This window comes from Leptobacterium flavescens, from assembly GCF_010671605.1.
Classification (GTDB): Bacteria; Bacteroidota; Bacteroidia; order Flavobacteriales; family Flavobacteriaceae; genus Leptobacterium; species Leptobacterium flavescens.
In genome coordinates, this window is the sequence record NZ_JAABOO010000004.1 from 227,715 (window position 1) to 458,400 (window position 230,686).

213 protein-coding genes, 3 tRNA genes and 1 other RNA gene (2 of these 217 only partly in view) are annotated in these 230,686 nt (G+C 40.6%); 110 read left to right on the forward strand and 107 right to left on the reverse strand.

Annotation, left to right across the window (positions count from 1 at the left end; all coding sequences use genetic code 11):
• The 4 genes from GWK08_RS17355 to GWK08_RS17370 all read left to right on the forward strand — a co-directional run.
• Nucleotides 1-683, forward strand: the 3' portion of a protein-coding gene (locus GWK08_RS17355; protein WP_163608516.1) for a hypothetical protein. It extends 22 nt beyond the left edge of the window; 683 of the gene's 705 nt are visible here — the last part of the coding sequence; the start codon falls outside the window, past its left edge; its stop codon occupies nucleotides 681-683.
• A 30-nt stretch (nucleotides 684-713) separates the two neighbouring features.
• The gene (locus GWK08_RS17360; RefSeq protein WP_163608517.1) at nucleotides 714-1,295 is read left to right on the forward strand and encodes a DUF1287 domain-containing protein; all 582 of its coding nucleotides are present in this window, start codon (nucleotides 714-716) and stop codon (nucleotides 1,293-1,295) included.
• Between the two features lie 66 nt (nucleotides 1,296-1,361).
• Nucleotides 1,362-1,850 (forward strand): GNAT family N-acetyltransferase, encoded by a 489-nt coding sequence (locus GWK08_RS17365; RefSeq protein WP_163608518.1) that lies wholly within the window; start codon nucleotides 1,362-1,364, stop codon nucleotides 1,848-1,850.
• A gap of 31 nt (nucleotides 1,851-1,881) precedes the next feature.
• Entirely contained in the window at nucleotides 1,882-2,091 is a 210-nt protein-coding gene (locus GWK08_RS17370) for an alkylphosphonate utilization protein (protein WP_163608519.1), read from the forward strand.
• On the opposite strand, the gene GWK08_RS17375 is transcribed toward GWK08_RS17370, so the two are convergent.
• From GWK08_RS17375 to GWK08_RS17385, 3 genes are all read right to left on the reverse strand, one after another.
• Nucleotides 2,088-3,581 carry a BCCT family transporter gene (locus GWK08_RS17375; RefSeq protein ID WP_163608520.1) on the reverse strand — a complete coding sequence of 498 codons (1,494 nt, stop codon included), beginning with the start codon at nucleotides 3,579-3,581 and terminating at the stop codon, nucleotides 2,088-2,090. The genes GWK08_RS17370 and GWK08_RS17375 overlap by 4 nt on opposite strands.
• A 72-nt stretch (nucleotides 3,582-3,653) precedes the next feature.
• Nucleotides 3,654-4,082, reverse strand: coding sequence for a hypothetical protein (locus tag GWK08_RS17380; protein WP_163608521.1), 429 nt, complete (start codon nucleotides 4,080-4,082; stop codon nucleotides 3,654-3,656).
• 2 nt (nucleotides 4,083-4,084) lie between these two features.
• A complete protein-coding gene (locus GWK08_RS17385; protein ID WP_262887822.1) occupies nucleotides 4,085-4,501 on the reverse strand; it encodes a bleomycin resistance protein in 417 nt (138 codons plus the stop codon).
• Between the two features lie 58 nt (nucleotides 4,502-4,559).
• Here GWK08_RS17385 and argS point away from each other — a divergent pair, with 58 nt between their 5' ends.
• Nucleotides 4,560-6,338, forward strand: a complete 1,779-nt coding sequence (gene argS, locus GWK08_RS17390) for an arginine--tRNA ligase (protein ID WP_163608523.1) — start codon at nucleotides 4,560-4,562, stop codon at nucleotides 6,336-6,338.
• Between the two features lies 1 nt (nucleotide 6,339).
• Here argS and GWK08_RS17395 read toward each other — a convergent pair whose 3' ends face one another.
• Genes GWK08_RS17395 through GWK08_RS17405 form a run of 3 tightly spaced genes read right to left on the reverse strand, consistent with a single transcriptional unit; the run spans nucleotide 6,340 to nucleotide 10,347 of the window.
• Nucleotides 6,340-8,880, reverse strand: a complete 2,541-nt coding sequence (locus GWK08_RS17395; RefSeq protein WP_163608524.1) for a TonB-dependent receptor — start codon at nucleotides 8,878-8,880, stop codon at nucleotides 6,340-6,342.
• Nucleotides 8,873-9,778 (reverse strand): FecR family protein, encoded by a 906-nt coding sequence (locus GWK08_RS17400; RefSeq protein ID WP_163608525.1) that lies wholly within the window; start codon nucleotides 9,776-9,778, stop codon nucleotides 8,873-8,875. The genes GWK08_RS17395 and GWK08_RS17400 overlap by 8 nt, the downstream gene beginning before the upstream one ends.
• 56 nt (nucleotides 9,779-9,834) lie before the next feature.
• The gene (locus GWK08_RS17405; RefSeq protein WP_163608526.1) at nucleotides 9,835-10,347 is read right to left on the reverse strand and encodes an RNA polymerase sigma factor; all 513 of its coding nucleotides are present in this window, start codon (nucleotides 10,345-10,347) and stop codon (nucleotides 9,835-9,837) included.
• A 121-nt stretch (nucleotides 10,348-10,468) separates the two neighbouring features.
• Here GWK08_RS17405 and GWK08_RS17410 point away from each other — a divergent pair, with 121 nt between their 5' ends.
• The 4 genes from GWK08_RS17410 (at nucleotide 10,469) to GWK08_RS17425 (ending at nucleotide 16,060) form a co-directional block, all read left to right on the forward strand.
• Entirely contained in the window at nucleotides 10,469-12,214 is a 1,746-nt protein-coding gene (locus GWK08_RS17410; protein WP_163608527.1) for a hypothetical protein, read from the forward strand.
• Between the two features lie 280 nt (nucleotides 12,215-12,494).
• Nucleotides 12,495-13,655 carry a hypothetical protein gene (locus GWK08_RS17415; RefSeq protein WP_163608528.1) on the forward strand — a complete coding sequence of 387 codons (1,161 nt, stop codon included), beginning with the start codon at nucleotides 12,495-12,497 and terminating at the stop codon, nucleotides 13,653-13,655.
• A 126-nt stretch (nucleotides 13,656-13,781) separates the two neighbouring features.
• Complete coding sequence (gene ffh, locus GWK08_RS17420) at nucleotides 13,782-15,113, forward strand: signal recognition particle protein (protein WP_163608529.1); 1,332 nt, start codon at nucleotides 13,782-13,784, stop codon at nucleotides 15,111-15,113.
• A 65-nt stretch (nucleotides 15,114-15,178) separates the two neighbouring features.
• Complete coding sequence (locus tag GWK08_RS17425; RefSeq protein WP_163608530.1) at nucleotides 15,179-16,060, forward strand: bifunctional 5,10-methylenetetrahydrofolate dehydrogenase/5,10-methenyltetrahydrofolate cyclohydrolase; 882 nt, start codon at nucleotides 15,179-15,181, stop codon at nucleotides 16,058-16,060.
• A gap of 58 nt (nucleotides 16,061-16,118) precedes the next feature.
• On the opposite strand, the gene GWK08_RS17430 is transcribed toward GWK08_RS17425, so the two are convergent.
• Together GWK08_RS17430 and GWK08_RS17435 are read right to left on the reverse strand one after the other, a co-directional pair.
• A complete protein-coding gene (locus GWK08_RS17430; RefSeq protein ID WP_163608531.1) occupies nucleotides 16,119-17,537 on the reverse strand; it encodes a DNA/RNA non-specific endonuclease in 1,419 nt (472 codons plus the stop codon).
• Nucleotides 17,538-17,666: 129 nt separating this feature from the next.
• Nucleotides 17,667-18,092 carry a VOC family protein gene (locus GWK08_RS17435; protein WP_163608532.1) on the reverse strand — a complete coding sequence of 142 codons (426 nt, stop codon included), beginning with the start codon at nucleotides 18,090-18,092 and terminating at the stop codon, nucleotides 17,667-17,669.
• A gap of 99 nt (nucleotides 18,093-18,191) precedes the next feature.
• Here GWK08_RS17435 and GWK08_RS17440 point away from each other — a divergent pair, with 99 nt between their 5' ends.
• Complete coding sequence (locus tag GWK08_RS17440) at nucleotides 18,192-19,115, forward strand: hypothetical protein (protein ID WP_163608533.1); 924 nt, start codon at nucleotides 18,192-18,194, stop codon at nucleotides 19,113-19,115.
• 4 nt (nucleotides 19,116-19,119) lie between these two features.
• Here GWK08_RS17440 and GWK08_RS17445 read toward each other — a convergent pair whose 3' ends face one another.
• From GWK08_RS17445 to GWK08_RS17475, 7 genes are all read right to left on the reverse strand, one after another.
• Nucleotides 19,120-19,629, reverse strand: coding sequence for a YybH family protein (locus tag GWK08_RS17445; RefSeq protein ID WP_163608534.1), 510 nt, complete (start codon nucleotides 19,627-19,629; stop codon nucleotides 19,120-19,122).
• A 42-nt stretch (nucleotides 19,630-19,671) separates the two neighbouring features.
• Nucleotides 19,672-20,250: a hypothetical protein gene (locus GWK08_RS17450; protein WP_163608535.1), complete on the reverse strand. Its 579-nt coding sequence runs from the start codon at nucleotides 20,248-20,250 to the stop codon at nucleotides 19,672-19,674.
• A 102-nt stretch (nucleotides 20,251-20,352) separates the two neighbouring features.
• Complete coding sequence (locus GWK08_RS17455) at nucleotides 20,353-21,252, reverse strand: LytR/AlgR family response regulator transcription factor (RefSeq protein ID WP_163608536.1); 900 nt, start codon at nucleotides 21,250-21,252, stop codon at nucleotides 20,353-20,355.
• An 84-nt stretch (nucleotides 21,253-21,336) separates the two neighbouring features.
• A complete protein-coding gene (locus GWK08_RS17460) occupies nucleotides 21,337-22,179 on the reverse strand; it encodes an alpha/beta fold hydrolase (RefSeq protein WP_163608537.1) in 843 nt (280 codons plus the stop codon).
• Entirely contained in the window at nucleotides 22,176-22,544 is a 369-nt protein-coding gene (locus GWK08_RS17465; RefSeq protein WP_163608538.1) for a cupin domain-containing protein, read from the reverse strand. Before GWK08_RS17465 ends, GWK08_RS17460 begins: the two co-directional genes overlap by 4 nt.
• Nucleotides 22,545-22,561: 17 nt before the next feature.
• Nucleotides 22,562-23,128, reverse strand: coding sequence for a hypothetical protein (locus tag GWK08_RS17470; RefSeq protein WP_163608539.1), 567 nt, complete (start codon nucleotides 23,126-23,128; stop codon nucleotides 22,562-22,564).
• Nucleotides 23,129-23,156: 28 nt separating this feature from the next.
• On the reverse strand, nucleotides 23,157-24,701 hold the full coding sequence (locus GWK08_RS17475; protein ID WP_163608540.1) for a helicase HerA-like domain-containing protein: 1,545 nt from the start codon (nucleotides 24,699-24,701) through the stop codon (nucleotides 23,157-23,159).
• Nucleotides 24,702-24,742: 41 nt separating this feature from the next.
• Here GWK08_RS17475 and GWK08_RS17480 point away from each other — a divergent pair, with 41 nt between their 5' ends.
• Complete coding sequence (locus tag GWK08_RS17480) at nucleotides 24,743-25,207, forward strand: RidA family protein (RefSeq protein ID WP_163608541.1); 465 nt, start codon at nucleotides 24,743-24,745, stop codon at nucleotides 25,205-25,207.
• A 469-nt stretch (nucleotides 25,208-25,676) separates the two neighbouring features.
• Nucleotides 25,677-26,309: a 7-carboxy-7-deazaguanine synthase QueE gene (locus tag GWK08_RS17485; protein ID WP_163608542.1), complete on the forward strand. Its 633-nt coding sequence runs from the start codon at nucleotides 25,677-25,679 to the stop codon at nucleotides 26,307-26,309.
• A 9-nt stretch (nucleotides 26,310-26,318) separates the two neighbouring features.
• On the opposite strand, the gene GWK08_RS17490 is transcribed toward GWK08_RS17485, so the two are convergent.
• From GWK08_RS17490 to GWK08_RS17500, 3 genes are all read right to left on the reverse strand, one after another.
• Complete coding sequence (locus tag GWK08_RS17490; protein ID WP_163608543.1) at nucleotides 26,319-27,170, reverse strand: hypothetical protein; 852 nt, start codon at nucleotides 27,168-27,170, stop codon at nucleotides 26,319-26,321.
• Between the two features lie 120 nt (nucleotides 27,171-27,290).
• Nucleotides 27,291-28,070, reverse strand: a complete 780-nt coding sequence (locus GWK08_RS17495) for a membrane metalloprotease (protein WP_163608544.1) — start codon at nucleotides 28,068-28,070, stop codon at nucleotides 27,291-27,293.
• Between the two features lie 118 nt (nucleotides 28,071-28,188).
• Nucleotides 28,189-28,902, reverse strand: a complete 714-nt coding sequence (locus tag GWK08_RS17500; RefSeq protein WP_163608545.1) for a class I SAM-dependent methyltransferase — start codon at nucleotides 28,900-28,902, stop codon at nucleotides 28,189-28,191.
• Nucleotides 28,903-28,984: 82 nt separating this feature from the next.
• Here GWK08_RS17500 and GWK08_RS17505 point away from each other — a divergent pair, with 82 nt between their 5' ends.
• Both GWK08_RS17505 and GWK08_RS17510 read left to right on the forward strand, forming a co-directional pair.
• The gene (locus GWK08_RS17505) at nucleotides 28,985-29,479 is read left to right on the forward strand and encodes a YkgJ family cysteine cluster protein (RefSeq protein ID WP_163608546.1); all 495 of its coding nucleotides are present in this window, start codon (nucleotides 28,985-28,987) and stop codon (nucleotides 29,477-29,479) included.
• Nucleotides 29,480-29,801: 322 nt separating this feature from the next.
• The gene (locus GWK08_RS17510) at nucleotides 29,802-29,978 is read left to right on the forward strand and encodes a hypothetical protein (protein WP_163608547.1); all 177 of its coding nucleotides are present in this window, start codon (nucleotides 29,802-29,804) and stop codon (nucleotides 29,976-29,978) included.
• A gap of 23 nt (nucleotides 29,979-30,001) precedes the next feature.
• Here the strand turns inward: GWK08_RS17510 and GWK08_RS17515 are convergent, their stop codons facing one another.
• Nucleotides 30,002-31,267, reverse strand: coding sequence for an exo-beta-N-acetylmuramidase NamZ family protein (locus GWK08_RS17515; RefSeq protein ID WP_204336093.1), 1,266 nt, complete (start codon nucleotides 31,265-31,267; stop codon nucleotides 30,002-30,004).
• Between the two features lie 4 nt (nucleotides 31,268-31,271).
• Here GWK08_RS17515 and GWK08_RS17520 point away from each other — a divergent pair, with 4 nt between their 5' ends.
• From GWK08_RS17520 to GWK08_RS17530, 3 genes are all read left to right on the forward strand, one after another.
• Entirely contained in the window at nucleotides 31,272-32,507 is a 1,236-nt protein-coding gene (locus GWK08_RS17520; RefSeq protein WP_163608548.1) for an ABC transporter permease, read from the forward strand.
• Between the two features lie 76 nt (nucleotides 32,508-32,583).
• Entirely contained in the window at nucleotides 32,584-33,945 is a 1,362-nt protein-coding gene (locus GWK08_RS17525) for a pyridoxal-phosphate dependent enzyme (protein WP_163608549.1), read from the forward strand.
• A gap of 595 nt (nucleotides 33,946-34,540) precedes the next feature.
• Entirely contained in the window at nucleotides 34,541-35,104 is a 564-nt protein-coding gene (locus GWK08_RS17530; protein ID WP_163608550.1) for a hypothetical protein, read from the forward strand.
• Nucleotides 35,105-35,107: 3 nt separating this feature from the next.
• Here the strand turns inward: GWK08_RS17530 and GWK08_RS17535 are convergent, their stop codons facing one another.
• Nucleotides 35,108-35,398: a hypothetical protein gene (locus GWK08_RS17535; protein WP_163608551.1), complete on the reverse strand. Its 291-nt coding sequence runs from the start codon at nucleotides 35,396-35,398 to the stop codon at nucleotides 35,108-35,110.
• A gap of 224 nt (nucleotides 35,399-35,622) precedes the next feature.
• On the opposite strand from GWK08_RS17535, the gene GWK08_RS17540 reads away from it, so the two are divergent.
• Together GWK08_RS17540 and GWK08_RS17545 are read left to right on the forward strand one after the other, a co-directional pair.
• Complete coding sequence (locus tag GWK08_RS17540) at nucleotides 35,623-36,486, forward strand: hypothetical protein (protein ID WP_163608552.1); 864 nt, start codon at nucleotides 35,623-35,625, stop codon at nucleotides 36,484-36,486.
• Between the two features lie 2 nt (nucleotides 36,487-36,488).
• Nucleotides 36,489-36,878: a hypothetical protein gene (locus tag GWK08_RS17545; RefSeq protein ID WP_163608553.1), complete on the forward strand. Its 390-nt coding sequence runs from the start codon at nucleotides 36,489-36,491 to the stop codon at nucleotides 36,876-36,878.
• 61 nt (nucleotides 36,879-36,939) lie between these two features.
• On the opposite strand, the gene GWK08_RS17550 is transcribed toward GWK08_RS17545, so the two are convergent.
• Nucleotides 36,940-37,137 (reverse strand): hypothetical protein, encoded by a 198-nt coding sequence (locus GWK08_RS17550; RefSeq protein ID WP_163608554.1) that lies wholly within the window; start codon nucleotides 37,135-37,137, stop codon nucleotides 36,940-36,942.
• A 182-nt stretch (nucleotides 37,138-37,319) separates the two neighbouring features.
• Between GWK08_RS17550 and GWK08_RS17555 the strand changes: the two genes are divergently transcribed.
• Complete coding sequence (locus GWK08_RS17555) at nucleotides 37,320-38,048, forward strand: CPBP family intramembrane glutamic endopeptidase (RefSeq protein ID WP_163608555.1); 729 nt, start codon at nucleotides 37,320-37,322, stop codon at nucleotides 38,046-38,048.
• Nucleotides 38,049-38,064: 16 nt separating this feature from the next.
• On the opposite strand, the gene GWK08_RS17560 is transcribed toward GWK08_RS17555, so the two are convergent.
• Nucleotides 38,065-38,304, reverse strand: a complete 240-nt coding sequence (locus GWK08_RS17560) for a hypothetical protein (protein WP_163608556.1) — start codon at nucleotides 38,302-38,304, stop codon at nucleotides 38,065-38,067.
• A gap of 284 nt (nucleotides 38,305-38,588) precedes the next feature.
• Between GWK08_RS17560 and GWK08_RS17565 the strand changes: the two genes are divergently transcribed.
• The 6 genes from GWK08_RS17565 to GWK08_RS17590 all read left to right on the forward strand — a co-directional run bounded on the left by GWK08_RS17565 (nucleotide 38,589) and on the right by GWK08_RS17590 (nucleotide 43,930).
• Nucleotides 38,589-39,962, forward strand: a complete 1,374-nt coding sequence (locus GWK08_RS17565; RefSeq protein WP_163608557.1) for a tetratricopeptide repeat protein — start codon at nucleotides 38,589-38,591, stop codon at nucleotides 39,960-39,962.
• Nucleotides 39,963-40,730: 768 nt separating this feature from the next.
• A complete protein-coding gene (locus tag GWK08_RS17570) occupies nucleotides 40,731-40,967 on the forward strand; it encodes a hypothetical protein (RefSeq protein WP_163608558.1) in 237 nt (78 codons plus the stop codon).
• Between the two features lie 235 nt (nucleotides 40,968-41,202).
• Complete coding sequence (locus GWK08_RS17575; RefSeq protein ID WP_163608559.1) at nucleotides 41,203-42,294, forward strand: AraC family transcriptional regulator; 1,092 nt, start codon at nucleotides 41,203-41,205, stop codon at nucleotides 42,292-42,294.
• 121 nt (nucleotides 42,295-42,415) lie between these two features.
• A complete protein-coding gene (locus GWK08_RS17580; RefSeq protein ID WP_163608560.1) occupies nucleotides 42,416-43,087 on the forward strand; it encodes a hypothetical protein in 672 nt (223 codons plus the stop codon).
• A gap of 79 nt (nucleotides 43,088-43,166) precedes the next feature.
• Entirely contained in the window at nucleotides 43,167-43,604 is a 438-nt protein-coding gene (locus GWK08_RS17585) for an SRPBCC family protein (protein WP_163608561.1), read from the forward strand.
• A 2-nt stretch (nucleotides 43,605-43,606) separates the two neighbouring features.
• Nucleotides 43,607-43,930, forward strand: a complete 324-nt coding sequence (locus GWK08_RS17590) for a hypothetical protein (RefSeq protein ID WP_163608562.1) — start codon at nucleotides 43,607-43,609, stop codon at nucleotides 43,928-43,930.
• Between the two features lie 309 nt (nucleotides 43,931-44,239).
• Here GWK08_RS17590 and GWK08_RS17595 read toward each other — a convergent pair whose 3' ends face one another.
• The 3 genes from GWK08_RS17595 to ssrA all read right to left on the reverse strand — a co-directional run bounded on the left by GWK08_RS17595 (nucleotide 44,240) and on the right by ssrA (nucleotide 46,016).
• Nucleotides 44,240-44,752 carry a hypothetical protein gene (locus GWK08_RS17595; RefSeq protein WP_163608563.1) on the reverse strand — a complete coding sequence of 171 codons (513 nt, stop codon included), beginning with the start codon at nucleotides 44,750-44,752 and terminating at the stop codon, nucleotides 44,240-44,242.
• A gap of 281 nt (nucleotides 44,753-45,033) precedes the next feature.
• Complete coding sequence (locus GWK08_RS17600; RefSeq protein WP_163608564.1) at nucleotides 45,034-45,279, reverse strand: GIY-YIG nuclease family protein; 246 nt, start codon at nucleotides 45,277-45,279, stop codon at nucleotides 45,034-45,036.
• Between the two features lie 336 nt (nucleotides 45,280-45,615).
• Nucleotides 45,616-46,016: a transfer-messenger RNA gene (gene ssrA, locus GWK08_RS17605) on the reverse strand.
• 186 nt (nucleotides 46,017-46,202) lie between these two features.
• Between ssrA and GWK08_RS17610 the strand changes: the two genes are divergently transcribed.
• The gene (locus tag GWK08_RS17610) at nucleotides 46,203-47,408 is read left to right on the forward strand and encodes an NAD(P)-dependent oxidoreductase (protein ID WP_163608792.1); all 1,206 of its coding nucleotides are present in this window, start codon (nucleotides 46,203-46,205) and stop codon (nucleotides 47,406-47,408) included.
• 7 nt (nucleotides 47,409-47,415) lie between these two features.
• Here the strand turns inward: GWK08_RS17610 and GWK08_RS17615 are convergent, their stop codons facing one another.
• From GWK08_RS17615 to GWK08_RS17635, 5 genes are read right to left on the reverse strand one after another with little or no spacing between them, the layout of a single operon-like run.
• Nucleotides 47,416-48,096 (reverse strand): DUF1361 domain-containing protein, encoded by a 681-nt coding sequence (locus GWK08_RS17615; RefSeq protein ID WP_163608565.1) that lies wholly within the window; start codon nucleotides 48,094-48,096, stop codon nucleotides 47,416-47,418.
• Between the two features lie 17 nt (nucleotides 48,097-48,113).
• Complete coding sequence (locus GWK08_RS17620; RefSeq protein ID WP_163608566.1) at nucleotides 48,114-48,380, reverse strand: hypothetical protein; 267 nt, start codon at nucleotides 48,378-48,380, stop codon at nucleotides 48,114-48,116.
• The gene (gene creD, locus GWK08_RS17625; protein WP_163608567.1) at nucleotides 48,373-49,734 is read right to left on the reverse strand and encodes a cell envelope integrity protein CreD; all 1,362 of its coding nucleotides are present in this window, start codon (nucleotides 49,732-49,734) and stop codon (nucleotides 48,373-48,375) included. Before creD ends, GWK08_RS17620 begins: the two co-directional genes overlap by 8 nt.
• Before the next feature lie 51 nt (nucleotides 49,735-49,785).
• Complete coding sequence (locus GWK08_RS17630; protein ID WP_163608568.1) at nucleotides 49,786-50,082, reverse strand: winged helix-turn-helix domain-containing protein; 297 nt, start codon at nucleotides 50,080-50,082, stop codon at nucleotides 49,786-49,788.
• A 31-nt stretch (nucleotides 50,083-50,113) separates the two neighbouring features.
• Complete coding sequence (locus tag GWK08_RS17635) at nucleotides 50,114-50,722, reverse strand: hypothetical protein (protein ID WP_163608569.1); 609 nt, start codon at nucleotides 50,720-50,722, stop codon at nucleotides 50,114-50,116.
• Nucleotides 50,723-51,062: 340 nt separating this feature from the next.
• Here GWK08_RS17635 and GWK08_RS17640 point away from each other — a divergent pair, with 340 nt between their 5' ends.
• The 4 genes from GWK08_RS17640 (at nucleotide 51,063) to GWK08_RS17655 (ending at nucleotide 56,685) form a co-directional block, all read left to right on the forward strand.
• Nucleotides 51,063-52,811, forward strand: a complete 1,749-nt coding sequence (locus tag GWK08_RS17640) for a helix-turn-helix domain-containing protein (protein WP_163608570.1) — start codon at nucleotides 51,063-51,065, stop codon at nucleotides 52,809-52,811.
• Between the two features lie 186 nt (nucleotides 52,812-52,997).
• Nucleotides 52,998-54,497: a helix-turn-helix domain-containing protein gene (locus tag GWK08_RS17645; RefSeq protein WP_163608571.1), complete on the forward strand. Its 1,500-nt coding sequence runs from the start codon at nucleotides 52,998-53,000 to the stop codon at nucleotides 54,495-54,497.
• Between the two features lie 112 nt (nucleotides 54,498-54,609).
• The gene (locus tag GWK08_RS17650) at nucleotides 54,610-56,337 is read left to right on the forward strand and encodes an AraC family transcriptional regulator (RefSeq protein WP_163608572.1); all 1,728 of its coding nucleotides are present in this window, start codon (nucleotides 54,610-54,612) and stop codon (nucleotides 56,335-56,337) included.
• Nucleotides 56,338-56,418: 81 nt separating this feature from the next.
• A complete protein-coding gene (locus GWK08_RS17655; protein WP_163608573.1) occupies nucleotides 56,419-56,685 on the forward strand; it encodes a hypothetical protein in 267 nt (88 codons plus the stop codon).
• Nucleotides 56,686-56,803: 118 nt separating this feature from the next.
• Here the strand turns inward: GWK08_RS17655 and kdsA are convergent, their stop codons facing one another.
• Entirely contained in the window at nucleotides 56,804-57,625 is an 822-nt protein-coding gene (kdsA, locus tag GWK08_RS17660; RefSeq protein WP_163608574.1) for a 3-deoxy-8-phosphooctulonate synthase, read from the reverse strand.
• A gap of 274 nt (nucleotides 57,626-57,899) precedes the next feature.
• Between kdsA and typA the strand changes: the two genes are divergently transcribed.
• Nucleotides 57,900-59,705 carry a translational GTPase TypA gene (typA, locus tag GWK08_RS17665; RefSeq protein WP_163608575.1) on the forward strand — a complete coding sequence of 602 codons (1,806 nt, stop codon included), beginning with the start codon at nucleotides 57,900-57,902 and terminating at the stop codon, nucleotides 59,703-59,705.
• A 69-nt stretch (nucleotides 59,706-59,774) separates the two neighbouring features.
• Here typA and GWK08_RS17670 read toward each other — a convergent pair whose 3' ends face one another.
• Nucleotides 59,775-60,959 carry a hypothetical protein gene (locus tag GWK08_RS17670; RefSeq protein WP_163608576.1) on the reverse strand — a complete coding sequence of 395 codons (1,185 nt, stop codon included), beginning with the start codon at nucleotides 60,957-60,959 and terminating at the stop codon, nucleotides 59,775-59,777.
• 160 nt (nucleotides 60,960-61,119) lie between these two features.
• Here GWK08_RS17670 and GWK08_RS17675 point away from each other — a divergent pair, with 160 nt between their 5' ends.
• Nucleotides 61,120-61,359: a PQ-loop repeat-containing protein gene (locus GWK08_RS17675; RefSeq protein ID WP_163608577.1), complete on the forward strand. Its 240-nt coding sequence runs from the start codon at nucleotides 61,120-61,122 to the stop codon at nucleotides 61,357-61,359.
• Here GWK08_RS17675 and GWK08_RS17680 read toward each other — a convergent pair.
• Nucleotides 61,356-62,039, reverse strand: coding sequence for a cell division ATP-binding protein FtsE (locus tag GWK08_RS17680; RefSeq protein ID WP_163608578.1), 684 nt, complete (start codon nucleotides 62,037-62,039; stop codon nucleotides 61,356-61,358). The two genes, GWK08_RS17675 and GWK08_RS17680, sit on opposite strands and share 4 nt — an antisense overlap.
• Nucleotides 62,040-62,198: 159 nt before the next feature.
• Between GWK08_RS17680 and GWK08_RS17685 the strand changes: the two genes are divergently transcribed.
• From GWK08_RS17685 to GWK08_RS17695, 3 genes are all read left to right on the forward strand, one after another.
• On the forward strand, nucleotides 62,199-65,225 hold the full coding sequence (locus GWK08_RS17685; RefSeq protein WP_163608579.1) for a tetratricopeptide repeat protein: 3,027 nt from the start codon (nucleotides 62,199-62,201) through the stop codon (nucleotides 65,223-65,225).
• A 48-nt stretch (nucleotides 65,226-65,273) separates the two neighbouring features.
• Nucleotides 65,274-67,031 (forward strand): porin family protein, encoded by a 1,758-nt coding sequence (locus GWK08_RS17690; protein WP_163608580.1) that lies wholly within the window; start codon nucleotides 65,274-65,276, stop codon nucleotides 67,029-67,031.
• A gap of 189 nt (nucleotides 67,032-67,220) precedes the next feature.
• A complete protein-coding gene (locus tag GWK08_RS17695) occupies nucleotides 67,221-68,837 on the forward strand; it encodes an amidohydrolase (protein WP_163608581.1) in 1,617 nt (538 codons plus the stop codon).
• 81 nt (nucleotides 68,838-68,918) lie between these two features.
• Here the strand turns inward: GWK08_RS17695 and GWK08_RS17700 are convergent, their stop codons facing one another.
• Nucleotides 68,919-69,458 carry a DUF2911 domain-containing protein gene (locus tag GWK08_RS17700; protein ID WP_163608582.1) on the reverse strand — a complete coding sequence of 180 codons (540 nt, stop codon included), beginning with the start codon at nucleotides 69,456-69,458 and terminating at the stop codon, nucleotides 68,919-68,921.
• Nucleotides 69,459-69,714: 256 nt separating this feature from the next.
• Here GWK08_RS17700 and asnB point away from each other — a divergent pair, with 256 nt between their 5' ends.
• From asnB to secDF, 5 genes are all read left to right on the forward strand, one after another.
• Complete coding sequence (gene asnB / locus GWK08_RS17705) at nucleotides 69,715-71,379, forward strand: asparagine synthase B (protein ID WP_163608583.1); 1,665 nt, start codon at nucleotides 69,715-69,717, stop codon at nucleotides 71,377-71,379.
• Nucleotides 71,380-71,645: 266 nt separating this feature from the next.
• Entirely contained in the window at nucleotides 71,646-73,586 is a 1,941-nt protein-coding gene (gene gyrB / locus GWK08_RS17710) for a DNA topoisomerase (ATP-hydrolyzing) subunit B (protein ID WP_163608584.1), read from the forward strand.
• A gap of 237 nt (nucleotides 73,587-73,823) precedes the next feature.
• The gene (locus GWK08_RS17715) at nucleotides 73,824-74,831 is read left to right on the forward strand and encodes a DUF6588 family protein (RefSeq protein WP_163608585.1); all 1,008 of its coding nucleotides are present in this window, start codon (nucleotides 73,824-73,826) and stop codon (nucleotides 74,829-74,831) included.
• An 84-nt stretch (nucleotides 74,832-74,915) separates the two neighbouring features.
• On the forward strand, nucleotides 74,916-75,842 hold the full coding sequence (gene mdh / locus GWK08_RS17720; RefSeq protein ID WP_163608586.1) for a malate dehydrogenase: 927 nt from the start codon (nucleotides 74,916-74,918) through the stop codon (nucleotides 75,840-75,842).
• Between the two features lie 176 nt (nucleotides 75,843-76,018).
• Nucleotides 76,019-78,991 carry a protein translocase subunit SecDF gene (gene secDF / locus GWK08_RS17725; RefSeq protein ID WP_163608587.1) on the forward strand — a complete coding sequence of 991 codons (2,973 nt, stop codon included), beginning with the start codon at nucleotides 76,019-76,021 and terminating at the stop codon, nucleotides 78,989-78,991.
• Nucleotides 78,992-79,278: 287 nt separating this feature from the next.
• Here secDF and GWK08_RS17730 read toward each other — a convergent pair whose 3' ends face one another.
• The 8 genes from GWK08_RS17730 to GWK08_RS17765 form a co-directional block, all read right to left on the reverse strand.
• The gene (locus GWK08_RS17730) at nucleotides 79,279-80,142 is read right to left on the reverse strand and encodes an alpha/beta hydrolase family protein (protein WP_163608588.1); all 864 of its coding nucleotides are present in this window, start codon (nucleotides 80,140-80,142) and stop codon (nucleotides 79,279-79,281) included.
• A 1-nt stretch (nucleotide 80,143) separates the two neighbouring features.
• The gene (locus GWK08_RS17735) at nucleotides 80,144-80,635 is read right to left on the reverse strand and encodes a DUF192 domain-containing protein (RefSeq protein ID WP_163608589.1); all 492 of its coding nucleotides are present in this window, start codon (nucleotides 80,633-80,635) and stop codon (nucleotides 80,144-80,146) included.
• A 2-nt stretch (nucleotides 80,636-80,637) separates the two neighbouring features.
• Entirely contained in the window at nucleotides 80,638-81,570 is a 933-nt protein-coding gene (lgt, locus tag GWK08_RS17740; RefSeq protein ID WP_163608590.1) for a prolipoprotein diacylglyceryl transferase, read from the reverse strand.
• 77 nt (nucleotides 81,571-81,647) lie between these two features.
• Nucleotides 81,648-81,872, reverse strand: a complete 225-nt coding sequence (yidD, locus tag GWK08_RS17745; protein WP_163608591.1) for a membrane protein insertion efficiency factor YidD — start codon at nucleotides 81,870-81,872, stop codon at nucleotides 81,648-81,650.
• A 5-nt stretch (nucleotides 81,873-81,877) separates the two neighbouring features.
• Entirely contained in the window at nucleotides 81,878-83,359 is a 1,482-nt protein-coding gene (gene cysS, locus GWK08_RS17750; protein ID WP_163608592.1) for a cysteine--tRNA ligase, read from the reverse strand.
• 56 nt (nucleotides 83,360-83,415) lie between these two features.
• Entirely contained in the window at nucleotides 83,416-84,096 is a 681-nt protein-coding gene (folE, locus tag GWK08_RS17755) for a GTP cyclohydrolase I FolE (RefSeq protein ID WP_163608593.1), read from the reverse strand.
• A gap of 204 nt (nucleotides 84,097-84,300) precedes the next feature.
• Nucleotides 84,301-85,812 (reverse strand): OmpP1/FadL family transporter, encoded by a 1,512-nt coding sequence (locus GWK08_RS17760; RefSeq protein ID WP_163608594.1) that lies wholly within the window; start codon nucleotides 85,810-85,812, stop codon nucleotides 84,301-84,303.
• Between the two features lie 31 nt (nucleotides 85,813-85,843).
• Complete coding sequence (locus tag GWK08_RS17765; RefSeq protein WP_163608595.1) at nucleotides 85,844-87,076, reverse strand: hypothetical protein; 1,233 nt, start codon at nucleotides 87,074-87,076, stop codon at nucleotides 85,844-85,846.
• Between the two features lie 97 nt (nucleotides 87,077-87,173).
• Here GWK08_RS17765 and proS point away from each other — a divergent pair, with 97 nt between their 5' ends.
• The 5 genes from proS (at nucleotide 87,174) to GWK08_RS17790 (ending at nucleotide 91,123) form a co-directional block, all read left to right on the forward strand.
• Complete coding sequence (gene proS / locus GWK08_RS17770) at nucleotides 87,174-88,652, forward strand: proline--tRNA ligase (RefSeq protein WP_163608596.1); 1,479 nt, start codon at nucleotides 87,174-87,176, stop codon at nucleotides 88,650-88,652.
• A 79-nt stretch (nucleotides 88,653-88,731) separates the two neighbouring features.
• Nucleotides 88,732-88,803: transfer RNA gene (locus GWK08_RS17775), tRNA-Glu, on the forward strand.
• 59 nt (nucleotides 88,804-88,862) lie between these two features.
• Nucleotides 88,863-88,934, forward strand: a tRNA-Glu gene (locus GWK08_RS17780).
• Between the two features lie 66 nt (nucleotides 88,935-89,000).
• Entirely contained in the window at nucleotides 89,001-89,255 is a 255-nt protein-coding gene (gene rpsT / locus GWK08_RS17785; RefSeq protein WP_163608597.1) for a 30S ribosomal protein S20, read from the forward strand.
• A gap of 143 nt (nucleotides 89,256-89,398) precedes the next feature.
• Nucleotides 89,399-91,123, forward strand: a complete 1,725-nt coding sequence (locus tag GWK08_RS17790; protein WP_163608598.1) for an alpha/beta hydrolase-fold protein — start codon at nucleotides 89,399-89,401, stop codon at nucleotides 91,121-91,123.
• A gap of 58 nt (nucleotides 91,124-91,181) precedes the next feature.
• On the opposite strand, the gene rho is transcribed toward GWK08_RS17790, so the two are convergent.
• Entirely contained in the window at nucleotides 91,182-92,840 is a 1,659-nt protein-coding gene (gene rho / locus GWK08_RS17795) for a transcription termination factor Rho (protein ID WP_163608599.1), read from the reverse strand.
• A gap of 197 nt (nucleotides 92,841-93,037) precedes the next feature.
• Here rho and GWK08_RS17800 point away from each other — a divergent pair, with 197 nt between their 5' ends.
• The gene (locus GWK08_RS17800; protein WP_163608600.1) at nucleotides 93,038-93,448 is read left to right on the forward strand and encodes a DUF4293 domain-containing protein; all 411 of its coding nucleotides are present in this window, start codon (nucleotides 93,038-93,040) and stop codon (nucleotides 93,446-93,448) included.
• 422 nt (nucleotides 93,449-93,870) lie between these two features.
• Here the strand turns inward: GWK08_RS17800 and GWK08_RS17805 are convergent, their stop codons facing one another.
• Nucleotides 93,871-94,368 carry a metallophosphoesterase family protein gene (locus GWK08_RS17805; RefSeq protein WP_163608601.1) on the reverse strand — a complete coding sequence of 166 codons (498 nt, stop codon included), beginning with the start codon at nucleotides 94,366-94,368 and terminating at the stop codon, nucleotides 93,871-93,873.
• A gap of 133 nt (nucleotides 94,369-94,501) precedes the next feature.
• Here GWK08_RS17805 and truA point away from each other — a divergent pair, with 133 nt between their 5' ends.
• Both truA and GWK08_RS17815 read left to right on the forward strand, forming a co-directional pair.
• Nucleotides 94,502-95,248, forward strand: a complete 747-nt coding sequence (gene truA / locus GWK08_RS17810) for a tRNA pseudouridine(38-40) synthase TruA (RefSeq protein WP_163608602.1) — start codon at nucleotides 94,502-94,504, stop codon at nucleotides 95,246-95,248.
• Nucleotides 95,249-97,021, forward strand: coding sequence for an ABC transporter ATP-binding protein (locus GWK08_RS17815; RefSeq protein ID WP_163608603.1), 1,773 nt, complete (start codon nucleotides 95,249-95,251; stop codon nucleotides 97,019-97,021).
• Here GWK08_RS17815 and GWK08_RS17820 read toward each other — a convergent pair.
• The 3 genes from GWK08_RS17820 to folP form a co-directional block, all read right to left on the reverse strand.
• Nucleotides 96,996-97,772 (reverse strand): DUF3667 domain-containing protein, encoded by a 777-nt coding sequence (locus GWK08_RS17820; RefSeq protein ID WP_163608604.1) that lies wholly within the window; start codon nucleotides 97,770-97,772, stop codon nucleotides 96,996-96,998. The two genes, GWK08_RS17815 and GWK08_RS17820, sit on opposite strands and share 26 nt — an antisense overlap.
• A 3-nt stretch (nucleotides 97,773-97,775) precedes the next feature.
• Nucleotides 97,776-98,561: a diadenylate cyclase CdaA gene (gene cdaA, locus GWK08_RS17825; RefSeq protein ID WP_163608605.1), complete on the reverse strand. Its 786-nt coding sequence runs from the start codon at nucleotides 98,559-98,561 to the stop codon at nucleotides 97,776-97,778.
• A gap of 78 nt (nucleotides 98,562-98,639) precedes the next feature.
• Nucleotides 98,640-99,464, reverse strand: coding sequence for a dihydropteroate synthase (folP, locus tag GWK08_RS17830; protein ID WP_163608606.1), 825 nt, complete (start codon nucleotides 99,462-99,464; stop codon nucleotides 98,640-98,642).
• Between the two features lie 106 nt (nucleotides 99,465-99,570).
• Between folP and GWK08_RS17835 the strand changes: the two genes are divergently transcribed.
• From GWK08_RS17835 to GWK08_RS17915, 17 genes are all read left to right on the forward strand, one after another.
• A complete protein-coding gene (locus tag GWK08_RS17835) occupies nucleotides 99,571-100,113 on the forward strand; it encodes a DUF1599 domain-containing protein (protein WP_163608607.1) in 543 nt (180 codons plus the stop codon).
• A 12-nt stretch (nucleotides 100,114-100,125) separates the two neighbouring features.
• On the forward strand, nucleotides 100,126-101,823 hold the full coding sequence (locus tag GWK08_RS17840) for a BT_3928 family protein (RefSeq protein ID WP_163608608.1): 1,698 nt from the start codon (nucleotides 100,126-100,128) through the stop codon (nucleotides 101,821-101,823).
• Complete coding sequence (locus GWK08_RS17845; RefSeq protein WP_163608609.1) at nucleotides 101,823-102,893, forward strand: ABC transporter permease; 1,071 nt, start codon at nucleotides 101,823-101,825, stop codon at nucleotides 102,891-102,893. Before GWK08_RS17840 ends, GWK08_RS17845 begins: the two co-directional genes overlap by 1 nt.
• Before the next feature lie 22 nt (nucleotides 102,894-102,915).
• Nucleotides 102,916-103,668 (forward strand): triose-phosphate isomerase, encoded by a 753-nt coding sequence (gene tpiA / locus GWK08_RS17850; RefSeq protein WP_163608610.1) that lies wholly within the window; start codon nucleotides 102,916-102,918, stop codon nucleotides 103,666-103,668.
• On the forward strand, nucleotides 103,668-104,204 hold the full coding sequence (locus GWK08_RS17855; RefSeq protein WP_163608611.1) for a GNAT family N-acetyltransferase: 537 nt from the start codon (nucleotides 103,668-103,670) through the stop codon (nucleotides 104,202-104,204). Before tpiA ends, GWK08_RS17855 begins: the two co-directional genes overlap by 1 nt.
• On the forward strand, nucleotides 104,205-104,990 hold the full coding sequence (speB, locus tag GWK08_RS17860) for an agmatinase (RefSeq protein ID WP_163608612.1): 786 nt from the start codon (nucleotides 104,205-104,207) through the stop codon (nucleotides 104,988-104,990).
• 8 nt (nucleotides 104,991-104,998) lie between these two features.
• Nucleotides 104,999-105,832: a 50S ribosomal protein L11 methyltransferase gene (gene prmA / locus GWK08_RS17865; protein ID WP_163608613.1), complete on the forward strand. Its 834-nt coding sequence runs from the start codon at nucleotides 104,999-105,001 to the stop codon at nucleotides 105,830-105,832.
• Between the two features lie 18 nt (nucleotides 105,833-105,850).
• On the forward strand, nucleotides 105,851-106,126 hold the full coding sequence (locus GWK08_RS17870; RefSeq protein WP_163608614.1) for an ATP-dependent Clp protease adaptor ClpS: 276 nt from the start codon (nucleotides 105,851-105,853) through the stop codon (nucleotides 106,124-106,126).
• Nucleotides 106,127-106,286: 160 nt separating this feature from the next.
• Nucleotides 106,287-107,873 carry a solute:sodium symporter family transporter gene (locus GWK08_RS17875; RefSeq protein WP_163608615.1) on the forward strand — a complete coding sequence of 529 codons (1,587 nt, stop codon included), beginning with the start codon at nucleotides 106,287-106,289 and terminating at the stop codon, nucleotides 107,871-107,873.
• A gap of 39 nt (nucleotides 107,874-107,912) precedes the next feature.
• Nucleotides 107,913-110,678, forward strand: coding sequence for a helix-turn-helix and ligand-binding sensor domain-containing protein (locus GWK08_RS17880; RefSeq protein ID WP_163608616.1), 2,766 nt, complete (start codon nucleotides 107,913-107,915; stop codon nucleotides 110,676-110,678).
• Nucleotides 110,679-110,930: 252 nt separating this feature from the next.
• Entirely contained in the window at nucleotides 110,931-113,930 is a 3,000-nt protein-coding gene (locus GWK08_RS17885) for a SusC/RagA family TonB-linked outer membrane protein (RefSeq protein ID WP_163608617.1), read from the forward strand.
• 10 nt (nucleotides 113,931-113,940) lie between these two features.
• Nucleotides 113,941-115,401 (forward strand): RagB/SusD family nutrient uptake outer membrane protein, encoded by a 1,461-nt coding sequence (locus tag GWK08_RS17890; protein WP_163608618.1) that lies wholly within the window; start codon nucleotides 113,941-113,943, stop codon nucleotides 115,399-115,401.
• Between the two features lie 98 nt (nucleotides 115,402-115,499).
• Entirely contained in the window at nucleotides 115,500-118,022 is a 2,523-nt protein-coding gene (locus tag GWK08_RS17895) for a hypothetical protein (protein WP_163608619.1), read from the forward strand.
• 9 nt (nucleotides 118,023-118,031) lie between these two features.
• On the forward strand, nucleotides 118,032-119,645 hold the full coding sequence (locus GWK08_RS17900) for a glycoside hydrolase family 16 protein (protein WP_163608620.1): 1,614 nt from the start codon (nucleotides 118,032-118,034) through the stop codon (nucleotides 119,643-119,645).
• Nucleotides 119,646-119,793: 148 nt separating this feature from the next.
• Nucleotides 119,794-122,088 carry a beta-glucosidase BglX gene (bglX, locus tag GWK08_RS17905; RefSeq protein ID WP_163608621.1) on the forward strand — a complete coding sequence of 765 codons (2,295 nt, stop codon included), beginning with the start codon at nucleotides 119,794-119,796 and terminating at the stop codon, nucleotides 122,086-122,088.
• A complete protein-coding gene (locus GWK08_RS17910) occupies nucleotides 122,078-122,857 on the forward strand; it encodes a glycoside hydrolase family 16 protein (protein WP_239524951.1) in 780 nt (259 codons plus the stop codon). The genes bglX and GWK08_RS17910 overlap by 11 nt, the downstream gene beginning before the upstream one ends.
• A 366-nt stretch (nucleotides 122,858-123,223) precedes the next feature.
• Nucleotides 123,224-124,057, forward strand: coding sequence for a M57 family metalloprotease (locus tag GWK08_RS17915; RefSeq protein WP_163608622.1), 834 nt, complete (start codon nucleotides 123,224-123,226; stop codon nucleotides 124,055-124,057).
• Nucleotides 124,058-124,163: 106 nt separating this feature from the next.
• Here the strand turns inward: GWK08_RS17915 and GWK08_RS17920 are convergent, their stop codons facing one another.
• From GWK08_RS17920 to GWK08_RS17960, 9 genes are all read right to left on the reverse strand, one after another.
• Nucleotides 124,164-125,561, reverse strand: a complete 1,398-nt coding sequence (locus tag GWK08_RS17920) for an MBL fold metallo-hydrolase (protein WP_163608623.1) — start codon at nucleotides 125,559-125,561, stop codon at nucleotides 124,164-124,166.
• A gap of 79 nt (nucleotides 125,562-125,640) precedes the next feature.
• Entirely contained in the window at nucleotides 125,641-126,441 is an 801-nt protein-coding gene (locus tag GWK08_RS17925) for a sulfite exporter TauE/SafE family protein (RefSeq protein WP_163608794.1), read from the reverse strand.
• A gap of 415 nt (nucleotides 126,442-126,856) precedes the next feature.
• On the reverse strand, nucleotides 126,857-127,483 hold the full coding sequence (locus GWK08_RS17930; RefSeq protein WP_163608624.1) for a DUF4240 domain-containing protein: 627 nt from the start codon (nucleotides 127,481-127,483) through the stop codon (nucleotides 126,857-126,859).
• A 14-nt stretch (nucleotides 127,484-127,497) separates the two neighbouring features.
• The gene (locus tag GWK08_RS17935) at nucleotides 127,498-128,124 is read right to left on the reverse strand and encodes a hypothetical protein (protein ID WP_163608625.1); all 627 of its coding nucleotides are present in this window, start codon (nucleotides 128,122-128,124) and stop codon (nucleotides 127,498-127,500) included.
• A gap of 94 nt (nucleotides 128,125-128,218) precedes the next feature.
• Nucleotides 128,219-129,694: a serine hydrolase domain-containing protein gene (locus tag GWK08_RS17940; protein ID WP_163608626.1), complete on the reverse strand. Its 1,476-nt coding sequence runs from the start codon at nucleotides 129,692-129,694 to the stop codon at nucleotides 128,219-128,221.
• A gap of 79 nt (nucleotides 129,695-129,773) precedes the next feature.
• On the reverse strand, nucleotides 129,774-130,523 hold the full coding sequence (locus GWK08_RS17945) for a hypothetical protein (protein WP_204336094.1): 750 nt from the start codon (nucleotides 130,521-130,523) through the stop codon (nucleotides 129,774-129,776).
• Nucleotides 130,524-130,534: 11 nt separating this feature from the next.
• Nucleotides 130,535-131,107: a YdeI/OmpD-associated family protein gene (locus GWK08_RS17950; protein WP_163608627.1), complete on the reverse strand. Its 573-nt coding sequence runs from the start codon at nucleotides 131,105-131,107 to the stop codon at nucleotides 130,535-130,537.
• Between the two features lie 70 nt (nucleotides 131,108-131,177).
• On the reverse strand, nucleotides 131,178-131,579 hold the full coding sequence (locus tag GWK08_RS17955) for a DUF1801 domain-containing protein (RefSeq protein WP_163608628.1): 402 nt from the start codon (nucleotides 131,577-131,579) through the stop codon (nucleotides 131,178-131,180).
• Nucleotides 131,580-131,663: 84 nt separating this feature from the next.
• Entirely contained in the window at nucleotides 131,664-132,878 is a 1,215-nt protein-coding gene (locus GWK08_RS17960) for an FG-GAP repeat domain-containing protein (RefSeq protein ID WP_163608629.1), read from the reverse strand.
• A 235-nt stretch (nucleotides 132,879-133,113) separates the two neighbouring features.
• Here GWK08_RS17960 and GWK08_RS17965 point away from each other — a divergent pair, with 235 nt between their 5' ends.
• The 7 genes from GWK08_RS17965 (at nucleotide 133,114) to GWK08_RS17995 (ending at nucleotide 141,400) form a co-directional block, all read left to right on the forward strand.
• Nucleotides 133,114-133,788 (forward strand): TetR/AcrR family transcriptional regulator, encoded by a 675-nt coding sequence (locus GWK08_RS17965; protein WP_163608630.1) that lies wholly within the window; start codon nucleotides 133,114-133,116, stop codon nucleotides 133,786-133,788.
• Nucleotides 133,785-134,117, forward strand: coding sequence for a hypothetical protein (locus GWK08_RS17970; protein WP_163608631.1), 333 nt, complete (start codon nucleotides 133,785-133,787; stop codon nucleotides 134,115-134,117). The genes GWK08_RS17965 and GWK08_RS17970 overlap by 4 nt, the downstream gene beginning before the upstream one ends.
• A 155-nt stretch (nucleotides 134,118-134,272) precedes the next feature.
• Entirely contained in the window at nucleotides 134,273-135,868 is a 1,596-nt protein-coding gene (locus GWK08_RS17975) for a SulP family inorganic anion transporter (protein WP_163608632.1), read from the forward strand.
• 23 nt (nucleotides 135,869-135,891) lie between these two features.
• Nucleotides 135,892-136,749 carry a universal stress protein gene (locus GWK08_RS17980; RefSeq protein ID WP_163608633.1) on the forward strand — a complete coding sequence of 286 codons (858 nt, stop codon included), beginning with the start codon at nucleotides 135,892-135,894 and terminating at the stop codon, nucleotides 136,747-136,749.
• A 210-nt stretch (nucleotides 136,750-136,959) separates the two neighbouring features.
• On the forward strand, nucleotides 136,960-138,624 hold the full coding sequence (locus GWK08_RS17985) for a peptidase domain-containing ABC transporter (protein WP_163608796.1): 1,665 nt from the start codon (nucleotides 136,960-136,962) through the stop codon (nucleotides 138,622-138,624).
• Nucleotides 138,625-138,626: 2 nt separating this feature from the next.
• Nucleotides 138,627-139,988: an HlyD family secretion protein gene (locus GWK08_RS17990; protein WP_163608634.1), complete on the forward strand. Its 1,362-nt coding sequence runs from the start codon at nucleotides 138,627-138,629 to the stop codon at nucleotides 139,986-139,988.
• Complete coding sequence (locus GWK08_RS17995; protein ID WP_163608635.1) at nucleotides 139,985-141,400, forward strand: TolC family protein; 1,416 nt, start codon at nucleotides 139,985-139,987, stop codon at nucleotides 141,398-141,400. The genes GWK08_RS17990 and GWK08_RS17995 overlap by 4 nt, the downstream gene beginning before the upstream one ends.
• 37 nt (nucleotides 141,401-141,437) lie before the next feature.
• Here GWK08_RS17995 and GWK08_RS18000 read toward each other — a convergent pair whose 3' ends face one another.
• Nucleotides 141,438-142,697, reverse strand: coding sequence for a M1 family aminopeptidase (locus GWK08_RS18000; RefSeq protein WP_163608636.1), 1,260 nt, complete (start codon nucleotides 142,695-142,697; stop codon nucleotides 141,438-141,440).
• A gap of 80 nt (nucleotides 142,698-142,777) precedes the next feature.
• Nucleotides 142,778-143,782 (reverse strand): NAD(P)-dependent alcohol dehydrogenase, encoded by a 1,005-nt coding sequence (locus GWK08_RS18005; protein WP_204336095.1) that lies wholly within the window; start codon nucleotides 143,780-143,782, stop codon nucleotides 142,778-142,780.
• A gap of 220 nt (nucleotides 143,783-144,002) precedes the next feature.
• Between GWK08_RS18005 and GWK08_RS18010 the strand changes: the two genes are divergently transcribed.
• Both GWK08_RS18010 and GWK08_RS18015 read left to right on the forward strand, forming a co-directional pair.
• Nucleotides 144,003-144,428: a VOC family protein gene (locus GWK08_RS18010; protein ID WP_163608637.1), complete on the forward strand. Its 426-nt coding sequence runs from the start codon at nucleotides 144,003-144,005 to the stop codon at nucleotides 144,426-144,428.
• 90 nt (nucleotides 144,429-144,518) lie between these two features.
• Nucleotides 144,519-144,932, forward strand: a complete 414-nt coding sequence (locus GWK08_RS18015; RefSeq protein WP_163608638.1) for a DUF3052 family protein — start codon at nucleotides 144,519-144,521, stop codon at nucleotides 144,930-144,932.
• Between the two features lie 40 nt (nucleotides 144,933-144,972).
• On the opposite strand, the gene GWK08_RS18020 is transcribed toward GWK08_RS18015, so the two are convergent.
• The 7 genes from GWK08_RS18020 to GWK08_RS18050 form a co-directional block, all read right to left on the reverse strand.
• A complete protein-coding gene (locus GWK08_RS18020; RefSeq protein WP_163608639.1) occupies nucleotides 144,973-146,118 on the reverse strand; it encodes a phosphatidylserine decarboxylase in 1,146 nt (381 codons plus the stop codon).
• A gap of 12 nt (nucleotides 146,119-146,130) precedes the next feature.
• Nucleotides 146,131-146,697, reverse strand: coding sequence for a DinB family protein (locus GWK08_RS18025; RefSeq protein ID WP_163608640.1), 567 nt, complete (start codon nucleotides 146,695-146,697; stop codon nucleotides 146,131-146,133).
• A 6-nt stretch (nucleotides 146,698-146,703) separates the two neighbouring features.
• On the reverse strand, nucleotides 146,704-147,030 hold the full coding sequence (locus GWK08_RS18030) for a winged helix-turn-helix transcriptional regulator (protein WP_163608641.1): 327 nt from the start codon (nucleotides 147,028-147,030) through the stop codon (nucleotides 146,704-146,706).
• A 198-nt stretch (nucleotides 147,031-147,228) separates the two neighbouring features.
• A complete protein-coding gene (locus GWK08_RS18035; RefSeq protein WP_163608642.1) occupies nucleotides 147,229-148,293 on the reverse strand; it encodes a DUF3500 domain-containing protein in 1,065 nt (354 codons plus the stop codon).
• A 10-nt stretch (nucleotides 148,294-148,303) separates the two neighbouring features.
• Complete coding sequence (locus tag GWK08_RS18040) at nucleotides 148,304-148,861, reverse strand: PepSY-associated TM helix domain-containing protein (RefSeq protein ID WP_163608643.1); 558 nt, start codon at nucleotides 148,859-148,861, stop codon at nucleotides 148,304-148,306.
• A 7-nt stretch (nucleotides 148,862-148,868) separates the two neighbouring features.
• Nucleotides 148,869-149,423 (reverse strand): YceI family protein, encoded by a 555-nt coding sequence (locus GWK08_RS18045; RefSeq protein WP_163608644.1) that lies wholly within the window; start codon nucleotides 149,421-149,423, stop codon nucleotides 148,869-148,871.
• A gap of 46 nt (nucleotides 149,424-149,469) precedes the next feature.
• Nucleotides 149,470-151,842: an outer membrane beta-barrel family protein gene (locus GWK08_RS18050; RefSeq protein WP_163608645.1), complete on the reverse strand. Its 2,373-nt coding sequence runs from the start codon at nucleotides 151,840-151,842 to the stop codon at nucleotides 149,470-149,472.
• 216 nt (nucleotides 151,843-152,058) lie between these two features.
• Here GWK08_RS18050 and GWK08_RS18055 point away from each other — a divergent pair, with 216 nt between their 5' ends.
• Entirely contained in the window at nucleotides 152,059-153,066 is a 1,008-nt protein-coding gene (locus GWK08_RS18055) for a sensor histidine kinase (protein WP_163608646.1), read from the forward strand.
• Nucleotides 153,059-153,772: a LytR/AlgR family response regulator transcription factor gene (locus tag GWK08_RS18060; protein ID WP_163608647.1), complete on the forward strand. Its 714-nt coding sequence runs from the start codon at nucleotides 153,059-153,061 to the stop codon at nucleotides 153,770-153,772. The genes GWK08_RS18055 and GWK08_RS18060 overlap by 8 nt, the downstream gene beginning before the upstream one ends.
• A gap of 9 nt (nucleotides 153,773-153,781) precedes the next feature.
• Here the strand turns inward: GWK08_RS18060 and GWK08_RS18065 are convergent, their stop codons facing one another.
• From GWK08_RS18065 to GWK08_RS18075, 3 genes are all read right to left on the reverse strand, one after another.
• Complete coding sequence (locus GWK08_RS18065) at nucleotides 153,782-154,123, reverse strand: DUF1801 domain-containing protein (RefSeq protein WP_163608648.1); 342 nt, start codon at nucleotides 154,121-154,123, stop codon at nucleotides 153,782-153,784.
• Nucleotides 154,124-154,132: 9 nt separating this feature from the next.
• Nucleotides 154,133-154,669 (reverse strand): DUF4199 domain-containing protein, encoded by a 537-nt coding sequence (locus GWK08_RS18070; protein ID WP_163608649.1) that lies wholly within the window; start codon nucleotides 154,667-154,669, stop codon nucleotides 154,133-154,135.
• A gap of 108 nt (nucleotides 154,670-154,777) precedes the next feature.
• Complete coding sequence (locus GWK08_RS18075; protein ID WP_239524952.1) at nucleotides 154,778-155,188, reverse strand: response regulator transcription factor; 411 nt, start codon at nucleotides 155,186-155,188, stop codon at nucleotides 154,778-154,780.
• A gap of 192 nt (nucleotides 155,189-155,380) precedes the next feature.
• Between GWK08_RS18075 and GWK08_RS18080 the strand changes: the two genes are divergently transcribed.
• Together GWK08_RS18080 and GWK08_RS18085 are read left to right on the forward strand one after the other, a co-directional pair.
• Nucleotides 155,381-156,277, forward strand: a complete 897-nt coding sequence (locus tag GWK08_RS18080) for a LytR/AlgR family response regulator transcription factor (RefSeq protein ID WP_163608651.1) — start codon at nucleotides 155,381-155,383, stop codon at nucleotides 156,275-156,277.
• A 164-nt stretch (nucleotides 156,278-156,441) separates the two neighbouring features.
• Nucleotides 156,442-158,769, forward strand: a complete 2,328-nt coding sequence (locus GWK08_RS18085; protein ID WP_163608652.1) for a M20/M25/M40 family metallo-hydrolase — start codon at nucleotides 156,442-156,444, stop codon at nucleotides 158,767-158,769.
• Nucleotides 158,770-158,793: 24 nt separating this feature from the next.
• Here the strand turns inward: GWK08_RS18085 and GWK08_RS19435 are convergent, their stop codons facing one another.
• From GWK08_RS19435 to GWK08_RS18120, 7 genes are all read right to left on the reverse strand, one after another.
• Nucleotides 158,794-158,943 carry an AsnC family transcriptional regulator gene (locus GWK08_RS19435; RefSeq protein WP_163608798.1) on the reverse strand — a complete coding sequence of 50 codons (150 nt, stop codon included), beginning with the start codon at nucleotides 158,941-158,943 and terminating at the stop codon, nucleotides 158,794-158,796.
• Between the two features lie 407 nt (nucleotides 158,944-159,350).
• Entirely contained in the window at nucleotides 159,351-160,532 is a 1,182-nt protein-coding gene (locus GWK08_RS18095; RefSeq protein ID WP_163608653.1) for a trans-sulfuration enzyme family protein, read from the reverse strand.
• A 12-nt stretch (nucleotides 160,533-160,544) separates the two neighbouring features.
• Nucleotides 160,545-161,984 (reverse strand): Na+/H+ antiporter NhaC, encoded by a 1,440-nt coding sequence (gene nhaC, locus GWK08_RS18100; protein ID WP_163608654.1) that lies wholly within the window; start codon nucleotides 161,982-161,984, stop codon nucleotides 160,545-160,547.
• A gap of 270 nt (nucleotides 161,985-162,254) precedes the next feature.
• Nucleotides 162,255-163,505 carry an alpha/beta hydrolase-fold protein gene (locus GWK08_RS18105; RefSeq protein ID WP_163608655.1) on the reverse strand — a complete coding sequence of 417 codons (1,251 nt, stop codon included), beginning with the start codon at nucleotides 163,503-163,505 and terminating at the stop codon, nucleotides 162,255-162,257.
• A 19-nt stretch (nucleotides 163,506-163,524) separates the two neighbouring features.
• Nucleotides 163,525-163,998: a nuclear transport factor 2 family protein gene (locus GWK08_RS18110; protein ID WP_239524953.1), complete on the reverse strand. Its 474-nt coding sequence runs from the start codon at nucleotides 163,996-163,998 to the stop codon at nucleotides 163,525-163,527.
• 101 nt (nucleotides 163,999-164,099) lie between these two features.
• Nucleotides 164,100-164,777 carry a LytR/AlgR family response regulator transcription factor gene (locus GWK08_RS18115; RefSeq protein WP_163608656.1) on the reverse strand — a complete coding sequence of 226 codons (678 nt, stop codon included), beginning with the start codon at nucleotides 164,775-164,777 and terminating at the stop codon, nucleotides 164,100-164,102.
• Nucleotides 164,774-165,802, reverse strand: coding sequence for a sensor histidine kinase (locus tag GWK08_RS18120; RefSeq protein WP_163608657.1), 1,029 nt, complete (start codon nucleotides 165,800-165,802; stop codon nucleotides 164,774-164,776). Before GWK08_RS18120 ends, GWK08_RS18115 begins: the two co-directional genes overlap by 4 nt.
• Nucleotides 165,803-166,147: 345 nt before the next feature.
• Between GWK08_RS18120 and GWK08_RS18125 the strand changes: the two genes are divergently transcribed.
• The 7 genes from GWK08_RS18125 to GWK08_RS18155 all read left to right on the forward strand — a co-directional run bounded on the left by GWK08_RS18125 (nucleotide 166,148) and on the right by GWK08_RS18155 (nucleotide 170,494).
• A complete protein-coding gene (locus GWK08_RS18125) occupies nucleotides 166,148-167,038 on the forward strand; it encodes a helix-turn-helix domain-containing protein (RefSeq protein WP_163608658.1) in 891 nt (296 codons plus the stop codon).
• A gap of 108 nt (nucleotides 167,039-167,146) precedes the next feature.
• Nucleotides 167,147-167,773 carry an MBL fold metallo-hydrolase gene (locus GWK08_RS18130; protein WP_163608659.1) on the forward strand — a complete coding sequence of 209 codons (627 nt, stop codon included), beginning with the start codon at nucleotides 167,147-167,149 and terminating at the stop codon, nucleotides 167,771-167,773.
• A 160-nt stretch (nucleotides 167,774-167,933) separates the two neighbouring features.
• Nucleotides 167,934-168,668, forward strand: a complete 735-nt coding sequence (locus tag GWK08_RS18135; protein ID WP_239524954.1) for a hypothetical protein — start codon at nucleotides 167,934-167,936, stop codon at nucleotides 168,666-168,668.
• 27 nt (nucleotides 168,669-168,695) lie between these two features.
• Nucleotides 168,696-168,929 (forward strand): thioredoxin family protein, encoded by a 234-nt coding sequence (locus GWK08_RS18140; protein WP_163608660.1) that lies wholly within the window; start codon nucleotides 168,696-168,698, stop codon nucleotides 168,927-168,929.
• A 63-nt stretch (nucleotides 168,930-168,992) separates the two neighbouring features.
• Nucleotides 168,993-169,253, forward strand: coding sequence for a DUF2024 family protein (locus GWK08_RS18145; protein WP_163608661.1), 261 nt, complete (start codon nucleotides 168,993-168,995; stop codon nucleotides 169,251-169,253).
• Nucleotides 169,254-169,868, forward strand: coding sequence for a hypothetical protein (locus GWK08_RS18150; RefSeq protein WP_163608662.1), 615 nt, complete (start codon nucleotides 169,254-169,256; stop codon nucleotides 169,866-169,868). It begins immediately after the preceding gene.
• Nucleotides 169,869-169,918: 50 nt separating this feature from the next.
• Nucleotides 169,919-170,494, forward strand: coding sequence for a MarR family winged helix-turn-helix transcriptional regulator (locus GWK08_RS18155; RefSeq protein ID WP_163608663.1), 576 nt, complete (start codon nucleotides 169,919-169,921; stop codon nucleotides 170,492-170,494).
• 117 nt (nucleotides 170,495-170,611) lie between these two features.
• Here the strand turns inward: GWK08_RS18155 and GWK08_RS18160 are convergent, their stop codons facing one another.
• The 4 genes from GWK08_RS18160 to GWK08_RS18175 all read right to left on the reverse strand — a co-directional run bounded on the left by GWK08_RS18160 (nucleotide 170,612) and on the right by GWK08_RS18175 (nucleotide 174,576).
• On the reverse strand, nucleotides 170,612-172,027 hold the full coding sequence (locus GWK08_RS18160) for a serine hydrolase (protein WP_163608664.1): 1,416 nt from the start codon (nucleotides 172,025-172,027) through the stop codon (nucleotides 170,612-170,614).
• Nucleotides 172,028-172,135: 108 nt separating this feature from the next.
• Nucleotides 172,136-173,527, reverse strand: coding sequence for a hypothetical protein (locus GWK08_RS18165; protein ID WP_163608665.1), 1,392 nt, complete (start codon nucleotides 173,525-173,527; stop codon nucleotides 172,136-172,138).
• On the reverse strand, nucleotides 173,514-174,044 hold the full coding sequence (locus GWK08_RS18170) for a hypothetical protein (protein WP_163608666.1): 531 nt from the start codon (nucleotides 174,042-174,044) through the stop codon (nucleotides 173,514-173,516). The genes GWK08_RS18165 and GWK08_RS18170 overlap by 14 nt, the downstream gene beginning before the upstream one ends.
• Nucleotides 174,028-174,576, reverse strand: a complete 549-nt coding sequence (locus GWK08_RS18175; protein ID WP_163608667.1) for an RNA polymerase sigma factor — start codon at nucleotides 174,574-174,576, stop codon at nucleotides 174,028-174,030. Before GWK08_RS18175 ends, GWK08_RS18170 begins: the two co-directional genes overlap by 17 nt.
• A gap of 207 nt (nucleotides 174,577-174,783) precedes the next feature.
• Here GWK08_RS18175 and GWK08_RS18180 point away from each other — a divergent pair, with 207 nt between their 5' ends.
• On the forward strand, nucleotides 174,784-175,494 hold the full coding sequence (locus GWK08_RS18180; RefSeq protein ID WP_163608668.1) for a helix-turn-helix transcriptional regulator: 711 nt from the start codon (nucleotides 174,784-174,786) through the stop codon (nucleotides 175,492-175,494).
• A gap of 58 nt (nucleotides 175,495-175,552) precedes the next feature.
• Complete coding sequence (locus GWK08_RS18185; RefSeq protein ID WP_163608669.1) at nucleotides 175,553-175,942, forward strand: DUF4345 family protein; 390 nt, start codon at nucleotides 175,553-175,555, stop codon at nucleotides 175,940-175,942.
• A gap of 230 nt (nucleotides 175,943-176,172) precedes the next feature.
• Here GWK08_RS18185 and GWK08_RS18190 read toward each other — a convergent pair whose 3' ends face one another.
• From GWK08_RS18190 to GWK08_RS18210, 5 genes are all read right to left on the reverse strand, one after another.
• Nucleotides 176,173-177,081, reverse strand: a complete 909-nt coding sequence (locus GWK08_RS18190) for a helix-turn-helix domain-containing protein (protein ID WP_317168165.1) — start codon at nucleotides 177,079-177,081, stop codon at nucleotides 176,173-176,175.
• Between the two features lie 50 nt (nucleotides 177,082-177,131).
• Nucleotides 177,132-178,040, reverse strand: coding sequence for an oxidoreductase (locus GWK08_RS18195; RefSeq protein WP_163608670.1), 909 nt, complete (start codon nucleotides 178,038-178,040; stop codon nucleotides 177,132-177,134).
• A 20-nt stretch (nucleotides 178,041-178,060) separates the two neighbouring features.
• Nucleotides 178,061-178,552, reverse strand: coding sequence for an SRPBCC domain-containing protein (locus tag GWK08_RS18200; RefSeq protein WP_163608671.1), 492 nt, complete (start codon nucleotides 178,550-178,552; stop codon nucleotides 178,061-178,063).
• A gap of 232 nt (nucleotides 178,553-178,784) precedes the next feature.
• The gene (locus tag GWK08_RS18205) at nucleotides 178,785-179,819 is read right to left on the reverse strand and encodes a bestrophin family protein (protein WP_163608672.1); all 1,035 of its coding nucleotides are present in this window, start codon (nucleotides 179,817-179,819) and stop codon (nucleotides 178,785-178,787) included.
• A 38-nt stretch (nucleotides 179,820-179,857) separates the two neighbouring features.
• Entirely contained in the window at nucleotides 179,858-180,508 is a 651-nt protein-coding gene (locus GWK08_RS18210) for an NAD(P)H-binding protein (RefSeq protein WP_163608673.1), read from the reverse strand.
• 803 nt (nucleotides 180,509-181,311) lie between these two features.
• Here GWK08_RS18210 and GWK08_RS18215 point away from each other — a divergent pair.
• The 3 genes from GWK08_RS18215 to GWK08_RS18225 all read left to right on the forward strand — a co-directional run bounded on the left by GWK08_RS18215 (nucleotide 181,312) and on the right by GWK08_RS18225 (nucleotide 183,536).
• Nucleotides 181,312-182,088: a helix-turn-helix domain-containing protein gene (locus tag GWK08_RS18215; protein ID WP_204336099.1), complete on the forward strand. Its 777-nt coding sequence runs from the start codon at nucleotides 181,312-181,314 to the stop codon at nucleotides 182,086-182,088.
• Nucleotides 182,089-182,173: 85 nt separating this feature from the next.
• On the forward strand, nucleotides 182,174-182,569 hold the full coding sequence (locus GWK08_RS18220) for a DUF4345 domain-containing protein (protein ID WP_163608674.1): 396 nt from the start codon (nucleotides 182,174-182,176) through the stop codon (nucleotides 182,567-182,569).
• Between the two features lie 28 nt (nucleotides 182,570-182,597).
• Nucleotides 182,598-183,536 carry an SDR family NAD(P)-dependent oxidoreductase gene (locus GWK08_RS18225; RefSeq protein WP_163608675.1) on the forward strand — a complete coding sequence of 313 codons (939 nt, stop codon included), beginning with the start codon at nucleotides 182,598-182,600 and terminating at the stop codon, nucleotides 183,534-183,536.
• Nucleotides 183,537-183,631: 95 nt separating this feature from the next.
• Here GWK08_RS18225 and GWK08_RS18230 read toward each other — a convergent pair whose 3' ends face one another.
• From GWK08_RS18230 to GWK08_RS18245, 4 genes are all read right to left on the reverse strand, one after another.
• Nucleotides 183,632-184,852 carry a multidrug effflux MFS transporter gene (locus GWK08_RS18230; RefSeq protein ID WP_163608676.1) on the reverse strand — a complete coding sequence of 407 codons (1,221 nt, stop codon included), beginning with the start codon at nucleotides 184,850-184,852 and terminating at the stop codon, nucleotides 183,632-183,634.
• Between the two features lie 98 nt (nucleotides 184,853-184,950).
• A complete protein-coding gene (locus tag GWK08_RS18235; RefSeq protein ID WP_163608677.1) occupies nucleotides 184,951-185,823 on the reverse strand; it encodes an MBL fold metallo-hydrolase in 873 nt (290 codons plus the stop codon).
• A gap of 12 nt (nucleotides 185,824-185,835) precedes the next feature.
• The gene (locus GWK08_RS18240; RefSeq protein WP_204336100.1) at nucleotides 185,836-186,789 is read right to left on the reverse strand and encodes an MBL fold metallo-hydrolase; all 954 of its coding nucleotides are present in this window, start codon (nucleotides 186,787-186,789) and stop codon (nucleotides 185,836-185,838) included.
• Between the two features lie 11 nt (nucleotides 186,790-186,800).
• Nucleotides 186,801-187,271, reverse strand: coding sequence for a cupin domain-containing protein (locus GWK08_RS18245; RefSeq protein ID WP_163608678.1), 471 nt, complete (start codon nucleotides 187,269-187,271; stop codon nucleotides 186,801-186,803).
• Nucleotides 187,272-187,411: 140 nt separating this feature from the next.
• Here GWK08_RS18245 and GWK08_RS18250 point away from each other — a divergent pair, with 140 nt between their 5' ends.
• Together GWK08_RS18250 and GWK08_RS19305 are read left to right on the forward strand one after the other, a co-directional pair.
• Nucleotides 187,412-188,329 (forward strand): response regulator transcription factor, encoded by a 918-nt coding sequence (locus GWK08_RS18250; protein WP_163608679.1) that lies wholly within the window; start codon nucleotides 187,412-187,414, stop codon nucleotides 188,327-188,329.
• Between the two features lie 408 nt (nucleotides 188,330-188,737).
• A complete protein-coding gene (locus GWK08_RS19305) occupies nucleotides 188,738-189,538 on the forward strand; it encodes a nuclear transport factor 2 family protein (protein WP_239524955.1) in 801 nt (266 codons plus the stop codon).
• Nucleotides 189,539-189,996: 458 nt separating this feature from the next.
• Here the strand turns inward: GWK08_RS19305 and GWK08_RS18260 are convergent, their stop codons facing one another.
• From GWK08_RS18260 to GWK08_RS18270, 3 genes are all read right to left on the reverse strand, one after another.
• Nucleotides 189,997-190,860, reverse strand: a complete 864-nt coding sequence (locus GWK08_RS18260; protein WP_163608680.1) for a CPBP family intramembrane glutamic endopeptidase — start codon at nucleotides 190,858-190,860, stop codon at nucleotides 189,997-189,999.
• A gap of 545 nt (nucleotides 190,861-191,405) precedes the next feature.
• Nucleotides 191,406-191,479 (reverse strand) — tRNA-Arg (locus GWK08_RS18265).
• A 188-nt stretch (nucleotides 191,480-191,667) separates the two neighbouring features.
• Complete coding sequence (locus tag GWK08_RS18270) at nucleotides 191,668-191,910, reverse strand: hypothetical protein (RefSeq protein ID WP_163608681.1); 243 nt, start codon at nucleotides 191,908-191,910, stop codon at nucleotides 191,668-191,670.
• Nucleotides 191,911-192,059: 149 nt separating this feature from the next.
• Between GWK08_RS18270 and GWK08_RS18275 the strand changes: the two genes are divergently transcribed.
• Together GWK08_RS18275 and GWK08_RS18280 are read left to right on the forward strand one after the other, a co-directional pair.
• On the forward strand, nucleotides 192,060-192,422 hold the full coding sequence (locus GWK08_RS18275; protein WP_163608682.1) for a hypothetical protein: 363 nt from the start codon (nucleotides 192,060-192,062) through the stop codon (nucleotides 192,420-192,422).
• A 65-nt stretch (nucleotides 192,423-192,487) separates the two neighbouring features.
• Nucleotides 192,488-193,000: an adenine phosphoribosyltransferase gene (locus tag GWK08_RS18280; RefSeq protein WP_163608683.1), complete on the forward strand. Its 513-nt coding sequence runs from the start codon at nucleotides 192,488-192,490 to the stop codon at nucleotides 192,998-193,000.
• Here the strand turns inward: GWK08_RS18280 and GWK08_RS18285 are convergent.
• From GWK08_RS18285 to GWK08_RS18305, 5 genes are all read right to left on the reverse strand, one after another.
• Nucleotides 192,997-193,149 carry an SsrA-binding protein gene (locus GWK08_RS18285; RefSeq protein ID WP_163608684.1) on the reverse strand — a complete coding sequence of 51 codons (153 nt, stop codon included), beginning with the start codon at nucleotides 193,147-193,149 and terminating at the stop codon, nucleotides 192,997-192,999. The two genes, GWK08_RS18280 and GWK08_RS18285, sit on opposite strands and share 4 nt — an antisense overlap.
• A gap of 346 nt (nucleotides 193,150-193,495) precedes the next feature.
• Nucleotides 193,496-194,617 carry an SPFH domain-containing protein gene (locus GWK08_RS18290; protein ID WP_239524956.1) on the reverse strand — a complete coding sequence of 374 codons (1,122 nt, stop codon included), beginning with the start codon at nucleotides 194,615-194,617 and terminating at the stop codon, nucleotides 193,496-193,498.
• Nucleotides 194,618-195,083: 466 nt separating this feature from the next.
• Complete coding sequence (locus GWK08_RS18295; RefSeq protein ID WP_163608685.1) at nucleotides 195,084-197,354, reverse strand: M56 family metallopeptidase; 2,271 nt, start codon at nucleotides 197,352-197,354, stop codon at nucleotides 195,084-195,086.
• Nucleotides 197,354-197,713 (reverse strand): BlaI/MecI/CopY family transcriptional regulator, encoded by a 360-nt coding sequence (locus tag GWK08_RS18300; RefSeq protein ID WP_163608686.1) that lies wholly within the window; start codon nucleotides 197,711-197,713, stop codon nucleotides 197,354-197,356. Before GWK08_RS18300 ends, GWK08_RS18295 begins: the two co-directional genes overlap by 1 nt.
• A 3-nt stretch (nucleotides 197,714-197,716) precedes the next feature.
• Entirely contained in the window at nucleotides 197,717-198,703 is a 987-nt protein-coding gene (locus GWK08_RS18305) for a hypothetical protein (protein ID WP_163608687.1), read from the reverse strand.
• Nucleotides 198,704-198,886: 183 nt separating this feature from the next.
• On the opposite strand from GWK08_RS18305, the gene GWK08_RS18310 reads away from it, so the two are divergent.
• The 3 genes from GWK08_RS18310 to GWK08_RS18320 all read left to right on the forward strand — a co-directional run bounded on the left by GWK08_RS18310 (nucleotide 198,887) and on the right by GWK08_RS18320 (nucleotide 203,477).
• On the forward strand, nucleotides 198,887-199,822 hold the full coding sequence (locus GWK08_RS18310; RefSeq protein ID WP_163608688.1) for a calcium/sodium antiporter: 936 nt from the start codon (nucleotides 198,887-198,889) through the stop codon (nucleotides 199,820-199,822).
• A gap of 200 nt (nucleotides 199,823-200,022) precedes the next feature.
• A complete protein-coding gene (locus tag GWK08_RS18315) occupies nucleotides 200,023-202,209 on the forward strand; it encodes a glutamine synthetase III family protein (protein WP_163608689.1) in 2,187 nt (728 codons plus the stop codon).
• A gap of 89 nt (nucleotides 202,210-202,298) precedes the next feature.
• Nucleotides 202,299-203,477, forward strand: coding sequence for an AIR synthase related protein (locus tag GWK08_RS18320; RefSeq protein WP_163608690.1), 1,179 nt, complete (start codon nucleotides 202,299-202,301; stop codon nucleotides 203,475-203,477).
• Here the strand turns inward: GWK08_RS18320 and GWK08_RS18325 are convergent.
• Together GWK08_RS18325 and GWK08_RS18330 are read right to left on the reverse strand one after the other, a co-directional pair.
• Nucleotides 203,474-203,989: a peptide-methionine (S)-S-oxide reductase gene (locus tag GWK08_RS18325; RefSeq protein WP_163608691.1), complete on the reverse strand. Its 516-nt coding sequence runs from the start codon at nucleotides 203,987-203,989 to the stop codon at nucleotides 203,474-203,476. The genes GWK08_RS18320 and GWK08_RS18325 overlap by 4 nt on opposite strands.
• A gap of 35 nt (nucleotides 203,990-204,024) precedes the next feature.
• A complete protein-coding gene (locus GWK08_RS18330; protein WP_163608692.1) occupies nucleotides 204,025-204,924 on the reverse strand; it encodes a 3-keto-disaccharide hydrolase in 900 nt (299 codons plus the stop codon).
• A 167-nt stretch (nucleotides 204,925-205,091) separates the two neighbouring features.
• Here GWK08_RS18330 and prfA point away from each other — a divergent pair, with 167 nt between their 5' ends.
• Nucleotides 205,092-206,168: a peptide chain release factor 1 gene (gene prfA, locus GWK08_RS18335; protein WP_163608693.1), complete on the forward strand. Its 1,077-nt coding sequence runs from the start codon at nucleotides 205,092-205,094 to the stop codon at nucleotides 206,166-206,168.
• A gap of 9 nt (nucleotides 206,169-206,177) precedes the next feature.
• Here the strand turns inward: prfA and GWK08_RS18340 are convergent, their stop codons facing one another.
• The gene (locus GWK08_RS18340) at nucleotides 206,178-206,849 is read right to left on the reverse strand and encodes a pirin family protein (RefSeq protein WP_163608694.1); all 672 of its coding nucleotides are present in this window, start codon (nucleotides 206,847-206,849) and stop codon (nucleotides 206,178-206,180) included.
• A 99-nt stretch (nucleotides 206,850-206,948) separates the two neighbouring features.
• On the opposite strand from GWK08_RS18340, the gene pyrF reads away from it, so the two are divergent.
• Together pyrF and GWK08_RS18350 are read left to right on the forward strand one after the other, a co-directional pair.
• Nucleotides 206,949-207,767, forward strand: a complete 819-nt coding sequence (gene pyrF, locus GWK08_RS18345) for an orotidine-5'-phosphate decarboxylase (RefSeq protein ID WP_163608695.1) — start codon at nucleotides 206,949-206,951, stop codon at nucleotides 207,765-207,767.
• Between the two features lie 13 nt (nucleotides 207,768-207,780).
• Nucleotides 207,781-208,575, forward strand: a complete 795-nt coding sequence (locus GWK08_RS18350) for an ABC transporter substrate-binding protein (RefSeq protein WP_163608696.1) — start codon at nucleotides 207,781-207,783, stop codon at nucleotides 208,573-208,575.
• Between the two features lie 276 nt (nucleotides 208,576-208,851).
• On the opposite strand, the gene GWK08_RS18355 is transcribed toward GWK08_RS18350, so the two are convergent.
• The 3 genes from GWK08_RS18355 to GWK08_RS18365 all read right to left on the reverse strand — a co-directional run bounded on the left by GWK08_RS18355 (nucleotide 208,852) and on the right by GWK08_RS18365 (nucleotide 215,074).
• Nucleotides 208,852-210,270 carry a RagB/SusD family nutrient uptake outer membrane protein gene (locus GWK08_RS18355; RefSeq protein ID WP_163608697.1) on the reverse strand — a complete coding sequence of 473 codons (1,419 nt, stop codon included), beginning with the start codon at nucleotides 210,268-210,270 and terminating at the stop codon, nucleotides 208,852-208,854.
• A gap of 18 nt (nucleotides 210,271-210,288) precedes the next feature.
• Nucleotides 210,289-213,303 (reverse strand): SusC/RagA family TonB-linked outer membrane protein, encoded by a 3,015-nt coding sequence (locus tag GWK08_RS18360; protein WP_163608698.1) that lies wholly within the window; start codon nucleotides 213,301-213,303, stop codon nucleotides 210,289-210,291.
• A gap of 229 nt (nucleotides 213,304-213,532) precedes the next feature.
• Nucleotides 213,533-215,074: a helix-turn-helix domain-containing protein gene (locus tag GWK08_RS18365; protein ID WP_163608699.1), complete on the reverse strand. Its 1,542-nt coding sequence runs from the start codon at nucleotides 215,072-215,074 to the stop codon at nucleotides 213,533-213,535.
• A gap of 212 nt (nucleotides 215,075-215,286) precedes the next feature.
• Between GWK08_RS18365 and GWK08_RS18370 the strand changes: the two genes are divergently transcribed.
• Nucleotides 215,287-215,799 carry a hypothetical protein gene (locus GWK08_RS18370; protein ID WP_163608700.1) on the forward strand — a complete coding sequence of 171 codons (513 nt, stop codon included), beginning with the start codon at nucleotides 215,287-215,289 and terminating at the stop codon, nucleotides 215,797-215,799.
• Here the strand turns inward: GWK08_RS18370 and GWK08_RS18375 are convergent.
• Complete coding sequence (locus tag GWK08_RS18375; RefSeq protein ID WP_163608701.1) at nucleotides 215,786-216,760, reverse strand: carbohydrate kinase family protein; 975 nt, start codon at nucleotides 216,758-216,760, stop codon at nucleotides 215,786-215,788. The two genes, GWK08_RS18370 and GWK08_RS18375, sit on opposite strands and share 14 nt — an antisense overlap.
• Nucleotides 216,760-217,470 carry a DUF4197 domain-containing protein gene (locus tag GWK08_RS18380; RefSeq protein ID WP_163608702.1) on the reverse strand — a complete coding sequence of 237 codons (711 nt, stop codon included), beginning with the start codon at nucleotides 217,468-217,470 and terminating at the stop codon, nucleotides 216,760-216,762. The genes GWK08_RS18375 and GWK08_RS18380 overlap by 1 nt, the downstream gene beginning before the upstream one ends.
• Before the next feature lie 41 nt (nucleotides 217,471-217,511).
• Between GWK08_RS18380 and GWK08_RS18385 the strand changes: the two genes are divergently transcribed.
• Nucleotides 217,512-218,468, forward strand: a complete 957-nt coding sequence (locus GWK08_RS18385) for an MBL fold metallo-hydrolase (RefSeq protein WP_239524957.1) — start codon at nucleotides 217,512-217,514, stop codon at nucleotides 218,466-218,468.
• 82 nt (nucleotides 218,469-218,550) lie between these two features.
• Nucleotides 218,551-221,970 carry a methylmalonyl-CoA mutase family protein gene (locus GWK08_RS18390; RefSeq protein ID WP_163608703.1) on the forward strand — a complete coding sequence of 1,140 codons (3,420 nt, stop codon included), beginning with the start codon at nucleotides 218,551-218,553 and terminating at the stop codon, nucleotides 221,968-221,970.
• A gap of 163 nt (nucleotides 221,971-222,133) precedes the next feature.
• On the opposite strand, the gene GWK08_RS18395 is transcribed toward GWK08_RS18390, so the two are convergent.
• Nucleotides 222,134-222,517, reverse strand: a complete 384-nt coding sequence (locus tag GWK08_RS18395; protein WP_163608704.1) for a hypothetical protein — start codon at nucleotides 222,515-222,517, stop codon at nucleotides 222,134-222,136.
• Between the two features lie 156 nt (nucleotides 222,518-222,673).
• Between GWK08_RS18395 and GWK08_RS18400 the strand changes: the two genes are divergently transcribed.
• The 6 genes from GWK08_RS18400 to GWK08_RS18425 all read left to right on the forward strand — a co-directional run bounded on the left by GWK08_RS18400 (nucleotide 222,674) and on the right by GWK08_RS18425 (nucleotide 228,728).
• Entirely contained in the window at nucleotides 222,674-223,114 is a 441-nt protein-coding gene (locus tag GWK08_RS18400; protein WP_163608705.1) for an Lrp/AsnC family transcriptional regulator, read from the forward strand.
• Nucleotides 223,115-223,165: 51 nt separating this feature from the next.
• Nucleotides 223,166-224,308 (forward strand): hypothetical protein, encoded by a 1,143-nt coding sequence (locus GWK08_RS18405; RefSeq protein ID WP_163608706.1) that lies wholly within the window; start codon nucleotides 223,166-223,168, stop codon nucleotides 224,306-224,308.
• Between the two features lie 123 nt (nucleotides 224,309-224,431).
• Nucleotides 224,432-226,018 (forward strand): alanine/glycine:cation symporter family protein, encoded by a 1,587-nt coding sequence (locus GWK08_RS18410; RefSeq protein WP_163608707.1) that lies wholly within the window; start codon nucleotides 224,432-224,434, stop codon nucleotides 226,016-226,018.
• Nucleotides 226,019-226,274: 256 nt separating this feature from the next.
• Nucleotides 226,275-226,820 (forward strand): sigma-70 family RNA polymerase sigma factor, encoded by a 546-nt coding sequence (locus tag GWK08_RS18415; protein WP_163608708.1) that lies wholly within the window; start codon nucleotides 226,275-226,277, stop codon nucleotides 226,818-226,820.
• 23 nt (nucleotides 226,821-226,843) lie between these two features.
• The gene (locus GWK08_RS18420) at nucleotides 226,844-227,239 is read left to right on the forward strand and encodes an NUDIX hydrolase (protein WP_163608709.1); all 396 of its coding nucleotides are present in this window, start codon (nucleotides 226,844-226,846) and stop codon (nucleotides 227,237-227,239) included.
• Nucleotides 227,240-227,354: 115 nt separating this feature from the next.
• Nucleotides 227,355-228,728, forward strand: coding sequence for a hypothetical protein (locus tag GWK08_RS18425; RefSeq protein WP_163608710.1), 1,374 nt, complete (start codon nucleotides 227,355-227,357; stop codon nucleotides 228,726-228,728).
• Here GWK08_RS18425 and GWK08_RS18430 read toward each other — a convergent pair.
• Both GWK08_RS18430 and GWK08_RS18435 read right to left on the reverse strand, forming a co-directional pair.
• Entirely contained in the window at nucleotides 228,725-229,903 is a 1,179-nt protein-coding gene (locus GWK08_RS18430) for a retropepsin-like aspartic protease (RefSeq protein ID WP_163608711.1), read from the reverse strand. The genes GWK08_RS18425 and GWK08_RS18430 overlap by 4 nt on opposite strands.
• Before the next feature lie 8 nt (nucleotides 229,904-229,911).
• On the reverse strand, nucleotides 229,912-230,686 hold the 3' end of the coding sequence (locus GWK08_RS18435; protein ID WP_163608712.1) for an amidohydrolase family protein. Its footprint extends 809 nt past the window's final position; the window shows 775 of its 1,584 coding nt (coding positions 810-1,584); its start codon lies beyond the right edge, outside the window; the stop codon is at nucleotides 229,912-229,914.

Genomic DNA, 230,686 nt, shown 5'->3' on the forward strand with positions numbered 1-230,686 from the left:
TCTTGTTACTCGTACTGATCGGTGTCATTTTATATGTGTACCATTTTGCTCTTAAGAAGACAGGAACAAAAAGGAGAAAGGTGAAAATTGTCAGAGTGCTTTCGGGAATGGCAGGCTGGTTTTTATATCTTTTTCTGATGTCTAAAAGTGGTATTCTGGACAATTTTGAATTACCGCCCAGATTTCCTTTACTTATTATTTTACCCCTGTTCCTCTTTATCGGGATCGTGTTATACAGAAACAGGAATCACCTTTTACTCATGGCTATCCCGGCATCCTGGCCGGTTTATTTTCAGAGTTTCAGAATATGGGTGGAACTTCTTCTTCTAGGCACATACCTAAAAGGGTTTACACCGGTAGAAACTACCTTTGAAGGCTACAATTTTGAGATCGTTTTTGCAATTACAGCTTTGCTGGTCGGCTATCTTGCTTTTAACAGAAAGCTTCTTGGGGGGAAAGTCGTTATTGCCTGGAATTTCCTGGGGCTGGCCATGCTGGCGACCATTGTCTTTATTTTTATGACTGCTATCTTTTTTCCGACCTTCTGGAATAGCGATGTTCCGCTGGTAGGGCCGGAGTTTACCCAATTCCCTTATATTTTTGTGGCAGGGTTTTTTATGCCCCTGGCTGTTTTTGTACATCTTCTTTCCATTATTCAGCTTAACCGAAAGAAAAATATATAAAATAAAGGCAGGCTTCTGCGTTATAGGGATATGAAGAAATTCATTTCCCTTTTTATTATTGTTCTTTTGTATCAGTTCGGAACTGCGCAAAATTCTTTTTCCGAAAAACTATCCGATGCGGGGCTGGAGCTGACAAGACAAAAAGTGGTTTACGATCCGGCCTATTTTAGTATAGCTTACCCCAACGGAGATGTTCCGGCGGGCAAAGGGGTCTGTACCGATGTAGTGATCCGGGCATACCGAAAGTTGGGGATCGACCTTCAGAAAGAAGTTCATGAAGATATGAAAGAGCACTTTGATAAATACCCTAAGATATGGGGCCTTAGCCGGCCGGATACAAATATAGATCACAGAAGGGTACCCAATCTGATGGTGTTTTTTAAGCGTTTTGGACTGGTAAAACCGATTAGCACGAAAGCATCCGATTACCTTCCCGGAGATATTGTTTGCTGGAGCCTCGGAGGCGGACTTACCCATATCGGGCTGGTTGTCAACAAAAGATCTTCAGATGGGAAACGCTACCTGATCGTTCACAATATTGGCGGGGGACAGGTATTGGCCGATTGTCTCTTCGATTATAAGATAATCGGGCATTATTCTTACTCCAAATAAAGCCGGGGTTTAAAAAGCTTCTCCTTTCATTTAAAAACAATACTTTTACCTTCTTTTAGATCAAAGATGGGGATACACATCAGAAAAGCAGATTTTAAAGATTACGATCAGATCTGGGAGATCTTTCGGGAAGTCATCCGTTCGGGAGATACGTATGTATTTGATCCGGATACCCCAGAGGAAGAACTGGAAAAGCACTGGTTTGCTCCTTATATGGAAACTTTTGTTGCTGAAAAAGAAGGGGAAATACTAGGTACTTATGTCATCAAACCTAATCAGATAGGCCTGGGGTCCCATATTGCCAACTGCAGCTATATGGTACATCCGGATGCACACGGACAGGGGATCGGAAAGACACTTTGCGAACATTCGATTGATTTTGCGACAGGTGCAGGTTATAAAGCCATGCAGTTTAATATTGTGGTCAGTACCAATAAGGCGGCACTCAAACTCTGGGAGAAATTCGGCTTCAGGATTATAGGAACCATTCCCGAAGGGTTTAAGCATCGCGAACTGGGCTATGTTGATGCCCATATTTTATACCGTAAATTATAGATAACACAGTTTAACAGAAAAATAAAACACTATGGACGTAAAAGACAGTAACGGGAATATATTGAACGACGGAGATTCCGTACATGTAGTAAAAGACCTTAAAATTAAGGGGATGTCCAAGACCCTGAAGAGAGGAAATATAATAAAGAATATTCGCCTGACCTCCAGTCCGCAGGAAGTGGAATGCAGAGTAGGAAAGAGTCACGTTGTTTTAAAGACTCAATTTTTAAAGAAGGCCTAAACATTTACTCTCGGACGTAAAAAGTCCTTAAGGAATATAATGGTCATCACTACCATAAATAAAGAAAAAGGCAAAGAGGTGATGATCAGCAGCTTCTGAAGGGCAGTAAGCACACTGATCTCCGGTTTTGCATTCCCCAGAATAACAATAGCTACTGCAAAAACAGCTATAAAAACAGACCAGATAAGTCTATGCCGTTTACTCGGAAGTTGTTTTCCCTTATCGGTAAACATACTGAGAACGAATACAGCCGAATCTACCGAGGTAACCAGAAAACTGATCAGCAGAACAATGGTAGTTCCGTTTACCAGAGCCTGGAGCGGATAACTCTGAAAGAAGATAAAAATAGAATTAAAAACATTCCCGAATTCATTGTTATAAGCCCCCCATTGTTCAAGAAGCTGAAAGGCCGATTCCCCGAAAACAGAGAACCAGAAAAAAGTACCCAGAGAAGGGATGATCATAACTCCCAGCAGCATTTCCCTTAATGTCCTTCCTCTGGAGATCCTCGCAATAAAAATACCGGTAAAAGGTGCCCAGGCCAGCCAGAATGCCCAGTAATAATAGGTCCAGTCTGTCAGGAATGCTTCCCCCGGGTCGTAATCTCCGTAGGCAATACTCATAGGAACAAAATCTATTATATATTGATACAAGGCTGTAAAAAAGGAACGGAAGATCTGTAAAATGTCACTTTGAATAAAAATATAAGCCAGCAATATCAGGGTAACGCTTATGTTTAGCTTGGAAATGACCTTTATACCCTTGTTTACCCCTTTCCATACCGAAACAAAAGCTATGAGGGAGATAAGCAGGGTGAGAAGAACGGTAGTGGTAACCCCAAACTCTCCTTCCAGTAAGTGATTTAATCCGCCATTGATCTGTGTGGTTCCCAGGCCTACTGCGCCGATAAGACCAAAAACAGTGGTAATAATTGCCAGAACGTCTATTCCCCAAAGGGCCGGAGTAAACCTGATCGTATCTTCAATACTCACACTTACCAGTACCTTTTTGTTATGTACAAAGAGATAATAGCCGATGATCATTGCAAAGAGTCCGTAAAAAGCCCAGGCGGTAAATCCCCATTGATAGAAAGTATATTCCAGGGCCATGATATCGGGAGAAACCCCTGTTTTAAGCGGAGGGTTTTGTTGCATATAAACAGGCTCCTGTACAGCCCGTAACAGGATCCCGGCTCCCATCCCGGCACTGTAAAGCATGGAGATCCATGCCCAGCGCGAATGTTCCGGCTTTTCATCTTCCTTTCCCAGCCGGCGCCTCCCCAGGGGAGAAAAGGCAACTACAATAAGAAAAAGTACACAAAACAGGCCTAACCAGAGATAAAAGCCTCCGAACCATTCCCGTACCCAGACCGAAGAGCTTTCAATAAACTCATAAAAGCCTCTGGTATAAAAGAAAACAAAAAGTGAGAAAAGGAATAAAACTCCTATCGAACTGTATAAAAGGGTATTTTTTTTAAAGTTGTTTAGCAAAATTCTGTTTTTAGTACGCTTCCTGTTACAATAATACAAAATGATCTGCCCGGTTCAGGGATCAGGATCGTACTATTTCTGAGGGTCATCAAAATTAGCCGGACTGTTATCCGCTTTTAATTCCAGGAGCTTTTTAATAAATACATTTAGCCGGCTTCCTCCCTTGATCTTTACAAAATACCGGTCTCTGTAAATGGTGTATTCGGATGCATTGCTTTTGTAAATAACCAGCTTATACCAGGGAATGATCAGACCATAGGTTTCCAGTAAGGAGCGGAATCTCAGAATAATTCCCCCGGGTCTTAATTCAATAGAGCCGCTGTTAATATTATTGTCCAGTATAAGAAGGTTATTGATCTCCGTACTGGAGTCGGTGATAAAGATCTTTGGAGAGCCGATACCTCCCATCTTAAAACGCTCTTTTATACCAAATGCCTTCCCAACCTCGACCTCGGTTTTTTCTTTGATCTGCTTATCGTTATAAGAAAGGTTTAAAAGCATCTTTAGTGTTGTAAATATTCCCCGAATTTAATGAGGTTCCCGTCCAGGTCCACAATGGCAAATTCCCGTATTCCATATGGCTTATCCTCAATGGCGCCTCTCGGATGTACAACCTCTGCAGCCTGCATTTCTTTGTACAAGGTATCTATATCCTGTACCCTGACATAGCAACTGGTATTTTCCGGATGGATCTTATCGTCGCATTTCCAGAAATGGATCTCTACCTTATCTCTCGCGAGCACCGCATAATTCTCGTCCATGTATCCCTGTTTGTCAAATCCCAGCTTGTTCTTATAAAAAGCAACGGTCTTCGCTATGTTAAGAGAAGCCAGTACGGGGATCCCTCTCTGCAAATGTTTCATAGGCAGTGTGATAGTTTTAATTTTCACTAAAATAGTGTTTTCCGTTTTTTTAGCCATAAAGGGGTTCTAAAACTTTGGTGATAATCTGTATCTTTGCAGCTTCAAAATGAGATTCATGGATATTCAGCACTTGTTAAGCGCAAAAGTAAAGGAAGCTTTTTCGTCAATTTTTAATGCCACTCTGGAAACTGTAGAGTTTCAACCCACACGAAAAGATTTTGAAGGAGATATCACGGTTGTGTTTTTTCCAATGTTGAGGGTAGTTAAAGGAAACCCGCAGCAAATAGGGCAGCAGTTGGGAGAATACCTGGTAGAGCATGTTGATGAAGTTGTGCGTTTTAATGTGGTAAAAGGTTTTCTGAACCTGGTGATTGCCGATGAATTTTATTTGAATTTCTTTAATGACATTAAAGACGATGCGGATTTCGGGTCTGTAAAAGTATCTGACGATTCAGATGTGGTTATGGTAGAATATTCTTCTCCCAATACCAATAAACCCCTTCACCTGGGGCATATCCGGAATAACTTACTCGGGTATTCCGTGTCTGAGATCCTGAAGGCAAGCGGAAAAAAAGTATACAAAACCCAGATCATTAATGACAGGGGAATACATATCTGTAAGTCCATGCTGGCCTGGCAAAGGTTCGGAAATGGCGAAACCCCTGAATCTACAGGTTTAAAAGGGGATAAGCTGGTCGGGAACTATTATGTGGCTTTCGACAAGGCCTATAAAGCCGAGATAGAAGAGCTCGTTGCCGGAGGAATGGATAAGAAACAAGCCGAAAAAGAAGCTCCGATCTTACTGGAAGCTCAGCAAATGCTTAGAAAATGGGAATCCGGAGATGAAGAGACCGTAGCTTTATGGAAAAAGATGAACCAGTGGGTATACAATGGCTTTGAGGTAACTTATAAGAACCTGGGAGTTGATTTCGACTCTTATTATTACGAGAGTAATACCTATCTGCTGGGGAAGGATGTTGTGGCAGACGGACTTGAAAAAGGGGTATTCTTTAAAAAAGAAGACGGGAGTGTATGGATAGACCTTAGTGACGAAGGCCTGGATGAGAAGATCGTTCTCAGGGCAGACGGGACTGCGGTTTATATGACACAGGATATAGGAACTGCAATTCAGCGGGTAAAAGATCATCCCGATATCAACGGAATGGTATATACCGTAGGGAATGAGCAGGATTATCATTTTAAGGTTTTGTTTACCATCCTGAAAAAACTGGGATATGACTGGGCAAAACAACTATATCACCTTAGCTACGGAATGGTGGATCTTCCGTCCGGAAAGATGAAAAGCCGTGAAGGGACTGTGGTAGATGCAGACGACCTGATCGTTGAGATGGCGAATACAGCCGGAGAGATATCGGAAGAACTTGGGAAACTTGAAGGTTACTCGGAAGAGGAAAAGCAGTCACTGTATAGAACCATAGGCCTGGGGGCTTTAAAATATTATATCCTTAAGGTGGATCCAAGGAAACGTATCCTCTTTAATCCGGAAGAATCTGTAGATTTTCAGGGAAATACAGGGCCGTTTATTCAATATACTTACGCAAGGATTCAATCTATTCTAAGAAAAGCCGGATTTGATCATTCTCAGAGGATATCTTCGGTTAAGGTTCATGAAAAGGAAAAAGAACTGCTAAAACAACTGCAGTTATTCCCGGAGATCATTCAACAGGCTGCTGCTAATTACAGCCCCGCGCTGATCTCAAATTACACCTATGACCTGGTAAAGGAGTTTAATTCTTTTTACCAGAATGTCTCTATTCTGGGAGCTGAGGATGAAACCGAAAAAGTATTCAGGGTACAACTGTCCAAAAAAGTAGGGGAGGTTATTCAATCTGCTTTCCGTTTACTGGGAGTGGATGTTCCCGAGAGAATGTAGGTCAGAACCGTATTCTGAAACTGAGATTGGGAGTAATTCCCAGTGACTGGCTGTTTACTCTTTGCACACGTTCGTCGGTATCGGTAAGACGGAAATAGGTGTTTATGGTATTTTCTTTATCCAGGACGTTTAAAACCGATGCACTCAGTGTTGCCTGGACATCTTCACTTAACTGGAAATCATATATTGCCGAGATATCGGTTCTTAAAAAATCATCCAGGTTTTCCGCATTGGGGGCTTCGTAATTAATAACCGATGGCACTACTCCTTCGTTTACAGGATCATCCCTGTCCGGAAGGGTAAACGGCCTACCGCTCCTCCATTTGAATCCGACAGCCAGTTTCAGGTTCCTGATCGTATAGGTCCCGGCAAGACTGAGGGAGTGCCTGATATCGGCATTATTCGGAAAACTCGAAGGTACCAGCGTTTCAAAGGTATAATCGTTTTTACCCAATGTGTAACTGAACCAGGTACTGAAACGATTATTCTGTTTGTTAACGAGAAATTCGATCCCCTTTACCCTGTATTCCCCGACCGCATTCTGAAACTGGTTCTGATCAAGAAAACCCTGGCTCCTGGTCGTTATCCCCTCTACTTGTTTGTAAAAGGCATTAGTGCTGATATACCAACCCTTGTAATTATAATCCAAACCTATAGCTCCCTGCTTACTGGTAATAATAGGGATGAGGTTTTCATCAGCGAGGACCCATCTCCTGGTATCTATCCCTAAAAAATCTTCCTGAAGATCGATGATCTGTGAAGTGAATTGACTTTTAAATTCGCCCTGCAGATTGGCAGACAGGGAATTGTTGAGTTTGTGGTTAATATTCAACCGGGGTTCTACGATAAAACGATTGAACTTTTCTGCGTAATTAAGGCGGACCCCTCCCCTGATATAGGTTCGGTTCCTCTTCCAGCTCAATTCGGTAAAGAAGGCATGATTATCCAGCACATCTTTATCCGTCTCGAAAAAACGAGGAAGGTTGATATCTACGGCATTGGTAATCCCGACTTCATAAAACTGGTATCCGCTGTTCAGGAGCAGGAAATCACCGAGCTTCAGCTCTGCGTGCACCTTAAAACCAGTTTCCAGAACCTCATTGTTCTGTTCCAGCCGCTGACCCGACCTGATATCAAAATTTACCGCATCTATATTGTAACGGGTAAAGTAACCGAATACCGAGGTGGTAAAGTTTTCATTCCACTTGCGGTCCCAATGCCCGCCCAAAGCAATATTTTGCTGTTCCAGGGTACTGGTCCTGGTATCCTCTTCTTCCAGGCCGAATTCTTCATAGGACAATTCATTTCGTACATTGATAAAGCTCAGCCTGAGCTCATCTTTGTCGCTGGCATCGAATAATAATTTAGCCGCATAATCGTGAAAGAAGAAATTCTCGTTCCCGGTAACTTCCCGGTCTACGTTAACTCCCTGTTCGGTGATCTCCGTATCCTGGAAGGAACGCTCGAAATACTGGTTAAAGGTGGGGGTGTTTAAAAAATCGGTTACGGATCTTCTTGCCGAAAGCTGGGCGGACCATTTTTCGGCTATAGGGATCTGTGTATAAAAATCGGCACTGATGAGGTTAAAACCGGCGCCTCCCGAAAAAGAAGAGGTAACCTCGTTCTTTGTCCTTATGTCTATAGTACTGGAAACTCCGTCGTTAAAACGTGCACTGGTACCGTTCTTAATAACATCTATCTTCTCGGTCAGATAAGGATTAAATGCCGAAATAAGCCCGAAAAAATGGCCTGTATGGTACATTTTTATTCCATCCCAGAGGATAAGGTTCTGGTCGTGCGTACCTCCTCTGATATTAATATTGGAGATGGTCTCATCTATACTTTCCACTCCCGGAAGGGCCTGAATGGTCTGAAGGATATCCGGATCTGAAAGCCCGGGGAGAATACCGAAATTCTGAGGATAAACGGCAACGGTCCCGTCTACTTCCTTATTGATACCCTGGGTAAGATAATTTACCAGTACCACTTCATCCAACCGCTGGATCTCCGAGATCATAAAAATAATAGGGCAACCTTCTCTTTCGGCAAACCTTCTTGCAGGGACATTAATGGTCTCATAACCGAGGAACTTAATTCGCAACTGCGCATCCAGCGGAACTTCCTTAAAACTAAAAGACGCATTCTGATCGGAAATGGTCCGAAGGGAAGTACCTATCACTTCTATGGAAGCCCCTTCCAGGCCGCTATTGGTGTTAAAATCCTTTATGGAACCGCAGACCTCCCGCAGAATGGTTACCCTGCTAATGGCAATAAAGCGTTTGTCCAGGATACGGTAATCCAGAGAACTTTCTTTTCGCAGGAAATTAAGGGCTTGCTTTAAGGAGCCGAACTGCTCCCTGTTTGTAACTAGAACATCATTAATATCGGCATCCTGATAGGAGAATTTAACGTCGAACTGCTGTTCAATTTTTTGCAGGACGTCCCTTAAGGCTATCTTTTCCGATTTGGTTTGTGAGAGGATTGAGGAAGAAGTCAGCCAGGTAAAAATGAAAAAAAGAGTTTTTAACCTAAGGCTATTCACTATATAAAGTTACTGATTTTTCCTCAATATTATATTTTATTCTAAGTGGTATACAAATCGATTGTAATGCCAGTTCTAAATTGTTATGGGTAAAGCCTCCGCTAAAAAGAAGGTCTTCGTTAATCCCTTCTTTTACAAGGGAAATATCGTATTGTCTTTCCAGTTCATCCAGCACGAACCTCAGCGGAATGCTTTTAAAAGTACTTTCTTTATTTATCCAGTGAGGGGTCATTTCGGAAAGGTCGTTTTCCTGGAACAGTTCGCCGTCAAACATTTTTACACCATCACCTACCGTTAGGGTATTCTCCATATTCCTGTGTATTACCTTAACAATACCTTCGTAACAGCTTACCTCAAAATAACCTTCCCTGCTTTTTACATTAAACTGGGTGCCAACCACCCTTACGATCCCTGAAGAAGTTACGACATCAAATGTTTGTCCTTTAGCTACCTTAAAATAGGCTTCTCCTTTTAGTTGGACTTCCCGTTTTTTATCCCAGGTACTTTTACTGAAATTCATAACGGATTTGGCGTTCAGAATAACTTCTGAATCATCGGGTAAAAGAAAGGTCTTTTGCTCCGCTACCTTGGTAACTATTTCTGTTTCTCTCTGATTTAAAAAGTAATAAGACCCGATAACAATCACAAAAATGGCGGCAACCCTCATCAGTAATTTAACCGGCCGGAATTTGACGACCTTGGATTCGGATTGAGCGGGGATCTTGTCCTGAAGCTTTTTAAACTCTTCCAGTATATTGTAATCAGGACTACCGAGCTTATCCATATGCTCGACAATTTTTGCATAAGAATGGTACTCTTCAGTCTTTTTAAACTCCTGAAGTTCCTGCTCACTGAGTGAGCCTTCCATCCATCTCGCTAAGAAATTTTCCTGATCCATTTTCTTTGACTTTCAATTGTATAACAGCTTAGTTTTAAAAAACCCTACCCTGAGAATTAAATTTTACCGATTTCTTTTCTCAGTGAGACCAGTGCTCCGTGGATCCTTTTTTCTACTGCCTTTACCGATATATCTAAGAGTTGTGCAATCTCCGAGTACTTTTTTCCATCAATCCTGTTAAGTAAAAATGCTTCTCTCTGACCTTCGGTAAGGCTGTTTATAGCGCGTTGCAACTTCTCATCATACTGTTTTTCCTCCATTAAATATTCAGGATTCTCATCCGTATGTGTTCTTTGCGGGCTGTTTTTATAGTTTAAAACCACTTTCTGATGTGCCACTTCATTTAAAAAGAGGTTATTTGCTACTGTATATAAAAATGATTTGGATTTTTCAAAAGAGACGTCTCTGCACTTCTGCCACAACTTGATAAAAGCCTCCTGAACTATGTCTGCGGCTTTATTCTGATCTCCACATTTGTAATAAATAAAATTACGTATGGTAGTAGCATGTTCCATGAATACAGACTGGAAAACTTTTTCTTCACAAACATGCTCTTTGTTGTCTTGCATAAATGGCGTCTAAATCTACTCCTAACAAATTTATTTAAAAAAAAGTTAATATTTAGGTAGGGTTTTTTAATTGTAAACTGTTTTGTTAACAAAAGCATGTTAAACCAAATTTAAACGTATCATGAAAAATGTCATTAAAAATCTAGTGTTAAGTGCCCTATTAATACTAATTACATTTACTTCTTGTCAAGAAGAAATAGACGTAGTAGGTCCGGATACAACAACAGAAGAAAACATACAGGCCAGCTCTGAGACTGCGCAATTGATCACACAAACAACAGCTAATGACGGTTCTTTCGATAATATTATCGACGGATCCAGTTGTATTAATGTTGTTTTCCCGATTACGGTTACCGTAAACGGATTGGAAATTATAATAGATTCACGTATGGATCTTCATATCATTGAAGAGATCTTTGATGAATTTGAAGACGATGAGGATCTTTTGGAGATCATTTTTCCTATCACGATCGTTAACGGTGAGCACGAAGAGATCACTATTAACAACAGAGAAGAATTAGAAGATGTGATCGAGGAATGTATTGAAGGAGGAGATGATGATGATATTGAGTGTATAGACTTTAAATACCCTCTTACTTTCTTCACTTTTGATACCAATAACCAGCAATCCAACAGAGTGGTGGTTGAGAACGACCGTCAGCTTCACAGGTTTTTCAGATCACTGGAGCCCACAGATGTGGTAAGTATTCAGTACCCTGTGACTCTTATACTGTTTGACGGTTCTGAAATTGTAGTAGACAGTAATCAGGAACTGGCACAGGCACTTCGCGAGGCAAGAGAATTATGTGATGAAGATGATGATAATGACTTTAATGATGACGATTTTACCAAAGAACGTCTGGATGCCCTTCTCGTAGAATGCCCATGGGTAGTGAGAGAAGTGAGAAGAAATGATCAGGACAACACCGATCAGTACAGAGAATTTGTAATGTTCTTTAATGAAAACGGAAGTGTTGTGGTTCGCGACAGGAACGGGAATCAGATAGACGGAGAATGGTCTACAAGAGTTACAGACATGGGTGCTCTGTTAACACTGGAGTTTGATGAATTGGTAGACTTCAACCTTGAATGGTTCGTATACGATATCGGAGAAGGAAGGATCAAACTGTTTACCGAAGGAGGAAACAGGATCGTGATGAAACAAAACTGTGATATTGACAATATATCTGTAGAACGTGCCAAGGCATTTTTACAGGAATGCTTCTGGAGAGTAGCAAGACTGGAGATCGATGGAACTGATATGGAGGATGATTATCTGGGAACTCCGTTGAAGTTTGAAGAAGAAGGTGTTGTGAAACTGAGAGTGAACGGGGAATTTGTTACCGGTGAATGGGATGTGCTTCAAACCAATCTTGGATTTGTACTGCAAATGACCTTCGAAGGCAGACCTGAATTGAATCTGTTCTGGTTGATCATCGTCCTTGAAGAAGACAGGATTGCACTGGTAAACCAAAACAGTCAGTTATTACTCAGAAGATTCTGTCCGGATGACATTGACGGAGATGTTAATGAGATCAATGAGATCCTTAATGACGGAGAATGGGAAGTTGCCCTTTACAGTGAAGGTGATCAGGATATGACCGAGGAATTTAACGGATTTGTTATAGACTTCCTTGAGAACGGTGGAGTGTTTGTAGAGGGAAATGGTCAGATCATAGACGGATCCTGGCTGGTTAGAAGAGATGATGGAAAACTGAAGCTTGAATTGAACTTCGGACTGGAACCACCTTTTGATGAGTTGAACGACGACTGGAAGATCGTTGAGGTGAGTGCCAACAGAATTGAGGTGAGAGATATAAGCGGAGGTGACGGTACCGAGCAGGTATTAGTATTCGAGAAATTGTAAAACTTCATATATAGTGTTTTAGGTTTAGTTAGGTTACATTAAACCCCCAAGCCGAGGCAGCTTTTTCCAGGAAAAGCTGCCTCTCTTCTTTTAGGTTAAATGATTGGTATATTGCGATCTAGGGCCTGAAATCAGTGCTTTTAAAAGTCTTTTTACTCTGAAAAAATTAGATAGTTAATCGATTTTTACTATATTAGTGCAGCTAATTCCATTAATTTAAAGCCCTCCAATTATTATTTTTAGCCCCCCATCAGGATAGTTTAACCTAATGCGATTCGCTATGACTCTTAAAAAAGGCCTCCTGATTTTAGTGTTCGCTATTCCTTTTAATCTGTGTAGTCAGGTGGGTATAGGAACCTCAACTCCCGATCCGTCATCCATATTGGATATTAACTCAACAGACAAGGGACTCTTGATACCAAGAATGTCCGAATCTCAACGAAATTCTATTACCAGCCCCGTTGCCGGTCTGATGATCTACCAAATCGATAACAGCCCCGGATTCTATTATTACAACGGAAGCGGCTGGTTCTCTGTTGCTTCTTCCAGCGGAGATAATCTCGGAAACCATACAGCCACACAAACCTTTGATCTATCCGGACAGCAGATCACCAATGCCTCTTCTATGGAGCTTATGGGAACAAGTACTACCGTTTTTGGCTTTAACCGCTTTGATGCAGGAGATACGGCAAACGACCAATTCCGGCTTACCGCCAACGGTACGACCGTTTTCGGGATACTGGGAGATGGTAGGGTAAATACCAGGGGTAATATCCTTATGGTAAACAATGCTACCGTAGATAATATTGATCTATCTGAAATGATTGGTATAACGGGAGCAAATCTCGGTACCTTTTCAGGAAGCACCCTGGCAGACGGCTTGTCGGTCAAGGAAGCCCTGCAGGTGCTGGAAAATGCGGTAGAAGCTGTTTTGCCATCCCAGATCAATGATGAAAGCAAGACCATCGGTAAAAAAAGTCAGACTGCGGCAGAGGCCGAAATAAATACACCAAAATTCTCTGTATACAGGGAAGTAGACCTGAAACCCGAAGCCACCCGTTCTGATGTGGTGGTGAATTTTGACAAAGTAGAATTCGATACTGCAGGAGCTTATATTTCTTCCAATAATAGCTATAAGATCCCTTTTTCGGGCACTTATTTTATTCAGTTTCAGTGCAGAATGGATTATTCTGAGCTGGAAGGGATAGAAGAAGTAAAAAATACGGCTTATCTGAAGCTTTTCAGTAACGGTCGTGAAATATCAAAATCTCCTATTTTGTTTACGCTTTCCGGAGGGGATGCGGCTATTAACCTGTTCAGATCCTTTGAGGAAGGAGACCTTATACAGGCGGTGATCAACATAGGTAGCAGGAATATCCTTATTACCGGTGGCCCAATGAGAAATCACACAACATCTTTTAGCGGATTTATGGTAAAATAGGAGGCAGATATGTCACTTCTCCTCCCTGTTGAAATCCCTTAAAATAATATTCGTTAATACGCATCAAATCATTAAATTTGCACTTTCCTGCCAGAAAGGCAGGGTATTCAGAAAAAGGCAAAGAATATGTTTGATAATTTAAGTGAAAAGCTGGATAAGGCCCTTCACGTTTTAAAGGGGCACGGGCAGATTACCGAGATCAATGTTGCGGAAACGCTCAAAGAAGTACGTAGGGCATTGTTGGATGCCGATGTTAACTTTAAGATCGCCAAATCTTTTACGAACAGGGTAAAGGAAAAAGCTCTTGGAGAAAATGTACTGACTACGCTTCAGCCTGGCCAGTTAATGGTTAAGATCGTTAAGGACGAACTGACCGAATTAATGGGAGGAGATGCTGCCGGGGTAAATTTATCCGGAAATCCTTCAGTGATCCTGATGTCTGGTCTTCAGGGATCGGGTAAAACCACTTTCTCCGGAAAACTTGCCAATTATCTGAAAAATAAAAAAACAAAGAAACCTCTTTTGGTTGCCTGTGATGTTTACCGTCCGGCGGCGATAAATCAGCTGCATGTTGTCGGGGAGCAGATAGGAGTGGAAGTATATTCCGAAGAAGGTAATCAGGACCCTGTAGCTATCGCCAAGAATGCGGTAGCACACGCCAAAAAGAACGGATGCAATGTCGTGATCGTCGATACTGCGGGACGTCTGGCTGTAGATGAGCAAATGATGACGGAGATAGCCAATATCCATAAAGCGATCTCTCCGGAAGAAACACTGTTTGTAGTAGACTCCATGACAGGTCAGGATGCTGTGAATACGGCCAAGGCCTTTAATGATGTCCTGAACTTTGACGGGGTGATCCTTACCAAACTGGATGGTGATACCCGCGGGGGAGCTGCCATATCTATTAAATCTGTTGTAGATAAGCCGATTAAATTCATAGGTACCGGTGAAAAGATGGAAGCAATTGATGTTTTCTATCCTTCACGTATGGCCGATCGTATCCTCGGAATGGGAGATGTTGTTTCCCTTGTGGAAAGAGCGCAGGAACAATTTGATGAAGAGGAAGCCAGAAAACTGCAGAAAAAGATAGCCAAGAACCAGTTTGGCTTCGACGATTTCCTGAATCAGATCCAGCAGGTGAAGAAGATGGGTAATATAAAGGACCTGATGGGAATGATCCCGGGAGCGTCCAAAGCATTGAAGGGAATGGATGTGGATGATGATGCATTTAAAGGTATTGAAGCCATTATTTACTCTATGACCCCGGATGAAAGAAGTAACCCAACTGTCTTGAATGCAAGCAGAAAGAAACGAATTGCCAAGGGAAGTGGTACCAGCATACAGGAAGTAAATCAGCTGTTAAAGCAATTCAATCAGATGAGTAAGATGATGAAGATGATGCAAGGCGGCGGAGGCAGAAAGATGATGCAGATGATGAACCGAATGGGGAGATAATTAAAAAAAGCTAACGGGGACTGTACAAAATACTGTTTTGTATTGTCTGCAGAAATCAGATTATAATGACCATTTTAGACGGGAAAAAAATATCCAATCAGATCAAGGATGAAATAGCAACCGAAGTTGCCAAAATGAAAGAAAGAGGTGAAAAAGTACCTCACCTGGCAGCTGTGCTCGTTGGTAATGACGGGGCCAGCCTTACCTATGTAGGGAGTAAAGTAAGAGCCTGTGAGCGTGTTGGATTTGAATCGACTCTGGTTAAAATGCCGAATACCACGTCGGAGGTGGAACTGCTGAATAAGATCAAAGAACTAAATGAAGACGATAATATAGACGGCTTTATAGTTCAGTTACCATTACCTCCTCAGATTGATACCCAACAGGTGCTTATGGCTGTCGATCCTGATAAAGATGTTGATGGATTTCACCCTACCAATTTCGGAAAGATGGCTTTGGATATGAGTACTTTTATCCCGGCTACTCCTTTTGGGATCCTGGAACTTCTGGACAGATACGGAGTAGAAACCAAAGGAAAACATACGGTGGTTATCGGAAGGAGTCATATTGTAGGCCGACCGATGAGTATTCTGATGGGAAGAAAAGGATTCCCCGGGAATTCAACGGTAACCCTGACCCATAGCCACACCAAAAATATTACGCAGATCACTTCTCAGGCAGATATCATTATTTCGGCTTTGGGAGTACCTAATTTCCTGAAAGCAGAGATGGTAAAGGATGATGCGGTAATCATAGATGTAGGGATTACCCGTGTAGCGGATGATACCAAAGAAAAGGGATACTGTATCTGCGGGGATGTAGATTTTGAGAATGTAAGCAAAAAAGCAAGCTTTATAACGCCTGTTCCGGGAGGAGTAGGGCCGATGACTATTGCAATGCTTCTGAAGAATACGCTCCTGGCAAGAGAACGCCATCGCAGTAAATAATATTGATAAAAAAAACCGGAATGTGCATTCCGGTTTTTTTATGCGCTGAGGTGACTCCCTAATTGATAGGAACATCATCTACCCTGGATTCCAGTGCAGCCTCCACAGTGTTGGATATATTTTCAAAAAGATCGTAACCGGTCAGATTCTCAATGGCATCAACAGAGGTTCTGAAACTGCTCCAGGAAGTGCTTATTCCCTGATCGTTGGGAATATTAACGGCAATTACCCTGGTGGAAGTACTTACTCTGTTAATATCGTTGGTACCGTTAGGTAGTACAAGAATGACCTTCCAGAAAGAATCGGGAACTGTTATGTTTCCGTTATCTATAGTAGAGCTGAAACCATTTCTACCGGTACCGCCGCTTCCTGCAACTCCCGAAATAATATGTAATTCATTCCCTTCACGAATAAGTTCTCTGCAGTAATTCTCAAGGCTGGCCCAGCTACGCTGGTTGTTATCCGGAGCCTGAGGCGCAATATTGGTCATAAAAAATGTATTGGCATTTGCCGCATCGCTATAGGTTCTGTCTGCAGAAGGACAAATATGCCCTCTGTCGAAACCGGATCCTGTATAATCGCTGGTTGTTGCTCTGAAGAAATTAGAGGGGAGAGAAGTATCCTGTCTGAAACAGTTACATCTCGGGCTGTCGCCTGTCCAAGCTGTGCTGAGATGCCAGCTTACCCAGTTGGGTGTTCCCCTGCTATTGTTATAGGAGAGGGTGTAGTCATCTCTGGATAAAAAGTAATTATTGGAATTGGAAGTTCCCGCATCCGAAGGATTTCCAAAAGTAAGATTACTGTCCTGTGCCGCTGTTCCCGATCCGCCACCCGATGAGGTTGTGATCTCTATGTTATCGATATTGATCCTGTTGGATCCGCCACTGGTTTTGTAGACTCCGTAACGTACCGCACGGGTTTCATTTACTTCAAAAGTTACGGTATTCAGGGTAGTGGAAGTTGTGTTTACAGTTTCGCCCACATAATACCAGGAAGCGCCGTTATCAAAAGAAGCAATCAATCTCCAGGAAGAAGAACCATCGCTCCCGTATTTGGCATGTCGTACACTTACCGAAGTAGCTCCGTTATCCATATTAAATTGCATAATGGCATAACCTGTGTTCCTGATCCTGGAAGAATAGGAACCGAACTTTCTGTCGTTAGACAGAGAACCAATTAAGGCATCGTCCAGATACCAGCTTCCGGAAGAAAGATTTACGGATGCTCCGGCATAGGAAGATTTAGATCCTGTTTCGAAAGTCTCTGTAAAACCTGTCGATCTCTCCGTGCTGTGGTTGTGGTCGTGAGGCCCCTGGTTGTCATAATGCCTGACATCAGAACTGATGCTGCCCTGAATACTGATTGGATTGACTCTTGCTTCCTCTTCTGTAATTAACTCGTTGTTATTACTACAACTGTAGATAAATACCAATGAGAAAACATAAAAAACTACTGTTTTTAGTTTAATAAATTTCATAAGTTGATAATTTGTGTTAGTGATAACACAAAGCAAATGAATTTGATAGAGAAAGAGATTAATTTAAGGTTATGAAAATAAACATAGGAAATAGCGAATTTTCAACTCCCTGATTCAGAGGGAACAAGCTTATTTTGCAAATAATTGATCCATATTTTTGAAGGACTTGAATTCAAGGGCGTTACCTGCCGGATCCAAAAAAAACATAGTAGCCTGCTCTCCGGGCTGACCTTCAAAGCGAATATAAGGTTCAATAACAAAGGAAATTCCTTTAGACCTCAGATCATCTGCAAGCTGATAAAAAGTTTCCCATTCCAGAACCACCCCGTAATGAGGTACGGGAACATTTTTTCCATCTACTGCATTGTGATGTAAGTCTTCGGTTTCGGACTTCGGTTTGTAGTGAATGACCAGCTGATGTCCGAAAAGATTAAAATCTACCCAATGATCACTGCTCCTTCCTTCTTCACAACCCAGAACTTCTCTGTAAAAGCTACGGCATTCATCTAAATTATGTACCGGAATGGCAATATGAAAGGGAGAGACAGTATTCATGATCTATTGGATTTACAGGATAAAAATAGTGAAATCTGCTTAACAAAAACAACCGCTTTTATGTTAAAACAAACAACCGGCCAAACGTAAGGAATGCGTATGAGCAAGGACTATTCTCTTGATATCAGGTTTTTTATGATGAATCGTATAAAAAATATTGTTTTGATCCTTTCACTTATGGGACTCTTGAATTCCTGTAAGCTGGCGGATCTTCGTACTGCTGAACTCAGGAGCGCAGAAAACGAACATATATCCAGAGAGGAAAAGGGAAAAAGTTTGCTGGAAAATGCGGTGATAAAACACGGTTTTGACAAACTGGCCGGAGCGGAGACCTATGAAGTAATAATGAAGGATAGGTGGAAGGGCTTTGCCGGAAAACTGGGAAATGTCTGGCCTGTAAATAATAAACGTATTGCTTTGCGATTTACTCCCTTGAGCTTCGATGGTCAGATAGAGGTGCTGGAAGGAAGGAAAAAAGGAACCATATGGGGGCTTCAGTCCTGGCAGGTATACAAGATTGACAAGGAAGGAAAAGTATTGCTGAAAAATAAAAAGAGGGTGGCTTTCGGTCTGGCTGCATTTCATTACCTGTTTGAAGGACCTAAAAGATTGAGCAATGCACCCCTGATCCGCTATACCGGAAAAGGAAGCTTTAACGGGAAAGATTACGATAAGGTATTTGTATCCTGGAGCGAGGAACCCAGCAAAGAGCATGACCAGTATGTGGTCTGGATTGAGGAAAAAAGCGGCCTTGTAGGCCTGATAGACTATACCGTAAGAGATAATTTTCTTCCGTCTCCCTCCAATATCTATGCTACCCTGGTTTTAGATGATTACCGTAATATAGACGGAATAGTATTCCCTTTTAAACAAACTGCTCAGTTAAACGGCCCTAAAGAAAACCCGAAACGTTTTATACATCAGATGATCGTTGAAAAACTGAGTATAAATACATATCCGAGAAAAAAACTGTATCCGATAGAACACCTGAAGGCATCCGGAGACAGTAAACCCGATCAGTAAAATTTTATTTGAAAATAGCAGGCGGTTTCCTGGCGAAATCTGCTGCTGTGATCTCGTTTCCGTTAATGGTAGTGGTATCCCAGTCCTGGGTTATTTTCCATTGTCCGTCCACTTTTTTCAGAACAATATGGAACTGGCCGTAAACAATGCTTTCCTTTCCATTTGTACGAAACCCGATCCGGTAAAAACCTACTTCATAGGAAGTGTCTTCATTGGTATGCCTGCTGTCAAACCAGAAATCGAGTTTTATCTCAGTTCCGCTCTCCTTATTTTGCCTGAAGCGGGTAAGGTTCTGGCCTTTAAATTCATTACCCGTATCTATTTTCTGAGGAGTAACCCTCAGTACTTCTTCTGCATAGGTGGCGTTGAGTTTTTCGGCATCGGCATTTTCAAAAGCTTCTTTAAAAGGCTTCCACACCTGTCGGTCGATCTCTTTCTGGATGGTTTCAGTATCCTGTGCTCTTAGAGAACACAGGCTTAACATTGCTGTAAAAAGGAGGAAATATCTTTGCATTCCGTATTTGATTTTAGAACTCAAAGATATAACGCAAAAACTTTAATCTTCTTTTCTGGTACAACTAATTTTCCAGGTTGGGTATACAATGGTTTCATCGGTACTTACCCATTCCCCGATCCATTTATAACCTTTGTTACTGATGTCGTAAAATGTCAGGCGGTAAAAACCTTCCATCCCGTTCGGAGCTTTCTGCTCCCGGTAGAGTACGATACTGCCTATATCTGTTTTTCCTCCTTCCCATGAGGGCAGGTTATTGACGGCAGATACAGACGAATAATAGTGTACATACCATTTTAAACTGTCGGTATTGAATTGCCGGATACTGCCCGAATGTCTTCCGTCATCTTTGAGGGTTTCATCCTGAACAGCCATTCCGTTCATAATATATTTGAACCTCCAGGTCATTTTACCAGGTCCATTCCAGTTACCGTCTGCTTTTCGGGTTTCCGAAATACAATCGCATTCTCCGATCAGGGGAGCAAAATCTTTTAATTGCTCCGGAGCTTTCGGGTTCTTCTGCCCAAAAGGAAATGCTTCCGAGGCTTCATAAGAATAGTTTTGAGCACTTATACTGCCAATGATAAGAATGGCAAGGATACATAAGAAATAACGTTTCATAGCTTGTATATAAATGATTGATAAAGGCAAATAAGAGATAAAGTGCAGCTAATCCTAGGGTTTTGCAGGGAAGCTGCCTTTTTTTGCAGTAAATTTTATGGGTTATGCCCGGACAGCCTGATCCTTGTTCGAGGAAAAATAATTTTTGATTTCTTTTATACGGCTTTTGGCAATATCTATTTCATCCTTGTAATTCAGGATCAGCCTTGGCGGCTCCGAAAGCTTTAGTTCGGTAACTTTATGCATATTTACAACCGCCTTGCGGTGCACTCTTAAAAAGCCGTCAGAGCTCAATTGTTTTTCAAGTAATTTGAGGGAACTTCGCATAGAATAGGCATGCTTTTCTGCGGTATGGACCTTTACACAATAATCATCGGCCTCGATCCAGTGGATATCCTCCAGGGGGATGATTTTAAATTTATTCCCCACTTTTACCTTCAACACACTGGTATTATCACTAAAAGCACGGTGCTTTAATTCGTTGTACAGATTCTGATGTTCTTTTTTAAAAGAGCTTAGCTTAAGCACTTTGGTCTCCAGTCGTTGTTTTATTACTACGAGGTGGGCGCAAATGGTAATGGCAACATAGGCCAGTGTAAAAACAGGGGCTTTCTGAAAAATATAGAAAACAATATGTTCTCCGAACAGTTCCCATGAAAATGCCTGCCCGCTCAATAATATCTGTACGAGCGAAATGATCAGGATGTTGAGGATCACTAATCCGAAAATACAGGCCGAATAAAAGAGGAACAACCTTATTTTCAGGTCCTCGCTTCTCAGGGATGTTTTTGCAATATGGGAGAGTAGGGGAATGCTTAGTAAAAGCCAGATGATCCACCGGTATAACTGTCCTCGTAATAGTAACCAGAAAGATACCTCTTCTCCGTCTGAAAGGTCAAAATACGCTATGTAGAAATCCTGTTGGAAAGCCTCAAAGATGATGAGGAAAGCAACAGTACCGAAAAGGATACTCAGAAAATATCTGTTCTTTAAAATTTCCATAGGATCTAAATTGAAGCCATTGAAAGTTAAGGGAATAAAAGCAGATTTTAAAATTCCCTGGCCTAAATGTGAGCTTCTATAACTTTATGCGTGAACCAGAAAATCCATGATATGATCAAAAACTTCCTGATGCTGAAGGGAATGATCGGATTTTTCTGTTTTGATAAAAGTTGAGTTTTCCCAGTTCCGGTGAATAGCTTCCGATTCACTTACCGGAGCAATGGTGTCCGTAGTATCGTGAATGATCAACCCTTTTTGTTTTACCTGGCGGGCAAAAGACGCTACCGAAAAACCTTTAAAGTCAAAACCGAAACGTTCGAAAAACTCACTTTCAAGTTCTTTCATGATCCTGGGCTTGAGATTCAGGATATCCTGATAGTCGTTCATGATCCGTGATAATTCTGAAGGAGCTCCCAGGATTACCAGTTTTTTTACCGAAGGATCAGGAGAACGGTACTGATTGTAAACCGTGGTCATTCCGCCTATGGAATGCCCGATAATGATCTCAGGTTTATACACCTCTATAGCTTCCAGGAGGCACAAATGGTACAGGGGAACGTTGAGGTGCTTTCCTTCCGAGTCCCCGTGGGCAGGAGCATCTATGGAAATAATATTGTAGTCCTCTTTTTTGAGTTCTTTAATGAGTTTTCTCCAGCGAAAACTATTGCTCTCCCATCCGTGAACCAGCAGGATGGTCTTGTTTTTACCATTCCACCGGTAAGTTTGTATCCTGAATTTTTCCTGAGACAGTACCTGGTCTTTAGCTTCTTCCAGAAAAGGGCTCTGATGCGGTAATACATTTCCTTTCCTGGGTGTGCAAAAAATATAAAAAGCCTTGAGTACGGCCTTTTTCGGAGAAACCAGAGAAAGCAGGTTGAGATATTTACCGACAATAACCGGCAGATAACGATTGATCAGCTTTTTCATTCGGCTTCCCGGTTTACGGATTCTATGGAAAAAGCCGGAAGGCATATGGCAATATATTCACATTCCTCATCAAACGGGTTAGAGTATTGTACCCGGGTATCTTTTTCTATTTTGATAGATTCTCCCGCCTGAAGAACCACGGTCTCTCCCTCAATGATGAATTGTTTTTTTCCTCTGATGATCACGGTGTACTCTTCAAATTCAGGCGTCTGAAAAGGTTCACTCCAGCCAGGGGGAGCAACCATATGTGCAATACTGATCTGACTGTTGCCATCGGAAGCCCGCCCGAAATGCTCCTCAATAAGTTTCCCGTCCTGGGTCGGAACTACAAAGGGAGATCTTTGGATGTGAAATTTTTTGCTCAATATTCCTAGTCTTTTTACTATTCGACATTTTCCCAGCCCAGCATAAAATATTTAATCTTGGCATCATCGGGGATTTGAACCGCTTCAATTTTAGCGCTGAGATTAAAGCGAACCTCTCCGGGAAGTTCCTCGCGATCTATAGTGAAATAAGCATCTATCTCATTCACAAAAACAATTACATTGTTTAATGTACCTTCTATCTTGGAGATCTTATAATTGCCCTTTATATCCTTAAAAGTACTGTTCAGGGAAACTCCTTTTGCGGTGGTATACCTCTCATCATGAATAATGATATTCCTGGGGGTTCGAATACTGTCTTTGGAGGAAGAGGGAGTAATGGTCAGCAAGTGTTTGCCTCCCTTTTCGAATAATTGATATTTGTCGCTGTTTGCAAACTGATAATCTCTTCTGCCTTCTTCTTTAACCAGAGAATCTGTGCTGTAGAGTTCTTCCAATGTACTTACGTCTGTCTCAGTTGTTAAAGCCCCGACCTGTCCTTCGGAAATTAAAAAAGGATCCGGTTTACTGGAACAACTACTTAATATTAGGGCTCCCAAAACAAAAGATAATGTATACTTCTTCATGTAATTCTATTAAAATATATAGTTAGGTTTATTTCATTACTTTATTTAAAATACCGAGTACTCCCCGTATAAAGGTAGCACTGGTAAGTACTTTTACCACCGGGTTCATCCTGGTACTCCTGCGCCTGGAAGTACTTCTGGTCCTGGTGCTTCTGCGACTTTCCTTTTCCAGTTTTTCGCGCTCCATCCTGGCTTTTTCCTTAGCCTCTTCGGCTTCGGCTTTTTCTATCTTTTCATTCAGCATTTCGTAGGCACTCTCCCTGTCTATTATCTCATTGTATTTTTTGATAAGGCCCGATTTCCCGATGGTTTCTTTTAATTCTGCATCGGTCAATACGTCCATTCTGCTCATCGGAGCTCTCAGCATGGTGGCTGCCAGCGGTGTTGGCCTCCCTTTTTCATCAAGGGCAGAGATAAGCGCTTCTCCTATTCCCAGAGAAGTAAGGATCTCGGTAGTATTGTAATAGTCGGAGAGCGGATAGTTTTCAGCCGTAAGTTTAATAGCCTTTCTGTCTTTGGCCGTAAACGCACGAAGCGCGTGTTGTACCTTAAGCCCTAACTGAGATAATACGGCATCCGGAACATCAGTAGGGTTCTGGGTTACAAAATAGAGCCCAATGCCCTTAGACCTGATGAGTTTTACAATGCTCTCTATCTGATTGATCAATGCTTTTGATGCTTCCTTAAAAATAAGATGTGCTTCGTCTATAAATAAGATCAACTCCGGCCTGTCACTGTCTCCCTGTTCCGGAAAAGTAGAATATATCTCGGCAAGCAGGCTCAGCATAAAAGTAGAGAATAGTTTGGGCCTGTCCTGAATATCCGTCAGGCGGATAATATTGATATAACCTCTTCCATTCTCGTCAATCCGTACCAGATCGTCAACATCAAACGATTTTTCTCCGAAGAAAAGATCAGCACCTTGCTGTTCCAGCTCGATGATCTTTCTCAGGATAGCTCCGGTAGAAGCTGTCGAAATACGACCATAAGACTCTTCGAATTCCTTTTTCCCTTCGCTGGTGGCGTATTGTAGTATTTTTTTAAAATCCTTCAGATCAAGTAAAGGCATTTTATTGTCATCACAATATTTGAAGATAACCGCCAGAACTCCTTCCTGAGTTTCACTGAGATCCAGGATGCGGGATAGCAGTACCGGGCCGAATTCGGAGATAGTAGCTCTCAGACGAACTCCTTCCTGTTCGGACAGACTCATTATTTCTACAGGAAAGTCTTTAGCTTCGAAAGGAAAACCGATCTTCTCATGCCGCTCATCTATTTTCGGATGCCCGGGGCTCGGTTTTGCAATTCCGCTTAAGTCGCCTTTCAGGTCCATTAACAATACGGGGATCCCCTTATCGGAAAGATTCTCTGCAATAACCTGAAGGGTTTTGGTTTTTCCCGTACCGGTTGCTCCTGCAATAAGTCCGTGCCTGTTAAGGGTTTTAAGAGGAACTTTTACATATGCATCGGTAATGGTCTCCCCCTCCAGCATGGCGGCTCCCATGGTAATAAAATCACCTTTGGTAGCATAGCCTTCGTTAATGTGATCGAAAAAAGCTTCTTTTTGACTCATCTGTATTAAATTTGGATAAAAATAAGTTAATTTTAGTCAACATGAAAAGTCATATTAAGAAATCAAAGTTTAAGTTTTCAGCCTTTTTAGCAGCCCTTTTACTGATATCCTGTAACCCAGCTCCCAAGGAGATCGTATTTCATCCCTCTCATCTGGAACAAAAACAAAACGCACCTTTTAGCGATGCGGTAGATGCTAACGGATTCCTGTTCCTTGCAGGTCAGATCGGATTTGATTACAACAAGAACAGTCTGGCAGAAGGTGGAATTAAAGCAGAGACAAGACAATCCATAGAAAATATAAAAGCCGTCCTGGAACATCATGGCCTGACTCTGGACCATATTGTAAAGTGTACGGTGATCCTGAGTGACATTAATGATTTTTCTGCTTTTAATGAGGTATACACTCAGTATTTTACCAAAAAACCTGCAAGAACGACTTTTGCAGCAAGCGGCCTGGCAAGAAATGCCAAAATAGAGATAGAAGTACTGGCTGTCAGGCAATAAACAGCTTCAATAATATTTTGAGATTTGTTTTTTATTTCGGGAAATCCGTTACGGATTTCCCTTATTTTTAAGAAAAAAAATAAAAGACTGTCAACAAAAAAAGAATAATTATAATTCAGTAAAATGAAGAAATAATTGCATAAAAATCAAAAAACCTTCTCTTTTTAGAGAAGGTTTTCAATAAAATAATATAGGGGGGCCATAATATTTTATTTTTTTTAGTCTATCTAAATTCAGGACAAATCAATTAAACGAGGATTTAATTTCCAAATTTTTTCTAAAAAAATCGATAAAGTGAACATTTTTTAGATAAATAATATTAATCTGTTTAACAATGAAGTAAATAGATTATTTGAAAACATCAACGGTATTGAGGTGACAGATTTTTCTTTTAATAGAGGGTTATTTGTAGTATAAAGCAATATTCAAAAGATGGGGCTAATGAAAAATATCATTGTATCTTTGCCGAATGATTAAAGAGGAAGTACTTGCATTGGTCGATAAGGGAGAAATGCTCCCCCTGATGGAAGAATTTTATACCATTCAGGGAGAAGGATATCACAAGGGAACAGCAGCCTATTTTATAAGAGTAGGTGGCTGCGATGTGGGATGCCATTGGTGTGATGTTAAGGAAAGCTGGAATGCCGATACACATCCGCCTACTTCTATTGAACAGATCTCGAACAATGCAGCTGCTTATTCCGATACCATCGTAATTACGGGAGGAGAGCCGCTAACCTGGAATATGGATCCTCTTACCCAAAGTTTAAGAGATAAAGGTTTAAAAACGCATATAGAGACTTCCGGAGCCTATGAGCTTAGCGGAGTTTGGGACTGGATCTGTCTCTCTCCGAAGAAATTAAAGCTTCCGCTTCCGCGGATCTACCGGGAAGCGAACGAACTGAAAATGATCGTGTATAACAAGAGCGATTTTAAATTCGCTGAAGAACAGGCCGCAAAGGTAAATGAGGATTGTATCCTTTACCTTCAGCCCGAATGGAGCAGGTGCGATAAAATGATCCCTGAAATTGTTGAGTATGTAATGAAGAATCCGAGATGGAAAGTATCATTACAAACGCACAAGTACCTGAATATTCCCTGATCTTTTTTGTTACCTTCCACCGTTACCTCTCAGATCAGCAATACAAAGAGGATCGAGTAAAGGTACCCTGTTACCAGCCATCATTTCCATCATTTGATCAGCCGTACCAAATTCAAGAGAAGCTCTCATTAAACAACCGGGTACATTACAATGACCTCCGTTTTCTTCATCCAAGTGATCGGAAAGTAAAGGAGTACCCACATCAACCAACCCCATAATATGGGCATATTCGTGATGCATCACGGCAGTTTCAACTGTAGTCAGACTGATGCCCAGATTATTGTTAGTCCCTAATCTTCTTATAGTTCTTTCGTAAAAGACCAGTGAAGTATTTCTGTAAGCTGTTCCCAGGGTAACACTTGTATCCGAATCGTTAACGGAAGGAGCATCCGCAAAGAACATAAATACAGCTATTTCATTTCCGTTGTTAAATTGAGTTCTCACCTGGCCTTCTATTTCAGCAATTTCGCGGACAGAGTATTCGTCATCTTCATTATCCGGCGGAGCGATCTCTCTCATAACAACCCTTACTCCATCCGGTTTAAAAGTGCGTTCTTCAATAAAATCAACTAAATTCTCAACCGATTGAGCACTGGGAGCAAAACCTCTTACCGAAACAATTTCCACTACTACTCTGGTAAAATTCTCGTCAGATAACAGATCGCGTGCAGATTCGCCAAGTCCCTGAAGATTGGGTGTCCTGTCTACCCGTTCGTTATTACCCGCATCTTCGTCAGCTACTTCTTCGGAAAGCGGAGTTTCTTCTATTGAGACGGAATCATCATCATTTGAACAGGCAGTTATTAGTATAACCAAAAACAGGCCCCACAGAAGGGCTGAGACATATTTCTTCATTTCCATAATTTCTTTTTTTTATTACCGGGACAGCTTATTCTGTCCTATTAATATTAACGAAATAAGTTTTTGGTCGGTTTTAAAAAAGATGGAAAAATAAGAGGGAATTATGTAATTTCTTTATAATTATTTCCCTCCGTTAGCCTGCAAATCAGCTATGCAAAGTGCATCGAGTACCGGAACTTCATCACCGGTCATCATGGTCATTGCACCTGTTGCAAAATCTATCTGAGCCTCCATCAGGCAATTAGGTACATTGCAGTGATTGCCGTTTTCGGCATCCAGGTGATCCGACTGCAGGGGAGTGCCTAAATCTACAAGACCAAACAAATGGGCCATTTCATGATTAAGGACACCGGTCTCTATAGTTGGAATGGTTACCCCGAGATTGTTATTGGAAAGTTGAAGGATACTGCTCTGATAAATAACTATGGATGTATTTCTGAAAGCAGCACCAAGGACTACCGAATTACCACTGGAATTTTCAGATGGCGCATCTGCAAAGAACATGAACATTGCCAGTTGATTTCCGTCGTTATAGAGGCTTCTGTGTTCTTCTTCGATGGCAGCAATTTCCTGAATGGTAAATTCGTCATCTCCCGTATCAGGTATTTCGGTAAACTGCACCTCAATACCACCGGGTTTGAAGGTACGTTCATCAATAAAATTTATAAGATTGTTAATGGAAGTTTGAGAAGGTCTGAAACCTGTTACAAAAACAATATCGATAACGAGGCTGTTAAAATTTTCCTGGGTAAGGAAATCACGGGCCGAGCTTCCCACAGGTTGAAGATTTGCGGTTCTGTCTACACTTGTGTTTGGTGTGTCGGCCTGATCATCACTTCCTGAACATCCTGCCAGTAGAAAAACAAATAAACAACTTAGTAAGAAAACAATCTTTTTCATAATGCATTTTATTATAGGTTAAAGCTTTAGACGCGTTTTGTTTAATTGTATAACAGCTTAAAAACGAAAAACCCTAAAATAACGTATAATTTATGAGTAAATTAAGAGTAGAAAATAGTTATTCAACGGGTTGTAACCTGGCCAGATAATCGTAGTGCTCTCCTTCCAGGATCAATTCGCAATTAAAACCATTGGCCACAGCTGCATTCTGGAGGGTATTGTAATCTATATATAACCATGGAAAGGGATCGCTTTTTTCTCCTTTATAACTCATTCTGAACTCCAGTTCCCCGTAATATTCCATATCGGCAGGGATCCATTTTCCTCCTTCCTCATCTTCATCATACATATAAATGATATCGGATGAATCTAACAGGATCTGACCTCCCTTGTTTAAGATGGACCTGAGGTGTTGCAGGAAAGAAGTGATATTTTTCAGATATCCGCACATTCCGGCTCCGTTCATTAAGAGAAGAAGTGTATCGAACTTTTCGTTTTGAAGCTGTTGTATATCCGTATGTCTGGCATCTGTTATACCTCTCTTTTTACAGGCTTTTATAGCGCCCTCCGAAATATCGATGGCACTTACTTTTAATTTCCTTTCTTCCTGCAAATACAGGGCATGGCTCCCGGCTCCGCAACCTATATCCAGAACATGGCCTTTACACAATTCAAGGGCTTTCTGCTCGATTTCCGGCATCTGATCATAACCTCTGAAGAGGTATGGAACAGGGAGTACATCTTCTTCGGATATGGAGGTTTCGGTAAGGATATCTTCTGTGTAATTGCCTTGCTGGTAATCTAAAATGGCTTTGCCGAAAATGTCTTTCATTTAGTATAGTGTTTGAAGAATGTTGTTTGGGTCATTGTTTCTGAATAGCTTTGTACTTCCTTTTTGATTTAATGCAATATACATGGAGAAATTCCTGAAACAACTTCCGCAACTGGCTAAAGATAAGTATAACGAGAATAAAAAATATCTCGCAAAACTAAAAAAGAAGCCACCCAAAGATCTCGACTACAGAATGCGGGAACTTCATGAGGAAGAATTCGCCGAAACCGATTGTTTACAATGCGCCAATTGCTGTAAAACAACCGGACCTCTTTTTACCAATGCAGATATTGAACGCATCTCCAGGCATTTTAAATTAAAGCCTCAGCAGTTTATCAATCAGTATTTAAAACTCGATGAAGATAGCGATCATGTTTTACAGGAACTTCCCTGTGTATTTCTGGGCTATGACAATTATTGCTCCATTTATGAAGTGCGACCCAAAGCTTGCAGGGAATATCCGCATACCGACAGGAAAAAATTCTATCAGATCAATAAACTCACCCTGAAAAACACAGCTATTTGCCCTGCTGCATATAATATTGTAGAGAAAATGAAATCCAACATCAAGCTCTGATCCTCTCTATTTATGTGATTCCCGTAGCCGAAGGAGATGAAAATTACAAAAAATCAGGCGCCTGAAAGCTTACTTTTAACACTCTATCATCTGTTTTGTTAAAACCGTTTCGAAAGGAATGGTAATAGATGCCTTATACCGCAAGGGATGGGCAATTTATTTAACATTTGGACCAATGTTAATTTTGAAAGTGTTAGAAATCAATCATATATCTTTAAAACACCTAATGAATAGAGAAACACCACAAAAAAATTCTTGCAGGAATGGACATAAACCCAAGTGTCCTTAAATGTTTGGGAACTAAATTTTTAAAAATTAAACTATGTTACAAGACATTTTAAAATTAAAAGGTGTTACCGAATTAGGTAAAAAACAACAGGGAAAAGTAAACGGCGGCTTCGGATGCGCAATTTTTTGTATAGATGATAGCGATTGCGGGGACTGCGGACCCACATACAGATGTACCCCCGGCGGTGGTATATGTCAGCAAGTTCACTAGATTGACTGTACCTTTGAAAGGGACTAATTATATATCAGATATTTAGCCCTTACTTTTTTGAATTTTTTCAAATCGGCCCTCCAACTTTTTCTAATTTCCTCTTCACTGAGACCTTCTTCTATCTGTTTCTGAAGCTTTTCAGTACCGGCGTGTTTTGTAAAGGAATCTGTGTTGAAGAATTTCTCTCCTTCGGGAGTATTTGCATAAGCACTGATGATCCATTTTAAACTTAATTTGCTTAGATCCTCCTCTTTCCTGAGATCGGTTCCGAAACATTGAACATCCTTATGTTTAGGGTATTTGGCACCTTCATTGGATTGAGGAGTATAAGTATATATATTATGTGTCTTGTCTAAAAAAGGCGCTCCGTATATCTGGAACTGATAATCGGTTCCTCTTCCTGCATTAATGGTAGTACCTTCAAACAAACCCAGACTTGGATAAAGATTTATAGCCTTATCGGTAGGAAGGTTGGGAGAGGGCTTGATAGGAACGCTATAGGGACGCGAATGATCATAGTTTTCCATCGGGATGACCTCCAGCTCACATTGTATACCATTTTCCAGCCATTTTTCTCCATTGATCATTCCGGCGTACTCCCCGATGGTCATTCCGTGAACCAGCGGAATAGTATGCATTCCTAAAAAACTCGTATGCTCTGGCTCCATGCTGGGCCCGTCTATATAGTGCCCGTTCGGGTTGGGGCGATCCATTACCATGACCGGAATATTGTTTTCCGCACAGGCTTCCATTAGCAGGTGAAGTGTTGAGATATAGGTGTAAAAGCGAACCCCGACATCCTGTATATCGAAAATAACGAGATCCAGTCCTTCCAGTTGTTCTGCTGTGGGTTTCCGGTTTTTCCCGTATAAAGACGTAATCGGGAGTCCGGTTTTGGTGTCCACTCCGTCCTTTACCTTTTCTCCGGCATCTGCTTTTCCTCTGAAACCGTGTTCGGGAGAGAATACTTTTTTCAGATTTACTCCCAGCGACAGGAGGGAATCTACCAGGTGAGTGTAGTGCTCCCCGGCTGTAAGCTTTTCACCTTCTTTACGATCTTTTTTATAGATAACGGAAGTCTGATTGGCGACAACCCCTACATTTTTGCCTTTTAACAAAGGGAGATAAACTTCGGTTCTGTTTGCCCCTGTAACTATGGCTTCTGTGGTCTTATTATCTTCTTTCCCGTCATTATTTTCGGCTGTGGTAGCGGCATTTTTATTTCCGCAGGAACTAATTAAAAAAAGAAGTAATAAAAATGTATTTTTGAGGGATATAAAGAAAGCCATTAAATTGAATTTAGAATATTTTATTGCCAAACGTATTATTAAGGGGAAACAGTATAAAAGTAGTGTTTCGGCCCCAATAATAAAAATAGCTATTGCAGCTATTGCAATAAGTATTGTAATGATGATGATAGCTATTGCCACCGGCACGGGACTGCAGCGAAAGATCAGGGAGAAGGTGGCAGCTTTTAACGGGCATATCCAGATATATAAATACGATACCAATAACTCGGATGCTTCTCTGAATCCGGTTTCAAAGAATCAGGAATTTTACCCGGAGTTTACTTCGGTAGACGGGATAAACCACATTCAGGCCATTGCCACAAAAAGCGGGATCATACGTAATGAAAAAACGTTTGAAGGGATCGTTGCCAAGGGAGTGGGTCCCGATTACAAATGGGATTATATGAAGGAATTCCTGAAAGAGGGACGCCTTCCGGATTATACAGGGAAACTTAATGAAGAGGTTCTTATCTCCGACTATCTGGCCAAAAGGCTGGAACTTAATGTAGGCGATACCTTTTATACCTTTTTTCTGAGGGATAGTAAAAGTCAGAAGCCCAATCAGAGGGTTTTTAATATCGTGGGGACCTACGACAGCGGCTTTGAAGAATTTGATCGCCTTTATATCTTTTCGGATATACGGCATATTCAACGCATTAACCGATGGGAGGAAGATGAGGTAGGGAGTTTTGAAGTGTTTATAGACGATTTTTCAAAACTTAGGGAAAAGGGGAATGAAGTGTACGGAAAGACACTTTCTACTCTTGATTCCCAGACCATTGCTGATGAGTATTTTAATATTTTCGACTGGCTCTCCCTCTTCGATTTTAATATAGGGATCATTATCGGGATCATGGTCCTGGTGGGAGGAATAAATATGATCACTGCTCTCCTGGTGCTCATCCTGGAGCGGACTCAGATGATCGGGATCCTTAAGGCAATCGGTAGCAGTAACTGGAGCATCCGTAAAGTATTTCTTTACAATGCAGCCTATCTTATCGGAATTGGTTTGTTCTGGGGAAATCTTATCGGGATAGGGCTTCTCCTGACCCAGAAGTACCTTGGACTTATAAAATTAAACCCGACTACTTACTATGTTTCCGAAGCTCCTGTTCATATTGGCCTGGATTATATCCTGATACTTAATATCGGTACTCTTCTGCTCTGTGTATCCATGCTTCTGATCCCTTCCTATATTATTACCAGGATCTCTCCCGTAAAGGCAATTAAGTTTGAGTAAGCTTGTTAAAGTTGCTTCTTTCTAAATTCGCAATTCAATAAATTAAACTGTACCTTTGCCCCCTCAAAATACGAATATGAAATACGCTGAGAATATATTGGAAACCATAGGGAATACCCCTCTGGTAAAGATCAATAAACTTACGGAAGAGGTTGATGCCCTTGTATTGGCTAAGGTGGAGACCTTTAACCCCGGAAATTCGGTAAAAGACAGGATGGCCCTTAAAATGATAGAAGATGCAGAGACCGACGGAAGATTAAAACCCGGAGGTACCATCATTGAAGGGACATCAGGGAATACCGGAATGGGACTGGCCCTGGCTGCCATTATTAAAGGATATAAGCTTATCTGTGTAATTAGTGACAAGCAGTCTAAGGAAAAAATGGATATTCTGAGAGCGGTAGGAGCAGAGGTTATAGTGTGTCCTACCAATGTAGAGCCTGAGGATCCGCGTTCCTATTATTCCGTATCCAAACGTTTGTCTACGGAGATCCCGAATTCCTGGTATGTAAATCAGTACGATAATCCTTCGAATGCAGCTGCTCATTACGAGCAGACGGGACCTGAAATATGGGAGCAGACCGAAGGTAAAATAACCCATTTTATTGTAGGAGTGGGAACAGGAGGAACCATTTCGGGTGTAGGTAAGTATCTGAAGGAGAAAAATCCGGATATCAAAGTATGGGGGATCGATACCTACGGATCGGTCTTTAAGAAATACCACGAAACCGGTGTTTTCGACGAAAATGAGATCTACCCTTATATCACAGAAGGGATAGGAGAGGATATTCTGCCTGCCAATGTAGATTTTAGTGTGATAGACGGTTTTACCAAAGTAACCGATAAGGACGGTGCCATTTATACCAGAAAACTGGCCAAGGAAGAAGGGATATTTGTCGGGAACTCTGCCGGCTCTGCCATAAAAGGCCTTTTACAGCTTAAAGAACACTTTGGTCCGGACGATGTTGTCGTGGTCTTATTTCACGATTCGGGAAGCCGTTATGTAGGGAAGATGTTTAATGACGACTGGATGCGCGACCGTGGTTTCCTGGATGAAGAAATAACCAAGGCAGAAGATCTTGTAAAAGATCATATAGATAAGCCACTGGTAACCGTTCTTACCGAAGAATTGGTGTCTCACGCCATAGAGCGAATGAAAAAATATAAAATATCTCAGATCCCGGTTAAGGATATTAACGGTTTTGTCGGTTCTGTAGATGAAACTGCTCTCTTCAGGGCATATGTAGAAGATAAAGAACTGGCCAATAAGGCGGTTAGAGAAGTTATGCAGGATGCTTTCCCTATAGTAGAGAAAGATACTTCTATAGATAAAGTTTCCAAGCTGATTAATAAAGACAATCAGGCGGTGCTGGTTCATCTGGGAGATGGAAAGCATCACATTATTACAAAGCACGATATAATCAGTGCTATAAACTAAAACAAAATGGAATAAAGGAGAAAGGCGCAGGTCTTTCTCCTTTATTCATACACTTCACTTCATCGATTAATTCGTTATCCTCGACAAGAAAATCCCTCAAAAACAGGGGTTTCTGGATTATTTTTCGTAATTTTAGGTATCCAAAATTAATTAACTGCCCCTTATTTTTATTTCTATTTGCCCCAAACAGAATAGAGTATTCATATCTTAAATTATATACATATGGGGTCAAACATTGAAAATAGTACAGGCTTCTTGGTTTTTATGAAAGTAGTAGTCTTCCTTTTATTATCTGTAATTGGAGGAGTTGTCTTTATGGCTTTACTTAAATTAGCGGGGCTTATAGGATAAAAAACTACTTTTTTAAACATTCCGGCATTATATAAAGCAATCATTCAGATGATTGCCTGGATATTTATGGCCATTACTGATTATAAATAAAACTGCATCTGCTTTAAGTTTGATGCAGTTTTATTTGTTTGATATCTTCGCATTGCGTTTCTTGTTCTCAACTTATATAATCGAAAAAAAACCAAAACCGGGATCCTGGCAAAATTTTTGACGGGATGAGAATAGGATATTTAAATTCGAACAAATGAGAAAACTATGTATCGTTCTGATCGGTATTTTGTGCCTGGGAAACCTGAGCGCACAGGAAGCTTATAAATTTATTGAAGAGGTATATGCAGATACCGTTGTGGAGAAGGTAAGGCTTAATAAAGACTTTATGAATATCCTGACCGACAGGAGGCAAAAAACTTTGTTTGAAGATGATTTTGTCTTTGGGGAATTCTGGGCCGGTGGAAAGACGGATAGTATTCCTAATCTGGAATTATTCAAGGAGAAGATAGGGATGACAGATTTTCTTTCTTATATAGATACGGATTTTGAAAACCCCGACCTGAAGATCAATTTTGAACAGCTCAGCAGTAAGTTCGAAGAAATAGAGGACCCGCAAGCTTATGTGGAAGACCATCGCGATCAGAGAGTGGTGTATATTTCAAAGCCTTTTTTCAATGCATCGGGAGACTGGGCAATGATCCTGGAAGCGCGAGTGTGGTACGGAGAAGACGGAGATAGTGGGGATACTTTACGAATTTTCAGAAAACTCAACGGTAAGTGGCAGCTCTTTCACAACCTGACCCTTTCCTTTTTATAAGGTTTAAGGGAAAAGATTTTTCTTTTTACAGAGCTTAACGGCCTGCCTTTTACCTTCAATCAGATAGTATGAATTAATAAGCTCTACTTCTTTTACAAGCAGATTGTTATTCTTATTAATCCTGAGACCTGCGTCCAATCGCTTACGTATCTTCAGCATAAATTCATTGATCTCATTCAGGGCAGCATCACCGGAATTATCGGAGGAAGAACCGGAGATCTCTTCTTTAAAGATCAGGTATTCTTCATTAACAACAGAATAAGCCCATTTTTTGTATTCTTCAATTTCTGTCATGCATTAAATATACTATAAAAGATTTGATACACTTAAAAATTATTTCCCGTACGGTTCAATTTATCGTTGAAAGGAAATTGAGTTTTGGAACTCTGCAGGTGAATAATTGTTTTTTTAAGGAGTAAATTGTCGATAATTATGTAAGCTGCTTAACGCTTTTTAGTCGCCAATTTGTAGTATTTTTGTTATAACGACCAGATTTATCCATTTAAATGAAATTAACCATGAAAAGAATCAGATCAGGTAATAGATATTTGCTTTTGATACTGGGGCTTGCACTTGTACTGAACAGTTGTGTCAATCTCAGATCTGTAAACAGTTATTCTCTTAAATCTACGGAAAGCCTGAAAAAATTTGAAGAGATCAGTTACAGTTTTGCCGAACATTGTCTGGACCGGTGTCAGTTTGAATCTGTACAGGATTTTAGTATTAAAAGGACGGCAGAATGCGATTGCAAGCTCTATGAAGATGCAGACAAGGCAGCGACGACCATTTATAAGAGGCTCAGAGGTTATTTTGAAGCACTTAGTGCCCTGACAAATAATGAGCTCACCGATTACAGCCTGGATGCCTTAAAAGAGCCGTTAACCGCAGGAGGATTTGGAAGTATAGAAATAGAAGCAGCAGATGTGAATGCAGCTTCTCATATTGCTACCATTCTTCTCAGGGCAACCACCGACCTGTATCGTAAGAATAAAACAAAGACGTATGTGGCAGAAGCGAATGCCGATATCCAGATCCTCCTGAAAAAGTTCAATGAAATTACCAGGTCGAACCTCTCAGGTCTTTTAGATTTCAAGAAGGAACGACTTTTCAGCTACTATAGAGAGCTTTTGGTAGATACCAGCTTAAGTACCTATGAAAAGGCACAGGCAGGCAGGGAATACTATCAGGAACTATCGGCAATAGATACGCAGCAAAGGCAGATAGAGGCTTTTGCCAGAAGTGTTGACCGTATTGCCAAGGGGCATCAGGAACTTTATGAGAACAGGAATAAGATGACCGCTAAAGAATTTAAGGAACTGATCAGGGGTTATACCGGTGATCTCAGGAATATTATTTCGGAATTTAACGCATTAAAAAGATAAAAGTGGCAAAATTAACATCCAAACAGGCACGTGAACTGGCACATAAATTCCTGGGCCTCGGGCAGGCCATAGGGGATTTCAGATTTGATAACTGGGATGAACTGACAAAATCGGAAAGCCAGAAACTAGCCAGTTTCCAACGATCGATCCTCAATTCCGGTGAGGATATGCTGGCACTGTCAACTACTCTGGTACTGGACGATGTGGAAGCTTCCCTAAACAGAATAGGAACCTTGACCACAAAAGTCAAAGACACGGTTAAAGGCCTGCAGAACATTCAGAAAGGAATTAAACTTGCAGCTTCTATTATGACCCTGGGTGCGGCCATAATCAGTAAAAACCCTTTTTCTATTGTGGAAGCTATCGGTGATCTGGAGAAAGCAGTAAGTTAAAAATAAAACTCTCCGAAGCTTTACGCGAAGGAGAGTTTGTAAATCATGTGATTGCTTTGTCTTACGGACAAGGAGTACAGGTCAGAAAGCAGGTCACAAAACAATTAGTAGCACATGTCCGGTCTGTAGGACATGCCTGCAAATCGGATTGACATTCTATGTTTAGTGACATGTCTCCATCTATTCCTGCCTTGATTTTGTCAAGGCGTGAAATAGCTTCTTTTTTTAACGCTAACTTTTTTAATTCTTTTTTCTTCATGATGTATAGTGTTGATAGTTAGTTAAATATAGGTATTTGTAGGTAAAAATCAAACAGAAGAGCGCTATATCAGGGCCACTTTTAACAGAAAAATCTTAAAAAAACAGGAAAAGATGTAAACTCAACCGTAACTTTTGGAATGTGAAAGCAGTCTAATAAAGCCAACAACCAAAAATATTCAGATGTCTTCAGAAAATAAGCAGGTTTCCGGTGATATAACTAAAGAAACCAATTACAAAGGGTTTTTACTGGACCTGGTCATTTACTTACCGATAATGTTTTTAATCCGGGAAGTATCCATCCCAAACACCAGTTTTATTGTTACCGGCCTGTTTTGGTCGTTCACAACTTTAGCAGTTGCCAGTTGGAGAATGAAAGTCAGGAACATTAGCTGGAAAGAATTAGGTTTAAGGAGGCCTCAAAACTTTAAAAAAACACTTTTAGTTGCCGGTTTAATTCTGGTAACAACCATTATCTGTTTATTGGCCTTTAATATTATAAAAGACCAATTGCCTTTCTTTGCAGATCAGATATCGGAGCCGGAAGCATCAACAAAACCTGAAGGATCTAAATTTGGGAACCTCAAAGGTAATTGGGGGCTTTTCTTTGCAATAATGCCCATGGTTCTGATTGAATCCTGCCTGGAAGAGTTGCTAGACAGGGGGTTCCTGATCAATTGGTTTGAAAAAGTATTTTCAAAAACCTCTTTTGCCACACTCATTGCGGTAGTACTTCAGGCGGCAATTTTTGGCTTCAGGCATTCATATGATTTATCCGAGAGGTCTATAACAGTCGGAATAATCGGGTTGATCATGGGGATAGCATATGTAAAGTCAGGGCGAAATCTATGGCCTTTGATCATTGCTCACTGTGTATTGAATACTATGTCTATGATTGACAGGGTTGTTTGATGCCCTTGGTTTGTTCTTATGCCAAACCGGCTTCCATAGTATCTGAATGCTTCCATGGCATGGCATGCCAAAACCAATAGTTCAGCCTGTAAATACAGATAAGAAGTAAATGATACTTTATATAATGCTGGCCTGTTCTTATATCTACTTCCAGAGAACATTCCGGTAAATGTTCCTCAAAGTCCAGTCCCTGGTCCTTAAATGCAGTTTTTACATTTTCCAGATGATAATGCGGTATTTGTTCTATTAAGATCATAAGACGAAATTATGATCAAAATACCCAAACACATAATTTTCAAGCTGTTATCTACTGCAACTACGGGAATCAGATATTTTATAGTGATACGTCGTCGTCTTAGAAAAACCGTAAGGGATTTAAGGGGGTTTAAAACCGGAAGGATATTAACTTTTTTAAAACATAAAGAAGTTATCTTGTTGGTTTTTAGCATTTTACCTCAAATTTTATGATTTGATTACCTGATAATTGAATTGTTTTTTCTAAATTGCCTTTTATTTTCTATGTAAGAAATATTGACTAAAATGAAAAGCAAAACTTTACTGACACTCTTATTTTTGATCGGTTTTACCGGATCGGTCTATACTCAAACAGAGAATACCGAATGTAAAAAGAACCTATATATTTTCGTGGAACATGCTAAAGTAGGAAATTATGATGCTGCTTATGAGCCTTGGAAAATGGTGAGAGAAAATTGCCCTGAATTACACTCGGCGATCTATAGCCTGGGAGAGAAAATATTAGAAGATAAGATCAAAAAATCTTCAGGAGGAGATAAAACGTCCAATGTGAATTTGTTGATGGAGATCTATGATGAGGAGCACAAATATTTCCCTGACAAATTCAAATTAGCTGTAGTACTTTCTGATAAGGCATTATTGATGTTCGAACAAAAAATTGGTTCCGATCAGGAGATATACGACCTTCTTCATAGAGCATTTACCGGAGACAGAGCTAATTTTAAAAACCCGAGAGCACTATATCTTTATTTCTCAACTTTAGTGAACCTGCATAAATCAGGGAGTAAAGAATTACAGTTGGTCTTCGATACTTATGATGATGTAGAGGAAAGGATTGAGATTGAATCCAAATCTTTATCCGGTACGATCGATAGGTTATTACCAAAAGAAGAAGCCGGTTCTCTTACGTCAAAAGAGACAAAAACTTTAAAAAGGGTAAGAACGAATAATAATTCATATAACACAATCAAAAATAGTATTGACAGTAAGCTTGGGGCATTGGCAGATTGTGCAAACCTGATCCCTCTTTACCAAAAAAACTTCGATGCTAAAAAAGGGGATGCAGTTTGGTTGAACAGAGCGGCAGGAAGAATGGCTAATAAGGATTGTGATGACGATCCGTTATTTGTACAATTGGTGGAAGCATTGCACCAACTGGAGCCATCGGCTAACTCAGCATACTACTTGGGTATCCTTAACGATAAGAAAGGAAATTCTTCGGAAGCTATTAAGTATTACAATGAATCTGTAGACCTGGAGACCGATAACTATAGAAAAGCCAGAATACTTACTAAAATTGCTGGGAAGTATCAGAAAAGAGGACAATTTTCAACTGCGAGGAACTATGCTCAGAGAGCCATAGATATCCAGCCATCCAATGGAAGAGCGTATTTATTGATCGCAAAGATGTATGCAGACAGCGCAAACAAGTGCGGGACAACTCCTTTTGAGAAAAGGGCCATTTACTGGAAAGCTGCAGAACTTGCAAGAAGGGCCAGAAGGGTAGATCCTTCTTTAAAATCCATAGCAAACAGAGCAATTGAGGGATATGAAGGTAGAGCGCCTAGTAAGACCGATATCTTTAATGCGGGAATGGCCGGGAAAACAATTACCTTTAAATGCTGGGTAAGCGGTAGTGTTACTGTACCTAAGCTATAAGAAGGTAAGCCTCTCTAAAAGCGGGAAAGGAAATAAAGAGTAAAAGAAAAGCGAACCGAAGTTCGCTTTAAAGATTTTATGTTAATTGCATAACTCCGGAACCAAAGTATCGCAATTTACTTTACATACATAGGGCGTTACCGAAGTTAGCCCGGGTCCTGTCGAACACGGATAAGTAGCTCCTCCGGTTATACTTAAACTTTTAAAGCTTGAAACAACTTTCCTGTTGAGCGTTAACGATTTTAGATTTCTTTTTTTCATGATTAGTGTTTTTAAGATTAATAATGTTTTTGCATAACAAAACCGATATTAAGTAACTGGTCCTAATTGGTTATTGATTAATGAGTTATATCGGTTTGTGTACTTACTCAAACTTAATCATAAAAGGCTGGAATTTCTGATGGTTCCTACGCAAAATGAATATGGATTCGCCGTAATTTAACTACGTGTATTTTGTTGGAAATGAAGTGATTGAAGAGGCGTTGTTAGTATTGCACCTTTTTTTAAGCCTGTTGTTTAATTGAGTTATTTCTTAGGAGAGTTGTTTATTTGGGGATTCCAACTTTGCTCAATAACCTTGATAAATTAGGTTATTTCCAGTTATTCTTGCAATGTTCTCTAAGTTCATGATCCCGTGTTTTCAGTTTTCAATACTCATAAAGAAAGTAATTTTTACAAGATTTAATTAACTATTTAACATGTTATGTAAGATATTCCTGTTCTTTATTGTTAAATTTGATTTATTATTAACCATCAATTATGTATATTATGTTAAAAGACATTTTAAAATTAGACGGTATTATACAATTGGATCGTAACCAGTTAAATTCAATCAAAGGTCTTGGGGTGGCATCTATAAGTCAGGCATGTCATACGGTTACCTGTACTTTTAGTGATGGACTGGACTGGATGATCAGCACAAATGACAGCTCTGTCGCCAATAGTTTTGAGGATAGATGTGAACAGCAGGGAGGTACCGCCGATCAACAGATTAATTGTGCCTGATCCGACAAAATAATAATATTACTATGTTATTAAGCGGACGAGTTCCGCTTTTTTATATAATTGACTTTTTCTGATTACCTGGAATAACCTCTTTTAGTATATCCTGTAAATACAAACGGATAAGATCTTCAATAATTTCAGTATTCTTAACTGAGTTATAAGAGGGGGAGATTAGAGCAAATAGAATTAGGGCCAAACTTATTATATTTGAGAGAACAATCGTTTAAAGTAAATAATGACTGCAATCTCAATGATAATTAATGTTCTAATTGCTTATGGAACCTGCCAGGCATTTTTTATAGCATTTATAATATTAAGATCAGACAGAACACTGTTTAAAAAACTGTTTGCAGCTCTTTTGATCATTGAGGGAATTACACTTTTTGAAAGATTCCTGGTAGAAACAGATCTCATTACTTCAGTGCCGCATTTGTTGGGAATCAGTAACCCGATAAGTTTTATAAAACCTCCTCTGATGTTGTTTATGGCAATGGCAATTACCATTCATCATTTTAAGCTGATCCGTAAACATTACTGGCATTTTATTGTTTTTGCTTTTATGCTGCTCTTAAACCTGCCGTTTTACTTTTTAAGCGGTACTGAAAAAATAGAGACCGTAGAGGTATTTATGAATAAAATACCTTCTTATAGCAGTTTTGAGTTTTATTTTACGTTGAGTTTTTTCGCCTACATCGGAGTTTATATCTACATAAGCATTAAAAAGCTAAGGGAATTCAAAAAGCAGGTAACCAACAATGCCCTGGTAAACTGGCTTCACAATGTGTTGTTGGGTTATTCTTTGTTTTTAGTGTTACATCTTATATACTTTGCTATTCAGCCTATCGGGAAATATAATTTTGCTCTGATCAATCAAATAAGTATGCTGGCAATGGCTTTTATTATTCAATCCATTGCATTTAAAATTATTGACAAATCAACCATATTCAATAGCAAGCCACCCAATTTAAAGGACCCGCTACAAAGAAAAAAGGACGAAAATATCATTTTGGACAAGCTGGAAAACGGCAAAGTGTATTTGAATGATAATTTAAACCTTACTACTTTTTCCAGATCTGTTGAGCTCTCTTCAGCATATGTATCGGAAATTATAAATCAGAAATTTAATTGCTCTTTTAAAAAATTACTCAATCACTACCGGCTGGAGGAAGCCAAAAAGAATATTCATAAAAACAAGGATAATAAGATAAAGTTAATCGATATTGCCTTCCAGTCAGGCTTTAATAATAAGGTCTCCTTCTACAGGGTTTTTAAAGAAATTGAAGGAATTTCCCCTTCCGAATACCTCGAAAAAATAAAAAAAGCATAAAAATGCGGTTACAAAAGAGTTCTGTAACCAAACCAAATTCCTATTTCCTTAATTTCCCTCTCAAAGCACTATTCAGCATAGGATAAGCAGGTGCTTGATTTTAAACAAAAATCAAAAAGACATGGCAGGAAAAAGAAGGATCTCTAAAATATTACGAGCTGTACTCTATATAATCCTTATCGGGATTTTGGGAGTAACATGTTATTATACGTTAAAGTATATGCATTGGTATAGTAAATCACATGGTTATGGTGAGCTTTATCAGATAGAGGACGAATATCCTTTTGAGCCCCTTCCGGACAGGCTTTTAGCCGATTCCTCATGGATTAATATTGCAAAAGACACCAAAGGCGATGGAGACATACTTAACTGGCCGGATGCCAAAGAACTATCCGTTCTTCATTCCAAAGACACCATATGGGTAAAGTTTACCCTTTTCAATAACATAGATATTAACGAACCAATGGTATCGCTTGCTATTGAGGATAAAGAGAACGGAAGGGATTGGTATGGTTCGGTAAAGGACTATAAGTATGGCGATATCATAGCAACCGGATATGTTAGAAAAGGGAGCAGCTATTTCGGATATAATTTTGTTCAGGACAAAAAAGGGGCCTGCAAACTATATTATCAATTACCGCAGAACAGCCTTGTTATTGGAATTCCAAGAGTGTATTTAGAGAAGTATAAAAACAAACGCTTTGTAGCTTCCGTTGGACACAAGGCTTTATGGAACGATGATTTTAAGGATATTCTGGAGGTCAATGACCTTTTAACCTCTCCGGAGAAATGATAGCGAACATCATAGTGTTGAGGTTTAATAATGGACCAAAAAATGCTGATTTTAATTTTATAAACCAACAATTAATATTATGAAATACAGTGGCTCAATTGAAATTGAAAAACCGGTAGAACTGGTAACCAGGCTTTTTACAGATCCGGAAGGCATGAAAGAATATCAGGACGGCTTTATTAAAAAAGAACTGTTAAGTGGTCGTGAAGGAAATGAGGGAGCAATATCCAAAATGTATTACCAATACGGGAAACGCGATATGATATTAACAGAAACAATAGTCTCTAATAATCTGCCCGATTCCTTCGAGGCAACCTATCACCATAAGCATATGGATAATACTTTTAAATGCAGCTTAATCGAATTAAATGAAAACAGAACCAGGTACGAATACGCATATGAGTATACCCGAATGAGCTTGATTCCAAGGATAATGGGGATTTTATTCCCGAAAATGTATCGGCAGCAAGGTGAAAAATGGATGAAACAGTTTAAGGAATTTGTAGAAAGACAATAGTTATGTGGGAAAAGAAATTAAAGCTTTACGATACTATTATCGATAAATGTGAAAGATTTGAAAGGAAGGGCAAAACCATGCCGTTCACTGCTGCTAACGGATATATGTTCACTCTCCTGAACAAAGCCGGGGAGATCGGGATCAGGTTTTCAAAAGAGGTCCAGGAGAAGTATATTCAGGAATTTAATACAACACTTTATAAATCCTATAATGCGGTAATGCAGGGATATATTTTAATACCGGAAGAAATGCTGAAAGACGTGGATAATGTTGCAAAACTTATGGATGAAAGTTATGATTATGTAATGAGCTTACCACCGAAATGAAATTAAACGGATTTTATACACCAACCTTAAAATACGCATGGGATGTCAAGTGTATTGAAATCAAAAAACCATGCTGAAATGTTGTTTGACATATGTTAAAAACAATGATTAATATTCAAACTGGTTAATGGCAAAAAAGTAAAATAATAGAAAAGAGGAAATAGAAATAAACATAGCTATTTTTCGATATGGATTAGACCTCTTTTTAAGCCAGTTATTTAAAAGAATGTTTACAATTAAGAATATGATGAAGAATAAAAGATCTGCCATTTGTTAAAGTATCGAGAGATGGAGATTGCTTAATTTACTTTAATGACCATTTTTTACCAGATAATTTAGTTTCCAGGATTTAGAAATACTATCTATTTCTTCCTCGCTCAAATCTACAGTATTGCGTGGCTCAGAATTATAATAAAAGAATTTTCCATCTCGATCAGAAACAGAATCTCCGGTTACGGTACTATAAATATTCAATTGCATGACCCGCCCGTTTGAGTCTCTCTTTCTGAATGCATCCATTTCCTTACTTAAAATTGAATTTTCTTTTTCAGAAGGAGTAATGTTTTTCCAGACATGTAAAACTTCATCATCTTTAGGTTTTTTTCTCCAGGATTCCCATCTAAACATATTCTGTCCATTCATATAGTTATCAATTACAGGAATGTTCAGAGATTTTCTTAGCGGATTTGATTTCGCTCCGTATTCTAAATTGTCAATTTTATTTTTTGTGTCAAAATAATCGTAAACCCAATAGATTCCATACCCGAGAATTATTATTAAGAAGAAATTATTTTTAATCAGGTTTAGAATTTTCCTAAGCATATTTCAAAAATAAAAACGAATCATCTAGGTTTAGTAGTAGATCCATAACCGGTTACTACAACACCGCCAACAATTTTATTTGTGTTTTGCACTTTATACTTCTCGAATTTTTCTAACATAACAAAGAGTTTTTAATTTTTGATTAAAAATAAACCAGATAAATGAAAGTAGCAAGCCTCGCGTTTATGGGAAGTAGATTTATAAAATAGAACGAGACCAGGGAGAGATTACCTTCGGTGATCTCCCTATACCACGCCCTGTAAATGCAACCGGCTGTGCTTTTATATCAACCTTTTATTTCTAAAAGCTTTTCCCGAACCGCCTTTTAAGTATCGTTCGTAATCACAAGCTTTTTTCTTATCCTTGAATAAAGATAAGTGTATTAGGGTAACGGGTAATTTATCTTTTGTATAATGAACTTCTTTATTATTATGGGCCTTTAGTCGATTCTTAATATTGACTGTAAAACCGGTATAATAGGTGTTGTTCGTACATTTTAGAATATAAACGGCATAAGGTAATTCCATGATTCAATATATTGAGTCATAAATAAAAATAAGAAAAATATTACAACTTCGCTTTTTCGGTATCTCCGTTACCTCAAAGCTTCGTTGTACGAGTGAAATTTATGAATTGAAAAAGGACGAGTCCACCGAAGCCCGGCAGACTTTTATTGATCTTTGCAGAAGATATTATAAAGTCCTACTTCGCTTTTCGTTACCTTAAAGCTTCGTTGTACGAGTGAAATTTATGAATTGAAAAAGGACGAGTCCACCGAAGCCCGGTAGACTTTTATTGATCTTTGCAGAAGATATTATAAAGCCCTACTTCGCTTTTCGTTACCTTAAAGCTTCGTAGGGCGTAGGTGGAGTCGGGGAGATTCGAACTCCCGTCCAAACAAGCAATTAAAATGCTTTCTACATGCTTAGTTTCCGTTTGATTTTCGATGAGTAACTGACCGGAAACCGCCCATTACTCACTTAGCTTCTTAGAGTTTGAAATTACGACGAAGCTACGCAATTCCTATGTTGACTTTTATGGTGCCTCCGGAAAGATCGCCGTCAACAAGGGCTATCAGGAGACATCTTGCTTCCCGACCTGGTCGGGACTAGGCTAAGACTTACTATAATTCAGTCGATTAAGCAGCTAGAGCGTAGTTATTCTCGCCATTTAAAAAGTGTGAAATATGATATTAACGAGCTGTATCTCAGCGCTCGACATGCTTACATTCCAATTAGACTCGCTGTCAAATCCAGTCGACCCCTTTTCAATGAACTTTTTATTCAGGACAGCAAAGGTAACACAATATTCCAAAATCTTTGCTCATTTGCCAGTATCCACGTATTTTTAGCGCAAAATTTATACCGTTTTTAAAAGTGTCAGTTTTCTTATGACATACTTTTAAATACTAACCAAAAAATATTAGAATCACTTAATTCTGAAAATGAATATGAAATTCGGACTGATCAAGGAACGTAAAAACCCCCCGGACAGAAGAGTTGTATTATCTCCCTCAGCATGTAAAGAAATTGTAGGTACTTATGCAGATGCCGTAGTGGTTGCCGAAAGCTCGGATATACGGGTGTTTAAGGACGCCCAATACGAAAAGGAAGGCATCCCGGTAGTAACCGATGTAAATGATTGCGATGTACTTCTGGGAGTTAAAGAGGTACCGGTTGAAAACCTGATCCCGAATAAGAAATATTTTTTCTTTTCCCATACCATTAAAAAACAACCTTATAACAGGAAATTGCTAAAAGCCATCCTGGAGAAGAATATAGAATTATACGACCACGAGGTGATCACCGGCGAGAACGGACAACGCCTGGTGGCTTTCGGAAGATATGCCGGGATTGTGGGTGCCTATAACGGTGTCAGGGCATACGGGCTGAAAACCGAACTTTTTAAGCTTCCAAAGGCAGAAACTTTACCCGATCAGAGAGCGTTGATAGATGCGCTGAACAGTATTGAATTACCGGCTATAAAGATCCTGCTTACCGGAAAGGGGAGGGTAGGAAACGGTTCCAGGGAAATGCTGGAAGCAATGAATATAAAGGAAGTCTCAGTAGAAGATTATTTGAACAATACTTTTGAAGAGGCTGTATATTGCCAGGTAGATGTTCTTGATTACAATAAGCGTAAGGATGGAAAAGTACTGGACAGGAACGATTTTTATCAGAATGCGGAAGAGTATGAATCCGATTTTATGCGTTTTGCAAAAGTCAGCGACTTCTATATTGCCGGACACTTTTACGGAGACGGAGCACCTTATCTCTTTACGAGAGAGGATGCAAAGTCGCCTGAATTTAATATTAAGGTAGTAGCCGATGTGAGTTGTGATATAGACGGACCCGTGGCATCGACTATCAGAGCATCTTCTATAGCTGATCCTATCTATGGATATGACCCGCAAACCGAGGCAGAAGTATATTTTATGAACCCTGCAGCGGTTGCTGTAATGGCAGTTGATAACCTACCTTGCGAACTTCCCAAGGATGCCAGCGATGGTTTTGGAGAGAGCTTTGTAAAATATGTGATCCCCGCTTTTTTTAATGGCGATAGCAACGGTGTTCTGGAAAGGGCCCGGATGACGCAAAACGGCAAATTAACGGAGCGATACGCCTATTTAGACGATTACGCAAACGGAGATCACTAAAAGATCTCTATTTACCTGCGTACTTTCGTCGATAGACCAGGGCGTTGAACAAGAGGTAACATATAAAAATAAAAAGCCCGAAACTCAGGGTAATACTCCAGGTTTGCTGTGAAGATACCGGTAAAAACATCCGATCTATGGCATTGCCAAGAACCAATCGGGGGTGACGAAGGGCATCCCAGCTGTTGTATCTGGCAAATCGCCCCAGGTATATTCCGAATCCGCAGAGAAAACTAACGATCATCATCAGGAGGTTTATTTTTTGTGCCGGTATCCTGTTCAGGAGCAGCCTTTTCATTTCCAGCATGGATAGTATCCCCAGAATTAGTCCGTTCCAGGCAAAAGAAGCGATCAGAAGTACATCAAACCACAATTTTTCAGAAGACAGATGAGCCAGATGCATAAGATCGGTAATGATATAGGGCGCATTCGGAAGGAACAACAACCATAGAAAAAAGGCAGATACGGTTAAAAACCTGGAGCCGGAAATAGTTCTGCTAAGCCGCATCAGATAAACAATAAAAAACGGAATTGCAGCTAAGAACAGATTCCAGGCCAGGAAAGAGTATGTAAGAGAATGCGTTTTCTGTATCCTCAGGAATAACAGAAGGAAACTGAAAAAGAGGGAGCTGAATAATGCTATCGAAAAAGCAATATTGCTATAGGAATATATTTTTGAACGGATCATAGTAAAAGACAAGGTGTTTAATGATGTACGGATTTGAATAACTTATAGGATTTCGACAGTTGCGAAAAAACCACCGAACAAAGGAATACTAACAGCCATATGAGTAGATTGATAAGAATAACAGCGATCAAACCATATAGAGTAGTGCGTTGATTGAGCGCTTCCTGATCTTTTCCATATAACAGAAAAAGGATCAAAGCAGCGGAAAAGGAAATACCTGCAAAGTATTTCCCAATCCTGCTTAAAATATTTATCAATACCAAAAGAATCTTTAAACTAGTCATGACTCCAGTCGATTTTCCTTGATGCAAACATGACAATAGCCAAAATGCCAAACAGACCAATACTTCCTACAAGGAGCGCGTAGTTCTCCAACTGAATGATCACATAAATAAAGGTATACAGACTACTTAAAGACGCACAGATAAGAAGGGGAAATTTTAGTTTGCCCAAAATGGTTTTGGAATAGGTCGTTATAAGAACAACCACTGCAGAAGCCGCTATAAGATAGGCTTTTAAGAATGTACTGTGTTCGGAAATAGAGATAAGCAGCGTATAAAACATCAGCAGGGCCAGGCCTATCATCAGGTATTGAAACGGATGAATATAGATCTTGCTCATGGTCTGGATAAGGAAGAACACCAGAAAGGTAAGAGCAATGACCAGGTAACCGTATTTGGCCGAGCGTTCACTTTTCTGATATTCGTCTATAGGCATGATCAGGTCTACTCCGAATGCGTATCCGTCGAGATTCGGAAGCCTTTTGAATGCCTGCTGGGAAAATGGCCTGTTTACCTGAAGGATCTTCCATTCGGCTTTAAATCCGTTCTCGTCTATGACCTTGGTTTTATCATCGGGCAAGTAAGTGCCGGAAAAGCTCGGACTATGCCAGTCGGACCCTATCTTTACTTCCGTGGTTCGTCCTATCGGAATAAAACTCAACCGCTCACTCCCTTTGTATTTAAGTACAAAAGAAAAATCAATCGGCTTGTCAACGGGAAGGTCGCTTATACCAATGGTACTGCTTTCCAGGGTATCGAGGATAAGCCCGAAATTGTTGTTTCGATTGCCGGAGAAGATAGGTTGGAAGGAATAGTTGCTCGTACCCATCTGCAGACTTAATTCGTCTTTTATCCCCTTGAGATTGGAAGTTCTGATGAGAATGTTTGCCTTTTCCCAGAGGATATCTTCATCCTTAATACCTTTTGGTTTAAAATCGGGGATGTTGAATTGCCCTGAAACATTCATATCAGCGGTGTACACTACTGTTTCAAAATTGTTTCGATGCAGGAAATCGGAATCCAGACGCACTTCATTTTCTATTTTTTCAGGAAAAAAGTAAGCGTATTCCAGGATCACTTTCTGTTCGCGCTTGGACTCCTTGCCCTCCTTATCCAATACGATCTTTTCTTCATAGGTTTTATACGGAACCCTTAAGATGGGACCGTAAAGCATAACCTCTTCTCCCCATTTTTCATTGATCTCATGAACCACGCTTTGTTGGCGACTGGCCCGTTCATTGATCAGGCTTCTGACATAAGTTAAGGGAATTAGAAGAGTAAGTATCAACAGACCGATCATCAGCATACGGGCTGAGGTGGATCTAAAAAAAGAGTTTTGTTTTTTCTGTGTGTTCATATTAAAGTTATTTAAAAGTACTTTGAATTTCAAAGTATATTGATAAAAAAATTATTGTTTTTTAATTAGTTTTTCCAAAGCATCGATATGTTTTTGAAAGGCAATACGCCCTTCTTTGGTAGCCTTGTATTTGGTATTTGGTTTTCGTTCAACAAATTGCTTTTCCACCATAATATAAGCCTCTTTTTCAAGCGATTTTATATGACTGGCCAGATTGCCGTCGGTTGCTCCCAGCAGCTCCTTCAGCATCTTAAAATCGGCATATTCATTCACCATTAAAACCGACATGATCCCCAGCCGGATCCTGTGGTCAAAAGCCTTGTTGATATTGAGTATTATATTTTTCACCTAAGGAATTTAAGCTTTGTTCTTTCCTTTTCTATTTACTGTCGTACTTAAAATGCATCAAAGCTCCGTAAATTATATGTAAAAACCCAAAACCAATTACCCAAAGCCAGAATCCGTATCCCGGAAGCAGGGCACAGATAAGACCCAGAATGATCTCCGTAATACCCAGGTAGCGAATATAACCCAGCGTGTATTTGGAGGCGTTTACCAAAGCGAGGCCATAAAAAATAAGCATCAGAGAACCTGTCAACCCATAATGGTTGCTCTGGAGTTTTATAAGAATGTAAATGGCACCGGTTACAAGGGGAATTAAAAAATTGATCAGCAATCGCCTGGAAGAAGTATCCCAGATTTTCTCCCCGTTCTTCCTGGCCTTTCGTATGGATAATATAATGGCAGTTACCACACTCAGAAAAGCAATCAGAAAAAGATCGAGCAGAATAAGATTAAATATTTCCCCGTCGAGGATCAGATATCCTCTCGGGCTGTTATGTACCAACCTATAAGCTATAAAAGCTCCGATCAGCGCATACACTCCTGCCAGTATTCCCGAAAGCCCGCTTAGGGAAATAAAACGGGAGGAGCGGTTCATCATATCTTTTATCTCACTGATGTCTTTTAAGTAATCTTTTGATTCCATTTTAAAGTACTTTGAAAAACAAAGTAAGTATAAAAAAATATAACATCAAAATTTTTTGACAGTCTTTCAAAATTCATATTGAAGATTTTTACCATAATTATAGAGTTGATACCTATCAATGGAATAGTTTTTGCGGAGTGAAAGCAAAAGCTTTTAATACTAAAGCTTTCTTAATAAAACACTAAAGAAATAAGAAAATTCAGATAAGGATTTGTTAAAGCCGGATCGAACCGGCGATAAATACTCTTTATTTGTTTTGAGATCAGTTCCCCCCTCAAGGGCGTTTTTGTTGAAACTACCTTGGCCTGAAAACCTTTAGTAAGATTAAAATCAAAGTAAAATGGCTAATTCTACACTTCGATTACTATCTGATATTATAAGGCTTAGCTGTGTCTTGTTCTTCTCTTTTACCTCTTTTTCGTTTGCTCAAAATCAGGAACCGTATTACACACGTACCTTACAGGAATGGAAGGATGCATCCTATGGTGAACTGGTAACATTCCTGGAAAGGCCCGAAGAAATTAAAAGTACTGAGGAAATCGGGGCCATAGCCGATCTGATCCTGAAAGAAGCCTTTAAAAAAAACCGACCTGAATATCCTGTCCAGAGCTATCACCTCCTGGCCAGGGCATATCAGTACAAGGAAAGTTATGAGCTGGGCATTAATAATATTAACCAGGCGATCCGGCATGCCAACCGTCATCCCCGATATCAGGACAAAGCGCCTCTCTATCTTACCAAAGCACTTCTGTTATATGACCTGAAAGATTATGAAGGAGCCATGAAAAATAACCTCAAGGTTCTTTCTTATGCCAAAAAAGAAAAGAACCGGAGAATTAAACTGAAGGTAAATTACAATATCGCTCTGATCAAAACCCGCATGAATAATTTTACAGGGGCTCTGGATATTCATCTGAAAAACTTAAATGCTTTTAAAAATGAGGGGCTTACTGCCTTAAGTAAGGACCATCAGGTGCTTTTCCTTCATACCCTCATTGCCATTTCGAGGATACAAACCGATCTGGAGAACTATAGTGAAGCCAATGAATACTGCAATGAGGTTATAAAATACAGTGAGATCCTGGGGCTCTATAAATACAAGGCCTATGGCTTCCTGGGGCTGGGAAATTTGTATTCCCTGACTTGCAAATATTATAACGCCCTGCAGAATTTAGGTAAGGCAGAGCGTACGGAATTGTATGAAACGGATATTTATTTTCATTCTCAGGTGCACCTATACAGGGCCAGGACCTATTTTCATCAGAAACACTATAAGAAGACGATTAAAGAACTCCATAAGGCTGAAGATTATTTCGACCCCCGTTTTTTTAATCCGCGGGATTCTCATGAGATAAATGTACTCTACGCCAGATCTTATCAGAATTTAGAGGACCTGGAGAGTGCCTCTCGCTATTCCAATAATGCTTTCGACTTCTATGAGAGTAACAAAAGAAGATTGAATGTCATAAATACCAGCCTTACCAGCGAATACGATATGAGTTTTTTAAGAGAAGAGATCGATGAGCTCTCTCTAAGATCTAAAATACAGCGCAATAAATCCTATACTGCCCTGACAGCTCTTCTCCTGGTATCCTTTTTCTTTCTGATCTATTATCAGAAACAACAGGCGAGAAATAAAAGGATATTCGATGCTCTTATTCTTGATCTGGATGCTCAAAAGGATATTACCGTTCTGGAGCCTGTTCGAGTAGCTCAAAAAGAGATAGTACCGAAAAAAGAGGACCGGAAATTTAAGGAGTTACTGGAAAAAATAACGATTTTCGAAAAGGAGAACGGTTATCTGGATAATCACTGTACCCTGAATGAAGTAGCAAAACGGCTAAAGACCAACACCAGTTACCTTTCTAAATTCATCAATAACTACAAAGGGGTTTCCTTTACCAAATACCTCACGGAATTGCGAATAGATTATGCGCTGAATCGTTTAAAGAACGATAAACAATTCAGAAAATATACGATCAAATCCATTGCCCAGGAAGTTGGGTTTAACAGCCCCGAACCCTTTGCCAAGGCCTTTAAGAAGAAAACAGGGATATATCCTTCATATTTTATAAAAAAACTAGGATAAAACTTTTTGCATATTCAGGATAAACCTTACAAAAACAGTTAAAATAAGGGACTTCCCTAAGTTAGTGCCTAATTTTTATTAGTTTGTTACCTCAAATGGTGTTACAAAATAAAGAGTCAAAAAGTGACATACTATCTGACAACTAGTTCTTCCTCTAAAAAAATATTTCTTCTGATCTGTTTTCTTATGTTCAATACTAATGGTTTTACCAGAACATTCGATAATCATTTTTTTGAAAACGGTTTGACGAACTCAGGAGTGAATTACACTTTTATAAAAAAATTTCAGGAAAACACAGATATAGATAGCATCAAAACTTTAGCATCTCATCTTGAGAAAGCAGATCTTTTGAGCTCGGAAGGCAAATATAAAGATGCTATAAAGTATTATTTAGAGGCTTTTAAGGAAGCAAAGAAAGAAAAGGACTGGCTTACTCAGTTAAGAGTAAAGGAAGGAGTTGCCTATATTAAAAATCAGATTAGCGATTTACAGGGCGCTTTAAAGATCCATCAGGAGAACCTGGAATTCCTGGAAACAAAAAAGAAACTCAGCAAAGCAGAACAGAGTCTTTATATGGACATCCTGTTTAATCTGGGAAGAGCTTATTTATATCTTAACGAGTATGAGAAAGCCGAATTTTATTCAGGTAAAATGCTGGAATATTGCCAGGCTCATAATGATCTTTTAAATGAGGCCAAAGCTTTATGCAATTTGGGCGGAACTTATTCTTTTGTGGAGAAATATGCAGATGCTCTTGAAAACCTGAATAAAGCAGAAACCTTAATTTCAAACAGTGAGAATGAGTTTTTAAGAGAACTCATTAATCTTCATAAGGGTAGAACCCTATATGAAATAGGTGAATACGAAGAGGCGATCTCCGAACTACTGAAGATCAATGAAAACAAAAACCCTCTTTTTGGCTATCTGGATTATAAAGAATCATATTCATTATTAGCAAAATCTTATCAGGAAATAAATGATAACGAAAAGACAGTGACCTATTTTGAACGATCTATGGATGTTCTTACGCTTATTGATCAGCAGCGACTGTGGTTGAAATCGGAATTGATAAACGAATTCAATATGACCCTGGCCAATGATCAGATACGCACTTTGACAGGTATTACAACAAGAAAAAGAACTCAATTATATATATTGTCTTTTCTCGGACTGTTTTTACTAATAGGTTTCTTCATTCTGCATCGAAGCATCAGGTTGAGAAATGAAAAAAAGTACCTTGCTTTGATTGAAAAGTTAGATCGTCAGAAAGTGAAATCCAAAGCTGTTAAAAGTAAAAACACTGAAAAAAAAGGCTCGGGTTTAACGGATGATAAAGTAAATGAGATCCTTAGTAAGCTGGAAAAATTTGAAAGCAGTGAAGAATACCTTGCAAATAACCTTACCCTTGCCGAACTGGCAAAAAAACTAAAAACCAACACCACCTACCTGTCAAAAATAATAAATATAGAAAAAGGACTTTCCTTTTCCAGGTACCTTACTGAATTCCGGATTAACTACGCGCTGAAAAGGCTTAAAGAAGATCCGAAGTTTAGATTGTACAGTATATCATCTGTTGCACAGGAAGTAGGGTTTAAGAGTGCAGAACCTTTTGCTAAAGCTTTTAAAGCTAAAACCGGGATCTATCCGTCATATTATATTAAAAAACTACAGGAAGAAGATGTCTGAGGGAGAATCAAAAACTGTATTATTTTAAAGGGATAGAAAATCCTTTTATTGAGAACACAAATTATTTATATCTATGATTAATGTCTCCAGCCCGTCAAGGCACAAAACGACAATGTTATTAACCCTGTTTCTGGTTCTTTTCTTTTCTCCGCTTTCAGGCTTTTCGCAGGAAGACCCAAAGAAAAGCTATGAAGTAATGAAGGAAGAATGGGAGGATAAAACCTATGATGAATTGAATTCTTTTTTTCAGAAAAGTTTTAATTCCAGGGATACTATTGGTATGGGGGTAGCTGCCGATTTAATTCTGGCTTTGGGTGAAAAGGAAAATAAACCGGAGTACACAACCAAAGCCTATATGTTTTATGGCATTTTAAGCTGGGAGACTGATAAACATGAGGATGCGATTGATAAATTGAATATGGCAGTAGCTAACCTGAAGTACTCTGAAAATTATAGGAACAAGGCAGGGATCTATTTTTTTAAAGGAAACTATAATAGAATTCTGGCGAAATATGAAAATGCATTAGAGGATTATCTGGAAGGTTTAAATCTGACTATAATAGAAGGGGAGCCTTATGCAAAAAATTTAGCGTTCTCTTTTAAAGTAAATATTGCTTTGGTTAGAAGTTTGGTCTATGATACCAAGGAGTCCCTTGAAATGTATTTTGATATACTCAGGGAGTTAGAGGCAAAAGAGAATGAAAACATTCGGAATTATTACCTAATGGATATTTACATAGGAATTGCCAAAGCTTATTCAGATCTGGAAAATTATGAAGAGGGAGTTATATATTGTCATAAGACGCTCGAATTTTGTAAAAAACAAAATATAATTGGTGGGCAGATCCTTAGTTTAAATGGTCTGGCAAATATTTATTCCTTAACCGGTGAATATGACAAGGCACTGCAATACCTAAAGGAAGCAGATAATATTCAACTACCCACAGGTAGAGATTATTTTACTTCAGGAACTCATTTATACAGGGCTCGGACATACTATTATTTAAGCCGTTATGAAGATGCTATTTCTGAGCTCAGAAAACTGGAAGAGCTAAATTTAGTAGATAATTATGGCTACTTTTTTCTACAGGAGACATTTGTAATCTATGCGAGATCATATCAGGGACTGGGAGATAAGGAAAACGCAATGATATATTTAAATCAAGGGTTGGAGATCCTGGAAAAGAATGATGAGCGCAAAAATAAAATAAGCAATATTGTTTTTCAAAGGTACAATATGAGTTCTATTCAGGATGAAATTGACCAATTAACCAACGATTCTAAAAAACAACAGGGTAAACTTTATTTTCTTCTTGTGGTTCTGGGAGTTTTATTTGTTGCTTTTTTTGTTTTCTATAGACAATATCAAAGGAAAAACAAAAAGAGATTTAAAGCTTTAATAGATCAGTTAAATCAGGATCGTGTGAATACGGAAACTATTCCGGAAGCGCCGGATCAGGAGAAAAGCCTGAAAATAGAGAATGATAAAGTACGGGAATTGCTGATCAAGCTTGAAAAATTTGAGAAGGAAAAAAAATACCTGGATAGAAATTCTACTTTAACCGAGGTAGCAAAAGATCTGAAAACAAATACTACTTATTTATCCGGGATTATCAATCAATATAAAAACAAATCTTTCAGTAAATATCTGACCGAACTTCGTTTGGATCATGCTATTGATAGAATACAAAAAGATCCGGGTTTCAGAGCTTATACGATAAAAGCGATTGCCCAGGAAGTCGGCTTTAACAATGTAAATCCCTTTGTTAAAGCTTTTAAAGAAAAGACGGGAATTTACCCTTCTTATTTTATCCGCGAACTGAATAAAAAGGAGTCGTAATTTATGAATCGTACTATTTTTTGGTTGGAATGCAATAAAGTAACGGATACTTTTGAAATTGAATTTTAATAAAAATTATCGATGAAGAAAATTAAAAAGTTGGCCCTGAAAAAAATGACTATTGCTTCCATTAAAAATAGCCATAAAATTATTGGAGGAACCGGAACTGATGGTGTTACATTAGCCGATACCGATACGAATGTTGTACCAACAATAACCTGTCCCCATCCGGGATATGATACCTGTCCTGATACTTCCCTCGCGCCGGATTGTGATTGCACACCGACCACGACGCAAGATACAAACACTGGAGCAAATGATTCTATTGGTTGTACCGGTATTTGCTAATAAATAAACATTCTTTGAGAACTTAAAAACATACAGAAGTCATAAATTGTAATACAGACTTTTGTTAATACTTGCTTAAGGAAGAAGAAAAGGAGGCTTTTGACTCCTTTTCTTTGTTTTATGATAAACCTACCACCGTTTTCCTGATCGCTACCAGGTTGGTCAGTAATTTCTCCAGATGATCCAGGTGAAGCATATTCGCTCCGTCGCTTTTAGCATTGGCAGGATCAAAATGTGTTTCCATAAAGAGACCGTCAACTCCCGTTACTATTCCGGCACGGGCTATGGTCTCGATCATATCCGGACGCCCTCCCGTAACTCCGCTCGACTGATTGGGTTGCTGCAGGGAATGGGTAACATCTAATACGGTCGGTGCAAACTGTCTCATGGTCGGGATCCCTCGAAAATCAACTATCATATCCTGATAACCGAACATGGTCCCTCTGTCTGTGATCATGGCCTGCTCGTTCCCGGAATCCGAAACCTTTTTTACAGCATGTTGCATACTTTCAGGGCTCATAAACTGCCCTTTCTTCAGGTTAACTACCTTTCCGGTTTTGGCGGCTGCCACTACAAGATCGGTTTGACGTACCAAAAAAGCAGGGATCTGCAGTACATCTACATAAGCTGCTGCTTTTTCCGCATCCTCAACCTCATGAATATCCGTAACCGTAGGTACATGAAAGGTTTCCGAAACCTTGCGCAGGATCTTAAGCGCTTTTTCATCGCCTATCCCTGTAAAGGAATCGATACGGCTCCGGTTGGCCTTTTTAAAACTACCTTTAAACACATAGGGGATCTCCAGCTTATCCGTAATGCCTATTACCTTTTCGGCAATACGCAGGGCCATATCTTCACCTTCAATGGCACAAGGACCGGCCAAAAGAAAGAAGTTATTACTGTTGGTGTGTTTTAACTGAGGGATCTTGTCTAATTGCATAGGTATATTTTAAAAGTGCAAAGATAGCTGTTTTTGCTTTCAAAAAAGTAATTAAAAAAGACAGAAGCTGTATTCCCGGCAGAAGTGACAAAGCTTATTCAAATAAGAGAATCGAACTTTGCTTTTCTGATACTGTTTTGTTGTTTTTCTGTTGATGCTAATGCATTGATAACTAGTGTTTAATGGTGTTTTAGTGTTGCCCCATTAAATTTTGCATTTAAGTGATGCTACTCTCAAAATTAACTGTACCTTTGCCGACTTAAAACGGAAATGCATGGACACTATTAAGAACATTGCCATTATTGCACACGTAGACCACGGTAAAACAACCCTGGTTGATAAGATACTGCACCATTGCGAATTGTTCAGGAATAACCAGGAAACCGGAGAACTCATCCTGGATAATAATGACCTGGAAAGAGAACGCGGGATCACTATCTTGTCTAAAAATGTTTCGGTGAACTATAAGGGCACTAAAATTAATATTATTGACACTCCCGGTCACGCCGATTTCGGTGGGGAAGTAGAACGTGTCCTTAATATGGCAGATGGGGTATTGCTGTTGGTTGATGCTTTTGAAGGCCCTATGCCGCAAACCCGTTTTGTATTGGGAAAAGCTATCTCTATGGGATTAAAGCCCATTGTGGTTGTTAACAAGGTAGATAAGGAAAACTGTACTCCTGAAGAAGTTCACGAAGCGGTTTTTGATCTGATGTTCGAATTAGGAGCTGAAGAGTGGCAGTTGGATTTCCCAGCGGTTTACGGTTCGGCCAAGCAGAACTGGATGTCCGAAGACTGGCAGAAGCCTACAGATTCTATCGAACCTTTATTAGATATGGTTGTAGAGCATATTCCTTCTCCTAAAATTGAGGAAGGATCTACACAAATGCTGATCACTTCTCTGGATTTCTCGTCCTTTACCGGACGTATTGCCATTGGAAGATTGCAAAGAGGTGTTTTGAAAACCGGAACCAATGTTTCCCTTGTTAAACGGGATGGAACCATTACAAAATCGAAGATCAAGGAACTGAATATATTTGACGGACTCGGAAGAAAGAAGGTAGATGAGGTAAAAGCAGGTGATATCTGTGCCGTTGTCGGACTGGAAGGTTTTGATATCGGAGATACGATCGCAGACTTCGAAAACCCGGAGGCACTGCCTACCATTGCCATAGATGAACCTACCATGAGTATGTTGTTCACCATAAACGATTCTCCTTTCTTTGGAAAGGATGGTAAGTACGTAACTTCACGTCATATCAAGGAACGCCTGGATCGAGAGTTGGAGAAGAACCTGGCTTTAAGAGTGGAGGAAACAGGAAGTTCGGATAAGTTTATGGTCTTCGGAAGAGGGGTATTGCACTTGTCGGTACTGATCGAAACCATGAGAAGAGAAGGCTACGAACTGCAGATCGGGCAACCTCAGGTAATTATCAAGGAAATAGATGGCGTAAAATGCGAACCTGTTGAGGAATTGACCATAGACCTTCCGGAAGATGTTAGCGGAAAAGCTGTGGAAATGGTTACTCAGCGTAAAGGTGAGATGCTGAGCATGGAACCTAAGGGAGAGCGTATGCTGATGAAATTCAATGTTCCTTCCCGTGGAATTATCGGTCTTAGAAATCAGTTGTTAACTGCTACTGCGGGAGAGGCGATAATGAATCACAGATTTATAGAGTTCCAGCCGTTTAAAGGAGAAATTGCAGGAAGGATTGCCGGTTCTCTGATCTCTATGGAAAAAGGAACAGCCATTCCGTATTCCCTGGATAAACTACAGGAGAGAGGGAAATTCTTTGTTTTCCCCGGAGAGGAAATATACACCGGACAGGTAATCGGTGAGAACAGCCGCCCGGATGATATGGTGGTAAATGTTACCAAAACCAAAAAATTGTCCAATGTACGTTCGGCAGGTGCTGATGATAAAGTGAAACTGGCTCCGCCGATCAAATTCTCACTGGAAGAAGCCCTGGAATATATCCAGAAAGACGAATATGTAGAAGTAACCCCTAAATTCCTGCGTTTGCGTAAGATCTACCTCGATGAGAACGAGCGTAAGCGAATGGAAAAACAAATGGGATAAAACAATAATAACACAAATAGAGAACGGGCGATATTTATCGCCCGTTTTTATTTTGTCTGTGGTCTTAACTTAATTACTTTGTTGTTTGGCAAGTTTTACCGGAACCGGTTTTTTACCGTATTCATAGAGATTTCCGTCCAGTAATTTTCCCTCTTTTGTTTGCAGTTCCAGGGTACCGGAAGAATTCTTCTTTTTGTTGAATACATTGCTGAAACTCTCTATCTGCACATCGAATTTCAATAGGTTGTGATCTACATAACCTCCGTTACCCGTTAACTGTCCGACGAGTGTACCTTCGGAAAGGTAGTCGATACGTATGGACCCGTCTTTGGAGTTCATACTGATAAAAGCATCACCAACCCCCTTGTTATTGATATAGAATTTATAATCGCCCGAAGTATTTGCCGGGATCAGGATATCGTTGTAAAAACTGTAAGTAGACTGGATCCGTTCTGCAAGCTCTGCTTTTACAGGCTCGTAGTCAGGAAGCTTATTAATACAGAAAACAGCGGTATCTATGAGTTTGTTCCCGTTTTCCTTATTCTTTAAATGCGTGTATTCGTCAATGGCCCAGGATTCATAAAGATTGATCAGATTAATATACCTCTCATTACCTGTGGGAGCAGCTTTGGCAATATCGATATCCTGTTGATGGTATTTCCGGCTCAGGTCCGGACTAAAATGATCGGAAGAGGGAATGACGTGTATATTGGCCAGCGACCGGAAAGAATAGGCCAGGGTAATACTGTCTTTAGCTTTACCGATAACATATTCCAGGATCTTTTTTGCTTCCCCCGGCTCTCCTGTCATATCCAGGTGACGGGCATAATTCATAAGCAGGTTAGGGTCGAAAGCATCCAGATCTTCCTCTGTAAATTTGGTTTTGATCCCGTCTATGAGACTGGATGACTTTGTTTTGTACAAAAGAGAAGCGTTCTGCTTGGTAGCCAGGTCGGCAGCCGAACTGGAAGATACCTGCAGGTACTGGGCTTCTTCCTGGATCATCTCTTCAATGGCATTCCTGATAGATGCCAGGCGAACCCTTTCGTCTTCGATGATCTTTTGTTTTTCTTCCGTCTCTTTAATGAATTTATTTTTTGAAGAAATAACATTAAGAGACACAATGCATCCAATTAAAAGAAGTCCGATAATTGAACCGTAAATGATCCTTTCCTTTTTGATCCTGGATTTTAACTGCTGCTCCGGCTTTTCCGTTTGTTTTACCTCTTCAGCAGGAATTTCTTCTTTGGCCATATTTAATAGACTTTCTAATCGATTTCACTAACGCTAAGATAGGAAAATCATTGTCGTGAGATCTAATCTTTTATTGCAAGTTCAACTTTTAATTGTGCTTGCTCCGGGAATCTTCAGTTTATTCAATTTTTAACCGTATCATTGCACAAAATTTTACAATATGGAATTTCTGGGAATTTCTTTGACGGAATGGGCAGGCTATGCAGCTTCTGCAGGGGTTTTGATCTCATTCTTAATGAAAGATCTGCGAACCTTGAGGATCGTAAACTCTGTTGGATGTATGTTTTTTGTGATCTACGGTTTAATGCTGAATTCCATCCCCGTAATAATTACCAACCTGGCCATAATCGGAATTAATTTCTATTATCTTTTCTATAAAAGACAACAAGCTACCGGTTAGACACTTTTCTGAACCACTTCAAAAACTTTACTTCCGTCGCATTTCAGGGTTTTGGAAGGGAATTTTAAAAGAAGTGCATAATCGTGAGTCGCCATCAGGATGGTCTTTCCCGCTTTATTGATCTCAAGAAGTACATTCATTACCTCTACACTGGTCTGAGGGTCCAGATTTCCGGTAGGTTCATCTGCCAGGATAAGTTCAGGATCATTCAGCAAAGCCCTCGCAATGGCAATCCGCTGTTGTTCCCCTCCCGATAGCTGATGCGGGAACTTAAAACCTTTTGTTTTCATTCCTACTTTTCCGAGTACCTCTTCTATTTTAATATCCATTTTTTCCTTTTCGGTCCACCCGGTGGCTTTCAGGACAAAGAGCATATTGTCATTTACCGTACGGTCCGGTAACAGTTTAAAATCCTGAAAAACGATCCCCAGTTTTCTTCTCAGAAATGGGATCTCCCTTTCTTTCAGGGCTCGCAGGTCGAAATCTACAATGCTTCCCGATCCCTGGGTAAGAGGCAGATCGCCGTAAAGGGTTTTCATAAAACTACTTTTCCCGCTACCCGTTTTTCCGATCAGATATACAAATTCCCCTCTGTTTACCTTGAGGTTGATCTCACTGAGGACAAGATTTTCTTTCTGATAAATGGCAACGTCTCTAAGTTCTAAAACGGTTGTGTTCATGTATAAAAAATAATGATAAAGGTACTAACTAAAAACAGGAATCTAAAAATATGATTATTTAAGTTATCAATCATTTTTCCAATTCATATAATTAACGCCAAAAAGCTTCGTTATTACTGTATCGGTTAATTAATTTGAAGTTCAAACAATCTAATTATCATGCGTAATTTTTTTAAGATCAGCCTTGTTGCAGGCTTATGTTTCTCATTTTCAGTGACTGCGCAGGAATCAAGGATCTACACCCATGCCAATAAAGACTATCAGGAGGCTCTCAACCTCTATAACAACAAACAATATCAGGCCGCACAAAGTGTTTTTTCCAAGGTAAAAGAGCAAACCTCCGATTATGAAACGGAAGCAAATTGCGCTTATTATATTGCCAATGCAGCTATTCGCCTTAATCAGTTAGGGGCAGATAAACTGATGGAGGATTTTGTCGAGTACTATCCCACGAGTACCAGGAGGAATTCGGCATTTATAGATGTAGCCGATTATTATTTCGAACACGGAAAATACGCCTATGCCCTGAAATGGTACGATAAGGTGGAGGACCAGAATATGAGCAACAGGGAAAGAGAAGGCTTTAATTTTAAAAAGGGATACGCCCTCTTTACCGCCCGGAAATACAAAGATGCCGAAAGGTACTTTAACCAGGTGGAGACTTCTCAGGAATACGGTTCCCAGGCTAAGTACTATATCGGATATATGGCCTATCAGAGAGATAATTACGACAGGGCCAGTGCCTATTTCGACAAGATATCCAATGAAGAAGAGTTTAATGAAAAACTGTCCTACTATCAGGCAGATCTGAATTTTAAACTGGGGAATTTCCAGAAGGCCATAGACCTGGCCAAGGCTCAGTTACCGAAATCGGACAGGAAGGAGATCTCAGAACTCAACAAGATCATAGGTGAAAGTTATTTCAATCTAAAGGAATACGAAGCTGCCATTCCTTACCTCAGAAAATATAAAGGAAAAAGGGGCAGGTGGAACAATACCGATTTTTATCAGTTGGGTTACGCTTATTACAAGCAAAAGGATTATGAAAATGCGATCGGGCAGTTTAATAAGATTGTGGGCGGAAAGAACAAAGTTGCACAGAATGCCTATTATCATCTGGCCGAATGTTATTTGAACACAGATAAAAAACAGCAAGCGCTGAATGCATTCAGAAATGCTTCTCAGATGAATTTTGATGAGCAGATCCAGAAGGATGCATGGCTTAATTATGCGCGTTTGAGCTATGATATCGGAAACCCCTATCAGAGTGTTCCGGAAGTACTTACTTCCTATCTGGAAAAATATCCGGATTCCGGGTATAAGGCAGAGATCGAAGAACTGCTGGTAGATTCCTATATCACTTCCAAGAACTATGAGGCGGCACTGGAAGTTCTCGATAAGAACAAGAGTTTTACAAGTAAGGAAGCTTACCAGAAAGTAGCTTTTTACCGAGGTTTGGAATTATATACCGAAGGTGATTATCAGGAAGCAGTGGAATTCCTGGATAAATCCCTTAAAGAGCCTCAGGAACCTACCTATACCGCAAGGGCGATCTACTGGAAGGCAGAATCGGATTATCTGCTGAATAATTTTGATGAGGCCCTTATTGGCTATAAGCAATTCGCACAAAACAGCGTGGCACAGGAAACGGATGAGTATCAAACTCTTAACTATAACCTGGCCTATACTTATTTTAAACAAAAGGATTATCCTCAGGCAATTGAATATTTCACCAGTTACATAAATAAGAGTAAGGACGATGAGGTGAGGTTGAATGACAGTTACCTCAGACTCGGAGACAGTCATTTTGTATCTGCAAAATACTGGCCTGCCATAGAAGCTTATAACAAATCTATTGCCCTTAACGGAAATGATGTGGATTACGCGAGTTTCCAGAAGGCTATCAGTTATGGCTTCGTAAACAGGAACGAACGTAAAATAGAAGAGCTCAATAAATTTATCAGTGCACACAGGAGATCTCCTCTGAGAGATGATGCCATGTATGAACTTGGGAACTCCTATGTAAATGATAATCGTACAGCCGAAGGTCTGGATGCCTACGATCAGCTGATCAGCAATTACCGCAGGAGCTCTTATGTGTCGAAAGCTCTTCTAAAGCAGGGATTGATACATTACAATGCCGGAAGCAACAACCTGGCACTTGCAAAGTTTAAAACGGTGGTTCGCGATTTTCCGAATACGCAAGAAGCATTGCAGGCAGTATCTACGGCAAAACTTATTTATGTAGATACCGGTAGGGTTGACGAATATGCAGCCTGGGTAAAAGACCTGGATTTTGTAGATGTTTCCGATGCCGAACTCGATAACGATTCTTTCGAATCTGCGGAAAGACAGTACGCTCAGAATAAAACGGATGCGGCCATCAGGGCTTTTGAAAGCTATTTAAAGCAGTTCCCTAACGGGCTTCACGCACTAAAAGCACATTTTTACCTGGCTCAAAGCTATTTCTCCAAGGATCAAAAGGAAAATTCTCTTGATCACTATATCTATGTAACATCCAAAGAAAGAAATGAATATACGGAGCAGGCTTTGGTACGCTTAAGTGAGATCTATCTCGGGCAGAAGAGTTACAGGAATGCCATTACGGTTCTGAAGAGACTGGAGCAGGAAGCCGATTTCCCTCAGAATATCACTTTTGCACAATCCAATATTATGAAAGCGAGTTATGAACTTCGTAACTATCCGGAAACGGTTACCTATGCGGAGAAAGTTCTTGGAACCGCTAAAATTGATAACAGGATCAAGAGTGATGCTCAGGTTATGATTGCCAGGTCTGCCATTCAGACCGGCGATGAGGACAGGGCCAAGGCGGCTTATGCCGAAGTACGAAAAATAGCTACCGGTTCCCTGGCAGCAGAAGCACTTTATTACGATGCCTATTTTAAGAATAAGGAAGGTGATCATGAAGGGTCTAATGCTTCCGTACAGAAACTGGCAAACGATTATTCCGCTTATAAGGAATTCGGTGCTAAAGGCCTTATCATTATGGCAAAGAATTTCTATGCCCTGGACGATGCTTTTCAGGCCACCTATATCCTCGAAAACGTTACTCAGAACTTTACGGATTACCCGGAGATCGTAGAAGAAGCTAAAAAAGAACTCAATACCATAAAAACTGAGGAGTCAAAACGAAATTCTTCCGTTGACCCCGATAATAACAATTAAAACATCCTAACGATATATTTGAGAATGAACAGACAGAATAATAAACACATGTACAGACGGTTTGGACAGATCATTTTCTTTGTGCTTATTCCCCTGACATCGGTATGGGCACAGGATAAAAAGGAAGATGAGAAAAAAAATATCGGGACCGAGGTAGTGAATGTGGTAAAATCCTATACCCCGACTATTTCAGATGCTTTTAAAGTAAAGCAGACCCCGAAGTTGAACGACTCGGTTACTACTCGTAAGAAGAAGGTAAAATACAGCATTTTCTCTGTTCCCGTAGCATCTACTTTTGTTCCGGCCAAGGGGAAAGCCACCGGAGTGAAAAAAGCCAAGAGAGAGGTTCTTTACGACAGTTATGTGTCGGTTGGCCTGGGGAATTTTACCAATGCTCTCGTAGATTTCTATACCAGCAGGGCGTTGAACAGGGATGAAACCCTGGATATTTCTTTTAATCACCATTCATCTCAGGGTGGGATAGACGGAGTGGTCCTCGACGATAACTTTTTTAATACCCGCCTGGAAGGAGCTTATAAGAAAAGAACAAGAGACCTGAACTGGGGACTGGAAGGAGGAGCACAGCACCAGGCATATAACTGGTATGGCCTTCCGGAGCAGATTACCTTCGATCAGCCTACGCTGGATGGCATAGATGAAAAACAATCTTACCTGACAGGCTTTGTAAAAGCCGATCTGGAGATCAAGGATTCCTATTTTAAGAATGGAGAAGCCTTAATACGTGGTTTTTTTGATGGTGAGAGCAGCAGTGAGTTCAGAGCATATATAAAACCTACTTTCGAAATTCCGATAGCAGATGAGCTGATCACCACCAACTTTGCGATAGATTATCTTAAGGGAGGTTTCGACCGAAGCTTTTTCAATGCCGATCAGGAACTCAATTACAGTTCTCTTATTCTTGGGGTAACCCCCAATCTGGTAATACTCAGAGATGACCTGACTGTAAACCTGGGAGCGACGATCGTCTACGCTCTGGATCCGGAGAATAGCGATAATGATTTCTTTATCTATCCGAATGTTACGGCTTCGTACAGGCTGGTAGATGAATATGTGATCGCCTACGGAGGGATTGAAGGAAAACTGGTGCAGAATACTTATCACGGTTTTGTAGAGGACAATCAGTTTGTATCTCCCACACTAAACGTTACGCCTACAGATCAGCAGTACGATGCTTATGTGGGGGTAAAAGGACGATTGCATTCCAATGTGGGTTATAATCTCCGCGGATCCTTTAAAGCAGAGAATAACAAAGCCTTGTACAGGTTAAATCCGGTAAATTTCTTTAGCGATCCTCAAAGCGGTTTCGCCTATGGAAATTCATTCGATATCGTTTATGATGATGTAAAGACAATCTCTGTTTTCGGGGAGTTGAATATTAACGTAAACAGGAATTTTACACTGGGGATCAATGCAGAAGTTTTTGAATATACTTCAGATGATGAGCAGGAAGCCTGGAATTTACCAACCATTAAAGGTTCTCTTTTCGGGGATTATCAGATAGATGAGCACTGGTTCCTTGGGGCAAATATCTTTTATGTAGGAGAAAGGGAAGATCTGTTTACTCCGGATAATCTGGGGGATCCTCTTGCAGTGGTACCTACCCAGCAAGTTACCCTTGACAGTTATTTTGATGTAAATGCACATGCCGGTTACCGCTTCGGCGATCAGTTAACAGCCTTTGTAAAAGCAAATAACATTAGCGGAAATGAATACGCGCGATGGGCAAACTACAGAGTACAGGGCTTCCAGGTACTTGCAGGAGCTACCTATAAATTTGATTTCTAAAAATATTTAAAATACCACATCAATTTCGAATGGTCGAAATCGGAAAGCATCTGGCCCAGTGTCAGGTGCTTTTTGTTTTAGAATACACATAAACTCCTAAATCTGTGCGGGAAGAAATACCGAGAAAGCTTATTTTTACGGAAACATTAACTGGAATAATATTATTAGCTAATCAAAAAATCTTGAAAAATGAAGAGATATATTCTTTTGTTATCCGTTTTGATTTTTTCCTGTAACACCAAACAGGAAGCGGATATGATCGTGATCAACGCAAATGCATATACCGTCGATGCCGATTTCGGTAAAGCGGAAGCGTTTGCTATAAAAGACGGAAAGTTCCTGAAAATAGGAACTACCCAGGAGATCGTGGACAATTACACTGCAGCCGAAGTGATTGATGTTGATGGAAAGACAGTTGTCCCCGGACTTATCGATGCACACTGTCATTTTTACGGCCTTGGCCTCAATATGCAGGTAGTGGATCTGATGGGAACGACAAGTTATGATGATGTACTGGAGAAAGTAGTAGCTTTTCAGGAGGAAAAGCAAGCGCCTTTTATCACCGGAAGAGGATGGGATCAGAACGATTGGGAAGTAAAGGAATTCCCCACCAAAGACCGATTGGACGAATTATTCCCTGATACACCCGTTGCCCTGAAGAGGGTAGATGGTCATGCTTACCTGGTAAACCAGAAGGCCCTGGATATGGCAGGAATAACCGCAGCTACCAAAATAGCCGGGGGAGAAGTGGAACTTAAGGACGGAAAACCAACCGGGATCCTGATAGATAACCCTATGCGCCTTGTAGATGCTGTGATCCCTGCACCCGATATGCAAACCAGTATTCAGGCGCTGATGGATGCTCAGAAGACCTGTTTTGACTATGGTTTAACTACGGTTAACGATGCAGGTCTTAACAAATCGACCATCGAACTGATAGACAGCCTTCAGAATGCGGGAGACCTTAAAATGAGGGTTTATGCAATGATCAGTAACAACAAGGAAAACCTGGATTATTATCTGAAAGAAGGGGTGATCAAAACAGAAAAACTCAATGTGCGATCCGTAAAAGTATACGGAGACGGAGCTTTAGGATCCAGGGGAGCGGCTCTAAAAGAACCGTATTCCGATAAGGAAGGACATTTCGGAGCGCTGGTAACTTCAGTTGCCGATGTACAGGCGCTGGCCGAAAGAATAGCAGCATCCGATTACCAGATGAATACACATGCTATCGGGGACTCTGCAAATGCCGTGATCCTCAGAACCTATATGGAAGTATTAAAAGATAAAGGAGACAGACGCTGGAAGATAGAACATGCACAGGTAGTTGATCTCGACGATTTTGATGCATTTTCAAATGGGATCATTCCCTCCGTACAGCCAACACATGCCACCAGCGATATGTACTGGGCAGAAGACAGGGTAGGACCGGACAGGATAAAAGGGGCCTACGCTTTTAAAAAGCTTTTGAATAAAGCCGGAACCGTGGCTCTGGGAACAGATTTCCCCGTAGAAAGAGTGAGCCCGTTCTTAACTTTCTATGCAGCAGTGGCCAGACAAGACCTGGAGAATTACCCGGAAGGAGGTTTTTTACCGGAAGAAGCACTTAGCAGGGAAGAAACCCTAAAAGGAATGACTATCTGGGCAGCATATTCCAATTTTGAAGAAGATGAGAAAGGAAGTATTGAAGAAGGAAAGTTTGCAGATTTTATCGTTCTGGACAGAGATATTATGACGGTTCCTGTAAACGAGATCCCTGAGGTAGAGGTAAAAGAGACCTTTATTGGAGGGGTTAAAGTAAAGTAATCAGAGAAACAATAAATAAAAAAAAGCCCTGACAATTATTGTCAGGGCTTTTTTTGTTAGAATTATTAAAATAATAATTTCTTACATCTTAATTGGGATTGCTACTCTTGTTTTGTCCCATCCTAAAACCAGGTTTACACCTCCACCGGCAGGTGCATAGGCAATAGAAAATGCTTCCAGAGACTCATCTCCAGAAGAAGCAGGAACAGTAAATTTAGCAACGTCCTTAGACGCATCATGCTGATAAGCTCCCCATACGTTTAGGTTGGTGTTCAGAATAACTGTCCACTCTTTTTCACCGGGAATAGTATGTAAAACATAAGTTCCGGCTTTTAATTTTTTTCCTCCTACAGTAGCATCTTTGTAAAAAGTAACTTCTGTAGCTTCATTGGCTCCTGTTCTCCAGATCTTTCCGTAAGGTGCAAGCTCGCTTCCAAGCTTTCTTCCTTTTAACATTGGTCTTCCGTAAACAGTTTTGATTAGTGCTGGTGCACCTCGTTCTGTTCTGTAAATGGCAATATCAGCAGGACTCTTATCCAGTGCAGGGAATTTTTGTGCTGAGATTTCGTTTGAAAAAGTAAATGCCGCTACGAACATTAATAGTGTGATGATTCTTTTCATTTTTGTTAAAATTTTGAACTGTAAAGCTATAAAATGATGTTCTTATGCTTTTGTTAAAATTTAACAATTAACTGTTAAAGTAATGCTCTCACTTACAAATCGTCGTTTAATCCTTAACGATGATATTTTACGAGTTTCTATTCGATATTAAAATATGATTTTATATTACTATTTAAAACTATAATTGCATATTATGTTTTTAAATTAATACATATAATTAATATTTGCTTCGTATTTGAAAAACTAAATTTTAATTATGTGTGGAATTGTTTGTGCTTTCGATTTAAAACAGAAGGGAGAGGTCCTGAGGCCTCAATTATTGGAAATGGCTAAAAAGATCCGGCACAGAGGACCTGATTGGAGCGGAATATTCAGCGAGAAGAATGCCATTCTCGCCCATGAAAGATTGGCTATTGTAGATCCTGCTTCAGGAAAACAGCCTCTGCTGAGTGCCGATGGAAAACTGGTACTTGCCGCTAATGGAGAGATATATAATCACCGCAATATCAGGAAGCAATTCGATGGGGAGTACGACTTCCTCACTCACTCAGACTGTGAAGTGATCCTCGCTTTATACAGAGAAAAAGGAATAGATTTTATAGATGAGCTTAATGGTATTTTTGGCTTTGCCCTTTACGACGTGGAAAAAGATGAATACCTGATAGCCAGGGATCATATGGGGATCATTCCCTTATATATTGGCTGGGATAAGTTCGGGACTTTCTACGTGGCTTCGGAATTAAAAGCCCTGGAAGGTGTATGTAATAAAATAGAAGTTTTTCCTCCCGGACATTACCTGTCCAGCAAGTACGGAGAGCTAAAAAGATGGTACAGGAGAGATTGGATGGAATACGAAACGGTTAAGGAAGCAGAGACGCAGGTAGAAGCGCTGAGAGAAGCCCTGGAGGCTGCAGTTCACAGACAACTGATGAGTGATGTTCCCTACGGAGTGTTACTTTCCGGCGGACTGGATTCTTCTATCACATCTGCGGTGGCGAAGAAGTACGCTCAGAAAAGAATAGAGACCGACGATCAGGCAGAAGCCTGGTGGCCGCAACTGCATTCATTCTCTATAGGCCTGGAGGGCTCACCCGACCTGGAAGCTGCCAGGAAAGTAGCCGATCATATCGGGACGGTACATCATGAGGTTACTTTTACTATCCAGGAAGGTCTGGATGCCATAAAAGATGTGATCTATCACCTGGAAACCTACGATATCACTACCATCCGTGCATCTACACCTATGTATCTGATGGCAAGAGTGATCAAGTCTATGGGGATAAAGATGGTGCTTTCGGGAGAAGGAGCCGATGAGATCTTCGGGGGCTACCTGTACTTTCACAAGGCACCCAGTGCTGAAGAATTTCACAAGGAAACCGTAAGGAAACTGGATAAATTATATCAGTATGACTGCCTCAGGGCTAACAAATCACTGGCTGCCTGGGGTATTGAAGGAAGAGTGCCTTTTTTAGATAAGGAGTTTATGGATGTGGCGATGCGCATCAACCCACAGGACAAAATGATCAACGGCGAGCGTATGGAAAAATGGGTGCTTCGAAAGGCTTTTGAGTCTTATTTGCCAGAAAGTGTTGCCTGGAGGCAGAAAGAACAGTTCAGTGACGGGGTTGGATATAACTGGATAGATACCCTGAAAGATGTGGTGGAGATCGAAGTAAGCGATGAACAAATGCGTAATGCAGCCTATCGTTTTCCGTTGCAGACCCCTAAAACAAAAGAAGAATATTATTACCGTTCTGTTTTTGAAGAACATTTCCCTTCGGATGCGGCTGCTTTAACGGTGCCTTCGGTAGCCTCCGTGGCCTGTAGTACACCTGTAGCCCTGGAGTGGGATGAATCCTTTAAAAACATGAATGAACCTTCCGGAAGAGCGATCTCAAAAGTGCATGTCGATGCCTATTAATACGTGCTTCGTATCCGGAAGAAAAATAAAGATCAGCTATAGTGAAATTCGTCCTTTTTGGATGCAAAAAATATGAGAAAAGTGTGATTTATTTTTAGCTAATTGCTTTGATCTTAGAGCGTTGCCTTCGGCAGCGCTTTTTTTTGCTGTTTTTTAACAAAATTTGTTAATAACTTAACAGCTTCAATGCCTGCTGAGCACCTGATTTTATTATGGGTTTGTTATATTTGTCTGTTTACTGAATATTAAATTACAACCTACGATTTATGAGTGAAGAATTGAATAAAAATAACTACTCGGCAGATAGTATCCAGGCACTGGAAGGAATGGAGCACGTGCGTATGCGTCCGTCGATGTACATTGGAGATGTTGGTGTAAGAGGATTGCACCACCTGGTGTATGAAGTAGTGGATAATTCTATTGATGAAGCCCTTGCAGGACATTGTGATACCATTGAAGTGATCATTAACGAGGATAACTCCATTAGCGTACAGGATAATGGTAGAGGGATCCCGGTTGGTATTCACAAGAAAGAAGGGGTTTCAGCTCTTGAAGTAGTAATGACAAAGATCGGTGCGGGAGGAAAGTTCGATAAGGATTCCTATAAGGTTTCCGGAGGTCTGCACGGAGTTGGTGTTTCCTGTGTAAACGCACTTTCAGATCATCTGCATGCCATTGTGCATAAAGACGGTAAAGTGTGGGAGCAGGAATATGAGAGAGGAAAACCTCTTTATCCGGTAAAATCTACAGGTGATACCGATTTTAACGGGACGATCGTACATTTTAAACCGGATCCTACCATCTTCCAGTTAACTCTGGAGTACAACTACGATACCCTGGCAGGACGTATGAGGGAGCTTTCATTCCTGAATAAGGGAATAACGATCTCTCTTACCGATAAACGCCATAAGAAAGAAGACGGAGAATATGAAGGAGAGACTTTCCATTCCAAAGAAGGTCTGAAAGAGTTTATCCGTTACCTGGATGGTAACAGAGAGCCGCTTATTGCCGATGTGATATCCATGGAAGGAGAGAAGAACGATATACCGGTAGAGGTTGCCATGGTATACAATACTTCATTTAATGAAAACCTTCACTCCTATGTGAATAATATTAATACACACGAAGGAGGTACTCACCTTTCCGGTTTCAGGAGAGGATTGACCACTACCTTAAAGAAATATGCAGATGCTTCCGGCTTACTGGATAAATTAAAGTTTGAGATCTCCGGAGATGATTTCCGCGAAGGTCTGACGGCTATTGTTTCCGTAAAGGTTGCGGAACCTCAGTTCGAGGGGCAGACCAAAACCAAGTTGGGGAACAGGGAGGTTACTTCTGCTGTATCTCAGTCGGTATCGGAAATGCTGGAAAACTATCTGGAGGAGCATCCTAACGATGCCAAGACCATAGTGCAGAAAGTGATCCTGGCAGCACAGGCACGTCATGCGGCCCGTAAAGCAAGGGAAATGGTACAGCGTAAGACCGTAATGAGCGGTGGCGGGCTTCCCGGAAAATTATCCGATTGTTCGGAGCAGGATCCTGAAAAATGTGAAGTATTCCTTGTCGAGGGAGACTCGGCGGGTGGAACGGCCAAACAGGGACGTGATCGTAACTTCCAGGCCATCCTTCCTTTGAGGGGTAAGATCCTTAATGTGGAGAAAGCCATGCAGCACAAGGTCTTCGAAAATGAAGAGATCAGAAATATTTTTACGGCTCTGGGGGTAACCATAGGAACCGAAGAGGACAGTAAAGCACTGAACCTGGAAAAGCTGAGATATCACAAAGTAGTGATCATGTGTGATGCCGACGTCGATGGATCTCACATTTCTACCCTGATCCTTACCTTCTTCTTCAGGTATATGAAAGACCTTATAGAGAACGGTTATGTGTACATTGCTACTCCACCTTTATACCTTGTTAAAAAAGGAAGTAAGAAGGAGTACGCATGGAACGATAAAGAACGGGATATTTTACAGGAATCCTTCGGAAGCGGTGCAGCAGTGCAGCGTTACAAGGGTCTTGGAGAGATGAACGCCGAACAGCTGTGGGAAACAACCATGAACCCTGAAAACAGGACCCTTCGTCAGGTAACTATCGATAACGGTAGTGAGGCAGACAGAGTGTTCTCTATGTTAATGGGGGATGAGGTTCCACCACGTAGGGAATTCATCGAGAAAAATGCAGTTTATGCGAATATAGATGCATAGAATATATTGTTAAGATTGGAAAAAGCCCTGGCGATCGTCGTCAGGGTTTTTTATTTGCCGGTATATTAAAATAGCCGGAAATACTATAAACAGAACTTTTTCGTTTTACTTATTTGAGAATCATGATGGGTATTTAACCCGGTTTTGCTAATACTCTGACCATAAGGAGTAAATACATAAAACTGATGATTTTCTTTATTTTTTAACTAATTTGAAGCCCTCAAATCATTAGAAACTATGAAAAAACTACTGTTTATTGCTGTTTTTTTTCTGGGATGGCAATCCTATGCCCAGGAAAATATTGATGACCTTCTGGCGTCCGGAGTTAACGACGCAAGGCGTTTTACGCAATCTTATCTTGATCCTGCAACCGAAGGGATCGTTTACAATCTTAACAACGGATGGTTTAACAGCGGAAAGGCGAAAAAGCTTTTTGGCTTTGAGATCTCTATTGTAGCCAATGCATCTTTTGTAAAGGATGAGAACAAGTCCTTTGTTCTGGATGTGAACGACTACGAGAACCTGAGATTTCAGGACGGAAGTACTTCCCGAGAAGTGTCGACGGCTTTTGGTGATATAGAAGGTATTACCGTGGTTGCCGAAGGGCCATTACCGGGTGCTGTAGACGATGCGGTTTTTGAATTACCAACCGGACTCGGATCGGCAGATATTAATTTTGTTCCCAGTGCCTTTATTCAGGGAAGTATAGGCCTGATAAAAGGAACAGAGTTAAAAGCTCGCTATTTTCCTAAAGTAGAGACCGACGATGTGAATGCAGGTTTGTTTGGTTTCGGGATACAGCATGAAATTACTTCCTGGTTGCCGGCAGATAAACTGTTTCCGGTAGCGATCTCCGGTCTGATAGCGTATACGAACCTGGATGGTACTTACGATTTTACCAGTACTAGTATTGTGAGCGGACAGGACCAGCGATTGGAAAATTCTACTTCTACCTGGTTGTTCCAGTTAATAGGATCTACAAAACTTCCTGTTTTTAATGTTTACGGAGGGATCGGATATATAAACGGTAAATCCGAAACCGACCTTAAAGGAACCTTTAATGTACAGTCGGGAGTTCTCGGAAACCAGACCCTGGTCGATCCTTTTTCCATAGAAAATAAGGTAACAGGAGTACGGGGAACTGTGGGAGTGCGATTAAAACTAGGTTTTTTCAGGATCAATGCAGACTATACATTGGCCGAATACGATAATGTTTCCTTGGCGTTGAGCTTTGGGTTTAGGTAATATTTGAATTTTTTTTAAGTATAGGGAAGCGGTTACGACTAATTCTTTAATTTTGTGGAATTCATTATCTAAACTAAAAAAAACATGAAAGTTACCGTTGTAGGCGCAGGTGCTGTTGGAGCAAGCTGTGCAGAATACATAGCAATTAAAAATTTTGCTTCTGAAGTAGTATTGTTGGATATCAAAGAAGGATATGCTGAAGGAAAAGCGATGGACCTGATGCAAACAGCTTCGCTTAACGGATTTGATACGAAAATAACAGGAACTACGAATGATTATACTAAAACTGCAAACAGTGATATCGTTGTGATCACTTCAGGAATTCCGCGTAAGCCGGGAATGACCAGAGAAGAATTGATCGGTATCAATGCGGGAATTGTAAAAACGGTTTCTTCCAGTTTGATCGAGCAGTCTCCGAATGCTATCATGATTGTCGTGAGTAATCCTATGGATACCATGACTTACCTGGTACACAAGACTACAGATCTTCCTAAAAACAGAATTATCGGAATGGGTGGTGCTTTAGACAGTGCCCGTTTTAAATACAGATTGGCAGAAGCTCTTGAAGCACCGATCTCAGATGTAGACGGAATGGTGATCGGAGGACATAGCGATAAAGGAATGGTTCCTCTAACCAGACTGGCGACAAGAAATAGCGTACCTGTTTCTGAATATATTTCTGAGGAAAGACTGGATCAGGTTAAAGAAGATACTAAAGTAGGAGGGGCTACCCTTACCAAATTGCTTGGTACTAGTGCCTGGTATGCACCGGGAGCTGCAGTGTCCGGATTGGTTCAGGCAATAGCTTGCGATCAGAAGAAGATATTCCCATGTTCGGCTCTGCTGGAAGGAGAATACGGATTAAATGATATTTCTATAGGAGTTCCGGTTGTTCTTGGAAGAAACGGAATAGAGAAAATTGTTGAGATTAACCTTAACGATGCCGAAAAAGCAAAAATCCAGGAAAGCGCCGAAGGGGTTAGAAAAACCAACGGACTTTTGAATTTGTAGTAGAATATTTACAAGCATAAAATAAAAGCAGCTCATTTGGGCTGCTTTTTTGTTGTGAAAAAAATAAGGCTCCAGGCTCTTAAAATTAGCAACAAACTTCTAAAATATATTGTTAAATCACTATGGAAATTATATATTTGCTCGTTTTTTAAATGAAATATTAAATACAAAAAGTAATGCAGAACAAGGGACTTATCAGGCTGTTTGCTATTTTATTCGGGATCGTTAGTATCTATCAGCTCTCGTTTACCTTTATTACAGGTAAAGTAGAGGATGAAGCAACAACGTTTGCCACTAACAAAATAGCTGAAACGGAGCCTAACTATGTTGAAAAGCGAGATGCAGAACAGGCCAGGTACCTGGATTCTATTGGTAGTCAGACGGTTTATGACTTGGGTTTTACAAGTTTTACCTATAATGAAGCCAAGGAAAAGGAATTAAACAAAGGTCTGGATCTCAAGGGGGGTATCAATGTGATCCTTCAGATTTCCGTAAAGGACATTTTAAAGGGATTGTCTAATAACTCCAAAGATCCTGTTTTCAACAGGGCACTTGCAGATGCCGATGAGGCTTCCAAGAGCAGTGATAAGATCTATCTTGATTTATTTTTTGATGCCTTCGACGCAATTAAAGGAGATACCAAACTGGCTTCTCCAGATATTTTTGCCAATAAGACATTAAGTGATGAGATCAATTTCCAAATGGCTGATGACCAGGTTCGTCCGGTGATCAGAAGAAAAATTGACGAATCTATTGTTTCTGCATTCGAAGTACTTAGAAAACGTATCGATAAGTTCGGGGTTACCCAGCCTAATATTCAGCGTTTAGGTACTTCCGGTCGTATTCTTGTAGAATTACCGGGAGCCAAAGATGTAAACAGGGTTAAAAAACTTTTACAGAGTACAGCTCAGTTAGAGTTCTGGGAAACATTTAAAGCTAACGAAGTAGCACCTTTCCTAATTGCTGCTAACGATGCTGTAAAAAGTATTGTGGAATCGGAAAAGGAAGAAACGCAGGAAGAAGCAACTTCCGAGATCGATTCACTTTTATCAGATATCAACCAGGATTCACTGGATGTAGCTAATCAGGTTAATCCGATTTTCGACCTTATCGTAGGCGGAGGGCAGACAGGTTCTCCTGTAATTGCCACTTTTGCGATCAAGGATACAGCTGCTATCAACTCTTACCTGAATAGCAGAGAAGCAAAACAGGTATTACCTTCAGAGCTTCAGTTTGCAAGATTCCTTTGGAGTAAAGTTGAAGGAGATGCACAGACAGTAGATCTTTACGCTATAAAATCTAACAGAGAAAAAGAAGCACCATTAAGTGGTAGTGTGGTAGTAGATGCCAGCCAGTCATACGATCAGTTCAACAAACCTTCTGTTTCCATGCAGATGAATGGTAAGGGAGCTAAGATCTGGGAGGAAATGACAGGAAAAGCATTCAGGGAGCAGGGAAATATCGCGATCGTTCTTGACGATATCGTTTATTCTGCACCCGGAGTATCCAGAGGAGCGATTGCCGGAGGAAACTCAGAAATATCAGGAGAGTTTACACTAAATGAAGCAAATGACCTTGCCAATGTATTAAGAGCTGGTAAATTACCTGCTTCTGCAGATATCATTCAGTCAGAAGTGGTAGGGCCTTCATTAGGGCAGGAAGCTATTAGCAGCGGTCTGACATCTTTCCTTATTGCAATGTCACTTGTACTTGTATGGATGATCTTCTATTACGGAAAAGCAGGTGGATTTGCAGATATCGCATTGATCTTCAATATTCTTTTGATCTTCGGGGTACTATCAGGTCTTGGAGCGGTACTTACCTTACCAGGTATTGCCGGTATCGTATTAACTATCGGTATGTCGGTGGATGCGAACGTACTGATCTTCGAACGAACGAAGGAAGAGCTCTCCAAGGGTAAAGGAATGAAACAGTCGGTTGCCGACGGATTCGGAAATGCATTGTCGTCTATCCTGGATGCCAACATTACTACCGGTTTAACGGCATTGATCCTGTTGGTATTCGGTACAGGACCTATTCAAGGTTTTGCAACTACCTTATTAATTGGTATCGGTACTTCCTTATTTACAGCAATATTCGTAACAAGATTACTAATAGAGTGGTATATCGGTAAAGGAAGAAATTTAGACTTTACTACACCTATCACCAAGAAATGGTTCACCAACCTTAATATCAGCTTCCTTTCAAAACGTAAGACAGCCTATGTTGTTTCTGCGGTATTGGTAGTGATCGGTTTAAGTTCTCTTTTCTTTATTAACGGACTTAACCAGGGTGTGGATTTCGTAGGAGGAAGATCGTACCAGGTGCGTTTTGAGAACGTAGTAACTCCGTCGGAGATCGAAACAGATCTTACGGAAATATTCGGAAGTGCCCAGGTAAAAACTTTCGGGGCTCCGAACCAGGTGAAGATCACCACAAAATACAAGGTAGATGTAGAAGGAGCTGAAGTAGATGAAGAAATACAAAGAAGCCTGTTGGACGGACTTAAAAAGCACCTTCCGCAGGAGATTACATATGATGAATTCGTAAACGGAAGTGGAGACAGAAAGATCGGAGTATTACAATCGATCAAAGTAGGACCTACGATTGCAGATGATATCAAAAAGAATGCGGTTTGGGCGATCCTCGGATCCCTGGCAGTAGTATTCCTTTATATCCTCTTGCGTTTCCGCAGATGGCAATTCTCACTTGGTGCGGTTGCAGCGGTATTCCACGATGTACTGATCGTATTGGGTATCTTCTCGCTTACCTGGAAGTTCATGCCGTTTAACATGGAGATCGATCAGGCATTTATTGCGGCCATCCTGACGGTAATCGGATACTCGCTGAATGATACGGTGGTAGTATTCGACAGGATCAGGGAGATTGTCGGTGATAAAGGATGGAAAGATGGTGAGAACATTAACCTGGCACTGAACAGTACCTTGGGAAGAACATTAAATACCTCTTTAACAACCTTAGTGGTGTTACTGGCAATATTCATCTTCGGTGGTGAATCGCTGAGAGGATTTATGTTTGCAATGATCATAGGTATCCTGGTAGGTACATATTCTTCATTGTTCATCGCAACTCCTGTAATGTTCGATACATTGAGGAAGAGCATGGGTAAAAAAGACAAAAAGAAATAAGCTATATAAAATAGTGTTCAAATATTAAAACACCCCTGACAGTCAATGTCGGGGGTGTTTTTTTATACCCGTATGGTAGCTGCGGAAAGATCCCGTCGATATATAAAAAAAACATCGGCGATATTGAAGATATATGTCGACGTTATTTAAAACATATATCCAGGTTGTTCAAAATGTATAACCAGGTTATTTAAAATATATAACCAGGTTGTTTAAAAATTATATCTATGGGATTTTTAAAAAGCATCGGAATTACAGGGCTTTTGAGAAAGTAAAATAGGAGATAGTTAATTTTCTATCCATTCTTTGGTGATCTTCCATAACGGATCCTCAAATTTAGATCGGAAAAAACCAAAATGGCGTACATCATCTATACCCATCTCTTCGGGTATCAGGTGCCTCCGGTCTATACGGGCATTCTCATATTTACCCGCCAGCCAGTCGGTGGCAGCTTTAGGTGCATAGATATCCCTGGGGAAGCCCAGGACAAGCAAAGGACACTCTATTTTGTCAAAAAAGGCCTTTTCTGTGTCTATATGGCCAAACATATACTCTTTGTGCCGGCCCCATTTTGCCCACTCATAGACCATCTTTTTAGGAAGGTTCTCAAATAAACCCAATTTCTTTGCAGGGAAATACCCGTACAAGGGAGTTAGTACCGGGATCATAGCGTTCCAGAACAACCACATCTTAGGATAATGCAGACCTTCATAATACCGCCAATAACCACTTTGAGGCGATACCATGACTATTTTATCCAGAAGATGATAAGACGGGTTAAAACCCAGTATTTGACCTCCTATACTGTGTGTAATAAGTGTTAGGGGAGTGGAGGGAGACCGTTCTTTGGCCATTTTTAATACACTGGCCTGATCGTTACTGCCCCATTGCTGTATGCTGAGGTCATTCTTTTTAAGATCCCTGATATCAGAAGAGGAGTTTCCTATTCCGTAGTAATCGAAAGTGTATACCCGATATTGATGATGACTCAGGAACTGAGCAAATTTGGCGTAATATTTTTGAAGTACCCCTGTAGCTGAAGAAATTACAATAATGCCTTTGGGTTCCTCTCCGGCAGGACCGAATGAGGAAACGTGAATCTCATGCCCCATAGGGGTTTTCAGGTAAAATTCTTCGGCATTAAAAGGCATTTTAGCTTCTTGTAAATTCTATAGAATCTCCCACCTGAATATTCCATTTTTTAATCAGGCCGGCATTCACTTCCAGTACGTACTGAGCAGGCTCGTTGGAAGGAAGCGAGTCTTCATTAAAAGGTTCTGCATTCTCAATAAAACTCACTACTTTGTTTGCAGAATTTATATAGATAATATCAAGTGGTAATACGGTATTCTTCATATAAAAGAAACGGGGTTGCTCGTCCTTAAAAATAAACAGCATCCCCTGGTTATCAGGCATGGATGTCCTGTGCATCAATCCTGTTTCCGTCTCATAGTCATTATCTGCTATCTCTATATCGAGTTGCTTGATAAGGGTTCCATCCGCCTTAAAGAGTTTTAGTTCCCCCTCTTTTTTAAAGCTGATCTCCCTGGGTTTGATATCGGTATTCTTATTATCCTTCTTACAGGAAACCATCAGTGCAGCTCCGGTAAAGACGATTAAAGCAATTTTTTTTAAACGATGCATGATCAGGCGGTCTTTTTTGAAGGTTTGAACATAAAATAAAAACCGGCTATGATAAATGGAATACTTAACCATTGCCCGGTCGATAAAAGATTGCCAAGCGAACTTTCAAAACCTCCCTGGCTTTCTTTGAGAAACTCTACAAAAAAGCGAACCGTCCACAACAGCACAAGGAAAAGCCCGAATAAAAAGAATGGCTGTTTTCTCTTTTCTGTCTTCCAGTATACATACCAGAGGATCAGGAAGACAAAAACATAGCCAAAGGCTTCATATAGCTGAGCCGGATGCCTGAAGGGTACCGCATTGAGTATATCTGCAAACTGAGGATCTTTGGCAATAAGATTATAGGCTTCCGAAGCTGTTTTGGCTCCGGTTTCCTGAATGGCCTGCCGTTCACTTATAGCGTCCTGTATAAAGCGCACTCCCAGCGGGAATGACTCATCCGTTACTTTTCCGTTTATTTCGGAGTTCATAAAATTCCCCAGTCTAACAAAAATAGCTCCCGAAGCAACCGCAATCACGATCCTGTCCAGGATCCAGGCCAGGGTTAGATCAGGGTACTTCTTTTTGTAATAATACATGGCTATCAGCACCCCAATGGCGGCTCCGTGACTTGCCAGCCCGGTAAAGCCGGTAAACTCAAATTTGGGAGAGAACCGGAAGGGGAGGAATATCTCCAGCAGATGTTTGCTGAAATAATCCCAGTCATAGAAAAAAACATGTCCCAGTCGTGCTCCAATCAAAATGGCGATCACCATATATACGAACAATGTATCCAGTTTTTCCAGGGGTTGTTTTTCTCTGTTGAATATTTTTTTGGTGAGATACCAGCCCAGTAAGAATGCAATAACAAACATCAGACTGTAATAACGAAGCTGAAAAGAACCTATCTCGAGCAATGCTTTGTCGGGGTTCCACGTAATACCTAATAGATACATTGATTTGTTTTAATGAATTTATTTAATCGTAAATATAGGGATTTGAATGCTAATAATAATTTAAAAAAACAAAATCGTCAGGGTACGGGATCGTAACCGCTTCCTCCCCAGGGATGACAACTGAAAATGCGCTTTACGGCAAGTTTTCCACCTTTAATAATACCGTGTTTTCTCAGTGCTTCCAGGGAATATTGAGAGCAGGTAGGGGAATAACGGCAGGTGGCCGGCGTTAAAGGCGATATTAACACTTGATACATCCTGATAAGCAGGACAAAAGGTGCTATGAGGATCTTTTTTATCATGTTTTTCAGCTAACGGAAAAGCTGGTTCCATCCTTCCCGTCCTTGAGCTGTATACCCATGGCCAGGAGTTCGTCCCTGATCTTGTCTGAAGTAGCAAAATCTTTGTTTGCTCTTGCTTCTGCCCTCAAACGGATAAGTAGTTCTACCACTCCGCTCAGTTTATCCGTATCGTCCTTATCAGCTACTGCATCTACCAATCCTAAAACCTCAAATACAAAAGCATTCATGGTCTCTTTAAGCGTATTGAGGTCTTCAGTAGTGATTGAAGCCTTCCCGTCTTTTATCTGATTGATCTGCTTTACAGCCTCAAACAATTGCGCTATCAGGATAGGGCTGTTAAAATCGTCATTCATGGCATTGTAGCAATCCTGCTTCCATTTGTTCACATCAAAATCGGAAGAACCGGAAGTTTCAAGCTGATCCAGGCAATTCATGGCCTCCATCAGTTTGTTGAAACCTTTTTCGGAAGCAAGTAATGCATCATTGCTAAAATCAAGGATACTCCTGTAATGCGCCTGAAGAATGAAGAAACGCACCACATTAGGCGCAAAGGCCTTACTGAGTATATCGTTGTTCCCGGAGAATATCTCATTCGGAAGAATGTTGTTCCCGGTAGATTTTGCCATCTTTTTACCGTTCAGGGTAAGCATATTGGCGTGCATCCAGTAATTTACCGGACTATGGCCATTGCAGGCTTCTGCCTGGGCAATTTCACATTCGTGGTGAGGGAACTTAAGGTCCATTCCACCTCCGTGAATATCGAACTGCTCTCCCAAGTATTTGGTGCTCATGGCAGTACATTCCAGGTGCCACCCCGGGAAACCGTCACTCCAGGGAGAAGGCCATCTCATAATGTGCTGAGGCTCGGCTCTTTTCCATAAAGCAAAATCCTGAGGGTTCCTTTTTTCTGTCTGCCCTGATAATTCTCTGGTATTGTGTATCAGGTCTTCTATGTTCCTTCCGCTCAGCTTTCCGTAATTATTGGTCTCATTAAACTTCAGGACATCAAAATATACGGAACCGTTCACTTCATAGGCCAGTCCTTTATCCATGATCTCTTTAATGATCTCTATCTGCTCTATAATGTGTCCGGTAGCGGTGGGTTCTATACTTGGAGGGAGGAAGTTGAATTTCTGAAGGATCGTATGAAAATCCACGGTATAACGTTGTACGACCTCCATCGGTTCTATCTGCTCCAGGCGTGCTTTTTTGGCGATCCTGTCTTCTCCTTCATCGGCATCGTTCTCAAGATGGCCTGCATCCGTAATATTACGAACATAGCGCACTTTGTAGCCAAGATGTTTCAGGTAGCGAAAAATAACATCAAAAGACATAAAGGTCCTTACATTACCCAAATGTACATTGCTGTAAACGGTAGGGCCACATACGTACATTCCGATATGGCCTTCGTTTATGGGTTTGAAAATATCTTTTTGTCCGGTAAGTGAGTTATAGATCTTTAATTCCTGGTCTTGGTACAGTTGCATTTTTCTGTTGCTGGTTTATTCGCGGATTGAACTACATATTTTCAGGGAGGGTTCCTCTAGAATTCCGTATCGAGCTTTATATAATCCAGAAGCTCTCTTCGCACGGCAGTTTCTTTGAACCTTCCACCAAATTCGGCAGTAACCGTACTACTTTCAATATCTCTGATCCCTCTGGAATTAACACATAGGTGTTTTGCATCGATCACACAAGCTACGTCTTTAGTTCCAAGTACTTTTTGTAGCTCCTGAACGATCTGCATGGTCATCCTTTCCTGAACCTGAGGTCTTTTGGCGAAATAATCAACAATTCTGTTCATCTTGGACAGTCCTACAACTTTTCCTTTGGAGATATAAGCAATATGTGCTTTTCCAACGATAGGCAGGAGGTGATGCTCACAGGTAGAATATACGGTGATATTCTTTTCTACCAACATTTCGCCGTATTTGTATTTATTTTCAAAAGTAGAAGCGCTCGGTTTTTTATCAGGACGAAGGCCTCCGAAGATCTCTTTTACGAACATTTTAGCAACCCTTCTCGGAGTTCCTCTTAAACTGTCGTCTGTAAGATCGAGTCCGAGAGTTTCCATGATGCTGTAAACATCCTGTTGGATACGCTCTATTTTTTCGTCATCAGATATTTCAAAGGCATCATCTCTGAGCGGGGTCTCCGCTGCAGAAGAAGCGTGATTATCGCCTATTTCTTCAAATTGCTCTTCTAATATTTTGTCTATTTTCATCTGTTTTTCTTTTTGAGTCGGATATTCGAAAGAACATTTCAAAATTCAGTCAAATAACACCATTTCACAGCAAAAAATTATTACAAGGCCACAAAGATAAGTAAATAATGGAGAAGAAAGGCTATTTAACAACATCTTAAGTATTTGCAGGTTGTATAAAAAAACCGGGGATAACCCCGGTTTTTACTGGCTTGTCGTAAATTGTTATAGATTGAAACTTACAGATAAAGTCACGTTAGAATTTGTGTTATCGATATTTGCCTGGGTGGTCAGACCCGTGTCAAATAAAGCTTGATTAATATCCCGTTGTGATTGGCTGAATGCGAGGTCTATTTTGGTAGGGCCAAAATTATAACCCAAACCAACGGAAAAGGCCGTAAGGTCTCCAATGGTATTCTCATTTTCGTACGGACTTTCCTCAAAACGGTAACCGCCTCTTAAACTCAGCTGCTTTATCTTGTATTCGCCTCCGACCCTGTAGGTGGAAACGGCTTTTAACTGACTGCTTATAAAATTATTTTCGGAAGCAAAGGCCGGATCTGAAGTAGGTCTTAACTCAGCATTTGAAAAATCCTGATAACCGTAATCAAAACTCAAAAGTCCTTCCTGCCCGAATACAAGGGCAATACTTCCGGTTGCTTTAGCAGGGATCTGTATCCTGTATGTCGGGAATACATTTATCTGCGAGAAATTAATAAAATCGATCTCATTATCAGCCAGGTTGGAATTGATCCTTTGCGACAACTCATCCTGGAACCTGTACCATGTAGGCGATTGGTAACTTGCACCTATTCTCACCACATCGTTTACTTTAAGGATAGCTCCCACATCAAAGGAAAATCCATCTCCGAAAGTACGCTGTAAATTATCGAAGTTAACGAATTCCAGTGCTGATCCTGCATCATAACCATCCTCATCAAAGAGGGTAAGTTTTTCAAAGTTCACATCATAGAAATTAAGAGAAGCTCCCAGGTACAGACGACCTCTGTATTCTGTGGCAAAGTTTGCAGTGAATTTGCTGTTTTGCCCACTGGTTATCTGAAGGAACTCCTGATTTACATTTGTGAAAGTAGCATTGGAAACGTATTGTGTATTTGCATCGTCATTAGGATCTACCGGATCTATTACACCTCCGAAAAACCCTAGAAATGCCTGTTGCGGACCGAAACCGAGATCGGAACCTATATTCAGGTATGCTTCCTCGATTAATTCTCCGTCCTGAATAAGGATGGGCCCGAGGGCTTGTCCCTGTGCAAAATTCAGAAAATATTGATCTATCGATTGATTGGAGGTTCCCCTGGCCAGGAATTCATCGTCATAATTGTTAACGATCTCATAGTTAAAGGCCAGTGTTATCTTTCTCCAATCCGAATCTTCGTTACCGTCTTTAAATACCAATACGCCTCCTGCCTGGTTAAGTTCTACGTTATCCAGATCAGTCTCGGTAAACCCGTTAAAATAGGAAGTTTGATTGTTCCTGTGATAATTGGTAGCCGAGAACGTAATGTAATTGTTGTTGAATACAGCTGTTCCCGCGGGATTCACATTGATGGCCGAAAGGTCTCCACCAAGGGCTCCGAAAGCGCCGCTCAGGGCTCTGAAACGAGCCGTTCCCTGTATATCTTCCAATCCATAACGAAGTACATCGTTTATGTTTTGGGCATTAGTTTCCACTGCAGTGGCAAGCACCGCTAAAATCAGTAATATTTTTTTCATAGGTGTTTAGATTGTAGAATTGATGAATGCTTTAGTTTCTTCTTCCTCTGCCTCCTGAAGATCTGCTACCCGAAGATCTTCCTCCCGAAGAACTTCTGATCGAAGCTCTTGAAGAGCCTGAACTGGATGGCGATCTGTATGAACTGGATTTACTGGACGAATTCGATCTGTAAGAACTCGACCTTCTTGAGGAGTTACCCGAAGATCTGTAGGAACTTCCGGAACGATTACCTGAAGACCTGTAAGAACTTCCGGAGCGATTACCTCTATATGTAGAATTGCTCCTGTTTCTGTACGAAGAATTATTTCTGTATGAAGAATTACTTCTGGTTCCCGAATAGGTAGACCTGCGTCCGTAATCTGTTGTTCTGTATCCGGCTGCACTTCTGTCTGCCCTTATTCTTGCGCTATTGTTATAGCTTCTGTACCCTCTTCTGTTTGCAATGCTTTGTCTGCCTGTTGCAGATGTACCTACATTTGACCTTCCTCTACGGGCCACTGCAGTACGTCCGTTAACAGAAGTGACACCTCTGTTGTTGCCGTAATATCCTCTTCTGCTGTTTACTCTGGAATAAGCCGAAGCTACCCTGCCGTTTACATAGAATCTTCCGAAGCGGTTAAAAGGCCTGCCATAGAATCCTCCTCCGTAAAAGGCGAATCCGTAGCCTCCGTATCCGTAAAACGGATAATAGAAAGGATCGTAGAATCCTCCGAAGCCAAAGAAAGGGCTCCCGTAAAAACCAAAGAAAGGATCTCCGTAAAAGCCAAAACCAGAACCGTAACCAAAACCGTAAAAAGGATGTCCGAATCCGAATCTGCCGAATCTACCGAACCTTCCAAAACCGAAGCCTCCGAAAAACGGACTTGAATATACGTTTAGGGAAATACCTTCAGGATTTTCTCCCCATCCCGGATTTCCGTAGCTGTATTGATTTGAATATTCTCCAACAATATCTAAACTGTCCTGAACTACAGTACTGGAATAAGCATCGATATCTGTAAATACCGCTCCTTCTTCACTCAGTATTTCTTCATACTCCTGGGCTTTCTGCCCAAAATAACTTTCATACTGAACTGCATCTTCATCTTTGACAACTACCTCCTCTTTCTTTTTGGTATACGGAGAACTGTCGTCATTATATATTCCGTCATTATCGTAATAAGAAGCCTGCTGATAGGAACCACATGCAGTTACCAGAACGGCAACAAGCGGAATCAGCAAGAAGATTCTGTTTCTTGAGAGGTAGCTAGAAATTTTCATCATTACAAGTTTTTATTGTTGTACATTACAAAAATAGTTAGTTTTGCGCAACTATTTTTTTATTTAACAAAGTCACAATATTTGTGCCAAACTATTGATAATGGGTAAGAAATTGACCAAAAGAGCTGAAGATTATTCAAAGTGGTATAACGAACTCGTTGTAAAGGCCGACCTGGCTGAGAATTCGGGAGTTAGAGGTTGTATGGTGATCAAACCGTACGGTTTTGCAATCTGGGAGAAAATGCAAGCCGAATTAGATAGAATGTTTAAAGAAACAGGCCATCAAAACGCTTATTTCCCCCTTTTTGTCCCTAAAAGTTTGTTCGAAGCCGAGGAAAAAAATGCCGAAGGCTTTGCTAAAGAGTGTGCAGTTGTAACCCATTACCGATTAAAAAATGATCCGGATAAGGAAGGAAAGCTTATGGTGGATCCGGAAGCTAAACTGGAAGAAGAGCTTGTGGTTCGTCCTACCAGTGAGGCTATTATCTGGAATACCTATAAGAACTGGATACAGTCATACAGAGATTTGCCTATCCTCATTAACCAGTGGGCCAATGTTGTGCGTTGGGAAATGAGAACAAGGTTGTTTTTGAGGACAGCCGAGTTTTTATGGCAGGAAGGGCATACGGCTCACGCTACCAAAGATGAAGCTATTGCAGAGACTGTACAAATGAATGATATATATGCCGAATTCGTTGAGAATTTTATGGCGGTACCCGTAATTAAGGGGGTTAAAAGTGAAAGCGAACGTTTTGCCGGAGCAGAGGATACTTACTGTATTGAGGCTCTTATGCAGGACGGGAAAGCACTTCAGGCAGGAACATCGCATTTCCTTGGACAGAATTTCGCTAAGGCATTTGATGTGAAATTTGCCAATAAAGAAGGGAAGCAGGATTATGTATGGGCAACTTCATGGGGGGTTTCTACCCGTTTAATGGGAGCTCTGATCATGACGCATAGCGATGATAACGGTCTGATACTTCCTCCTAATCTGGCGCCAATACAGGTGGCCATTGTTCCGATCTATAAAGGGGAGGAGCAGCTGGATGCTATTTCGGAACGAATCGCACCATTGGTAAAAGAATTGAGAGCAAAGGGAATTTCAGTTAAATACGACAATCGCGATACGCATAAACCAGGATTTAAATTCAATGAGTACGAATTAAAAGGAGTACCTGTAAGACTGGCGATCGGTCAGAGAGATATGGAAAACGGGACTTTTGAGGTAGCCAGAAGGGATACTCTGGAGAAGGAAACCGTTGCCGAAGCCGATGTAGTGGCCAAAATAGAGGAGTTGCTTGAGGATATTCAGAAGAATATGTATAAAAAAGCCCTCGATTACAGAGAGTCGCATATTACAGAGGTAAATGATTTTGAGGAATTCAAGGAGGTGCTGGAAGCTAAAGGAGGTTTCTTATCGGCGCACTGGGATGGTACTGCCGAAACCGAAGAGAAAATAAAAGAGCTGACAAAGGCAACTATACGTTGTATTCCTATGGATGCCAAAGAAGAGGCCGGACAATGCGTTTTTAGTGGAAAACCCTCTAATCGTAGAGTGTTGTTTGCCAAGGCTTATTAATTTTTTTCAAAAAAATATTTTATAGCTATTGCAATAGTTAAAAATAGTTGTATTTTTGCATCCGCAATATGAAAAAAATGGTCCGTTCGTCTAGGGGTTAGGACGCCAGGTTTTCATCCTGGTAACAGGGGTTCGATTCCCCTACGGACTACAAAAGTTCATTAAAATACAAAATCGGTAATTTTTTTTATATTAGTTACTGATTTTTATGGTCCGTTCGTCTAGGGGTTAGGACGCCAGGTTTTCATCCTGGTAACAGGGGTTCGATTCCCCTACGGACTACAAGATTTACAATTAATAAGCGGAATGAAAAGATGATGTCCGCAAGAAAGTAGTAAAAAGAAGAAAATGGCAAATCACAAGTCAGCATTAAAAAGAATCAGAAGCAACGAGACAAAAAGGTTGAGAAATAAATATCAGCACAAAACTACTCGTAATGCTATCAAAAAATTACGTGGTACGGAAGATGCTAAGGAGGCTTCGGCTTTATTTCCAAAAGTAGCTTCTATGATAGATAAGTTGGCAAAGAGAAATATTATCCATGATAATAAAGCAGCTAACCTAAAAAGTAGCTTGGCTAAGCACGTTGCCAAATTAGCGTAAACAAAGTTTAGTGAAAATATATAGCGGAGACGCCTCACGAAAGTGGGGCGTTTTTGTGTTTTTATCTTTTGATGAAGTTGCGATCGCACCTGTGGTTACTTCTGTAGAAATTAAATCTTTATCTTTAGGTAAAAACCAACCAGATGAAAAAAATACTTCTCTTTGTATGGGTAGTCGCTCTTTTGGCTTCCTGTAAGACAGAAACCTCCGGCCTGACCATTAACGTTTCTTTTTCCGATTCGGTGAGTACTGAACCACTGGACGGCCGTCTGCTCTTAATGTTATCTGACAACGATACAAACGAACCGAGATTTCAGATCAATACAGGTTTGAACACACAGCTTATTTACGGAAAGAATGTGGAAGGTATGCAGGCAGGCGATCAAATAGGTTTTGATAAAGAGGTTTTCGGTTATCCCATAGAAAGCCTGGCAGACCTTAAGCCGGGTGAATACTATGTTCAGGCTTTATTACATACCTACGAGACTTTTGAGCTTTCTACCGGGCATACGGTAAAACTACCGATGGATAACGGGGAAGGACAACAGTGGAACCGCTCTCCCGGGAATCTTTACAGTAAAACGGTTAAAGTGAATATCGATCCGGGAAATCCTTCGGAGATCAATATTGTAATGGATCAGAAAATACCGGAGATCGTGGAGCCGGAGGACACCCAGTGGATAAAACATATTAAGATTAGATCTGAGAAACTTTCGGAGTTCTGGGGAAGGGATATGTACCTGGGAGCACATGTGCTTTTACCCAAGGGATTTGATGAGCATCCGGAAGCCAAATATCCGTTAATGATATTTCACGGGCACTTTCCATCAGACTTTGGCGGATTTCGGACCACACCTCCGGATCCTGAGCTGAAACCCGAATACTCAGCGCGCTTTGACCTGGAGGGTTATAATATAATCCAGCAACAGGAAGCCTACGATTTTTATCAGCGTTGGATAAGTGAAGAATTCCCCAGATTCCTGATCATTCAGATCCAGCACCCCACCCCGTATTACGACGACTCCTATGCGGTGAACTCTGCCAGTCAGGGGCCGTACGGCGATGCTATTACCCACGAACTTATTCCACATATAGAAAAGGAATTCAGGGGGCAGGGTGAAGCCTGGTCACGATTCCTTTACGGAGGCTCTACAGGTGGCTGGGAAGCATTGGCGGTACAGGTAAAATACCCTGATTTTTATAATGGTTGTTTTGCGGCTTGTCCTGACCCGATAGATTTCAGAGCGTATTGTCTGACCAATATATATGAAGATGAGAACGCCTATTATTACGATAGCGATCACAGGAAAATGGAAGTACCTGCCCGCAGGGATTATCTGGGGAATGTTTCCAGTACCCTGAGATCCATGAATCACCTGGAGCTGGTGCTGGGAGATAGGTCCCGTTCCGGACAACAGTGGGATATATGGGAAGCTACCTATTCGCCACAGGGAGATGACGGTTACCCTAAGAGATTATGGGATAAATACACAGGAGATATAGATCATGAGGTTGCGGAATACTGGAAGGAGAACTACGATCTGCGGCATATCATGGAAAAGAATTGGAACGAGCTCGGGCCCAGGCTGAGAGGGAAGATCCATATTTATTGCGGAGACATGGATAATTACTATCTCAATAATGCGGTGTACCTGATGGAAGATTTCCTCGAAAACACCACTAACCCCTATTATGAGGGAGAAGTTGCCTATGGTGACAGGGCTGAGCATTGCTGGAACGGGGATCCTGAGCAGCCCAATCATATTTCCCGCCTGCGATACAACAGTATGTATGTACCCAAGATCATGAAGCGCATTGCCGAAAGCGCACCTAAAGATGCCGATCTGAACAGTTGGCGATATAAATAGAAATACAAAAAAATCCCGCTTCTGGCGGGATTTTCTAATATATGGAAATAATATATCCTTATTGATTCATGGTCATCAGGAACTCTTCATTGTTTTGAGTTCGTTTAATTCTGTCTTCTATGAATTCCATAGCTTCTACAGGGTTCATATCTGCCAGATACTTTCTCATGATCCACATACGCTGAAGGGTGTTTTCATCCAGCAGAAGATCGTCTCTACGCGTACTGGAAGATACCAGATCGATAGCAGGGAAGATCCTTCTGTTAGCAATTCTTCTATCCAGTTGAAGCTCCATGTTACCGGTTCCTTTAAATTCTTCGAAGATCACTTCGTCCATTTTAGATCCGGTTTCCGTAAGAGCTGTTGCTATGATAGACAGAGATCCACCTCTTTCGATATTCCTTGCAGCACCAAAGAAACGTTTTGGTTTATGAAGTGCATTGGCATCAACACCACCACTTAATACCTTACCACTGGCAGGCTGTACGGTGTTATATGCTCTTGCAAGACGAGTGATGGAATCCAGCAGGATTACCACATCGTGACCGCATTCTACCAGGCGTTTTGCCTTTTCAAGTACGATATTGGCAATACGCACATGCTCCTGAGCCTCCTTGTCGAAGGTAGAAGCTACTACTTCTCCGTGTACATTACGCTGCATATCGGTTACCTCTTCAGGGCGCTCGTCTATTAGCAGTACCAGTAAGTATACCTCAGGATGGTTTGCTGCAATAGCATTTGCAATATCCTTAAGTAACATGGTTTTACCGGTCTTTGGTTGGGAAACGATCATTCCCCTTTGTCCTTTCCCGATAGGAGAGAAGAGATCCATGATCCTGGTAGAGATAGAACTTTGCTTTTCGGCTAGTCTGAATTTCTCATCCGGGAAAAGCGGTGTTAAGTGCTCGAAAGAAACCCTGTCTCTTACTACCTGCGGATCGAGGCCGTTAATTTTACTCACCTTGATCAGCGGGAAGTATTTTTCACCTTCTTTAGGAGGGCGAACATTTCCGAGTACAGTATCTCCCGTTTTTAACCCGAACAGTCTTATTTGCGACTGAGATACGTAAATATCATCCGGAGAAGAGAGGTAGTTGTAATCTGAAGATCTCAGAAAACCGTAACCGTCCTGCATAATATCGAGAACACCTTCACTCTCTACGATTCCTTCAAACTCAAAATCCGGATCCCGGTATCTGTTTTTCTTTTCCTTGTCAAAATTATCGCGGTCTATGTTCTCATTCTTTTGCTGCCCCTTTACACTACCGTTCTGGTGTGGCTTGTTGTGATGCTGCTTTTTAGAAGAATGATCCTGACGCTCCTGTTTCTTATGACCGTCTTTAGGTTTGCGTTCTTTTTTATCACCTGAAGCCTCTTCGGCTTTTGGTTCTTTCTTTTCCGCTTTTTCGATTGATGGAGTATTACTTTCAGCAAATAGCGTAGGTGATGAACCTTCCTGCTTGTCCTTTTTTACCGGATTCTGACCGCTAACACGCTTACGCGTTCTTTTTTGTTTCTTTTCCGGTTGGTTGGTATTTGTTTCCTTGCCAGAAGTAGCGGCAGGAGCAGCCTTTTTGGGATTGGCCGCCTGATGGTCAAGAATCTGGTATACCAGGTCCATCTTCTTGAGTGATTTGAATTTAGGGATGCTCAAATCTTTGGCAATCCCTTGTAATTCAACAAGTTTCTTTTCCTTTAAATCTGAAATGTCAAACATTGATATAACAATAAATTAAAAAATTAGGTTAGTGGTAAAATTTGCTATTGATAAATTGAAAATTTTATTTGAAGTACAAACGAACCCGGGTAATGAGTTGGTTACGAATTGATAACGCAATAATACAAATTTATTTTCAGAAATAGGTATTATTTTTAAAAAGAACTCTTATTTTTGCTCTACTTTTTTAGAAAAGCATGTTACAACGTATTCAGTCCATATATCTTTTATTGGTAGTACTTATTTCAGGGGGACTTCCCTTCCTGTTAAGTTTATGGGTGAATAATATTGGAGAAGACGTATTTGCTAAAGATAATATCTTATTTTTAGTTATATTTATTGGCTCGGCTGTATTAGCCGGCTTTACGATCTTTCTCTTTAGGAACAGAAAATTACAATTTGTGCTGAACAGATTGAATATGATATTAAATCTTACTTTACTAGGAGTATTCGTGGTCAGGTCGCTAAACATATCCGGAGAAAGCGCTATTTCTGAGAAGGGTATTGGGATGCTTCTCCCCATTATTTCTATCGTATTTTTAGTGTTGGCCAATAAGGCCATCAAAAAGGACGAAGATCTCGTAAAATCTGTGGACCGGTTACGATAAACCTAAAATCTTAGTAGTATTAGTGCGTAAAAGCCCTGGCAGTAATGTCGGGGCTTTTTTATTTCTAACTTACTTATACAACTAACAACCATCAACGTAGACTGAAGCAATAGTGCAGGTGTAACAACCAAAAATCCCACCTCTCGACGAGCCTGTATCGAGCGTAGTCGAGATGCTCGAGGTGACAAATCAAATAACCAAACTTCAAATCCCAAATCCCAAATTCCAAGCTAATAGCTAAATGCTAACAACTAACAACCACCAACGTACACCGAAGCAATAGCGTAGGTGTAACAACCAAAAATCCCACCTCTCGACTGCGCTCGAGGTGACAAATCAAACAACCAAATTCCAAATCCCTGGCTAATAGCTAAATGCTAAAAGCTAACCGCTAACAACTAATAACTAACAACCAACAACCATCAAACCCTCTCCTCCAGTTCTATGATCTCCAGGTCTTTTATCTGATCTTTATCTATCACAAAACGAAGCATGGTCCTTACTTTATGGAAGCCGTGTTTCCCGGCAGCTCCCGGATTCATATGCAGAAGATTTAGTTTCTTATCGAATTGTACTTTAAGGATATGGGAGTGACCGCAGATAAATAATTTAGGCGGATTCTTCCTTATTTCTTCCCGGACCCTTATGTTGTATTTTCCAGGGTAACCTCCTATATGGGTGATCCACACATCAACTTCCTCACAAAAGAACCTGTTGTTTTCCGGGAATTCCATCCGGGCTTTATCGTTGTCAATATTACCGAATACTGCCCTCAGGGGTTTGAGCTCTTTGATGGCATCGGTTACGGCCAGATCGCCGATATCTCCGGCATGCCATACCTCGTCTGCCTGTTGTGCATATTTGAGAATGCGTTCGTCTATATGACTGTGGGTATCTGATAAGAGAAGGATTCGGGTCATTTTTATGTTTTTGAAAGCTTATTTGGTTGCAGATCCGGTGAAATAAAAGCACTTGTAAGCTGCAGTTTATCCGTGAATCCGAAACTATATTTAGTTGTATCTTTGTGCTCGCAAACAAAATTAGCATATTCTCTTGAGATATTTTTTGGAATTTTCATATGATGGTAAACAGTATCACGGCTGGCAAAAGCAGCCGAATGCTATCTCGGTGCAGGAAACCATTGAAAATGCTATCTCACTTTTACTGAGAGCGGAGATTGAAGTGGTCGGAGCGGGCAGGACCGATGCCGGAGTGCACGCAAGACAGATGTATGCTCATTTTGATACTGATGAGATCGAAGACAGAAAACACCTGATCCATCGCCTTAATTCATTTTTGCCTGGAGATATTGCAATACACAATATTCATCCGATGGAGGAAAATGCGCATGCCCGTTTTAATGCAACCTCAAGGACCTATGAATATTGGATAATCGATAAGAAGGATCCTTTTTTAAAAGAATATACCTATCGCGTAAATCAGAAACCCGATATAGACAGGATGAATGAAGCAGCCGAAGTACTTTTCGATTATGAGGATTTTCAGTGTTTCTCCAAATCTCATACGGATGTAAAAACCTATATCTGTAAGATGATGAGGGCGGATTGGCAATATGTGGATGGTAAACTGGTATTTACCATAAAAGCAGACCGGTTTTTGAGAAATATGGTAAGGGCGGTAGTAGGTACCCTTTTGGAAGTCGGGATGGGTAGGATTTCTAAAGAAGATGTTAAAAAAATTATAGAAAGTAAAAATAGGAGTAAAGCCGGGGCTTCAGTTCCCGCACATGCATTATATTTGACGCGTGTTGAATATCCTAAGACCTTTTTCACAGAATAAATGAGCAAAGAATCAGGTAAAGCATTTGATTATAAGCTGTTTAAGCGCCTAATGCAACATACAAAACCGTATAAACTTGTTTTTTACGGGGTTGCTGTTGCTGCTATTTTATTGTCCGCATTCTCTGTCGGGCGTCAGCTTCTCTTAAAGGAAACCGTAGATAATTACATTCTTCATAAAGACAATGAGGGGCTGTTAATTTTTATAGGTTTGATGGGATTGACCCTTCTAATGGAAGTAGTGAGCCAGTTCTCTTTTATCTATTACGCCAATTGGCTGGGACAAAGTATCATCAGGGACGTACGTATAAAACTCTTTAAGCAGATGATGCGTTTCAAAATGAAATATTTTGACAACTCCTCTGTTGGTATTCTGGTAACCAGGGCGGTAAGTGATATGGAACGTATTGCAGAGATCTTTAGCCAGGGTTTCTTTGTTATTGTGGCCGATCTTTTAAAGATGACGGTGGTGGCAGTGGTTATGCTGGTAGTTAGCTGGAAACTTTCCCTGATCGTTTTTGCTATCCTCCCTGCTATTTTGTACGCTACCAGACTCTTTCAGAAGGCCATGAAGGTTGCATTTATTGAAGTAAGGGCTCAGGTATCGAACCTGAATTCGTTTGTTCAGGAGCGTATCACCGGGATGAAAATACTGCAGATCTTTAACAGGGAAGATATAGAATATGAAAAGTTCAGTCGCATCAATAAAAAACACGAAAGAGCATGGGTTAAGACCGTATGGTACAATTCTATCTTCTTTGCGGTAGTGGAATTATTGTCGTCTGTAACTGTAGGTCTTATAGCATGGTATGGTGGTTTACAGGCCTTGATACCCGGAAGCGGATTTGAAATCGGGACCATAATTATGTTTATCCAGATGTCACAGATGCTGTTCAGGCCCCTGAGACAGATAGCCGATAAATTCAATACCCTTCAAATGGGAATGGTGGCTGCGGCACGTGTATTTAAGATCCTGGATACCGATAGCTTCATAGAAGATAAAGGAACACAGAGTGCAGAGCATGTAAAAGGAGATATTGCATTTAAGAATGTACATTTCAGTTATGTGGAAGATGAAGAGGTATTGCATGGCATTTCCTTTGAGGCAAAAGCCGGAGAGACCATTGCAATTGTCGGGGCTACCGGAGCAGGAAAATCGACTATCATTAATCTTCTGAGCAGATTTTATGAGATCAACTCCGGGGAGATTGCTGTAGATGGAGTAAACATCAACAAATACAGTCTGAGTTCGCTTAGAGGATCTGTGGCAGTAGTACTTCAGGATGTATTTTTATTTGCAGATACAATCCTTAATAATATCACCTTAAAGAATCCGGATATTACCGAAGAAGCGGTTGTTGAAGCCGCAAAACAGATAGGTATACATGACTTTTTTATGAGCCTGCCCGATGGGTACCACTACAATGTTAAAGAGAGAGGCGCCATGCTATCGAGTGGTCAGCGTCAGCTTATCGCTTTCCTTAGGGCTTATGTGAGTAACCCAAGTATCCTTATCCTGGATGAGGCAACCTCTTCCGTAGATTCGTATTCGGAGCAATTAATACAACAGGCTACCGATAAGATTACCGAAGGAAGGACCTCTATTGTTATTGCTCACCGTTTGGCCACAGTTAAAAAAGCTTCCAGGATCCTGGTGATGGAAGCAGGAAATATCGTAGAAGAAGGCACACATAAAGAGCTTCTTAAAAAAGAAGACGGGCACTACAAAAATCTTTATGAAGTGCAGTTTATGGCTGAGGAACAAACAGTTTAAGGTCTATCACTCCAACCACTGCAAGAGCAAAAAGCAGAATAAACCAGAGTATCATTATTACTACCATAATAGCAAGGAAAAACAAGGTTTTGATCAAAAACTGTATCAAGTTCAACTTAAAAACTCTTATAAGCACATAGCAGAAATATATAAAGTTTATTAAGATCAAAGCCATAATATGATATCCATAGAGGGAAGGGTCAATTAGTAGAATACCTAATGACCCAAAAAAAGTTATAATGGCATATTCTGAATAAGTGTATAAGTACAGGATGATATGCTCCGTAAAATTGTATTTCCTGTTAAAGAAAACAATCCATGATATTATTGCAAAAAATGGGATGGTCACAGAGGTGATAAGTGATGTGTAATTGGTTGTAAAATCAAAAGTTTTATCCTGGAATTCTTTGTTAGTACCATTATCCAGAGGGCCGTAAAGAACGGAATTATCGAAATAATTTGTAGTTATAAAACCTATCAGACCACTTAGTGTCAGGGAAATGGCAAAAAAACTAACAGGGTTCATATATCTTTTCCGGATCCCCTGAACATAACTTCCGATGACCACTTCCGGACATTTAATTAAATGTATCAGGGTCTTTAATAACCTGTTGTCGTAATTGAGGAATTCCTCGCTTAACTGGGTCATCAGGTTTTTTAGGGTTAATCGGTTCCTGATAACTCTCGCCCCGCAGTCATGACAATAGTCATTGGTTTCGGCTATAACCGTCTGGCAATTCTTGCAGTTCATTTATTATACGAGCGCTTTTTTGATCATAGATCCCAGTTCGTTAAGATCTCTGTAGAGAACAAACTCCCCGTTCTTAATATAAGATATCTGCCCCGTCTCTTCACTCACCACCAGTACCAATGCATCTGTCTTTTCGGAGATCCCGACCGCTGCCCGGTGCCGAAGCCCGAAACGGGAAGGGATATTCCGTTCATTAGATACCGGTAAAATAACCCGGGTGGCTACAATAGAATTTTCTACAATGATAGCGGCCCCGTCGTGAAGCGGACTGTTCTTATAAAAAATACTTTCTATGATAGGTTGTGTAATCTCAATATTCATCTTGTCTCCGGTATACTTTACGAAGTCAAGACTATTGTTTCGCTCAATAACAATGATGGCTCCCGTTTTGGTAGATGCCATTTTTTCGCAGGCAGCAATGATCGCATCCACATCGGTTTCCGTACCCAGAGGATCCTGCTTTAAGAATTTAAAATGTTTGATAAACCGCCTTTTTCCGGTAAAATTCGTAGAACCGATCATCAATAAGAACTTCCTGATCTCCTGCTGGAAAACAATGATAAGTGCAATAAGACCGATATTCATAAAACCTCCCACAATACCACTAACCATCTTCATCTGAAGGGCAACGGTAAGTTTCCACAGAAGGTACACTACAACGATCCCGATAAAAATATTGATAGCCACAGTTCCCTTAACAAGTTTGTATATATAATAAAGGAGTGCGGCAACAAGAATGATATCGACGATATCTATGATCTTAACATCTAAAAAATCGAATAGTTCCAAGCCGGATGGGTTTTTGTAAAAATATAAAAAATAGGCAACAATGTATAAGAGATTCCTTTCAGTCTTTACAAAAGATCATTAAAGTCCTAATGCATCGACCAAACGGACACATTCTACGGCTTCTTTAACGTCGTGTACCCTCAGGATAGCAGCTTTTTTTAACAAGGCAACCGTGTGCAGGCTGCTGGTACCGTTCAAAGCTTCTTCCGGTCCGATTTCCAGTAACTTATAGATCATCGATTTTCTGCTTACCCCTACAAGAAGGGGGAGTTCCAGTATATGAAACAACTCCAGCTTACTGAGGATCTCATAATTGTGTTCCAGGGTCTTTCCGAATCCGAAGCCGGGGTCGATGATCAGATCGTTGATCCCGAGCTCACGGGCATGCGCTATCTTTTCCGAAAAATAGAACAATAAATCTTTTACAACATCGTCATATTGGGCGAGGTCCTGCATGTTTTCGGGAGTCCCTTTCATATGCATCATAATATAGGGAACCTGTAATTCGGCCACTGCCTGCATCATAGCTGTATCGAGATTTCCTGCAGAAATATCATTAACGATGCTCGCTCCTGCTTCAATGCATTTTCTGGCAATACCACTGCGAAAGGTGTCTATAGACAAAATGATCTCCGGGAATTTTTTTATGAGCAATTCCGTAACGGGCAGGATCCTTTGCAGCTCCGTTTCCTCGTCAATATAACTTGCTCCCGGCCTGGAACTATAAGCACCAACATCTATAAAGCTGGCTCCGTCTCCAAGCATTTTTTCTACCTGTTGCAGAATGGAGGCTTCATCTTTATATTTCCCGCCGTCATAAAAGGAATCGGGTGTGAGGTTGAGGATCCCCATGATTTTCGGAGAACTGAGATCGATAAGCTGTCCCTGGCAATTAATGGTCATTCGGTATAATTATTTAACAGGCTTTAAAAAAACTAAGAAGTTTAAACCCTGAACTTTGAACATTTGGAATTTTTAAGCGAAATTTACGCAAAATAGAACCAACAGCATGCAAAATACCTCAAAACAATATGACGAAGTTATTACAGCTTGTCGTGACTTGTTTGTTAAAAAGATGAAAGACTACGGAAGTGCATGGAGAATTCTAAGACTTCCTTCCCTTACAGATCAGATATTTATTAAAGCTCAGCGCATCAGGAGCCTTCAGGAAAATGAAGTGAGAAAGGTAGATGAAGATGAATCTGCTGAGTTTATCGGGATCATCAATTATTCCATCATGGCTCTTATTCAGATTAAAGAAGGGATTGCAGAACAACCCGATCTCTCTGTCAAAAAAGCTACGGACCTATACGATACTATGCTTGCTGAGACCAAGGCTCTTATGGAAAGAAAGAATCACGATTACGGAGAGGCCTGGAGAGAAATGCGAATCAGTTCCCTTACAGATCTGATCCTGCAGAAACTACTCAGAATAAAGCAGATTGAAGACAATAAGGGAAAAACCATAGTGAGTGAGGGTATTGATGCTAACTATCAGGATATCATTAATTACGCTGCATTTGCACTCATCTTAATGTTAGAATCCAAATAAAATTTTAAACACATGAAAATATTAGTAGGCATTTCCAGAGTATTTGTCGGGATACTTTTTATTATCAGCGGATTTATAAAACTGAATGATCCGGTAGGCTTTTCTTTTAAACTCGAAGAATATTTTAGCCCTGCCGTTTTAAACCTTACCTTTCTGGAGCCCCTGGCTCTGGCTATTGCTATTTTTGTAGTGATCTTCGAAGTGGTATTGGGAGTAATGCTATTGGTAGGTTTTAAACCCAAGTTTACGGTATGGAGTCTGCTGCTGATGATCGTCTTCTTTACCTTTCTAACTTTTTACTCGGCTTATTTCAACAAGGTAACCGATTGTGGTTGTTTCGGAGATGCGGTTAAACTGACGCCCTGGGAATCTTTTACCAAAGATGTGATCCTGCTGGTGCTGATCCTTATCTTATTCTTCGGACGCAAACATATAAAACCGCTGATCTCCAATAAAGTTGCAGTATACAGCAGCTTAATAAGTCTGGTTGCCTGCGTGATCTTTGCGAACCACGTGTTGAACCACCTTCCTTCTATAGATTTCAGAGCTTACAAGATAGGATCCAATATCAAGGAAGGAATGAGTATTCCCGAGGATGCACCTAAAGCTATTTATGAGTACGCCTGGAAATTTAATGTAAACGGGGAGGAGCAGATCATTAAAACTTTCGGGGATTACCCAACTGTAGACGGAGAATTCATCGGAGTGGAAACCAAAGAGATCCAGAAAGGTTACGAACCTCCTGTTCACGATTTCACGATCGAAAGAAATGACGAAGACCAGGCAGCTGCTTTCCTGGAGGAAGAGAACCTGATCGTGGTGGTGGCATATGACCTGTTCCGGTCTAAGAAGGAGGCCTTTGCCGTAATTAAGAAAGTAACGGATGATGCGATTAAAAAAGGATATAAGGTCATCGGGTTATCGGCTTCCAATGAAAATGAAATAGATCCTCTTACAAAAGAATACGGATTGAATTTTGATTTTTACTTTACCGATCAGACCACTTTAAAAACTATTATCAGATCCAATCCCGGACTGGTTGAATTGAATAAAGGAACGGTAATGCAGAAACTGCATTATAACGATGCGGAAGATCTGAAACTGGAAACCCTGCCCAATGCAAACCTGAATATGGACCTCGACCTGAAGAGGCAATTAGACAGTGTTTTAGAGTTGGATCAGAAATACAGGGCGTTACTGAGCACTGCTCAGACCAAAGCTGAACTGGATTCGCTCTGGGGACTTCAGCATGCAGTGGATAAATCCAATACGGAATTCATAGAAAAAATAATTAAAAAACACGGATATCCGGGCAAGAGTCTGGTAGGAGAATCGACTAACAAAGCCGCATGGTATGTTATACAACATTCCGACAAGATCCCGGACTATCTGGATCTGATGAAGGAAGCCGGAAAGAACGGAGAATTACCGTTCAGGAATGTTGCAATGATGGAAGACCGTTACCTGATGGGAGAAAATAAAGAGCAGATATACGGCACCCAGGGGATGACCTATTATATTGATGGAGAGGAAGTCGGGTTTATGTGGCCGATAAAGGATGCAGAAAACGTAAATCAGCGTCGTAAAGAGGTCGGTTTTACACAGGATATAGAAGAATACAGCCTCGAGCTGGGGATCACCTATAAACCGGTGACCCTGGAGGAAGCAGAGAAGCTGAGGCAAAGAATGATTAACAGTAATAAAAATTAGTGCCGGGATATTTTTTAAATAAGATCTTTTATGCCTGCTTTACTTTGTTCGGAGTAGTCAGCGTTATTTTTGTTTTGTTTACCATCCTCCCCGGAGATCCTGCCCGTATGATGCTGGATCAGAAGGAAGACAGTGAGCAACTGGCTATTATTAAGAAGAAGTACGGCTTTGATCAGCCCGTAGGCAAACAATACCTCTATTATTTAAACGACTTATCTCCTTTGTCTTTTCATTCGCAAAATGAAGACGATTATACTTTTTTCTCCGAAAGGAAATATTCGGGCAAAAAACTCTTCAGTATCGGTAATACTTCTGTGGTGATAAAATTACCCTACCTCAGAGAGTCTTTTCAGAAGAATGGAAAAAAAGTAACCCAGGTAATCAGGGAAACCCTTCCTAACACTGTTGTACTGGCAGTTTCGGCAATTTTTATCGCCCTCCTGCTGGGGGTTTTACTGGGTATCGTCTCGGCAGTTTTAAAGAACAGCTGGGTAGATAAACTTATTCAGGTACTGAGTACGCTGGGAATGAGCGTGCCTTCCTTTTTCAGTGCCATTATTTTTGCCTGGTTATTTGGCTTTGTATTGCATGAATATACCAATCTCAATATGACGGGAAGCCTTTATGAAGTGGATGATTTCGGAGAGTCTGTTCGCATACGCTGGAAAAACCTGATATTACCGGCAATCGTACTGGGAATAAGACCTCTGGCAGTTGTTATTCAATTAATGAGAAATTCTTTACTGGAGGTATTTAATCAGGATTATATCAGGACGGCCAGGGCCAAAGGATTGGGGATGATGGCTGTCATCCGTAAACACGCTTTAAAAAATGCCATGAACCCGGTTATAACGGCAATTTCAGGCTGGTTTGCCAGTATGCTGGCGGGAGCTGTTTTTGTAGAGTATATCTTCGGATGGAACGGCCTGGGGAAAGAGATCGTCGATGCCTTGAATACACTGGATCTTCCGGTAATTATGGGTTCTGTATTGGTTATTGCCACCATGTTCATTCTAATTAATATTTTTGTGGATATTATTTACAAGTGGCTGGACCCGAAAATTAAATAGAAATAAAACGAAACATTTATATATGAGAAAGAAAATCGTAGCGGGAAACTGGAAAATGAATAACGATCTTTCACGTACACAATCGCTCATAAAGGAGCTTAAGGAGAGAGAGAACAGTACCGAAGTTAAGGTAATGATCGCCCCTGCATTTACCAATCTGGAAAGTGCCGGCAAAGAACTGGAGAATAGTTCTATTGAAGTAGTGGCGCAAAACATGCATTTTGCAGAAAACGGCGCATATACGGGAGAAGTATCTGCGGAAATGCTTAAAAGTATCGGGATACAAACCGTTATTTTGGGACATTCCGAGCGCCGGGCATATTTTGGCGAAGATGACGCACTTCTGGCCAAAAAAGTAGATGCCGCCCTGAAAAACGGAATGAAAGTTATTTTTTGCTTTGGTGAAGAGTTGGAAGACAGGAATTCGGGAGATCATTTTATGGTGGTTGAAAGCCAGTTAAAAAATGCCCTTTTTCATTTAGATGCCGATAACTGGAAAAATATTGTCCTTGCGTATGAACCGGTTTGGGCCATAGGAACAGGAGAGACCGCTACTCCGGATCAGGCACAGGAAATGCATTTCTTTATCAGAAAGACCATAGACCAGAGATATGGGGGGCAGGTAGCCGATAATGTATCGGTGCTTTACGGAGGAAGCGTAAAACCCGGAAATGCTAAGGAGATCTTTTCTAAAAGCGATGTTGATGGCGGACTGATAGGAGGAGCTTCTCTGAAGGCAGACGACTTTATGGCCATTGTGCAAGCTTTTAATTAATGGATCTAAGCAAAATAGTTTTAAGGGAAGTTTTGACAGGAGAGGTTGATGCTCTTCGGCAAATAAGCATTGAAACTTTTACAGATCAGTTCGGGCCGGATAATAATCCCGAAGATTTTGATACTTATATTGAGGAAGCTTTTAACCGGGACAGACTGCTGAGGGAGTTAGAAGACCCTGAATGTATTTTCTATTTTGCAGAATGGGAAGGGAACAATATCGCCTACCTCAAACTCAATACAGGAAAGGCGCAGACCGATATAGGAGAAGAAACAGCCATGGAAATTGAGCGCATTTATGTGCGGAAAGAATTTCAGGGACATAAACTAGGGGCCCTTCTTATGGATAAAGCGGTTACGGAAGCTACTCAAAGAGGCTTTGAATACTTATGGCTCGGAGTATGGGAGCACAACCCCAGGGCCATCAGCTTTTATGAACGTAAAGGATTTAAGGCCTTCGGAACACACCCTTATGCTATAGGGAAGGACATTCAGAATGATATTTTAATGAGAATCACCATTTCTAATCTCAAGTAAATGAACAAAATATCAGTTTTAGGAGTTTTATACGATCAGAAATCGTCTTTTTTAAAAGGACCTGCACTGGCACCACCGCTTATCAGGAATTACCTTCATAACGGTGCTTCCAATCTGTATGCCGAAAATGGTATGGATATCGGGAACGCATCTATGATCGTGGATGCAGGCGATTTTTCTACCGAAAATTATGCGGAGATCGAAGCAAAAGCCCTGGAACTGATCTCCGAAGAATCTAAATTGTTTACCCTGGGAGGGGATCATTCCATCTCATATCCTATTATAAAAGCACATCATGCGGTTCATTCCGAAAGCTTTGATATTTTGCATATCGATGCGCATTCAGATCTTTACGATCAATATGAAGGCGATGGTTTTTCTCATGCCTGCCCCTTTGCCAGGGTGATGGAGGGAAAACTTGCAGAAAGGCTTGTACAGGTGGGAATTCGGACTTTAAATCAGCACCAGAAGGAACAGGCAGAGAAATTCGGGGTAGAGATCATACAAATGAAAGAATACGAACTGTCTGCCATTCCCAAATTTGAAAGACCTATCTATCTTTCTCTTGATATGGATGCTATAGATCCGGCCTTTGCACCCGGAGTATCGCATCATGAACCGGGTGGTTTTACATCAAGAGAGGTCATACAGATCATTCAACAGATAGATGTGCCCATTATTGGTGCAGATCTGGTAGAATACAATCCTATTCGGGATATCAACGGAATTACAGGAGCTCTGGCCGCAAAGCTGATGAAGGAGATCCTGTCTAAAATGTTAAGCTAAAAAATCCTATGTCTGCAATATATATTGAGTATAAATTTAAGGTGAAACCACTGAATCCCGGCAGGGAGATCCTGATCGCCGAATTGGGGTATGCCGGATTTGAGAGTTTTGTCGAGACCGAAGATGGAGTTACGGCTTATATTCAGAAAGGAGAATGGAAAACCGATATCCTGGGAGATATAGATCTTCTTAACAATGATCTGTTCGAGATAAGTCATGAATTTTCAGAAATAGAGCAAGTAAACTGGAATGCCGAATGGGAAAAGAGTTTTCAGCCCATAGTGGTAGAGAGCAGATGTAGTGTGAGAGCCCCTTTTCATGAAAAACCCGATACCGAATTCGACATCGTCATAGAGCCCAAAATGAGCTTCGGTACAGGGCATCACGAAACCACCCATATGATGCTGGAGCATATGCTGGATACCGATCTGGAAGGGAAAAAAGTACTCGATATGGGGTGCGGAACCGGTGTTCTTGCCATTTTTGCTGAAATGAAGGGAGCAAAAGCCGTAGACGCTATCGATATTGACAATTGGTGTTATCTCAATTCGCTGGAAAACGTAGAAAGGAATAGCTGTAGCCATATAAATGTTTATGAAGGCGATGCCGGTTTGTTGAAGGGAAAGGAATACGATGTGGTTATTGCCAATATTAACCGCAACATTCTGCTTAATGATCTTCCGGTCTATATAGATTGCCTTAATAAGGGAGGGATATTACTCCTGAGTGGTTTTTACGAAGATGACATTCCACTGATAGATGAAGCCTGCAAAAAGTATGGCCTGGAATTTGCTGAAAAAAAAGAAAAGAATTTTTGGGTTGCAGTAAAATATGTAAATTAGCACTGTAAAAGTTTGTATATGAGCACAGAGGAAAAAAAATCGGAAGATTTATTGCTAGAGGAAGAGGTGATCAAACAAAATGAAATTGTTTTGTTTAATGACGATGTCAATACTTTTGACCATGTCATTGAAACACTTATCTATGCTTGCGACCATACTCCGGAGCAGGCAGAACAATGTTCTATTATTGTTCACTACAAAGGGAAGTGTACGGTAAAAACAGGTCCTTATGAAGACCTGAAACCTCGTTGTTCCAAATTACTGGAAGCAGGTTTAAGCGCCGAGATCGTATAAAATATCTTCCTGTCTTCGCTTTTGATTTATGAAATCGATAAGCAAGGTTGTTTTTTGTTGAAAATAACTATACAAAAACTATACAACGCCTGTCATTTAATCAATTTCTTCACATTTTAAATGAATAAACCATTATATTAGTTGCACAAAAACTATAAACATGGCTATTCTCTCTTTCGTTGGCTTTACCTTATTGGTAGCAGTCATATCTTATTATGCAACCCGCAAGACAGATGAACGTTCCTCAGATGGATATTTTTTAGGTGGCAGAAGCTTAACTGCCGGAGTTATAGCGGGTTCCCTTTTGTTAACCAACCTTTCAACCGAACAGATCGTCGGCCTTAACGGCCAGGCATATACCGAGGGTATTCTTGTAATGGCCTGGGAAACTTTAGCTGCCATTGCCATGGTAGTTACCGCCGTTTTCCTGTTGCCGAGATATCTTAAGGGAGGGATAACAACTGTACCTCAGTTCCTGGAAGACAGGTACGACACCACAACAAAGACCATAACTTCAATTCTGTTTTTATCGGGTTATGTTGTGGTATTTTTACCTATTGTTCTTTACTCAGGCTCCCTGGCAATCGTGACAATGTTCGACGTGCCTGCCTTATTAGGCGTCTCGCATAGTACCGCTATCTGGATCTGTGTCTGGGGGATAGGGATCATCGGATCTATATATGCAATTTTCGGAGGATTAAAAGCCGTGGCGGTTTCGGATACGGTAAATGCAGTGGGATTACTCGTTGGTGGTATCCTGGTGCCTATCTTCGGACTGATGTTTATCGGAGATGGGAGTGTATTTGAAGGGATCTCCACACTGGTGAAAACGAATCCTGAAAAATTTAATTCTATAGGAGATAAAAATGCATCGGTTCCTTTCGGTACCATTTTTACCGGGATGATGCTGGTGCAATTATTCTATTGGGGAACCAATCAGGCTATTATTCAAAGGGCATTGGCCGCCAAGAACCTTAAGGAAGGTCAGAAAGGGCTTATGCTGGCAGCTTTTATTAAGATCCTTGGGCCCCTCATCGTTGTTTTACCCGGAGTGATCGCCTTTCACATTTTCGGGAACAATCTGGAAATTCCGGATCAGGCGTACCCTAAACTGGTTAATAAAGTGCTTCCGCTTTCGCTTGTAGGCTTTTTTGCAGCAGTACTTTTTGGTGCTATCCTGAGTTCCTTTAACAGTGCCCTGAACAGTTCGGTAACACTATTTGGTCTGGACGTTTACAAAGAACATTTTAATAAAGATGCATCCGAAGAGACAGTAGTTAAATACGGAAAGAGATTTGGTATTGTTCTGGCATTTTTGTCCATGCTGATTGCGCCTTTAATTGCGAATGCGCCGGCTGGTTTGTTTGGATATCTGCAGGAAGTGAATGGTTGTTATAGTATACCTATTTTAACGATTATTGTAGTGGGGTATCTCACCAAAAGAGTGCCGGCCATTGCTGCCAAGATCGGGATCATTTCCGGGGTAGTGCTGTATTCGATCAGTCAGTTTGTTTTAAAACCTTTTGTTTTCGGAGAAGAAAATTACCCGCACTTTTTGCACATCATGGCCATTTTATTTGTCCTGAATGTAGCGATCATGCTTCTTATAGGTGCTTTGAAACCGAGAGAAACGGCTTTCGAACTACCTTATACGAAACAGGTGGATATTGTTCCTTTTAAATATGTAAAACAGGTAGGACTGGCTATAGTTATTATAGTTATTTCTATCTATATCTATTTTTCATAATGTATTTTGTGGTATAGGATAAGCTTCATAGTATTTTTTATGGGTTTTCTGGGAATTTCCCAGGAGCTGCCCCCTATTTTGAAGTATCCTCCCGCCGTTTATAACGGAGCTAACCAGAACTGGATGTTAAGCCAGGACGGGGCCAATTTTATCTATGCCGCAAATAATGAGGGTTTACTGGAGTTTAACGGAGCGGAATGGATCGTATATCCTTCTCCCAATGAAACCATAATCAGAACGGTCAGGGTAATAGAAGATCGGATCTATACCGGTTGCTATATGGAGTTCGGCTTCTGGAAGCGCAATCCCCGGGGAGTACTTGAATATTTTTCACTGACCGATAAGATCAGGGACAAACTAATAGAAGATGAGCACTTCTGGAACATTATAGAGTACGACAAATGGGTGCTGTTCCAGTCCTTAAACCAGATATACATATACAATTCCGAAGACGATAGTTTTAGGGTGATCTCTCCCGAAAACGGAGTCCTGAAGATATTTAAAGTTGGGAACGCCATTTACTTTCAGACTTCCGGGGAAGGACTGTACGAAATAGAGAATGGTGTTCCGGAGTTAATGGCCAATACCCCCGAATTTAACGATATAAGAATAGTAAATATTTTTCCTTCGGAGGAAGGTCTGATCATCAGCACCCAGAACAGCGGTTTTTACCATTACATTAATAATACATTGACCAAGTGGGAAACCCCCGTAGATGATATGCTGAAACCCATTAGTGTTTACAGCAGCATTCAGCTCAGGAATAAGGATCTCGTGCTGGGAACTATTTCCAACGGGGTAGTGATCCTCTCCCCCCAGGGAGAATTGAAGTTTCATATAGAACAGACAGACGGAATAAGCAATAATACCGTATTATCTGTTTTTGAGGACAATCATTCCAATATCTGGCTGGGCCTGGATAACGGGATCAACTGCATTAATATGAATTCCATGATCAGGACCTTCAGTGATGACAGAGGTGTTCTGGGAACGGTGTATAGCTCTGTTGTGTATGACGGCAAGCTTTATATGGGAACCAATCAGGGCTTGTTTTTTAAGAAATTTAATTCTTCCGAGCCTTTCCGGTTGGTAGAAGGGATCAATCAGCAGGTATGGTCCTTATTTGTGTATGACGACCGGCTGTTTTGTGGTCATAATTTAGGGACTTTTGTCATACAGGATGACCGTTTGGAACAGATCTCCTTTGTTCCCGGAACCTGGAAGTTTGAAACAGTCCCCGGGAGGACCGATGTTTTACTGCAGGGGAATTTTGTGGGCTTGAGTGTACTGATAAAGGAAGGAGGGCGATGGAAGTTCGGGAACCAGATCGAAGGATTTGACTATTCTGCGAGGTTTTTTGAGTTAAGCCGCGATCTCGATCTGTTTATCAGTCATGAGTACAAGGGCGTTTTTAAAATGAAACTGGACCCTTCTCTCTCCTCGGTTTCAGACCTGGAAAAGATCGAGAATCTGCCAAAAGCCAAGAATGCAGGCCTGGTTACCTATAAAGATGATATTCTGTATGCTTATAAAGAAGGGATCTTCAGAATGGATAAGGAGAAAGGAACCTTTGTCAGGGATTCTCTTTTAAGTTCGCTCTATGATGAAACCAATTATGTTTCCGGAAAGCTTACGGCCGATGATCAGAACCGGTTGTGGATCTTTACAGGAGATAATATCAACTATATCAGTTCGGGAAAACTAACAGATAACAGGATCATTCATCAGATCCCCATAGCACAAAAACTGAGAAAATCTCTTTTGGGATATGAAAATATTGCTGCCCTGGGAGACGATCACTACCTGGTGGGAGCATCCGATGGCTATTTTACGATCGATCTTAAAGGCCCGGATTTCGATTCCTATAGTGTTTATATCAATTCTGTCAGGAACCATAGAACGGATGGCGGACATTTGAGGAATGCCCTGAATACAGACGGGAATTATAAGTTTAATGAAGCAAACCTGGATATTTCCTATTCCGTACCGGTCTTCAATAAATATTTAACCCCGATCTATCAGCATAAACTGGAAGGAATAAATGAAGAATGGAGCGACTGGACCTCAGATCCTTCTGCAAAATTTGAAAACCTGCCTTATGGTGAGTATACTTTCTATGTCAGGGCAAAAGTGGGGAATTCCTTTTCCAGGAATGTAGCATCCTATACTTTTAAGGTAAACAGGCCCTGGTATTTCTCCAATACGGCAATTGTATTGTATATCCTTGGCTTTTTATTGCTGGGGTTTTCTATGCATACACTTTACAGGAGATATTATAAGAAACAACAAAGAAAACTCATCCTGGAAAATGAAAAGCAGTTGGCTATTCAGCAGCTGGAAGCCGACCAGGAGATCATGAAGCTTAAAAACGAGCAATTAAAGCAGGATGTTGAGAGTAAAAGCAGGGAGCTTGCCAGCTCTACCATGAACCTCATCAAAAAGAATGAATTCCTCACTCAGATCAAAGATCAGCTGAAAAAGGAGGAAGATCCGTCCAGAGCCATAAAAAGCGTGGTCTCAACAATCGACAGGAATATCAGTGAGGAAGATAACTGGAACTTTTTTAAGGAAGCCTTTAATAATGCGGATAAGAACTTCCTGAAGAAGGTTAAAAAGCTTCACTCTTCCCTGACACCCAACGATCTGAGATTGTGTGCTTACTTAAGGCTAAACTTGTCTTCCAAGGAAATAGCTCCTTTGCTTAATATTTCGGTCAGAAGTGTGGAAATAAAAAGATACCGCCTGAGGAAAAAAATGGGCCTTCCTCACGAAAAAGGACTTGTTGAGTATATTCTGGAAATATAGCAAACTACATCAAGAGGCGTTTTCACCTTAACATTGCCTCAACATTTATCGTATTTTCTTCTTCTTAAGCATCTTAGAGAAAAATTTTTCCATTTTCCGAAATCGCTGATAAATCCGCATAAAACCTGAGATTTTGTTGAGAAATATTCATGTTTTTAATATTTTTTGTGTGATGTATATTTTTTATAGAGGTCGGTTTTGAGTTTTTAAAAACGCATAAGGCTAATTTTAGAATGTTCTAAACAAACTAATATGAAGTCTTATTTATTTTCAGTCGTTTTTGCATTTTTAACAGTGACTGGGTTCGCTCAGGACCTTACGATAAAAGGTGTTGTAAATGAAGCGGGAAACAGGGCCCCTCTCCCGGGAGTAAATGTTATAGTTAAAAATTCAACTAACGGGACAACCACAGATTTTGACGGAAACTTTACTTTGGCGAACATTCCTCCGGGATCGGTCATCGTATTTTCCTATTTGGGTTTTAAGACTCAGGAGATCACTGTTACCAACGCAGACTTTATTACCGTTTTTCTCGAGGAGGATGCGGCAGCCCTGGATGAGGTAGTGGTAATAGGTTACGGAACCCAGACTAAAAAAGAAGTTACCGGTGCTGTTTCGGTAGTAGGATCGGAAACCATAGAAAGGCTGAACCCCGTACGGGTAGAACAGGCATTACAGGGGCAAGTGGCCGGGGTGAATATTACCTCTCAGTCAGGCTCTCCGGGAAGTGCCTCGACTATAAGTATCAGGGGGATCACGACCAACGGGGATAACAGGCCTCTAATTCTGGTAGACGGGAACGTGATTGAAGACCTGAGTGTGATCAATCCCACAGATATAGAAAGTATTAATGTATTGAAGGATGCCACCGCCGGTATTTACGGAGTAAGAGCAGCTAACGGAGTTATACTTATAACCACCAAGTCCGGAAAAAGAAATACGGAGCTCAGATTTGAACTGGACACTTATACCGGTTTCCAGGAAACCACACGTAAGATCCCGGTGCTTAATGCCACCGAATACGCCTTACTGGTTAACGAAGCTTTTGCAGCCGGAGGTGAAACGCCGCCTTTTACAGATATAGCATCTTTGGGTACGGGAACAGACTGGCAGGATGTGATCTTTCAGGATGCACCTATAACCAATGTAAACTTTAATGCAACCGGCGGGGGAGAACGATCTACCTATTCTGCCGGAGTATCTTACCTCACCCAGGACGGTATTGTAGGCGGAGACGCTGCCAACTTTAACAGGCTCACCGGAAAGATAAATTACAATCTCGATTTCCTTAAAAATTTCAAGCTGTCCACCTCTGCTATTTATACGCAAACCAATAGGAATAACCTTCTGGAAAATACCCTGGGGTCTGTATTGTTTAATGCACTCAATATGGCACCTACTCTAAGCGTACGTGATGCCAATGGCAATTTTACCCTGGCGGAAGGCCTGGGGAATGAGGTGATCAACCCGGTGGCCCAGATCGCCAGTACTTTTAATAATACACAGGTAGACAGAATTAGCGGAACTATCGGTCTGAACTATAAATTCCTGGAAAAGTGGACTGCAGAATCCAGGTTTCAGTTTAACTATTCCGAAGTGGCAGGAGATGTTTTTTCTCCACAGGCCTTTTTTGGTTCCGGGAAAGTATTCAACGTAGAAAGAAGCAGTGTAACCGAATTCAAAAACCTGTTCCGCGATTTTACCTGGGATAGTTTTGTTACCTATACCGATACATTTAAAGAAGATCACAATGTTAAGGTACTGCTGGGGATGTCGGTGTTTAAAACTACGGGGGCGTTTTCAAGCTTTACCGGTTTTGACGTAGGCCCGAATTCGGGTATCGATAATGCTTCCGATGTGGTAAACAATTTTATAAACGGAGGTAACACTTTCGATTCCAGATTGCTGTCTTATTTTACAAGATTGCAGTACGATTATAAAGGAAAATATTTATTCTCTGCTGTGATCAGAAGAGACGGTTCTACAAAATTCGGCCCTGCAAACAGATTTGGATATTTCCCTTCGGCTTCCCTGGGATGGATCATGTCTGATGAATCTTTCCTGGAGAATGTAGATTGGCTCAATTTCCTGAAGTTAAGGGCCAGTTACGGTATTATCGGTAATGACCGTATTCCGGATTTCAGGTTTGTATCCCTCCTCAACGGAGAAGGAGTGTATGTGATAGATGACGAACTCGTTTTCGGAACTGCTATAGGGGCGCTCGCGAATCCCGAGATCAAATGGGAGAGGCAAAAGACCTTTGATATTGGTTTTGATGCCAAGATCGCTAATAACAAAGTAGATATTACCGTAGATTATTTTAAGAAGAGAACAGAAGATCTCCTGGTAGTTTCGCAGGTATCGGGAATTTTGGGAGTAGCAGCTCCCGGTTCTTCACCTCCGGTCATCAATGCGGGGATCGTGGAGAATAAAGGGGTGGAGTTCCAGATCGCGTACCGCGATGAACTTTCAGATAATTTTAATTTCAATATCAGCTATAATTTTACGACGCTGGAGAATGAGGTCCTCTTCGTAAACAGTGATAACGGTTTTATTCCCGGAGGATCTTTCGGGGTAGGACAGGAACCCCCTGCCCGTATGGAAGTGGGGCAACCCATAGGTTATTTCTTCGGATTGAGAACCAACGGGATTTTCCAGAACCAGGCAGAAGTGGATGCACATGCTTCCCAGTTAAATGCTGCTCCCGGCGACCTTCGTTTTGTGGATATTAACGGGGACGGACAGATAAACTCTGACGACCGGACTTACATAGGAGATCCTATTCCCGATGTGACCATGGGATTGAATATCGGCTTTAACTACAAAAATTTCGATTTCAGCAGTTACGCATTCGCATCCATCGGAAATGATATAGTTCGCAATTACGAACGTAACCAGCCGCTAACAAACAGGAGTGTTAATTTCTTAAACCGGTGGACAGGAGAAGGAAGTACGAATTCCTTCCCAAGGGTAACTACCGGAGCTAATTCAAATAGTTTATTCTCAGACTTTTTTGTAGAAGACGGCTCGTATTTAAGGATTCAGAATATACAATTAGGGTATACGCTTAACAACCCTACCTGGATAAATACAATGAGAATTTACCTCTCTGTTAATAATGCCTTCACCTTTACAAAATACAGGGGGTACGATCCTTCGGCTTCTACGGGAGCACCAATCGGTGGAGGAATAGATCAGGGCTTTTACCCTGTTCCGAGAACATACTTACTAGGACTAAACATCAAATTTTAAATAAATGAAGATGAAGACACATAAAATAAAATCAATAGTATATGCTGTAGTACTCCTTCTGTTATGGGCATGCAGTGATGATTTTGTGGAGGTAGCTTCGGAAGATCAGAATTCTGAAGATTTCTTCAACTCGGAAGAAGATTACCAAAATGCCCTCATAGCAGCTTATGATCTTCTGCAATCTACCTATCTCAACGTAATGTTGGGAGAAATTGCATCCGACAATACCCTGGCAGGAGGAGAAAGTGCAACTGATGTACCGGGAATTCAGGAAGTGGACGATATGATCCATACTCCGGTCAATCAACAGTTGAGAGATATATGGAACTGGATGTTCTCGGGAGTCAACAGGGCAAATTATATCCTGGAGTTCCAGGATAAGACCGACTTTCAGGGAAGGAACAATGTTATCGGGCAAACCCGCTTTTTAAGAGCGTACTACTATTTCGAACTGGTAAAATGGTTCGGTGATGTACCGCTGGCCATAGATCAGCGAATCCAGTTCGGAGATCAGTTTTCCATAGACAGGACTCCGGCTTCCGAAGTTTACGCTTTGATTGAAGCCGACCTGGAATTTGCAGTAGCTAATTTACCCGCCGTTCAGGCAGAAACAGGAAGGGTTACCAGGGGAGCCGCTCAGGCCTTACTGGGGAAAGTTCTCCTGTATCAGGATAGATTTACAGAAGCCGCTTCTGTTCTGGATGAGGTTATTGCTTCAGGGCAATACGACCTTGTACAAGATTACACCACCATCTTTGAGCAGGACGGAGAAAATAATATAGAATCAGTCTTCGAGATCCAATATACGGATCAGGAAGGCGCAGGATTTGGTTGTTTACAATGTAGTGAAGGAAATGTGGCCGTTGGGTTCAATGGCATAAGGAATTACAATGGCCCCATTTTCGATTCAGGATTCAGCTTTAATGTTCCTACTCAGGAGGCTTTCGACGAATTTGAGGCCGGAGACCTGAGAAGGGATGTGGCTATCCTGGATATCGATGCTTTTGCAGCACAGAACGGAGCAACCTTTGTAGAAGGCTTTGAGCACACAGGCTACTACAACAGAAAGTATATTCCCCGTCAAGGAGACCTGAATACGGGAGATGCCAATCTTACCAATCCGAATAATTACAGGGCTATCAGATTTGCCGATGTCCTCCTGATGGCTGCTGAAGCACATAACAGGGGAGGTTCGGGAGATGCAACTGCTCAGCAATACCTGAACAGGGTGAGGATGAGAGCCGGACTACCCGATGTAATGCTTACCGGATCAGCCCTGACAGATGCTATTTATCATGAAAGAAGGGTTGAACTTGTTGGAGAAGGACATCATTTCTTCGACCTGGTAAGAACCGGAAGAGCTGCCTCTGAAATAGAAGGCTTTACAACAGGAAAAAATGAATTATTCCCCATCCCGGCAATTGAAATACAATTGGCAGGGAACAGATGGGAACAAAACCCGGGATACTAAGCTAAACTTAAAAGGATTCGGTTGAGCCATAGCAGAAAACCAACACATAGGTTTAATGGCAAATTGAAGATGTATAAAAACAATAAAAAACTGAACAAATGAAATATATCAAGTCACTATTTGTAATGTTCCTGTCAATAGCTGTCTTTAGCGGCTGTGAGGATGAAGAAGTATCATTCATTTTACAGGATGTTTCTGCCCCGACCAACCTGACGGCTGTTTTTGATGTTACTCAGGACGATACCGGAATGGTATCGGTTACACCGTCGGCAGAAGGTGCTTCTTCCTTCGAAATATTTTTCGGGGATGTTGAAAACGAAGAGCCTACCGTAATCTCTCCCGGAGAAACAGCCACACATACCTATGAAGAAGGTAATTATACGGCTCGTATTATTGCCAGGGGATTAACGGGACTTACCAGTGAATTGGTGCAGAGTATTACTATTTCTTTCAGGGCACCTGAAAACCTGATGGTAGATATTACTCAAAACTCACAAAATCCTGCAGAGATAGAATTAATGGCTTCGGCAGATTTTGCAACTGTTTTTGAAGTATTCTTCGGCGATGTGGAAGATGAAGAACCCACTAATGTAATGCCGGGAGAAACTGTAATGCATACCTATGCAGAACCGGGAGATTATACCCTCCGCGTTATTGCCAAAGGAGCAGGAGCCGCAACGGTAGAATTCAGTCAGGTGATTACGGTGCCGGATGCAAATGATCCGGTTGCGCTGCCAATTACCTTCGATTCACCTACGGTTAATTATGCCCTTGGGGTATTTAATGGAGCCAGCTTTGAAGTAATAGCTAATCCGGAGCTGTCCGGATCAAATCCTGATGCTTCCAATGTTGGGGCGATCACCAATTCGGGAGTTAATTTTGAAGGTGGAGCCTATAATCTGGGAACCCCGGTAGATTTCAGCGGAACCAATAAGACCATAAAAATGGATTTCTGGTCAGATGTGGCAGTACCGATATTGTTAAAGTTTGAAGGCGGAGTTAACGGAGAAAGACAAAATGAAGTAGTTGCCAATCATGGCGGAACCGGATGGGAAGAGATCAGTTTTGATTTTGCTACGGATGCAACCAAGAGTTTTATAGACGGAAATCAGGGCGTAGGAGAACCTTTTGTTCCTACGGGACAATATGCAACCCTGGTGATCTTTGTAGATGGCCCCGGAACGACCGCAGGTACTTTCTATATAGATAATGTTGAGCAGGAGGAAGCTGTTGTAGAGATGATCGCTTTACCACTGGATTTCTCGAATGATAATCAGGCTTTCGGAACCTTTAACGGAGCGAGTTTTGCCATTGCAGACGGACCGGTAGATAGTAATAACCGTGCGGGAATGATAACCAACTCGGGGAACCAGTTTGAAGGAATAGCACTCGATCTGACCGAAGCGGTAGATTTTAGTGTCAACAAAATGATAAAGCTGAGGTTTTATACCACAACTCCAAATAATGCGATCTTACTGAAATTTGAGAATGGTACGGCAGATCCGGTAGAGGTTGTTCAGACAGCAACCGCAACGGGCTGGCAGGAACTTACATTCGACTTTTCGAATGCCAATCTCAGTTTCCCGCTTAGCGGACCGATAGATGCCACAGGTGCTTATAATACCATTGTATTATTTGTGGACGGACCTGATTTTACCCCCGGAACTTATTTTATAGATGATGTTGAACAGGTACTTCCTGCGCCGGTATCCTTACCGCTTGATTTTTCCAATGATAATCAGACCTTCGGCACTTTTAACGGAGCGAATTTTGCCATTGCAGACGGGCCGGTAGATAGTAATAACCGTGCGGGAATGATCACGAATACAGGTAATCAGTTTGAAGGGATCGCCCTCGTGTTGGATGATGCGGTAGATTTTAGTACCGATAAGTCAGTACGGGTCAGATTTTATACCACCACACCGAATAATGATGTTTTACTGAAATTCGAGAATGGTACGGCAGATCCGGTAGAGGTTGTTCAAACCGCAACCGCTACAGGTTGGCAGGATCTTATTTTCGATTTTTCGGACGCCAATCTGAGTTTTCCACTTAGCGGACCCATAAATGCGACCGGTGCCTATAATACCATTGTATTGTTTGTAGACGGACCCACGACTACTCCCGGAACTTACTTCATTGATGATATTGAGGTGCAACCTGCATCATTACCTCTGAACTTTTCAAATCCCGATCAGACTTTCGGAACCTTTAACGGTGCAAGTTTCTCCATAGCGGATGATCCTGTAGATGCAACGAACAGGGCCGGAATGATCACAAATTCAGGGAATCAGTTCGAAGGAATTGCACTGGACCTTGTGGATGCAGTAGATTTTAGTACGGACAAGATCATAAGATTAAGATTCTATACCACAACACCGAATAACGCTGTCTTACTGAAGTTTGAAAACGGTACGGCAGATCCGGTAGAAGTAGTACAGACCGCAACCGCAACGGGCTGGCAGGAGCTTACATTCGATTTTTCGAATGCCAATCTCAGCTTCCCGCTTAGCGGACCTATAAATGCAACAGGTGCCTATAATACCATTGTGTTATTTGTGGACGGACCCGATTTCACACCGGGAACTTATTTTATTGACGATATAGTTCAAACGAATTAAAATAAACAGATGAAAAAGATAAAGCATTTCATTGTAGTTTTTATACTATTAACGGTATCAGCTTGTCAGGAAGATGATGCAGATTTTGGAACGGTAACGGTACCTACCAACCTTCGGGCGGAAGCAATAATAGCCGATGACCAATCGGGAAATGTCACGGTCACTCCTACAGCAGATAATGCGTTAAACTTCCATGTATTCTTTCAACAGGGAGGTGATCCTGTTGTTGCTTCACCCGGAGAATCTGTAAGCTTCAGATATACTCAATCGGGCCAGTATTCGGTGGTTGTTACCATTGTGGCTTTTGGTACGGGGGGAGCAGCGAGTTCTATCAATATCACCCTCGACCTGGATGTACGTCTATTTATAGACACTGAAACATTACAGCTTATCGGAGGAGATGGTACCAAAAGATGGGTGTGGAACCAGACAGAGTCCGGACACTTCGGGGTAGGAGATCCCAATGCGGATTTCCCCAATTTCTTTAGTGCGGCACCCGATCAACTGGATCCTTGTTTGTATGATGACGTATTGGTATTCAATTATGATGATAACGACAATTATACCTTCCAGCTGGAAACAGGAAATAACAACGAGACCTTTATCAACTGGGCGGAGGTAAATCGCTTCTTTCCGAACGCGAGTCCGCAACAGTTTGTTGATGAATGTAGAGACATAACAGATCAGATAGCTACCAACACAAGTTTTGTAATAATTCCCGAAGAGGGAGGCAGACGTACACTCGATGTAGAGAACAGTACCCTGTCTTACTGGTCGGGGGCTATGGAGTATGAGATCGTAGAACTTACCGCAGACAGATTAACGGTAAGAGGACTGCAGACCCCATTTCTGGGAGGAGGCCTGCTGGCCTGGTATCATACCTTTATCCCCGAAGGTTCCACTCCCGGAGGAGGTGGAGGCTCCGCTTTTGAGAACCTGGTATGGGAAGATAATTTTGACGTAAACGGTGCTCCCGATACCGCCAATTGGGATTACGACCTGGGAACCGGAGATAACGGCTGGGGGAATGGTGAAGAACAATACTATACCGACAGACCGGATAACGTTATTATTGAAGACGGAATTCTCAAAATAACCGCCAAAAGAGAGAATTTCAATGGAAGTCAGTTTACTTCTTCCAGGATAAAAACGCAGGACAGGTTTGAATTCCAGTACGGAAGGGTAGAAGGAAGGATCAAACTGCCAACAGGAGGAGGAACCTGGCCGGCTTTCTGGATGTTAGGTGCCGATTTCGAGACCAATATCTGGCCCGGTGCGGGAGAAATAGATATTATGGAGCATGTGGGGAATCAGCAAAATACCATATTCGGCTCCACGCACGACCCCAATAATTTTGGAGGAAATGCAAGAACCGGAACCACTACGGTAAGTGATGCATCTACAGAGTTTCATGTATATGCCGTGGAGTGGAACGAAACTGATATACGCTTCTTTGTAGACGATCAACTTTACTTTACAGCTTCAAACAACGGAAGCCTGCCATTTAACAAGGACTTTTTTATAATCCTTAATGTAGCAATGGGAGGGAATTTCGGAGGAGTGATCGATGGAGGATTTACGGAGTCTGTTATGGAGGTAGATTATATCAGGATATATCAATAAGTTCATACATGTGTTTTTCATTTCAGATTGGGAAGGCTGGTAAATGCGAGGCTGGCCTTCTTAAATCTGATACATATTAAAAAAGTCTGCAGGATCAGAATTATTGTATGTAATTTTATGATTTACAGATGATTAAAAGTTTTAAAGGATGAAAAAACTCAAAATATACGGAGGAGTACTTGCTGTGTTAATTCTAACCGCATGTAATCCGAAAACCGGGGATAAACTAGCTAATTCAAATGAGGATGAGCTCAGCAGGAAAGTAGATTCTGTACTTTCCCTGATGACCCTGAAGGAGAAGATCGGACAGATGAATCAGTACAATGGTTTCTGGGATCTGACTGGTCCCGCTCCCAGTGATGGAGAGGCAGCTAAAAAATATGAACACCTGAGAAACGGACTGGTGGGATCTATGCTCAACGTAAGAGGAGTAAAAGAAGTAAAAGCTGTGCAAAAAGTCGCAGTAGAGGAATCCCGTTTAGGGATCCCACTCGTTATTGGTTTTGATGCGATACACGGTTACAAGACCATCAGTCCTATTCCTCTGGCCGAAGCAGCCAGCTGGGACATGGCGGCCATTCAGAGGTCGGCAGAAGTATCCGCTGCAGAAACAGCCGCCAGTGGTATTAACTGGACTTTTGCCCCAATGGTTGATATTTCAAGAGACCCGAGATGGGGAAGAGTCATGGAAGGTGCCGGAGAAGACCCCTATTTGGGAAGTATGGTGGGAGTGGCCCGTGTTAAAGGCTTTCAGGGCGATGACCTGTCGGCTGTACACACCATTGCAGCCTGTGCCAAGCATTTTGCAGGATATGGCTTTTCCGAAGCCGGAAAAGATTACAATACCGTAGATGTTAGTGAGTCCCTGCTTCAGAATGTTATATTCCCGCCTTTTAAAATGGTGAAGGATGCAGGGGTACGCACTTTTATGAATTCCTTTAACGACCTGAACGGTAGTCCGGCAACTGGAAACGCATATCTTCAGCGAACTGTACTGAAGGGAGAATGGGAGTTTGACGGAATGATAGTCTCCGATTGGGGGTCTATTGCAGAAATGATAGCACATGGCTATGCAGAAGATGGGAAACACGCTTCGGAAATGGCAGTAAATGCCGGATCCGATATGGATATGGAGTCCTATCTCTATATAGAACACCTGGAAGAACTGGTGGCAGAAAAAAAGGTAGACGTAAAACTTATTGATGATGCCGTGAGAAGGATATTACGCCTGAAATTCGAATTGGGGTTATTTGATGACCCGTATAAATATTGTGATGAAGAAAGAGAAAAAGAAGTAATAGGAAGCGAGGAGCATAGGGAAGCTGTACTGGATATGGCTAAAAAGTCGATCGTATTACTTAAAAACGAAAATAATTTACTTCCGCTAAAGAAAAGCGGGCAAAAAATAGCTTTAATAGGTCCGCTGGCTGCCGATAATAACAGCCCGTTAGGAAGCTGGAGGATCGCTGCCGACGATCATACGGCGGTTTCCGTTCTGGACGGGATGAAAAAATATGAAGGAAATAACCTTATTCATGAAAAAGGAGCGGAGCTTGTAATAGGAGATCCGGCTTTTGTAATGGAAACAAAGATCAATACCACCGATAAAAGTGGTTTTGAAGCGGCAAAAAATGCAGCGCGTGGAGCAGATGTGGTTGTGATGGTTCTCGGAGAACACGGTTTTCAGAGCGGTGAAGGGCGTAGCAGAGTTAATCTGGATCTGCCCGGAGTGCAGCAGGAATTGTTAAAAGAAATTTATAAGATCAACAAAAATATTGTATTGGTATTAATGAACGGCCGCCCCCTGACTTTAAATTGGGAAGATGAGCATATTCCCGCAATCGTGGAAACCTGGCATTTGGGAACCGAGAGCGGGAATGCAATCGCCCAGGTCCTTTACGGCGATTATAACCCCAGTGGGAAACTCCCGATGACATTTCCCAGGAGTGTGGGGCAGGTTCCGGTTTATTACAATTATAAAAATACCGGGAGGCCTGTTATCCCGGCCCCCAACCTTGTATTCTGGACACATTATATAGATGAACAGAATAGTCCTTTATATCCTTTTGGACATGGATTGAGCTATACGACTTTCGAATACGACAATCTTCAGTTAGATGAGAACTCCTTCTCTTCCGGAGGAAGTATAACAGCTTCTGTAGATGTAACCAACACAGGCGATCTGGATGGAAAGGAAGTCGTACAGTTCTATATACGTGATCTGGTTGCCAGCACTACCAGGCCTGTAAAGGAGTTGAAGGGCTTTGAACTCGTAGAGCTTAAAAAAGGAGAAAAGAAAACGATCCGCTTCGAGATCGATGAGGAAACCATAGAATTCTTTACGGCGAACCGAAAATGGGAAGCCGAGGCGGGAAACTTTAAACTATTTGTCGGAGGGAGCTCTGTTACAACCCTGGAAACCGACTTTAGGTATGAAGATTAAGCTTATGAGAATTTGTGTTCTTTTGTTTCTGTGCTTTTGCTGTCTGGAGCTTTCTGCTCAGGATAAGGAGTGGAAACTGGTTTGGGAAGAAGATTTTAACGGTACCGAACTGGACGAAAGCGTGTGGAACTATGAACTGGGTGATGGTTGCCCCGGGCTATGTGGCTGGGGAAATAACGAAAGCCAGATCTATACAAAAAAGAACCACAGATTACATCAGGGAAAATTAATTATAACCGGCAGAAAGGAAGGCAGTATTTACACATCGACCAGAATCACCACTAAAGCAAAGAAAGAGTTTAAATACGGAAAGATAGAGGTCAGAGCACAATTACCCGTGGGTAAAGGGCTGTGGCCTGCCTTCTGGATGCTGGGATCGAATATAGATGAGGTTAAATGGCCCAATTGCGGCGAAATAGATATCCTGGAATATGTGGGTAAGGAGCCCGGGATGATCTTTACTTCCCTTCATACCAAAGCCAGCCATGGAAATACCCTTAATACAAGGAAGATGAGGATAAAGGGGATAGAGGAGGGCTTTCATACTTATACTGCACAGTGGACCAAAGACAGTATTAGTTTCTATATAGATAATGAACTGGTCTATACTTTCCGGCCGGAGCAGAAGACCAAAGAGACCTGGCCTTTTGACCAGCCTTTTTATCTTATTGTCAATATGGCCATCGGAGGGAATTTCGGAGGGCCGGAGATCGATGATTCTGCGCTTCCTCAAAACTTTATAATAGATTACATAAAAGTCTATCAATAAACTCCATTCTGACTTTTTTTCTGATTTTTTTACTTCATTTTACCGGATGTTAAAGAGTAGAACGGCTACGGTTTTAACGTAGATGCGTATTATAGTATTTTAACAATTTTAAGAAATTTTTAACGTGCATTTCATCGATAAAACTACGCTGTACAACGATTTCAAGCGATTTTTTAGATTATCAAATCATCAAAAATTTTTTTAAAAAAGTAAAAAAACATATGAAAATTGTTAAAATTATTACGAATTCTTAAATATTAAGAAAATTTTAATAATTTTATTCCGAATTAAATAAATCATTAGTATATATAGTAGTTAACTATCAAAATGATTAATTTATTAACACTAACTATCAAATCTTTACAAATGAGAAAACTTAGATTAAGAGTTGTACTTTCTTTATTAGGAGTAGGACTTATTCTCGCTTCATGTAGTAATGAAGAAGACAATGTTGTTCAGGATGAACAACAGGAAATTCCACAGGAAATTATTGATCAACTGTCTTCTTTTGCGATCAACACTAAAAACCTTCAAAGACAATCGTATGAAATTCCCGGTGGGGGAACTTTAGACCGTATTGTTGCTGAAGGCGATATTGCGTTTGATCCTAGTACAATAGCAAGTTTGAGTCTTTATGGAGGAATACAAGAAGAACAATATAGAACATTCAATTTAGTAAGTTCACCAAGAACACTTACTGTTATCGGTTATACCGGTGGCGGAGGTTTTGGCCTTTCCAACAGTATGAGAACAGGCCTTCAATGGGCTATCAATAACTACAACAGGCTTAACCTGGAGCTGAATTTCCAGTTGAGTTTTGCTGCAAGCACTAATGCAGATATTGTAGTTTTCAGACAGAGAAGCCAACCTGGAGCAGGTGGAGTTGCCGGCTTCCCTAGTGGAGGTGACCCGAATAAATTTGTTCAATTGTTCACCGGTTTGGATAACGTAGATCCTAATGTAAACGAGCACGTAGCTGGTCACGAGATCGGACACTCAATAGGTTTCAGACACACTGACTGGTTCAGCCGTCAGAGTTGTGGAGAAACTGGAGAGAGTGCCGGAAGTGTCGGAGCTGTTCATATTCCTGGTACACCAACAGGTTTTGATCCGACTTCTATCATGCTTGCCTGCTTTACCTTTGGTACGGACGGAGAGTTCAATCAGAATGATATAACTGCAATGAACTTCCTGTACTAGTACCGGAATATTTAATTTATTTTTTTCAAATTATAATTACTGTATATACTGAAAAAGCCCCTGACAATGCTGTCAGGGGCTTTTAATATTCTATTTTATTGATAGATCAGGCAGAACAGCTCGATGCTGTTTTGGGAAGGCTTGTCTCTTTCAGAGCTCCATAACCTCCTGCAATATCTATCAGCTTGTCAAAACCTCTTGCTTTCAGAATAGAAGCTGCAATTACCGAGCGGTATCCTCCGGCACAGTGCAGATAATATTCTTTGCTCTTATCGATGCTGTGCATATGATCATTTATAAAATCGAGAGGAAAGGTTTCTGCGGTTTCCAGATGTCCCGCTTCAAATTCTCCCGGCTTTCGCACATCGAGGATATTCAGCTTGTCGTTATAATTCTTTTCAAACTCTGCAGCATCAATAGATACGAGACTATCTGTTTCTTTTCCTGCTTTTTCCCAGGAATCTAGTCCCCCGTCAAGATAGCCAAGGGTATTGTCGTATCCAACTCTGGAAAGACGCGTAAGGGCTTCTTCCGATTTACCTTCGGGAACGATCAACAAGATAGGTTGTTTAAGATCGGTGATCAGAGCTCCTACCCAGGGGGCAAAAGACCCGTTCAGGCCTATAAAGATAGAGTTGGGAATATGCGACTTTATGTATTCGCTCTGAGGACGAACATCAAGTACCAGAGCGCCTTCACTATTGGCCATGGCTTCAAATTCTTCAGCCCCAAGAGGTGTATCCCCCTTACTTAATACATCGTCGAAGGCCTGGTAACCTTCTTTATTCATTAAAGCGTTCTTCGCAAAGTACTGAGGAGGAGGCAGGATCCCGTCAAGAACCTCTTTTACAAATTCCTCTTTAGTCATATCTGCACGAAGCGCATAATTGGTTTTCTTTTGGTTTCCGAGGGTATCTACCGTTTCCTTACTGAGGTTCTTACCACAGGCCGATCCCGCACCATGAGCCGGGTATACAATAATATCATCTGCCAGCGGCATGATCTTGTTTCTCAGAGAATCGAACAACATTCCTGCCAGATCTTCTTTACTGAGATCGGATTTGATTGCCAGATCGGGTCTTCCTACATCACCTAAAAAGAGGGTGTCTCCCGAAAAAATAGCATGTTCCTTCCCGTCTTTATCGATAAGAAGATAGGTGGTCGATTCTAAGGTATGTCCGGGAGTATGCAGGGCCTTGATCCTGATATTCCCTATTTTAAACTCCTCACCGTCTGTGGCGGTGTGAATATCGTAAGAAGTGGATGCACCAGGGCCATAAACTATTTTAGCTCCTGTCTTAGCTGCCAGATCGAGGTGACCCGATACAAAATCGGCGTGAAAATGCGTTTCAAAAACATATTTGATCCTGGCATTTTCCGAAAGTGCTTTATCTATATAAGGTTTGGTTTCTCTTAAAGGGTCTATAATGGCGGCCTCTCCTGCAGATTCAATATAATACGCTCCCTGCGCCAAACACCCTGTATATATTTGTTCTATTTTCATTCTAAAATCAAATTAGGTTTCGAATTAAAGCTCAAAGATACATAACAAGATCTTTATTAATCCTGATAAATATCACAATTTAAGAATTGAGGATCTCTTTGCTGATAATATAAATGGCCATAACAAGGATGAACCATCCGAAGCTTTTTTTAAGGCTCTTGTTGGAAACGAATTTGGAAAGATAGCCTCCCAGCAATATTCCCATAATAGTTATGAAGGTAAAGGGGAGAAGGAATGACCAGTCTACTTTCATCTCCTGAAGATCGCCGGTAAAACCTATAAGCGAATTAATAGCTACGATAATAAGGGAGGTCCCTACTGCTTTTTTCATGGGAAGATTGGTCCAGAGTACCAGGGCCGGTACGTATAGGAAACCACCTCCTGCGCCTATTATTCCCGTAATTGTTCCGATAATGATCCCCTGCATAAATATAAAAGGGTAAGAAGGTTTGGAATGTTCGGTCTTCCCGTTTTCCTTTTTGGGTTTTATCATCGCGGTTGCCGCAAAGAGCATAACAACGGCAAAGAAGAGCATCAGCCCCATATTTTTGGTAAGTGTAAAACCTCCTGTGCTGAAAAGCACATCGGGAATTCCGGGAACCGCATATTTACGCGACAGATAAACAGCCAGGAAGGATGGAAAACTAAAGAAAAGCCCTGTTTTTATATCCACTACTCCCTTTCGGTATTTTTGTATGGCTCCGGCAACGGCCGATGCCCCCACTACAAAAAGAGAATAAGCTGTTGCCACTACCGGGCTGTAGCTGAGAAGATATACCAGAAGAGGTACGGTTAAGATGGAGCCTCCGCCTCCAACAAGTCCCAGAACACCTCCAATAAAAAGGGCTCCGATGTATCCCAGAATATTTTCTATTTCCATACTTAGGAATAAAGTACTCATTTAAAGGCCCCAAAGATACTGTTTAAAAATGACTGATTTAGTGTCCTAACTAACATTAGTTTTATTTGTATTAAGACAAAATAATTATCCTTTTTAGTCCATCTACCAAACAGATTTATAGACTATATGCTCTTTATCCTTTAAAAATGAAGATGAACGATTTTTTGTAAAAAGGCCCCTTTAAAAAGAAGATTCTGTACTTAAGCATCTAATTTCACAGAAGAAAACTCAATATGAGTTTACAGAACTTAACCTTATTATGCCAGGGGTATAAATATTCAGATAGCCCCCGGTCGGGGAGCTGGTTTTTTGTTTTTTAATAGTTGTATTGGTTGGAAGCCTCAAATAAGAAAAGCCCGGATCCGGGCTTTTCCTGTTTATTCAAAAGATATTTTTAAGCTCTTTCCCACAGCTTTGGGAATTTCTCGGGAAAATCTGCTTCATCTACTTCTTCTCCTCTTAACTCAAAATTGATCTTTGCTACAGGTAACATTTCATTCGTCTTTGATTCATAAGTTTTACCAATTGAAATAGATAAAGGATATCTGTCATACTTTCTGTAGTCCAGATCCGCTAAGTTATCCGGATTTGAAAGAATATCGTAAAACTTGGTCCGCCCCTGGCAAATGACCCATTGTTTTAAGGGGATAAATAAATCAGTGGAGTAACCTCCAAATAGGATGGAAGCAGCTGCCAAATGCTCATAAGAATTGAGTTTTTCACTATAATTCATTAATCTATTATCAAGCTCAATTAATTGTTCCGGACTAAAATCTTTGAAGGATTTAATTAGTATTTTTTGCTGGTCCTGGTAAAAACCGTTGGATTTTTCAAGAGAAAAGTCAATGAGTTCCCAAAACTCCTGCTCGTCCATCATGTTTGTATTGGTTCTTTCCTTTTTGGTTTTTGCAAACTTTAATCTCTCTTCTTTTTTCTTCTTTCTAATATTTTGATCTCTGGTTTTGGAATAGACCATTGAGATTACAAAAAGTACTGTAAAGATAATTATACCTGTACCCATTTATTGATAGTAGTTTATGATGATTTTTTACTCCTGGCCCTTACTTTTCTTCTGCTGTATAAACGAAAGGAACTGGCAATTTTTTCATAGGTAGATTTATATCGCTCACGCCTGTCCTGAAGGGTCCAGGCCATAAGCATATACAATTTTTCCTTCCCCTCTATAAAAGTCAGGAAATACGCTATATCATAATCCACTCCGTCCACTCTTCCGTCCATCTCAAATGCCTCGGCATCGAGTCCGTTGATGTTCAAAGATCGGAAATCGGATTCATAGCTGGTCACTATATTCTCATGGATCGAGCTAAGCTGGATATCCCGGTAATTCTCAACAACCGAGAGGGAATCGTTGTATTCTCCCAGATCTTTAAAAGTCGATATCAGATCTTCTTTAGATTCGTCTATGATAACCACATAGGTTTCTTTAAAGATATTCTGATACTGAAGAGAAGCCTCATCATTCAGGTCGGAGGTCTTATCCATATATTTCGGGATCTTGATCTTATACTCGTTATTTATTTCCACTTCCGAAAAGTCCCTGTCCAGCGAAAGATTTTCATCCTTATCTCCGTTCACATTCAGGCAGGACGTCATCGTTAAACATAAGAGAAGGAGAAAAGAGGGTTTGAGTAAAAGTTTCATAATCTGTTTATGGCCGGGTTTAGACTGCCTGGGAATAAAGCTACAAAAATAAAAGCCACAGATAAAAATATTTTGATCTGCAGCTTCTGCCTTTTTATTGCTGCCCCCGGAGCCATCCTTCCGCTTCAGCCGTATACCAGTTCCTGGAAAAATTCGCATTGTTCACAATGTGTTCGAAATGTGGTTTGGCTTTTTCCAGATCACCTTTTCTATCGTAAAAAGTACCCAGGTATGTATGAAGATACGGATTGTCCGGGTCTTCCGATAACAATGCATTCCCGATGGTCTCTAACTGCTCGTCAAAAACATTAAAATCGCCCAGCTCCATAAAAAAGGCCACGTCCTTTAGGAAGGAGAGATTATGCATAAGAGAAATGTCTGCATAGGTCTTATAATCGGGGAATAAGCTAAATGTCTTTTCAAGTAACCTGGCACTGCTTTGTACTTTCCCTGTATCAAACCTTGCCATAAAGGATTCGGCCAAAGCCTGTGCCAGAAGTTTTTCCCGGTAAAAATCGGAAGTAATGCTTTTATTTTCCGCCAGGGATGCCTCCGTTTCCAGAAGGGGCATGTCCTCTATTTCGAATACGAAGTTTTTAAGGAAACTCATAACAAAGAGGGAAGAGAGGGCATCACCATAGATCAACCTGGCAGGGTCGCTCATCAGGTTGTTGTTAGCCAGAAGAATAAGGGTGATCTTTTTTGAAGGCACTTTAAGGAACAAGCTGGAATAACAATCATACTGCCCGTAACCCCAGATCAGGTTTAGATCATTAAACTCCTGATGAAAAATACCATATCCGTAGGGAAGCTCCTTAAAAGCAGAGAACATCTTATCCCTGGAAGCTTCGGAAATAATAGTATTGGCATCCATAGCCCTGTCTAAAACAGCCAGATCCTTAACGGTCGATACCATCCCCGCAGAACTGGAATATCCGTAATCTATAAACCCGTCCTGTATTCCATCATCCAACATGTAAGGGCGGGCCATTTTTATATCTTTTTGCGCCAGCTGAAGGGAATCCTTCAGAAGAAAACTGTTTTGCATCTCCAGAGGGGAGAGGATCAGGGTTTCGGCATATTCCGCAAACGACATTCCCGAGGCTTTTTCAATAACCTTTGTCAGCCATCCGAAACGGGAGCTGTAATAAAAATGCTTTCCTATATCTCCCTGAGATGTATGAGACAGGACATGCTTTATCTGAATGGAATCGTCGATCTCCGCTTCCGGAATATATTTTTTTATGGGATCTTCCGGTTTTAGTTTCCCTTCTTCTGCAAGTTTCATGATCATGAGTCCGGAGAAGATCTTGGTAAGAGAAGCAATGGGGAAGGTAGTGGAAGCATCCAGCTGACTTTGAGTTGCTGTTTCGGAATATCCGAGATAATCTTCATAGAGGGTTTCACCTTCTTTTTGAACCAAAACAGCCATCCCCGGGATCTGGAAATATTCTTTAAGTTCTTTTAATTCTGATGAAAAGTTATCTACGCTGTTAAATTTTTGTTCTTTTTCCGAAGAACAACTGTAGGCCAAAAGAAGTAGGATGGCCAGTCTGCTTATTAATTTCATTTCAGGTTGTTTTTATTATAAGATAATGCTATTGCATAAATGTTACAGCTCGAAAAAAAGAAATTTGGATCAGGCTTTCTTATTGGCCTGTAAAAGCTTTTACGATCTCTGCCAGATCCTCCAGGTCTTTTCGTTCCTTCAAATGATCATCAATCCTTTTATCCCCCATATTCTGTATTCTGTAATCGGGCAGGAGTTCTCCGAAACTCAGCCAAACAAATGTATCAACGATCCTTTCTTTTAAGGGGTGAGGAACTTTATACTCGGCCATGATAGAATTTTCCATTCCGATATGAACTATCTCGTGAATCAATGTGTTTACAGGATTATCGTATTGTTTAAACCTGCCATCCAGTGTGGTGAAAATAAGAATGGAGCCATTGTCGGGATCATAGCTTCCGCCGGGACCATACAGTGTGAGGTTAACCTGGTATACATCATATTCCTTAAAATCCCAGTTTTTCCGGCTTTGACCAATGGAAGTAACCATCTTATTCAGCAAGGGAACAACCTGTTCTATTTTTTCATACCCCATTAAATAATCAGACTTTTTATAGGCCCTGGTCTTTACGAACTTTTTTAAAGACTCGTAATCATTCTGCGAAAGCCGGTTGGCTCTGGATTTTTGTTTCAGATCATCTATAAGTTCATTTTTCGGAAGGCTCAGCTGATAATTGTGTTTTTCAAAAAAAGCGATATCTCTCAGCGTTCTCCATATCTGATCAGCTTCCTGTTCCGGTGTGGGAATATTGATAGTGATCCTGTTCTGTGCCTGAAGCCCGTTAATGGAAAAAAGAATGCAAAATATTAAAGTGATATACCTGTACATTGTATTTGATATTAATAGTATTTTTCAATTCCGCCAAAACCCCTTATGAGTTTATTTTCTTTGGTTTTTTCTATAAAATTTAAAAGCCTCTTTTGAAACTCTTCAGGGCGTTTTCGGGCAGCAACAATGTAGGCGACCCTGATCCTTTTATAGGGATCCGATAGTTTTTGGTAGTTCTCCCATGCTACAGGCTCTTTTCTTATTTCGGAAATTATGTCTTTGGGAAACTCAAAAGCCTCCTTCAGTACATCTTTTACCGCCGGTAGAACGGAAGGGTGTATCATATTCTGCGCTTCCAGCCATTTTAAACGTTCTCTGTTAGCCTGTGAAAAAGAGCTTTTAGCTTTTCTTGGGGTGAACCGCTGTATGGTGTGATGGGGATCCAGCGATTTAACCGTGCTGTCTATCCAGCCAAAACAAAGAGCTTCCTCTACTGCATCATTATAAAGGATCCTTTCTTTTCCTGCCGATTTTTTGGGATATACCAACCAGATCTCGGGCTTGCTTTTAAAATGATCCTCCAGCCATGTACGCCATTCCTGTCTGTCGGTAATATAAATTGTTTCGAGCTGATCTGTTCCCATCTTAAGTGTAGCTAATCAGAATGTACATTCCTGTAAACGAAATAATTAAGGGTTTTGGTGTATTAAAACACTATTTTGTATTATGATCCCATGCCTTTTGAACAATTTCTTCCAGCACCTCCAGATCAATATTCTCCAACCTTGTAACATAAAGGCAGACTTTTCCGGTTTTGTATTTCCCCAGTTTCTTTAACAGCTCTTCCTGTCCTTTAAAATTAGACAGTACATACAAGACCTGGTGTTGCTTCCTTGGAGAGAAAGCTATTAAGGGGGCATCACCTTCGTGCCCGCTGTCGTATTTGTAATGATAAGATCCGAAACCTATGATAGAAGGCCCCCATATTACAGGCTCCAGCCCTGTAATGCGCTTCATCATATCCAGGATAAAAAAGCCGTCTTTTCGCCTTGTTTCATGCGGAATGGCATTAATAAAATCGGTGACATTCTGATCAGTGGGTTTTGTCTTTGCCATAAGAATGGTTTATTGATTTCGGAACGATTATCCATTAAAATTACTAAATAATGAAATAGAGCAGATACTCTTCTTATGCTATTTTCAATCAGTACTTCCAAAAAGAAGAATATCATTGCCCTGAAAATTGCAAAAATAAATATCGGTCTTCCCGTCCCCGTTAAAATCGGCAAGCTGAAAGTCAAAAGCATAACTGTTTAAGGATGGGAAATAGGTAGTGGTTTGGTCGCTAAAACTTCTGTTTCCATCATTGATCAGTACCAGGTTCTCACGACTGTTAAAACGATTTCCCGAGATCAGATCGATAAAACCATCATCATTAATATCGTAAAAGATGGCGCCGACTGTCCTGAAGTTACTTACGGGCAGGGCTGAAGAGGTGATCTCCGAAAAATTCCCGTTTCCGTCATTGAGCAGCATCCTGTTTTGCGGGTTACCGATCCCTCCGAAATCCACATTGGCAAAAAAGATGTCGAGGTCGTTGTCGTTATCTATATCTGCCAGTTCTACCTCCCGTGTCTGGTCGTTAACAGGGGGGAGGCGGGTAGCAGTTTCATCTGTAAAATTCCCGTTCCCGTCGTTGATGAGTATCCTGTTTGAGGTTTCGTTGGCCTCTATAATATCAAAATTCCCGTCGCCGTTAATATCCGCCAGTTCGATATCCTGGGTGGTACTGTTATCTACGGGCAGGCGTGCAGCAGTTTCATCTGTAAAACCTCCCGCCTGATCATTAATAAGAATGATATTCTGACCCCGGTTCCCGATAATAAGATCAGGATAGGTGTCGTTGTTAAAATCGGCGGTTTCCACTACGTTGGAAGTTCCGCTTACGGGAAGCAGGTTACTCACATCTGTAAATACCGCCTGTCCGTTATTCCTGTAATATTCATTGGTCTGATCATCTTCACTCACAAAAACAATGTCGGGATCGTTGTCTTTGTCAAAATCTGCGATGGCAATATCTTCCGAGTCGTGTACCTGGTTCGGAAAACGGTTGTTCGATTCGTCGGTCAGGCGTCCCTGTCCGTCATTGATAAGGATAATATTTCTCCTGAACTCCATCGCCAGGATCATATCCGTATCCCCGTCATTATCAATATCTATGGCCACTCCGTCCATAGAGTTGTTTCCCAGACTGTTACTTATAAGATTGGTCCCGCTTACATTATTAAACTCTGTATTGGGTTGAGGTGTAAGGTCTTGATCTCCGGAAGGACTATTACTGTCGCCGGAACAGTTAAGCAATAACAAACTCAGAGGTATGATGTTAAAAAAACGGCTGTTGAAAGAGTTGAACATAGGTATCGTATTAACTCCTAAAAATTAGGGATTTATATGCAAAAACCACTAATGTTTAAGAAAAATTTAGATAGAGGAAGATTCAGGTTTGTTGTTATATAACTCTTTTTTAATTGATGATTTATGCATTTTCTAAAGGTTTGAAGATGTTTTGTTATAAAATTAGCGTTACTTTCATAAAAAATAGTTAAACTTTGCTTTTTGATAGTATTACTATTATATTTGTAAAGCAGTAATGAGAAATTTACCGATCCATATAGCTATCAGCCCCGATCTGTATACTAAGAACCCGGACTCTTCCGATCTTGGAAGAAGGATTGTATGTACGAGTATAGAAATGATCGATGAATTGGGTTTTGAAGCTTTCACATTTAAAAAACTGGGAAGTCGGATAGGTTCTAATGAAAGTTCCGTATATCGCTATTTTGAAAGCAAGCATATGCTACTGCTTTACCTGATCAACTGGTACTGGAGCTGGACGGAATATCAATTGGCTTTTGCAGTGCATAATATCGAGTCGCCCAGGGAAAAACTGGAAAAGGCCATTCGCATCTTTACACAAAAAATAGATGTAGATAATTCTTTCTCCCATATTAACGAGGCTATTTTAGGGAGGATCATTATTGCAGAATCTTCAAAGGCCTATCACACCAAGGACGTAGATAAAGAAAATGAGAAAGGTTTTTACAAGACCTATAAAAGGCTTGTAAAAAGAGTTAGTGAAATGATCCTGGAGATCAATCCGTCTTTCGAATTCCCTCATATGCTTACTACCACGGTTATTGAAGGTGCGCATCATCAGCGGTATTTTTCTGAACATCTGCCTGCCCTGACCGATTTTGAAGAAGGAAAAAATAATATAGTAAGGTTTTATACAGACCTGGTTTTTAAAGCGATAGAGAATAGGTGAAAGAATTTAATAAATATCAAACCCTTTTTGCTTTAAAACAGCTGATACTGATTGCTGCTATCTATACGATGGTCGTTCAGCCTGTATATATTGCTTTCGCTCCCTTTTCTGAAGGAAACTACGAGTTAGTGGATCTCCTGGAGGGTAGTGATGAAGACTCTGATACCGAAGAAACGGAAGAAGACGGTAAAAAGGAAAAGGTCGAATTACAGATCAGCAGACCTAACAGTCAGTTTATTGCCTTTACCCGAAATTCTTCCGATATCGATAATCAAAATTTACTCCAGGACCCGAACCTGGAGATCCCTATTCCACCTCCGGAATCATAATTTTCGGGGATACCTATGTCTAATTGTGACATCAGGCCCCCTCGTCGCTCCTTTTTTCAGGGAGCAAAATTCAAAATATTTATTAAGTAAAGTCTAATTATTAAGACCTTTTAAAATGACAGGTCAAAAAACAATTTTTTGTAAAAAAATAAGCTATGAATAGTTCCAACCTATTTAAAAATGTAAAAGCCGATTTACCGGCTAGTATCGTCGTATTTTTCGTAGCGCTTCCTCTTTGTTTAGGAATAGCGCTGGCCAGTGGTGCCCCTCTGTTTTCAGGTTTGATCGCCGGAATTGTAGGAGGTATCGTTGTAGGGGTCATCAGCGGATCCCAGGTAGGGGTAAGTGGCCCGGCTGCAGGTTTGGCAGCCATTGTTCTCTCAGCTATTGTTAGCCTGGGAAGTTTTGAGAATTTCCTGCTGGCTGTAGTGCTTGGAGGGATCATACAACTCGCTTTCGGTTTGCTTAAAGCGGGAATTATAGGGTATTATTTCCCTTCTTCTGTTATTAAAGGAATGCTTACCGGGATCGGGATCATTATTATTTTAAAGCAGATCCCACATTTCTTCGGATATGATGCGGATCCTGAAGGAGATTTTGCCTTTTCCCAGTTAGATGGTGAAAATACATTCTCCGAGATCCTGCTTTCACTTAACTCTATCAGTTTAGGGTCTACACTAATTGCAGTGATCGGTTTAGTGATCCTTATTCTTTGGGACAAGGTCCTTACCAAGAAGGCAAAAATATTCCAACTGATTCAGGGACCCCTTGTTGCGGTTGGTTTAGGAATCGTTTATTTTGTTGTTGCCGGTGGAAGTTCTTCATTGGGAATATCAGCTAATCATTTGGTAAAAGTACCTGTACCTGAAGATGCAGCTTCTTTCTTCGGGCAGTTTTCACTACCTAATTTCGGAGGGATCACAAATCCTGAGATATGGGTAACAGCCTTTACCATTGCTTTGGTTGCCAGTCTGGAAACTCTTTTATGTGTGGAAGCTACCGATAAACTGGATCCGCAGAAACGCGTAACGCCAACCAACAGAGAGCTTATAGCTCAGGGAAGTGGTAACATTTTATCCGGACTTATCGGAGGTTTACCAATTACACAGGTAATCGTAAGGAGTTCGGCTAATATCCAGTCTGGAGGAAAATCAAAATTATCCGCTATCATTCACGGTTTACTGTTATTGATCTCGGTAATACTTATCCCAAGATTATTAAATATGATCCCATTGTCCGTATTGGCAGCTATACTGCTTATGGTAGGTTATAAACTGGCAAAACCGGCATTGTTCAAACAAATGTACAAGATGGGCTGGAAGCAGTTTATCCCTTTTACCGTAACAGTAGCGGGAATTATTTTTACCGACCTTCTGATCGGAATCGGAATGGGATTAGGAGTAGGGATCGTTGTGATCCTTATCAAGAGCTTCCAGAATTCGCACTTCCTGCATATTGAAGATCAAAGCAACGGAAAGCACAAGATTAAAATGACTCTTGCAGAAGAGGTAACATTCTTTAACAAAGGTGCTATCCTTAAAGAACTTGACGGACTTCCAATAAACACATCCCTTGAACTGGATGTAAGGAAAACGAGGTATCTGGATAACGATATTGTTGAGATATTGGAAGATTTTTCAGAGAAAGCGACGAACCGGAATATAGATATTAAACTTATTTCGGAAAGAGGGGTTGTTCATAATCCCGGGAGTTTTATTGAATTCTTCAGGCTGCGACCAAAAAGTGCCTGATACATCCATTTAAAACCAAAAAAATGAGAACAAAAAAATTAAGAGCAAAATATAGTTTACTGGTACTTACCGATCTTTCGGAAGTCTCTCTTAGGGCTTTAAAGAGTGCCGTTGGTCTTGCAAAGCTTATTGACGGAAGCATAGAGGTCTTTCATGTTAGTCCTTCAGTAAGCCTGGCTGATCATGATAATCAGATCTCGGCAATGCGTTCTATAAAGGAAGCTGAAATTGTGGCCAGAGGAACGCTACAGAGCCTTACTGATGAAATAGCAGATGAAGAAAATTTAGCGATCAGCTATGACTTTGCCTTCGGAAACATAAAGAAGGAGGTAAAAGACCATATTGAGAAAGTAAACCCGGATATCATTGTACTTGGGAAACGGAAAAATAAACTTCTGAAATTTGGCGGGGATAATTTAACTCAGTTTATCCTCAAAGAATTCCCGGATAACGTTTTTGTTGCCGGAAGGGAGAAGGAGTTTAATGCCGGCACCGATATTTCACTTGGATTTTTGGGGTATGTACCCGAAGCAAATGAAAAGGGAATTCCGTTAGAGCTGAATAAGAATGCAGATGAAGCTGTTACTCTTTTCAGTGTTCGCTCTTCGGAGGGAACTCAGACGGAAGAAGAAATACCGGTAACCGAACGATCTAAGGGAAATTTCCGCAAAACTGTGGCTTTTGAATTTGAGCAGGGAGCGGATATATACGATCGCCTCAGTACCTATGTTGCCAAAAGTAATATAGAGCTGCTTTGTATGAGAAATACAAAAAGGAAGAAGGATGGTCAGCAACCCTATGATGCCATAGAGAACAATATGGAAGAGGTGGTTCAAAAGCTGGATATTCCCATGTTGATCCTAAGTGAAAAAAGCTATTAAATAATCGGATAACAATAGAGGGTCCGGGAATACCGATAAATTTCGGTTCTTCCGGATTCCGATTGCCCCGGTAGGCTCTTCACCACATTTTTGATTGTTTTTCTGCCGGTTTTTAAACCGCGCAGGCGTGATCTTTACCCCCTGTTTTTTTTATCTAAAAAAGACGGGAGTGGTAAGTATTGACTAAACTCAAATCATTTAAACTTAATGATGAGCACTAAAACAATGACTCCCTTACAGCGTTTTTTCAGCTTATTGCAGCTGGACAAGAAAGATATCAGGCAGATATTTTACTACGCTATTTTTGCCGGGCTTGTGGCCCTTTCCCTTCCTCTTGGGATCCAGGCTATTATCAATCTGATCCAGGGAGCACAGGTGTCTACCTCATGGATCATTCTTATTGTAATGGTGACTTTGGGGGTAGGGTTTCAGGGAATTCTTCAGTTTATGCAGATACGTATCCTGGAGAACATTCAGCAGCGCATATTTACAAGATCTTCTTTTGAGTTTGCCTATCGCTTTCCAAAGATCAGAATGAAGGAATTGCAGAACTATTATCCGCCGGAGCTGGCTAATCGTTTTTTTGATACGCTTACCATTCAAAAGGGTCTGTCCAAGATCCTTATCGATTTTCCGGCAGCTTTACTACAGGTACTTTTTGGCCTGATCCTTTTATCTCTTTATCATCCGTTCTTTATCATATATGGCCTTCTGTTACTGTTACTGGTATATGTAGCGTTTAAATTTACAGCACAGAGGGGTTTGCAAACCAGCCTTGAAGAGTCGAAGGTAAAATACAAAATAGCTCACTGGATCCAGGAAGTTGCCCGGACCATCGTTAGCTTTAAACTCTCTGGGAATACAAGGCATGCGCTGCATAAAACAGACCAGTTGGTAAGTGATTACCTGGATGCCAGAGAAGGGCATTTCAGGATCCTGGCCGTACAATTTATGCAGATGATCGCTTTTAAAGTCCTTGTTACTGCAGGTTTATTGGTGATCGGAGGTGTTCTGGTCTTGAATCAGAAGATGAATATAGGGCAGTTTGTAGCTGCAGAGATCATCATTTTACTGGTAATAGGCTCTGTTGAAAAGATGACTCTCGGACTTGAATCATTTTACGATGTCCTGACCTCTCTTGAAAAGCTCGGGCAGGTAGTAGATAAGGAACTGGAGCCGCAGAACGGAGAAAGGCCCGAACAAATAGGGAAGGACTTTGTAGTTGAACTGGATGAGGTGCATTTCAGCTCATCCCTGGGTAAAAAAGTGCTGGACAATGTATCTCTTACTATAGAGCCCGGTTGTACCATACTTTTGAACGGAAGTAACAATTCGGGAAAAACCACCCTTCTTCGTATGATAGCCGGTCTTATAGAACCGGAAAAAGGAGCCATTTATGTAAATAATATTTCGCTCAGTTCTATCAGCCTTAACTATTACCGTTCTCTGATCGGACAATCCCTTACCGAAGAATCGCCTTTTGAAGGAAGTATCCTGGAAAATATCACCTTTGGGAATCCCAATATATCTGAAGCCGATGTTTACTGGGCAATAGAAAAGACCGGGCTTACCTCCTTCGTAAAAGAGCAGCCTAAGGGATTGCATGCCATCATCTACCCGGAAGGCAAACAAATATCCTATACGATCTCAAAAAAGATCGTGCTTGCCAGGAGTATTGTACATAAACCCAAGCTTCTGATCCTTAAAAACCCACTGGATCAGTTTGACGGGGATGAGACCAGCAGGATCATCGATTTTCTGATAGATCCTTCAAACCCATGGAGCCTTATTGTGATCAGTAAGAATAAGGAGTGGATCAAAAAATGCGGAAAGATAGTTACGCTTGAAAACGGACGGATAACTAAAAAAGGTTGATCATGCTCAATATTTCAAAAAATAAACTCAACAAAACCGTTGATCTTGGAGAATATGATGCCATCAGGAAACTGAATAGGATAGGGCATTATAAATATTTCAACAGGTTTCTGATTGCTTTTACAGCTATTGCTCTTGTGATCCTTTTTCTTCCCTGGACCCAAAATATACAGGGGAGAGGCTTTGTAACCACCCTGCAACCCGATAACAGGCCGCAGACCATACAGTCGCCAATTCCGGGTAAAATAGAAAAATGGTTTGTCCGGGAAGGAGATTTTGTAGAAAAAGGAGATACCATCCTGTTTATCTCGGAGGTCAAAGACAAATACTTTGATCCGGATCTGCTGGAGCGTACTCAAAAACAACTGGAAGCAAAGAACTTTTCCATAGGTGCCTATGAAGAAAAAATAAAAGCCCTGGACGTACAGGTCTCTTCACTGAGGAGAGAGCGGGAACTAAAACTCAGCCAGGTAGAAAACAAACTGAAACAGTCCTATCTGAAAGTAAAAAGCGACAGTATAGATTACGAAGCGGCAAAGACCCTTATTCAGATTGCCGAGCGGCAGTATGAGAGAACAGAAAGCCTTCAGCGGGAAGGTTTGAAATCGCTTACCGAACTTGAGATGAAGAAGCTAAAGCTACAGGAAGCTCAGGCCAAACTTATATCTCAGGAAAACAAATTGCTGGCCAGTAAGAATGAAGTGATCAATGCCCGGGTAGAGATCAGCAGGGTAAAAGCTTCTTATACTGATAAGATATCCAAAGCTGAAAGCGAAAAGTATACGGCTATGTCCGGACAATTTGATGCCGAGGCACAGTTCACCAAACTGGAAAACCAATACACCAATTATGAGCGGAGGAATGAACTTTATTATGTGAGAGCTCCGCAAAACGGTTTTATCAACAAAGCGATCAGAGGCGGGCTTGGCGAAACATTTAAGGAAGGAGAGCAACTCCTGAGTATCATGCCTGCAAATTATGAGCTTGCCGTAGAGACTTATGTAGAGCCTATAGATCTGCCGTTAATACAGATTGGAGCGGAAGTGAGGGTACAGTTTGACGGATGGCCCGCCATTGTTTTTAACGGTTGGCCCAATGCTTCTTACGGGACTTATGGCGCCAAAGTGGTAGCCATCGAGACATTTATCAGCGATAACGGTAAGTACAGGGTTTTGCTGGCACCGGACCCTGAAGATCATCAATGGCCGGAAAAGATACGTGTCGGATCCGGGGCAGCTACGATCGCATTATTGGACGATGTTCCTATCTGGTATGAAGCATGGCGAAAACTCAACGGTTTCCCTGCTAATTATTATCAGCAGGAAAGTGAAAAAGAAGAAGCCGTAAAAAAGTCGCAGAAATGAGAAGCTTTATCCTGATATTGTTTTGTAGCTGGTCTTTTCTTTTAAACGGACAGGAAGTAAAAAAAGAAATAAATACAATCCTGAGCTTAAAAGAATTTCTGGAACTGGTGAGAAAATACCATCCGGTAGCGGGCCAGGCCGAATTGACACTTAAAAAAGCTCAGGCGGGAGTGACCAGGGCCAGGGGTGAATTCGATCCTAAACTCGAATTTAGCTATGAAGGCAAGGAATTCCTGGGTTCGGATTACTTTGATATCCTCAAGGGTGGAGTTAAAATACCAACCTGGTACGGGATAGAATTCAATGCGGGTTATGAAGATACGGACGGATCTTTTTTAAATCCCCAAAATTTTATTCCGGACGATGGTCGTTTGTTCAGTGCGGGAGTAAAAGTGCCTCTGGGAGAAGGACTTTTTATTAATGAAAGAATGGCCACACTAAGGAAGGCTAAGATCTTCAGGGAACTTTCCGTGGCAGAGCAGAAGATGCAGATCAACAAGGTCCTAAGCGATGCAGGACTGAGTTATTTTGACTGGCTTAAAGCTCACAGGGAGTTTGAATTGTACGATGAGTTTTTAAGGAATGCTGAGGTACGCCTGGAAGGAGTCAAAAACCAGGTGATAAGAGGTGACAAGGCTGCTATAGATAGTGTAGAAGCCGGAATTGTGGTGAAAAACCGAAAATTAGGACTGGAACAGGCAAGACTCAACTATCTGAAAGCGCAGTTAAAACTATCCAATTTCCTGTGGACTGCGAATCGCATCCCCGTAGAACTGGAACCTCATGTAGTTCCTCAAGAGGATATATCGGGATCTGTAGATGAAGTACTGGAGATCAATATGGGGATAGACGATGCTTTTGCTCTTGAGCAACATCCGAAGATCATCACCCTGGATCAGAAAATAAAGGTACTGGAGGTTGAAAAAAAACTAAAGGCCGATAAGCTAAAGCCCCGTTTGGACGCTTACTATAATTTTTTGTCGAGTGATGCCGAACGGATCAATACTTTTAATACACGCGATTTTAAAGCGGGCTTTAAGTTTAGCCTTGGCCTGTTTTTGAGAAAGGAAAGGGGAGAAGTAAAAATTGCCAAGTACAAAATCCAGGATGCAGAACTGGATTACAGGTCGGAATTACTTCGGTTGAAAAATAAAATTACCTCCGAATATAATGAGACTTTATCTGTAAATGAACAATTGATCATCCTGGATGAGATAAGAAAAGATTATGACCTTTTACTTAAGGCCGAAGAACGTAAATTCAGCCTGGGTGAAAGCTCTGTTTTCCTGGTCAATCAGCGGGAGAAAACACTTTTAGACACGGGTCTGAAACAAATAGAGGTTGAGAACAAACTCTTCCGGGCAAAGGTCCGGCTATTCAACAGTTTGATCATTACCCCCGGCTTGCCTTAAGGCCGGGGATATACTGTCTGAAAAAGGAGGAAATATATTATTTGCCTAATTCTGCTCTGAAGTTTTTGGCAACATCTTCGCCCTGCAATTCCCCGAGCAGGTTCAGGAATGTTTCGGTGTCCTTTTTTTCATAGGTAAACCATTTGTTCAGAAAGGCAAACAAAGCCTTTTCTCCTATCATCTTTTCCAGATGGTGTAACTTACCAACACCTTTTCTGTACATAACAGCATGTGGCGGAGGTCCTGTTATTTCCGGCTTATATACGGGAGGAAGCTGCGGAGCCTCCTTTTCTATACGGGATAAAAAAGTACTAAAGGCGTCTGCATTGTATTCTTTTTGGATGTATTTAAAGGCGATGTATTCTGCAACAGATTCGTCCAGCCACCTGTGAGCGGTTTGCGGATTTGCTCCGCTACTCCAGAAATGAGCGAATTCATGAGTAATGAAATTCACAAAATGCAGGGTGTCATTTACGGAGATGCTATTGCTAAGTACAATAAAGTTCTTTCTTGCATAACCGCTTTCATTTCGGGGAGCAATAGCCAGTTTAACTTCCGGTAATTCTTTTGAGCTCCCGAAATTCCGGTTGAGCCACTGATGACTTTTTTTACTAATGTCAGACATAAATGCCGCTCTCCCGTTATCTTTCTTATGATCGTAAATAGTGGTGTTTTCCTGATCGTTCCTGTAAAAGCTATGGCTGCCTATCAAAACAAGATCTATCTGGGGTACCGTATTGTGGATCTCGAATTTGTTTTTAGCTGTTTTTTTGCTGCTCCCACTAGAGATCAGCTCCAGTTCCTTTTCCGTCTTCAGGTCTACCTCCATATCTGCGGTAAAATAAAGATCGAAAGAAGAGAGTACAGGTAACCAGGCCGAATTAACACTGAGCTCCACCCAGTTTTCCGAAATTTTATCAATACCCCATGGAGCATCTTCTGCTTTGAGCTGAGAACTATATTCCAGTTTAATATCGAGAGGGGTATTTAGTTCGTTCTTAAAATAGAGAGTAAGGGTCTTTACCTTGTTAGGCCCTGGATTTTCCTCAAATTTCAGGAGTCCACTGGCCTCACATTTCTTTATCCGGGCGTTTTCGTGTATAAAAAACTGCAAGCTGTCTGTGGGAGTCGAATAGTGTGGAGTATAAGCTATCTGTAGGTTAACGTCAAAAGTTTGGCTGGGAATATCTATCGATACCTGGCCGGAATAATTGGTCAGGTTCCTATTTTCTTTTTCTTTAGTGCAGGAAAAACACAGAAGCAAAAAAAGCACTATAACTGGTAGTTTTGATCTCATAGATATGAAAGTTGTTGTTTTTCAAATAGATGAGAGAATCCGGCCTTTGTTACAGTTTTTACAGAATGGGCAACTACTTTTCAGATGGTGACAACCACTTTTCCCTGGACTTTTCCTTCTCCCAGATGCCAGAGAGCCTGAGGTAATTGTTCCAGTTGATAGGTTCTATCGACGATGGGAACTACCTTTCCCGAAGCGATCAATTCCAGCAGGAATTTCATATGCTTATTAGGTTCATGTACAAGAATACCTAATTTCCTGCCTGACAGGCGGGAGATCAACGGCCCCAGGAATACAAGCTGAAAAATAAGAGAGGCTGAACCTCCTACCATCCGGTACACCCCCTTTGGATTTAAAACTTTTTTGAGTTCGAAAATCGAATGCTTCCCCACGACGTCTATGATAAGATCGTATTTCTCTCCTTTTTTGCTAAAATCTTCCTTCTTGTAATCTATACAATGATCTGCTCCCAAAGACCGGAGGAGATCGAATTTTTCTTCCTTGTCCACTGCGGTTATTTCCGCACCAAGATGCCTGGCCAGCTGAACTACGATAGTTCCCACACCTCCGCCTGCACCATTTACCAGTATTTTTTGTCCAGGCTTTATTTTTATTTTATCGTAAAGGCTTTGCACGGCCATAGCGGCTGCCTGAGGAAGGGAAGCGGCAACTTCAAAAGTCATTTCAGAAGGTTTGACAGTCAGGGAATCTTCACTTACGCAGACATATTCTGCAAAACCACTCCATCCGTTTCTCGAAATATCACCGAATACCTGATCTCCTTTTTTAAAAGCTTTGATAGTGCTTCCGGTTTCTTCTACCACTCCTGCAATGTCGCATCCGAGAGCAGTGATTTTGGGTTTACGCCAGCCAAACATCATGCGGTTTACAAGAGGGGTTCCCTTCAGCAGGTCCCAGTCCCAGGAATTGACAGAACAGGCATGTACCTTTATCAGAAGCTCATTGTCTTTGGGTACCGGTTTCTCTATTTCTTTTAACTTCAATGTTTCAGGAGAGCCGTATTTCTGAAAGGCCATTACTTTCATACAGGTGTTTTTAGAGTTGATCATGTAATGCTTATCCATAAAAATACACAATTGTACCCTATTTCGCTTTTTTACAATACAATGCCTCATCGGAAGGCTAATTTTATAAAATATGGCCTCGATTGCATCAGAATTGCAAAAAACGGAACAAAATGAATAAATTTATGAGGTATCTGCCCTGCGTTTGATGATCATTGATTGTCATAAAAACAAAGCTGAAGAGAATGCTACGATATCATATACAAAAAAAGAAACAGTTATGAGCAATACCACACCCAAAGTAACAGGAATAGGCGGGATCTTTTTCCGCGCTAAAAACCCGAAAGAAATAAATGAATGGTATGGAGAGAACCTTGGCCTGGCCATAGACGGTTATGGTTCTCCCTTCGAATTCAGGAATGCCAACCGGCCAGAGGAGATCAATTATCTCAGATGGGGGCCTTTTGAAGAAAAGACCGATTATTTCGATCCGTCAAAAAAAGAATTTATGATCAATTACAGGGTACAGAATATCGAAGGCCTGGTGGAAAAACTCAGAGAAAACGGTGCTGTAATATTAGATGAGATCACCGAATACGACTATGGGAAATTTGTTCATATTATGGATCCCGAAGGAAACAAAATAGAATTGTGGGAACCCATAGACAGTTTTTTTACTCAGATGGGCGGACCTACTACCAAATAAAGATGTCTTATTTCGTTAAATGATATAAGAAGCAAATCGAATTGAGAAGGAATTTGCTTATTTTCAACTTAAATAATCAAACCGTATATCATGGCTGTACAAAGAACCGGTTATTCCGGAAAACCCCTGTATCAGAAACTTGGGATCAAGGAAACACATAAAGTCCGTTTTTACAACGAACCCGATGCCTATTACGAATGGCTGGAAGTTTCTTTTCCGTTGATAAAGACAGACGAGAAGGAGAATGCAGATATGGTACATATCTTTTCCCGGGAAAAAGCCGAACTGCAAAAGCTTTTAAAGGAAAGCGCAAATACTATTGAACAGAACGGGATGATATGGGTGTCCTGGCCCAAAAAGGCTTCCAAACAACCTACCGATATTACTGAGAACACCGTAAGAGAGCTGGCATTTCCACTCGGGCTTGTAGATGTAAAAGTATGTAGCGTTAGCGAGGTGTGGTCGGGCCTGAAAGTGGTAATAAGAAAGGAGAACAGAAAATAACGGATTACTTCCGTTCTCCCTTAACAGAATAAGGATGATATTATTCCTTCTTTAAGATACCGATTTGCTGTCCCTGCTGAACATTTACAGCGCTGAAAGTACCTTTTTGAAAAATAAGCAATACGGTTGAGCCTCCGTAGGCAAAATAACCTACTTTTTCCCCTTTGTATATTTTTTCAACCTCTCCATTCCGAACGCTTTTGAACCGGTCTTCAAACACTACGGAGCCAATAGTCTGTAATCCGATCGGGATCATACCTATATAGCCATACTTTTCAGTCTTAATGACCAGGTATCCATGTTTAAAGTTCTCAAAAACACTGTAATCTTTATTATAGGCAATATTTCCGTTATTGATGATATCCGGAATATCCGGCATTCCGAACAAACGATCTCCCACAGATTCTTTAGCTTCCACAACAAGACCGGTAATGGGGGAATGGTAATGATGATAATTATCGGGTTTTAAAAAGACCGCCAGAGCCGTACCTCCGACAAATTTTTCAGCATATTCGGAATCCCCCAACAGAGCGTTGAGGTTTAGAGTACTTCGGCCTTTGGTCGGGATCTGAGTATCCAGCTTTAAGTCGTTGTTGATCATATTAATTACCCCGTCTGCAGGCGATACCAATACGGATCCGTCATCTACACCATCTATTTTCCGGGCTCCGGGTTTCAGGTCTCTGGTAAAGAAATCATTAAAGGATGTAAACCCACCCTCTGGCAGGACAAAGTCGCCGTGCTTGATAGAGGTATCTTTAAACCACTCACTTATGCCTTTTGCAGATTCCGGACTGTCCATAAATTTCCCGCGCTCCTCTATAAAATAAAACGACCAGCTGTAACCAGGTTCCTCAAGGATAAATTTCATTCCGTGCGGATTGTGATAGTACAACATGGAAAATTCAAGGATCTTATCCAGTCCGTTTTTGGTATTAGGCAAAAAGTAAAACCAGTCGTTGAGAAAAGTGTATATATCATCTATGTTCTTCCCTTTCCAGGGGTTAGGCGTGCCATCCGGAAGGTCCTGAAGGTGATCGAACATTTCCTTTACTGTTTTTTGAAAGGAGGGGTTTGCCGAGTATATTTCCTTTAATTTCTTTACCGGGGGGCAATCGGCCTGTGCCTGCAATGAATTAACGGTAAAAATCAGGATCAGGGAACAAATAAATATTCTGAACTTCATAATTATTGGTTTTTAGGTGTGTTTATATTTCATTTTACAACTGAGATAACGCTCCTTGATAATATTAAAATGCCTTAACTCATGACCTGCCAGATGATATGCAATACCCCGTACTGTTCTTTTATTTACAATACTTCCGTCGCTATCAATACCCGAACCGCTCCTGGTCATACTTTCTTCAGGCAGATAACTAAAAAGGGCAATCGTAGATCTTCTGACGATTTCGTATTCGTGAAAGATACTTTCCAGATCCCGCTCGTTGGCATTGGAGTATCTGGCATATTCATTTTCTTCGAAACCGTGTAGGGGGGTAGTATCGTTCCTAGCATAACGCAGGGCCCGATATGAGAATATACGTTCGTCATCTATCAGATGGATTAGAATTTCTTTTATGGTCCATTTATCTTTAGCATATCTGTAGTAGAGAATATCTTCCGGCAGGCCGTAAATGAACTGTTTGATAGCCAGGAAATTCTGCCATAGATGCTCAAGCACTCTGCCATCATCTTCCAGCAGATCCAGATAGATGCTGGAGTAGGGAGGGTATTCGCCTTCTATCGGTTTCTGAATGTATCTCATGACTTGTTATTTAAAATTCTTTGCCCATATTTTAGCCCAACTCCCCAAAGGTTCTATTAATTCATACAATTCCTTTCCCTGTTCGGTAAGAGCGTAGCCGTTTACCGTGCGTTCTATCAGATAAGAATCCTTAAGCTCTTTGAGCCTTTTATTCAGGGTGGTCGGAGAAATGGATTCGCAATAGTCCTGGAGTTTTCTAAAGGTACTTGGGCCGCTGTATAAATGCCAGACGATTCCCATTGCCCAACTACGCCCTAACAGATCGAGAAGGGCCATAATGGGAGCTCCTGTTTTGGAACCTCTTACGGGTTGCCCGGGGATTGGTAATTTCATGTCACTACGTTTTTTGTAGCAAAACTACATAAAGTGTAGCAAAAAAGCAATTTTCATCCAAGTGAAGCAAAACAAAAGGTTAAAAAGTAAAACTATTTTGTCCGGCTTCAGGTATGTGAACAGCCGTGTAGAAAATAAACGGTTATCCCCTGCCTGAAGGAGAAAGGACGAAATTCAGGCCAGGGGAATTGGTTAGGATCACTGTTTGTGATGCGGACTGTTCTCGAGGTGATCTTTAAGAATATCCGCTCCGAAATCATTGCTCTTATTCCTCCAGATGGAATGGATATGATTCCTGTGATTATCAAATTCAATAATAAAAGTAGGTCCGTGGATCAGGAAATACTGACTGTCGCTTCTTTCGACCGGGCCGATCCAGGCAAAATACACTTTATCAAAACCGGCAGCTTCTATCTGTTCCATTTCCTCATGGGCCAGACTGTGTTCCAGGTTATGAACATATTCCTCGACAATATATCTGAGGAGTTTCTTTTGCTCCTTATTTAGTTCGCCGGCTTTTATTCCCCAGAATTCGGTCAGCCGTTGTTCGGAGTTGGGATTGGTCAGAATATCGCGGGGTACGGAGCAATCTTTAAGAACAGCTTTTTTCTTTTGTTCTTCATCTAAACTGTTCAGGAACAAAAAGCCCAGGTCTTCTTCCTCTCCCAGGACTCTCCAGCCTGCATATTCGGTTTCCCTCACCTCGGCAGGATCTGTACCCAGAAACAGGGGAGTGGTGGCTACAGACATATTTGCATAAGTGAAATTGAGCGATAGATGATGCCCTTCCAGTTTAAAACCCCATTGCCCTTTTAAAGAAGGCTCATTCCAGAAGGCAAAATAATACTGCTTATGGCTCCATTTAAGATTGGGAACATTAAAATGCCTTTCCAGAATATTATCCAGATGCATGATCCCTGTTGTTTTCAAATACCCCCGGGAGCTCAGGAGTTCCGATAGGAGTTTCTGCATTTTTATACGTTGCGTATTGCTCATCTCTCCAATACTTACTCCTTTACGTTGAACGATCCCGACAGGAAGATTGGTCCATTGCGTTCTTGAATCATTTTCAAAGGGAATTACCACCCCGGACCCATCATCAAAGGAATTCAGAAGATCTTTGGCCCTGGAAAGAATACGGGTCTTGACATCTTTAATGCTTTCAATATTTTCCGTTTGGATAACCGGCTCCGTGCTATTTTGTGCTCTGGAACAGGAGGAGATCATAAAACCGGATAAGGTGATGATCAGAATTTTTTTCATAATCGCGTTTTTATCGAATTAGAAACAAAAAGATAAAAGGGAAAATTAGCCCGATGGATGCCAGGATCCAGCCCCTTTTTTTGAAGCTGTATTTCCCTTTGGAAATAAACATTCCGGTAATAGCGATGGTAAGCATAGCCAGACCGAAAATGTCGGAGAACCAGACCCACCATATATTGGTGGTCTTATGTAAGATAGTCATTTGTCCCAAAACGGGAATGGTCTGTACGTATTCTATTTCTCCTTTTCCGGTTTTCAGGTTTAGAGAAGCGAAGGCATCTTTAAAATACAATCTGGCTTCGCCTCCTCTTTTACGGTTTCCTCTGTACTCCTCATCGGAGATAGATCCGGCTGCTTCCTTCAGGAAATCATCGGTTATCTGTGTCGGATCTGCCGGGAGTTCCAGTTCAAATTTTTCGGTTTTGACCGTGTATTCCTGCGGATCGAAATCGGTGCGATGATTAAGTGCAATTCCCGATATGGAAAAAGCGATGATCAACCCTACATAGAAAAAACCGATATCCCTGTGTAAGGACCTGTTCCAGAATGCTCCTGTTTTCTTTGCCATTTTTGGACTACTGTTTTGCCATTTCAAGATTGATCGTCACTTCTACTTCTTTTCCGATGGAAGAGCTTCCAACCCCGATACCAAACTCTTCACGCAGGATAGTGGTAGTGAGTTTAAGTCCGGCTTTTTCTCCCCGGTCGTTTTTCAGTATACCGTTTAGCTTCCCGTTGAATTGTACCTGTTTGGTAACTCCTTTAATGGTGATATTACCGCTCACAGTAAAAGTTTTTGCACCCGTTTTTTTGTATGTGGAGCTTTTAAAAGTGATAGCCGGATGTTTTTCAGCTGCGAAAAAATCGTCCGCTCTCAGGTGGTTATCCCTTCTTGAATTTTTGGTATTTATACTGGCGGTTTCAATAGAAACAGTGAATTCCGGATTGCTGAATTCATCACCGGTAGAGGCTTGAATATCGAATTTATCGAAAGACCCTGTTGTTTCTGAAATAACGAGGTGAGACACTGCAAAATTGATAGATGAATGTCCGGCATCTACTTTCCATGTCGATTGTGCGTTGATATATGCCGAGGCTAAAACAAATAGAATTAAAATTGACTTTTTCATGATTTTGATTTTTAAAATGAATTTTGGATTTATTGTTTTTACTTATTTAAAATCTCTTTTGTCCGGAGAATTCCATGGCTTCTCCTTTTCCGAAGCCATAGCTGATCCCGAAGGTTACGAATCGCCCTCTTTGCCCTCTGCTACGAAGGAAAAAGTTAGGTTGTGAAGTCTCATTCAGGAATACACGGGAAGCAAAGACATCTCTGACACTTAAGTTTAAAATGGCCTTCCCTTTGAATATTTTTTTCCGCACTCCCAGATTAGCGAAGATGTTATCGTTTACTTCACTCTGAAAAGTGATAAAACGCGAACGATAATTTCCGGAAACCTCAAGGTCTATCTGTGCCGGGAGCTTAAATTTGGCGGTCATTCGGGAACTCCACCGGTCTCCTTCAAAATCAAAGGATGTATTCTGAAAGTCTCCTTCCCTTTTAAAGTAGTTATAGTTGAAGTCTGTCGTAATTGTAGCCCAGTTTACAGGGGTGTATTTGGCGTTGAACTCAACTCCGGTCGTATTATTGGTCCCGATATTAAGGGGCATACGTGTGCTTACATTATCCAGAAAAGTAATGACGTCTTCAATAACATCTGTGGTGTAGCGGTGGTATACCCCAAAATTAAGGGATGCGTTTCTTAGTTTATAGATGGTGGTTATTTCATAGGAATCCGTAAACTCCGGGTCCAGATTGGGGTTTCCGGTAGAAATATTAAAATTGTCCCTGATGGTAAAGAAAGGGTTGAGGTCCCATAACCGTGGTCTGTATATCCTTCTGGAATAACCTGCCTGCACCGAAAGATCTTCGGTTAGCTTATATGAGGTGTGTATACTGGGAAAAAGATTGGTGTAATTCTGATTGTTTCGTGCATTGGTAGTACGTAACAAAGTCTTAAGATCGGTGTTTTCAAGGCGAAGCCCTGCTTTTATTCCCCACTTATCTGCTTCGTAAGCCGCAGTAGTATAAACCCCCAACACATTCTGATTGAAATCGAATATATTGGTGAAATCGGGGTTTGCCACAAAGCCTCCGTTTATAAAATCGCTTACCTCATAATCGTTGGAAACATCGTTAAGGACGTATTGTGCTCCGGTCTCTATAGTGTATTTTTCAGCAAACGGATGGGTGTAATCCAATTTAAAAGTATAGCGGGCTTCCTTAAAATCGGTTCGGGTTTGTTGCATGAAATCCTCTCTGATCCCAAAAGTGGTCATATCCTGAAAAAGAGAGGACTGATCCTTTCCGAAGAAAGATCCCAGGGCACTGAACAGGAGATCCTGATCTTCATGCCTTTTGAAATCTCTTTTGTACTGAAGCTCGTATTGCCATTTAGGGTTGGTGGCCTCCGTGCTTTCACGACGGGTCCATTGCTGGCTCAAAACATCATTTTCAGAAAAACTATAATTATTTTCCGAGCTTTCACTCTCTTCTTCAAAGGCATAGTTCCCGGAAAGAGTAATAATATTGCTATCGTTGATCAGATAATCAACTCCAAGGATGAGGTTGTAAAAAGTCTCGTTTTTCTCCTCTTCACCAAAAGCACTTAGAAAAGTATTGTTAACAAGATCTCTGTTGATGGTCTCTGTATCTTCAGGAAAAGTCCTTCTTCCTATCCCCAGCTGACTGAAGAGGTTGAATTTTTCCGTACGCTTATTCAGGCTCAGACCCAGACTGTGGTTATTGGGAACTCCTGTATTCAGGGTTACCGATCCGTTCAGGCCCCGGCGCTCCTCTTTTTTAAGTACAATATTGATGATCCCGGAAGTCCCTTCCGCATCGTATTTGGCAGACGGATTGGTAATTACTTCTATACGATCGATAATATCTGCGGTAATGGTACCCAGGGCATTTCCTCCGTCATTAGCCAGAACAGAAGGCTTACCGTTAATCAGGATCTGCACGCCCTGACTTCCTCTTAAGCTTATCTGTCCTTCAATATTAACGTTTACCGAAGGAACATTGTTAAGTACTTCCAGGGCACTGGCTCCGCTGCTGCTCAGGTCTTTCCCTACATTGAATATTCTTTTGTCCAGTTTGAACTGTGTCTGCGATTTTTCGGTAACCACCGTAACCTCGTCCAGGTTTTGTACGTTTTCTTCAAGCAGAATGTCTCCCAGATCGATCCTGGATTTACTGCTGTCAATTTCTTCAACCTTGACTGTTTCAAAACCTATAAAACTTATTTCGATATAAAAATTCCCCCTATCTATCTCGATTGAAAATGTTCCGTCCTGAGTGGTGGTAATTCCGGTGATGGCTTTCTGGCTTTCCTTGTCACCGATCAGTACAGTGGCAAATTCAATGGGTTGTTTACTTTGCTTTTCCAGTACTCTCCCGGAGATCTCGTAACGCTGCTGTGCTTTAACGGTTCCTGCCGACAGTAAGGAAAACAATAAGATAAAAAGGATAGGTCTGATATTCATTTTTAAGTATTTTAATACCACAAATTTGTTTTCTATCTCTTTGTTTAAAAAAAAGAATCCGCAAACGTCAAAAGTTTTACCGCGAACGCCCAAAAGCTGTTGAGAGGAGGGAAAATGTCGTTGGCCCGGTAAAAACTGCCGAATGCGTTTTTATGGGTATTTGATAGGATATAATCTTTAGTTTTGCTTAACTATTGAATTTAGAACCGATCTGATTTGAAGCAATTTCACAAAGAAATATTATTTCAGGGGCTGTTAAGCCTTGTGCTGTTTACCTTCCTGACCTTCGACAAGAGAAGGCCGAGTGTTCATTGGTCGGATATTGCTTTTTTCTCCAACTACCTGATCGTTTCTTTATTTATAGGGTATCATCTACTACCTGCATACCTGTATAAGAAGAAATACTATCATTTCTTTTTAGGCTTGCTGATCGCCATAGCCGTCGCTTTTATTGTTGAAGAGTTTGTGGTGGAGCAGATCTTTTTCCCGAACACCAGGGGGCAGTATGTTTCTGTTCTTTATACCCTGATAGACATATTACCTGTGATTGCGGTTTTTGTCGGGTTTAAGTTTGGCTGGGATGCCCTGAAGAAACAGAGAGAACTGGATAATTTAAAGCAGATGGTGCAGGAGAGTGAACTGCAATTCCTGAAATCGCAGATCAATCCGCATTTTCTGTTTAACAATCTGAACAATCTTTATTCTTATGCCATAGAGAGTTCGCCTAAAACCCCTTCCATTATCCTGGAGCTGTCGTCGGTACTGAGATATATGCTATACGATTGCAGGGAGCCTTTTGTTCCCCTGCAGAAAGAAATAGAGCATCTGAAGCACTTTACTGCCCTGAATGAATTGCAGATAGAACAGCGGGGTGATATTCAGTTTAATGTAAAGAACGGTTCGCAGGCGTTCAGGATCGCTCCCCTGATACTGATCGTTTTTGTAGAGAATGCTTTTAAACACAGTACGGCGAGTCAGTCAGAAAACATCAATATCAGGATCTGTATCAAAGTAAACGATGACGGAGTACTGAAATTCCTTTGTGAGAACAGCTTTTTACCAAATACGAATACCGATAATCTTTCGCATGGGATCGGGCTTGAAAACGTAAAAAAACGCCTGAATTTGCTGTATAAGGATGCCTATTCCTTAGATATCAGTCAGAAAGATGATATTTACAGGGTTTATCTTGAGCTTAACTTAAATGAGTCTGTCAATGATTAGTTGTGTTATCATAGAAGATCAGGCACCGGCCCAGAGAATTCTGCAAAAGTATATTGCCGATGTGGAAATACTGGAGCTGAAAGCTACGTTTGCCGATCCGCTGGTAGCCTTCGAATATCTTAAAAATAACCCTATTGATGTTATTTTCCTGGATGTGCATTTGCCCAAGATATCGGGGATAGATTTCCTGGAGATCCTTCCGGAAAAACACCAGATCATTTTAACTACTGCCTTTTCCGATTACGCCTTACAGGGGTATGAACTCAATATTGTGGATTACCTGCTAAAACCCTTTTCTTTTCAGCGCTTTCTAAAAGCCGTAACCAAAGTAACGAGCCATAATCCGGGAACTTTAAAAAACATAACAGAGTCTACCGATACTAAGGCCAAGGATTATATTTTTATCAAATCGGGGCATGAACATTTAAAGATCGCTCTGAAGGATATCCTGTTTATCAAATCGGAATCGGATTATACGGAGATCCATATGCTTACCAAAAAACACCTGGCTTCCTATTCACTCAAAACATGGAGCGAAGCTCTGCTGAATGCCGATTTTTGCCAGGTGCACAAGTCCTATATTATCAATACTGAAAAGATTACCAAGGTTTCCGGAAACCAGGTTTTTATTGAGGATAAGGTCATACCTATAGGAAGGGCCTTTAAAGACTTCTTTCATGAGAACTATCTTAATGACCTTTCCTGAATCTGAAGATCAAAAGACTGCAGCTTGCTGAAGCATTTTAGTAAACACTTCGGCTTTTATGTCCTCTTTTGTTGAGATCTTGATATGCCTCATCTGTTTTCCTGTTCCTCCCAGGAATCCTTCCGGGTCTTCGACTTTCTCAAAGTTGAAGAATCCCAGATTGATGTGATTTTTTGCCGTTTTTAAATAGCAAAAATCCTTATCTGTCGCATAAACAGGCCTGCTCCATTTAAATTGTTCCCTGGCTTCGGGAACTGCTTTTATGATCAGATCTCTTAAAACAGTGAGCAGATTCTGCTGTTCCTTTTCTGCGTTTTTAATGAATTCTGTTACTTCCTTATTCTTGTCCATATGATAATTTTAAGCGTTTTTCCTGGTTTTTAAGAACAGGCTTATCAATACAGAAAAAGCCAGTCCTGTGATAAGGTTGCCGACAAAGGAAAATTTAGCCTGAACCGAGGTACTGTAATACTTTGTCTGCTCTTCTACTTTTTCCCTTATTTCTTCCGTGCTGAGTTGCAGGGCTTCCATCTTGGCAGTAATTACTTCTGTCATTTCCGGGTTGTAGGAGGGGTAGATCAGCTCGTAAAAGATGATCGTAAAAAGTACACTGAATACTGCAGCAGATAAACTTGTTACTAAGCCGGTCTTCATGGCTTCTGCAAAAGTCAGGACGTCTCCGTTTTGTTTTTTCCTTCTTTTCAGGCTGATAAATAAACCGATAAGGATAAATACGTAAAGGGAAATAAATAAGACAGTACCCCCGTACATAAGTTTATCGCTTTCTACAGCTTGCGGTCCTACCAGGCCTAAAGCGAGAAGTAACAACATCAGTACAGTTCCTGAAAGTGCTATCCCCAAACCGACAAGGAGGGGGAAGGTTAATCTGTTTTTCATCTGAATGGATTTAAATGTTTTGACAAAATTCTCTATTTGTCCGGAAACTATCGCAAAAGAGGGGGGTGGAAAAAAGGGTGGAAATTGATTAACAGATTGTTCTTCAGTTTATTGATCTTTTAGTTTTTCTGTTAATTCCCTTCGGTTTTTAACCTCTGTCTTTTTGTAAATATTATTGATATGCGATTTTACCGTTGATAACTCAATAAAGAGCAGAGCTGCAATATCCTTGTTCTTTTTACCGCTCAGGATCAGATGGGCAATTTCCCTTTCCCTTTCGGTAAGCTCAAAAGCCTGATCTGAAATTGCAGTTTCAGATTTTGCAGAATTCCCCAACAACATACCAAAGGAGAATATCAGGGCTACGAATGGTATCAGAAGAATTGAATTGATATAGTTAACCTGAACAAAGCCGTAATAAGCCGAAAAATAAAAGACGTTAAAGATGAGTACACAGATAACGATCATCAGCGTAAGGCCGATCAATAATTTTCTACTGTTTATTGCTCTTAAATTCATTTGATAGTTACAAAGATGGTATTGCAAAATTACAAATAGAAATTGTTTCATGACATTTTTGATTACCATACCAAACTCCTGGTCTTTTTTTAGCTGTGAAGCTGAAAAAATAAAAGGGAAATTTTAAGTTGCCTGCAAATTTTCAGTTTGGGGATTGTTTACGATTTCACCCTAATTTATTTATTTTTGAACATGAAAAATAACGGATTAAAGAGGTCGGACTATCAGGTATTAGGATTGTATTTTATACTCTCTGTTATCGTTATTGTTGTCAATAATACCTATGGCGGTCATAGTATAGGGAAAATCGTACTGGGCCCTCTTCCTTATCTGGTTACTACAATCCCACTGGTAGGGATCTTTTATCTTTGGCTTATTCCGAAATATATAGTTAAAAGTCAAAACTATATTTTGTTCTTTATCCTTACAATTACCAGTCTGATCGTTTTTGGTTATTTATATCTATCTCTTCTGTATTGGATGGAATACATTAGCATTAAAAATTACCCTCTGTTCCCCAATGCCATTCTTAAGAGCCTGGATGCTGCTGTAGATGGTGTAGGTCTCCCTCTGGGGATTCTTTTGGCTAAAAAACATTTTGAAAACGAAATACTTATCGGGAACCTGCGGGAATTGCAAAAGAAAAATGAAGACGAATTAAGTCAGGCACAGGTAAACTCTGAATTATTATTTAAAAATCTCGACTTATTTAAAAGCATCAAACAAACAGTATTTTCCAAAAAAAGAGACTACAAAAAACGCTTTGTAATTAAAAAAACAACCGGACTACTATTACTGGATTCATCAAATTTAAGTGTGGTGGAGGCTATGGGCGATTCTTGCAAGCTGATAGATGTCGAGGGGAAAGTACATTTATTTTCTCAAAATATCAGTAAGGTACTGGAGACTTTAGATCCGAAAGACTTTTTCAGGATCAACAGAAGTCAGATCATTAATATTGATCATATAGTAAATATTGAGAATCATTTTAAAAACAGACTTTTACTGCAGATGAAAGGTGTGTCGGAGAAGATGATGACAAGTTCCAGTAAAACTTCGGATTTTCGACTTTGGTTAGAGGAACATTAAGCTGTTAATACCTATTCAGGCTCAAATTAACATAGAAATACCTCTCATTAATCTGCTTTTTCAACCGATTCGTCGCCATTTTAGCCTTAGTTAATATTCTTTGTTTTTCATTTTTAATCCACTTCAGGACTTTTGCCAAATTAAAACTTGATAAACTTTTAAATATGTTAAACAGATTAAAGGAAGTGTCTTCCTTGATAAAGAAAAACTCAACAATTTTTTCCTTACTTGCCATAGCGGGCATACTATATTGGAATTATTATACTTCAATGCCACAGAGCTACAGTAAACTGGATACCGATACAACCGAGTTTTCCACTGAAAGGGCCTTGAAGCATCTTAAAATAATTTCTGAAAAACCTCATTATGTAGGATCTGAAGCTCATGCTGAGGTCGGAGAGTATCTCATCGATCAGTTAAACGAATTAGGACTTAAAGCCCACACACAAGAGGGATATAATATAAACGCAAGAGGGGTTTTTAATAAGTCTATTAATATTCTGGCCCGTATAGAGGGGAGAGAGAAGGGAAAAGCATTACTGCTTTTAAGTCATTATGACAGCGGAGCAAGCACATCTTTAGGTGCCAGTGATGATGGGAACGGCGTGGTAACTATTCTGGAATCTGTGAGAGCTTTTTTGGCCAGAGGAAAGCAACCGAAAAATGATATTATTATCTTATTCAGTGATGCTGAAGAGCTGGGATTGAAAGGAGCACAATTATTTGTAGATGAACATCCCTGGGCCAAAAATATTGGTTTGGTTATTAATTTCGAAGCAAGGGGAAGCGGAGGACCGAGCTATACGCTAATGGAAACCAATGATGGAAATAAGGAGCTTATAAAGCATTTTTCCAGGGCCAATCCGAAATATCCTGTCGCAAACTCCCTGACTTACAGTATTTATAAAATGCTTCCAAATGATACCGACCTTACCGTTTTTAGGGAAAATGGGGATATTGAAGGTTTCAATTTTGCATTTATTGATGATCATTTCGATTATCATACTGCTTTTGATAGTTACGATCGTTTAGACAGAACAAGCTTAGAACATCAGGGAACATATCTGATGCCTCTTATAAGCTATTTTAGTGAAGCAAACCTGTCTGAGCTAAAAAACAAAGAAGATTATATCTTTTTTAATCTTCCGGTTTTAAAACTGATCTATTATCCTTTTTCATGGATATTTCCTTTACTGATCCTGGCATTTGTGTTATTTTTCTTTTTGGTTGGATATGGTCTCAAAATGAAGAAACTGGTATTTTCCAAACTATTTCTTGGGTTCATTCCGCTTCTTATCTCGTTAATTATATGTACCGTAATCGGATATTTTGGCTGGGGAATACTTACCGGAATTTACCCGCATTACAATGATTTTAGGCAGGGCTTTACCTATAACGGTTACTTGTACATTGGGGCATTTGTAGCTCTTTGCCTGTCTGTTTGTTTCTGGACGTATGGCCGCTTTAAACATATAACGACAGAAAATCTACTTGTGGCTCCCGTATTAATATGGTTGATTATTAATACTTTGGTTGGATTATATTTGAAAGGTGCTGCCTATTTTATTATCCCCGTTATAATAACACTCATAGCATTTTATATACTTATACATCAGGAAAAACCGAATAAACTGTTATTGTTTTTATGTATTGTTCCGGGCTTGCTCATTCTTACCCCTTTCTTAAAAATGTTTCCTGTTGCCCTGGGTTTACGTATGATGGTATCAACAACTCTTTTTACGGCTCTGATCTTTGGAATAAGTTTGCCTGTTTTTGGATATTTTAAACGGCAAAAACTAATAGGAACGATAGCGTTTGTAATTTCTCTGGTTTTTTTCATTGGAGCACACTTCAAATCCGGATTTAACACAACCGACAGGGCTAAGCCGAATAGTTTAGTATATATTCTGGATGCAGATCAGGAAAGAGCAATATGGGGAACCTATGATACTCAATTAGATGATTGGGTTACTCAAAACATGGGCGATCAGATCAAAGATAGAAGGACTATGGACCCTGAATCCGTTATAGGAAGATACGGCCCCGAAATCCTTAATTATATGTCGGATGCTCCTTTTAAAAATATCCTCCCTCCAATTATAGAAATAGAAAAGGATACTCTTATAGAGGAGAAAAGATTGCTGAAAATAAATATAAGCTCGCAACGAAATGTAAACAGACAGGACCTTTTTATAAACAGGGATCTGAAAATTTACAGAGCCAGTGTTAATGGAGTACCCTTTTCAGAAGATCATTTAAAAAATCATAGAGGGAGGTTACTTTCTCATATTATGAGTAATAACAATAGTGTAGTATTGGAATTAGAGATCCCGAAGAAAAATGATAATGTGGAGATGACACTTTATGAATCATCCTATGATTTGTTAGAGAACCCACAATTTTCTGTTCTTCCAAGGCCAAAAAACTCCATTCCTATGGCTTTTAGATTGAATGATGGAATAATTGTGAAGAAATCAATCCCTGTTAAATAAAACAAACTAAAAAAAGAGCCATGCCTAAAAGCGTGGTTCTTTTTTTAAAAGTTCTGTTGGTTTAAGTTCCGGATTATAGATAAGCCCGACGATCTGTGCGATTTCCTTTAAAGTTACTCTGGAATTTTTTTGCAAAGCTTCCATAATTTTCCAGCTTAAATCATCAATCCTTATTTATTAGGTTTTATATATTACAAATAATCAAAAATAAGTTAGATAATTAAGGATACGTTATTTGCTAATTTTTATTTTGATCAAACTCCGGTAACTTTGAAGTGTTAAAATTTAATGCGGGAGAAATATAAATCCCTGAGATAGGGAAGATTAAAACTAAATACCGACAAACAGAAAAATATTAGAGGGTAGAAATACCCTGAAGGATCGAATAAGGATATCAACATTAAACGGTTCGATTGAATTATTTGAATTAGCGAAGAAAACTCCGCCACCCGGCGGAGTTTTTGATTCTACTATATTCTAAGAATGTGATAGATTATGCTGTTTAGATTTTGGAGATATCCGCCTTTAAATTTCCTGTTGCTTTTTGAGCAAGGCCCGGGGAAGAATAGATAAAGGGACTATTAAGTCAATTTTAAGCATTTATCCAAATCGCTTATGAGGTCTTCAGCAGCTTCGAGTCCGACAGAAATCCTCATATCTCCCAGGTGAATACCCATCCCGGCAAATTGCTCTTCGGTCAATTCTTTCAGATAACTGATAGCCGGAGCATAGATAAGGCTCTCATGACCGCCCCAGCTTACCCCGATCTGAAAGAGGGAAAGGCTGTTAAAGAACTTTTTTATTTTTTCCAGATCGCTTGTTTTTAGCTGAAAACTCATCAAACCACTAAAACCGGACATCTGTTTTTTACCCAGTTCATATTGAGGAAAACTCTCCAGGCCCGGATAATATACTTTCTCAATCTTTGGATGATCTTCCAGGAAGCGGGCGACCTCCAGGGCACTTTTTTGATGCTGGTCCATCCTGATTTTCAGGGTTCTCAGGCTGCGCAATAATAACCAGGCCTCAAACGGAGCTATTTTAGCTCCCAGCAATTCAAATTCTTTAGTGAAAATACTGTCGATACCGGCCTGAGAACCAATCACCACTCCGGCAACCACATCGCTGTGACCGCCTATGTATTTTGAACAGGAGTGTATTTCCAGATCCACCCCAAAACTCAGGGGTTTCTGAAAAACGGGTGAAGCCCAGGTGTTATCGATAATGGTCTTAATGCCTCTGGGTTTGGCCAGTTTTACCACGGTTTCAATATCCTGTAAGCTGAAGACCACAGAGGAAGGGCTTTCCAGGTAGATCAGGGAAGTGTCTGCCCGGATGGCATCTTCAAATTCTGTAATATTGGTCCCGGATATATAAGTGATATCGATATCGAATTTCGGTTTGAAATAATTCTGCAATAAGTTATTGGCGGGGCCGTAAATATTTTTCACGGTAATTATATGACTCCCTTTTTTGATACAGGACAGAATAGCAGCACTTATAGCTCCCATTCCCGAAGCAAAGAGTTTAGCAGATTCCCCTCCGCAGATCTCCGCAAGTTTTTCTTCTACAATCCGGGCTGAGGGATTATTTCCACGCGAATAGATATAACTGTTTACCCTGTCATCGAAAGTTTTATCGATAGCATCCCAGCTTTCCATAGTAAACAGAGAGTTCTGATAAATGGGAGGTACCACTGCCCCTTTGCTATGTGCTACCTTGCCGTCATGAGTCAATAAGGTTTCTATATTCAGATCTTTCATTTTCAAATGAGTTTATGCATTTTTAGTTTTCTTCTGTTCTCCGTAAAAACAACCAATACCGGTAATGGCCAGGAGGGGAGCAACGAGAATATTTAAGATAGACAGCAACTGCCAGTGCCAGTAATCGGCATAACTTACCCCGAGGGTAGCAACCACAAACAGGGTGGAGGCGGTCCAGGGTATCAGGGTCTCTATCATGGTTCCGTAATCTTCTATGGATCTCGACAGAACTTTTCGGGGTACTTTGAGTTTATCATAAGCCGATCTGAACGCATCACCAATAATAAAACTGGTGGCACTCTGATTGGAAGTAAAGGCATTGGTAACGGCTGTGGCGATCAGGGAAGAAATGATCAGAGCCCATCTTTTCCTAACTCCTTTAAATACGATGTTTACCAGCGTTGGCATTGCCTTGACCATATCGAGGATGCCAATAAATATAAACACCATAAAGGTAAAAAAGATAGCTTCGTTAAGTGCGTATAAACCTCCTCTGTTAAATAGAACGGCAACATTTTCGGGTACCGAACTTTCCCAGACGGCCATGTTTACATTATATCCTTTTAACAGGGTTTGTACAAGATCCTGAAGGGAATAGCCCTGAAAGATAAGTGCTAAAAAACAAGCTGAAAAAGCCGAGAGCAACATAACCGGAACCGTAGGTTTTCGCTTGATGGAACCGTAGAGTACAATAAGCGGCGGAATGATCAGCAAAAGGTTAAAATTAAACAGCTTATTTATGGAAGTAAGGGTTTCCTCAGACATTAGAGCACTGTTTACCTCGGTAGCGGGAGGGTAAACAAAAGACAGGGAGAAAAAGATAATGGAGGCAATAAGTGCAGACGGGAGGGTGGTATACATCATGGAATGGATATGACTGTATAATTCTACTCCTGTAGCAGCCGATGCCAGGTTGGTGGTATCTGAGAGAGGCGACATTTTATCGCCAAAATAGGCACCTCCTACAATAGCTCCTGCAGTAATTCCCAGATCAACTCCTGCCAGGGATGCAACCCCGATAATAACCACTCCGATGGTGGCTATAGAACCCCAGGAAGTACCTGTGAGCAGGGAAAAAATTATAGGCACAATAAAAGCTATTACATAAATATAGCTGGGATTGATAAGTTTAATACCGTAGTAAACCAGCATGGGGATAGTACCCGAGATCATCCAGGAACCAATTAAGATACCAATAGAAAAGAAAATAAGGATGATGGGAAAGCCCTCTGCTATTTTCTTTACGATAGCATTTTGAACCTGATGCCATTTGTAACCGAGGATCATTAACTGGGTAGCTGAAAAAACAGCAGCCAACAGAAATATGACCTCCAGGGGAAACGGTTTGAGATCAAAATAAACCGGGCCGATGACCAGACCAAAGCTTATAAGTACAAATAGAAAAAATACGGGGAGCAACAGCTGATAGGTCTTCAGATCGGAATGTTTCAAATAGCAGAGTGGTTTACGGTTGAATGATAAATATAAGGATAGTTATTTTAATTTTTTGGTTGTTGGTTGTTAGCGATTAGTTGTTGGTTGTTAGTTGATGGTTCAGGTATTGTCCCCTTGAGGATTTCGTTCTCCCCTGGAGGGGAGAAAACAAGAGGGGTGTTGATATAAAATATTAAGAACAGAGTAAAAGGTATTTTTAAAACTAAATTCAACAATCAACAATCAACAATCAACAATCAACAATCAACAATCAACATTCAACATTTATCATTTCTTCATTTGTTTTAAGCTGCTTTCGTATTCTTTAAGCTTTGGATCCCTGTTTTTTCTGGCATATTCTACCGCTTTATGATAATGATATCTGGCCTGTTCGTCGTTTCCGGTTGTTTTGTAGTAGTCCCCAACGGTATAATGAACGTCTGCCGATTCGGGGAAAGCTTTCAGGCCTTTGTTCAGGATGTACCATGCAGATTCAAAATCTTTCTTTTGCATGCAGTAACGTGAAAACCTTCCCGGCCAGACATCCAATCCTCCGCCGTTAAAATGACCTTTAAATTCATTTAAATACTGCTTGAATCGCACATAATTGTCTTCATTCATCGCGTGAAGCAGGAGAAAATGCCGGGTGGTCTTATGAACTTCGGGAGATACATCATAGCGCTCGCCTCTTTTTTGATAATAGGCTTTAATAGCGTTGAGGTCGCCAAAACCGTCGTATTCCTTTAAGGAGAAAAAACGCAAAGTGTTATAATCCCTGAAATATATTTGAAGTCCGTTATGAATGGTTTTTGCCGGGGTAGTGTAGTGATCTTCTCCTTCCAGATCATCCAGCTTCCAGTCCAAACCTGATACTGGCGCATTCTTAAAAGCAGTGGCCAGCTCGTTAAATGCCCTTTCAGAATATGTCTCGTCAGGAGCTTTTGTAAAATAGAAAAAGCTTTTTAACGTGTCTTTTTGAGCAAGGGCAGCTTTAAAATCTGCTAAACCTTTATTGTTTACTCCGGTCGGACTTGCTATAAGAAAAGCGTTGAAGAGGGCAGGAGTTTCCATAAAGACCTTCAGTGCCATCCCTCCGGCCATTTCCCAGCCGAAGTAGAGGCGTTCGCTGTTTTTCAGGGTTCTGTAGTTCTTATCAATATATACGATCATTTCTGACTGCAGAAAATTGATAAAAGCCTCCGATCTTTCTGCATACCATTTTCTTCTGATCTTCCTGTCAGACCGGATCCCTACCACGATAAAATCAGGCGATTTGTCCTTAAAGCGCAGCATCTCCTGATAGGCAACCGGGTGGAGGAAATATTCCTGGCCGTCCATAATATACATAACCGGGTAGTTTTTGGCACCGGAAGCCTCGTAAGAAGGAGGAACATAGATATCAATCAGGATTTCTTCACCCAGATACTCCGAATTAATACTTGTTCCTGAAATTAAACTCGCTGTTGAACTCTTACCCTGGCTCATGCATAGAGAGAGGAAAGAGCAGTACACAAAAACGAACAGATATATATTTTTCATAAGAGCCTGTTTAGTTTTTTTACCAATATTCCATAATGCGGGAGATCTTCCCGTCTCTAAACTCAAAGAGTGTCATCTGGAGCTCCCCTTCTTCAGTTTCACCACGGGCATTGCCGGTGATATACCTTCGGGAAACCGCTACACAATTCAGACCGATGATCATGTTCTCAACTCTCACATCCTTAACACTCCCATCGTAGCCGCCATTTTTCTGATTGTTGACGTAGCCACGGTACAGGACATCCCTGGTATACAAGCCCCCGTATTTTGGGTGATTGTACTCAAAATCGTCGGTAAATAACTCGAAAATAGCATCGATATCTTCTTTGGTAGAGTTCTTTTGAAATACCTTTATATTTAAACGATAGTAGGCTTCTACCATGGTTTTAAGAGAGTCTTCCTGCTTTATCTGATCAGAAGGTTTGTGATTGCCGGTATTCATTGGCGGGTACACGAAAAAGAAGGAAAACAGAATCGGAATGAAGTGTTTCATAATAAGGTTGTTTTGTTTTCCGCTAAATTGGGGAGAGTGGCGAGAACAGAAAAGTTTTATCTACGAAGGGATATCGCAACTCTGCGAATGCCATAAAACTATTAAGACCGGATGGACTGTATAACCTGTGCTTTATGTGTTTTTCCGATGGGAACTTTAAGATCATTCCCCATAAAGATCTGATTCCCGTATACCTTGGAAACCTTGTCTAAATTAACGATATAAGAGCGATGACATTGAAGAAAATTAAAACCTTTTAATTTTTCCTTCCAGTTCCTTAAACTATCCAGGACCAGGAAATCTCTTTCTTCGGTAACAATATTGATATAGTCGGCTTCGGCCTTGAGATAGAGGATATCATCTATACGGATATTATAAAAGGTCTTATCTGCGTAAACAAATACATTTTTGCTATGTTGTTCTTTAGTTGCAATCTGATTCCGGATCCTGTCGACAGCCTTAAAGAAACGCTCATAGGAAAAAGGTTTTAGGAGATAATCGACCACTTCCTCTTCAAAAGCCTCAACCGCATAATCGGGATAGGCTGTGGTTACAATTACTTTAGGAGGATCTTTTAATGTTTTAAGATAGGAGAGCCCGTTAATTCCGGGCAACTGTATATCCAAAAACAAAAGCTCGGCACTCTTAAGGGCCTGTAAAGGGATGTGTAATCCGGATTCGTACAATCCCTGAAAATTCAGGAAAGGTGTCTTGTCTATATACTTTTTAAGTACTTCCTGTGCCGGTTTTTCATCTTCTAAAACAATACAGTTTATCATAATTGAATGCTTAGATCTACCTTAAATTTATAATCCTCTGAATTAATCTTCAATTCATGCTTCCCAGGAAACAGCAGTTGAAGCCTTTTTCTGGTGTTCTGCAGACCAATCCCGCTTTCTTTCCAGTTTATTTCCATTTCGTCATGATAATTCTCCTTAAAGCTATTCTCACAGTAAAAACGAAAATCCTTTTCCTTCAGAACTATTTTGATAATGATCCTGTGCCCGGCGCCGGTTAATACACTACTGTACTTAAAAGCGTTTTCTACAAAAGAGATCAGCAGTAGGGGAGGGATTTGCTGTTCATAATTGTCTATATCTTCTTTCCAGTCTACCTCGACCTTATCGGATAATCGTTCTTTCTGCAAATTGATGTAGTCTTTTAAATGACGGACCTCTTTTTTAAGGGCCACCTTATTCTTTTGCCCCTCGTGAAGTACATAACGGAAGCTATCTGATAATTTCAGGATAAGATCCGGTGTTTTTTCTTCCTTGTCCAGCGCACTGGCGTAAATGGTGTTAAGAGTGTTGAATAAAAAATGCGGATTTATCTGCCCTTTTAAAAGCCGTAGCTGTGCCTGCTGTTCCTTATTGGCAATCTCATCTATTTCTTTCTGCTTCCTGAAAAGTTCTTTAATAGAGTAGAGAGCAAAGAAAGCCAGAGAGAAACTCAGATAACCTAATATTTTAATAACTGTGGTTCTGACCAAGACTATATTGATAGGATAAGGGTTTTCTTCGTGGAAAAAGCTATCAAAATACATATAGAGGAAAGTATTGATAATAAACATCAATACCACCGGAAGAATAAACCTGCCTTTGTTTTTCAGTGGAAAAAACCAAAAATAGAGGATATAAACAGGAATGGCATAGAAGACAATATCTACAAGGGCATGCCAGATGGTGCTATCGTAGCCTCCTTCAATCCCGATAAATTTTAAATAAGGGTAAAAAAGAGCCGCACTCCAGAAAAGAATATGGAGAAGGGGTTCGTATTTTATAAGTCTTTTATAAGATCTGTCCATACCGGGTTGCGATGCTAAAATAATTAGCAGATTGTAAATCTAACCATAAATTAAACAACCGTAAAGGTGGATTTCTTCTATAACAACAACAATTTTAATCTGTAAAGGGCTACCGGGAGTCTTTGAATGAATAAATACTTAAAAGGTAGTGCTAACGAGCGACAATTTAACGTGTTCATTTGCTTATTGGATCTGATTATCCTCAAATATTTAGTGGATCCTTTAAACAGAAAACTCGACAGAGCTGAAATAACATCTATCGTTTTTTACCATATATTAAGTAATTTAATGATGATTATGATGTTTTTAATATCTTTTCCAGGTTAAAACAAAAGCTTTCGGTTAATGTCAGTTACTCATTATAATGATATCAATGATTTTTTACGTGATATTCGATTACCACAGCTTAAGCATGCGGATTTTTATATAGGAAAGTTTAAAGAAACAGATCATAGCGAAAATATGCCTGAGGTTTCCTATGTACACAACTACTTTGAGATCTCCTTTGCTATGGGTTATGATGCACAGGTTTCTATTAATGACAGAACTGCTAACGCTTTGGAATATAATTTGTCTTTTGTTTCGCCGGGACAAGTGGTTAGTTGGAGTGTATCCGATATCGACAGAGATCCGATAAGTTTTATAATACTTTTCAGACCGGAGTTTTTGCCTTTTGCTTCCAACGTTTTTAATCTCTATCGCAATTTTCCGTATTTTAATAATAATACACTGTCCAGTTTCGCTCTAAATCGTCAACAACAGGAGCTTTTTGTGAGTTATTTTAAGAATATATATCACGAATATCAGCGTGGGGCAGAAGATAGCCTCGAAATGATCAGAGCGTATCTAAGCTTGCTTTTATTTCAAGCCAAAAGAGAAATGGCCTTTAATGAAGGGATATATTTTACCAGAAACCGCAGTGAGGAAATCACATATTATTTTGAGAATTTAATTCAGCAAACCCCCCATAAACATCAACCTATTAAATATTATGCCGGGCAACTGAATATCAGTTCTATCTACTTATCAGAATGTGTAAAGAGAGCTACGGGAAAAACGGCAAAACAGGTCATAGATGAGTATTTAATTTTGGAAGCTAAATCCTTGTTGCAACAGTCCTCCGCTTCTATATCTGAAATTGCTTTTGACCTGGGTTTTGAAGACAATTCGAATTTTGTAAAGTATTTTAAAAAGCACACATTACTCACACCAAGACAATTTCGCAATAAACCTTAATATTCACCATTATTACCTTGTATTAAGTATTTTATATGGTTAATTAGTTGGTAATTTTGCATCCTGGTAATACGAAAAGCATCAACTAATTAATTTATAAAGTAAAGAATGAGACAATTATATCCGGATTTATGGCAATCAGAACAAGGCAGTCATTTCGGTATGGATATGAGAACCTATTTACTTGCTACGGATGATGGCAATGTATTGCTGTATTATTCTAATGCTCCCGACGAAATTGCCCATATTAAAACTTTAGGGAGCCCAAAGTATCAATATATCAGTCATCACCATGAGTTTATGCCCGCAATGTTTGCTAACCTATCGGATTTTGATGCAATTGTATGTATTCACCGGAATGCGGTATCTTATTTAAAACAAGATGTAGATGATATGGTGATTTTTAATGAAACAACCCAGCTCTCATCTCGCCTAAAAGCAATTTTTACACCGGGTCATACCGATAACAATATGTGCTTTTACTACCGGTCGCCTTTTGGAAAATCCTACTTATTTACGGGAGATACCATTTATCTGGATAACGGGAAATGGAATTTTATCGTAATGCCACATGACGGAGGGAATTATAGCGATTTAAAGCAAAGTTTAATGACCCTAAGACAATTAGAGGTAGATGTTATAATGCCCAGTGTTGGTGTAGGAGGAAACAGGGCGGTAGAAGTCACCCAAAAAGAATGGCATCAAATTATCGATAAACTTGTGGAAAGACTGTAATCTGCACCCCGTTTTTTTCAATTACCGGTTATAAATCATCAATGAAATAATAGTTAAATAGAATTTTTCTATGAAGTGTATTTTTATTAGTTAGGAATCCTAACTATATTTGAACTCTAATTCAAAAACAAATACAATGAAAGTTCAAAAAAATCAATTAATGTCACTTCTGTTAGGGCTGTTATTTGTTTCCTGTACGGCCCAGATAAAGACAAATGAAGATCCCGGATTCAGATCGTCCGATGATCTGAAGATTACATCCGTAAAGGTTACCTATGACAGCGATCTCGAGCATCATATTTTTGATATCCGCGTTAAGGGAAAAGCGGGTGAAAGTACGCCAAAGGCAGTGGGGAGTGTAGATGGAGCACCCGTTCTGGGCTATGTATTCCCTACAAGTTTAAAATCTTCTGATATAGGCTTCTCTCAGGTTGAAGGCATCGTTGCTATGGCTTTAACTTCCCATCCCGATTTTGATGATACCCCGTTATGGGATGAAGATATGGATGGCGATCCTACCAATACCGCAGAGGGTGTTATCTGGCATCCGCATTGGGTGGTTCTGGTACAGGACGAGAGAGTTCCCGGAGGCTTAAGTGTAAAAAGCCTTGATGTGGATAACAAAGACCTTAAACGCCCTACAACCTTTCCGGGCATGCCTATTTACCTGGATTCTCCCGGGTTTAATGTCGTTACAAAGGGAAATTCGATAAAAGTGGTGATCCCTACATTCAGAATGAAGAATGTTACCGAATTTTCTTTTGACGGTGTTGCAGCGTATATGCAGGTGAATACCGGATGGAAAGAAAAAAATATGCCTATGCTGGGGGTATATGCAGTTTACAGCGTGGCATCCGGAGATCTATCTCTTCCTTATAAAGTTGAAAAGAAATAAACGTCAAATTTTAATTAAAACTAAATCATGAGTAAATCAATTTTTTATCACGCAGGATGTTCGGTTTGCGTAAGTGCTGAACACGATATTGTTAATCTGATCGGGAGCGATAATCTTGAGATCGTAAACATCGGAGAGATCAGAGGCCGAATAGAAGAAGCAGAAAGAGCAGGAGTTGAATCCGTTCCTGCGCTTGTAACGCCTAACGGAAACGTATTGCACATCAATTTTGGTGCGTCCATGAAAGATGTAAGAGGGTAGTTGATCAGGTAATGTGTGCGGGCAGTGCCGTTTTGGTGCTGCCTGCATTAAAAAATAATAATTATGAAAGTTTCAGTTTACGATACATATGTACCAAAAGATGAAAGTACAATAATGCATTTTGATATCTTAGTGGAAGATAATACAGATCTGGAAGATGTTTATTCCTATGGAAAAGCCTATCTGAATTACAAGGGAATTTCCGATTATAAACTCACGACCAAAGAATGTAATTTTTGTCATATGGAAACGGCTCCCGCTCATGTGGAAAAGGAAATAAGGGAGAAAGGATTTTATATTATTGAAATGGAGAATTGCAATTAGATGAAAAAACTTGAATTATATTTTGACGAGGAACTTCAGGGAAAGTTCGAACTTAAAAAATTAAACCTTCTACTGGTGTTCCAGGTAAACTGTCCGGGATGTTTTTCCTATGCGTTGCCCGTATTCAACAGGCTATACGAACAATGGAATAACGGGGATATATCTTTTCTGGCACTATCGACCGCTTTTGAAGATTTCGACAGAAATACGGAGGAGAATACACAACGCCTGGTTAAAGAGGGCTTCCTGGTTGGGGAAACAAAACGGTTTATGGCACAGCAAGGCTTTGAAGAGCTCCCGTACTCCCTGGACTTTCCCGTAGCAATGGATAAGATAGAAAAGGAGTTGCCCGATCTTGACAGGATCCTAGACAATATCTGTAGCAGTACTCCCGGATTTGATACGCTACCTGAATTTGAAAAAGTATCCTACAGGAATAGAGTTGCCGCTTATCTCAATTCTCTGGAGAAGACAGCATTGACCTTTACTCTGAACGGCCTCAGGGGAACTCCCAGTTTTGTATTGTTTAACTCGGATTACGATATATTATCTCACTGGTTCGGGCATGTACATTATGAAAATATCGAGAATGCGATAAATAAGTTCAGCGAATGAAGGGTGTTTAATAAGGATTACTAACTTTGGGTGAAAGATTAATTGATGATATGAATTTGAATACAAAAATTATTGCGGGTTTAAGCAGGATCTCAGAAGTGTTTAAAGTGCTTCTCTGGGAGCAGGCCAAAAACCTGAAATTAAGCCCGATACAGATACAAATTCTCAATTTTATCACCTACCACAAACAGGAATTATGCAATGTTAGTTATCTGGCAAAAGAATTTAATGTTACAAAACCGACGATCAGCGATGCAATACGCGTACTGGTAAATAAAGAGTTATTGATAAAGGACTTTTCCTCCGAAGATAACCGGAGTTATACTTTAATGTTATCCCTCAAAGGAAGGCAAATTGTTAATCAGACAGAAAATTTTGCCGATCCGATCAAAGAACAACTGGACAAGATCGGCGAAGAAGATCTGGAATCACTTTACAAAACGCTTGCTACACTGATCTATCAATTAAATCGCTCCGGTATTCTGGATGTACAAAGGACCTGCTTTGGCTGTACATTTTATAAAGCTGATGGGGGAAGGCATTATTGCCATTTTCTGGAAAAGGAACTCCTGGATAGTGATATAAGACTGGACTGTCCCGAATATGAGGAGGCCCGGGTGGGGTAGGTTGAAATTCCAACCTCCAAATTCCAATACTCCTACGCTTAGGCTTCGGAGTATCAAATTCCAAATCTCAATACTCTGTACTCAATACTTTGTACTCATCCCGATAGCTATCGGGACTCAATACTTCATTTTAGGATGATAATTCCCTCCGTTTAGGACCTGATATACCTTTCCGTTTTTATCCCGCTTAAAGACAATCTCTTCATCAGAGCCGATTAAGCGAAAAGTATCGTTCCCCTTATGCTCGTAAAAATACATGGAGTCAACAGGGTTTTTTGCCGGCAAATACAAAGCAACCAAACCCTTGCCCCACCTGGAGATATAGTATTCACTGTTCCACGGATTTAAATTATAATAGCCCGTATATTCTTCCAGATCAATGTTTTTAGCATCATTCTTTGAGATCGACCCTGCTTTTTTCATAATACCCATTATGCCATTTATTAATTGAATGGCATTGACCCTATTGGAGTTTACCATAAGACCATACCCCATTTTATTGGTCAGGTTCATTTTTAAATAGGAAACGTAGCCGGGGCAGATCCCGCCGTGCGACACCCATTTATTACCCGATTTATCACTAAAAACCTCGAACCCGAAGCCCCAGGTCCTTGAACCGTTTTTACTTTCGGATTGTACTTCATGCATTTTTCTCAGGCTTGAAGGGTTTAGTACTTCTTTGACCGAAGCATTCCTTAACCGAAATTGCCAGGAGGCGTATTTTGCAAGATCTAAAATTGAGGTTGAAAGCCCTGCTGCCGGACTTATGGCCTTTGTTTGATATAAATTTGCGCGTTTTCTTATCCCATTCCTGTTAACCGCCGTATAGCCAACAGCATGCTTATTTCCGTATAAAGATCCTTTGATTCCCACATACGAATCAGACATTTGTAAAGGGATCAGGACATGTGTTTTAAGGTACTGCTCAAATGGCATTCCGGATACCTGTTCAATTATCTGCCCTAACAGGGCATATCCGAGGTTACTATAGCTGAGGTTAGCTCCAACCGGGCTTTCGGTTTCCAGTTCTTTTAATACGGCATTCAACTCATTTTCTGAAGGAAAAGGAAAATCGGGAGCACTCCAGTAATTGTGGCCGGAATCCCTGGGTAATCCGGAGGAATGAGAAAGCAAAGAACGAATAGTGATAAAACCTCCATCAGGATACTTTTGTACGACCTTGAAATGAGGAAGAATATCTTTGACCTTGTCATCTAATTTGATTTTTCCTTCATCAACTAATTTCATTATTGCAACTGCTGTAAACGTCTTGGTTATTGAACAGATACTGCAAAGAGTTGATCGCTTAATATCTGTATCCTGTTCAATATTGGATTTTCCATAAGCTCCGCTCCAGACCAGATCCTGATCTCGAACTACCATGGCTGTTATTCCCGGAATAGCTTCGTAATCCTTTTGAGACTCCAGCCAGACATCGATTAATTTAAAAGCATCGGTGTAATTTTTGTTGTCATTTTGTGCCTGACATATGGACATAAAGAGTCCTATTAGTAGATAACTAATGTTTTTCATGGTTTTTTGATTTAAATGAATTTATACGGATTGGACTCCTCCAAAGCGAAGAGACTCTAAAGAAAGTGCATTCGTGTGATTGCTTGTAGTTCGGTGCTTGTCGAAATATTACAGGTCTTCCAGATTTTTAATTTTCAGGTCCTCCCAGGGGATATCATAGATCTGCATGACGCTGGCCAATGCCTTGATATCTACATATCGCTCCTTATTTTTTAACGGAGCATTTTCCAGGATCTTTTCCGAACGGTTTCTTCCTGTTTTTAATGAATATTTTTCGGGATGTATAAGCCTGGAATCAGTTCCTCTGTAATATAGATTATAGGGGGCATCCGGCAGCTTTACCCACACTTTTTTACTGTCCACCACATCGATCTTAGCATATGTGATGGATGATGAAGCTTCTATATTGAGCATTTTAAAGTTTCCCGAAGCGTCAATACTTTTTGTAACGGCATCAACAGAAACTACCGATGAGTTTGAGGTTACCGAAAGCTGATCTGCCCGTTTGATCAGAGCAAAACCTGAAAAAGCTACATCCAGTTTACCTGCCTGCCAGTGACCGATCTCAAAATTTGAAAAAATACCTTTTATTCTGGTTTTACTGCCACTTATGGTTTCTGCTTCGAGGAGGGCATGCTTCAGTTCTGCCCGGATATCTGATATTTGATTGTGCAATACAAGCTTTCCATGTTTCATATTAATGGACAGGCCAAGCTTTTTGGGAACACCTATTTTCAAAGTTTTTTTAATGACCGTTCGCTTCTTTAAAGGACGAACATTGGCGGATGGGAGTCGGTTTTTCCCGGATCTGGCCTCCTGTTGGATCCTATGAGCTATGTCTGATCTTTCTTCTTTTGAAGACTTTGATCCTTTGGAAGGCAGATCGCTCTTTGCAGCTTTTACACCTTTTAGCATAGCTATACGCTCTTCCCGGGTTTTATTGAACCATCTCCTGCCGATCTTTTCATTGTTCTCTTTTTGCCATTTTAATAAGTAGGCGTCTCCTTCATTTATATATGCTTCCTGATCGAACTTCCCGGTGTTCTGCGTATTTGATGCATTTTTCTGTTCGCCGGTAGACTTAGCATTTTTATGAGTTCCGATTTCATCGGAAATGGCTGTTAACTGGGTTTCATCTAAAAAATACCCTTCATAATAACTATGTCTTTGCCAATTGGTATTTGTAGCATCATTCAGCAAAGAACTCAGCACCACTTTATCATTTTTGTGATCGGCTACAACTTTCCATTTTTTAAAGTACTTCTCTGCTTCCTTTTGGGAAAGTCCATCAATCTGCATGACGGCTTCTATTACAATTTCGTTGCCTTCGGTCTGCTCGAATTCAAGATTGGTATAGCTACTGATCACTTCTATAGTGGTAGTGTTCCCAACAGGAATTCTATGTTTCTTTGATTTCGTAAAACTTTGACCATTGACACCTATTGTAAATATTAGCGCTAATAATCGGAGTAGTACGGTTTGATATTTAAATGATTTCATAATTTTTGTTTTTTGATGATGTGATTTCTCTGTTTAATTCTTGTAAAAGCTCCAGCTGCAATCTCAGATTATTGATCATAGCACTTACGTTAAAAGTGTTAGGTCCTTCTTCTTTTATTTCAGAAATAAGAATTTCATATTCTTCCTGTAAGATGGACAAACGCTGGAGATAACGACCCTCAAAGCCCCTGTTTTCTTTATTTTTTTCTATCTGCGTTAGAATGATCTCAATATTTGAGGTGTAGTAGCTTTCAACTTCCTTTAATTCAGGTGATAACTGACTCAGACTAAAGTTATTCGCAGAGCCCGATCGAGGACTCAACAAGGAATAGGAAGCAGCTGCAATCCCTATCAGGAATACAATAGAAGCCGCAATTTTGAGCATAAGAGGAGAGGACTTCTTCTTATTTGGCAACTCTTCATAAAGCCTTTCTATAAATCTGGCTTCATGATCGGGTTTTCTGGGATGGTCTACCTGACGTTCTATTTCAAATAATTCCTTAAGATCTTTCTCCATAACCTCTTAATTTTAATGCTTTTCTCAATTTTATCTTACCTCTCATAAGCTGTGTTTTTGATGCAGCGACAGAAATATTCAGTATTTCGGAGATCTCCTTGTGATCATAACCCTCGATAAGATATAACATGACAACGTATCGATACTTTTCAGGGAGTACATTGATCATCTCCTTGACATTCTTCAAAACTACTTCTCCGCTTAACGTCCAGTCGCTCTGCTCTGTTTCCATATAGGTATGATCGGTTTCATCAATATCAACTACACTTAATTGATTTTTTTTTAAATGATTAATGCTCTTGTTTACAACTATTTTTTTAATCCATGCACCAAAAGTGACCTCTGCTTTAAACTGATGTATTTTTTTAAAGGCACTTAGAAAAGATTCCTGGATTACATCTTCAGCATCTTCCGTATTTCGCAATAATCGATAGGCGACGTTGTACATAGCTTGATTATACCTGCGATAAAGCTCTATCTGGGCCTTTTTATCATTTACTTTACAATCTGCAATTAATTTTGATTCAATCATATTGAAAATACTCCTTTATGGATCTTCAGCGCTTTGTCATTTATTTTTAAAGACAAAGGATTTTTTGAAGGGTTGCAAAAAAGAATGGCTTAGAGTAACAATTAGGATGGGAGGGATGTAATTTTTAAATTGCAATTATTGATTTGATCTGGCTTTTGGAGCTTGATCGAAGATATAGGTTTTCATTGTGTTTTTATATAGGGTAAAATGGAAGAAAAAGAAAAACCCAGACTTTCGAGGTTAACAGCTATAATAACTCAACTTCAATCCAAAAGGATTGTTACGGCAAAATATCTTGCCGAAAAACATAATGTGAGTGTCAGGACTATTTACCGGGATATTCGTACCCTGGAAAAATCCGGAATACCCATTGTAACTGAAGAAGGTAAAGGATATTCTATTATGGAAGGCTACCATCTTCCTCCCGTTTTATTTACGGAAGAAGAAGCGAATGCTCTTATAACTTTAGAGCAGATAGTAATTAAGAATAAAGATCAGTCTCTGGTTGAAAATGCTTCCAGTGCCATTGAAAAAATAAAATCGATCTTAAGGTATTCACAAAAGGGAAATGCAGATCTGCTGGCCGAAAGAATATACTTTGGAGGCAATAACAAACAGGAAAAAACAAGTGACAATCTGATGCAGATCCAATCGGCGATCATACATTTTCAGTTAATAAAGATTGAGTATCATTCTTCCGAAAAAAAACAAACTTCCCGAATTATTGAACCTTTTGCCATTTATAGTATCAACGGGAACTTTCTTCTTATTGCTTTTTGCCGGCTAAGAAATGATTTTAGGAATTTTAGAATTGATTTCATCAAAGCACTTACCGTTCAAAACGAAACATTTACCCCACATAATATGACCATGCAAAAGTATTTTGAAGAATATGTGCAAAATCAAAAACACCCCTGACACATCTTTGTCACAACTCCATTTTATGTTTGCCTCAGAATATTAAAAACATTACAAAATGGAAATTATCAAAATCGTTATTTTATCATTATCAGGTCTTTTATTACTCTTTGTCGGTGCAATGAGATTAAGTAACCCTATAAATGCCTTTTTAAAGAATTCAGGAATTAAACTTGAAAAAGAAGTTAACCTGTTAAACGAAATCAGAAGCGTTAGTTCTGTTCAGTTATTTGGCGGTATAATTATTTTACTGGGGACATTTATCCCTGAATTAACCTTTACATCATTTGTTATTGCAATTCTGATCTTTCTTGGATTTGCAGTTGGTAGATTTATCGGTATAGCTGCTGATGGAAAACCGAATAAACAAATAATCCAGGGGATCTTCTTTGAGCTTTTTTTAGGTGCAGCAAACGTCTTTGGGCTTTTATTTTTAAATGATCTCTAATGGTTGATGGTTGTTAGTTGATGGTTGTTGGTTGTTGGTTGATGGTTGTTGGGTTTGTCATCTCGAGCGCAGTCGAGAGATAGGATTTAAACTGAGCATTTAAAATTTAACCTTCAACATTCATAATTTCTAAATCGTAAATCGTTGTTTTAGTCATTAGCCATTAGCCATTAGCCATTGATCATTGATTATTGCTCATTGTTTATTGCTACGCTTTACAGGCATTTTTTCTAATTCAAACTTCTATATTCACTGGGACTTATTCCGGTCTTTGCTTTGAAGGTTTTGGAAAAGTGCTGAGAATATTCATATCCCAAAGCAAAAGCTATTTCACTAACTGATTCGGAAGAACGCAACAAGCGATTTTTAGCTTTGTTTATCAAAAAGTCATCAATATGATTCTTTGCGCTCTTGCCTGTTTCTTTTTTTAACAGGTCACTTAAATATTTGGAAGACATATGAAGTTCTTTTCCGCAATAGTCCACGGTGGGGATTCCAATGCGTAGCTGATTTTCGTCGGTGTAATAATCTTTCAGTAAATTCTCAAATTTTGCCAAAACGTCTTTGTTGAGATTGGTACGGGTATAAAATTGACGGTCATAATAGCGCGTGCAGTAATCCAATAACAATTCAATATTAGAGATGATCAGCTTTTGACTGTGACGATCAATAAGTTGGTGGTATTCTTTTTCAATTTTAGTTACCAGTTCATTGAGCGATTGTTTTTCTTCATCAGAAATATGAAGAGCTTCGGTTATATCGTAAGAGAAAAACGAATAATTATCGATCGATTTACTCAATCCGGATTTCCTGATAAGATCCGGATGGAACAACAAAGCCCAACCGGGGTCTTCGGCAGAAGATTGATGTCCGTCATAGCTTAGAACCTGTCCGGGCTTTATAAACAGCATGGAACCTTCATTAAAGTCATAGGAATTTCTGCCGTACCCCATACTCCCTTCAGTCTCATTCTTAAGGGTAATACAGTACATCCCGAAAGAGCAACGTATATGATGATATTCTGACCTGATATCAGCGTCTTTGAATCGGATGACCGATACCAACGGATGTTTTGGCTTGATCAATCCGAAGACATCATGCATATCTGAAATGCTTTCTATATGTACTATTTCTTGCACCGGTTTGGATTTATCAGGAATAAACATACTGTTTTTTTTAAAAATTTGCACTAGATCAAAAATGATTGACCTGTCATCTCTTCCGATAATTGCCAAAGTTTTTTAGCTACATCTTCCCTTTTTGAATAATCACTGCGTTTAGCGAAGCCTACTTTTCCCTTAAATTCATTGAAGCCCTGCGGACCAAGATATTCACCTCCTTTTATATCTGAGCTTAAAGCTGCAAAAAGAGAAGGTTTGGCAGCGGAAGCATTCGAGTTTAAAATGAATGGAGATAGGATCTTAAATGTATAATACTTCACTTTGGACATTTCGTCAAACAGACCTGAATCAGATCCACCGGGATGTACGGCAAGCGCGACTGTTTTTTTACCAGCTCTTTTTAGCCGCCTGTTCAGTTCATCGACGAACATTAAATTGGCCAATTTGGACTGACCGTATGGAGCATCGGGATCGTCCGTTTTTTCACAGTTTAGATCATCAAAGTGGATCTTTGCTGCCTTGTGTGCCAGACTACTCAAAGCTACTATACGGGATGCCGAACTGTCGGGCATTAACCCGATCAATAAATTGGTCAATAAGAAATGCCCTAAGTGATTGGTGGCAAATTGTAATTCCACTCCAACCTTGTTCTTTTTGCCAGAGTACACCAAAACACCTGCATTGTTAATGAGCACATTCAACTGCGGGTATTTGCTTTTGAAATTTTTGGCAAAAGTTTTTACACTTTCCAAATTGCTTAGATCCAATTGAAGGATGTCCAGGTCAGCAGCCGGGACTTTACTCAAAATTTCGGTTTTAGCCTTTTCGGCTTTGGCGATATTCCGACAAGCCATAATGGTCTTAAATCCATGCTTTGCCATCGCTAATGTAGTTTCAAAACCAATACCGTTATTGGCACCCGTAACGATGGCGATCCTGCCCTTTTGCGAAGGGACATTTTTCAAATTAAAATCCATAATGTTGAGTTTTAGATCCGTTATGAAGTAAATCTTCGCTCCACCTCTGCTTTAAGATTTCGGTTGAACGCCTGATAACCTTCCGCATATATTTTTGATAAGTTACCACCTGCCAGCCAGGTAATCCCTTTCATAATTTCATCAGACTGGATAAATCTGGTTTTTCCATCACCGGTCGATTCCACTTTGAAGTGGTGATTGTCTCTTATACCTCCCGGGCCTTTTTCAGCCCAGTAAAATTCTTTCCCCTCATTTACCGAAATCGTATGTTCGATAGTAGTTAGTTTCGTTTTCCTGGGATTGATCTGAAAAACGACGGTTATTTTAGTTTTGTCCTTGATCTCACCTTGAATATCTACCAGAAAAACTGCCCAATCCCTATAGGAGGCCGTGTCGGTTAAAACAGACCACACCTCTTCCGGTGTTGCATCAATAATGATATCTGTATAAATAGTACGGTGTGAGGCGCTCAGCTTTTCTACCTTGACATTTTCATTATAGGAAGTACTCATAATTTGAACTTATTTAGATTTTAGGTTAAAGAATACTGATCTCTGATGATGGCAACTTTATTTTTAAGTATCGGATTGCTTACACTTAAGGAATTAAATCTTCTTTAACCGTTTACTGAAGTCAAAATTATAACCCGTTAACTCAGCTCACGTATACATTTGTCTGAAGCTTGTATATATTTTCCAGTTTTGAGAAGCGGGCTGGGATCGTTTAAAAGTTTTATTACTTAAATCACATTAAAATGCCGTTTTTGGCTGTTACCGGAAGCGGTATTTCTTTTTCTTCCAGCATCTCTCTCAGATCAATTTCAATAGTTCGGCATAATGAAAGCATGGGAATATCATTAGCCATTCCCTGAAAAGGATTTTCGGAGTAATCGCCGATGACTTCCATCATTACATATGTCCAACTAATTAAGGCTGTAATAGGGATGGACAACCAGAAGCCCCAATCCCCTAATTTCATTAATTCGGGAATCATGGTAAACGGCAAAAGGAAAACAAAAATTCCAACAAAAACCCGACTCATATTTGCATAATTACGGGGGAGTGGAAATTTCTTGATGCGTTCGTTTTTCCCCTGAAGGGTATAAAAGCTTTTGAGGACATTTTCCATTTCCATATGGCGAAAATCGTCAATAAACCCCTCTTCCCGCAGCATTTTTAAATCCCTCGATTGCTGATTGATTATTTGTGTAGCTGTATTGGTATAATTGATCAATCGGTCGTGCTCATCTTCTTGCAGGAAGAGTCGTAGTTCGGTTCTGGTTACTTCATCATCTACCAGTCCAATACCAAATTTCTTTTGATAGTGTCTGGCTGTTCTGGCGACGCGCCCTCCCTGGCTGACATGCTCCCACGGTGTAGCTACCAATAATTGACTACGATGTGCATATAACCATGCTATATGCCTGTGGATTAGCCGCTTCTTGATTTGGTGAATTGCCGATTCACTTGCTTCGGATTCTCTGAAAAGATTGGAAATATACCCATCGACCATCATTCCCCAGCTTCGACTGTCATTAACAATACCTCCCCAGATTTTTCGGGCTTCCCACATACGGTCATAAGCACTATTGTTTTTAAATCCGACATAAAATGCAACGGCAGTACCTATAACAGAAACAGGCAACCAGGGAAGCGATACAGGAATTATCTCAAAAGCATATAGGAAAGCAATAAAGCCTGCTACAAAAAGTAACCACAAAATATGCTGCCATGTCCAAATGATAATTTGTAATGGTGTTATATTCTTATTGACCAACATTTAGATTCAATTTTATTTCATTCACCCTGGAAAGATGTTTAAGCATATTCCAGGATATCTCTATTTTCTAAAATTTCACTTTTCGCACCGTTTAATCCGACTTGAAACATAGCAGCTGCCAGTTCGGTCGACTTAATACTGCTATTAGATCCTGCTAATCTTAGCAATGGATAGAGTATTCTTAAGATGCGGTACATTAAATTGGGTTCTTTACGGGGAGTTACCGGATAAATGTATCCCGGCCTGAAAGTGTGAAAGTCCAATCCCAGTTCAGAGATCAGAATTTCGGCCATCCCTTTATATCTGGCAAAGGAGGCACTACTTTTTTCGGTGCGATCTGCTCCCGCGCCACTTAAAAAACAAAGCCTGGCATTTGGATTGCCTCTTTTTACAGCTTCTGCAAATGCGATAGCATAGTCAACGGTTATTTCCCTGAATTTTTTGCCAGGTACCTGCCCGGTATAAACCCCGATACAGAAAAAGGCAATATCTACGCCATGAAACAGATCTTCCTGCCGGGAGTAATCTGTAAAATCACTGATGATCACTTCGTTTAGCCTGGAATGTTCCTTGTTCGTTCTTGTACGGGCCAAAGAAGTCACTTCAACAATTTCTGAAGAAGACAGACAGTGTTCCAAAACCAAATTACCTGTCATACCCGACGCACCCGCTATAATTACTTTTTTCATTTAAAATTGATTAATGTGAAGACAGAGACAAAAACAACCTTTGAATTTTTGCTGACAACTCCATAATACGAAAATAAGCCGCATTGGTTAGATGAATGTATACATTTTTCGGAAGCTTGTATATATTTTCCAGAATTGTGTCTTTAAGATAAATAAATTAATAAAGATTAAGTTTATTGGAGTGTGGTTGTTGGTTGCTGGTTGCTGGTTGATGGTTGTTGGTTGTTGGTTGTTGGTTGTTGGTTGTTGGTTGATTGTTATTAGCGGTTAGTATTAAGTATTGAGTACAAAGTATTGAGATATGCTTGTTTGATTTGTTGATTTGGAGATGAGTTGATTAAGGAATTTGGAATTTGGTTGCTGGTTGTTAGCTGTTAGTTGTTGGATTTGTCATCTCGAGCATCTCGACTGGCGCCTCCGCTAAAGCTTTTGCGGCACGTGGGCGCTCGATACAGGCTAGTCGAAAGGTGGTATTTAAACTGAGCATTCAAAATTTGACATTCAACATTCATAATTCCTCAATCGTAAATAGTTTTTTAGCCATTAGCCATTAGCCATTAGCCATTAGCCATTGTTCATTGTTCATTGATCATTGTTTATTGTTCAATGTTCATTCAAAATCCCTTTTATGAAGATCAGTAACAATTAGGATCGGAATAATCTAATTTTTAAATTGCGTGCATCGATTTGATCAGGTTTTAGCGACTGATCAAAATATACTGTTAGCGACCATATAGCATAAAATGGAATTTGAAGAAAAGGTTATAAAATATAAAGATCGAATTGTTTTCATTAAACTATCAATGCCTCATTTTGATAGAACTTTGAAGCAATATGTGGAAGATGAGGCATGCTTTATGTTTGTTAACAGGGGAGAGGTCTCCATTCGCTCTCAGGAAGATTATATTACGCTAAACAGAAATAAGGGCTTACTTGCCAAATGCCTTAATTATTTTTTTGAGCCCAGTGAAGATCAAAGCAAATGTGATGATGGAATAGAATCGGTCGGAATATTTTTGTATCCGTCATTGGTGGAGGAAGTTTTTGAATTCGATATTTCGAAATCAAATTATTCACTCGATTTTAACCTTAAACAAATAGAAATTGACAGATTGCTGGAAAATTATCGTGAGAGTATCAATATTCTCCTGGATAATCCTGAGCTGGCAGATGTCCATATGATAAAAACAAAGTTGAAAGAATTTGTTTTGCTGATGACCAAATCGCAACAGGCTCCTTCTCAATTGGATTTTTTGGCCGCTTTGTTCAAGCCCAATGAGGTAGCCTTTAAATCGACGATCCGTCATAATTTATATGCAAACCTGTCATTGGATGAATTAGCGGCACTTTGCCACCTGAGTACTTCTTCCTTTAAAAGAAAGTTTAAAGAAGTTTTTAATGATAGCCCCAAAAAGTACATTACAAAAAAGAAAGTCGAAAAAGCAGCTGAATTACTGAAAGCAAATGATCTGCGGATTTCCGATATCGCATATGACGTCGGATTTGACTCTTTGGCTACTTTTAACCGGAATTTCATCAGTTTGTATGGAAAATCACCTTCGGAATATCGCTTGAGCTAAAATGAGAAGCCTTTGAGCTGAAACGAGATAATGCACCTTCCTCTTTTCATGACTTTTGTTCCTGTAAAATTAAAAGAACAAGATCATGAGAAATTCAAAAGTATTAAAGACCTTTTTGGTAGTTTCGGGATTACTACTCACTTTTATTGGTAGCGCCACACTTTTCATGCCTGTGGAAATGAAGGGCGGTTCCGGAATCGATATTACCGGAAATATCAGTGTAATAAACGATGTCAGAGCCTCCAGTGCGTTGTTTCTTGCTATAGCCGTGCTCACAATACTGGGAGCATTCTTAAAAAAACTGACCTATACATCCTCCCTGGTTTCATCCCTCCTGTTCCTCTCCCTTGGAGTTGGCAGGCTCATTAGTATTCTGGTAGATGGAATGCCCGTAGATGGCTTGGTTAAAGCTACCGGATTAGAGTTCATTCTCGGGATTACCGGGGCAATTCTCTTTGCAGTATATCGCGACAGAAATTAATAAAACTTCATATTTAAAATAAAGTAGCATGAAAAAATCAAATATTAAAAACAGAGTTATAATGATTACCGGTGCCAATGCAGGTATAGGTAAGGATACTGCCCGTCAACTGGCATTGTTGAAGGATACGGAAAAGATCTATCTGGCCTGTAGAAACAGGGCAAAGGCTGAAGCCGCAAAAAGATCTTTGGAAGAATCTACAGGGAGAACAATTTTCGAGATCCTGATCATGGACGTTTCAGATCCCGATTCCGTAAGGAATGCAGTTAAAGATCTGGATGAAACTATAGATGCTTTGATCATGAATGCCGGAGGAATAGGAGGTAAAAATCCGGAAAAACTGACAAAAGATGGTGTTACGAACATTACGGCTGTTAACCTCCTGGGGCATGTTGTATTGGTTGATGAATTGCTGAAAGCAGATAAATTAAAGAATGTAGCACTATTCGCCAGCTCGGAAGCAGCAAGAGGTATTAAACAGACAGGAATGAAACGCCCTGATCTAAAAACTTCATCGGTAGATGAGTTTATTAAGTTATTTGACGGATCCTTGTTTGAAAATAGTTTTGACCCCATGCAGGTATACGGAGCTATAAAATACGGCGGTACATTATGGATGTCGTCTATGGCGAGAAAATATCCTGACATTAAATTCGTAAGTATGAGCCCGGGAGGAACAAGAGGTACGGAAGGATTTAACGATTTGCCGTTTATTAAACGGATCATGTTCAAATATGTGGGAATGCCCATCATAATGCCTTTAATGGGTTTATCTCATAGTTTGGAGAAAGGAGCTAAAAGATTTGTTGACGGGATCAATGATAATTCTTTGGAAAGCGGTGTTTTTTATGCGAGTAAGGAAAATGTACTTGTAGGACCCGTAATAGATCAAAGTACTATTTTCCAAAATTTAAAAAACGAGATCTATCAGGACAATGCCTATGAAGCAATTCATAAATTTATCTGATACCTGTCAGGCCTGCCTGCTACCAGCAGGCAGGTTTTTAATTAGATCACCTGATTATTTACATCAGGTGAAAAAAGAATGCATATTAAAGCCTGCTATTTAGAAAACTCAAAATGAGTACCTGTACTTTCAGTAGCTCTGCAGTATTGAACAAACACTATCGATATCAATCCGGTGATAAAGAAACCCGCAAAAAGCGGAAGTGCTGTCGTATCCATAAAACTACCTATAAGTGCAGCTATGGGAACAGCTATGATGGTGGATACAAAACCACTGATAGCAGATCCGATCCCTGCAATATGCCCCAATGGTTCCATGGCCAGGGCAGATAGGTTCCCGAACAAAAAACCGAAAGTGAAAAATTGGAGGACAAAGAATCCCAGAAGGGTATAAACACCAGGGTTTGATGAGCTGTAGAACAGAATAAGGTAGACTAATGGAACTAAAGTAAAAAAAACGGAAGATATAATAACCATTTTTTTCATTCCGTATTTCACTACGTAGGAACCATTCAAAAAGGTAGAAATCCCCACTGTTAAGGCAATTGCCGCAAATAGGTACGGAAACTCATCTGTCATCCCGTATTGTTCTCCGAATATCTTTTGGGCGGTGGAAAGGAAGACCAGAAAAGAGGCCGTTACAAAACCGAGAATTAATGTATTGACCACTGCCTGTTTATATTTAAAGAACTCCTTAGTACCCTGTGAAAAGAGTTTGATATTGAACTTTACCTTGTTTTCGGGCTTTAAAGTCTCTTTTTGCCTGATGGCAAACCATATTACAACTATTACGGAGATTGCGATTTGGGTGTAGAAAATGGATCTCCAGCCCATGGTGTCTAGCAGGAATTTCCCCAAAGCCGGTGCAATGGCGGGAACCAGGATGAATATAACAGTTACAAAAGACATTATCTTGGCCATATAATCCCCGCTGAAGCTATCCCTTACAATAGCAACGCTTATAGTTCGTGGTGCTGAAAGACCTATTCCCTGTAGTATCCTGCCCAATATCATAATTTCCAGACTTGGAGCTGTTGTGCATATGATACTGGCAATTATAAAAAGGCTAAAACCAAAATAGATGACTGGTTTTCTTCCAAAGCTATCGGATAGAGGCCCCGATAACAACTGGCCAATACCCAGGCCAAGAAAGATCATGGTAACCAGTAATTGGTTGTCGTTCGTATCGGTGATGCCAATAGTATCACCTATAATACCCAGGGCAGGTAATAGTGCATCTATGGCCAATGCTACCAGGGACATTAATGAAGCCATCAGGGCAATAAATTCCAATTGTGATTTGCTGTGTTTTTCCATCTTATCTTTTGTATTAATATGGATAAAAGAGTTTTAAAGGGATCAATAGACTTTCTACTGCCTTTGCTTTTTATTTACTGTTCTCGGAAATTGTTTTTCTATCCTCCGTGGATGATGTCGAAAGCCATTTTTTGTATGTATACCGGAAGGTCGCTATAATTTTCCCAATCCTTGTACTTTGGCATTTTCAAGGTTTCTTTTAATTTGAATATTCCGGGTAATAGCCCATGAGGATCATCGCTGTTAAGACTTTGGATCTTTGGGAGCAGTTCACTATAAAGGTCATTGAGAAAAGCGGCCGTGCGCTCCAATGGCTCCGTATCGGTTCTGCTGGAATGTACATTTACGGCATGGTTGAGGTTCCATGAGACAAGAGTATTCAGAATATGCCGGGTACCCAACAAATTGGTATGACTTAAGAATATTCCGGGATTCAAACCCTGATCGACATACATATCGGCCGTTACTGCTATTTTTTCTCTTGGAAGGTATATTAGTGCAATTGCAGCTCCGTCACCGGCACCTGGATATTTCAACTCTACAGTGGTCGTACCCATATCCAGTGTCAGGTTCTGATCAAAAAGGATATCCACCTTGTCCGGGAACATATCCAGCGGATCCAGCCGCTTTAGATTCATAACATTCTTCTGTGCAATTATCCGGGCTTCCGTAAATACTTCGGAACCGCCGGTATGATCAAAATGTTCATGAGTCAACACGATTTTGGCGATCGGTTTATCGGTCAGTTTTTCGATCTCTTTTTTGAGGAGGGTTGCCCTGTGGGTGTTCGCGGGATCGGTTATCAGTACATCATTTTCTCCTTCCACCACCAAACTGGTATATCCCAAAAGACTGATAGCATATACATTCTTGTCGAGGTTAAGAACTTTAGCCTGTTGTGCGGAAACGGTAGTGATTACCATTCCCGCTACAAAAGCTATGATCAGTGATATTCTATTGTATTTCTTCATTTTTTTCAGGCTTTAGTTTCCGTGCCAAATTGAATACGCCATACGATCAACATTATCCGGAAGATTCTCATAACCTCTCCAGTGTTTAAATTCGGGTAATTCGATTGTATTCCTGAGCTCCTCAACACTTTTACCTTCCTGCAGGCCTGCCCAAACGGCATCAAACAATGCCTGGTGGAACCTGTAATCTTCTTCAAAGGCCTCCGGTGATGATTTTGGAGAATGAGAACTGATCACGGTATCGAACTCCAGGCCTTTATCATATACAGCTTTGAAAGTGTTTAACTGACCAAGCATATTACGGGCATACTGCCTGTGGTAATCCAACATTGTCCCCGGAAGATGCCAATCTGCTCCCAGTAATAAGCCACCGTCCTGTGGCATATGCACAACACTCATACAGAAGCTTTCGTTTGGCCCCAAATAGTGAAGATCTATGTATTTGCCCCCTAATTCGATCCTATGGTAATCTCCTTCGTACATTACATCCGGCAGTACAACCCGCTTTTCAAGATCCCTGTTCAATAGATCGGAGCAAAGCTGATGGGTGATAAACTCGGCACCTTCTTCCTTGAAGATCTGTCCGCCGCGGGCATGATCAAAATGGTCATGTGTATATACTACTTTTACCACGGGTTTGTCCGTTATCTTCCTGACCTCTGCCCGCATATCGGCAGCACGTTTCTCATTCACCGGATCCACTACCAGTACTCCTTCATCTGTTACGACCACCAAACTGTTGGTAAAGAACTGGAAGTATTGATATACACCGTTCTTTAGCTCTGTCATCATGGGCTGTGCAGGGTCAAAACCCAAACTTTCCTGTGCATCCTTCCCGCTCTTTTCGGCACTTTCTGTTTTTTCGGTCTTTTTATCGTCTTGATTTGTTTCGTTGGTAGCTCTGTCCTTACAGGAGGATATTGTTACCAACAAGACCATTGTAAATAATGCTGTTAATTTTTTCATTGTATCTGTATTTAATGTTTCTGGGTGTATACAACACCGAATTTCTCTTCGATTAATTTCTGGTCTTGCTCTCCGGAGTGATTCTGCCTTGAAGTTTCGGCAAAAAACTCTTCGGCCCAGTTTCCCGGGAATATGTAGCTGACAAGCCTCGCATTGACTTTTCCATTGTTCTCTATATAATGAGAGGTTCCTCTGGGACAGTGAACCGTATCACCAACATTCAAGTCAAACCAATGTTCACCGATCTTTGCCCGGACCGAACCCTCTATGACATGAAAGGTCTGATCTTCCCATTTGTGGTAATGATCAGGTACAAAACCTTTCGATTCTATAATTCCATCCGTTATCACATATTCGTTATTGGTTTGTTCTGCATTAACAATAATGTTGGTATACTCACCTTTGGACATCCAATACTTAGGGCTATCGTCTTTTTTACTTATCACCAGAACCTTGTTACTATTCTCTGTACTTCTTGCCATCTTTTTGCCTTTTAGTTGTGTTGAAAGCGTCTGAAACAGACCTTTCTTTATCATTATGGTACAAAAGTATTGAGCATGAATCATAGAGTTATGATCATTTTATGGGGAATAATGATGATTTTTCACTATATTGAAGAATTATGAAATTATTTGATGATCTGAATACATATTATCCCAGATTGAAAAATGGCCCGGAACCTTTGTGCGATGATTTTATCATATTCCGGCTGGAAGACATGTTAGCGAGTACAAATATGAAGGAGTTGTCCAAATATGCTGTACCGCACAGAAGAAACTTTTTTGAGATTACAGTAGGACTTAAAGAACCTAATGCCGCCCGTATTACGATCGGAAATGAGGGATTCACCAGTGCCAGCAACAATTTGGTGTTTGTTTCACCCACACAGGTATTCTCAATAGATTTTAAGGAACTGGAAAAACAAAATTTAAATGAGGGGTTCATCATTGCTTTTAAACCTTCATTCCTGATAAAGAAGAAGAGGAGTTTCGAAATTATAAACAGATACAGGTATTTTCATTCTCATACCTTTCCGCAGTACATTTTGGATCCGCAGCAACTGAATCCTGTTATAAGCTTGCTTGATAATATTTATCAGGAGTATACGAATGATAAAATATACGCGAAAGAGATCGTTATGGGGTTAATGGATGTTCTCCTTCATAGCTTTAATCGTGTTTTGAGCTTTAATTCGGATACTTATACATCAAATTCATCTGAGGGGATCGCGGCCAGATTTGAACAAAAGATAGTTGATGATGGTACCAGCCTGTCCTCGATTGCCCGGTATGCTTCGGAGCTCAACATAAGCCCGAACTATTTGTCTGAATCTGTAAAGAAAGCCACCGGTAAAAATGCAAAGCAGGTATTATTGAGTCACAAACTGATTATTGCAAAAAGCCTCCTGCAGCAACATGAAAAAAGTATTGCTCAAATAGCGGATGAAATGGGGTATTCCGAACCGACTAATTTTACAAAGTTCTTTAAACAACTCACAGGGATCACACCAAATCAATTCAGGAGTAAAAATCAATATTGATCATTGTTCAATGTTCATTGTTAATTGATCATTGCCCAATCGTAAATAGTTGCATCAGCCATTAACCATTAGCTGTTAGCTGTTAGTTGATGGTTGTCAGTTGTTAGTGGTTGGATTTGTCATCTCGAACGCAGTCGAGAGATAAGATTTAAAGGGAGCATTCAAAATTTGACATTCAACATTCATAATTCCTCAATCGTAAATAGTTGCTTTAGCCATTGCTTATTGATCAAATTGAAATTGGTTAAAAGCAAGAAAAGATAAATGATTCATATTCAAAAGTGATAATTTAGTTTAATAAGAAGTGTTATCCATTTGAAAATTAATAAAATACGTATATTCACCTGGATGAAGATTTTCCAGGGGATAATGGAATAGACAGTTTGTAATATTAAAATGAATAGTAGTATGTTATCAAAAAAAGTAGCGTTTCTGATCTTAGTTTTAATGACTTTTTCAACTAAGGCACAAGGTGAAATTGAAAGCATTAATAAAACTATATTAGAATATATTGAAGGTACTGCGAATGGAGAACCTGACAGGGTTAAAAATGCATTCCAACCGAATTTTCAATTATTTTTAATTTCAGCCGATACGCTTCGAATTATTGATGGTAAACAATACATTGCCAATATAGAAAAGGGTAAGAAGTATAACCGAATCGGCCGTGTGGTTTCAATTGATTATGAGAACAATGCCGCCTCTGCAAAAGTGGAAGTTTTTTTTCCGGAAACCAATCGTTTGGCAACTGATTATTTATTGCTGCTGAAAACTACGGAGGGATGGAAAATTTTACATAAAGTTATCAATGTGACTATTAAGAATGAGGATGATTTGAATGCCCTTCCGATAGAAAATGAAATTCAAAACATTGAGAAAACCATTCATCATTATTTTGAAGGAACAGCCCATAGTAAGGATGATCGTATTAAAATAGCTTTTTGGAAAGACCTAAATCTGTATTCTGTCAAGGAAGGTAAGATTAATGTTTTGCCGGGAGAAAAATATTTGGAATACTTCACCAAAGGGAAAAACTTCAACCGAATTGGGAAGATACTCAATATCGATCTCGAAAAGGATGCGGCATTGGTGAAACTTGAAATAAAAATGCCGGATCGAAATAGAATAGCCATTGACTATATGTTGCTTTTAAAGATAAATGATAGTTGGAAGGTAATCCATAAATCTTTCACTGATAAAAGTTTCTAAGGTTGATGGTTGTTAACAGTTAGTATTGAGTACAGAGTACAAAGTATTGAGAGATACGCTTGTTTGATTTATTGATTTGGAGATGAGTTGATTTAGGAATTGGAATTTGGAATTTGGAGTTTGGAGTTTGGGATTTGGTTGTTGCTCTTACGCTGAAGCTTCAGAGTATCTGTGTTGTTGGTTTCAAGCATTGTCCCCTTGAGGGGACCTTAGGGGTGTTACTCCTACGCTATTGCTTCGGTGTGCATAGGTGGTTGAGTTTGTCATCTCGAGCATCTCGACTGGCGCCTCCGCTAAAGCTTGTGTCTCCACTAAAGTTTCGACGACATGTGGATTGCGGCACGCGGGCGCTCGATACAGGCTAGTCGAGAGACGGGATTAAACTGAGCATTTAAATTCAACATTCACCATTCATAATTCCTCAATCGTAAATGGTTGTTTTGGCCATTAGCCATTGTTTATTGCTCATTGCTTATTGGTAATTGATCATTGTTAAAATTTATTTTCTTCTGAATTTCCTTCTTGTCCATTTTCCGTAGTATTATCAGACCTATAATGAACAATGGAAGGAAAATAAGGACTGTTGATAAGGAAGAGGATATTTGTTCGGAGAGAGTTGGATCCCCTACAGATTCTGTACCCGAACTCGTGGCGTCACCAAAACCCGGAAGCGAGCCAAACAAGAAGAAGAAATTGATTAGTCCGTGTGTAATTGCCAGTGGGATCAATTTATTTGTTTTTAAAAGGGCTACTCCAAAAAAGAATCCGATAAAAATTGCATAGATAGATTGTGCAATCACCTGGGGAATGTTATCGTTAATTGTCAGGTTCAGCAAATGCACTGAACCAAAAAGAATAGCAGGAAGCAATACTCCCAGGAAGATGCCATTTTTATTCGAGTTGTATTTTGTTATAAAAAGAGGCTGCAAGAACCCCCTGAATACAAATTCCTCTGCAAAACTAACCAATGAGCAGGCAAAGAACAACAGCAATACGTTATAAATGTTTATTGACGACAGGTCTTTGCCTATAAAAGTCGAAATTCCAAGCGCAATGAGGTAGAAAGGAATAAGATTTATGTATTTAAAGGACCATTTGTATTTTGAGCTTAAACCGGATAGTGCTTTCTCTGTTAGTTTATAGGTAAGTATCAGGCCCATGAGGAAAATAAGGGACATTCTTAAGGCCAAAGTCAAATATTCAATCTGAAAAGTGGAGAAGTATGATTCCTGAAAAATCATATCAAAAGGTGTTTTTATGATAATGGCTATAGCTAAAGTTATTATGATCGCTAAAGCAAATGAAGGGATTCTTTGTATCATCTTTTAGTTACGTTTAGAGAGACGACGAATAAGCCTGATGATTGTTACTCTTACGCTGAAGCTTCAGAGTATCTGAGTTGTTGGTTTCAAGCATTGTCCCCTTGAGGGGACTTTAGGGGTGTTACTCCTACGCTATTGCTTCGGTGTACATAGGTGGTTGGATTTGTCATCTCGAGCGCAGTCGAGAGACGGGATTAATCTAAGCATTCAAAATTCAACATTCACCATTCATAATTCCTCAATCGTAAATCTAAAACCGTAAATCGTAGATTAGGATTACCTGTTGGTGATCCAGACAGTGCTCCGTAGTCTAAATGGAAAGCTGCAAACCCCTGGTTTGTTTGCTTTTTTTATTTTTATTTCGGGTTCCTGAGCAAGCTCAGACCTCATTCAATAAAAAAAGCCCACCTTCAGTGAGCTTTCCATTCTTAAGTGACCTCGGCAGGATTATTTTATGATCACTGCAAAGCTCCGCTTTGAAAATAGTCCAAACAAAAAAACGCTCAAGTAAACTTGGCGTTTTTTCTAATTGAACTATTTATTTGTGACCTCGGCAGGATTCAAACCTGCAACCTTCTGAGCCGTAATCAGATGCGCTATTCAGTTGCGCCACGAGGCCGTTTTTTAATAAATGCGGGTGCAAATATATTTCATTTTAAAACTTTAAACAAAATAAAACAGGAGAATATTTTAAAAGAAAAGATTTAAATATCCTTTAATCAGGGCCTTCCCAACCTAAACCGAAGAAAGTGAATAAAATAGGAGAGAAGAAGTACCCGTATGGAGAAAATGTGCTGACTAAGGAATTTAATCTTCAGTACCAATACCCAGAACTTTGTTCTTGTATTTAAGATCTTTTTCGGCGGCTTTTTTCCTCTCCAGATATACATCGAGAATGGCCTTTTCTATCCGTGGATTCTGATACCTACCGTTAAATACATGACTGATCATTTTATCGCTGTAAGGCGTTCCCTTTCTGGAAGTAACGCCTGCTACGGCAAGCTTGCGTTGCACATCTGCAATATAATCTCTCCTTAGTAGTTTTTTCAATTTATTTCTTTGATCGTAACTAATCATTTTTTAAAACGAATCTTACTATTAGTTATATTATAATTATTAAATTGCGAGATAATATCGATACTAATTTATAAATTATAATCTACAAAAGCAAATTTTTTGTCGATTAATTTAGATTTCTTATGAAAATAGTTGATAGAATAAAGCTATTCATAGAATATAAAAATGTCAGCCTCCGTAAATTCGACGAGTCTATCGGTATGAGTAAAGGTTATATGAGTCGTCAGATAAAGTCCAATGCATCGGTGGGAGGAGATGTATTGGAGAAAATAATCGACACTTATCCGGATCTTAACCCGATCTGGTTACTACAGGGAAAAGGAGAAATGGTCCTTCCTCCTAATGTGATCAACGAGCAGGGTATAGGTTACAGTTCGGCTTCCGATGCTTTTGCAAACACCCTGCTTCAATACTTCGATCACCCGGAGATCCGTAAAAAAATAGGCGATATTATCGACCAGCATCTGCAGGATAAACAGGATTGATTTCCCAATCGTTAAATCTTATTAAATTACTTTTCATTACAGTTTTATATTGTGTTATTTGCAGTATGGACTTAGAAAATTTTATCAGAGATATAAAAGATTTTCCCAAAGAAGGGATCGTCTTTAAAGATATAACTCCGCTTCTGAAGGATGCGGAAGCACTAAAGAATACAAAGGAAGCCCTGCTTGAACTTCTTCAGGGGCAGAAAATCGATAAAATAGTGGGAATAGAGAGCCGTGGTTTCTTTTTTGCCACCCTGCTGGCCCAGGAACTCAATGCCGGATTCATTCCGGTCAGAAAACCCGGGAAATTGCCTTACGACCGTATATCTGAGTCCTATGAACTGGAATATGGTACCGATGCCCTGGAAATGCACGCAGATGCCATCCAGAAAGGAGACAGAGTGCTTATCCACGACGATGTCCTGGCTACAGGAGGAACGGCAGAAGCGGTGTGTAAACTTGTTGAACGGCTAGGAGGAGAGATCGTACAATGTAATTTCCTTATTGAACTCGGCTTCCTGAACGGAAGAGAGCGTCTTCCCGGGAAAGATGTAAAAGCCTTACTTACTTATTAATCCAAAGCATTACGGGTTACATAATAGCGCCATCCGATGATGGCCAGTTGTAATTTTGAAGCTTTAGACAGATCCAGCCTCCTTTTGGTATAGGAGGGGAGGATGGCCTTATTTATAACCGAAAGTATCCTGAACAGGGTTCGTTTCATTCTGGGTTGTTTTTACAAAAGTATTTAAAAAGATCGGGACCGGAATAACCGGCCCCGATTTATATGAACTATGCTGTATTTTTGGCTTGACTTCGGTATATGCCAAAAACTCCGGAATCCTCCGGAGTTCATTGATTACTCTTTTTTATTGAGCATTTTTTTGGCCAGTTCGGCCCCGATAAGCGATTGAAGCAAATTGGCTTCCTTCACATCCTTATCCTGTCCCTGGATATAGATCTCAGGTAATCTCAGATCCTTTAACTCCCTGGCTACATAAACGGCAGTCTTGTATTCCCACTCTGCACGCTCCTGTGGAGTTAAACCGGCATTTACCAGTTTGGCGTTCTCATAAGCCTGTGCATCCGCCAGTGTTTTTTTGGTCTTTGCCTGATACTGGGCTACTTCGTATTTCTTTCGCTCTTCTAATAAGGTTGAACTCTGCCACTTTGGCCTTGGTCTCTGCAGAAATGGTCTGCTCTATTTGCTCTTTTTCCAATCGGGCGCGTTCCTGTGCCTTATTAGCTTCACCTTTGGCTTTCTCCTTCTGAGCTCTGTAAAACTCGCGCTCAGCCTGTTGTTTTTCCAGCTGGGTCTGTGCCACCTCTTCCTTCTGAAGAGTGAGGCGCTTATCGAAGGTATCCTCCCAGTCAATTTCGTTAACCACGGCTTGTACAACCGTGAGTCCGTACGACTTTAAAGAATTCCCCTTAACCCTTACGATCTGCCCTTCCTCGCGTTTAATACGAAAGCGCTTCTGCTTACTCTCGCTATTTATCACTTTACGCACTGTGGTGCTGTCGCCAATAACTTCCGGGGTTTCGTTTATTACATACTCTTCCAGAACATACATTCCGTTCTCCAATTGATCCTGGAAGTATCTGTCGAAGTCTGCGGCCTGACCGGAAATATAATCCTGGGCTGCCATCAGCTTACAAGTGTTTTTAATAGCCTGGTCGATGTTGGGAATGATCCTCGAATACACCAGGTTACGCTCGGTCTTGTTGCGATCTGCCACCGAAAGGAATTGCGAGGCATCCGTATTGTTGATGCTGATCACAATAGAAGTGGCGATCTTTCCTTTTACCGCATCGTTAAACTCCCAATGCCTGGCTTTATCCACATAGGCGTATTTGCTCTGATCTCCCAGCTCGCCCTCCCCGTTAGGAATGACATACTTGATGGGTAGTTCAAACTGGATAGGGATGAGGCGTCCCCACATTTTGGTCTGTATTCCCTGGCGGAATACAGCCTTTTGCCCTCCCCACGGGTATTGCACTGCATAGGCAGTACCCGGCTCAGCGTAAAAGAACATACCCGAGACGATGCTCATTGCAAAACCTCCCAGAATGAACTGAAAGCTCCTTCTGGGGGTGAACCATTGAAGTGTACTATGGTTCTTTATAAATGGCCTCGCAATTAAGCTTAAGATACCGAAGACAATAATTAAAATTCCTAAAAATGTTAGCATAGTAATAGTTTTTTAATGTTAGAGATAGAAAATAATAGACAACAAAAATGTTATCAATACTTTGACAAGCGTGATCATTTTTTAAATGGTTTACGTTACTAAATAATTTTATAAATACTTTTTGAAGATGTAAGAATGTTCTATCGGCCGAGGAAATAGTCAAACTTTCTTAACTGCTTTTTGAAGTATGTCTATTTAAACTACAAAATTTATGGATAATTTCCAAATATGTAGTATTTACAATATCTCCGGGGCGATTTTATATACCGGGATTGTTTTTGAGCGTTTTTTAAAGATACTTTTTTGGTAGGATTTTGTAACTTTTCAGAGCTTCATATAAAGAATATATTGTAGTCTTTTATGGGCGATATTTTGACCGGATTTCAGAGAGGATATTCAGACTGATAAAACAAAAAACCGGCTGCGTTTCCGCAACCGGTTTTGGTCTGTTAATTTATAACACAGCTTATTTTTTAGAGAAGAGAAGAACAACTCCGTTCTCGCCTCTTTTACCGTATTTTAGATTGGTACCCTCTCCTTTAAGAACTTCTACCTTATCAATAGTATTCGCATCAAGCTTAAGAGCTTTTTTCATAGAGATCTCTTTTCCGTCCAGGAAGAATAGAGGATCTCCCTCTCCAAGAGTTCTGACCCGTATTTTTTCACCTCCGTCTCTTCCGATCTCGATAATTCTTCCATGTTCCTGATCCCCTTCTTCAGCTACCGCTACTTCAATAAGCACGGCTTCATCTTCTTCAATATGCTCTGCTTCATCAACTTCAACGAGGACCTCGTGCTCATCCGCCTCAACATGCTCTGCTTCTTCATGCACTACTTCCACATGCTCTTCATGCTCTTCTGCTTCTTCATGTTCTACTTCTACATCCTCGTGTTCTATATCTTTATCCTTGTGCTTACCTTTATTCTTGGAGTCTTTATGCTTCTCCTTGTTTTTGGGATCTTTATGTCTCTTTCTGAATTTGTAATAATATTTTTCTCCATCCGAATTGGTGTGGGCTCCGTCAAACTGGCTGAAGCCGGACCGTACCACTTCTCCTTCATCTCCCAGAACCAGGAAGTATACAAAGGGGCCGATAGGATCGGATTGATTCCTTACGATATCTACATTCCCGGTATTGCCTACCTTATCCTTAAAACTGGCCTGAATGGCAGTGATCTCGCCCTTGTTATTTGTTTTGATATTAGAGAATTTTAATTCTACCCCGTATTCTTCCTTAAATTTTTTAGCTCTTTCCTTAAGATTTTTATAGGTCGAATTTTTATCAATAATAAATTCTATGATCTCGTTATCCTGCTCCGCGGAACTTTCCTCAACCTGATAGGAAAATGTTGTTTCACCCGAAGAGATCACCGCATTATCTTTAGCATTGTCTGCTTTAGGGTTTTGAGGCTGTGATCTTTTCTCAGTCTGAACTTTATCTGCCTTTTCCTGTGTACGGTTAATATTATGGGAAGAAGGCTCGTTCTGTTGCTCCGGTGTTTCCTTAACGTCTATATTAATTCCATCCGATTTCAGTTGAAAAGTACTTTCCGAATCGTGCTCACGGACGGTAAAAACTCCTGTTTCCTCATCAAACCAGATAGAAAATGTACTTATAGGGTTTTTGTTTTGGGATCTGAGACCAAGGTTTTTGTAATAAGGTTTGTCACCGTATTTACTTTCAAAAGCTATCTGATAGATCTCTCCCTTTTCATTGCGTTTCAGGTCGCTAAAACGGATATGGGCGTCAGCCGGTCTCGTATCGAAATATGAAACGATGGCTTTAATTTCCTGATCAGTGGTTTTACTGTCTATAATGAATTCGGTTTGAGAAAGCGTTCTCACCTTTATCACTTCCCTCACGTTAAAACTCATGAGGAAAACGACCAGTAAAGGCAGGATTGCCAGGTATTTCCATTTTTTGTAATTGCTCGATGTTTGTTTTTGTAACATAACTATTCGTTTTTTGATTAATGAATTGAAAAAATTATTTGTGATGGAATACTGATGCGGGTGCATAGCCACCTTTAGAAGGGTATGCTGATAGTCCTTCAGGTTGTTTGATGAGGCAACCGTATGATTATCTGCAATGTATTCCAGATTTTGTGAGATACTCTTTTTATAGGCCCAGGCCAGGGGATTTACCCACATAAAAATACTGTAGAGGTGGGCCGCAATGATATCGAGGGAATGTCGTTCCCGGGAATGCGTCTTTTCATGCTGTATAATTAACTCAAGGTCCCTGGCATTATGTTGTTGCGGGTTGTAAACGATATATCTGAAAAAAGAGAAAGGCGATACTTCATCGGTGGTTTCTACAAAAGTGTATTTCCCTTTCCTGATCAGGCTGCTTCTTCTGATCAGTACATATAAAGATGCAAGTTGAATGATAAAACGTCCCAGGAACAGGCCAAAACCAATAAGGTATACGATCCATGCAACCTGCCACCAATCTATGCTTACTCCCACTGTTGATACAACAGGATTGGGAACATAAGCTGCATTGACAGGAAGAGTGGAGGCTGTATTTAGTACCGGGGTAGAAACTACAGGCTCTACCCATTTTATTTTTGTAAAGACAAGGAAGGGGAGCAGAAGGGTTGCAAAAAGCCCGCCTAAAAGAAAGTAACGATTCCCTCTAAAGAAGGTTTCCTTCCGTAACAAAGCGATATAAGCGGTATAAAAAATGATCAGAATACCGCTGCATTTTAACAGGTATATAAATAGTGGTTCCATTATTTTTTCTTTTCGATAAGGTCAATGATTTCTTTTAACTCTTCCACACTGATCTTTTTCTCATCGGCAAAAAAAGACACCAGGTTCTTATAGGAGTTATTGAAGTAATCCTCAATGGTATTGCTGATAAATCGCTTCCTGTAACTCTCTTTGCTTATTACCGGATAATACCTGTGTGTATTGCCGAAAGCTTCATGAGCCACATAGCCCTTATCTTCCAGGTTACGGATAATGGTAGAAAGCGTATTGTAATGGGGCTTTTCCTCCCCGAATTCGCTTAATACCTCCTTTACAAAGGCTTTTTCAAGCCTCCAAAGAACTTTCATTACCTCTTCTTCCTTGTTTGTTAATTTCTGCATGATCTATTCTTTTTTCTGATATCGTTCCAAATAAAATTTATCCTCTAAATATTCCTCCCTCCAGTCCGGGCGTATCTCATCGAGTATCAGGCCCTCGGCCATTCCCACCGAATAAAAGCAAACTCTTTTCTCCTGTTCCAGTTTCAGGGCAGTAATATTGTTCAGTTCATTAGCCAGCATCCGGGAACTGAGTTCGCTAAAGGGTTCGTAATCCTCCATAGCAGCAACTGCAGCAGAGGTTTTGTGATCTTTAAGCAACTCCAGTAACCTGATCTCGGTATATCTCGCAATTCCTTCCTGCCATAGCTGAAAGGAAAAGTAACGGTACTCATCCGGGCTAAGCGAGTTTTTAAATTGCTTTCTCGCTTTCCTGTATTTTTTATAATAGGCTTTAGCAGGCATTTCTCCCGAGGCCATTTGCTTCAGGACTTGTGTATAATCTGCATAAGCATCGATGGTCTTTTTGCTGGAGTAAGGAAACGGATAGTTGAGCATCCACATTCCCGACCTGTCTCCATTGGAAAGATTTAAACCCTCCACGCTTTTATAGTAATCGGGTTTTGAATATACATATTGATGGAAATGCTCGTGTAAAAGGGTAATGATCCATTCGGAAGAATTCCGGTTGGTGTTTTCGGGCGTTCCTACTACTATACAGTTTACTCCGTTTACAGCGGGAAAGGTAGCCAGGAAATGCTTGTTAAATACCGTTTTTCTGTAATATATATCGGTGTTGAGCAGGGCATCGTGCTCCAGTAATTTAAAATCTTCCGTCGGTTTGGAGTGATAGATAAGGTATTCGTAATCATCCGTAACCAGAATGATAGAGAAGGGAACTTCGTTAAAACCTTTCCAGAGATCATCTCCGTATAGTTTGGAGATCCTTACGGCTTCGGCAATACGTTCCTTATCTTCCGTACGCATCCCCGGCTGGCTTAAAGCCGGCTGAAGAAGGAATAAAAAACAAATTATAGAACAAATCTTTGCCATAATACGGAATAATATGAGATCAAATATATAACTATAAATCTAGTTACGCAACTATAAATGTAGTTATTTAACTATTTTTTTAGTTTTTTGTAAGTGTAGTCTTAAGATTTTTAGCCTTTTAAATCTGCATATCTCCTTAGGAAATCCCAAATCTTCTCTTATCTTCGCAAAAATTCAAATTGCATGAATATTCTTTTTATTCTCCTGGGCCTGGTCCTGCTGATTTTGGGTGGAAACTGGTTACTTAAAGCGGCAGTTGCTCTTTCTTTAAAGCTTCAGATCCCTAAAATTGTTATAGGGATGACCATAGTGTCCTTTGCTACTTCAGCTCCCGAGCTGATCGTTAGCGTGAATTCGGCTTTGGACGGGTTTCCGGATATTGCCATGGGGAATGTGGTCGGTTCGAATATTGCCAATCTGGCTTTGGTACTGGCTATTACTATTATCCTTTCGGGGATACAGGTGGAAAAGAGTTTCTATAAGACCGACTGGCCGGTTATGATGATAGCCTCCGGTCTGTTATATGGTTTCATTGTTTTTGATGGAGTCCTTGAACAATATGAGGGGATCATCCTGTTTTCATTCCTGGTGATCTTCCTTATATATCTGTTGAAGTTCCAGAAACCTGCGGTAGTAGGAGATCTGGATGAAGATGATGAACCCCTGGCGCTGTATCTGATCGTATTTTTCCTGGCAATAGGAGGGGTAGCTCTATGGGGTGGCTCCGAACTATTGATCAATGGAGCGGTCGGACTGGCCAAATCCTTCGGGGTTAGCGAGCGTATTATTGCAGTGACAGTGGTTTCGGTCGGAACAAGTATTCCCGAGCTGGCAGCTTCGATCATTGCAGTGATGAAAAAGGAAAAAGCTATTTCCCTGGGAAATCTTATAGGTTCCAACGTATTTAATATCCTGGCTGTCCTGGGGATCACTTCCATGATAACACCTATCCGTATTGTGGATGAAGGTTTACTCAACAGCGATATTTTCTGGATGCTGGGGATATCCTTCCTTATTTTACCTTTGGTTTTCATGCCCAAAGGGCTGCGTTTGGGATGGAGAGACGGAATAGTACTTCTTACGCTTTACGCGATATTTATCTATCTTACAGTAATATAGGAATATGAAAAAACGCTCTCCGGAGTGTTTTTTTATGAATATATTAAAAAAACAGACCTAAAATTATGTTTAGGTTAAATTTTAGGGGGTCATTCTGAAAAAATGTGAATTTTTATCGATTAATATGGTTTTTTATGGGGGTTTGTTTTTTAAAATATACATTTTTGTATATTTGACCCATCAAAATAAACACACGACACATGTCTACAATCAGATTTAATGCGATTAAAGAAACATTTAACAGAAAACCTGTAGTAATTGACGAACAGGGGAGACGTTCCGAACTTTTTGGAAGCAATGTCTTTAATGAGAATGCAATGCGTCAGTTTATGACGAAGGACGCTTATCAAAGCGTAATGGATGCCATTGAATTCGGCACTAAAATAGACAGAAAAATTGCAGACCAGGTAGCTGCGGCTATGAAGGACTGGGCACTTGCCAAAGGAGCAACACACTACACCCACTGGTTCCAACCTCTTACCGGAGCAACTGCAGAGAAACACGACGCCTTTTTCGAGCCTCTGGGTAACGGACAGGCCATGGAGAAATTCGGAGGTGGACAATTGGTGCAGCAGGAGCCGGATGCTTCAAGTTTCCCGAACGGAGGGATCAGAAATACTTTTGAAGCCAGAGGATATACTGCATGGGATCCTACTTCTCCTGCTTTTATTTACGGTACTACTCTTTGTATCCCTACTGTATTTGTAGCATACACCGGAGAAGCCCTGGATAATAAAGCTCCTCTCTTACGTGCATTACAGGCAGTAGATCATGCTGCAACTGCCGTAGCTAAATATTTTGATAAGAATGTAACTAAAGTAAATGCTACCCTCGGATGGGAGCAGGAATACTTTTTAATAGATAAAGCCCTTGTATATTCCAGACCCGATATCGCATTGGCCGGAAGAGCATTGCTAGGGCACTCTCCTGCAAAAGGACAGCAGCTTGATGATCACTATTTTGGATCTATCCCGAACAGGGTGATGAGTTATATGCGTGACCTGGAGATCGAATGTATGAAGTTGGGAGTACCGGTTAAGACCCGTCATAACGAGGTGGCACCTAACCAGTTTGAGCTGGCACCTATCTTTGAAGAAGCTAACCTGGCAGTGGATCATAACTCCCTTTTGATGGATGTTATGGAAAAAACGGCAGACCGTCACCATTTCAGGGTACTTTTCCACGAAAAGCCTTTCGCGGGAATCAACGGTTCCGGAAAACACAACAACTGGTCGCTTGCTACCAACACAGGAGTTAACCTTTTAGGACCTGGTTCCACTCCAATGAAGAATCTTCAGTTCCTTACCTTCTTTATCAACACCATTAAAGCGGTACACGATTACGAAGAACTGGTAAGAGCTTCTATTGCTTCTGCAAGTAATGACCACAGGCTTGGCGCCAATGAAGCACCACCGGCAATTATTTCTGTATTTATCGGGGAGCAGCTGACGAGAGTACTGGATGAACTGGAAGATGTTTCCAAAGGAAAACTGTCTCCTCAGGAAAAAACAGATCTTAAGCTCAATGTAGTTGGTAAGATCCCTGATGTATTACTGGATAATACGGACCGTAACAGAACATCACCTTTCGCATTTACAGGAAATAAGTTCGAGTTACGTGCGGCAGGTTCCAGAGCAAACTGTGCTACTCCGATGACCGTATTGAACACCATCGTAGCCAGACAGTTGAAGGAGTTTAAAAAAGAAGTGGACACACTTATAGATAAGAAGAAACTTAAAAAGGATGAAGCTATCTTTAATGTGTTGAGAGAATATATTAAAGCGTCCAAGAAGATACGTTTTGAAGGCGACGGATATAGCGATGCCTGGGAAAAGGAAGCTGCAAAAAGAGGTTTGAGTAACAATAAGACCACTCCGGTTGCCCTTAAAGCCAAGGTTTCTGAAAAATCTATCGAACTTTTCGAGGAGATGGGAGTTATGAGTAAGGTTGAGGTGGAAGCACGTCACGAGATCGAATTGGAAGAATATGCACTGCGTATCCAGATAGAAGGAAGGATCCTGGGAGATATCGCAAGAAATCACGTGATCCCTACTGCTGTACGCTACCAGAATACCCTTATCGAGAATGTTCAGGGATTAAAGGACATCTTCGGAAAGGACTTTAAGAAAGTAGCCAGCGAGCAGATGGATCTTGTAGAAAAGATCTCTAATCACATCGCGATGATCAATACCAAGGTTAACGAAATGATCGAAGAGCGTAAGAAAGCCAATGTTATTGAGGATGCACAGCTGAAAGCTGATGCTTATTGTGAAAAAGTGAGACCTTATTTCGAAGAGATCCGTTACCACTGTGATAAGCTGGAAATGATGATCGACGATGAATTATGGCCGTTGACAAAGTTCAGAGAATTACTTTTTACAAGATAATAAGCTTAACGACAAATAAGAATCCCGCGAAGGCGGGATTTTTTGTTTTAAAAAACTAAATTTGCAGCACAACACAACAATTAATATTTATGAGTTCATCGGTAAGTAAGCGATACAGTCAGAGAGGGGTTTCCGCCTCCAAGGAGGATGTACATAACGCTATTAAAAATGTAGATAAGGGCTTGTTTCCCAAAGCTTTTTGCAAAATAGTGCCCGATTATCTCACCAATGATGAAGACTATTGCCTTATTATGCATGCCGACGGGGCCGGAACCAAATCTTCCCTGGCTTATATGTACTGGAAGGAAACGGGAGACCTCTCGGTATGGAAAGGAATTGCACAGGATGCACTTATCATGAATATAGATGACCTTCTTTGTGTCGGGGCGGTAGATAATATTACCCTTTCCTCGACTATTGGAAGAAATAAGAACCGTATTCCGGGTGAAGTGATCTCTGCTATCATCAACGGAACGGAAGAACTCATCGAAGAATTAAAAGGCTTTGGTGTAAATATCTATTCAACCGGGGGAGAAACAGCAGATGTAGGAGACCTGGTAAGGACCATCATTGTAGATTCCACTGTTACCGCCCGTATGAAAAGGGAAAATGTAATAGATAATGCCAATATCCGCGAAGGCGATGTGATCGTCGGCCTGGCTTCTTACGGACAGGCAAGCTATGAATCCGAGTATAACGGAGGAATGGGAAGTAACGGACTCACTTCGGCAAGGCATGATGTCTTTTCTACTTACCTGGCTGAGAAATACCCGGAAAGCTTTGATCCGGAAGTACCGGAAGAACTGGTGTATTCGGGAAAAGTAAAACTAACCGATGCTGTAAAGGACTCACCAATAGACGCAGGGAAACTGGTCTTATCGCCTACACGCACCTATGCACCTATCATTAAAAAGATCCTCTCAAAATACAGTCCCGAAGATATTCACGGGATGGTACATTGCAGTGGAGGAGCTCAGACCAAAATACTTCACTTTGTAGATGAGCTACATATCGTAAAAGACAATTTATTTGAAGTACCTCCACTTTTCAGGCTTATCCAGGAGCAATCCGGTACCGACTGGAAAGAGATGTATCAGGTGTTTAACTGCGGACACCGTATGGAAATTTATGTGAACGAGGCCATAGCCGAAGACCTTATTGCTATTTCCCAATCTTTTAATGTAGATGCAAAGATCATTGGTAGGGCAGAAGCTTCAGACAAAAAAAGGCTTACCATAAAAAGCGAATACGGGCAATTTGAATACTAAGCGATTCCCGCAGGTATTTTCTCTTTGTCAACCCGGTTGCTGAATTTATTTAGCAACAGGCTTAGTTTGGGATTGATATAGGTTTCGCAGAAGGGTTTTTCAGGATTTTTATAGTAGTAATTCCGGTGCTCCTCAAGAGAGGCTTTGAATTCGGAAAAAACAAGGATCTGAGTAACCAGCGGGGCATCAAAATCCTTTTGCAGTTGTGGCAAAATGTTTTCAACCTCATTCCTTTGTACTTCTTCAAAATAATAGACGGCAGAACGGTATTTCCTGCGCATGGAATGGTCTGCAGTAGATTTATGAGTATGCAGGTGTATGGCGATCAGATCTTCAAGAGCAATTTCAGACGGCCTGAAATGAACAATAACGGCTTCCGAAAAAGTGTTGTCCGGAGCCTGGGATGATATCCATCCCTGATCAACCTTTTCTACCCCTCTAAGCGATAGAAAAACAGCCTCTGTACACCAGTGGCATCCGCCTCCAAATCCTATTTTTATTGTATTACCCATAACAGCTTAGACGAAACTTTCAACCCTAAATAACATCAGTAAACACACTTGCTGTTATCTTCTTTTACGTAATAGGACTTGTAGTTCTTCGCCTTGGAGTCCTTGCATCCGCAGAGGTCCAGGAGTTCAATATTTTTAAAATCAACGGGATGGCTTTCCGCCTGAAAAGCGATGTATCCTTCCTTTAAAGCTTCTCCTTCCCGATCTGCCCATTTTTCAGCATCTCTCACTCCGAATTCCTTCCAGTGTGCCAGTCGGTCTTCCCGTTTTTCCGATCCGCTTCCTATCTGAGGCTTGCGATATATCAATACCGTATCTTTTTCGGCAATATGAATGATCTTTTCATCTCCGAGAACGATGACTTCCACATGTACCCATTCATCACCTTCATAGGTAGGAGCATTCGAATTCAGACAGTGATCCTTTATCAGATCTCCTTCGTGTTCTATAAGGGTTCCCGGAGTACAAACATTAGCGGTAGGTCGGTTTCCGTCTCCCAGCCCTCCCAGGGTCTGGAACTCTATAGAAACCGGAAAATGCTGCTCTTTTTTCATGCTTTCTGCAGATTGGGAATGGATCATTACCCCACTGTTGCGAATAGCCCAGGAAGGCCCTCCGTCCAGCTGATCTCCGTGAAAACGATAATCGAATTTCAATTTGTAATAGGAAAAAGGCTCTTTAAAAAAGAGATGCCCGAAAGCATTGTTAAATGTATCGTACTTTCCGTAATTCACCCGTATCATACTGTCTGAAACCGTAAAGGTGGAACCGTAATTATCATCCGGTTCATACCCCGCAATTTTTATATGCCAGTTCTTGAGATCCTTCCCGTTAAAAAGGGAAACCCATTCTTCTGTCTCATTTTTTTCAGGAGTGGGAGATTTACAGGAAGCCAGGATCAAAAGTGCTAAAAAAAACAAAAAGTTAGTTTTCATGGGAAACAGGATCATATTGAATTGGCTCTAAGTTAAACCTAAATATTTAAGTGTCAAAGCTCCCGCTCTACGGATTCTCCTTTTCTCCCATATCCGTCAAATTCGGCGAAAAATGCTAACTTTGCAGCCGCTCATTACTTTAAGGGTTTAAATTTTAGGAGAAGACCATGTTAGATAAATTAAATATCGTAAAGCAACGTTTTGACGAGATCTCAGATCTGATCATCCAGCCGGATGTTATTTCAGATCAGAAACGCTATGTACAACTCAATAAGGAATACAAAGACCTTAAGGAACTTGTAGACAGGAGAGAGGTGTATAAGACCCTGGTTGAAAATATTGCCGAAGCGGAAGAGATCATCGAAGACGGAAGCGATGCCGAAATGGTTGAAATGGCAAAGATGCAGCTCGATGAAGCCAAGGAGGCTTTACCTCCTCTGGAAGAAGAGATCAAGTTTTTGCTTATCCCTAAAGACCCTGAAGACAGTAAGAATGCTGTAATGGAAATACGTGCGGGTACCGGAGGAGATGAAGCCAGTATTTTTGCCGGCGATCTTTACCGTATGTACACTAAATTCTGTGAAGGTAAAGGATGGAAAACCTCGGTAATGAATTTTAGCGAAGGAACTTCCGGCGGATTTAAAGAGATCGTATTTGAGGTTAACGGAGAAGATGTATACGGAACCCTTAAATTCGAAGCTGGAGTACACAGGGTACAACGTGTTCCGCAAACGGAAACACAAGGTAGAGTACATACATCTGCTGCTACGGTAATGGTACTTCCGGAAGCCGAGGAGTTTGATGTGGAACTGGATATGAAAGATGTTAAGATCATCCGTACCACCTCTACAGGACCTGGTGGACAGAGTGTAAACACTACCTATTCTGCTATTCAACTTACCCACATCCCGACCGGGATAGAAGCGCGTTGCCAGGATGAGAAATCCCAGCATAAGAACCTCGAAAAAGCTATTAAGGTATTAAGATCCAGGTTATACGAAATGGAGTTGGCCAAAAAACAGGCCGAAGATGCAGCCAGAAGAAAAAGCATGGTTTCATCTGGAGACCGTAGTGCCAAGATTAGGACCTATAACTATCCTCAAAGTAGGGTTACCGATCACAGGATCGGCCTTACCCTTTACGATCTGGATAATATCATTAATGGTGATATCAACAAGGTTATCGAGGAATTAAAACTTGCGGAAAATACCGAAAAACTAAAAGAGGCCAACGAAATTATATAAGACCTTTTATTAGTTTTCCTCGTAAGCGATCAGCAATACACTTTCTTTATCAGAACGGATCTCTGAAGCATTGACTTCCAGGATATGCCCTTCGGAAACAGGCTCTCCGTCGGCAATGATATCCCCTTTAATAACATATACCAGAGACCTGGGGCCTATATCTATCTTTTGAGTATCCTCCAGGTAAGCGAGTTCCAGTTGTGTGCTGTTGTTGTCTTCCTGTCCGTAGACCTTTATTCTTTTTCCTTTTTCGGCTTTGTAGATACGAAAGGAAGCTTCGGGTTTTTCTTCCTGGGGAAGCACCCACATTTGCAACATTCTGGTCGGGGTATCTCCCGTGTTCTTTTCGTTGTGCATAAAACCTTCCAGGCCGGCTTTCTGAACCTGAAATTCCATTGTATTGACATTTACGCCGTGTTCCAGAGAACCCTGATGCGCCAGAGCCCCTTCTGCAACAAAAGTAAGTACATCTATATGCCTGTGCGGATGCAATCCGGTTTCCACTCCCGGATCAAAATAAGAATCCGATAGATACACCAGGTTCCCGATCCCGGTCCATGTACCTTCCCGAACTCCGGCCCCCGGGCCGTAATAACGATGTACGATAAGTCTCTTTTGCCGGATCCCGTTAAAACCTCCGCTTTCTATATCTTCTTTATTGAGTTTTCCTGTTACTGCCATTGCTTTTTTTATACAATTTAGTCCTTTTATTTTAAAAAATCTTTCACAGAAAAGTATTTAATATCTTTGCGGAGATTTTTCAAATTAAGATAACCGAAAATGAGCATAAAAGAGCTGGTTAAGCAGATTAATGCCAAGAAATCATTTCTCTGTATCGGTCTGGATGTAGACCTCAATAAGATCCCCGAACATTTGCTAAAGGAAGAGGATCCGATCTTTGCTTTTAACAAGCAAATTATCGATGCAACTCATCACCTGGCAGTAGCCTATAAACCCAATACTGCTTTTTATGAGGCTTATGGGATAAAGGGATGGGAATCACTCGGGAAGACCATCAGTTATCTTAATGAAAAATACCCTGAGATCTTTACGATTGCTGATGCCAAGAGGGGAGATATAGGAAATACCAGTGCGATGTACGCAAGAGCCTTTTTTGAGGATATGAATTTCGATTCGGTTACCGTAGCTCCGTATATGGGGAGTGATTCCGTAGAGCCTTTCCTTTCTTTTGAAGGGAAGTTTACAATTCTTCTGGGGCTGACCTCAAATAAAGGAGCTTTCGATTTTCAGACCGGGATCTCGGACGGGAAGGAATTGTATAAAAAAGTCCTCGAAAGATCCAGAGAATGGGAGAATAGCGAGCGTTTGATGTATGTAGTTGGAGCTACCAAGGCAGAATACCTGGCAGATATCCGCCGGATCATTCCGGACAGTTTTTTACTGGTTCCCGGAGTAGGGGCACAGGGAGGAAGCCTGGAGGAAGTCTGCAAATACGGAATAACGGAAGATATAGGCCTGTTGATCAATTCTTCGAGAGGGATCATTTACGCTTCTTCCGGTACTGATTTTGCTGAAGCGTCCAGGGCCAAAGCCGAAGAATTACAGAAGCAAATGGAAGATATCCTGAACAAGCGATAAGGAGCATTGACAAATGAAAGTGATAAAGGATCAGATCTCCAGAACCGTAGAAATACCCGAAAACACTGAACGGATCGTTTCCCTGGTACCTTCTCAAACCGAACTGCTGTATGATCTGGGCCTGGAAGACCGCATTGTGGGGATCACCAAATTTTGTGTACATCCCTTCCACTTCAAGTCTACCAAAACTATTGTTGGCGGAACCAAGCAGGTAAAAGCCGATCGTATTAAGGAGCTAAAACCCGATATCATTCTTTGTAACAAGGAAGAGAATTCCAAAGAAATAGTGGAAGAGCTGGAGAAAATAGCTCCGGTTCATGTTTCGGATATTTTCAGTATTGATGATGCGACCGACCTGATAAAGGTTTACGGCGATATTTTTGATTGCCGGGTTGCTGCCAATAAGATCATCGACAAGATCCGTTTTAACCTGGAGGATTTTAAAAAATTCATGGAATCCCGCCCTTCTCATAAAGTAGCCTATTTTATCTGGAGAAAACCCTGGATGGCCGCTGCAAGGAATACCTTTATTCAGCACCTTCTGGAGCTGAATAAGTTTGAAAATGTCTACGGAGATCGCGACCGTTATCCGGAAGTGGATATTAGTAAAATACGAGAGGAAGGTGATCCCGAACTTATCCTGTTATCATCCGAACCTTTTCCGTTTAAGGACGAACACGCTTTTGAAGTTGGAAGATATACTCATCACGGGAAGACGGTCTTTGCCGACGGCGAATTCTTTAGCTGGTACGGTTCCAGGCTCGTAAAGGCTTTCGATTATTTTAAACAGCTGCATCTGCAGCTGTAAGTCAGTCCTGTAAAACAAAAAACCGATTAAAAAATCGGCTTTAAACTAACTAACTCAAATAATTTCCTGTGGATCGCGAACGACGATGCAAAAGAACAAAGATTGTTTTTTACCCGTGTTAATTTAATATTAGGAATAGATTAATTTACTGTATTTCAGAATAAAAAAAGAAGCTGCCTTAGACAGCCTCTTTGGGTTTAGAATATATATAGGATTAGTTAGATACAATATTTGGGTTAATGAAACCTCCGCACCATAAATGCGAAGGTATCGATTCTAAAAATTGCCCGGATTTTGAGTGATGTTGGGATTGTTGGTTATCTCGTCATCAACTATCGGGAAAATAACCTTATCAGCTCCCGGAGCGGTTGCTGCCCCGCCTCCCGGACGTAAATTCAGGTTATTTCTCAGTAAATCCATTCTCCTGTGACCTTCAAAACAAAGCTCCTTTCTCCTTTCAAGAAGGATCGCATCCAGGTCTACCGAACCCAGATTGGCAAGACTGGCTCTGTTTCTCAGTAAATTGATATCGTTAAGAGGTGTGTCGCCTGTAGTGGTTCCGCCTCTTAGATTAGCTTCTGCCCTGATGAGGTACATTTCGGTAATTCGAAGTACCATTCCGTCGGAAGCATTATTGGTGATATCGGGATATTTGGTGGTAAAGAAAGTATCATTACCTCCCGCATCGGTTGCGGGTGCCGATAAATCATCAAAACGCCTGTCTCCCGGCTCTGCAGCAAAGGCATCTAACAGATCCTGGCTGAAAGGAGCATCGCCCCGTCCACCCGGAGCCGGATTATAGAAATTTACATAAACTTCATCAGAACCTGCAGGCTCCTGTGGCCCGTCTGTAGGAGTATTTACCACTACAAAAACATGCTCCGAAGAAGTTGGGTTGTTATCGTAAAAATCGTAGTTGGGCGCCAGTGAATATTGTCCGGACTGAATAACCTGATTGGCAAAATCTGCGGCCTGAGCCCATTGTTCTCTGTAAAGATATAACCTGGCCAGTAATGCACGGGCAGAACCTGCTTCCGCACGAACCCCGTTATTTTCAGGCAGATCTGCTATGGCCTCCATAAGATCCTGTTCTATCTGTGCATGCACCTGATTTACCGTAGAACGCTCCAGCTGGAACTGAGAAATATCTCCACCTTCAAAAGGTTGCAGTACCAAAGGTACTCCGAGGTTGGTTCCTCCTGATATCTGAAATGGCTGCGCAAAAAGGTTCACCAACTGAAAATAGGTGACAGCTCTTAAAAACTTGGCCTCAGCAACAAACTGGGTCTTGTCCTCTTCGGTTAAGCCACCGGTTACATCGTTAATATCTATAGGCGGTAAATTAACGATCACATTATTGGCCGCTCCTATAAGCTCATAGGCATCCAGCCAGATATTATCTATAGATGTATTTGTGGCCAGCGTTTCAAACTGATCTACCTCCTGAAGGGAAGGGAAACTACCCACGAAATTCACGTTATCCGACATAAAATCGGACATGAGTTGTCCCATTCCGTTCAGGTCTCCACTCTGGTTTTTACTGTATATTCCAACTACGGCACCGTTAATGGTAGCCCTGCTACTGAAAACAGTATTTGTTGCAACATTGTCTTCCGGTATCACATCCAATTGGTTTTCACATGAAATAAATGCCAGGATGCTTACGAATAGAGTTATTATTTTAAATTTTTTCATCGTTTGCTATTTTTTTAATTAAAATGATATTCTGGCACCAAATAAAAATGATTTAGACTGTGGCGCAGTAAAAAATGATTCTCCCTGGAACAACGGATCTATATCGTCTGTTACCTCCGGATCGATACCTCTGAGCTCACTGCCCTTAATAGTAAACAGATTGGTGGCTGTAAGGTAGAATCTGATCCCTGAAACAACATCGCTAAATCCTTTCAATGCATCTTCCGGCAGGGTGTATCCGAGCGTTACGTTCTTCAACCTCAGATAAGACCCGTCTAGTTGTTGTTGTGAAGAACGCTGATTGAACAGGTTAAAAGTAGAACTTGTCGGACTGGGTAAGAACGCATTGTCTCCCGGTTGTCTCCAGAAGTTCAGGTTTTGCCTTCTGATGTTTACTATACCACCAATGGCATCGTTACCATCGGCAAAACGAAGCCCGTCAATAACGATATCGTTCCCGTACGAGTAGTTCATTAATATATTCAGATCAAAATTCTTATAGCGTATGGTATTGGTAATACCTCCCGAAAAATCCGGTAACGGACTTCCGGTCACTACACGGTCTGCACTACTAGGATTGGTAGTAACATTACCGTTTACATCCAGCCATTCGGCATCACCGGTTTGAGAATTTACCCCGATAAAGCGTATCAGGAAGAAATTGTTAAGAGATTCTCCTTCAATAGCTCTTTGTATGGGCCCGTCAATAATACGCCTTCCCTGAGCATCTGTGGCTGCATCATCATTAAGCCTTAACAGCTCATTATCTATAAAAGCAATATTAAAACTGGTGGTCCACTCAAAGTTGTCATTCCGTATGTTTACGGTATTCAGGTCGAACTCCCATCCCGAATTCCTCATTTCTCCGATATTACGGCTAATAGATGCGAAACCGGTTTGTGGCGGAAGGACCTGGTTAAGGAGCAGATCACTGGTCTTCTTATTAAAATAATTGACATTAAAACTGATACGTCCGTCCAGGAATATCGATTTGATCCCCACATCAATGGTCCTACTCTCTTCCCACTTAATATCCGGGTTTTCCGGCTGATTGGGAATTACCCCGGACTCTCCGTTATAATCTCCGATAGCACCGGCGGAAAACAGACCCAGAGACGGGAATGTCCCCAAACGATCGTTACCTACGGTACCTATACTTCCTCTGAGTGAGAGATAGTCAAAGAACTCAAGGTCCTGGACAAAGGATTCCTGTGAAAGTATCCATCCGGCAGCAGCCGACCAGAAATAACCGAAACGATTATTCGGACCGAACCTTGAAGAACCATCCCTTCTCAGGGAACCTTCAAGGATGTATTTCCCCTGGTAATCATAGGATACCCTTCCGAATAGACCGTATAATTTAGAGGGGAATCTGTCGCCGTTAAGCACGGTAGGAGTGGAACCTGAACCGAGATTCCTGAGGTCATCCGTAAGGAAACCTGTAGATGATACATTAGAACGTGTTCTCAGGGTCTCTTCGTAGTTTAATCCTATAAGCGCTGTAATATTGTGATCTTCGGCAAAGGTATCCGTATAGGTAATGGTCTGATTGGTTAACCACCTGTCCTCATTAACAAATATCTGCTGTGCGAGTCCGCCTGGAGTATTGAATTCTGCCTGTCGGACAAATTCTTCCAGGTTGAGTTTATCTACCCCGATTTCGGAGCGCCAGGTTAACTTATCGAATAATTTTACCTCTAAAAAGGCATTTCCGATAAGCCTGAAGGTCTTGAGCTCATCTGAGTTAAGAGCTACACGTGCAAAGATGTTCGGAATAAATGAACCCGACTGGACAAAGTTACCTTCGTCATCAAATGCACGAACTACCGGACTCTGTAAAAAGGCTGTTGTGAAAGGGGCATTAATATTGTTCTCCACTCCAACACGATTGAGTCGCTGATTGGTTACTCCCAGATTCATTCCCGCGCGTAACCAATCATTGATATCGCTATCAATATTAATACGTGCTCCTGTTCTCTCGAGAGTGTTACCAATAATAAAACCTTCTACATCCTGATAGTCAGCTCCGAAAAAGAAAGAGGTTTTCTCTCCACCACCCCGGATCCCCAGGTTGTAGTTCTGAGTAACTCCTGTTCGTTGTACGCCTCCCAGCCAATCGGTTCCGGGATCTCCGATAGCTCCCAGACCAAGCGATTCGGGAGTAACGGTAGTACCTTGCTGAATGGAAGCTACTTCTGCTTTAAACTGACGGAACTCATCGGCGGTTAAGATGTCCGGAACATCGGTAGACTCAGAAAACTGAGTATTTATGTCCAGGTTAACCGTAATTTTAGAGTTCTTACGTCCTTTTTTAGTGGTGATAAGGATTACCCCGTTTGCACCACGGGCACCATAGATGGAGGTTGCCCCTGCATCTTTAAGCACTGTTAACGATTGTATATCGTTAGGGTTGACATATGAAAGGGGGTTGATTCCGGTATTTCCCCCGCGATTTAGTGTATTTGTTTCAGTATCGGTAATAGGTACGCCATCTATAACGATTAAGGGTTGACTTCCCGAGTTAATTGAGTTTACTCCCCTTACCCTGATCACCGCTGCTGAACCCAATACTCCGGATGCATTCACTATCTGGGTACCTGACGTTTGCCCCTGCAATAACTGATCTGCAGAAACTACCTGCAGGTCTTCGATAGCTTCTTCCTTAATAACGGCAACATTCTGAATGATCTTTTTCTCCTGCTGATTTCCGTATCCAATTACAACAACCTCTTCAAGAGCTTGTGCATCAACTGTCATTTGAACATTAATGGTATCGGCTGCACCGATAACACGTTCAGTTCTCTGAAACCCTACATAGGTAAAGACAAGCGTTTGACCTACACTGGCAGTGATGGTGTAATTCCCATCAAAATCGGTTTGAGTTCCTACCGTAGTTCCCTGAACTACAATATTAACACCGATCAGCGGCAGGCCCTGGTCGTCTGTTACGTTACCCGTAATGGTTTTTTCTTGTGCGAATGCCGATGTGAAGCAAAAAGCTATCAACAGCAACACCCCAGTAATTTTTCTCATAGATTAAATTTTAATTTGAAAATTATTTTTGAGTTAATGCAGTTGGGAAAAAGGCAGGCAAGAAGATTCGATAGCTAATCAAATAAATCCAGACTAAATGAGATCAAAGTTTAATGGATTTTAAGGTAAATTTTCTTACGCTGCCTTCATACAATTGCAACCTAAAAAAAGTCAATTTACCTTGCTTTATGGGTGCTTCCTATAATAGTTTACTATCCCCGAAAAAGGTTTACGCAATTTTTACGGATTCCTCGCTGGAGAACTGTTCTATATACTGGGTAGGAGTAAGGCCGGTCTCTTTTTTAAAGGCCTTGTTAAAGGTTACCTTGTTGTTGTAACCTATTTCATAAGCGATATTTATGATGCTGAAGTTTTTATAATGATCGCTTTCAAGAATAGCTTTTGCCTCCTGGATCCTGAATTTATTGAGGAGCTCAAAGAAGTTCATTTTAAAGTGTTCGTTAATCACCTGGGAAGTATTATGCCTGGTAGTGCCCAGTTTTTCGGAAAGGATATCCAGGGTAATATTATTTTCCCTGTATATCTTGGCCTCGTTGAAAAGCGATATCAGGTCGTTCTTTAATTCCTGCGACAGGCTATGGGTAAGCCCTGAGTTCTTATACTTCGGAAGCACGGGAAACGAACCTTCTTCCGAAAGGATAAAGGGTTTGTGAAAGATCCCGGGTTGTACATAGGCAGAATAGCCCACATAAAGTACCAGTAAGGACATCGATATAACCTGCGGATGTATGAGGTAACTGTTATTGATAACCCCGGTAATGATAAGACCGTAAACTATATAGAAGAAGATATAGCTCGTATTAAAGATGATTATATTCTTCTGCCACTTCAGGTTCTGTGCATTTATCCTTTTATGATCCGCCCTGGAAGTGATCTTCATGTAGGTCTTGTAAATAAGATAGCCGTAGACAATCAGAGAGATAGCTTTGGTAACGGTAATGCTTATCAATTCTATATAACTCCTTTCTCTGTTAAGGAGGCGGTTTAATTTTTCTTCAACCGGCAGGGCATAGGCCGATGGGATCATATATGCCAGGAACAATACAAAAGGTAGCAGATGTAAAAGGTCTGCCTTTTTGAAACGGTAGTTTTCCGCAGTACGTTTAAAATAGAAATACAGTAAGGGGCCATATAAATAGGAAAAAGTGGCTGTTATTCTTAATGAATGCGGAAAATTATATTCGAAATGGGTTAGATACAGGCTGATATGAATAATGAAGAGGGAATGCAGAAAAATAAATAAGCCGATCAGCAGATTGGCAATTCTGTCAGTTTCTCTTTTCAGATTGAGCACCAGAGCAATAAAAAGCCCGATAAAACCGGTATACAGATAAAGTAGCGTCCAGATATCGAAGCTGGGCAGGTATCTATCTGCAACTTCCTTGAATTCTGTGGTTTCCTTTATTGTGTCGAAGCGTTCGTTGAAAATAAAGGAGGTATTGTATTCTTTTTTCAGGTACTTTTCCAGAAAATCGGAAGCCAGCGGAGCATCGTTAATAGACGCATAACTCAGCGCTATTTTTTTGGTAGCTTCTATATGATCGGGATTCTTCTGATCGGTCTCCTGAGCCACCTGGGAAAAAAGTTCTATGGCTTTGTGATATTCTTCGCTCTGAAAAAACTTATTTGCTAAAATGAAAACCTCTTTGCTGTCGTCTTGTTCTGCAAACGGAATAGTAAAAGCATTACAATATGAGCAGACAACAATAAGTAATAACCATAAGGATGTTATTTTATTTATTGATCTCATTTTAGCTGGGTTATCTATAGGAAAGTTACTAAAAAAAGAAAAAAAGAATCTTAATGTTATCTTAAAGCCGTAATGCCCGATAATAATTTACTCTTGTTTTTAAAAAAATATGTATATCGAATTAACTGCTTGATAGCCAGTTCTGAAAGGATAGTTTTATATTTTATTAACGTAGATTGATACTTTTTTAACATTTGTAAAAAACCGCGAATATGCGCCTTAAAATTATTGTGCTGTTTACTTTTTTCAGCTCTTTTTTAGTTGCTCAGGATCAGAAATGTAACTGTTGTACCGATAAACATACCGAATTTGATTTCTGGAAAGGCGATTGGGAAACCTATAATCCGAATGGTAAACTGGCGGGAACGAATCTTATAGAAAAAATACAGGGAAACTGCATTCTCAGGGAAAACTGGGTAAGTGTCAATGCCGGATATACCGGTACCAGCTATAATTTCTACAATATGCAATCCGATCAATGGGAGCAGATATGGATAGATAATCAGGGGCAAAGCCTTCATCTTAAAGGGAATCTGAAAGGTAAAAAGATGGTGATGCTCAGCGACAAGATCCCTCAGGCCAATGGGAAATTCACAATTAACAGGGTAAGCTGGACTCCCAACCCGGATGGAACGGTACGTCAGCTATGGGAAACATCCGAAGACGGTACTAACTGGACGGTGGCCTTCGATGGCCTTTATCGAAGGAAAGCTAAGGATAAGTAATGTTCAGGAGAGCATCTGTGTCTTTACTGTCCTTAAAAACATCAAAAGTCTTCCCCTGGGTCCTTAAAGCACCGAGGATATTCGCATACTGAGCAGCTTTTACCGGATCTTTATAGCGAACAAATCCGTAAGCAAGCCCTCCAGCAAAAGAATCGCCGCAACCGGTGGTATCCACTACATTATCTACCTTCATAGAAGCTACAAAGTGTTTTTTTAACTGTCCTTTTTCCATGCTGTATACCATGCATCCCCGGGAATCTAGGGTAACATACAGGAAAGAAACTCCCTTCTCAAGTACATAAGCAGCAAAATCATCGAGATGGGAAGTGTCGTTCTCATCGTAAAGCTCATCTTCTTCATAGGAATAATCCCTGTCGTACCAGGAACACTGCGATTCTTCCAGGTTCATTTTTAAAATATCGATATAGGGCAGCCATTCATCCTTATCACTCCAGTATTTTCTAAACCTCTTTCCACCTTCATTTACAGAAGTGGTGGGGCCATGTGCATCAAAAATAACCCTGGCTTTACTCTTTTCCTTAATGAATTTTAAGGTATCGAGGGAGATCTCAAAATCGGTAATTGGGACAAAAACAAAAGCATCAGAATCCAGAAAAGCTTTTACATCTTCTGGCCCTATCGACTGCATTTTGGAAAGTTGTTTTTCCAGACGGTTATTCTGATCGACGAACTTTAATTCTATGATCGTTCCCCTGTCATTCTCACTGCTGATACCATTCTGATTAATATTCCCGTAGCCGTTAAAAAGCGATGATATCTCTTTATGATCTGCCTGATGTACATGAGAAATAGGGATCACTTCCCCTTCCTTGTCCAACAGCCTGGACAGCGCTATTGCAGGGTGAGTAACACAACCATACTTCCGGATTATTTCATCCCGGTGAGTAATGATCGTATCCCGTGGGATAGGACCTGCTATGGCTATCTTATAAAAACTCATTATCTGTGATCCTGTAATGCAAAAACTCTTCGGAGCAGATCGGTCGTCCTTGAAGAAACTTTATTTCTTATTTGTTTTTCTTCAACCGAGATCATGGTAAATACTCCTTCCAGAGCTTCCGTGGTAACATAATCCGTAAGATCGGGATTTACTTTGTTAAATACAATGGGTAAATTATTATAGCGGGTAATCAGGTTCTTCCAGATCTGATCTGCACCGACTTTTGTAAAAGAATTTTCTATAACCGGATGGAATTTGTTGTACAGCGCCTGGGTAGTTCTGTTCTCCAGATAAAGGGTAGCGGCATTATCATCTCCCAAAAGAATGTTTTTTGCATCTGCAAAGGTGATCCCCTTAACAGCGTCCACAAAAATAGGCGTTGCTTCCTTAACGGCATCTTCCGCCGCCCTGTTAAGTACCTTCAGGCCTTCATCTGCTAATTTACTCAAACCTACATCACGCAGGGTTTTATCTACTTTCTTAAGCTCTTCCGGAAGCAGGATCTTTACCAGTTCGTTCTTGAAGAATCCGTCTTTCTGGGTCAGTTTGCTTACTTGCCTGTCAATTCCTAAGTCAAGTGCCTGTCTTAAACCTGAGGCTATTTCTTCATTTCCAAGCCCGCCCTGGGGCAACTGATTTACCACATTCTGCAATTCATCACAGGAAGTAAAAAATAAAAGAGCGAAAACAATGAAAATCTTTTTATGCATATTTGGCTTATATTTAAATGTTGATTCAAAATTAAGCTTTTATGTTAAGAAAATCCTTTATGAGCCTGGCTTTTTGTGTGTTCTGCCTTCTGTGCAGTTGTCAAAAAAAAGAAGCGGAACCCGAAACAGCTGAACTTCCGGAAGGGCAGTATCTTGTGGTACTCGGAATAGCTCAGGATGCCGGTTTCCCTCATATTAATTATCCCGAAGAATGGGAGGATGTTTATAAAGGGAACAGGAAAAGACAACTGGCAACCTGCCTCGGTCTTGTCGATACAAAGCAAAAGCAAAAATGGATCTTCGAAGCCAGCCCCGATATGCCGCAACAGTTGCATAACCTGGAAGCAAGGCATCTCAAAACCGAAAACCTGACAGACGGAGTGTTTCTCACTCATGCTCATATAGGACACTATACAGGTTTAATGCATTTTGGAAGGGAAGCTATGGGAGCCAACCGGATTCCCGTATATGCCATGCCGAAGATGAAAAGCTTCCTACAGGAAAATGGCCCCTGGAGCCAGTTGGTAAAGCTTAATAATATTGAGATCAGGGAGCTTGCAGATGAAACCCCTGTAGAACTGAACCAAAGCCTGAAGGTAACCCCATTTCTGGTACCGCACAGAGATGAATTTTCAGAAACGGTCGGATACAAAATAGAGGGCAGGGAAAAAACAGCGCTCTTTATTCCCGATATCAATAAATGGAGGATCTGGGAGAAAGATATCCTTGAGGAAGTAAAAAAGGTAGACTATGCCTTTCTGGATGCAACCTTCCTGGAAAACGGAGAAATACCTAGAGATATGAATGAAGTGCCTCATCCTTTTATAGAGGAAACTGCCAAACTTTTTGAAGATCAGCCTGCTGAGGTAAAATCGAAAGTGGTGTTTATACACTTCAATCATTCGAATGGAGCTCTGAACGCTTCAAATCAAAAAAGAAAAAGCCTGGAAAAGCAGGGATTTCGCTTTGCAGCGGAAGGCGATATTTTTGATTTGTAAAACATTAAAAGATATTTAAAATTCTACCGATTTCATTGCTAATTTCGTAAATTGCACCACCAAAAAAGAGACTTCATTAACAATGGAACAAATAAAACCCTATAAGCCTAATAATAAAGTAAGAATTGTAACTGCAGCATCGCTTTTTGACGGACATGATGCGGCCATCAATATTATGCGAAGGATCATACAGTCGACCGGAGTGGAAGTTATTCATCTCGGGCATGACAGAAGTGTGGAAGAAGTGGTTAACACGGCTATTCAGGAAGATGCAAATGCCATTGCCATGACCTCTTATCAGGGAGGGCACAATGAGTATTTTAAATATATGTATGACCTGCTTAAAGAAAAAGGAGCAGAGCATATCAAGATCTTCGGAGGAGGAGGAGGAGTGATCCTTCCGGAGGAGATCAAAGAATTGATGGATTACGGGATTACCCGTATCTATTCTCCGGATGACGGAAGAGAACTGGGATTACAGGGAATGATCAACGACCTGGTACAACGTTCCGATTTTCCGATCGGTGACCAGTTGAACGGAGCAGTGAACCACCTGGCGGAAAAGAAACCTTCGGCTATTGCAAGGCTGATCTCATCGGCTGAGAATTTCCCGGAAGTTGCCAAAGATGCCCTGGAATCCATTCATAAGAAAAATAAAGATTCAAAAACACCTGTGCTGGGTATTACCGGTACGGGAGGAGCTGGAAAATCGAGCCTTGTCGATGAATTGGTAAGACGTTTTCTGATAGACTTCCCTGAAAAGACCATCGGGCTTATCTCTGTCGATCCTTCCAAAAGGAAAACAGGAGGAGCATTACTTGGAGACAGGATACGTATGAACGCCATTAATAACTCAAGAGTATACATGCGTTCCCTGGCAACGCGCCAGTCTAACCTGGCTCTGTCTAAATATGTTTCTGAAGCTGTTGAAGTACTGAAAGCTGCAGAATACGATCTGATCATTCTGGAAACTTCCGGGATCGGGCAATCGGATACCGAAATTTTAGAACACAGCGATGTTTCCCTCTATGTAATGACACCCGAATTCGGGGCGGCTACACAGCTGGAAAAAATAGACATGCTGGATTTTGCAGATCTGGTAGCCATCAATAAGTTTGATAAAAGAGGATCTCTGGATGCGTTAAGAGATGTAAAGAAACAATACCAGCGAAATCACAATTTATGGCATTCCGATCCGGAGAGTTTACCGGTTTTCGGCACCATAGCTTCTCAGTTCAACGATCCGGGAATGAATACGCTTTATAAGGCTATCATGGATACGATTGTTGAGAAAACAGATGCAAAACTGTCTTCGGACTTCCATATTTCCAAAGAAATGTCCGAAAAGATCTTTGTGATCCCTCCAAGCAGAACACGTTATCTTTCGGAGATCTCAGAAAATAACAGAGCTTATGATAAGACCGTGAACGCTCAGGTAGAAGTTGCCCAGAAGTTATACGGGATCTGTAAGACCATAGAGTCGGTTACAGGAGTTGTCCCTCAGTTAGACAAAAGCGGAATTACCGCAAATACGGAGCAAGCCGAAAATAAGGACCTGGTAAGAATGCTGCTGGCCGAGTTTGACAGAGTTAAGTTAAATCTGGACCCCTATAACTGGGAAGTGATCATCGGTTGGTCTGAAAAAGTAGATAAATATAAAAATCCCGTTTACAGTTTTAAAGTAAGGGATAAGGAAATCAAAATAGAAACACATACGGAATCCCTTTCTCATACGCAGATCCCAAAAGTGGCTTTACCAAAGTACCAGGCCTGGGGAGATATTCTGAGATGGACCCTTCAGGAAAATGTTCCCGGAGAATTCCCGTATGCATCCGGACTTTATCCGTTTAAAAGAACAGGAGAGGATCCTACCCGTATGTTTGCTGGGGAAGGAGGACCGGAAAGAACGAACAGACGTTTCCACTATGTAAGTTTGGGAATGCCGGCCAAAAGGCTGTCCACGGCTTTCGATTCTGTAACTCTTTACGGAAATGACCCGGATCACCGCCCTGATATTTATGGGAAAATAGGAAATGCGGGAGTATCTATCTGCTGCCTGGACGATGCCAAAAAACTGTATTCCGGTTTTGATCTGGCACACCCTATGACCTCGGTGAGTATGACCATAAATGGTCCGGCACCGATGTTGCTCGGTTTCTTTATGAATGCAGCGATCGATCAGCAATGTGAGATGTACATCAAGGAACACGGGCTGGAAGCAGAAGTAGAGGCGAAGATCAAGAAAATATACAAGGATAAAGGAATAGAAAGACCAACCTATAACGGAGAATTACCGGAAGGTAACGACGGTCTTGGGCTTATGCTTTTAGGTGTGACTGGAGATCAGGTGCTCCCTGCAGAGGTATATCAGGAAATAAAGACAAAGACCCTTAGCGCGGTAAGAGGAACGGTTCAGGCCGATATCCTGAAGGAAGATCAGGCGCAGAACACCTGTATTTTCTCTACTGAGTTTGCCTTAAGGCTGATGGGAGATGTACAGGAATATTTTATTGAAAGGAATGTAAGGAACTTTTATTCGGTCTCTATTTCGGGTTATCATATTGCAGAAGCAGGAGCTAATCCGATAACGCAGCTGGCACTTACACTGGCAAACGGCTTTACCTATGTGGAATATTACCTGAGCAGGGGAATGGACATCAATAAATTCGGTCCGAATTTATCTTTCTTCTTCTCTAATGGGATCGACCCTGAATATGCGGTAATAGGTCGCGTAGCGAGAAAAATATGGGCTAAAGCGTTAAAATATAAGTACGGGGCCAATGCCCGTGCTCAGATGCTGAAATATCATATCCAGACCTCGGGACGTTCGCTTCATGCCCAGGAAATCGATTTTAACGATATAAGAACTACCCTTCAGGCACTATATGCCATTTACGATAACTGTAACTCTCTGCATACAAATGCATATGATGAAGCCATTACCACACCTACCGAAGAAAGTGTGAGAAGAGCAATGGCCATACAGCTTATTATAAATAAGGAATTAGGGCTGGCCAAGAATGAAAACCCAATCCAGGGATCCTTTATTATTGAAGAACTGACAGATCTTGTGGAAGAAGCTGTTTTGTCTGAATTCGACAGGATCACGGAAAGAGGCGGAGTATTAGGAGCGATGGAAACTATGTATCAGCGTTCCAAAATACAGGAAGAGAGCCTTTATTATGAGACCTTAAAGCATACCGGAGAGTTCCCTATTATTGGGGTAAATACTTTCCTGAGCTCCAAAGGCTCTCCAACGGTGATCCCTGCTGAGGTGATCCGGGCAACCGAAGAAGAGAAGCAATTCCAGATCACTACCCTGCAGAATTTACATAAGGCGGGAGCAGATCAGACGGTTGAAATATTGGCGAAAGTTCAGGAAGCTGCCATTCAGAACAAAAATATCTTTGAAGTTCTGATGGAAGCTACCAAAATATGTTCTTTAGGTCAGATCACTTCTGCTTTATTTGAAGTAGGTGGTCAGTACCGAAGAAATATGTAGAGAAAAAATAGACTACAAATATCAGGTTCCAAACTCCAAAAGTATGATCATTACGTACACGGAGTTTGGAATTTCTATTTTTTGGATGGTATGCACAAAAAGAAACCCTGACATTTCTGCCAGGGCCAACCTTTACTTACTTTATGAAAAAACGGTTATTTAGTTACTTTCCCGGAGAAACCTGAGTGGATTTATTCATCCATTCTATAAATTGCTTTCTAAACAATTTGGTTTCTTTTCTCAGCATATTTAAAAAAGCCACCTCTTTAAGTTTACTGCGTTCGAGTCGATCACAATTTTCCAGGATATTAGCCACTACTTTTTTAATGAGCTGGCTTCTTTTTAGTCTGAGTCTGTAAACATTCGTGTTGGCTGCTGCTGCTACATTTGAAGTAAGCATTACAGCATCCGAAATCAAATAATCTGCATAATAATCTCTAAGGGCACTCTGCTTGTCATAAGACGGTTCTTCCTTATTTTCAGATGTATAGGAAGCCAGAGAGCGACATAATTTAAAGATCTCAATTGACTTGAGATATAGTGGCATCTGCCTTATATTATTTTCCTTAGAAACTATCATCACGCTTTTGAATATTCAAATTTACATCGATTTTAAAGCTATTTACCTTTTAATTTTAAAGTAAAATGATATTTTTACTATTAAATTTAAATGGAAGATTATTTTATTTTTTAAAATGCAAGTATGGATCAGTTAAATTGGCAAATATTAGAATGTTTGCAGGAAAATGCACGTCAATCTTTTGCGGAAATCGGTAGAAAAGTGGGACTTACGTCGCCGGCGGTTGCAGAACGGGTAAAAAAAATGGAAGATAACGGTGTGATCACCGAATACAGAGCTTTTGTATCCCCGATGGAAGTTGGGTATCAATTGAAGGCTATTGTAACCCTGAGCGCATTTATGGGAAGGTTAAAACCTTTTCTGATCAAAGTAAAGGAATTCGAAGAAGTCATTAACTGTTACAGGGTAACCGGAAATGAGAATGTGATCATGGAAGTGGTACTGAAAAATCAGTTGCACCTGGAAAAATTTATTGACGAACTGCTTCATTATGGAGAAACCAAGACTCATATCGTACTTTCCGACGTGATAACCAATAACGCGGTGAAACGAAGTAAGAGCTAAGCATCTCTCCTGTAAAAAAGATTTTATTACTTTTAAAGCAAAACCAATTATATGCTGAATACAATAGAATATACGGTTACGGCCATAGTCTGCCTGATCACGGCCTTTGTTATTCAGCGTATTTATTTTAAGGAAAAGAAAAGGAATGCCACTGCCGAATCGGTTAAGGGAATTAAATGGTTTGGCCTTGCTATTTTTTCCTGGGGAGCGGGAGCGCTTCTGAATTTTATCCTTGTGGCGCTTAACGGAGTTGCCGCCGACCATAAATTCATTATTTATTTCGGGGTACTGATCTCCCTTCTAAATTCCCTTTTTATCCTTCTTTCTATTCCTTCCATAGAACACAGCAGAAAAAGACATATTGTTATCCGTATCATAGAACGTTTTTCTGAGCGAGAGGTCTTTCTCATTTTCGGGAGCATACTTATGATGATCGCTTTTGTGTTCGTAGCAGTTTCCTATGTAAATGAAACGGCTAATAATTCCTATATCTGGCTGATAGATATCCCTATTTCTCTGGTAGTTGCCTATGTATTGCTTCAGGAGTTGAATAAAGCCTTCTCCAACAGGAAAATGCGCTTTATGTACCTACCTTCCTTCGGATTGTTCCTGCTGATAGTCATTGCAGTAACCCACAGAATAGTCCCTCAGGAAGAAATAGAAGGTTTTCTGGACGTGGGTATATGGAATCTCATTGGGGTGATAACAGCGGTATCATTTAAATTCTTGTTTATCCTGCTCTTCTCGATCCTCCTGTACAGTTGGAAATTCCTTTCCGAAAAGGAGCAGCAACAAGGCGAATTGGAACGCCTTGGGAAAGAAAACCTGGAACTGGCCGCCAGCAGGGAGAACAATCAACTTACTATTGAAAGTCATCTGGATACCATAAAAAGCTTAAAGAAGAAACTTTCCGACAGTGAAAAGGAGGTAGAGAATTTAAGAGAATCTTCAAAAATTGAATTTTCAGATCGGCAAAAAGAAGTGCTGGGCAACCTGGGGCTATGCGGAATGCAAAAATCCTATACGGAGATCGCCGAGGAGATGCATATCAGTGTAGACGGTTTGCAGGCGCATATCCATCAGATCAAGAAACTGCTGAGTATAAGCGGAGCAGGAGGGAAAGAGCAACTTATAGCTTATGCAAAGAACAACGATCTTCTGCGTTTTGCCTCTATACATTGCGAGGATAAATAAAAATACTTTCCTTCAGTACTTAAGTATATGTTTAATCATTTTGCTTAAAAAAAACACCTATGCTTAATCTTTGGTCTTAAGCAGATTAGTGGAATCTTCGTCCGAAACTAAAAACTTTTCAGGATGAAGAAATTAGCATGCCTGTCCGTTTGTTTGTTATTCTCTTTTACCTCCTATGCACAGGAGACGAATACTCTGGACGATCGTATTAATGAAAATTTCCGGGCAGCCACTCAGTGGTTTGTCGATGGCATTTTTGCCGAAATACCCATTACTAACAGTGTTGGGATCCCCTGGGTTCTTATTGTGCTTATTTTGGGGGCCAGTTACTTTACACTTTATTTTAAGGGGATCAATTTAGGAGGATTCAGGACTTCCGTCAACATCATCCGCGGAAAATATGACGAACTGGAAGATGAAGGAGAGGTAGAGATCTCTGAGGATGTTATTTCTGCTTCCGGAGACCATCCCGATACTGTGAGGGTGGAAGGTCATCACGGAGAGGTGAGTCATTTTCAGGCTCTGACTGCTGCTTTATCGGCTACTGTCGGTCTGGGAAATATTGCAGGGGTTGCTATTGCATTATCTATCGGAGGGCCCGGAGCTACCTTCTGGATGATCCTGGTGGGAATGCTGGGAATGGCTTCCAAATTTGTAGAGTGCACCCTGGGAGTTGCCTATCGTGAGATAGATGAGAACGGAGTGGTTTACGGAGGCCCGATGTACTATCTGAAGAAGGGTTTAAGGGAAAAAGGGTTTGCAAAACTGGGAAAAGTACTGGCCGTGATCTTCTCTATAATGTGCATAGGAGGTTCTTTCGGGGGAGGGAATATGTTTCAGGTAAACCAGGCTTTTAAATTATTCGAATATGTGACCGGAGCAGAGGAGAGTTTTATTTATGGTAAAGGATGGCTGTTCGGTCTTCTGATGGCCATTTTCGTGGGGATAGTAATTATAGGCGGAATAAAGAAAATTGCAAAAGTTACAGATAAGATCGTACCGGCTATGGTGGTCATGTACGTCATAGCGGTACTCGTTATTCTCGGGGTCAATTATCAATCAATACCGGATGCTTTCCGGGCGATCCTAAATGGTGCTTTCAGCCCGGAGGGTATTGCCGGTGGTTTTGTGGGAGTATTGATCCAGGGATTTAAAAGAGCGGCTTTTTCCAATGAGGCCGGAATAGGCTCTTCGTCCATAGCCCATTCGGCCGTTAAGACCAGGTATGCTGCCAGTGAAGGGCTGGTGGCACTCCTGGAACCTTTTATAGATACGGTAGTCGTATGTACGATGACGGCCCTGGTACTGATCATAACAGGACAGATAGAGATCGGCCGGGTTATATCCGATGAGCAGGGTGTCATCCTTACTTCTAATGCGCTTGCCAGCGGGATCTCCTGGTTTCCGTATCTGCTCACTCTGGCGGTGGTGCTCTTTGCTTTCTCCTCTATGATATCCTGGTCTTATTACGGGTATCAGGCCTGGTCCTATCTTTTCGGAAGGGGTAAGCGTACCGAATATACCTATAAAGTAATTTTCTGCCTCTTTGTAATTGTAGGTGCTGCGGCGAGTTTAAATGCAGTAACAGACTTTTCCGATGCTATGATCTTTGCTATGCTGGTACCGAATATGATCGGTTTGTTTATCCTGACGCCCAGAGTAGCTCAGGAATTGAAAAAATATAGAAAAGCAATTAAGGTCATAGATTGAAAATTTTGTAAATTTATAAGTAGGAAATGCATCTTTTTTTCATTTGCTGAGTCTTATATATGAACACAAAAAATTTGAACAAATGAAAAATAAAAATTGTAACTGCACCTGCTCCTCCTGTGTGGAAGGACAGTGCCAGAATTGTAGTTGTGTTGAATGCAGCTGCTCAGGATGTAATTGCTAAAGATTAAAATAAAACAATTGAAGAACAAAGCCGCTTTTAGTGGCTTTGTTTTGCTTGTAATACGAGATAGTTATGACTACTTCAGCTATTTGGGATTCTTATGCGGATGATGTGAGAAGGTTTATTCTGAGCAGGGTTGGAAATGAAAGCCAGGCAGATGATCTTCTCCAGGATGTTTTTACCAAAATTCACCTGAAGGCAGATCAGTTAAGGGATGATTCCCGGATGAAATCCTGGATATTTACCATTGCAAGGAATACCGTTTATGACTTTCTGAAGAAAAACCGCTTTGAGGAGGAATTACCCCAGGAACTACCCGATGAAGTGACTGAGGAAAAGAACACCCATACAGAAAAGGATTGCCTGCCGGGAATAATCAGGTCCCTTCCAAAGAAATACAGGGATCTTTTGTTTTTATCCGATATAAAGGGAATTAAACAAACAGCTCTGGCAGAACAATTCGACCTTCCTCTTCCAACCGTAAAATCAAGAATACAAAGGGCACGGAAAATGATAAGCCAGAGTTATATGGACTGTTGTGATTATAAGCTGAATGCAGAAGGAAAACTGGTAGGAGAGATCAAGGAAAAGGAAAACTGTAAAATGTGTAATCACTAATTTAGCAGTATTAAACAGAAGATATGCTGATTGACAAACTGGCCTGGATCGAATTAAAAGATCAGAAGATATTGAGTACTCTGAGCAAAGGGAAGGATAAATTTTATATCCCCGGAGGCAAAAGAGAAGAAGGCGAAAGTGATACGGATGCCCTGAAAAGAGAGATAAAAGAAGAATTAAGCGTAGAATTGGTGGATGATTCCATTCAGTACCTGGAGACTTTCCAGGCACAGGCCCACGGGCATGCAGAAGGTGTGGAGGTTAAAATGACCTGTTATACTTCCGATTACCGGGGAGAGTTGAAACCCGATTCGGAAATAGAGCGTATTGTCTGGCTTAACTTTAAGGATATTGATAAAGTATCGCCCGTAGATAAAATTATTTTTCGCTGGTTAAAAGAAAAAGAATTATTAAAATAATTCGAATTCTTTTTTTTGGCGGGATTTTTGATACATTAATAGCGGTAATTTTGGCCTGGATCGGTGGAGCGGGTAGCCGGTTACCGTATAACTAAAAATGATAAAACTTCGGAACGTGAAAATATTTCTCTACGCTATTTCAATTTGCTTCTCTACTATTGTTTACGCACAGGAATTCAGAATACATAAGGGCCAGGTAATAGATTTTGTTGCCATGGTAAATGACTCCCTTAAGGAATCCTATTCTATTTACCTTCCAAAGAGTTTTGATGAACAGAAAAAATGGCCGGTTATCTATGTATTCGATCCGGAGAAAGACGGGAAGAAAGGAGTAAGTGCGTTTTCCGAAGGTGCGGAGAAGTTCGGATATATAGTTGTTGGTTCCAACAATATAGATGACGGTTCGCCTCAGCTTAATTTCAGAGCTTTTCAGAGGTTATCAAAAGAAATATCAACCTTGTTCCCTATTGATGAATCCGGAGTATATGTAGCCGGTTTTTCCGGAGCGGCCAGACTGGCTTCTTCTATCGCTATATTATCGTCAAAAATAAAGGGCGTCATTGCCTGTAATGCAGGTTTTAGTTCTGCATATCAACCCAGAAAAAACACTTTTTCCTTTGTCGGAATAGTGGGAGATACCGATTTTAACTTTGTAGAACTTCAGAATACTGTTGCTTTCCTGAAGCGGAGAAAATTTGAGGCAGAACTTTTTGTATTTGAAGGGGAACATGAGTGGCCTCCTAAATTCTATCTCACCAAAGCAATTGGTAGCCTGGAGTTAAAAAGAATGACCAAAGGCGAGAAAGAGAAAGATGAGACGTTTGCGAAAACGCTATACGAAGAGGACTACCGAAATGTACAGAGCCTGATCAGCAAGCAGCAACCCACCAGGGCCATAGAAGAACTCGACAGAATGAGAACGAGTTACAGGTTTTATTTTGAGGTGGATAGCCTGAAGAATAAGGAAAGGAGTATTAGAAGGACTCCTATCCTGAGAAAGAAAATATCATCCGAAAGGCAGGCTTTAGCAGAAGAAAGATTACGCAGACTGGATTATATAGATATATTTTCTGAGGATATCGACACTATTTTTATGGATAACCTTGGGTGGTGGGAGAGTGAAATAAAGATCCTGGATGAACTGATCAAAGGTGAGAATAAAGAAAAGCAGAAAATGGGGAAACGCCTTAAAGACCTGCTTTATCAACTCGGAACTGAAACGGCTGAAGGACTCGATGCTGGCAAGTATAAGGAAAAAGTGCTCTATCTGCAGATCTTCAGAACGCTGGCAGATCCTAAGGCATATGATGCCTATTTAAAGATCATGGTCCTGAGTTCCAGGGATCAGAACTTTGATATGGCACTTTATTATACCGAAGAACTTCTGAAGAACGGTTTTAAGGATAAGGACAAACTTTATGAAGAACAGGGAATGTCCTTGCTTCGCATTCAACCAGAGTTTATCGAACTGATCAGGAAATATCTTTAATTAAAGCTTTGGAGGGTCACCTTTTTATAGGGGATCTCAACATCTTTATCCCTGTTTCCTAAACGGATAAACAGACTTTCCTTTTTATCGGTTTTTTGCCTGAGGTATTCTTTAAGCTGGCACCAGTCGTCAAAACGATCGGCAGGCTTTTTATCAATAAAACTTATTTCGTCCATCAGATTCAGAGCCCCTGAAAAAGGCTCTCCGGACCTTATCTGAATGATCTTGAATTTCCCTTCTACCGGATAGATGCGAACCCCGTAAGATGTTTCCAGCTCAGGATCTGTTTCTTCGGGATTGCTCAGGATATACTCTCTTTTTAGCGAGTTGATGATGAGGTTATACTTTTTAAAATATTCCAAACCGATCCGGGCTTCGTATTTTAAATAGCGGGTAAAAATAATTTTGGGAGCAACAGAAAGTTCTCCTCCCGAATATTTTAATTTTTTATTTCTGTGAATGGTATAGGTCGTATCTATATTCCCAAGGCCGGTTACCGACAGAGAGGAAATGCCCACTTTCTTTTCTATTTCACTGCTTCTCAACAGGCTTCCCTTGCGTAGGATATTCACTTTCAATTCTCCGGAAAAACCAGTGTCTACTTTGGTTCTAAGCAGGGTTCCGTCTACTCTAAAGTTAATAATGGTGCTATTGTTGGAAGATATGTTTGTTTTAATTCTTTTACCTTCTTCACTAAAAGGCTTTAAAGAAATAAACATTTTTTGTTGCTTAAAATCGATCTTCCAGTTTACGATATTGATGATGGAAGCTCCGATAATTCCATCAACCGGATCACATGGAAAGAATTTTTTGGTATCGATAAGATATGCGCTTGCTTTGGAAAAGGAAAACTCACTTATCTCGATTTGCTTTACTCTGGCTGTTCTGACATAAGTCCTGTTGTTATTCCCATCAGTAATACGAACGCGTTTTCTGAAAGATACTTTACTGCGTTCTGCGAATTCCTTGTTAAAGCAGCTGTGCGTGGCGCCATTATCAAAAATAAACCGGCCTTCAACTCCGTTTACCTTTGCTTTGATCACCATCAGCCCTCCCACATATTCAAAAGGGATCTCATAAACATTATTTTTCTTGTCCTGAACATAGGAATACGCGGTAAAAGATGAAAAATAATTTACCGTAACCAGTAGCAGAAGAAGGTAATATCTGTTCATTAAAGATCTTATTCTTTGATTCCGGGTTGCTTCAGGTTAAAATTTTCTTTCTTTTTGGCTTCATCAACCATAGCTTTCACGTCTCTCAATAAACGCTTGGCATCGAAAACGACCCCGTCTTTTACGGTATATTTTACACCACCCACTCTTACTACTTCGTTCTCTTCGGTAAGTCTTATAGCTCCGGTACCGTAAAGGACCTTAAGGTTAGCCAGCGGATTTTCTTCCACGATCACAAAATCGGCAAGTTTACCTATCTGCACCGACCCTATCTTATCGTCCATTCCCAGCGCTTCCGCACCGTTCAGGGTAGCAGCTCTGATCACTTCCAGAGGGTGAAAACCTGCTTCTCTCAGTAATTCCAGCTCTCTGATATAAGCAAAGCCGTAAAGCTGGAAGATAAAACCGGAATCGGATCCCGTGGTCACTCTACCTCCTCTGTTCTTGTATTCGTTGATAAAGGTCATCCATAATCTGAAATTTTCCTTCCATGCAATTTCCTGTTCCGTACCCCAGTCATGCCAGTATGATCCATGAGATATCTTGCTGGGCTGATAAAATTTCCATAGGGAAGGAAGAGTATAATCTTCGTGCCACTCAGCTCTTCTGGCTCTGTGCAGATCCCTGCTGGCCTCATAAATATTAAAAGTCGGATCCAGAGTAAAATCAAGTGCTATCAGCTCATCCATTACCTTGTTCCAGTGCTCCGAATAAGGCTTGGCAGCCTGTTGCCAGAGTTTTCCAGCCTCCTCAAACCGGTGCTGTTCATTCTGATAATTATAA

Coding starts and splice junctions, on each gene's coding strand:
- GWK08_RS18320 (WP_163608690.1), top strand. CDS start 202,299: ATGAGTTCATCGGTAAGTAAGCGATACAGTCAGAGAGGGGTTTCCGCC.
- GWK08_RS18135 (WP_239524954.1), top strand. CDS start 167,934: ATGTCACTTCTGTTAGGGCTGTTATTTGTTTCCTGTACGGCCCAGATA.
- GWK08_RS18085 (WP_163608652.1), top strand. CDS start 156,442: ATGTTAAACAGATTAAAGGAAGTGTCTTCCTTGATAAAGAAAAACTCA.
- GWK08_RS18175 (WP_163608667.1), bottom strand. CDS start 174,576: ATGATTGAATCAAAATTAATTGCAGATTGTAAAGTAAATGATAAAAAG.
- GWK08_RS17690 (WP_163608580.1), top strand. CDS start 65,274: ATGTACAGACGGTTTGGACAGATCATTTTCTTTGTGCTTATTCCCCTG.
- GWK08_RS17895 (WP_163608619.1), top strand. CDS start 115,500: ATGAAATATATCAAGTCACTATTTGTAATGTTCCTGTCAATAGCTGTC.
- GWK08_RS17700 (WP_163608582.1), bottom strand. CDS start 69,458: ATGAAAAGAATCATCACACTATTAATGTTCGTAGCGGCATTTACTTTT.
- GWK08_RS17585 (WP_163608561.1), top strand. CDS start 43,167: ATGAAATACAGTGGCTCAATTGAAATTGAAAAACCGGTAGAACTGGTA.
- GWK08_RS17695 (WP_163608581.1), top strand. CDS start 67,221: ATGAAGAGATATATTCTTTTGTTATCCGTTTTGATTTTTTCCTGTAAC.
- GWK08_RS17610 (WP_163608792.1), top strand. CDS start 46,203: ATGAAATTCGGACTGATCAAGGAACGTAAAAACCCCCCGGACAGAAGA.
- GWK08_RS17360 (WP_163608517.1), top strand. CDS start 714: ATGAAGAAATTCATTTCCCTTTTTATTATTGTTCTTTTGTATCAGTTC.
- GWK08_RS17515 (WP_204336093.1), bottom strand. CDS start 31,267: ATGGCTTTCTTTATATCCCTCAAAAATACATTTTTATTACTTCTTTTT.
- GWK08_RS17960 (WP_163608629.1), bottom strand. CDS start 132,878: ATGTTCAACTCTTTCAACAGCCGTTTTTTTAACATCATACCTCTGAGT.
- GWK08_RS18415 (WP_163608708.1), top strand. CDS start 226,275: ATGACTACTTCAGCTATTTGGGATTCTTATGCGGATGATGTGAGAAGG.
- GWK08_RS17730 (WP_163608588.1), bottom strand. CDS start 80,142: ATGCCTTTTAATGCCGAAGAATTTTACCTGAAAACCCCTATGGGGCAT.
- GWK08_RS18005 (WP_204336095.1), bottom strand. CDS start 143,782: ATGGATAAGCATTACATGATCAACTCTAAAAACACCTGTATGAAAGTA.
- GWK08_RS18110 (WP_239524953.1), bottom strand. CDS start 163,998: ATGAAACACTTCATTCCGATTCTGTTTTCCTTCTTTTTCGTGTACCCG.
- GWK08_RS17950 (WP_163608627.1), bottom strand. CDS start 131,107: ATGGGAACAGATCAGCTCGAAACAATTTATATTACCGACAGACAGGAA.
- GWK08_RS18185 (WP_163608669.1), top strand. CDS start 175,553: ATGGAAATTATCAAAATCGTTATTTTATCATTATCAGGTCTTTTATTA.
- GWK08_RS18235 (WP_163608677.1), bottom strand. CDS start 185,823: ATGAAGAAATACAATAGAATATCACTGATCATAGCTTTTGTAGCGGGA.
- GWK08_RS17800 (WP_163608600.1), top strand. CDS start 93,038: ATGTTACAACGTATTCAGTCCATATATCTTTTATTGGTAGTACTTATT.
- yidD (WP_163608591.1), bottom strand. CDS start 81,872: ATGATAAAAAAGATCCTCATAGCACCTTTTGTCCTGCTTATCAGGATG.
- GWK08_RS18420 (WP_163608709.1), top strand. CDS start 226,844: ATGCTGATTGACAAACTGGCCTGGATCGAATTAAAAGATCAGAAGATA.
- cysS (WP_163608592.1), bottom strand. CDS start 83,359: ATGCAACTGTACCAAGACCAGGAATTAAAGATCTATAACTCACTTACC.
- GWK08_RS17540 (WP_163608552.1), top strand. CDS start 35,623: ATGAAAAGAATCAGATCAGGTAATAGATATTTGCTTTTGATACTGGGG.
- GWK08_RS17380 (WP_163608521.1), bottom strand. CDS start 4,082: ATGCTTTTAAACCTTTCTTATAACGATAAGCAGATCAAAGAAAAAACC.
- GWK08_RS17930 (WP_163608624.1), bottom strand. CDS start 127,483: ATGGGTACAGGTATAATTATCTTTACAGTACTTTTTGTAATCTCAATG.
- GWK08_RS18210 (WP_163608673.1), bottom strand. CDS start 180,508: ATGAAAAAAGTAATTATAGCGGGTGCGTCGGGTATGACAGGTAATTTG.
- GWK08_RS17525 (WP_163608549.1), top strand. CDS start 32,584: ATGAAATACGCTGAGAATATATTGGAAACCATAGGGAATACCCCTCTG.
- GWK08_RS18120 (WP_163608657.1), bottom strand. CDS start 165,802: ATGGACAGATCTTATAAAAGACTTATAAAATACGAACCCCTTCTCCAT.
- GWK08_RS18365 (WP_163608699.1), bottom strand. CDS start 215,074: ATGAGATCAATAAATAAAATAACATCCTTATGGTTATTACTTATTGTT.
- GWK08_RS18140 (WP_163608660.1), top strand. CDS start 168,696: ATGAGTAAATCAATTTTTTATCACGCAGGATGTTCGGTTTGCGTAAGT.
- GWK08_RS17640 (WP_163608570.1), top strand. CDS start 51,063: ATGGCTAATTCTACACTTCGATTACTATCTGATATTATAAGGCTTAGC.
- GWK08_RS18280 (WP_163608683.1), top strand. CDS start 192,488: ATGGACTTAGAAAATTTTATCAGAGATATAAAAGATTTTCCCAAAGAA.
- GWK08_RS18245 (WP_163608678.1), bottom strand. CDS start 187,271: ATGGCAAGAAGTACAGAGAATAGTAACAAGGTTCTGGTGATAAGTAAA.
- GWK08_RS17555 (WP_163608555.1), top strand. CDS start 37,320: ATGTCTTCAGAAAATAAGCAGGTTTCCGGTGATATAACTAAAGAAACC.
- GWK08_RS17870 (WP_163608614.1), top strand. CDS start 105,851: ATGAGCACAGAGGAAAAAAAATCGGAAGATTTATTGCTAGAGGAAGAG.
- GWK08_RS17445 (WP_163608534.1), bottom strand. CDS start 19,629: ATGCAAAGATATTTCCTCCTTTTTACAGCAATGTTAAGCCTGTGTTCT.
- GWK08_RS17440 (WP_163608533.1), top strand. CDS start 18,192: ATGAGCAAGGACTATTCTCTTGATATCAGGTTTTTTATGATGAATCGT.
- GWK08_RS18025 (WP_163608640.1), bottom strand. CDS start 146,697: ATGAGATACATTCAGAAACCGATAGAAGGCGAATACCCTCCCTACTCC.
- GWK08_RS18200 (WP_163608671.1), bottom strand. CDS start 178,552: ATGAGTACTTCCTATAATGAAAATGTCAAGGTAGAAAAGCTGAGCGCC.
- GWK08_RS18385 (WP_239524957.1), top strand. CDS start 217,512: ATGTTAAGAAAATCCTTTATGAGCCTGGCTTTTTGTGTGTTCTGCCTT.
- GWK08_RS18195 (WP_163608670.1), bottom strand. CDS start 178,040: ATGGATTTTAATTTGAAAAATGTCCCTTCGCAAAAGGGCAGGATCGCC.
- mdh (WP_163608586.1), top strand. CDS start 74,916: ATGAAAGTTACCGTTGTAGGCGCAGGTGCTGTTGGAGCAAGCTGTGCA.
- GWK08_RS17925 (WP_163608794.1), bottom strand. CDS start 126,441: ATGGAAATAGAAAATATTCTGGGATACATCGGAGCCCTTTTTATTGGA.
- GWK08_RS18360 (WP_163608698.1), bottom strand. CDS start 213,303: ATGAGAAAAATTACTGGGGTGTTGCTGTTGATAGCTTTTTGCTTCACA.
- GWK08_RS17365 (WP_163608518.1), top strand. CDS start 1,362: ATGGGGATACACATCAGAAAAGCAGATTTTAAAGATTACGATCAGATC.
- GWK08_RS17450 (WP_163608535.1), bottom strand. CDS start 20,250: ATGAAACGTTATTTCTTATGTATCCTTGCCATTCTTATCATTGGCAGT.
- GWK08_RS17575 (WP_163608559.1), top strand. CDS start 41,203: ATGACTGCAATCTCAATGATAATTAATGTTCTAATTGCTTATGGAACC.
- GWK08_RS17915 (WP_163608622.1), top strand. CDS start 123,224: ATGAGAAAACTTAGATTAAGAGTTGTACTTTCTTTATTAGGAGTAGGA.
- GWK08_RS17535 (WP_163608551.1), bottom strand. CDS start 35,398: ATGACAGAAATTGAAGAATACAAAAAATGGGCTTATTCTGTTGTTAAT.
- GWK08_RS17655 (WP_163608573.1), top strand. CDS start 56,419: ATGAAGAAAATTAAAAAGTTGGCCCTGAAAAAAATGACTATTGCTTCC.
- GWK08_RS18215 (WP_204336099.1), top strand. CDS start 181,312: ATGCCTCATTTTGATAGAACTTTGAAGCAATATGTGGAAGATGAGGCA.
- GWK08_RS17670 (WP_163608576.1), bottom strand. CDS start 60,959: ATGGCCAAAGAAGAAATTCCTGCTGAAGAGGTAAAACAAACGGAAAAG.
- GWK08_RS17430 (WP_163608531.1), bottom strand. CDS start 17,537: ATGAAATTTATTAAACTAAAAACAGTAGTTTTTTATGTTTTCTCATTG.
- GWK08_RS18130 (WP_163608659.1), top strand. CDS start 167,147: ATGAGACAATTATATCCGGATTTATGGCAATCAGAACAAGGCAGTCAT.
- GWK08_RS18285 (WP_163608684.1), bottom strand. CDS start 193,149: ATGAAACGAACCCTGTTCAGGATACTTTCGGTTATAAATAAGGCCATC.
- GWK08_RS17600 (WP_163608564.1), bottom strand. CDS start 45,279: ATGGAATTACCTTATGCCGTTTATATTCTAAAATGTACGAACAACACC.
- GWK08_RS18050 (WP_163608645.1), bottom strand. CDS start 151,842: ATGAATATCAGACCTATCCTTTTTATCTTATTGTTTTCCTTACTGTCG.
- GWK08_RS18145 (WP_163608661.1), top strand. CDS start 168,993: ATGAAAGTTTCAGTTTACGATACATATGTACCAAAAGATGAAAGTACA.
- rho (WP_163608599.1), bottom strand. CDS start 92,840: ATGTTTGACATTTCAGATTTAAAGGAAAAGAAACTTGTTGAATTACAA.
- GWK08_RS18165 (WP_163608665.1), bottom strand. CDS start 173,527: ATGAAATCATTTAAATATCAAACCGTACTACTCCGATTATTAGCGCTA.
- GWK08_RS18355 (WP_163608697.1), bottom strand. CDS start 210,270: ATGAAAAAATTTAAAATAATAACTCTATTCGTAAGCATCCTGGCATTT.
- GWK08_RS17590 (WP_163608562.1), top strand. CDS start 43,607: ATGTGGGAAAAGAAATTAAAGCTTTACGATACTATTATCGATAAATGT.
- GWK08_RS17890 (WP_163608618.1), top strand. CDS start 113,941: ATGAAGACACATAAAATAAAATCAATAGTATATGCTGTAGTACTCCTT.
- GWK08_RS18045 (WP_163608644.1), bottom strand. CDS start 149,423: ATGAAAAAGTCAATTTTAATTCTATTTGTTTTAGCCTCGGCATATATC.
- tpiA (WP_163608610.1), top strand. CDS start 102,916: ATGAGAAAGAAAATCGTAGCGGGAAACTGGAAAATGAATAACGATCTT.
- GWK08_RS18010 (WP_163608637.1), top strand. CDS start 144,003: ATGAGCAATACCACACCCAAAGTAACAGGAATAGGCGGGATCTTTTTC.
- prfA (WP_163608693.1), top strand. CDS start 205,092: ATGTTAGATAAATTAAATATCGTAAAGCAACGTTTTGACGAGATCTCA.
- GWK08_RS17805 (WP_163608601.1), bottom strand. CDS start 94,368: ATGACCCGAATCCTTCTCTTATCAGATACCCACAGTCATATAGACGAA.
- creD (WP_163608567.1), bottom strand. CDS start 49,734: ATGAACACACAGAAAAAACAAAACTCTTTTTTTAGATCCACCTCAGCC.
- GWK08_RS17885 (WP_163608617.1), top strand. CDS start 110,931: ATGAAGTCTTATTTATTTTCAGTCGTTTTTGCATTTTTAACAGTGACT.
- GWK08_RS18115 (WP_163608656.1), bottom strand. CDS start 164,777: ATGATAAACTGTATTGTTTTAGAAGATGAAAAACCGGCACAGGAAGTA.
- GWK08_RS17980 (WP_163608633.1), top strand. CDS start 135,892: ATGAGAACAAAAAAATTAAGAGCAAAATATAGTTTACTGGTACTTACC.
- GWK08_RS18155 (WP_163608663.1), top strand. CDS start 169,919: ATGAATTTGAATACAAAAATTATTGCGGGTTTAAGCAGGATCTCAGAA.
- speB (WP_163608612.1), top strand. CDS start 104,205: ATGAACAAAATATCAGTTTTAGGAGTTTTATACGATCAGAAATCGTCT.
- GWK08_RS17675 (WP_163608577.1), top strand. CDS start 61,120: ATGGAATTTCTGGGAATTTCTTTGACGGAATGGGCAGGCTATGCAGCT.
- GWK08_RS17495 (WP_163608544.1), bottom strand. CDS start 28,070: ATGAAAAAGATTGTTTTCTTACTAAGTTGTTTATTTGTTTTTCTACTG.
- GWK08_RS17470 (WP_163608539.1), bottom strand. CDS start 23,128: ATGAAGAAGTATACATTATCTTTTGTTTTGGGAGCCCTAATATTAAGT.
- GWK08_RS17480 (WP_163608541.1), top strand. CDS start 24,743: ATGAAAAGTCATATTAAGAAATCAAAGTTTAAGTTTTCAGCCTTTTTA.
- GWK08_RS18040 (WP_163608643.1), bottom strand. CDS start 148,861: ATGGCAAAGAAAACAGGAGCATTCTGGAACAGGTCCTTACACAGGGAT.
- GWK08_RS18260 (WP_163608680.1), bottom strand. CDS start 190,860: ATGATACAAAGAATCCCTTCATTTGCTTTAGCGATCATAATAACTTTA.
- GWK08_RS17985 (WP_163608796.1), top strand. CDS start 136,960: ATGAGCACTAAAACAATGACTCCCTTACAGCGTTTTTTCAGCTTATTG.
- GWK08_RS17460 (WP_163608537.1), bottom strand. CDS start 22,179: ATGAAAAAGCTGATCAATCGTTATCTGCCGGTTATTGTCGGTAAATAT.
- GWK08_RS17990 (WP_163608634.1), top strand. CDS start 138,627: ATGCTCAATATTTCAAAAAATAAACTCAACAAAACCGTTGATCTTGGA.
- GWK08_RS18060 (WP_163608647.1), top strand. CDS start 153,059: ATGATTAGTTGTGTTATCATAGAAGATCAGGCACCGGCCCAGAGAATT.
- GWK08_RS17615 (WP_163608565.1), bottom strand. CDS start 48,096: ATGATCCGTTCAAAAATATATTCCTATAGCAATATTGCTTTTTCGATA.
- GWK08_RS17560 (WP_163608556.1), bottom strand. CDS start 38,304: ATGATCTTAATAGAACAAATACCGCATTATCATCTGGAAAATGTAAAA.
- GWK08_RS18325 (WP_163608691.1), bottom strand. CDS start 203,989: ATGGGTAATACAATAAAAATAGGATTTGGAGGCGGATGCCACTGGTGT.
- asnB (WP_163608583.1), top strand. CDS start 69,715: ATGTGTGGAATTGTTTGTGCTTTCGATTTAAAACAGAAGGGAGAGGTC.
- GWK08_RS17650 (WP_163608572.1), top strand. CDS start 54,610: ATGTTATTAACCCTGTTTCTGGTTCTTTTCTTTTCTCCGCTTTCAGGC.
- GWK08_RS17485 (WP_163608542.1), top strand. CDS start 25,677: ATGATTAAAGAGGAAGTACTTGCATTGGTCGATAAGGGAGAAATGCTC.
- prmA (WP_163608613.1), top strand. CDS start 104,999: ATGTCTGCAATATATATTGAGTATAAATTTAAGGTGAAACCACTGAAT.
- GWK08_RS17835 (WP_163608607.1), top strand. CDS start 99,571: ATGCAAAATACCTCAAAACAATATGACGAAGTTATTACAGCTTGTCGT.
- GWK08_RS18160 (WP_163608664.1), bottom strand. CDS start 172,027: ATGAAAAACATTAGTTATCTACTAATAGGACTCTTTATGTCCATATGT.
- GWK08_RS17580 (WP_163608560.1), top strand. CDS start 42,416: ATGGCAGGAAAAAGAAGGATCTCTAAAATATTACGAGCTGTACTCTAT.
- folP (WP_163608606.1), bottom strand. CDS start 99,464: ATGACCATTAATTGCCAGGGACAGCTTATCGATCTCAGTTCTCCGAAA.
- GWK08_RS17945 (WP_204336094.1), bottom strand. CDS start 130,523: ATGTACAGGTATATCACTTTAATATTTTGCATTCTTTTTTCCATTAAC.
- GWK08_RS17735 (WP_163608589.1), bottom strand. CDS start 80,635: ATGCATCGTTTAAAAAAAATTGCTTTAATCGTCTTTACCGGAGCTGCA.
- GWK08_RS17875 (WP_163608615.1), top strand. CDS start 106,287: ATGGCTATTCTCTCTTTCGTTGGCTTTACCTTATTGGTAGCAGTCATA.
- GWK08_RS18225 (WP_163608675.1), top strand. CDS start 182,598: ATGAAAAAATCAAATATTAAAAACAGAGTTATAATGATTACCGGTGCC.
- GWK08_RS17995 (WP_163608635.1), top strand. CDS start 139,985: ATGAGAAGCTTTATCCTGATATTGTTTTGTAGCTGGTCTTTTCTTTTA.
- GWK08_RS17455 (WP_163608536.1), bottom strand. CDS start 21,252: ATGGAAATTTTAAAGAACAGATATTTTCTGAGTATCCTTTTCGGTACT.
- kdsA (WP_163608574.1), bottom strand. CDS start 57,625: ATGCAATTAGACAAGATCCCTCAGTTAAAACACACCAACAGTAATAAC.
- argS (WP_163608523.1), top strand. CDS start 4,560: ATGGATATTCAGCACTTGTTAAGCGCAAAAGTAAAGGAAGCTTTTTCG.
- GWK08_RS17530 (WP_163608550.1), top strand. CDS start 34,541: ATGAGAAAACTATGTATCGTTCTGATCGGTATTTTGTGCCTGGGAAAC.
- GWK08_RS18330 (WP_163608692.1), bottom strand. CDS start 204,924: ATGAAAACTAACTTTTTGTTTTTTTTAGCACTTTTGATCCTGGCTTCC.
- GWK08_RS17410 (WP_163608527.1), top strand. CDS start 10,469: ATGAAAAATGTCATTAAAAATCTAGTGTTAAGTGCCCTATTAATACTA.
- GWK08_RS17880 (WP_163608616.1), top strand. CDS start 107,913: ATGGGTTTTCTGGGAATTTCCCAGGAGCTGCCCCCTATTTTGAAGTAT.
- GWK08_RS17645 (WP_163608571.1), top strand. CDS start 52,998: ATGTTCAATACTAATGGTTTTACCAGAACATTCGATAATCATTTTTTT.
- GWK08_RS18095 (WP_163608653.1), bottom strand. CDS start 160,532: ATGAAAGATCTGAATATAGAAACCTTATTGACTCATGACGGCAAGGTA.
- GWK08_RS17910 (WP_239524951.1), top strand. CDS start 122,078: ATGAAGATTAAGCTTATGAGAATTTGTGTTCTTTTGTTTCTGTGCTTT.
- GWK08_RS18390 (WP_163608703.1), top strand. CDS start 218,551: ATGGAACAAATAAAACCCTATAAGCCTAATAATAAAGTAAGAATTGTA.
- GWK08_RS18125 (WP_163608658.1), top strand. CDS start 166,148: ATGTCAGTTACTCATTATAATGATATCAATGATTTTTTACGTGATATT.
- bglX (WP_163608621.1), top strand. CDS start 119,794: ATGAAAAAACTCAAAATATACGGAGGAGTACTTGCTGTGTTAATTCTA.
- GWK08_RS18180 (WP_163608668.1), top strand. CDS start 174,784: ATGGAAGAAAAAGAAAAACCCAGACTTTCGAGGTTAACAGCTATAATA.
- GWK08_RS17565 (WP_163608557.1), top strand. CDS start 38,589: ATGAAAAGCAAAACTTTACTGACACTCTTATTTTTGATCGGTTTTACC.
- GWK08_RS18030 (WP_163608641.1), bottom strand. CDS start 147,030: ATGAAATTACCAATCCCCGGGCAACCCGTAAGAGGTTCCAAAACAGGA.
- lgt (WP_163608590.1), bottom strand. CDS start 81,570: ATGTATCTATTAGGTATTACGTGGAACCCCGACAAAGCATTGCTCGAG.
- GWK08_RS18240 (WP_204336100.1), bottom strand. CDS start 186,789: ATGAAAAAATTAACAGCATTATTTACAATGGTCTTGTTGGTAACAATA.
- GWK08_RS18105 (WP_163608655.1), bottom strand. CDS start 163,505: ATGAAAAATATATATCTGTTCGTTTTTGTGTACTGCTCTTTCCTCTCT.
- GWK08_RS18230 (WP_163608676.1), bottom strand. CDS start 184,852: ATGGAAAAACACAGCAAATCACAATTGGAATTTATTGCCCTGATGGCT.
- GWK08_RS17965 (WP_163608630.1), top strand. CDS start 133,114: ATGAGAAATTTACCGATCCATATAGCTATCAGCCCCGATCTGTATACT.
- gyrB (WP_163608584.1), top strand. CDS start 71,646: ATGAGTGAAGAATTGAATAAAAATAACTACTCGGCAGATAGTATCCAG.
- GWK08_RS18205 (WP_163608672.1), bottom strand. CDS start 179,819: ATGTTGGTCAATAAGAATATAACACCATTACAAATTATCATTTGGACA.
- GWK08_RS17715 (WP_163608585.1), top strand. CDS start 73,824: ATGAAAAAACTACTGTTTATTGCTGTTTTTTTTCTGGGATGGCAATCC.
- GWK08_RS17900 (WP_163608620.1), top strand. CDS start 118,032: ATGAAAAAGATAAAGCATTTCATTGTAGTTTTTATACTATTAACGGTA.
- GWK08_RS17385 (WP_262887822.1), bottom strand. CDS start 4,501: ATGGCTAAAAAAACGGAAAACACTATTTTAGTGAAAATTAAAACTATC.
- GWK08_RS18020 (WP_163608639.1), bottom strand. CDS start 146,118: ATGAAGTTCAGAATATTTATTTGTTCCCTGATCCTGATTTTTACCGTT.
- GWK08_RS18410 (WP_163608707.1), top strand. CDS start 224,432: ATGAAGAAATTAGCATGCCTGTCCGTTTGTTTGTTATTCTCTTTTACC.
- GWK08_RS19305 (WP_239524955.1), top strand. CDS start 188,738: ATGTTATCAAAAAAAGTAGCGTTTCTGATCTTAGTTTTAATGACTTTT.
- GWK08_RS18275 (WP_163608682.1), top strand. CDS start 192,060: ATGAAAATAGTTGATAGAATAAAGCTATTCATAGAATATAAAAATGTC.
- GWK08_RS18400 (WP_163608705.1), top strand. CDS start 222,674: ATGGATCAGTTAAATTGGCAAATATTAGAATGTTTGCAGGAAAATGCA.
- GWK08_RS18000 (WP_163608636.1), bottom strand. CDS start 142,697: ATGAGATCAAAACTACCAGTTATAGTGCTTTTTTTGCTTCTGTGTTTT.
- GWK08_RS17435 (WP_163608532.1), bottom strand. CDS start 18,092: ATGAATACTGTCTCTCCCTTTCATATTGCCATTCCGGTACATAATTTA.
- GWK08_RS17620 (WP_163608566.1), bottom strand. CDS start 48,380: ATGACTAGTTTAAAGATTCTTTTGGTATTGATAAATATTTTAAGCAGG.
- GWK08_RS17955 (WP_163608628.1), bottom strand. CDS start 131,579: ATGGCAAAGACAAAACCCACTGATCAGAATGTCACCGATTTTATTAAT.
- GWK08_RS18315 (WP_163608689.1), top strand. CDS start 200,023: ATGTCTACAATCAGATTTAATGCGATTAAAGAAACATTTAACAGAAAA.
- GWK08_RS18080 (WP_163608651.1), top strand. CDS start 155,381: ATGAAAAATAACGGATTAAAGAGGTCGGACTATCAGGTATTAGGATTG.
- GWK08_RS17550 (WP_163608554.1), bottom strand. CDS start 37,137: ATGAAGAAAAAAGAATTAAAAAAGTTAGCGTTAAAAAAAGAAGCTATT.
- GWK08_RS18015 (WP_163608638.1), top strand. CDS start 144,519: ATGGCTGTACAAAGAACCGGTTATTCCGGAAAACCCCTGTATCAGAAA.
- GWK08_RS17765 (WP_163608595.1), bottom strand. CDS start 87,076: ATGATGAAAATTTCTAGCTACCTCTCAAGAAACAGAATCTTCTTGCTG.
- GWK08_RS17975 (WP_163608632.1), top strand. CDS start 134,273: ATGAATAGTTCCAACCTATTTAAAAATGTAAAAGCCGATTTACCGGCT.
- GWK08_RS18405 (WP_163608706.1), top strand. CDS start 223,166: ATGCTGAATACAATAGAATATACGGTTACGGCCATAGTCTGCCTGATC.
- GWK08_RS17595 (WP_163608563.1), bottom strand. CDS start 44,752: ATGCTTAGGAAAATTCTAAACCTGATTAAAAATAATTTCTTCTTAATA.
- GWK08_RS17570 (WP_163608558.1), top strand. CDS start 40,731: ATGTTAAAAGACATTTTAAAATTAGACGGTATTATACAATTGGATCGT.
- GWK08_RS17680 (WP_163608578.1), bottom strand. CDS start 62,039: ATGAACACAACCGTTTTAGAACTTAGAGACGTTGCCATTTATCAGAAA.
- GWK08_RS17855 (WP_163608611.1), top strand. CDS start 103,668: ATGGATCTAAGCAAAATAGTTTTAAGGGAAGTTTTGACAGGAGAGGTT.
- GWK08_RS17685 (WP_163608579.1), top strand. CDS start 62,199: ATGCGTAATTTTTTTAAGATCAGCCTTGTTGCAGGCTTATGTTTCTCA.
- typA (WP_163608575.1), top strand. CDS start 57,900: ATGGACACTATTAAGAACATTGCCATTATTGCACACGTAGACCACGGT.
- GWK08_RS17505 (WP_163608546.1), top strand. CDS start 28,985: ATGGAGAAATTCCTGAAACAACTTCCGCAACTGGCTAAAGATAAGTAT.
- rpsT (WP_163608597.1), top strand. CDS start 89,001: ATGGCAAATCACAAGTCAGCATTAAAAAGAATCAGAAGCAACGAGACA.
- GWK08_RS18070 (WP_163608649.1), bottom strand. CDS start 154,669: ATGAAAAACAGATTAACCTTCCCCCTCCTTGTCGGTTTGGGGATAGCA.
- GWK08_RS17820 (WP_163608604.1), bottom strand. CDS start 97,772: ATGAACTGCAAGAATTGCCAGACGGTTATAGCCGAAACCAATGACTAT.
- GWK08_RS18075 (WP_239524952.1), bottom strand. CDS start 155,188: ATGAATTTAAGAGCAATAAACAGTAGAAAATTATTGATCGGCCTTACG.
- GWK08_RS18300 (WP_163608686.1), bottom strand. CDS start 197,713: ATGCAGAAATTAACAAACAAGGAAGAAGAGGTAATGAAAGTTCTTTGG.
- GWK08_RS18370 (WP_163608700.1), top strand. CDS start 215,287: ATGCGCCTTAAAATTATTGTGCTGTTTACTTTTTTCAGCTCTTTTTTA.
- GWK08_RS18375 (WP_163608701.1), bottom strand. CDS start 216,760: ATGAGTTTTTATAAGATAGCCATAGCAGGTCCTATCCCACGGGATACG.
- GWK08_RS18380 (WP_163608702.1), bottom strand. CDS start 217,470: ATGCATAAAAAGATTTTCATTGTTTTCGCTCTTTTATTTTTTACTTCC.
- GWK08_RS17475 (WP_163608540.1), bottom strand. CDS start 24,701: ATGAGTCAAAAAGAAGCTTTTTTCGATCACATTAACGAAGGCTATGCT.
- GWK08_RS18170 (WP_163608666.1), bottom strand. CDS start 174,044: ATGGAGAAAGATCTTAAGGAATTATTTGAAATAGAACGTCAGGTAGAC.
- ffh (WP_163608529.1), top strand. CDS start 13,782: ATGTTTGATAATTTAAGTGAAAAGCTGGATAAGGCCCTTCACGTTTTA.
- GWK08_RS17920 (WP_163608623.1), bottom strand. CDS start 125,561: ATGAAAATAGAACAAATATATACAGGGTGTTTGGCGCAGGGAGCGTAT.
- GWK08_RS17400 (WP_163608525.1), bottom strand. CDS start 9,778: ATGGATCAGGAAAATTTCTTAGCGAGATGGATGGAAGGCTCACTCAGT.
- GWK08_RS17405 (WP_163608526.1), bottom strand. CDS start 10,347: ATGCAAGACAACAAAGAGCATGTTTGTGAAGAAAAAGTTTTCCAGTCT.
- GWK08_RS17940 (WP_163608626.1), bottom strand. CDS start 129,694: ATGAAATTAATAAGCAGACTGGCCATCCTACTTCTTTTGGCCTACAGT.
- folE (WP_163608593.1), bottom strand. CDS start 84,096: ATGAAAATAGACAAAATATTAGAAGAGCAATTTGAAGAAATAGGCGAT.
- GWK08_RS18430 (WP_163608711.1), bottom strand. CDS start 229,903: ATGAACAGATATTACCTTCTTCTGCTACTGGTTACGGTAAATTATTTT.
- GWK08_RS17760 (WP_163608594.1), bottom strand. CDS start 85,812: ATGAAAAAAATATTACTGATTTTAGCGGTGCTTGCCACTGCAGTGGAA.
- GWK08_RS17425 (WP_163608530.1), top strand. CDS start 15,179: ATGACCATTTTAGACGGGAAAAAAATATCCAATCAGATCAAGGATGAA.
- GWK08_RS18220 (WP_163608674.1), top strand. CDS start 182,174: ATGAGAAATTCAAAAGTATTAAAGACCTTTTTGGTAGTTTCGGGATTA.
- GWK08_RS17635 (WP_163608569.1), bottom strand. CDS start 50,722: ATGGAATCAAAAGATTACTTAAAAGACATCAGTGAGATAAAAGATATG.
- GWK08_RS17415 (WP_163608528.1), top strand. CDS start 12,495: ATGACTCTTAAAAAAGGCCTCCTGATTTTAGTGTTCGCTATTCCTTTT.
- proS (WP_163608596.1), top strand. CDS start 87,174: ATGGGTAAGAAATTGACCAAAAGAGCTGAAGATTATTCAAAGTGGTAT.
- GWK08_RS17815 (WP_163608603.1), top strand. CDS start 95,249: ATGAGCAAAGAATCAGGTAAAGCATTTGATTATAAGCTGTTTAAGCGC.
- GWK08_RS17935 (WP_163608625.1), bottom strand. CDS start 128,124: ATGAAACTTTTACTCAAACCCTCTTTTCTCCTTCTCTTATGTTTAACG.
- GWK08_RS17490 (WP_163608543.1), bottom strand. CDS start 27,170: ATGGAAATGAAGAAATATGTCTCAGCCCTTCTGTGGGGCCTGTTTTTG.
- GWK08_RS18305 (WP_163608687.1), bottom strand. CDS start 198,703: ATGGCAAAGATTTGTTCTATAATTTGTTTTTTATTCCTTCTTCAGCCG.
- GWK08_RS18250 (WP_163608679.1), top strand. CDS start 187,412: ATGAAATTATTTGATGATCTGAATACATATTATCCCAGATTGAAAAAT.
- GWK08_RS18035 (WP_163608642.1), bottom strand. CDS start 148,293: ATGAAAAAAATTCTGATCATCACCTTATCCGGTTTTATGATCTCCTCC.
- GWK08_RS17500 (WP_163608545.1), bottom strand. CDS start 28,902: ATGAAAGACATTTTCGGCAAAGCCATTTTAGATTACCAGCAAGGCAAT.
- GWK08_RS17840 (WP_163608608.1), top strand. CDS start 100,126: ATGAAAATATTAGTAGGCATTTCCAGAGTATTTGTCGGGATACTTTTT.
- GWK08_RS17370 (WP_163608519.1), top strand. CDS start 1,882: ATGGACGTAAAAGACAGTAACGGGAATATATTGAACGACGGAGATTCC.
- GWK08_RS18065 (WP_163608648.1), bottom strand. CDS start 154,123: ATGGACAAGAATAAGGAAGTAACAGAATTCATTAAAAACGCAGAAAAG.
- GWK08_RS18295 (WP_163608685.1), bottom strand. CDS start 197,354: ATGGAACCACTATTTATATACCTGTTAAAATGCAGCGGTATTCTGATC.
- GWK08_RS18350 (WP_163608696.1), top strand. CDS start 207,781: ATGAAAGTGATAAAGGATCAGATCTCCAGAACCGTAGAAATACCCGAA.
- GWK08_RS18290 (WP_239524956.1), bottom strand. CDS start 194,617: ATGCTAACATTTTTAGGAATTTTAATTATTGTCTTCGGTATCTTAAGC.
- secDF (WP_163608587.1), top strand. CDS start 76,019: ATGCAGAACAAGGGACTTATCAGGCTGTTTGCTATTTTATTCGGGATC.
- GWK08_RS18310 (WP_163608688.1), top strand. CDS start 198,887: ATGAATATTCTTTTTATTCTCCTGGGCCTGGTCCTGCTGATTTTGGGT.
- GWK08_RS17510 (WP_163608547.1), top strand. CDS start 29,802: ATGTTACAAGACATTTTAAAATTAAAAGGTGTTACCGAATTAGGTAAA.
- GWK08_RS18395 (WP_163608704.1), bottom strand. CDS start 222,517: ATGCCACTATATCTCAAGTCAATTGAGATCTTTAAATTATGTCGCTCT.
- GWK08_RS18150 (WP_163608662.1), top strand. CDS start 169,254: ATGAAAAAACTTGAATTATATTTTGACGAGGAACTTCAGGGAAAGTTC.
- pyrF (WP_163608695.1), top strand. CDS start 206,949: ATGAGCATAAAAGAGCTGGTTAAGCAGATTAATGCCAAGAAATCATTT.
- GWK08_RS17790 (WP_163608598.1), top strand. CDS start 89,399: ATGAAAAAAATACTTCTCTTTGTATGGGTAGTCGCTCTTTTGGCTTCC.
- GWK08_RS18340 (WP_163608694.1), bottom strand. CDS start 206,849: ATGGCAGTAACAGGAAAACTCAATAAAGAAGATATAGAAAGCGGAGGT.